This window comes from Pseudomonas sp. DC1.2 (genome assembly GCF_034351645.1).
Lineage (GTDB): Bacteria > Pseudomonadota > Gammaproteobacteria > Pseudomonadales > Pseudomonadaceae > Aquipseudomonas.
The window spans coordinates 2,643,401-2,874,086 of record NZ_CP133782.1; the positions used below are offsets into that span (position 1 = coordinate 2,643,401).

At 57.7% G+C, this 230,686-nt stretch carries 185 protein-coding genes, 1 tRNA gene, 9 pseudogenes and 1 riboswitch (2 of these 196 cut by a window edge); of the genes and pseudogenes, 85 read left to right on the forward strand and 110 right to left on the reverse strand.

The window, feature by feature from the left end; genetic code table 11:
* A protein-coding gene (locus tag RHM68_RS12055; protein ID WP_322223225.1) for an autotransporter outer membrane beta-barrel domain-containing protein crosses the window boundary here: on the forward strand, nt 1-899 show its end. The gene continues 1,540 nt to the left of window position 1, outside the view; 899 of the gene's 2,439 nt are visible here — the last part of the coding sequence; its start codon lies beyond the left edge, outside the window; the stop codon is at nt 897-899.
* A gap of 109 nt (nt 900-1,008) precedes the next feature.
* On the opposite strand, the gene RHM68_RS12060 is transcribed toward RHM68_RS12055, so the two are convergent.
* The 4 genes from RHM68_RS12060 to RHM68_RS12075 all read right to left on the reverse strand — a co-directional run bounded on the left by RHM68_RS12060 (nt 1,009) and on the right by RHM68_RS12075 (nt 6,969).
* Nucleotides 1,009-1,452, reverse strand: a complete 444-nt coding sequence (locus RHM68_RS12060) for a hypothetical protein (RefSeq protein WP_322223226.1) — start codon at nt 1,450-1,452, stop codon at nt 1,009-1,011.
* Between the two features lie 417 nt (nt 1,453-1,869).
* The gene (locus RHM68_RS12065; RefSeq protein WP_322223227.1) at nt 1,870-2,511 is read right to left on the reverse strand and encodes a DUF1345 domain-containing protein; all 642 of its coding nucleotides are present in this window, start codon (nt 2,509-2,511) and stop codon (nt 1,870-1,872) included.
* 187 nt (nt 2,512-2,698) lie between these two features.
* The gene (locus tag RHM68_RS12070) at nt 2,699-5,797 is read right to left on the reverse strand and encodes an efflux RND transporter permease subunit (RefSeq protein WP_322223228.1); all 3,099 of its coding nucleotides are present in this window, start codon (nt 5,795-5,797) and stop codon (nt 2,699-2,701) included.
* Nucleotides 5,798-5,811: 14 nt separating this feature from the next.
* Nucleotides 5,812-6,969, reverse strand: a complete 1,158-nt coding sequence (locus RHM68_RS12075; protein WP_322223229.1) for an efflux RND transporter periplasmic adaptor subunit — start codon at nt 6,967-6,969, stop codon at nt 5,812-5,814.
* 276 nt (nt 6,970-7,245) lie between these two features.
* On the opposite strand from RHM68_RS12075, the gene RHM68_RS12080 reads away from it, so the two are divergent.
* Nucleotides 7,246-7,947: a response regulator transcription factor gene (locus RHM68_RS12080; protein ID WP_322223230.1), complete on the forward strand. Its 702-nt coding sequence runs from the start codon at nt 7,246-7,248 to the stop codon at nt 7,945-7,947.
* Between the two features lie 4 nt (nt 7,948-7,951).
* Entirely contained in the window at nt 7,952-9,259 is a 1,308-nt protein-coding gene (locus RHM68_RS12085; RefSeq protein WP_322223232.1) for an ATP-binding protein, read from the forward strand.
* 40 nt (nt 9,260-9,299) lie between these two features.
* Here RHM68_RS12085 and pncA read toward each other — a convergent pair whose 3' ends face one another.
* From pncA to RHM68_RS12105, 4 genes are all read right to left on the reverse strand, one after another.
* Nucleotides 9,300-9,941 carry a bifunctional nicotinamidase/pyrazinamidase gene (gene pncA / locus RHM68_RS12090; RefSeq protein ID WP_322223234.1) on the reverse strand — a complete coding sequence of 214 codons (642 nt, stop codon included), beginning with the start codon at nt 9,939-9,941 and terminating at the stop codon, nt 9,300-9,302.
* Between the two features lie 49 nt (nt 9,942-9,990).
* Nucleotides 9,991-10,767 (reverse strand): transcriptional regulator, encoded by a 777-nt coding sequence (locus tag RHM68_RS12095; protein WP_322223236.1) that lies wholly within the window; start codon nt 10,765-10,767, stop codon nt 9,991-9,993.
* Nucleotides 10,764-11,249: an RNA polymerase sigma factor gene (locus RHM68_RS12100; RefSeq protein ID WP_322223773.1), complete on the reverse strand. Its 486-nt coding sequence runs from the start codon at nt 11,247-11,249 to the stop codon at nt 10,764-10,766. Before RHM68_RS12100 ends, RHM68_RS12095 begins: the two co-directional genes overlap by 4 nt.
* A 68-nt stretch (nt 11,250-11,317) precedes the next feature.
* Complete coding sequence (locus tag RHM68_RS12105) at nt 11,318-11,848, reverse strand: tetratricopeptide repeat protein (protein WP_322223238.1); 531 nt, start codon at nt 11,846-11,848, stop codon at nt 11,318-11,320.
* Between the two features lie 291 nt (nt 11,849-12,139).
* Between RHM68_RS12105 and RHM68_RS12110 the strand changes: the two genes are divergently transcribed.
* Complete coding sequence (locus tag RHM68_RS12110; RefSeq protein WP_322223240.1) at nt 12,140-12,952, forward strand: crotonase/enoyl-CoA hydratase family protein; 813 nt, start codon at nt 12,140-12,142, stop codon at nt 12,950-12,952.
* A gap of 6 nt (nt 12,953-12,958) precedes the next feature.
* Nucleotides 12,959-13,789, forward strand: a complete 831-nt coding sequence (gene nudC, locus RHM68_RS12115) for an NAD(+) diphosphatase (RefSeq protein WP_322223242.1) — start codon at nt 12,959-12,961, stop codon at nt 13,787-13,789.
* On the opposite strand, the gene RHM68_RS12120 is transcribed toward nudC, so the two are convergent.
* Together RHM68_RS12120 and RHM68_RS12125 are read right to left on the reverse strand one after the other, a co-directional pair.
* On the reverse strand, nt 13,757-14,536 hold the full coding sequence (locus RHM68_RS12120) for a TSUP family transporter (protein ID WP_322223245.1): 780 nt from the start codon (nt 14,534-14,536) through the stop codon (nt 13,757-13,759). The genes nudC and RHM68_RS12120 overlap by 33 nt on opposite strands.
* A gap of 102 nt (nt 14,537-14,638) precedes the next feature.
* Nucleotides 14,639-15,877, reverse strand: coding sequence for an acyl-CoA dehydrogenase family protein (locus RHM68_RS12125; RefSeq protein WP_322223247.1), 1,239 nt, complete (start codon nt 15,875-15,877; stop codon nt 14,639-14,641).
* Nucleotides 15,878-16,141: 264 nt separating this feature from the next.
* Between RHM68_RS12125 and sfnG the strand changes: the two genes are divergently transcribed.
* Complete coding sequence (sfnG, locus tag RHM68_RS12130; RefSeq protein ID WP_322223248.1) at nt 16,142-17,236, forward strand: dimethylsulfone monooxygenase SfnG; 1,095 nt, start codon at nt 16,142-16,144, stop codon at nt 17,234-17,236.
* A 110-nt stretch (nt 17,237-17,346) separates the two neighbouring features.
* Here sfnG and RHM68_RS12135 read toward each other — a convergent pair whose 3' ends face one another.
* Complete coding sequence (locus RHM68_RS12135; RefSeq protein ID WP_322223251.1) at nt 17,347-17,826, reverse strand: nuclear transport factor 2 family protein; 480 nt, start codon at nt 17,824-17,826, stop codon at nt 17,347-17,349.
* Between the two features lie 52 nt (nt 17,827-17,878).
* Nucleotides 17,879-18,442 carry a TetR/AcrR family transcriptional regulator gene (locus tag RHM68_RS12140; RefSeq protein ID WP_322223253.1) on the reverse strand — a complete coding sequence of 188 codons (564 nt, stop codon included), beginning with the start codon at nt 18,440-18,442 and terminating at the stop codon, nt 17,879-17,881.
* Between the two features lie 213 nt (nt 18,443-18,655).
* On the opposite strand from RHM68_RS12140, the gene pssA reads away from it, so the two are divergent.
* Nucleotides 18,656-19,999 (forward strand): CDP-diacylglycerol--serine O-phosphatidyltransferase, encoded by a 1,344-nt coding sequence (gene pssA, locus RHM68_RS12145; protein ID WP_322223256.1) that lies wholly within the window; start codon nt 18,656-18,658, stop codon nt 19,997-19,999.
* Between the two features lie 87 nt (nt 20,000-20,086).
* Here pssA and efeO (RHM68_RS12150) read toward each other — a convergent pair whose 3' ends face one another.
* The 6 genes from efeO (RHM68_RS12150) to RHM68_RS12175 all read right to left on the reverse strand — a co-directional run bounded on the left by efeO (RHM68_RS12150) (nt 20,087) and on the right by RHM68_RS12175 (nt 26,687).
* A complete protein-coding gene (gene efeO / locus RHM68_RS12150; protein ID WP_322223258.1) occupies nt 20,087-20,911 on the reverse strand; it encodes an iron uptake system protein EfeO in 825 nt (274 codons plus the stop codon).
* A 23-nt stretch (nt 20,912-20,934) separates the two neighbouring features.
* Nucleotides 20,935-22,245 carry an iron uptake transporter deferrochelatase/peroxidase subunit gene (gene efeB, locus RHM68_RS12155; protein ID WP_322223261.1) on the reverse strand — a complete coding sequence of 437 codons (1,311 nt, stop codon included), beginning with the start codon at nt 22,243-22,245 and terminating at the stop codon, nt 20,935-20,937.
* Between the two features lie 18 nt (nt 22,246-22,263).
* Complete coding sequence (gene efeO / locus RHM68_RS12160) at nt 22,264-23,463, reverse strand: iron uptake system protein EfeO (protein WP_322223263.1); 1,200 nt, start codon at nt 23,461-23,463, stop codon at nt 22,264-22,266.
* Nucleotides 23,464-23,471: 8 nt separating this feature from the next.
* Entirely contained in the window at nt 23,472-24,323 is an 852-nt protein-coding gene (gene efeU / locus RHM68_RS12165; protein WP_322223265.1) for an iron uptake transporter permease EfeU, read from the reverse strand.
* Nucleotides 24,324-24,447: 124 nt separating this feature from the next.
* Nucleotides 24,448-25,455, reverse strand: coding sequence for a DUF3829 domain-containing protein (locus RHM68_RS12170; protein ID WP_322223267.1), 1,008 nt, complete (start codon nt 25,453-25,455; stop codon nt 24,448-24,450).
* Complete coding sequence (locus RHM68_RS12175; protein WP_322223269.1) at nt 25,452-26,687, reverse strand: J domain-containing protein; 1,236 nt, start codon at nt 26,685-26,687, stop codon at nt 25,452-25,454. Before RHM68_RS12175 ends, RHM68_RS12170 begins: the two co-directional genes overlap by 4 nt.
* A 154-nt stretch (nt 26,688-26,841) precedes the next feature.
* Here RHM68_RS12175 and RHM68_RS12180 point away from each other — a divergent pair, with 154 nt between their 5' ends.
* From RHM68_RS12180 to RHM68_RS12205, 6 genes are all read left to right on the forward strand, one after another.
* Entirely contained in the window at nt 26,842-27,858 is a 1,017-nt protein-coding gene (locus RHM68_RS12180; RefSeq protein WP_322223271.1) for an AraC family transcriptional regulator, read from the forward strand.
* 183 nt (nt 27,859-28,041) lie between these two features.
* Entirely contained in the window at nt 28,042-29,706 is a 1,665-nt protein-coding gene (locus RHM68_RS12185) for an AMP-binding protein (protein ID WP_322223273.1), read from the forward strand.
* 16 nt (nt 29,707-29,722) lie between these two features.
* Nucleotides 29,723-30,484 carry an SDR family NAD(P)-dependent oxidoreductase gene (locus tag RHM68_RS12190; protein ID WP_322223276.1) on the forward strand — a complete coding sequence of 254 codons (762 nt, stop codon included), beginning with the start codon at nt 29,723-29,725 and terminating at the stop codon, nt 30,482-30,484.
* A gap of 11 nt (nt 30,485-30,495) precedes the next feature.
* Nucleotides 30,496-31,689 (forward strand): acetyl-CoA C-acyltransferase, encoded by a 1,194-nt coding sequence (locus tag RHM68_RS12195; protein WP_322223278.1) that lies wholly within the window; start codon nt 30,496-30,498, stop codon nt 31,687-31,689.
* Nucleotides 31,690-31,748: 59 nt separating this feature from the next.
* Nucleotides 31,749-32,876, forward strand: coding sequence for an acyl-CoA dehydrogenase (locus RHM68_RS12200; protein ID WP_322223280.1), 1,128 nt, complete (start codon nt 31,749-31,751; stop codon nt 32,874-32,876).
* A 13-nt stretch (nt 32,877-32,889) separates the two neighbouring features.
* Nucleotides 32,890-33,663, forward strand: a complete 774-nt coding sequence (locus tag RHM68_RS12205; RefSeq protein ID WP_322223283.1) for an enoyl-CoA hydratase — start codon at nt 32,890-32,892, stop codon at nt 33,661-33,663.
* A gap of 93 nt (nt 33,664-33,756) precedes the next feature.
* On the opposite strand, the gene RHM68_RS12210 is transcribed toward RHM68_RS12205, so the two are convergent.
* From RHM68_RS12210 to RHM68_RS12240, 7 genes are all read right to left on the reverse strand, one after another.
* Complete coding sequence (locus RHM68_RS12210) at nt 33,757-34,908, reverse strand: acyl-CoA dehydrogenase family protein (RefSeq protein WP_322223285.1); 1,152 nt, start codon at nt 34,906-34,908, stop codon at nt 33,757-33,759.
* Nucleotides 34,909-34,911: 3 nt separating this feature from the next.
* Nucleotides 34,912-36,018: an enoyl-CoA hydratase/isomerase family protein gene (locus tag RHM68_RS12215; protein WP_322223287.1), complete on the reverse strand. Its 1,107-nt coding sequence runs from the start codon at nt 36,016-36,018 to the stop codon at nt 34,912-34,914.
* A gap of 296 nt (nt 36,019-36,314) precedes the next feature.
* Complete coding sequence (locus RHM68_RS12220) at nt 36,315-37,430, reverse strand: Gfo/Idh/MocA family oxidoreductase (protein ID WP_322223289.1); 1,116 nt, start codon at nt 37,428-37,430, stop codon at nt 36,315-36,317.
* A 190-nt stretch (nt 37,431-37,620) separates the two neighbouring features.
* Complete coding sequence (locus RHM68_RS12225; protein ID WP_322223290.1) at nt 37,621-38,388, reverse strand: SDR family oxidoreductase; 768 nt, start codon at nt 38,386-38,388, stop codon at nt 37,621-37,623.
* A 44-nt stretch (nt 38,389-38,432) separates the two neighbouring features.
* Nucleotides 38,433-39,500: a phosphotransferase family protein gene (locus RHM68_RS12230; RefSeq protein WP_322223292.1), complete on the reverse strand. Its 1,068-nt coding sequence runs from the start codon at nt 39,498-39,500 to the stop codon at nt 38,433-38,435.
* 212 nt (nt 39,501-39,712) lie between these two features.
* Nucleotides 39,713-40,681, reverse strand: coding sequence for a 2-hydroxyacid dehydrogenase (locus RHM68_RS12235; protein WP_322223295.1), 969 nt, complete (start codon nt 40,679-40,681; stop codon nt 39,713-39,715).
* Nucleotides 40,682-40,978: 297 nt separating this feature from the next.
* Complete coding sequence (locus tag RHM68_RS12240; protein ID WP_322223297.1) at nt 40,979-41,359, reverse strand: tautomerase family protein; 381 nt, start codon at nt 41,357-41,359, stop codon at nt 40,979-40,981.
* Between the two features lie 301 nt (nt 41,360-41,660).
* Between RHM68_RS12240 and RHM68_RS12245 the strand changes: the two genes are divergently transcribed.
* From RHM68_RS12245 to RHM68_RS12255, 3 genes are all read left to right on the forward strand, one after another.
* Entirely contained in the window at nt 41,661-42,941 is a 1,281-nt protein-coding gene (locus RHM68_RS12245) for a serine/threonine transporter (protein ID WP_322223299.1), read from the forward strand.
* A gap of 264 nt (nt 42,942-43,205) precedes the next feature.
* Entirely contained in the window at nt 43,206-43,823 is a 618-nt protein-coding gene (locus RHM68_RS12250) for a ParB-like protein (RefSeq protein WP_322223302.1), read from the forward strand.
* A complete protein-coding gene (locus RHM68_RS12255) occupies nt 43,813-45,492 on the forward strand; it encodes a SulP family inorganic anion transporter (RefSeq protein WP_322223303.1) in 1,680 nt (559 codons plus the stop codon). Before RHM68_RS12250 ends, RHM68_RS12255 begins: the two co-directional genes overlap by 11 nt.
* 51 nt (nt 45,493-45,543) lie before the next feature.
* On the opposite strand, the gene acnB is transcribed toward RHM68_RS12255, so the two are convergent.
* Nucleotides 45,544-48,153, reverse strand: coding sequence for a bifunctional aconitate hydratase 2/2-methylisocitrate dehydratase (gene acnB, locus RHM68_RS12260; protein ID WP_322223775.1), 2,610 nt, complete (start codon nt 48,151-48,153; stop codon nt 45,544-45,546).
* A gap of 408 nt (nt 48,154-48,561) precedes the next feature.
* Between acnB and RHM68_RS12265 the strand changes: the two genes are divergently transcribed.
* Nucleotides 48,562-49,032 carry a DUF1289 domain-containing protein gene (locus tag RHM68_RS12265; RefSeq protein WP_290028322.1) on the forward strand — a complete coding sequence of 157 codons (471 nt, stop codon included), beginning with the start codon at nt 48,562-48,564 and terminating at the stop codon, nt 49,030-49,032.
* An 81-nt stretch (nt 49,033-49,113) separates the two neighbouring features.
* Here the strand turns inward: RHM68_RS12265 and RHM68_RS12270 are convergent, their stop codons facing one another.
* A complete protein-coding gene (locus RHM68_RS12270; RefSeq protein ID WP_322223309.1) occupies nt 49,114-49,977 on the reverse strand; it encodes a universal stress protein in 864 nt (287 codons plus the stop codon).
* Nucleotides 49,978-50,182: 205 nt separating this feature from the next.
* Between RHM68_RS12270 and RHM68_RS12275 the strand changes: the two genes are divergently transcribed.
* Nucleotides 50,183-50,791 carry a tRNA-(ms[2]io[6]A)-hydroxylase gene (locus tag RHM68_RS12275; protein ID WP_322223311.1) on the forward strand — a complete coding sequence of 203 codons (609 nt, stop codon included), beginning with the start codon at nt 50,183-50,185 and terminating at the stop codon, nt 50,789-50,791.
* A gap of 74 nt (nt 50,792-50,865) precedes the next feature.
* Nucleotides 50,866-51,036, forward strand: a riboswitch (yybP-ykoY riboswitch).
* A complete protein-coding gene (gene mntP, locus RHM68_RS12280) occupies nt 51,035-51,607 on the forward strand; it encodes a manganese efflux pump MntP (protein WP_322223314.1) in 573 nt (190 codons plus the stop codon). It overlaps the preceding riboswitch by 2 nt.
* Before the next feature lie 115 nt (nt 51,608-51,722).
* Here mntP and RHM68_RS12285 read toward each other — a convergent pair whose 3' ends face one another.
* From RHM68_RS12285 to RHM68_RS12305, 5 genes are all read right to left on the reverse strand, one after another.
* A complete protein-coding gene (locus tag RHM68_RS12285; protein ID WP_322223316.1) occupies nt 51,723-52,358 on the reverse strand; it encodes a DNA-3-methyladenine glycosylase in 636 nt (211 codons plus the stop codon).
* Nucleotides 52,359-52,436: 78 nt separating this feature from the next.
* The gene (locus RHM68_RS12290; RefSeq protein ID WP_322223318.1) at nt 52,437-53,240 is read right to left on the reverse strand and encodes an isocitrate lyase/phosphoenolpyruvate mutase family protein; all 804 of its coding nucleotides are present in this window, start codon (nt 53,238-53,240) and stop codon (nt 52,437-52,439) included.
* A 33-nt stretch (nt 53,241-53,273) separates the two neighbouring features.
* Nucleotides 53,274-54,356, reverse strand: coding sequence for a trifunctional transcriptional activator/DNA repair protein Ada/methylated-DNA--[protein]-cysteine S-methyltransferase (locus RHM68_RS12295; RefSeq protein WP_322223320.1), 1,083 nt, complete (start codon nt 54,354-54,356; stop codon nt 53,274-53,276).
* Between the two features lie 99 nt (nt 54,357-54,455).
* Nucleotides 54,456-54,926 carry an arsenate reductase ArsC gene (locus tag RHM68_RS12300; protein WP_322223777.1) on the reverse strand — a complete coding sequence of 157 codons (471 nt, stop codon included), beginning with the start codon at nt 54,924-54,926 and terminating at the stop codon, nt 54,456-54,458.
* Nucleotides 54,927-55,086: 160 nt separating this feature from the next.
* Entirely contained in the window at nt 55,087-55,707 is a 621-nt protein-coding gene (locus RHM68_RS12305) for a LysE family translocator (RefSeq protein ID WP_322223322.1), read from the reverse strand.
* 172 nt (nt 55,708-55,879) lie between these two features.
* On the opposite strand from RHM68_RS12305, the gene RHM68_RS12310 reads away from it, so the two are divergent.
* Complete coding sequence (locus tag RHM68_RS12310; RefSeq protein WP_322223324.1) at nt 55,880-56,467, forward strand: LysE family translocator; 588 nt, start codon at nt 55,880-55,882, stop codon at nt 56,465-56,467.
* A gap of 51 nt (nt 56,468-56,518) precedes the next feature.
* Here RHM68_RS12310 and RHM68_RS12315 read toward each other — a convergent pair whose 3' ends face one another.
* On the reverse strand, nt 56,519-57,352 hold the full coding sequence (locus tag RHM68_RS12315; RefSeq protein ID WP_322223325.1) for an AraC family transcriptional regulator: 834 nt from the start codon (nt 57,350-57,352) through the stop codon (nt 56,519-56,521).
* A 191-nt stretch (nt 57,353-57,543) separates the two neighbouring features.
* Here RHM68_RS12315 and RHM68_RS12320 point away from each other — a divergent pair, with 191 nt between their 5' ends.
* Nucleotides 57,544-58,512, forward strand: a complete 969-nt coding sequence (locus tag RHM68_RS12320; protein ID WP_322223327.1) for a sensor domain-containing diguanylate cyclase — start codon at nt 57,544-57,546, stop codon at nt 58,510-58,512.
* A 63-nt stretch (nt 58,513-58,575) separates the two neighbouring features.
* Here the strand turns inward: RHM68_RS12320 and RHM68_RS12325 are convergent, their stop codons facing one another.
* The 10 genes from RHM68_RS12325 to arnB form a co-directional block, all read right to left on the reverse strand.
* On the reverse strand, nt 58,576-59,001 hold the full coding sequence (locus RHM68_RS12325; protein ID WP_322223329.1) for a VOC family protein: 426 nt from the start codon (nt 58,999-59,001) through the stop codon (nt 58,576-58,578).
* Nucleotides 59,002-59,168: 167 nt separating this feature from the next.
* The gene (locus tag RHM68_RS12330) at nt 59,169-60,797 is read right to left on the reverse strand and encodes an ArnT family glycosyltransferase (RefSeq protein ID WP_322223331.1); all 1,629 of its coding nucleotides are present in this window, start codon (nt 60,795-60,797) and stop codon (nt 59,169-59,171) included.
* Entirely contained in the window at nt 60,770-62,149 is a 1,380-nt protein-coding gene (locus RHM68_RS12335) for a UDP-glucose/GDP-mannose dehydrogenase family protein (RefSeq protein ID WP_322223335.1), read from the reverse strand. The genes RHM68_RS12330 and RHM68_RS12335 overlap by 28 nt, the downstream gene beginning before the upstream one ends.
* On the reverse strand, nt 62,146-62,559 hold the full coding sequence (gene arnF, locus RHM68_RS12340; protein ID WP_322223338.1) for a 4-amino-4-deoxy-L-arabinose-phosphoundecaprenol flippase subunit ArnF: 414 nt from the start codon (nt 62,557-62,559) through the stop codon (nt 62,146-62,148). The genes RHM68_RS12335 and arnF overlap by 4 nt, the downstream gene beginning before the upstream one ends.
* Nucleotides 62,556-62,900: a 4-amino-4-deoxy-L-arabinose-phosphoundecaprenol flippase subunit ArnE gene (gene arnE / locus RHM68_RS12345; protein WP_322223341.1), complete on the reverse strand. Its 345-nt coding sequence runs from the start codon at nt 62,898-62,900 to the stop codon at nt 62,556-62,558. The genes arnF and arnE overlap by 4 nt, the downstream gene beginning before the upstream one ends.
* The gene (gene arnT, locus RHM68_RS12350; protein ID WP_322223343.1) at nt 62,897-64,546 is read right to left on the reverse strand and encodes a lipid IV(A) 4-amino-4-deoxy-L-arabinosyltransferase; all 1,650 of its coding nucleotides are present in this window, start codon (nt 64,544-64,546) and stop codon (nt 62,897-62,899) included. Before arnT (RHM68_RS12350) ends, arnE begins: the two co-directional genes overlap by 4 nt.
* A complete protein-coding gene (arnD, locus tag RHM68_RS12355) occupies nt 64,543-65,427 on the reverse strand; it encodes a 4-deoxy-4-formamido-L-arabinose-phosphoundecaprenol deformylase (protein ID WP_322223345.1) in 885 nt (294 codons plus the stop codon). The genes arnT (RHM68_RS12350) and arnD overlap by 4 nt, the downstream gene beginning before the upstream one ends.
* Nucleotides 65,427-67,418, reverse strand: coding sequence for a bifunctional UDP-4-amino-4-deoxy-L-arabinose formyltransferase/UDP-glucuronic acid oxidase ArnA (arnA, locus tag RHM68_RS12360; protein ID WP_322223348.1), 1,992 nt, complete (start codon nt 67,416-67,418; stop codon nt 65,427-65,429). Before arnA ends, arnD begins: the two co-directional genes overlap by 1 nt.
* On the reverse strand, nt 67,415-68,434 hold the full coding sequence (arnC, locus tag RHM68_RS12365; protein WP_322223350.1) for an undecaprenyl-phosphate 4-deoxy-4-formamido-L-arabinose transferase: 1,020 nt from the start codon (nt 68,432-68,434) through the stop codon (nt 67,415-67,417). The genes arnA and arnC overlap by 4 nt, the downstream gene beginning before the upstream one ends.
* On the reverse strand, nt 68,431-69,579 hold the full coding sequence (arnB, locus tag RHM68_RS12370; RefSeq protein WP_322223351.1) for a UDP-4-amino-4-deoxy-L-arabinose aminotransferase: 1,149 nt from the start codon (nt 69,577-69,579) through the stop codon (nt 68,431-68,433). Before arnB ends, arnC begins: the two co-directional genes overlap by 4 nt.
* Nucleotides 69,580-70,046: 467 nt before the next feature.
* Here arnB and RHM68_RS12375 point away from each other — a divergent pair, with 467 nt between their 5' ends.
* Complete coding sequence (locus RHM68_RS12375) at nt 70,047-70,892, forward strand: site-specific integrase (RefSeq protein WP_322223779.1); 846 nt, start codon at nt 70,047-70,049, stop codon at nt 70,890-70,892.
* Between the two features lie 13 nt (nt 70,893-70,905).
* On the opposite strand, the gene RHM68_RS12380 is transcribed toward RHM68_RS12375, so the two are convergent.
* From RHM68_RS12380 to RHM68_RS12405, 6 genes are all read right to left on the reverse strand, one after another.
* A complete protein-coding gene (locus tag RHM68_RS12380; RefSeq protein ID WP_322223352.1) occupies nt 70,906-71,955 on the reverse strand; it encodes an ABC transporter ATP-binding protein in 1,050 nt (349 codons plus the stop codon).
* Nucleotides 71,952-73,550, reverse strand: a complete 1,599-nt coding sequence (locus RHM68_RS12385; protein ID WP_322223354.1) for an iron ABC transporter permease — start codon at nt 73,548-73,550, stop codon at nt 71,952-71,954. The genes RHM68_RS12380 and RHM68_RS12385 overlap by 4 nt, the downstream gene beginning before the upstream one ends.
* Before the next feature lie 4 nt (nt 73,551-73,554).
* Nucleotides 73,555-74,571 (reverse strand): iron ABC transporter substrate-binding protein, encoded by a 1,017-nt coding sequence (locus tag RHM68_RS12390; RefSeq protein WP_322223356.1) that lies wholly within the window; start codon nt 74,569-74,571, stop codon nt 73,555-73,557.
* A gap of 259 nt (nt 74,572-74,830) precedes the next feature.
* On the reverse strand, nt 74,831-76,357 hold the full coding sequence (locus RHM68_RS12395; protein WP_322223358.1) for an ArnT family glycosyltransferase: 1,527 nt from the start codon (nt 76,355-76,357) through the stop codon (nt 74,831-74,833).
* A gap of 94 nt (nt 76,358-76,451) precedes the next feature.
* A complete protein-coding gene (arnT, locus tag RHM68_RS12400) occupies nt 76,452-78,176 on the reverse strand; it encodes a lipid IV(A) 4-amino-4-deoxy-L-arabinosyltransferase (RefSeq protein WP_322223360.1) in 1,725 nt (574 codons plus the stop codon).
* A 346-nt stretch (nt 78,177-78,522) separates the two neighbouring features.
* A complete protein-coding gene (locus RHM68_RS12405; RefSeq protein ID WP_416195231.1) occupies nt 78,523-79,203 on the reverse strand; it encodes a histidine phosphatase family protein in 681 nt (226 codons plus the stop codon).
* On the opposite strand from RHM68_RS12405, the gene RHM68_RS12410 reads away from it, so the two are divergent.
* Nucleotides 79,145-79,474 (forward strand): hypothetical protein, encoded by a 330-nt coding sequence (locus RHM68_RS12410; protein WP_322223965.1) that lies wholly within the window; start codon nt 79,145-79,147, stop codon nt 79,472-79,474. The two genes, RHM68_RS12405 and RHM68_RS12410, sit on opposite strands and share 59 nt — an antisense overlap.
* A gap of 80 nt (nt 79,475-79,554) precedes the next feature.
* Here the strand turns inward: RHM68_RS12410 and RHM68_RS12415 are convergent, their stop codons facing one another.
* From RHM68_RS12415 to RHM68_RS12445, 7 genes are all read right to left on the reverse strand, one after another.
* Nucleotides 79,555-80,115: a PqiC family protein gene (locus RHM68_RS12415; RefSeq protein ID WP_322223364.1), complete on the reverse strand. Its 561-nt coding sequence runs from the start codon at nt 80,113-80,115 to the stop codon at nt 79,555-79,557.
* 17 nt (nt 80,116-80,132) lie between these two features.
* Nucleotides 80,133-81,788 (reverse strand): intermembrane transport protein PqiB, encoded by a 1,656-nt coding sequence (locus RHM68_RS12420; protein WP_322223367.1) that lies wholly within the window; start codon nt 81,786-81,788, stop codon nt 80,133-80,135.
* A complete protein-coding gene (locus tag RHM68_RS12425) occupies nt 81,769-82,437 on the reverse strand; it encodes a paraquat-inducible protein A (RefSeq protein ID WP_322223369.1) in 669 nt (222 codons plus the stop codon). The genes RHM68_RS12420 and RHM68_RS12425 overlap by 20 nt, the downstream gene beginning before the upstream one ends.
* Nucleotides 82,434-83,030, reverse strand: coding sequence for a paraquat-inducible protein A (locus RHM68_RS12430; RefSeq protein WP_322223372.1), 597 nt, complete (start codon nt 83,028-83,030; stop codon nt 82,434-82,436). The genes RHM68_RS12425 and RHM68_RS12430 overlap by 4 nt, the downstream gene beginning before the upstream one ends.
* 183 nt (nt 83,031-83,213) lie before the next feature.
* Nucleotides 83,214-84,518, reverse strand: coding sequence for an FAD-binding oxidoreductase (locus tag RHM68_RS12435; RefSeq protein ID WP_322223374.1), 1,305 nt, complete (start codon nt 84,516-84,518; stop codon nt 83,214-83,216).
* The gene (locus RHM68_RS12440; RefSeq protein ID WP_322223376.1) at nt 84,515-85,603 is read right to left on the reverse strand and encodes a polyamine ABC transporter substrate-binding protein; all 1,089 of its coding nucleotides are present in this window, start codon (nt 85,601-85,603) and stop codon (nt 84,515-84,517) included. Before RHM68_RS12440 ends, RHM68_RS12435 begins: the two co-directional genes overlap by 4 nt.
* A gap of 146 nt (nt 85,604-85,749) precedes the next feature.
* Nucleotides 85,750-87,108, reverse strand: a complete 1,359-nt coding sequence (locus tag RHM68_RS12445) for a glutamine synthetase family protein (protein WP_322223378.1) — start codon at nt 87,106-87,108, stop codon at nt 85,750-85,752.
* A 159-nt stretch (nt 87,109-87,267) separates the two neighbouring features.
* Here RHM68_RS12445 and RHM68_RS12450 point away from each other — a divergent pair, with 159 nt between their 5' ends.
* Nucleotides 87,268-88,209: a helix-turn-helix domain-containing protein gene (locus RHM68_RS12450; protein WP_322223380.1), complete on the forward strand. Its 942-nt coding sequence runs from the start codon at nt 87,268-87,270 to the stop codon at nt 88,207-88,209.
* Here RHM68_RS12450 and RHM68_RS26710 read toward each other — a convergent pair.
* From RHM68_RS26710 to RHM68_RS12470, 5 genes are all read right to left on the reverse strand, one after another.
* The gene (locus tag RHM68_RS26710) at nt 88,196-88,324 is read right to left on the reverse strand and encodes a diguanylate cyclase domain-containing protein (protein WP_323567355.1); all 129 of its coding nucleotides are present in this window, start codon (nt 88,322-88,324) and stop codon (nt 88,196-88,198) included. The genes RHM68_RS12450 and RHM68_RS26710 overlap by 14 nt on opposite strands.
* 423 nt (nt 88,325-88,747) lie before the next feature.
* Nucleotides 88,748-88,978, reverse strand: coding sequence for a hypothetical protein (locus RHM68_RS12455; protein WP_322223383.1), 231 nt, complete (start codon nt 88,976-88,978; stop codon nt 88,748-88,750).
* A gap of 344 nt (nt 88,979-89,322) precedes the next feature.
* Complete coding sequence (locus RHM68_RS12460; RefSeq protein ID WP_322223385.1) at nt 89,323-90,963, reverse strand: ABC-F family ATP-binding cassette domain-containing protein; 1,641 nt, start codon at nt 90,961-90,963, stop codon at nt 89,323-89,325.
* Between the two features lie 170 nt (nt 90,964-91,133).
* Nucleotides 91,134-92,321, reverse strand: a complete 1,188-nt coding sequence (locus tag RHM68_RS12465; protein ID WP_322223387.1) for an MFS transporter — start codon at nt 92,319-92,321, stop codon at nt 91,134-91,136.
* Between the two features lie 170 nt (nt 92,322-92,491).
* Nucleotides 92,492-94,081 (reverse strand): ABC-F family ATPase, encoded by a 1,590-nt coding sequence (locus RHM68_RS12470; RefSeq protein WP_322223389.1) that lies wholly within the window; start codon nt 94,079-94,081, stop codon nt 92,492-92,494.
* A gap of 492 nt (nt 94,082-94,573) precedes the next feature.
* On the opposite strand from RHM68_RS12470, the gene lpxO reads away from it, so the two are divergent.
* From lpxO to RHM68_RS12485, 3 genes are all read left to right on the forward strand, one after another.
* Nucleotides 94,574-95,473, forward strand: coding sequence for a lipid A hydroxylase LpxO (gene lpxO, locus RHM68_RS12475; protein WP_322223391.1), 900 nt, complete (start codon nt 94,574-94,576; stop codon nt 95,471-95,473).
* 210 nt (nt 95,474-95,683) lie between these two features.
* On the forward strand, nt 95,684-96,007 hold the full coding sequence (locus tag RHM68_RS12480; RefSeq protein ID WP_322223393.1) for a hypothetical protein: 324 nt from the start codon (nt 95,684-95,686) through the stop codon (nt 96,005-96,007).
* A gap of 66 nt (nt 96,008-96,073) precedes the next feature.
* The gene (locus RHM68_RS12485) at nt 96,074-97,225 is read left to right on the forward strand and encodes a PQQ-dependent sugar dehydrogenase (RefSeq protein ID WP_322223396.1); all 1,152 of its coding nucleotides are present in this window, start codon (nt 96,074-96,076) and stop codon (nt 97,223-97,225) included.
* Nucleotides 97,226-97,294: 69 nt separating this feature from the next.
* Here RHM68_RS12485 and rimI read toward each other — a convergent pair whose 3' ends face one another.
* Nucleotides 97,295-98,392, reverse strand: a complete 1,098-nt coding sequence (gene rimI / locus RHM68_RS12490) for a ribosomal protein S18-alanine N-acetyltransferase (protein WP_322223398.1) — start codon at nt 98,390-98,392, stop codon at nt 97,295-97,297.
* A 92-nt stretch (nt 98,393-98,484) separates the two neighbouring features.
* Between rimI and RHM68_RS12495 the strand changes: the two genes are divergently transcribed.
* A complete protein-coding gene (locus tag RHM68_RS12495; RefSeq protein ID WP_322223400.1) occupies nt 98,485-100,071 on the forward strand; it encodes a RimK family protein in 1,587 nt (528 codons plus the stop codon).
* A gap of 7 nt (nt 100,072-100,078) precedes the next feature.
* The gene (locus RHM68_RS12500; RefSeq protein ID WP_322223402.1) at nt 100,079-101,002 is read left to right on the forward strand and encodes a magnesium transporter CorA family protein; all 924 of its coding nucleotides are present in this window, start codon (nt 100,079-100,081) and stop codon (nt 101,000-101,002) included.
* A gap of 82 nt (nt 101,003-101,084) precedes the next feature.
* On the opposite strand, the gene RHM68_RS12505 is transcribed toward RHM68_RS12500, so the two are convergent.
* Together RHM68_RS12505 and eco are read right to left on the reverse strand one after the other, a co-directional pair.
* Nucleotides 101,085-101,390 carry an NIPSNAP family protein gene (locus RHM68_RS12505; RefSeq protein WP_322223404.1) on the reverse strand — a complete coding sequence of 102 codons (306 nt, stop codon included), beginning with the start codon at nt 101,388-101,390 and terminating at the stop codon, nt 101,085-101,087.
* Between the two features lie 20 nt (nt 101,391-101,410).
* Nucleotides 101,411-101,893, reverse strand: coding sequence for a serine protease inhibitor ecotin (gene eco / locus RHM68_RS12510; RefSeq protein ID WP_322223406.1), 483 nt, complete (start codon nt 101,891-101,893; stop codon nt 101,411-101,413).
* Between the two features lie 386 nt (nt 101,894-102,279).
* On the opposite strand from eco, the gene RHM68_RS12515 reads away from it, so the two are divergent.
* Complete coding sequence (locus RHM68_RS12515) at nt 102,280-102,549, forward strand: DUF1652 domain-containing protein (RefSeq protein WP_322223408.1); 270 nt, start codon at nt 102,280-102,282, stop codon at nt 102,547-102,549.
* Here RHM68_RS12515 and RHM68_RS12520 read toward each other — a convergent pair.
* A pseudogene (locus tag RHM68_RS12520) lies at nt 102,546-102,942 on the reverse strand (hypothetical protein). The gene RHM68_RS12515 and the pseudogene RHM68_RS12520 sit on opposite strands and share 4 nt — an antisense overlap.
* Before the next feature lie 89 nt (nt 102,943-103,031).
* On the reverse strand, nt 103,032-103,301 hold the full coding sequence (locus tag RHM68_RS12525; RefSeq protein WP_322223410.1) for a DUF2790 domain-containing protein: 270 nt from the start codon (nt 103,299-103,301) through the stop codon (nt 103,032-103,034).
* Between the two features lie 510 nt (nt 103,302-103,811).
* On the opposite strand from RHM68_RS12525, the gene RHM68_RS12530 reads away from it, so the two are divergent.
* The gene (locus RHM68_RS12530; protein WP_322223411.1) at nt 103,812-104,111 is read left to right on the forward strand and encodes a hypothetical protein; all 300 of its coding nucleotides are present in this window, start codon (nt 103,812-103,814) and stop codon (nt 104,109-104,111) included.
* A 246-nt stretch (nt 104,112-104,357) separates the two neighbouring features.
* Here RHM68_RS12530 and RHM68_RS12535 read toward each other — a convergent pair whose 3' ends face one another.
* The 16 genes from RHM68_RS12535 to RHM68_RS12610 all read right to left on the reverse strand — a co-directional run bounded on the left by RHM68_RS12535 (nt 104,358) and on the right by RHM68_RS12610 (nt 126,527).
* Nucleotides 104,358-105,341, reverse strand: coding sequence for a sel1 repeat family protein (locus RHM68_RS12535; protein ID WP_322223413.1), 984 nt, complete (start codon nt 105,339-105,341; stop codon nt 104,358-104,360).
* A gap of 12 nt (nt 105,342-105,353) precedes the next feature.
* Nucleotides 105,354-108,698 carry a peptidoglycan-binding protein LysM gene (locus RHM68_RS12540; RefSeq protein ID WP_322223416.1) on the reverse strand — a complete coding sequence of 1,115 codons (3,345 nt, stop codon included), beginning with the start codon at nt 108,696-108,698 and terminating at the stop codon, nt 105,354-105,356.
* Nucleotides 108,699-108,727: 29 nt separating this feature from the next.
* Nucleotides 108,728-109,594: a DUF4123 domain-containing protein gene (locus RHM68_RS12545; protein WP_322223418.1), complete on the reverse strand. Its 867-nt coding sequence runs from the start codon at nt 109,592-109,594 to the stop codon at nt 108,728-108,730.
* The gene (locus tag RHM68_RS12550; protein WP_322223421.1) at nt 109,585-111,633 is read right to left on the reverse strand and encodes a type VI secretion system tip protein VgrG; all 2,049 of its coding nucleotides are present in this window, start codon (nt 111,631-111,633) and stop codon (nt 109,585-109,587) included. The genes RHM68_RS12545 and RHM68_RS12550 overlap by 10 nt, the downstream gene beginning before the upstream one ends.
* A 305-nt stretch (nt 111,634-111,938) precedes the next feature.
* On the reverse strand, nt 111,939-113,150 hold the full coding sequence (locus tag RHM68_RS12555; protein WP_322223423.1) for a hypothetical protein: 1,212 nt from the start codon (nt 113,148-113,150) through the stop codon (nt 111,939-111,941).
* 343 nt (nt 113,151-113,493) lie between these two features.
* On the reverse strand, nt 113,494-114,432 hold the full coding sequence (locus RHM68_RS12560; protein WP_322223425.1) for a carbohydrate kinase: 939 nt from the start codon (nt 114,430-114,432) through the stop codon (nt 113,494-113,496).
* A 13-nt stretch (nt 114,433-114,445) separates the two neighbouring features.
* Entirely contained in the window at nt 114,446-115,942 is a 1,497-nt protein-coding gene (gene xylB, locus RHM68_RS12565; protein WP_322223427.1) for a xylulokinase, read from the reverse strand.
* Nucleotides 115,943-116,067: 125 nt separating this feature from the next.
* Complete coding sequence (locus RHM68_RS12570) at nt 116,068-117,540, reverse strand: mannitol dehydrogenase family protein (protein WP_322223429.1); 1,473 nt, start codon at nt 117,538-117,540, stop codon at nt 116,068-116,070.
* 15 nt (nt 117,541-117,555) lie between these two features.
* Entirely contained in the window at nt 117,556-118,659 is a 1,104-nt protein-coding gene (locus RHM68_RS12575; protein ID WP_322223432.1) for a sn-glycerol-3-phosphate ABC transporter ATP-binding protein UgpC, read from the reverse strand.
* Between the two features lie 32 nt (nt 118,660-118,691).
* Entirely contained in the window at nt 118,692-119,522 is an 831-nt protein-coding gene (locus RHM68_RS12580) for a carbohydrate ABC transporter permease (RefSeq protein WP_322223435.1), read from the reverse strand.
* Nucleotides 119,523-119,532: 10 nt separating this feature from the next.
* Entirely contained in the window at nt 119,533-120,459 is a 927-nt protein-coding gene (locus tag RHM68_RS12585; protein ID WP_322223438.1) for a sugar ABC transporter permease, read from the reverse strand.
* A gap of 102 nt (nt 120,460-120,561) precedes the next feature.
* The gene (locus RHM68_RS12590) at nt 120,562-121,872 is read right to left on the reverse strand and encodes a sugar ABC transporter substrate-binding protein (RefSeq protein WP_322223441.1); all 1,311 of its coding nucleotides are present in this window, start codon (nt 121,870-121,872) and stop codon (nt 120,562-120,564) included.
* A 227-nt stretch (nt 121,873-122,099) separates the two neighbouring features.
* Nucleotides 122,100-123,005: an AraC family transcriptional regulator gene (locus tag RHM68_RS12595; protein ID WP_322223444.1), complete on the reverse strand. Its 906-nt coding sequence runs from the start codon at nt 123,003-123,005 to the stop codon at nt 122,100-122,102.
* 58 nt (nt 123,006-123,063) lie between these two features.
* Nucleotides 123,064-123,948: a phosphatidylinositol-specific phospholipase C domain-containing protein gene (locus tag RHM68_RS12600; RefSeq protein WP_322223446.1), complete on the reverse strand. Its 885-nt coding sequence runs from the start codon at nt 123,946-123,948 to the stop codon at nt 123,064-123,066.
* A 206-nt stretch (nt 123,949-124,154) separates the two neighbouring features.
* Complete coding sequence (locus RHM68_RS12605) at nt 124,155-125,054, reverse strand: phospholipase (protein WP_322223448.1); 900 nt, start codon at nt 125,052-125,054, stop codon at nt 124,155-124,157.
* 174 nt (nt 125,055-125,228) lie between these two features.
* Nucleotides 125,229-126,527 (reverse strand): glycosyltransferase, encoded by a 1,299-nt coding sequence (locus RHM68_RS12610; protein WP_322223451.1) that lies wholly within the window; start codon nt 126,525-126,527, stop codon nt 125,229-125,231.
* A gap of 246 nt (nt 126,528-126,773) precedes the next feature.
* On the opposite strand from RHM68_RS12610, the gene RHM68_RS12615 reads away from it, so the two are divergent.
* The gene (locus RHM68_RS12615) at nt 126,774-128,282 is read left to right on the forward strand and encodes a PhoPQ-activated protein PqaA family protein (RefSeq protein ID WP_322223453.1); all 1,509 of its coding nucleotides are present in this window, start codon (nt 126,774-126,776) and stop codon (nt 128,280-128,282) included.
* A gap of 25 nt (nt 128,283-128,307) precedes the next feature.
* Here RHM68_RS12615 and RHM68_RS12620 read toward each other — a convergent pair whose 3' ends face one another.
* The gene (locus RHM68_RS12620; RefSeq protein WP_322223455.1) at nt 128,308-128,679 is read right to left on the reverse strand and encodes a response regulator; all 372 of its coding nucleotides are present in this window, start codon (nt 128,677-128,679) and stop codon (nt 128,308-128,310) included.
* Between the two features lie 262 nt (nt 128,680-128,941).
* Here RHM68_RS12620 and RHM68_RS12625 point away from each other — a divergent pair, with 262 nt between their 5' ends.
* From RHM68_RS12625 to RHM68_RS12645, 5 genes are all read left to right on the forward strand, one after another.
* On the forward strand, nt 128,942-132,430 hold the full coding sequence (locus RHM68_RS12625; RefSeq protein ID WP_322223456.1) for a response regulator: 3,489 nt from the start codon (nt 128,942-128,944) through the stop codon (nt 132,428-132,430).
* Nucleotides 132,431-133,246, forward strand: coding sequence for a protein-glutamate O-methyltransferase CheR (locus tag RHM68_RS12630; protein WP_322223458.1), 816 nt, complete (start codon nt 132,431-132,433; stop codon nt 133,244-133,246).
* Nucleotides 133,243-133,836 carry a chemotaxis protein CheB gene (locus RHM68_RS12635; protein ID WP_322223459.1) on the forward strand — a complete coding sequence of 198 codons (594 nt, stop codon included), beginning with the start codon at nt 133,243-133,245 and terminating at the stop codon, nt 133,834-133,836. The genes RHM68_RS12630 and RHM68_RS12635 overlap by 4 nt, the downstream gene beginning before the upstream one ends.
* The gene (locus RHM68_RS12640; RefSeq protein ID WP_322223460.1) at nt 133,830-135,011 is read left to right on the forward strand and encodes a hybrid sensor histidine kinase/response regulator; all 1,182 of its coding nucleotides are present in this window, start codon (nt 133,830-133,832) and stop codon (nt 135,009-135,011) included. Before RHM68_RS12635 ends, RHM68_RS12640 begins: the two co-directional genes overlap by 7 nt.
* Before the next feature lie 77 nt (nt 135,012-135,088).
* Complete coding sequence (locus RHM68_RS12645) at nt 135,089-135,466, forward strand: response regulator (protein ID WP_131058583.1); 378 nt, start codon at nt 135,089-135,091, stop codon at nt 135,464-135,466.
* 199 nt (nt 135,467-135,665) lie between these two features.
* Here the strand turns inward: RHM68_RS12645 and RHM68_RS12650 are convergent, their stop codons facing one another.
* From RHM68_RS12650 to RHM68_RS12685, 8 genes are all read right to left on the reverse strand, one after another.
* Entirely contained in the window at nt 135,666-137,318 is a 1,653-nt protein-coding gene (locus RHM68_RS12650) for a response regulator (RefSeq protein WP_322223781.1), read from the reverse strand.
* A 14-nt stretch (nt 137,319-137,332) separates the two neighbouring features.
* A complete protein-coding gene (locus RHM68_RS12655) occupies nt 137,333-138,835 on the reverse strand; it encodes an ATPase domain-containing protein (protein ID WP_322223464.1) in 1,503 nt (500 codons plus the stop codon).
* A gap of 133 nt (nt 138,836-138,968) precedes the next feature.
* Entirely contained in the window at nt 138,969-140,024 is a 1,056-nt protein-coding gene (locus tag RHM68_RS12660) for a tetratricopeptide repeat protein (RefSeq protein WP_322223466.1), read from the reverse strand.
* Nucleotides 140,025-140,100: 76 nt separating this feature from the next.
* Nucleotides 140,101-141,000 (reverse strand): bestrophin family protein, encoded by a 900-nt coding sequence (locus RHM68_RS12665; RefSeq protein WP_322223468.1) that lies wholly within the window; start codon nt 140,998-141,000, stop codon nt 140,101-140,103.
* Nucleotides 141,001-141,218: 218 nt separating this feature from the next.
* Nucleotides 141,219-142,640 (reverse strand): TolC family protein, encoded by a 1,422-nt coding sequence (locus tag RHM68_RS12670; protein WP_322223470.1) that lies wholly within the window; start codon nt 142,638-142,640, stop codon nt 141,219-141,221.
* The gene (locus RHM68_RS12675; protein ID WP_322223473.1) at nt 142,640-145,816 is read right to left on the reverse strand and encodes an efflux RND transporter permease subunit; all 3,177 of its coding nucleotides are present in this window, start codon (nt 145,814-145,816) and stop codon (nt 142,640-142,642) included. The genes RHM68_RS12670 and RHM68_RS12675 overlap by 1 nt, the downstream gene beginning before the upstream one ends.
* Before the next feature lie 15 nt (nt 145,817-145,831).
* Nucleotides 145,832-147,085: a multidrug efflux RND transporter periplasmic adaptor subunit MexE gene (gene mexE, locus RHM68_RS12680; protein WP_322223474.1), complete on the reverse strand. Its 1,254-nt coding sequence runs from the start codon at nt 147,083-147,085 to the stop codon at nt 145,832-145,834.
* Between the two features lie 245 nt (nt 147,086-147,330).
* Nucleotides 147,331-148,248, reverse strand: coding sequence for a LysR family transcriptional regulator (locus RHM68_RS12685; RefSeq protein WP_008156370.1), 918 nt, complete (start codon nt 148,246-148,248; stop codon nt 147,331-147,333).
* A gap of 269 nt (nt 148,249-148,517) precedes the next feature.
* Between RHM68_RS12685 and RHM68_RS12690 the strand changes: the two genes are divergently transcribed.
* From RHM68_RS12690 to pgm, 4 genes are all read left to right on the forward strand, one after another.
* On the forward strand, nt 148,518-149,540 hold the full coding sequence (locus RHM68_RS12690) for a zinc-dependent alcohol dehydrogenase family protein (RefSeq protein ID WP_322223482.1): 1,023 nt from the start codon (nt 148,518-148,520) through the stop codon (nt 149,538-149,540).
* Between the two features lie 621 nt (nt 149,541-150,161).
* Entirely contained in the window at nt 150,162-151,652 is a 1,491-nt protein-coding gene (locus RHM68_RS12695; protein ID WP_322223485.1) for a hypothetical protein, read from the forward strand.
* A gap of 94 nt (nt 151,653-151,746) precedes the next feature.
* Nucleotides 151,747-153,147: a PLP-dependent aminotransferase family protein gene (locus RHM68_RS12700; protein WP_322223487.1), complete on the forward strand. Its 1,401-nt coding sequence runs from the start codon at nt 151,747-151,749 to the stop codon at nt 153,145-153,147.
* A 110-nt stretch (nt 153,148-153,257) separates the two neighbouring features.
* The gene (pgm, locus tag RHM68_RS12705; protein WP_322223489.1) at nt 153,258-154,904 is read left to right on the forward strand and encodes a phosphoglucomutase (alpha-D-glucose-1,6-bisphosphate-dependent); all 1,647 of its coding nucleotides are present in this window, start codon (nt 153,258-153,260) and stop codon (nt 154,902-154,904) included.
* Nucleotides 154,905-155,002: 98 nt separating this feature from the next.
* Here pgm and RHM68_RS12710 read toward each other — a convergent pair whose 3' ends face one another.
* Nucleotides 155,003-155,698: a pirin family protein gene (locus RHM68_RS12710; protein ID WP_322223491.1), complete on the reverse strand. Its 696-nt coding sequence runs from the start codon at nt 155,696-155,698 to the stop codon at nt 155,003-155,005.
* Between the two features lie 278 nt (nt 155,699-155,976).
* Between RHM68_RS12710 and RHM68_RS12715 the strand changes: the two genes are divergently transcribed.
* The gene (locus RHM68_RS12715; protein WP_322223493.1) at nt 155,977-158,448 is read left to right on the forward strand and encodes a UvrD-helicase domain-containing protein; all 2,472 of its coding nucleotides are present in this window, start codon (nt 155,977-155,979) and stop codon (nt 158,446-158,448) included.
* Between the two features lie 83 nt (nt 158,449-158,531).
* Here the strand turns inward: RHM68_RS12715 and RHM68_RS12720 are convergent, their stop codons facing one another.
* A complete protein-coding gene (locus RHM68_RS12720; protein WP_322223494.1) occupies nt 158,532-158,807 on the reverse strand; it encodes a DUF1652 domain-containing protein in 276 nt (91 codons plus the stop codon).
* 273 nt (nt 158,808-159,080) lie between these two features.
* Here RHM68_RS12720 and RHM68_RS12725 point away from each other — a divergent pair.
* The 14 genes and pseudogenes from RHM68_RS12725 to RHM68_RS12790 all read left to right on the forward strand — a co-directional run.
* Nucleotides 159,081-159,773: pseudogene (locus tag RHM68_RS12725) on the forward strand (nuclear transport factor 2 family protein); the annotation flags it as partial.
* Nucleotides 159,722-160,623: pseudogene (locus tag RHM68_RS12730) on the forward strand (NAD(P)/FAD-dependent oxidoreductase). The pseudogenes RHM68_RS12725 and RHM68_RS12730, both read left to right, overlap by 52 nt.
* Entirely contained in the window at nt 160,589-160,939 is a 351-nt protein-coding gene (locus RHM68_RS12735) for a hypothetical protein (protein ID WP_322223496.1), read from the forward strand. The pseudogene RHM68_RS12730 and the gene RHM68_RS12735 overlap by 35 nt, the downstream one beginning before the upstream one ends.
* A gap of 20 nt (nt 160,940-160,959) precedes the next feature.
* Nucleotides 160,960-161,130 carry a hypothetical protein gene (locus tag RHM68_RS12740; protein WP_322223498.1) on the forward strand — a complete coding sequence of 57 codons (171 nt, stop codon included), beginning with the start codon at nt 160,960-160,962 and terminating at the stop codon, nt 161,128-161,130.
* Nucleotides 161,131-161,462: 332 nt separating this feature from the next.
* Nucleotides 161,463-162,917, forward strand: a complete 1,455-nt coding sequence (locus tag RHM68_RS12745) for a serralysin family metalloprotease (protein WP_322223500.1) — start codon at nt 161,463-161,465, stop codon at nt 162,915-162,917.
* A gap of 97 nt (nt 162,918-163,014) precedes the next feature.
* On the forward strand, nt 163,015-163,437 hold the full coding sequence (locus tag RHM68_RS12750) for an AprI/Inh family metalloprotease inhibitor (protein ID WP_322223503.1): 423 nt from the start codon (nt 163,015-163,017) through the stop codon (nt 163,435-163,437).
* Nucleotides 163,438-163,645: 208 nt separating this feature from the next.
* Nucleotides 163,646-165,421: a type I secretion system permease/ATPase gene (locus tag RHM68_RS12755; protein ID WP_322223505.1), complete on the forward strand. Its 1,776-nt coding sequence runs from the start codon at nt 163,646-163,648 to the stop codon at nt 165,419-165,421.
* Nucleotides 165,418-166,767, forward strand: coding sequence for an HlyD family type I secretion periplasmic adaptor subunit (locus RHM68_RS12760; RefSeq protein WP_322223507.1), 1,350 nt, complete (start codon nt 165,418-165,420; stop codon nt 166,765-166,767). The genes RHM68_RS12755 and RHM68_RS12760 overlap by 4 nt, the downstream gene beginning before the upstream one ends.
* 2 nt (nt 166,768-166,769) lie before the next feature.
* A complete protein-coding gene (locus RHM68_RS12765; protein WP_322223509.1) occupies nt 166,770-168,140 on the forward strand; it encodes a TolC family outer membrane protein in 1,371 nt (456 codons plus the stop codon).
* Nucleotides 168,141-168,201: 61 nt separating this feature from the next.
* Nucleotides 168,202-171,165 carry an autotransporter domain-containing protein gene (locus RHM68_RS12770; RefSeq protein WP_322223511.1) on the forward strand — a complete coding sequence of 988 codons (2,964 nt, stop codon included), beginning with the start codon at nt 168,202-168,204 and terminating at the stop codon, nt 171,163-171,165.
* 142 nt (nt 171,166-171,307) lie between these two features.
* On the forward strand, nt 171,308-174,313 hold the full coding sequence (locus tag RHM68_RS12775; protein WP_322223783.1) for an autotransporter domain-containing protein: 3,006 nt from the start codon (nt 171,308-171,310) through the stop codon (nt 174,311-174,313).
* Between the two features lie 22 nt (nt 174,314-174,335).
* On the forward strand, nt 174,336-176,039 hold the full coding sequence (locus tag RHM68_RS12780; protein ID WP_322223513.1) for a polyurethanase: 1,704 nt from the start codon (nt 174,336-174,338) through the stop codon (nt 176,037-176,039).
* Nucleotides 176,040-176,140: 101 nt separating this feature from the next.
* The gene (locus tag RHM68_RS12785; protein ID WP_322223515.1) at nt 176,141-177,994 is read left to right on the forward strand and encodes a polyurethanase; all 1,854 of its coding nucleotides are present in this window, start codon (nt 176,141-176,143) and stop codon (nt 177,992-177,994) included.
* A 242-nt stretch (nt 177,995-178,236) separates the two neighbouring features.
* Nucleotides 178,237-178,602, forward strand: coding sequence for a hypothetical protein (locus RHM68_RS12790; RefSeq protein WP_322223517.1), 366 nt, complete (start codon nt 178,237-178,239; stop codon nt 178,600-178,602).
* A 106-nt stretch (nt 178,603-178,708) separates the two neighbouring features.
* Here RHM68_RS12790 and RHM68_RS12795 read toward each other — a convergent pair whose 3' ends face one another.
* Entirely contained in the window at nt 178,709-178,933 is a 225-nt protein-coding gene (locus RHM68_RS12795; RefSeq protein ID WP_322223520.1) for a YgdI/YgdR family lipoprotein, read from the reverse strand.
* 206 nt (nt 178,934-179,139) lie between these two features.
* Between RHM68_RS12795 and RHM68_RS12800 the strand changes: the two genes are divergently transcribed.
* The 3 genes from RHM68_RS12800 to RHM68_RS12810 all read left to right on the forward strand — a co-directional run bounded on the left by RHM68_RS12800 (nt 179,140) and on the right by RHM68_RS12810 (nt 183,724).
* Complete coding sequence (locus RHM68_RS12800) at nt 179,140-180,804, forward strand: VRR-NUC domain-containing protein (RefSeq protein WP_322223522.1); 1,665 nt, start codon at nt 179,140-179,142, stop codon at nt 180,802-180,804.
* Nucleotides 180,801-183,080, forward strand: coding sequence for an ATP-dependent DNA helicase (locus RHM68_RS12805; protein ID WP_322223524.1), 2,280 nt, complete (start codon nt 180,801-180,803; stop codon nt 183,078-183,080). The genes RHM68_RS12800 and RHM68_RS12805 overlap by 4 nt, the downstream gene beginning before the upstream one ends.
* 107 nt (nt 183,081-183,187) lie before the next feature.
* Nucleotides 183,188-183,724: a hypothetical protein gene (locus RHM68_RS12810; protein ID WP_322223527.1), complete on the forward strand. Its 537-nt coding sequence runs from the start codon at nt 183,188-183,190 to the stop codon at nt 183,722-183,724.
* A 77-nt stretch (nt 183,725-183,801) separates the two neighbouring features.
* Here RHM68_RS12810 and RHM68_RS12815 read toward each other — a convergent pair whose 3' ends face one another.
* A complete protein-coding gene (locus tag RHM68_RS12815) occupies nt 183,802-184,956 on the reverse strand; it encodes a PatB family C-S lyase (protein WP_322223530.1) in 1,155 nt (384 codons plus the stop codon).
* A 250-nt stretch (nt 184,957-185,206) separates the two neighbouring features.
* Here RHM68_RS12815 and fdnG point away from each other — a divergent pair, with 250 nt between their 5' ends.
* The 13 genes and pseudogenes from fdnG (at nt 185,207) to RHM68_RS26730 (ending at nt 200,718) form a co-directional block, all read left to right on the forward strand.
* Nucleotides 185,207-188,272 (forward strand): formate dehydrogenase-N subunit alpha, encoded by a 3,066-nt coding sequence (gene fdnG / locus RHM68_RS12820; RefSeq protein ID WP_322223532.1) that lies wholly within the window; start codon nt 185,207-185,209, stop codon nt 188,270-188,272.
* Entirely contained in the window at nt 188,273-189,208 is a 936-nt protein-coding gene (gene fdxH, locus RHM68_RS12825; protein ID WP_322223534.1) for a formate dehydrogenase subunit beta, read from the forward strand.
* Nucleotides 189,205-189,861 (forward strand): formate dehydrogenase subunit gamma, encoded by a 657-nt coding sequence (locus tag RHM68_RS12830; protein WP_322223536.1) that lies wholly within the window; start codon nt 189,205-189,207, stop codon nt 189,859-189,861. The genes fdxH and RHM68_RS12830 overlap by 4 nt, the downstream gene beginning before the upstream one ends.
* 1 nt (nt 189,862) lies before the next feature.
* A complete protein-coding gene (gene fdhE / locus RHM68_RS12835) occupies nt 189,863-190,789 on the forward strand; it encodes a formate dehydrogenase accessory protein FdhE (RefSeq protein ID WP_322223538.1) in 927 nt (308 codons plus the stop codon).
* Between the two features lie 63 nt (nt 190,790-190,852).
* Complete coding sequence (gene selA, locus RHM68_RS12840) at nt 190,853-192,283, forward strand: L-seryl-tRNA(Sec) selenium transferase (protein WP_322223540.1); 1,431 nt, start codon at nt 190,853-190,855, stop codon at nt 192,281-192,283.
* Nucleotides 192,280-194,187 carry a selenocysteine-specific translation elongation factor gene (selB, locus tag RHM68_RS12845; protein WP_322223542.1) on the forward strand — a complete coding sequence of 636 codons (1,908 nt, stop codon included), beginning with the start codon at nt 192,280-192,282 and terminating at the stop codon, nt 194,185-194,187. The genes selA and selB overlap by 4 nt, the downstream gene beginning before the upstream one ends.
* 6 nt (nt 194,188-194,193) lie before the next feature.
* A tRNA-Sec gene (locus RHM68_RS12850) sits at nt 194,194-194,289 on the forward strand.
* Between the two features lie 47 nt (nt 194,290-194,336).
* Entirely contained in the window at nt 194,337-195,410 is a 1,074-nt protein-coding gene (locus RHM68_RS12855) for an AI-2E family transporter (RefSeq protein WP_322223544.1), read from the forward strand.
* Between the two features lie 293 nt (nt 195,411-195,703).
* Nucleotides 195,704-196,840: pseudogene (locus tag RHM68_RS26715) on the forward strand (PAS domain S-box protein); the annotation flags it as partial.
* 162 nt (nt 196,841-197,002) lie between these two features.
* Nucleotides 197,003-197,470 (forward strand): annotated as a pseudogene (locus RHM68_RS26720) (methyl-accepting chemotaxis protein); the annotation flags it as partial.
* On the forward strand, nt 197,467-198,945 hold the full coding sequence (locus RHM68_RS12865) for a chemotaxis protein CheW (protein WP_322223548.1): 1,479 nt from the start codon (nt 197,467-197,469) through the stop codon (nt 198,943-198,945). The pseudogene RHM68_RS26720 and the gene RHM68_RS12865, both read left to right, overlap by 4 nt.
* A gap of 132 nt (nt 198,946-199,077) precedes the next feature.
* Nucleotides 199,078-199,587 (forward strand): annotated as a pseudogene (locus tag RHM68_RS26725) (MCP four helix bundle domain-containing protein); the annotation flags it as partial.
* A gap of 423 nt (nt 199,588-200,010) precedes the next feature.
* Nucleotides 200,011-200,718, forward strand: coding sequence for a methyl-accepting chemotaxis protein (locus RHM68_RS26730; RefSeq protein ID WP_416195244.1), 708 nt, complete (start codon nt 200,011-200,013; stop codon nt 200,716-200,718).
* A 150-nt stretch (nt 200,719-200,868) separates the two neighbouring features.
* Here the strand turns inward: RHM68_RS26730 and RHM68_RS12875 are convergent.
* A pseudogene (locus RHM68_RS12875) lies at nt 200,869-200,991 on the reverse strand (helix-turn-helix domain-containing protein); the annotation flags it as partial.
* Nucleotides 200,992-201,401: 410 nt separating this feature from the next.
* On the opposite strand from RHM68_RS12875, the pseudogene RHM68_RS12880 reads away from it, so the two are divergent.
* Nucleotides 201,402-201,925: pseudogene (locus RHM68_RS12880) on the forward strand (IS66 family transposase); the annotation flags it as partial.
* 100 nt (nt 201,926-202,025) lie between these two features.
* Here RHM68_RS12880 and RHM68_RS12885 read toward each other — a convergent pair.
* Nucleotides 202,026-202,466, reverse strand: coding sequence for a GFA family protein (locus tag RHM68_RS12885; RefSeq protein ID WP_322223552.1), 441 nt, complete (start codon nt 202,464-202,466; stop codon nt 202,026-202,028).
* A gap of 121 nt (nt 202,467-202,587) precedes the next feature.
* Between RHM68_RS12885 and RHM68_RS12890 the strand changes: the two genes are divergently transcribed.
* Nucleotides 202,588-203,484 (forward strand): LysR family transcriptional regulator, encoded by an 897-nt coding sequence (locus RHM68_RS12890; RefSeq protein WP_322223785.1) that lies wholly within the window; start codon nt 202,588-202,590, stop codon nt 203,482-203,484.
* A gap of 1,342 nt (nt 203,485-204,826) precedes the next feature.
* Here RHM68_RS12890 and RHM68_RS12895 read toward each other — a convergent pair.
* The 11 genes from RHM68_RS12895 to RHM68_RS12945 form a co-directional block, all read right to left on the reverse strand.
* The gene (locus RHM68_RS12895; RefSeq protein ID WP_322223554.1) at nt 204,827-205,909 is read right to left on the reverse strand and encodes an IS630 family transposase; all 1,083 of its coding nucleotides are present in this window, start codon (nt 205,907-205,909) and stop codon (nt 204,827-204,829) included.
* A gap of 201 nt (nt 205,910-206,110) precedes the next feature.
* Nucleotides 206,111-206,968, reverse strand: a complete 858-nt coding sequence (locus RHM68_RS12900) for a hypothetical protein (RefSeq protein WP_322223556.1) — start codon at nt 206,966-206,968, stop codon at nt 206,111-206,113.
* Nucleotides 206,965-208,194 carry an XdhC family protein gene (locus RHM68_RS12905; protein ID WP_322223557.1) on the reverse strand — a complete coding sequence of 410 codons (1,230 nt, stop codon included), beginning with the start codon at nt 208,192-208,194 and terminating at the stop codon, nt 206,965-206,967. The genes RHM68_RS12900 and RHM68_RS12905 overlap by 4 nt, the downstream gene beginning before the upstream one ends.
* A gap of 135 nt (nt 208,195-208,329) precedes the next feature.
* A complete protein-coding gene (locus RHM68_RS12910; RefSeq protein WP_322223559.1) occupies nt 208,330-209,718 on the reverse strand; it encodes an amidohydrolase family protein in 1,389 nt (462 codons plus the stop codon).
* Nucleotides 209,719-209,730: 12 nt separating this feature from the next.
* Nucleotides 209,731-211,086, reverse strand: coding sequence for a nucleobase:cation symporter-2 family protein (locus RHM68_RS12915; protein ID WP_322223562.1), 1,356 nt, complete (start codon nt 211,084-211,086; stop codon nt 209,731-209,733).
* Nucleotides 211,087-211,250: 164 nt separating this feature from the next.
* On the reverse strand, nt 211,251-212,291 hold the full coding sequence (locus tag RHM68_RS12920) for a CobW family GTP-binding protein (protein WP_282479328.1): 1,041 nt from the start codon (nt 212,289-212,291) through the stop codon (nt 211,251-211,253).
* Nucleotides 212,288-212,899 carry a UbiX family flavin prenyltransferase gene (locus tag RHM68_RS12925; RefSeq protein ID WP_322223567.1) on the reverse strand — a complete coding sequence of 204 codons (612 nt, stop codon included), beginning with the start codon at nt 212,897-212,899 and terminating at the stop codon, nt 212,288-212,290. Before RHM68_RS12925 ends, RHM68_RS12920 begins: the two co-directional genes overlap by 4 nt.
* On the reverse strand, nt 212,896-214,281 hold the full coding sequence (locus RHM68_RS12930) for a UbiD family decarboxylase (RefSeq protein ID WP_282479330.1): 1,386 nt from the start codon (nt 214,279-214,281) through the stop codon (nt 212,896-212,898). The genes RHM68_RS12925 and RHM68_RS12930 overlap by 4 nt, the downstream gene beginning before the upstream one ends.
* A 133-nt stretch (nt 214,282-214,414) precedes the next feature.
* Nucleotides 214,415-215,320 (reverse strand): amidohydrolase family protein, encoded by a 906-nt coding sequence (locus RHM68_RS12935; RefSeq protein WP_322223570.1) that lies wholly within the window; start codon nt 215,318-215,320, stop codon nt 214,415-214,417.
* A 4-nt stretch (nt 215,321-215,324) separates the two neighbouring features.
* Nucleotides 215,325-216,254, reverse strand: coding sequence for an amidohydrolase family protein (locus RHM68_RS12940; RefSeq protein ID WP_093222204.1), 930 nt, complete (start codon nt 216,252-216,254; stop codon nt 215,325-215,327).
* 283 nt (nt 216,255-216,537) lie between these two features.
* A complete protein-coding gene (locus RHM68_RS12945) occupies nt 216,538-217,428 on the reverse strand; it encodes a LysR substrate-binding domain-containing protein (protein WP_322223576.1) in 891 nt (296 codons plus the stop codon).
* Between the two features lie 118 nt (nt 217,429-217,546).
* Between RHM68_RS12945 and RHM68_RS12950 the strand changes: the two genes are divergently transcribed.
* From RHM68_RS12950 to RHM68_RS12960, 3 genes are read left to right on the forward strand one after another with little or no spacing between them, the layout of a single operon-like run.
* Nucleotides 217,547-218,011, forward strand: coding sequence for a (2Fe-2S)-binding protein (locus RHM68_RS12950; RefSeq protein ID WP_282479332.1), 465 nt, complete (start codon nt 217,547-217,549; stop codon nt 218,009-218,011).
* Nucleotides 218,011-220,224 carry a xanthine dehydrogenase family protein molybdopterin-binding subunit gene (locus tag RHM68_RS12955; RefSeq protein WP_322223578.1) on the forward strand — a complete coding sequence of 738 codons (2,214 nt, stop codon included), beginning with the start codon at nt 218,011-218,013 and terminating at the stop codon, nt 220,222-220,224. Before RHM68_RS12950 ends, RHM68_RS12955 begins: the two co-directional genes overlap by 1 nt.
* Nucleotides 220,225-220,230: 6 nt before the next feature.
* On the forward strand, nt 220,231-221,130 hold the full coding sequence (locus tag RHM68_RS12960; RefSeq protein ID WP_282479334.1) for a LysR substrate-binding domain-containing protein: 900 nt from the start codon (nt 220,231-220,233) through the stop codon (nt 221,128-221,130).
* A gap of 203 nt (nt 221,131-221,333) precedes the next feature.
* Here the strand turns inward: RHM68_RS12960 and RHM68_RS12965 are convergent, their stop codons facing one another.
* A complete protein-coding gene (locus RHM68_RS12965) occupies nt 221,334-221,687 on the reverse strand; it encodes an EAL domain-containing protein (RefSeq protein WP_322223579.1) in 354 nt (117 codons plus the stop codon).
* Nucleotides 221,688-221,835: 148 nt separating this feature from the next.
* On the opposite strand from RHM68_RS12965, the pseudogene RHM68_RS12970 reads away from it, so the two are divergent.
* Both RHM68_RS12970 and RHM68_RS12975 read left to right on the forward strand, forming a co-directional pair.
* Nucleotides 221,836-222,192, forward strand: a pseudogene (locus RHM68_RS12970) (ATP-binding protein); the annotation flags it as partial.
* A 96-nt stretch (nt 222,193-222,288) separates the two neighbouring features.
* Nucleotides 222,289-222,705: an alpha/beta fold hydrolase gene (locus tag RHM68_RS12975; protein ID WP_322223580.1), complete on the forward strand. Its 417-nt coding sequence runs from the start codon at nt 222,289-222,291 to the stop codon at nt 222,703-222,705.
* Here RHM68_RS12975 and RHM68_RS12980 read toward each other — a convergent pair.
* The gene (locus tag RHM68_RS12980) at nt 222,698-223,693 is read right to left on the reverse strand and encodes an IS30 family transposase (RefSeq protein ID WP_322223582.1); all 996 of its coding nucleotides are present in this window, start codon (nt 223,691-223,693) and stop codon (nt 222,698-222,700) included. The genes RHM68_RS12975 and RHM68_RS12980 overlap by 8 nt on opposite strands.
* A gap of 608 nt (nt 223,694-224,301) precedes the next feature.
* On the opposite strand from RHM68_RS12980, the gene RHM68_RS12985 reads away from it, so the two are divergent.
* From RHM68_RS12985 to RHM68_RS13010, 6 genes are all read left to right on the forward strand, one after another.
* Nucleotides 224,302-225,854 (forward strand): IS3 family transposase gene (locus RHM68_RS12985; RefSeq protein ID WP_322223584.1). Its coding sequence is split into 2 segments (ribosomal slippage): nt 224,302-224,764 and nt 224,764-225,854, totalling 1,554 coding nucleotides; the frame shifts between segments, so codons are not numbered across the junction.
* Between the two features lie 416 nt (nt 225,855-226,270).
* On the forward strand, nt 226,271-227,314 hold the full coding sequence (locus RHM68_RS12990; protein WP_322223586.1) for an IS630 family transposase: 1,044 nt from the start codon (nt 226,271-226,273) through the stop codon (nt 227,312-227,314).
* A gap of 341 nt (nt 227,315-227,655) precedes the next feature.
* Nucleotides 227,656-228,066, forward strand: a complete 411-nt coding sequence (locus RHM68_RS12995; protein WP_116642573.1) for a hypothetical protein — start codon at nt 227,656-227,658, stop codon at nt 228,064-228,066.
* 81 nt (nt 228,067-228,147) lie between these two features.
* Nucleotides 228,148-229,364 (forward strand): IS3 family transposase gene (locus tag RHM68_RS13000; RefSeq protein ID WP_322216042.1). Its coding sequence is split into 2 segments (ribosomal slippage): nt 228,148-228,493 and nt 228,493-229,364, totalling 1,218 coding nucleotides; the frame shifts between segments, so codons are not numbered across the junction.
* Nucleotides 229,365-229,465: 101 nt separating this feature from the next.
* Nucleotides 229,466-229,864 carry a hypothetical protein gene (locus tag RHM68_RS13005; RefSeq protein WP_322223590.1) on the forward strand — a complete coding sequence of 133 codons (399 nt, stop codon included), beginning with the start codon at nt 229,466-229,468 and terminating at the stop codon, nt 229,862-229,864.
* An 18-nt stretch (nt 229,865-229,882) separates the two neighbouring features.
* A protein-coding gene (locus RHM68_RS13010) for a hypothetical protein (RefSeq protein WP_322223592.1) crosses the window boundary here: on the forward strand, nt 229,883-230,686 show its 5' portion. Its footprint extends 495 nt past the window's final position; the window shows 804 of its 1,299 coding nt (coding positions 1-804); the start codon lies at nt 229,883-229,885; its stop codon lies beyond the right edge, outside the window.

The window sequence follows — 230,686 nt, forward strand, 5'->3', positions numbered from 1 at the left end:
GTTCGGTTTTAGCGATATTTGGCACGGCCCCGACCTTGATCTACGGCGAAATGGCCACGTTGAACAACCGTATGGGCGACCTGCGGGTCAATGGCGGGCAGACCGGTGGCTGGGTTCGCAGTTTTGGCAGTCGCTACAGCATTGGCGGTAACGCCTATGGTGGTGGTTATAGTCAAACCCAGGCCGGCATTTCGATGGGGGTTGATACGCCGGTGCAGATCGCTGGCGAGCGGGTGTTGCTCGGTACATTTGTCGGCTATAGCAAATCCAATCTGGATTTGAGCCGTGGCAGCTCAGCGGAGATCGGCAGTACATCGCTCGGTGTGTACGGCACCTGGCTGGGTGACAGTGGTTACTACCTGGATACGTTGGCCAAGCTCAACCGTTTCCGCAACGAAGCGAAGGTCGCGTTGAGCGACGGCACCCAAACCAAGGGTAATTACAACAACCTGGGCGCAAGTGCATCGGTGGAATTCGGTAAACACATTGAGCTGAACTCTGATTATTACATTGAGCCATTCACCCAATGGCAGCTAGCCGCTGTGCAGGGCAAGGGCTACAGCCTCGACAATGGCCTGCGTGCGGATGCCGATACCACTCGGTCCATGCTCGGGAAAGCGGGCATCAATGCGGGACGCAGTATGACCCTGGCCAATGGAAGCAAACTTCAACCTCACCTGACGGTCGCCGCGGTACGTGAGTTCGCAAGAAATAACGAAGTTCGCGTCAACGACAACACGTTCAATAATGACTTGTCCGGCAATCGTGTTGAACTGGGCGCCGGCGTTTCCTGGACGCTGAACGACCGCTGGCAACTTCATGCGGAAGTCGATACCAGCAAGGGCGATGGTGTGACGAAAGACTATGGCTTAAACATGGGTGTCCATATGCGTTTTTAAGAGGTGTCCAGTCCTGTCATTAGCTAAAAAGGTGTAAGCGTTATTCAGGACGAGACAGAGGCTATAAAAAAGGGAAGTATTAACTTCCCTTTTTTATTTCGGCATCTGCTCAACGTATTGGTAATTTGAGTTTGAAATCGCCTTTAATAATGCCGTTCTTATCCCCCCGCCCATTAATATCAACAGTGACGTTGAAGCTGCCACCCAATTTGCCGTCCAGTGGTGGGTCCAAAGTGACAGTGCCTGAGATCGCCTCAGAGATAGCCCCGTCAACGTTCATGCTGAACGAAACGTCAGACTCGCCGCCCACTGGGTAAGTGGCTGAAGCCAGTGAATCAGGAAGGGAAATAGCAATTTCCCTGACGGCGATAGTGACTCCCTGACGAGTCAGCAGAACAGGACGCTCTACGGCGGTCAATTGTGTGAGGTGGATGGCGTCATTAGTGATGAAAAAAGCCGACGTCGCAATGAATTCCGGGAACTCAATAGAGCTGCTGGAGGTACGAAAGTGTTCGCCGGGGGCGAAGCTAAGGGTTTTCACAATTATATTCATGTGGAGGCTCTCCGATACTTTAAGTAGGGTATCCAAAGGCCGTCTACGTTGACCTTAATTCTGGATGAACAATAGAAGCGCCAATCAGGGTGGCTTGTAAACTGTAAGATCTAACAGTTTACAGTGGGCGCGAAGTGTGTCGGCAAGAGCATCGAGTTATTGAATTAACTGACGCCGGATTATAGCGTTGACTTAGGCAGTGACGCCTGAGGTAGCCGAACAGCAGCGAGCAACAATAAACCCATGCTGTAGTTGAAGAATCTCTGTGCATTGAGGGCAACAGAACTTCGGAGCGGGCGCTCTGGCGGACAATTTTCAACTCGCCGCCGTGCAAGGTCTGGTAGGCCAGGTTGATCCAGTTGTGCGATTAAATAGACGCCTGCAACCTGCAAGCGGCCTGGAACGCTTATGCAGCCACTAACCGAACAGTCCCGCCGCGATGTTGATCGAAAATCCGAGAATTGCCGTGTTGAACACAAAACCGATCAGCGATTGCGCCAACACAATCTTGCGCAGGGAGCGGGTGGCCACGCCGACATCCGCCGTCTGCACCGCGACGCCGATGGTGAACGAGAAGTACAGAAAGTCCCAGTAGTTGGGGGTTGTCAGGCCCTCGGCAAACCGCAGCGCCGGCTCCTTGCCGTCCCAGGTGTAAAACAAACGGGCGTAATGCACACTGAAAATCACCCCGATCAGCAGCCACGAGCCAATCACCGTCGCGGCGGTAAAGGCGTAATGCAGCAGCTTGCGCGAAGTGTCCAGATCTTTGGTGCCAGCCAGTTCGAAGGTGATGGTCGCCAGGCTGGCAATCGCCGCAATGCTCACCACGAACAGCACTAGCCCGGCGTTTTCGTCTTCGATCTCAGCGATTCGCTTCACGTCCGTGGCCTTGGCGCGTGTGATGAGCCAAAGCATCAAAACCAGGTACGTCCAGACCCCGGCGTTCCAGCCGATGAGGATTTTGCTGATGATCGAATCGGCCGGGGCCAGAATGCCGACGGCGATGCCGAGTGCGGCGGCGGCCGAGAGGCGAGGGTGGGTGCGGGCGAGGAGGGACATGGAGGCTCGAGGGGTCAGGACTTTGCAACACATTAGCCCAGCACGATGCGTTGTGACCACCCAGCTGAAACTTGTGAGATGCCCGGTGGGAGCCGCCTACTCGCAATAGCCGTGTAACAGTCAACGTGAATGTTGATTGTTACGTCCCCATCGCGGGCACGCTGGCACCCACAGGCGCAGGTATGGTTTACAACGCTTTATGGCGCTTGCGCACCAGTTTCATCACCACCACAAAAAACACCGGCACAAACAGCACCGCCAATGTCGCGGTAATCATCCCGCCGATCACCCCGGTGCCGATGGCTTGCTGGCTCGCCGAACTGGCCCCGGTGGCGATTGCCAGCGGCACCACGCCAAGGATGAAGGCCAGCGACGTCATCACAATCGGCCGCAATCGCAGGCGCGCGGCTTGCAAGGTGGCGTCGATCAGGTCGTGGCCTTCGTCGTAGAGGCTCTTGGCGAATTCTATGATCAGAATCGCGTTTTTCGCCGACAGCCCGATGATGGTAATCAGCCCGACCTTGAAGAACACATCGTTTGGCATCCCGCGCAGGGTTACCGCCAGCACGGCGCCGAGCACGCCGAGGGGCACCACCAGCAGCACCGAGGTCGGAATCGACCAACTCTCATACAGCGCCGCCAGGCACAGGAACACGATCAGCAGCGACAAGCCGAGCAGAATCGGCGCCTGACTGCCCGACAGGCGCTCCTGCAATGACAACCCGGTCCACTCCTGACCCAGGCCCGGCGGGCCTTGGGCGACCAGCCGTTCAATTTCCGCCATGGCTTCGCCCGTGCTGTGACCGGGTGCCGGTTCGCCGGAAATGCTAATCGCCGGGTAGCCGTTGTAACGGGTCAGTTGCGCTGGGCCCTGGGTCCATTTGGCTTGGACGAAGGCCGACAGCGGCACCATGTTCCCGGCGTTGTTACGCACGTGAATCTTCAACAGGTCCGCGACCTGACTGCGTTGGTCGCCTTCAGCCTGGACCACCACTCGCTGCATCCGGCCCTGGTTGGGGAAGTCATTGATGTAGGCCGAACCGACAGCGGTGGACAGGACGCTGCCAATATCGGCAAAAGAAATGCCCAGCGCGTTGGCCTGCTTGCGGTCCACTTCGAGCTGTACCTGGGGCGCTTCGGCCAAGGCACTTTCGCGCACATTGATCAGGATTGGGCTTTTCTCGGCCGCGGCCAGTAGTTGCTCACGGGCCTGCATCAGCGCGGCGTGGCCGAGGCCGCCGCGATCCTGCAAGCGGAACTCAAAGCCACTGGAGGTGCCCAGACCATCAATGGGTGGCGGTAGCACCGAGAAGGCCACCGCGTCCTTGATCTGACTGAACGCGAGGTTGGCGCGGTCGGCAATCGAACTCGCCGAGTCAGCACTGCCGCGTTTCGACCAGTCCTCCAGCGTGGTGAAGGCCAACGCTGCGTTCTGGCCGCTGCCGGAGAAGCTGAAACCGAGAATCACCGTGGTGTTGCCGACGCCCGGTTCCGTGGCGTTGTGCGCTTCGATCTGCTCAACCACCTGCACTGTGCGGTTCTTGCTCGCACCGGGTGGCAACTGGATGTCGGTGATGGTGTAACCCTGGTCCTCCACCGGCAGGAACGAGGAGGGCAAGCGGCTGAAACAAACGCCCAACACAATTAGCAGCACGCCGTAGATCAATAGGTAGCGGGTGCTGCGTTTCAGCGCGTAGGCAACCCAGCCTTGATAGCGCACAGTCAGCTGTTCAAAGCGCCGGTTGAACCAGCCGAAAAAACCGCTTTTTTCGTGATGTTCTCCCTTGGCAATCGGCTTTAGCAACGTGGCGCACAGCGCCGGGGTCAAGGTCAGGGCTAGGAATGCTGAAAACAGAATCGAGGTGGCCATGGACAGTGAGAATTGTTGGTAGATCACCCCGACTGAACCCTGCATGAACGCCATCGGAATAAACACCGCCACCAGCACCAGGGTGATGCCGATGATCGCTCCAGTGATCTGGGTCATGGCTTTGCGCGTCGCCTCCTTGGGCGACAGGCCCTCGGTGACCATGATCCGTTCTACGTTTTCGACCACCACAATGGCGTCGTCCACCAGAATGCCGATGGCCAGTACCATGCCGAACATGGTCAGCACGTTGATGGAGAACCCCAGCGCCAACATGGTCGCAAAGGTGCCCATCAGGGCCACGGGCACCACCAGCGTTGGTATCAGCGTGTAGCGGACGTTTTGCAGGAACAGGTACATCACCGCAAACACCAGCAGCATCGCTTCGCCGAGGGTGTAAATCACTTTGGTGATCGAGACCTTGACGAACGGCGACGTGTCATACGGAATTTTGTACTCCACGCCAGCGGGGAAGTAGCGCGAAAGTTCATCCATTTTCGCTTTGACCCGCGTCGCGGTGCTCAGCGCGTTGGCACCGGGTGCCAGTTGCACGCTGACGGCCGTCGATGGGTTGCCGTTCAGGCGAGTGGAAAACTGATATTGCTGGCTGCCAATTTCAACCCGCGCTACATCGCCGATGCGCACCGTCGAGCCATCTGGATTAGCCTTGAGCACAATGTCGGCGAACTCTTCGGGCGTCGACAGTTGGCCTTTGACCAGAATGGTCGCGGTAATTTCCTGGGTGGTGCGCGTCGGCAGGTCGCCGATGCTGCCCGCTGCCACCTGCGCGTTCTGGGCGACGATGGCGGCGTTGACATCGGCCGGGGTCAGGTTGAAACCGATTAGTTTCTGCGGATCGATCCAGACCCGCATTGCCCGCTCGGCGCCATACAGTTGGGCTTTGCCGACCCCGTCCAGGCGCTTTATTTCGTTCATCACGTTGCGCGCCAGGTAATCGCTCAGCGACACGGCATCGAGCTTGCCGTCGGTGGACGTCAACGTGATCAGCAACAGGAAACCGGAAGAGACCTTCTCGACTTGTAGACCCTGTTGCGTGACCGCTTGAGGCAGGCGCGATTCGACCATTTTCAGGCGGTTCTGCACATCCACCTGGGCCATTTCCGGGTTTGTCCCCGGCTGGAAGGTGGCGGTGATGGTGGCGCTGCCGAGGCTGCTTTGTGACTCGAAGTACAGCAGGTGATCAGCGCCGTTGAGTTCTTCCTCAATCAGACTGACCACGCTCTCGTCCAGTGTTTGTGCTGACGCGCCGGGGTACACGGCGTAGATTTCGATTTGCGGCGGCGCGACCACCGGGTATTGCGCCACCGGTAACTGTGGAATGGCCAAGGCCCCCGCCAGCAGGATGAACAGCGCAACCACCCAGGCAAACACCGGGCGGTCGATAAAGAACTGCGGCATAAAAAACGTCCTGCTTACTGACCAGAAACCTGGGCAAGTGGAAGAGGGGTGTTATCGACCTGGACTTTTTCGCCGGGCTTGGTGTGTTGCAGGCCTTCAATGATGATGCGATCACCGGGCTTGAGGCCGCCGGTGACGATCCAGCGATCGTTCTGCACGGCGCCCAATTGCACGGGCTGCTGGCCGACACGGCGCTCGCTGTCGATCGTCAACACATGAGCAATGCCGGCACTGTCACGTTGGATGGCCCGTTGCGGCACGCTGATGCCTTGCTGGTTCAACGCTTGCTCCAGGCGCACGCGAACAAAGCTGCCGGGCAGTAAATCGAGGTCCGGGTTGGGGAATTCACTGCGCAGGATGATCTGACCCGTGCCCGGATCGACGCTGATATCCGCAAACAACAGCTTGCCCGGCAGTGGGTAGAGGCTGTCATCGTCCTGAATCAGCGTGGCTTTGACCTGATCCTGGCCGACCTGCTGCAACTGCCCGGAACGGAAGGCCCGACGCAGTTCGTTGAGCTCGCGGGTCGATTGGGTGAGGTCGGCGTGGATCGGATTTAACTGCTGAATCACTGCCAGCGGCGTGGTTTCGCTCTGCCCGACCAATGCACCCTCGGTGACGAGCGCCCGCCCGATGCGCCCGGAGATCGGCGCAGTGACAGTGGCGTAACCAAGGCTCAACTTTGCCCGCGCGACGGCTGCCTTGTTGGCGGCAACGTCAGCGGCGGTCTGCCGGGCACTGGCCTGGGCGTTGTCATAGTCCTGGCCACTAATGGCATTGCCTTCGATCAACTGGGCATAGCGCCGTTCCTGCAATTTGGCCTGGAACGCGTTGGCCTCAGCCTTGCGCAACGCCGCTTCGGCACTGTCGAGGTCCGCTTTGAACGGCGCCGGATCGATGCGAAATAACACATCGCCTTTATTCACGTCGCTGCCTTCACGGAACGTGCGCTGCAAGACCACACCCGGTACTCGGGCGCGCACTTCGGCAATGCGCGGTGCGGCAATTCGCCCGCTCAGCTCGCTGTTGATCGACAGCGGTCGGGCTTCGATGGTCTCGATGCGCACGGCGGCCAGCGGTGCCTGCGCGTCGGTCGTCGTGGACTTGTCACACCCGCTCAGCGTCAAGGCCAGTGCAAACAGGCTGAGCGTGGCCAGCAGATTATTTGACATGTGAATACCCCAATAATGACCCCGGCATCCTACGGGGAGGGCACGAGGGTAGCGGTGAAGCTTTGTAGGCGCTGTGTGAAATTGTGTAAGGGTTTTGCTCTTAGGCGCGTCAGGGCGTATATCCTTGGCCGCTTGAAACTTTTTGCAACTGTCATGCCGCTTTCGCGAGCAGGCTCGCTCCCACAGGATTTTGTGAGTACCCCAGATCCAAGGCGGGAGCGAGCCTGCTCGCGCAAGCGATGTATCAGACGCCACAGCACTTTCTGGAAACACCCCATGCCCAACATCCTGCTGGTCGAAGACGACACCGCGCTCTCCGAACTGATTGCCAGCTACCTGGAACGCAACGGCTACTGCGTCAGCGTGATCAGTCGCGGTGATCATGTGCGCGAACGGGCAAGGGTCAACCCGCCGGACCTGGTGATCCTCGATCTGATGCTGCCCGGGCTCGACGGTCTGCAAGTCTGTCGCTTGTTGCGGGCGGATTCGGCGACGCTGCCGATCCTGATGCTCACCGCGCGCGACGACAGCCACGATCAGGTGCTCGGCCTGGAAATGGGCGCCGATGATTACGTGACCAAACCCTGCGAGCCCCGCGTGTTGCTGGCGCGAGTACGCACCTTGCTGCGCCGCAGCAGCCTTGGCGAACCGCTGACTGCCAACGACCGCATCCTCATGGGCAACCTGTGCATCGACCTGTCCGAGCGCACCGTGACCTGGCGTGATCAATTGGTGGAACTCTCCAGCGGCGAGTACAACTTGCTGGTGGTGCTGGCCCGGCATGCCGGCGAGGTGCTGAGCCGCGACCAGATCCTGCAACGCCTGCGCGGCATCGAGTTCAATGGCACTGATCGTTCAGTGGACGTGGCGATTTCCAAGTTGCGACGCAAGTTTGATGACCATGCCGGCGAGGCACGCAAGATCAAGACGGTGTGGGGCAAGGGCTACCTGTTCAGCCGCTCCGAGTGGGAATGCTGAGTCGATGTTCAGGATACTGTTTCGCCTCTATCTGGTGACGATCGTCTCTTACAGCGCGGCGATCTATCTGGTGCCGGACTTCGTGGTCAAGGTCTTCCATGAGCGCTTTGTCACCTACAACCTCGATTACTCGCGCGGTTTGCAAAGCCTGATCGTCAAGCAGTTCAAAGCGGTGCCCACTGCGCAATGGCCGGCCCTGGCCGCTGAGATGGACCAGGACTTCCAGCCGCTGGACATCGTGCTAACCACTAACGACGATGCCGATTTCACCCTGGAGGAGCGCGAGCACTTGCAGCTTGGCGAGAACGTGGTACGCATCGGTGATTGGGGGTGGCGCACCTTGGCCGTGGCGCCGCTCAATCAGCAGATCGCGGTGAAAATGGTCGTGCCGCCGGACCCGCTGGACGTTAATTTGCTCTACTGGGGCATCAACGTACTCATCGGCGCGACTTTGCTCGCCTGTCTGCTGGTTTGGTTGCGTGCGCACTGGCTCGATCTGGAACGCCTCAAAGGCACCGCCGAACGCTTTGGCAAGGGCCATTTGACCGAGCGCACAAAGATTTCCAAGAGTTCGAATATTGGCAGCCTTGCCAACGTGTTTGACACCATGGCCGCTGACATTGAAAGCCTGCTCAACCAGCAACGCGACTTGCTGAACGCGGTTTCCCACGAACTGCGCACGCCGCTGACACGCCTGGATTTCGGCTTGGCCCTGGCCTTGTCCGACGACTTGCCGGCCACCAGTCGCGAGCGTCTGCAAGGGCTGGTCGCGCACATTCGTGAACTCGATGAGCTAGTGCTGGAATTGCTTTCTTATAGCCGCCTGCAAAACCCGGCACGATTGCCGGAGCAGGTTGAGGTGTCACTGGATGAGTTTATCGACAGCATTTTGGGCAGCGTCGATGAAGAATTGGAGTCACCGCAAATCGTCATCGATGTTTTATTGAACGGGCAGCTTGAACGCTTCACCCTTGATCCGCGGCTGACCGCGCGGGCGATCCAGAACTTGCTGCGCAACGCCATGCGCTACTGCGAAAAACGCATCCAAATTGGCGTGCAAGTCTGCCCCAAAGGCTGCGAAATCTGGGTGGACGACGATGGTATCGGTATCCCGTATGACGAGCGGGAGCGAGTATTCGAGCCGTTCTATCGCCTTGACCGCAGCCGTGACCGTGCCACCGGTGGTTTTGGCCTCGGCCTTGCCATCAGCCGGCGCGCACTGGAAGCCCAGGGTGGGACGTTGACGGTCGAGGCCGCGCCGCTGGGCGGCGCACGGTTCCGGTTGTGGTTGCCGACGCCTCCCGTGACCTGAGCTGACACGCCAACCGCTGTCTTTTGGTCAGCAGGATTGGCTAGTCGAGCAGTGCGGTTGATTGAATCAACTCGACCCCCGCCACCTGCATTCGCTGGATCGCCAACGCCCGCGACCCCTCAAGATCAATCGCGCGACACGCATCCATCACCACGCACGCGTTGAATCCGGCTGCCCGTGCGTCCAGCGCTGAGAACATCACGCAGAAATCCAGTGCCAACCCGACCAGGTAAACGGTGTCGATGCCGCGCTCTTTCAAGTAGCCGGCGAGCCCGGTGGTCGTTGTGCCGTCGGCTTCCACAAACGCAGAGTAACTGTCGATGCTCGGGTTGTAGCCTTTGCGCAAGATCAGTTGCGCATGAGGTAGATGCAGATCCCCATGCAACGCCGCACCGTGACTGCCTTGAACGCAATGCTCGGGCCATAGAGTCTGCTCGCCGTAAGGCAATTGTGTGCGCTCAAAAGGCTGGCGCCCTGGATGACTCGAAGCAAACGACGCATGCCCGGCCGGGTGCCAGTCCTGGGTGATAATCACCTGCTTGAAGTGCCTGCCCAGGCGATTGACCAGCGGTACGATCGCGTCGCCTTCGGGCACCGCCAGTTGGCCTCCAGGGATGAAGTCGTTTTGCACGTCGATGACTAACAATGCGCTGCGCGGCGAGTGAGCGGGTACAAGGGTCATGAGGTGGGGTCCTGTGTAAGACTGGCGAGCAGCATAGTCTCAACCACCCTCAGCTGTTAAGTCGGCTGCGTAACAGTTTGGCCCTGTCGTCCAGCTCCGCTGTCGGGGTATGCCCGATCACCATCCACGCGTGGTCGATGTCTGCCCAAAACACCACATTCATCCCGTGAAGACGTTCATGCGCAGACGGCTGGCTGCCGCTGTTGGACAGCGTGATACACAGCGCCATTGGGCCGTGTGTCGGGTCCAGGTAGGTGATCTGGGCGATGGGCACACCGTCGTATTCGAGCAGTTGCGCACGCTTGAGTGTGATGTTTGGCAGCGCCAGTTGCGCAGGCGTCAGTTTCAGGTGCAGTGGCGTTGAGACGGTATGCAATTGCGCACGTTGCGCCGCTTCATCGCTGGGCAAGTGTTCGAGGGTTTGCGGCACGTAGAGTGACATGTAGTCCGCCACCCGCCGCCGCCAGGTGATTTTCTGCTGGCTCAATTGCCAGCCGAGGAACACACGGTCTGCCACCACGCTGCTCACCACCAGCGCGGCCGCCGCCGCCACAAACCAGCGCCGGTTCAGGGCGGGGCGAGCCGGGCTGGGCAGGGTGTCGAGCATCGCTTGCAGGCGATCGACCGGCGCCTGTTGGCCCAATGCGTCATAGGCCGGCTGGAATGGCAAGCTGCTGCGATTCAGCCATTGCAGGCGCAGGCCGAGCATCGGATCGTCGCTGACGGCCGCGTCGATAAGGGTGCGCTGTTCGTTGTCGAGTTGGTCGTCGAGGTAGGCCACCAACTGTTCATCTGACGGTATCGTTGGCCGTGAGGGATCGTTCATCGACGTTCTCCCGTGAGTGAGCTTGGCACCGCGTGCAGCGGCGGGTACTCCGCAAGTTTCAGGCGGGCAGTGGACAGCCGGCTCATCACGGTGCCGATGGGTATTTGCAGCACCTCGGCCACTTCGCGATAGGACAAGCCTTCGACATACGCGAGGTACACCGTTTCGCGCTGCGCCTCGGGCAGGGCGTCAACGCGCCGGATCACTTGTGCAGCCAGCACATGGGTTTGCGCGGCGTATTCTCCGTCGAACGACAAAGCGTCATCGGCGTTCACCCATCCTTGCCCCTGACGCACTCGCCGCGCGCGAACTTCATTCAGCCAGATCGAATGCAGAATGCTCAGCAGCCAGTGGTCCATCCGCGTGCCTGGGACAAATTGCCCGGCACGCTCAAGTGCCCGCACGCAGGTGGCTTGCACCAGGTCTTCGGCGACGTGCCGTTGCCGGGACAGCAGCAGGCCGTAGCGCCATAAACGCGCCAGGTGTTGGCCAAGCTCGGTTCTTAATGCCTGATCGCTGGCGATAGCGACCTCCGTGCAATAGGGGGGTGTCAGGTTTTCGATGAGCCGTTGATGGCTTCGGCCAGGTCCTGGTATTCCTCGCAGGTGCTGCCGCAAATGGATTTGATCTGCTGCAATTGCGCCTGAGCCAGATCGAGTCGACCTTTGATCACGTAGGCTTCGCCCAGGTACTCGCGCACCTGCGCGTACTGCGGGTCGAGTTTGACCGATTGCAGGTAATAACCGATGCCTTCGTCGGTGCGGCCAAGTTTACGCGTTGCATAGCCGCGATAGTTGAGTGCCTTGGCGGTGTTGGGTTGCTTGAGGGTGTCGAGCAAGGCCAGCGCTTCTTCGTAGCGTCCGTCCTTGGCCAGGCGGTAAGCGTAATCGGTGCGGTCCGCGTCTGGCACCAGGCGGCTGGTTTGCAGTACACATTTTTTGCTTTTGCTGTCCCAGACCTGGCCTTTGGGGCAATTGGGTTTGGCTGGCGCGCTCTCATCACCGCTGGCGAGCGCCAAGGGGCTGGCCAACGCGGCGACCAGTAACAGCGGGGCGCTTAAAACTGCAATTCGGAGGTTCATGGGCAATGCTCCACAGGGTGATGCGTTTCAGGTCGATTCACGCGTCGGCAACATCCGGCGCCAGTGTCATCGTCAAAGCCGTCAGACAAGCGAACACGTCAGGGAGAACAATTATTCATTTCTTTCTGCCGGTGTTTATAGCAAAAGCACAAGTCCGACGGCGAGGGGGGCGATCTTGAGCACTCAGGTCTGGCCCCAGTCCCGCATTTGGCCGAACCACTGCCTTACTGCCGCAGGCGATGCCTTGTTATAGTTCGGGCCTCATTTTTTGCCCGGCCAAGGATCATTGCCATGCCTCAATACACTGCGTTCACCGTCGAGCTTGCCGACAAAATCGCTCATGTGCAGATCAATCGTCCGGAAAAAATCAACGCCATGAACGCTGCGTTCTGGAGCGAGATTCTCGAGATTTTTCAGTGGATCGACGACACCGACGAGGTGCGGGTGGTGGTCCTGAGCGGTGCAGGCAAACACTTTTCTTCGGGTATCGACCTGATGATGCTGGCTGGCGTCGCCAATGAGTTGGGCAAAGACGTTGGGCGTAATGCGCGCCTGCTGCGGCGCAAGATCCTTGCCCTGCAAGCCTCGTTCAACGCCGTCGACAACTGCCGAAAACCGGTACTCGCAGCGATTCAGGGCTACTGCCTGGGCGGCGCCATTGACCTGATCGCGGCCTGCGACATGCGTTACGCCGCCGAAGACGCACAGTTCTCGATCAAGGAAATCGACATCGGTATGGCCGCCGATGTTGGCACCTTGCAGCGCTTGCCGCGAATCATCGGTGACGGCATGCTGCGTGAACTGGCTTACACTGGTCGCCAATTTGGTGCCGAGGAAGCGCGCGGCATGGGCCTGGTCAATCGTGTCTACAGCGACACTGCCAGCCTGCTCGACGGCGTGATGGGCATTGCCCGCGAGATCGCCAGCAAGTCGCCGATCGCGATCACCGGCACCAAAGAGATGATCGGCTACATGCGCGACCATCGCATCGACGACGGTCTCGAATACGTCGCCACGTGGAACGCCGCCATGCTGCAATCCACCGATTTGCGCGTGGCCATGGCCGCCCATATGAGCAAACAGAAACCCGAATTTCTGGACTGATTAACCATGACCTCACGCTGGACCACCGCAGTATTGGACACCGATCAACCCGGCGGTTGGGCCGTGGCTCGCAGCCCCGAAGGCTTTTTGTTCGATGACAACGGCGCGCTGTTCCCTCGGGAATGGCTAAAGCGCCAGGACCTGTCGATCCTTGCTGAACACGGCATCGGCCACCTCGATGGTGAGCCGGTCTACCTGCTGGAGTTGCGCAGCCACAGCGAAGTGCCCGGTTGCAACTGGAAAGGCCTGCGGGCGTTTATGCTCGAAGGCGATCACACGGTGTACCGGGTTCTCGGTTACGCCGCCCAGATCGGCACCTGGTACCGCGAACACCGTTTTTGCGGCAACTGCGGGCAGGCGACACAGCAGGTTCCTCGTGAGCGGGCGATGTACTGCGAGCCCTGCAATATCCGTTATTACCCGCGAATCTCGCCGAGCATGATCGTACTGGTCACCCGTGGCGATGAAGTGTTGCTGGCCCGTTCGCCACGTTTTGTCACTGGGGTCTACAGCACGCTGGCCGGGTTTGCCGAGCCGGGGGAGTCGGCGGAGGAGTGCCTTATTCGTGAGGTTCGCGAGGAAGTGCAGGTCGAGGTCAAGAACATCCAGTACCTGGGCAGCCAATGCTGGCCGTTTCCGCACTCGATGATGCTGGGGTTCCACGCCGAGTACGCGGGTGGCGATATCGTGTGCCAGGAAGACGAGATCGAGGACGCCCAGTGGTTCAACATTCACGCGATGCCGCCGTTGCCGGCATCACGTTCGATTGCCCGTTACCTGATCGACGTCTATGTGGCGCGGCGTTTAGGTCACGCTGAACCAGTGTTGCCAGGCTAACCGCACGGTCAAACCCAGCACCACGGTGATGAATACCGGACGAATGAATTTGGCGCCGCCGCTGATCGCGGAGCGTGCGCCAAAGAAGGCGCCGACCATCACCGACACGCCCATGGACAGGCCAATGACCCAATCCACTTGCCCAGAGAATACGAACACTGACAGCGCTGCAATGTTGCTGACAAAGTTCATGCTGCGGGCCACGCCGCTGGCCTTCACCAGGTCGATGGGGTACATCAGCATGCTGCTGACGGTCCAGAACGCACCGGTTCCTGGCCCCGCAACGCCGTCATAAAAACCGAGGCTGAAGCCTTGGGTCGATTGCCACTTTTTCTTGATCGGCGCGTCGCTGTCCAGTGGTGCTTTCGGCGTGCCACCGAACAACAGGTAAATGCCACAGGCAAACACGATCACCGGCAGCATTTTGTTCAGCCATTGCGCCGGCAAGTAATGCGCAACCACGGCGCCGGCCAGCGCACCGACCAATGTGCCGACAATCGCGTGTACCCACTGCCTGGGATGGAACAGCTTGCGACGGTAGAACGTAAAACTGGCGGTGGCTGAACCGAAGGTCGAACTCAGTTTGTTGGTGCCCAGTACCAAGTGTGGCGGCAGACCTGCGGTCAGCAACGCCGGGGTGGTCAGCAAGCCGCCACCGCCGGCAATGGCGTCGATGAAGCCGGCAATGAAAGCAACGAAAGCCAAAATGGCCAAGGTGGTGAGGTCAACGCTGAGTTCGAAGGGCATGGAGTCGGCTTATTCGGCAGGGCGCAGAAAGTGAGCTGCGGCAAAGGCCGACATCTTACCCATATCCATCTACTGCGGCGACCCGTCTGACCGCACGCTACATTACGTGGTCTGCGGCCCATTCCCGATTTGCCAAACAAACGGCGGCTCAGTCCCGTTAATCACCCAATCCCCCACAATTCGCGCCTTGTAGATCACCGGATTATGCGACGACACCGTTCGCGCATTACGCCAATGGCGGTCCAGGGATTTACCTTGACGAATATCCGAAGCCCCGAGCGCATTAAACAGTTCGCTGGTCGCGCGCTGGATCAGTTCAGTCACCACCACCTGAGCTTTCGCCGATTCAATCTCAGCCGCGACATTCGCCGCGCGCTCCATCACTTCATCCCCCGAGAATCGAGCCTGATACGCCCGCTGCGCAGGTTGTGCCGCTTTCAAGGTGCTGGCCTCGGCGGCATACACCAGTGCTGCAATTTCCCCGACGACTTGTTGCACCTGCGAATCCTGGCTGACGTGCTGGGCATTGCCGTGGCTGTAAATACGTTTGCGCTCGCGCACCTGATGCGCCACATCGCGTAACGCAGCCCGCCCGATACCGGCCAGCGTCGCGAGCAGCACCAACTGATAAAACGCCGTCTGGTATTTGAAGCGGGTGGCGAAATCGATGATGTTCTCGACGTCTACCTCGGCGTCGATAAAGCGCGACGTGCCGCTGCCCGTGGTGCGCTGGCCGAAACCGTCCCAGTCGTCACTTTGCACAATGCCAGGCTGGCGGGTGCGCACGGCTGCAATCACCTCGCCGCCGGTGTCGCTACGCTGGGCGTAGACGTCGATCCAGTCGGAAAAGATGCTGCCGGTGCTGTAGAACTTCTCACCGTTGACCCGCCACTGATCGCCGTGCGGCGAGACTTTGGTGATCACATCGCCGATCGCCACGCTGCCGATTTCGGTCCAGGCGCAGCCGACGATGTCGCCCGCCACGAAGCGTTTGAACCAGACGTCCCGGCCGGGACCGGGGGCGGCGTTCAGGCGATCCTCGGCAAAGGCGAAGTGCCCGCGCAAGGCCTGAGGTACGTTGGAATCAGCGTCGGCCAGCTCGATCAGCAGTTCGAACAACTGCGGTAACGAAGCACCGCCACCGCCGTACTCAACGGGTACGCGCACAGCGCCGAAACCGGCGTGCTTGAGCCATTGAATGGGCTCGTAAGGCAGGCTGCGAGCCTGTTCGCGCTCGACAGCGCCAGCGGCGATACGCTCGAAGATTGGCCGAAAGCGCGCGGCCAGCGCGTCATAGTCAGTACCGGTAGACAGTGGATTGATGACGAGGTGTTCGGTCATGGGATATCTCCTGGGTCGGCAGTAAAAGACTTCGCGTCTGCCCAGTGCGATTGCACGGTCCATGCCGGGTCCGCCAGCCCTGTCATTGCTGACTGGGCGCTTGCGTGCGGCGGCCTCAACTGTTGCCTGGCGAACACTGCATCAGCAAATCGTCCGTAGAACTCACAATAGAACCCTTTCAAACACCCGAAAACCGGGGGTTTTGGCACTGGCACGGTTGCTGCTCTGGTCCAAAGACTTCCACAAAATTGCGAGGACAAACCAATGAGTCAGCAAGCCGTCAAATTTGCCTACTGGGTACCCAACGTCAGCGGTGGTCTGGTGGTCAGCAAGATCGAGCAACGCACCCACTGGGGCATCGATTACAACCGCAAACTGGCGCAACTGGCCGAAGACGCCGGTTTTGAATACGCCCTGACCCAGATTCGTTTTACCGCCGGGTACGGCGCTGAGTTTCAGCATGAATCGGTTGCCTTCAGCCACGCCTTGCTGGCCGCTACCACCACACTCAAAGTGATCGCCGCGATTTTGCCCGGCCCCTGGCAACCGGCGCTGGCTGCCAAGCAACTGGCGACTATTGATCAGCTCACCAATGGCCGGGTGGCGGTGAATATCGTCAGCGGTTGGTTCAAGGGTGAATTCCAGGCCATCGGGGAACACTGGCTGGAGCACGATGAGCGCTATCGCCGCTCCGAGGAGTTCATTCGCGCCCTCAAAGGCATTTGGAGCCAGGATAACTTCACCTTTCGCGGCGACTTCTATCGCTTTGACAATTACAGCCTCAAGCCTAAGCCGCTGGGCCAGCCGGAAGTTTTCCAGGGTGGCAGTTCGCGCGCGGCGCGAGACATGGCCGCCAGAGTCTCGGATTGGTACTTCACCAATGGCAATACGCCGGAGGGCATCAAGGCGCAGGTTGACGATATCCGTGCTAAAGCTGCGCTGAATAACCATTCGGTGAAAGTCGGGGTGAATGCGTTTGTGATTGCCCGCGATACCGAGGAAGAAGCATGTGCAGTGTTGGCGCAGATCATCGATCAGGCCGACCCCGAGGCGGTCAATGCCTTTGGTGACGCCGCGAAACAGGCTGGCAAAGCATCGCCGGAAGGCGAGGGCAACTGGGCCAAATCGACCTTCGAGGACCTGGTGCAGTACAACGACGGCTTTAAGACCAACCTCATCGGTACGCCGCAGCAAATTGCCGAGCGCATTGTGGCGTTGAAAGCCGTGGGCGTGGACCTGATTCTGGCGGGGTTCCTGCACTTCCAGGAAGAGGTGGAGTATTTCGGTAAGCGCGTATTGCCGTTGGTGAGGGCGCTTGAGGCCAAGGCCAGCGTGAAGCCGCAAGCGGTTGTCGCCTGAACGGTGGGAGCGTGGCGTGCCCTGGATGACGGTTTCACCTTCAACATTGATGTTGCCTGTGACGTCGTCATCTTCGGCAAGCCCGGCTCCTACAGTGGATCTTTGTACGTTTATAGACCGAGGTCCGACAGGCTCGGATGATCGTCAGGCCGGCGCCCCAACGGCCAGTGAAATTTGCGCTCGGCGTCCTTGATCGGCAGGTCGTTGATGCAGGCAAACCGGCTCGCCATCAACCCGTTGTCATCGAATTCCCAGTTTTCGTTACCGTAGGAGCGGTACCAGTTGCCCGAGTCGTCATGCCATTCATAGGCATAACGAACGGCGATACGGTTGCCGCTAAACGCCCAGAGTTCTTTGATCAGCCGGTAGTCCAGTTCCCTGGCCCATTTACGGGTCAGGAAGCCTTTGGCTTCTTCGCGGTTGTGGACGAACTCGGCGCGGTTACGCCACTGGGTGTCCAGCGTGTAGGCCAGGGATACTCGCTGCGGGTCGCGGGAGTTCCAGCCGTCCTCGGCCAGACGAACTTTTTCAATGGCGGTTTCGCGGGTAAACGGCGGCAAGGGCGGTCGAACTTCGGCATTGGATGACATTTAAATGTCTCCTTATCAACGTTGAAACACGGGGTCGGATTTTATTAAACGGTTATAGATCCAGTAACTTTCGTGCCATGCAGTGCGCATTATCGGCGGCGCTGTGATCACCCATCACGCGGGCTACGGTGATGGCGCCCTCAATCAAAATCAGCAGCTGTTTAGCCAGTACCTGCGGCTCGGTAGCGCCCTGTTCGGTACAGAGTTCGCCGACATAATCGAGCAACTTCTGTTTGTGGTCTTTGGCCAACCGCCGAACCGGGTCTTGCGGGTCACCGATTTCGCCGCTGGTGTTAATGAAGGCGCAACCCCGAAAGCCTTCCGAAGCGAACCAGGCCTTGAGCACGGTAAACAGGTTGAGCAGTCGGGCGTCCGGGGTCGGGGCTTGGTCGACTTCGCTGCGAAACCAGTGCATCCAGCGCACATCGCGCCGTTGCAGGGCTGCAACGGTGAGTTGCTCTTTATTGGCGAAGTAACGGTAGATACTTTTCCTGGAGACACCGGCGGTTTTCACCAGAAGGTCCATGCCAGTGGCTGCGATGCCATTTTTATAGATCAGTTTTTCGGTGACGTCGAGGATGATGTCGCGTGTTTCATTGCTGTTGATTTTGTTCATGCGAAAAACAGTAGAACGATCATTCTTCTTGGTCAAGCGGCTTTTTATTGATCATCCCGTCGTCGTTGCAGGCAAGCCCGCTTTTACAAGGGCGCGCATTTCAAGTGTGTGAGCGACCCTGCTCGCGCAAGATCATTACAGACCGTAACAAGACCCAACCCCATCCATGGTGTAAGCTCTCGGGTTCTTCGGATTCGACCCATTGCGAGCCCTATGCCGTCGCTTTTCAAACGCTCTCTGCTGCCCAAACTGCGCAGTTTTCCGCTGACCGCCGATGCCGTCACTGTCCTGTCCGGTGCCGCTGAGTACCGTTGCTGCCTGCTGGAGCAAATCGCCCAGGCGACACGCCGCATCTACATCGTCGCGTTGTACCTGCAACAGGACGAGGCCGGCCAGGAAATCCTTGACGCCTTGCACGCCGCCAAGCTGGCGCGCCCCGAACTGGACGTGGTGGTGGTCGTGGACTGGCTACGGGCACAGCGTGGTTTGATCGGTGCCGGCAAGCAGCCGGGCAATGCCGCCTGGTATCAGGAAATGACGCGCATTCATGACAGCGTTGTGCCGGTGTACGGGGTGCCGGTACAGACACGTGAGCTGTTCGGCGTGCTGCATTTGAAAGGGTTTGTGATCGACGATTGCGTGATTTACAGCGGTGCGAGCCTGAACAACGTTTACCTGCACAAATTCGACAAGTACCGCTACGACCGTTACCACGTGCTGCACAACGGCGCGCTCGCCGACTCCATGCAGCAGTTGATTCAGCACGGTCTGATCGCGTCAAAAGCAGTGCATCGTCTCGATCTGCCGACTCTGCCGACCACCCGCAGTCTGCGTAACGACATCGGCGACCTGCGCAGCCGCCTCAAGCACGCCGCCTATGACACCACGGCGGGTACCACGGTCAAGACTGACCTCAGCGTCAGCCCGTTGCTGGGGTTGGGCAAGAACAACTCACTGAGTCGGGTGATCTGCGAATTGATCGCCACCGCCCAGCATCAGCTGACTATTTGCACGCCTTATTTCAACCTGCCGCTGGCGGTGACCCGTGAGGTCAATCGGGCGCTGGCGCGTGGGGTGAAGATCGATATTATTGTCGGCGACAAGACTGCCAACGACTTCTATATCCCACCGAACGAGCCCTTCAAAGTCATCGCTGCGTTGCCGTATCTATACGAGATCAGCCTGCGCCGTTTCGCCAAGCGTCATCAGCGCGATATCGACAATGGCCTGCTCAACCTGCACCTGTGGCGTGACGGTGATAACACTTATCACCTCAAGGGTATGTGGGTCGACCTGCGCTATACCTTGCTGACCGGCAATAACCTTAATCCACGGGCGTTCCGTCTCGATCTGGAAAATGCGCTGCTGATTGATGATCCGAAAGGCGAACTGCTAGCACCGCGCCGGAGCGAGTTGGCGCAGATTTTCCAGCACACGCATCGTATCGAGCGATATCAGGATCTGGAAACCTTGCTGGAATACCCGGCAGCGGTGGCCAAGTTTCTCAAGCGCGTCAGTCGAGTGCGAATCGAGCGATTGCTCTATCGCATGCTGTGATGTTTAACACGGCCTGACCGCTGTGTTGTTGGTAGAAACCCCTTCGCGAGCAGGCTCGCGAAGGGAACAGCCTGGAGGCTACAACACTCAGTTAAGGCCGAGTTTGCCACGCAGCGTCGACAAGTCTTCAGCCAAGGTGTTAACCGGGCCAACCAGCGCCTTACGGTCAGCATCTTTCACTTTGTCATACGTCTCGAAACCGCCGTCCTTGGTTTTGTACTTGGCCAGGATCTTGTTCACCGCTGCAAAATTCTTGTCGACTTTGGCGATGAAGACCTTGTCCTGTTTCTCCAGTTGCGGACGGAACAGGTCAACGATTTTCTTCGCCCCGTCGATGTTGCCCTGGAAGTCATAAAGGTCGGTGTGGCTGTAGCGGTCTTCTTCACCGGAAATCTTGGTAGCAGCGACTTCTTCGAGCAGCGCAGCGGCACCGCCAACGACTTTCTCTGGCGGGAAGGTCAGGCCGGCAACGCGGGTTTGCAGGTCTTTAACGTCCTTGTTCAGGCCATCGGCCAGTTCACTCAGGCCATCGGTACTTTTTTCCGAAAACAGCGAGTATTCGAGGCGGTGGAAGCCGGTGAAGTCTTCAGCTTTCACCCCTTTTTCGTGGTCATTGACGCGCGAGTCGATGGACGCATCGAGGTCGCTGAACAGCTCGGCGATCGGCTCGATCGACTCGTAGTAGACGCGGGTCGGCGCGTAGAGCTTTTGCGCACTCGCCAAGTCACCTTTCTTCACGGCGTCGGTGAACTGCTGAGTGTGGCTGGCCAGTTCGTCCAGTTGTTCAGTGACGTAAATCTTGTAGTCCGAGACGGGCCCCACGAGGTCCATCGGCGCTGTCGCAGCGAAAGCCGACAGCGGGGTGTTGAGCAAGCCAAGGGTCAGCAGTAAGGCGAGTGGCGACTTCTTCATGGGACGGTTCCGTGTGGGGGTATTTAGGCGGTTGTTTTGGGTTGACGAGTGGGTTGTGTCGCTGTCAGCAACGAGCGACCGATGAAGTCCTTGTCGCCTGTCACGCCTGGCAACGTGAAGAAGTACCCGCCGCCCACCGGCTTGAGGTATTCCTCCAATGGTTCGCCGTTGAGTCGGGTTTGTACGGTGATGAAGCCTTTTTGCAGGTCGGCTTGATAGCAGATGAACAACAAGCCCATCTCCAGCTGACCGTTCTTGCTCACGCCGTTGGAGTAGTTGAACGGGCGACGCAGGATCAGGTTGGCCTGGGTCGCGGCGGTGCGCGGGTTGGCCAAGCGGATGTGTGCATCGAGTTTGGTCAGCTTGCCTTCCGGGTCTTTGGTGTAATCCGGAACCTGTGATTCATGCTCGCCGCCCATGGGGGCGCCGGTGCTCTTGACCCGTCCAAGGATGCTTTGCTGTTCTTGCAGCGGTGTGCGGTCCCAGCGTTCGACCAGGTTGCGGATGATGCGCACCGCTTGGTAGCTGCCGTTGACGGCCCAGGCGGGCTCATCACTGCCAGGTTGAACCCAGACGATGCTGTTCATGGCCTTGGCATCGTTGGAATCAGGGTTGGCCGAGCCATCGCGAAAACCCAGGAAATTGCGTGCGCTCTGCGCCGGGACACCCGGTTTGGCCGGTGCCTGCGGCGGCACGCTACCTTCCTGTTTCCAGCGCACCAAGAGCAGGTCCGGGAGGTTTTTGACGATGTCGCGCAGGGCGTGGATGTTGGTGTCGGTGGTGTTGGAGCAGAACTGCAAACTGAGGTCGCCGTGGCAGCAATCGGCTTGCAGCGCATCATTGGGAAAACCGACCATGCGGATCAGTCGCTTGGGCTTGGCATCGGCCAGGCCAAAGCGCTCATCAAACAGCGACTCGCCCACGGACACGGTGATGGTCAGGTTGTCGGGGGTGACCACCGGGCCGAGGATTCCCGAATCCACCGGGGGCAGTTTTGGGTCGACTTGAGTCACCGCGCCGCCCTTCATCAGGAATGCGATGCGCTCGTTGAGGGTGCGGAACAACCGTTCCAGGTCCTCACGGTCGCTGGCCAGGACATCGAAAGACACCAGCATGCCAGACGCGGGGCGCGGGGTGACGATGCCGGTCTGATGCACGCCATGGAAGTCGTGGCGGTCTTCGGTCTTGTCGCTGCTCGGTGCTTCGGTCACTTGCGCGGTGCTCGCGGCCATGGCCGGGCAGCTCAATGCGGTGCCGGCCAGCGCGACGCCGGCAGCGCCCATGCCCATCAAGACGCGGCGACGTTGGGCGGAAAACTGTTCTGAATCGTTCATGTAAAAGTCGTCTTCTGCTTAAAGGCCGGACAGGCCAAGGGCGGGATCGATTCCATCGAGTGCATCGGCCAAGCCTTTGGCCTTGTCAGCGATTTGTTTGCGTTGCTCGGCATTTAGGGTGTCGTAGCTCGCATAGCCATCCTTGACCTTGAACGTGTTGAGTTCGGTATCGAGGGTGGCGAGTGCGTTATCGATGTTGGGCAGCAGTTCGGCGGCGGATTTGGTCAGTAGCGGTCGCATCAGATCGACGACTTTGCGCGCCACGTCGAGGTTGGCGGCGAAGCCGTTGAGGTCGGTGTGGCTGTAGCGTTCCTCTTCGCCGCTGCTGGCGCGTACTTGAGCGATGCTGTTGAGGTTGCGCACCACAATGCTTACCAGTTGCTCGGGAGGAAGCGCTTGGGCCAACAACTGTTGCTTGAGGCGGGTGATGTCAGTGACCAGGCGCTGGGCAGCCGGTGTCAGGCCATCAAGGCTGCGTTGCTGGAACAGTGCGTATTCGAGGCGATGAAAGCCCACGAACGCTGGATCTTGCTCGCGTTTTTCGAAGTAATCGGCGCGGGCGTTGATCGCGTTATCGAGTTCCGACAGGCGTTGTGCGGCCGGGGCGATTCGTTGATAGGCGGCGCGTGCCGGCACATACAACGCTTGAGCCTGACTCAAGTCGCCGGCTGCGATGGCCTGTTCAAGGGCCGTGACCGCTTTGATCAGCGCACTGCTTTGGCTGCTCAGGTAGACACGAAATTCCGACAGCGGCCCGATGAACGCGACCATCGACGGTTTTGCCTTGGCGGCGGCATCGGAGGCTGCGGTCGGGGTCACATGCAAGGTGCCACGTGGGTTGCTCAGCAATCCACAGGTGATCGCGTAGTCACCGGGGGCCAAGTTGGCGTTGATCACCTGACTCAAGCCGGGGGCGATATTTTCCCGCTCTTCGAGCACCAGCACACCGTCGAGAATTTCCCATTCCACGGCCCGGTCGGAACGGTTGACGATGCGAAAACTCGCATGGCCGGCCGGAACGGTGAGGGCATTCGGCTCACAGTTGTGAGGGTGAATGGTCACCACCACTTCGTCATGGTTGGTTTGACGCTTGGCGGCGGCCATTTTCGAGGCGGTGTAGAACAGGCCACCGGCGGCAATCATCACGATCACCGAGCCGGCCACCGCCCAGCGCAGGGCGCGGGGAGGCGAGGCCACGGGAGGAGTTGGCGTTGACATGAAAGCCCTTACTGGCTGGAAACGGAAGAAGGTTGCTTGGCGCGAGCGGGCGTTGGAGCCGGCGATGGCAGAAAAAACATCACCAGCGCCACCGCCAGGTAAATCAGGTAAGCGCCGAGGGTGCTGACGGTGGGCGCGTCTTGATAACCGAACATGCCCGCCAGGACCGAGCCGAGCGGGCCGTCCATTGGCAGGGTGGCGCTGAAGTCGAAGAGCACGGTTTGCAGGTGATTCCACACGCCGGCTTCATGCAGCGCTTGCACCGAATTGGAGAGAATGCCGGCGGCGACCACCAGGATGAACAGGCCGGTCCAGCGGAAGAATGCGCCGAGGTTCAGACGCATGCTGCCGGTGTAGATCAGGAAACCGATGATGATTGCCAGGATCAGCCCAAGCAGGGCGCCCATCGGTGCGGCGGGGCCTTCGCTTTGCTGGAACACCGCGAGCAGGAAGAACACTGTTTCCAGGCCTTCACGGGCCACGGCGAAAAACACCATGGCAATCAACGCGGTGACTTGGTGTTTGGAACCGGTCAGGGCAAGGTCGAGCGAGGCGTGCAAGGAATGCTTGATCGAACGCGCCACTTTGCGCATCCAGAATACCATGGAACTGAGAATGCCGACGGCGACTAAACCGACGACGCCTTCGAACAGCTCTTGCTGTTTCTGCGGGAATTCGGCGCTCATCAACTCCAGACCACCGCCAACCAGCAGGGCGAGGGCTGCGGCAAGGAACACGCCAATCCACACCGCAGGCATCCATTGGCCACGGCCGGTTTGTTTGAGGTAGCTGGCGATAATGCCAACGATCAGTGCGGCTTCAATGCCTTCGCGCAGCATGATCAGAAAGGGAACGAGCATTCAGCACCGTGTCGTCGTTAAAGAGGATGCTAATTTGTAACATAATGACACTCATTCGCAAACGATAAATATTGACACCTAGCTGAACAATTGCTGAACGGCGTGTAATGTCGCGTCCTTCAGTCTAGAAAACCGTGTCCGCCCATCGGTTGTATTCGCCTATCAATTGATCGTAGCCAAGGGTCATCGTGTCGAAATCCTCACTCAACCGATGCGGCGGGGCGTGCTGATTCCAGTCGTCGATCAGGGTTTGCATGGTGTGCATCCAGGCCTGGGTCAGCGGATCGACGTGTCGCCACATTTGACGAACGTTGTAAGTGGAGCGCGTAGAGGGGTTTGCCGCCAAATAGTTGCGTGTTTGCTCCAACTGCAACCTTAGGCTTTCGTGGGTGGCCGCAAGCGTCGACGGGGTCAGCGTTTGGCGATCGGCGCTGTCCTTGATGGCTGTCAGTGCGTCCCGCACCCCAAGCAGGGCATTTAGCACATACCAGTGAGCGTCCTTACCCAAACGTTGCTCCAGTTGTGCTAACTGAGTTGTTCGCAGTTCCCGGTCCTTTTGCTCAATGACCGGACGCAGCGTGTTGGAGGCCTCGATCAATCGCTCGGCCGCCGGCAGGAAGCCATCCATCGCATTGCGCGGCTTCAGATTGGTTGCAATCAACAGCTGGCTTTCAAAGTCGAGTCGGCCTATTTGCTGGCGCATGCCGCGTAACGCCTCGGCATAGTCAAGCGCTGAGCGCTCCTGATCTGGCAGAGCGTCATGCAAGGCCAGTTGCGCCTTTGACTGTGGCATGCAGGGCGCCAAGCGGCGGGTATGGCCATCACTGTCGCGCGACGCTTCATCGCCATAACGGGGATTGAATAAATCGGGGTATCGACGTTGCAGCTCCAGCAACGATGCTGCTGATTTTGTTTCATGAGCCTGATACGCCTCAAAGCCTCGACGCCAAGGCCCGTCTACCTGATTCACGCACTGGATCAGCACGCTCAGGCTACGACTTTGCTCCAGCGCCGCTGTCGATTGACCGCGTAGACGGGTCTGCAAGGGCACCCATGCGTCCAGCGGCTGAAGAAACGGTGTGAGGCCCACCGCAACAATCCCGAGGATGATCAGTTGGGTTCTGGTCTTCATCGCGCAACCGCCTGAGTGTTCGGGTACCACTGCGCCTTGGTTTCAGGCAGGTGACAGCGTTCCAAAGGATTGGAACGGCCTCTGCACAGCCGCTCGGGAAACGCTTGCAAGCCTTGATTTCTGCCGACCAATTGACCGTTGAAGTAGATCGCCGGGACCAGCATGGCGAGACTGATCACCAGTACCAGACCGATGGATTTCATGTTGTCCAGCTGCACGTAGCTGATCAGGCCCGGACCGAAACGTTCCTTCAGCGCACGCCACAGGGTGGGCATGGCCGATGGCACCTGCCCGTACAACCTTGGGTATTGATGATGCAGGGTTTCACTCAGACGCTCGCAAGCGGTCCAGTCGTCCTTTAGAAAATAACGGGTAAATTGGCGACGTTGTTCGTCCGACATCGGCGTCAGCAGTAACCGCGCCGCGCGACTGCTTGGCGTCTGGTGTGCCTGCCGCGCCAAACGTTGCTGATCTTCGAGAAAGACCTGCGCCAGGTGGCGTTCTTGCAGTGCTGACCAGTAAGGTTGGGTGCGGCGTTGCTCTAACGTACCGTCATCCTTCCAGCCCTGAAGCTTGCAGACAGTGTTGAACACCTCGCAGGACCAGTAATCACTGTTCAGCAGGACCGTGGCTAGCATCAGATTGAAATGCTCGCGGCGCTCCAGCGATTGCATCCAAGACGCCAGGCTCAGGACATAGACATGCTGGCAGAAATGCGCGTCGTTCCCCGCACGCAGCTGTTCTGCAAGCGATCGCTGTGTTCGAGCGAGCAATGCGTTTAATAACGGTTGGAGGGCGTCTCTCGCCAAGTCGGGACGCTGCCAGGGCGTCAGCCAGTCAAACTGCTCAAGCGCCCAATCGGTAAACGCTTCGGCCTGAGGTGTTGCCTCAAGGCAGCGTTCGAGCAGTTGGTCTTCGAACGCCGTTGCATCGCCTGAATTGCGCGCCTCAACCCATGCGTTCTCCAGACCCGCTAGCGTCATGCCTTCCAGCCACTGGGGGGCGCGCCGCGATGCACGTGTGACGTTGGGCTCGACCGCGAGCGGCGCCAATGGCGCCAGACGACTAGCGTCCATCGCCTGCTCGTAAGCTTCACGCAGACGTTGAAAACCCTGAGGATCGTCGTCCGGTCGGTTATGTTTGAGCCGTTGTGCGTAATGGCGTTTGATACTGCGTGAATCGGCACCTGGCTCAAGCCCGAGTATTTCCCAACAACTCATAGCGACCGTCATAAAGCGTGCAGTTCCCTATCCTGGCCAAGTGTCCTGGCTCAACCTATCGGCCGGCGAAGCGTGTTATTGAGCGGCAAAGTGTACAAGACTGGCTTTTTATCCTGCGCTGCCTAAGATGGCCGGCAGATCAATCTGTGGCGCCGAGAGTCGTTTAATGTCGGATAAAGACACCATTTCCATGCAACTGGTGCGTGAGGCGCTGCTGCAAAGTTGCGCGCCCGGTGCGGCCACCGAAGAGGTGTTGCATAAGGTCGGCATCGATCCTCGATTGCTGGCAACCACCGACGCCCGAGTTCCCGCCACCGCTTACGCACGGTTGTGGCGCTTGCTGGCGCGACGTACTGACGATGAGTTCTTCGGCATGGACCCGCGCCAGCTCAAATCGGGCAGTCTGGAATTTCTCTGCCGTTGCGCCATGGTCCAGCCGACTCTGGCGGCCGGCCTGACGTCGGGCCTGGGCTTTCTGTCGCTGATGCTCGAACACTTGCCTGCGCAGTTGGTGCGCCAGCAAAGCCTGGCCGAAATCGTCTTGCTGGAAGACGACCAGACGCCGCGTCGCGCCTTTACCTATTTCACCTACTGGATGATCGTCCACGGTGTCGCCTGTTGGCTGGCGGGGCGGCGCATTCCGATTCTGGCCATCGAGCTGCGTTGCCCCGCAGCGGATTTCTGCGACGACTACCACGTAATGTTTTCCGAAAACCTGCGTTTCGACCGCCCACGCACGCGGATGATTTTCGCCGCCGATTGCCTGAATCTGCCGATCAAGCGCAGCCCCGAAGAACTCAAGCGCTTCCTGGCCCATGCGCCGGCCAACATTCTGGTCAAGTACCGTGATCCGGAGAGCCTGGCCAGTCGGCTCAAACACGAGTTGCGGCAACTGCCGGCCGAACAGTGGCCAGAAACCGAAACCCTGGCGCAGCAACTGTGCATGTCCGCCTCGACCCTGCGCCGCCGTCTGGCCGAAGAAGGGCAGACGTGGCAAGGGCTCAAGGACAGCGTGCGCAAGGAACTGGCGATCGTCTGGCTGGCGGATCCTTCGATCAGCTTTGCCGACATTGCGGCGCGCTTGGGCTTTGCCGATGCCAGTTCTTTTTACAAGGCGTTTCGAAAATGGTCGGGGTCCAATCCCGGGCATTACCGCAGTCTGATTCTTAACGAAGCCAGCTAAACGCCGGTCATTTGCTCACGCGGCATGGCTGAGGGGAGGGCGCTCTGCGTCCGCTGTTGGCTCTTGGCCAAACCAGTCAACCAACTTGATAGCTTTGACCATTGCCGCACCCTGCGCGCGGAGCGAGTATTTCCCTGTTATTAAAGGTTCCCCATCTAATAAAAAAACAGAGGGATGGTGCTCATGCGCGATTACGTGTCTGCCACGTCACAGTTCAATTTCCAGCACACCGTCGAAGCCACGCTGAGCGGGTCGTTGACCGCACTCAACGCCTGCGTTGAATGTTGTGACCGGCACGCCTTGCCGGGGCGCATCGCGTTGTTCTGGGAGGGCCGCGACGGCGCCAGCGCGACGTACACCTTCAGCGACTTGCAAGACAAGGCTGCGCGGTTCGCCAATTTCCTGCTGGCTCAAGGCGTGAAAAAGGGGGACAAGGTCGCGGGTCTCTTGCCACGCAATATCGAATTGTTGATCACCGTGTTCGCCACGTGGCGCATCGGCGCGGTCTATCAGCCGCTGTTCACGGCCTTCGGCCCCAAAGCCCTCGAACATCGCTTAAGCAGCTCCGGCGCTGTGGTGGTCGTGACCGATGCGGTCAATCGCGCCAAACTCGCTGACGTCGCCAATTGCCCGACCCTCGTCACCGTTGCCGGCCCTAAAGGGCAGGGGATTGTGCGTGGCGATTACAGCTTTTGGGCTGAACTGGCCCATTACTCCCCCGTGTGCGAGCCGCTGCTACTGACCGGTGAAGACCCGTTCCTGCTGATGTTTACCTCAGGCACCACCGGCCCGGCGAAAGCCCTTTCAGTGCCGCTCAAAGCGCTTGTCGCCTTCCAGAGCTACACCCGAGACGCTGTGGACCTGCGCCCTGAAGATGCGTTCTGGAACATCGCCGATCCGGGTTGGGCTTATGGCATCTACTTTGGTGTGACCGGGCCGATGTCGATGGGGCACCCGATCACGTTCTACGATGGCCCGTTCACCCTCGAAAGTACCTGCCGGATAATCAACAAATATTCGATCACCAACCTCACCGGTTCGCCGACCGCATACCGCTTGCTGATTGCCGGTGGCGACGAATTCGCACGCTCGATCAAGGGCAAACTGCGCATCGTCAGCAGCGCCGGTGAACCGCTGAATCCTGAGGTGATTCGCTGGTTTGCGGACAACCTGAACGTCGTCATCCATGACCATTACGGTCAGACCGAACTGGGCATGGTGCTGTGCAATCACCATGGCCTGGAGCACCCGGTCCACTTGGGCGCTGCCGGTTTCGCTTCACCGGGTCATCGCATCGTGGTGCTGGACGACAACTGCAACGAACTCTCGGTCGGTCAGCCAGGGATTCTCGCCATCGATCGCAGCCAGTCGCCCATGTGCTGGTTCAGCGGTTACGAGGGCGCGCCGACCAACGCGTTCGTCGGCCGCTATTACTTGAGCGGCGATACCGTGGAGTGGAACCCGGACGGAAGCATCAGCTTTGTCGGCCGCAGCGATGACGTGATCACCACATCAGGCTATCGGGTCGGTCCGTTTGACGTTGAAAGCGCGCTGATCGAGCACCCCGCAGTGGTCGAAGCCGCTGTGGTCGGCAAACCTGATCCGCAGCGTACCGAATTGGTCAAAGCCTTCGTGGTGCTCAGCCCGCAGTACCGCGCCGAGCCGGCATTGGCCGAAGCGTTGCGCCAACACGTGCGCATGCGTCTGGCCGCGCACTCATACCCCCGCGAAATCGAATTTGTCAGCGAATTGCCGAAAACCCCAAGCGGCAAATTGCAGCGCTTTATCTTGCGCAACCAGGAAATCGCCAAGGCTCAAGAGGCCGCCGCGAAGAACGTTTCAGCTTGAACCCAAGGAAACCATGATGCAGATCGAACACAAGACTTTTCTCGTTACCGGCGGTGCGTCCGGCCTCGGTGCTGCGACCGCTGAAATGCTGGTGGCGGCCGGTGCCAACGTGATGCTGGTGGACATGAATGCCGACGCTGTGACGGCTCAGGCGCTGCGATTGGGCGCGCACAGTGTCGTGGCCGACATCAGCAACGAAGCGGCGGCCGAAGCAGCGGTCCAGGCAACCGTCAAAGCGTTCGGCGGCCTCAATGGCTTGATCAACTGCGCGGGCATCGTCCGTGGCGAGAAAATCCTCGGCAAGAACGGTCCCCATGCATTGGCCAGCTTCAGTCAGGTGATCAACGTCAACCTGATCGGCAGCTTCAATATGTTGCGCCTGGCGGCGGCGGCGATTGCCGAAACCCAAGCCAATGAAGACGGCGAGCGAGGCGTCATTATCAACACCGCCTCGGTCGCGGCCTTCGACGGGCAGATTGGCCAGGCCGCGTATGCCGCCTCCAAAGGCGCCATCGCCGCCCTGACCTTGCCCGCCGCCCGTGAATTGGCGCGATTCGGCATCCGCGTGATGACCATTGCCCCCGGTATTTTTGAAACCCCGATGATGGCCGGCATGACCCCGCAAGTCCGCGAGTCGCTGGCCGCGGGCGTACCGTTTCCGCCCCGTCTGGGTAAACCGGGCGAGTACGCCGCACTGGTCAGGCATATCATCGAAAACAGCATGCTCAACGGCGAGGTGATCCGTCTCGACGGCGCCTTGCGTATGGCCGCCCAGTAAGGAGTTTTGTCATGACCATTGCCAACGATCCGATTGTTATCGTCAGTGCCGTCCGCACCCCGATGGGCGGTTTTCAGGGTGAGTTGAAAAGCCTGAGTGCGCCGCAACTGGGCGCTGCCGCGATTCGCGCCGCGGTCGACAGGGCCGGTGTGGCGCCGGATGCGGTAGACGAAGTGTTGTTCGGCTGCGTCCTGGCGGCGGGCCTCGGCCAGGCCCCGGCGCGCCAGGCCGCACTGGGCGCTGGGCTGGATAAGTCGACCCGTTGCACGACCCTGAACAAGATGTGCGGTTCGGGCATGGAAGCGACCCTCCTGGCCCACGACATGCTGATTGCCGGTAGCGCCGACGTAGTGGTCGCCGGGGGCATGGAGAGCATGTCCAACGCACCTTATCTGCTGGACCGTGCCCGCAGCGGTTACCGCATGGGCCACGGCCGGGTGCTCGATCACATGTTTCTTGACGGTCTTGAAGACGCTTACGACAAAGGTCGCCTGATGGGCACTTTTGCTGAAGATTGTGCCGAGGCCAATGGCTTTACCCGTGAAGCACAGGATGCGTTCGCCATTGCATCGACGACGCGCGCGCAACACGCGATCAAGGACGGCAGCTTCAAGGCCGAAATCGTGCCGTTGACGGTTACCGTCGGCAAAGAACAGGTGCTGATCAGCAACGATGAACAGCCACCGAAAGCCAAGCTCGACAAGATTGCCTCGCTAAAACCAGCGTTCCGCGAGGGCGGTACCGTGACGGCGGCAAACTCCAGTTCGATCTCCGACGGCGCAGCCGCGTTGGTGCTGATGCGTCGTTCGCACGCCGAAAAAAATGGCCTCAAACCGTTGGCCGTTATCCATGGCCACGCAGCATTTGCTGATACTCCGGGCCTGTTCCCGGTGGCACCCGTGGGGGCGATCACACAGCTGATGAAAAAAACCGGCTGGTCGTTGGCTGATGTCGAGTTGTTTGAAATCAACGAAGCGTTCGCCGTGGTCAGTTTGGTGACCATGAGCAAGCTGGACATTCCCCACGCTAAGGTCAACGTCCACGGCGGCGCGTGCGCCTTGGGCCATCCGATCGGTGCATCAGGCGCGCGAATTCTGGTGACCCTGCTCTCGGCTCTGCGCCAAAAAGGCCTGAAGCGCGGCGTTGCAGCGATCTGCATCGGCGGCGGTGAAGCCACGGCCATGGCCGTTGAGTGTCTGTATTGAGCGTGATGCAAGCCTATGTCACAGGGTTTCGCATTCAGTTTATTTTTTAAGGATTTGGCATGATTCCCAATGACGAGCAACTTCAGATCAGTGACGCGGCCCGGCAGTTTGCCCAAGAGCGGTTGAAGCCGTTCTCCGCCGAATGGGACCGTGAACATCGCTTCCCCAAGGAGGCCATTGCAGAAATGGCCGAACTCGGTTTCTTCGGCATGCTGGTGCCCGAAGAGTGGGGCGGTTGCGACACCGGCTATTTGGCCTATGCCATGGCCCTTGAAGAAATCGCCGCCGGTGACGGTGCTTGCTCGACCATCATGAGCGTTCACAACTCGGTGGGTTGCGTGCCGATCCTCAAGTACGGCAACGATGATCAGAAAGAACGCTTCCTCAAGCCCCTGGCCAGCGGTGCGATGCTCGGCGCGTTTGCCCTGACCGAACCGCAGGCTGGCTCCGATGCCAGCGGCCTGAAAACCAGGGCTCGGCTGGAAGGCGATCACTACGTGCTCAATGGCTGCAAACAGTTCATCACCTCCGGGCAAAACGCCGGGGTGGTGATCGTGTTCGCAGTGACGGACCCGAGTGCCGGAAAACGCGGGATCACTGCGCTGATCGTGCCCACCGACTCACCGGGCTACAGCGTGGCGCGTGTTGAGGACAAGCTCGGCCAACATGCCTCCGATACTTGCCAAATTCTGTTCGACGACGTGAAAGTCGCCGTGGCTAATCGGTTGGGCGAGGAGGGTGAAGGGTATCGAATCGCCCTGGCCAACCTCGAAGGCGGGCGAGTCGGTATTGCCTCGCAAGCGGTGGGCATGGCCCGCGCGGCGTTCGAAGCCGCCCGAGACTATGCCCGCGAGCGAGAAAGTTTCGGCAAGCCGATCATCGAGCATCAGGCGGTGGCATTCCGCTTGGCCGACATGGCGACCCAGATCGCCGTGGCGCGGCAGATGGTGCATTACGCCGCGGCGCTGCGTGACAGCGGTAAACCGGCGCTGGTAGAGGCGTCGATGGCCAAGCTGTTCGCCTCGGAAATGGCTGAGAAGGTGTGCTCTGCGGCGTTGCAAACCCTGGGCGGTTACGGTTATCTGAACGACTTCCCGCTGGAGCGGATTTACCGCGATGTGCGGGTCTGCCAGATCTACGAAGGCACCAGCGATATTCAGCGCATGGTCATTTCGCGCAATCTTTGAAAGGAACTTACACGTGAGCTACGAAACGATTTTGTTGGAAACCCGAGGCCGTGTTGGCCTGATTACTCTCAACCGTCCGCAAGCGTTGAATGCGTTGAACGTGCAACTGGTCAGCGAATTGAACCGCGCCCTCGATGGCCTGGAAGCCGATTCGAACATAGGTTGCATCGTGCTGACGGGCTCAAAAAAAGCCTTTGCGGCGGGCGCCGACATCAAGGAAATGGCCGAGCTGACCTATCCGCAGATCTACCTCGACGACCTGTTCAGTGACAGTGACCGCGTGGCCAACCGCCGCAAGCCGATCATCGCTGCCGTCAATGGCTTTGCCTTGGGCGGTGGGTGTGAGTTGGCGCTGATGTGCGACTTCATTCTGGCGGGCGACAACGCCCGCTTCGGTCAGCCGGAAATCAACCTTGGCGTGCTACCAGGCATGGGCGGGACTCAGCGTCTGACCCGTGCGGTGGGCAAGGCCAAAGCCATGGAAATGTGCCTCAGCGGCCGTTTGATCGATGCGGTGGAAGCGGAGCGTTGCGGGATTGTGGCGCGCATTGTGCCGAGCGATGAGCTGCTGGACGAAGCACTGAAAGTCGCCGCGCTGATCGCCAGGAAGTCGTTACCGATAGCCATGATGGTCAAGGAAAGCGTAAACCGTGCGTTTGAAGTCAGCCTCTCCGAAGGTGTGCGCTTCGAGCGTCGGGTATTCCACGCGGCGTTTGCCACGCAAGATCAGAAGGAAGGAATGGCGGCGTTTATTGATAAGCGTGAGGCACAGTTTCAAGGCAAGTGAAACGCTTGCACGAGCAGGCTCGGCCCAACAGGGACCTTGTCAACACTGAAGGTCCACGTTTGGAGCGAGCCTGCTTGCGGGGCGTCTCAGCGGTTAAACCAAGTAATTTTTGAGTTCGCGAGCAATCACCATGCGCTGGATCTCGCTCGACCCTTCATAAATTTGTGTGATCCGCGCATCCCGGTAGTAACGCTCAACCGGGTAGTCCTCGAGGTACCCATACCCGCCGTGAATCTGCAGCGCCGATGAGCAGACTTTTTCGGCCATTTCCGAGGCGAACAGCTTGGCCTGGGAGGCTTCCGACAGGCAGGGTTTACCGGCGCTGCGCAACCGTGCCGCGTGCAGGATCAACAGGCGTGCGGCGTTCAATCGGGTGTGCATGTCCGCCAGCAGGTTGGCGATGCTCTGGTGCTCGATGATGGGTTTGTCGAACTGCACCCGATCCCGCGAATAGGCCAGCGCGGCCTCGAACGCTGCACGGGCGATGCCCAAGGCCTGCGCGGCAATGCCGATGCGTCCGCCTTCGAGGTTGGAGAGGGCAATGGCCAGGCCTTTGCCGCGCTCGCCCAGCAGGTTGGCTTCGGGCAGGGTGCAATTGCTCAAGGTCACTGCGCAGGTATCGGACGCGCGGATGCCCATCTTGTGTTCGGTGCGGTCAACGATGAACCCTGGGGTGTTGGTCGGGACTAGAAAGGCGGAAATACCTTTTTTGCCCAGGTCGGGGTCCGTCACGGCAAACACGATCGCCAGCTTCGCCCGTTTGCCGTTGCTGACGAATTGTTTAGCGCCGTTGATCACCCATTGGCCGTCCCGCAGTTCAGCGCGGGTGCGCAGGTTGTGGGCCTCGGAACCGGCTTGCGGTTCGGTCAGGCAAAAGCAACCAATGACTTTTCCGCTGGCCAGGTCTGGCAGCCAAGTCTGTTTTTGTTCTTGTGTGCCGTAGTTGAGCACCGGCCCGCAGCCAACGGAGTTGTGAATACTCATCAACGCCCCCGTGGCGCCATCGCCAGCGGAGATTTCCTCTACTGCCAAGGCGTAGGCGACGTAGTCGATATAGGTGCCGCCCCATTCTTCCGGGACCACCATGCCCAGCAGGCCCAGGTCGCCCATCTGTGCCACCAGCGCGTCGTCGATCCAGCCGGCCTTTTCCCAGGCTTGCGCGTGGGGCGCGATTTCGCCTCGGGCGAAGTCCCTTGCCATGTCGCGGATCATCACTTGCTCTTCGCTTAATTCAATATCGTGCATGGCTCAGCTCCCGCTCTGCTCAAAACCGCTGAAGAAACTCTCAACGTGCTCGGCGTCGAGCGCCTGCAAGGTCGGCGGGTTCCAGCGGGGGGTCTTGTCTTTGTCGATCAACAAGGCACGAACGCCTTCGATCAGGTCGCCGCGCTCGAACCATTGGCGGTCCAGGTGCAGCTCAAGGGCGAAGCACTGTTCGAGGCTCAGGCGGCGACCGCGGCGGAGCATTTGCAGGGTCACACCCATGGCCAGCGGGGAGCGGCTTTGCAGCAGGTCAGCAGTTGTTGTCGCCCATTCGTGGCTGTCGGCGACGGTCACTTCGCGTAGTTGCTCGACCATGCTCGGGACATCAGGCAGGGCGAAGAAGTGGTCGATGGCCGGACGCAGTTGACTCAACGGTGCGTCGGGCAGGTGCTGCACGGCAAGTTTGGCCAGCACACCTTGCAGGTCTTTGAGCGGTGTTTCGTGCCATTCAAGGTGATTGAGTTGTTCGTCCAGACGGCCCAGTTGGGTGCTGTCGAGGTACCAGTCGGCCAACCCGCAATACAGTGCATCGGCGGCGCGAATCTGTACACCGCTGACGCCCAGGTAAATCCCCAGTTCGCCAGGGATGCGCGACAGGAAGTAGCTGCCGCCGACATCGGGGAAGTAACCGATGGCCACTTCCGGCATTGCCAGGCGGCTGCGCTCGGTCACCACCCGAAGATCGGCACCTTGCACCAGGCCCATGCCGCCGCCCAATACAAAACCGTCCATCAAGGCGAGGACCGGCTTGCGGTAGTGATGAATGGCGAGGTCGAGGGCGTATTCCTCAACGAAAAAGTCTTCATGCAGGGTGTCGCCGCTTTTGAAACTGTCGTACAGCGAGCGGATGTCGCCCCCGGCGCAGAAAGCCTTTTCACCGGCTCCGCGCAACACAACGGCATACACCTGGGCGTCTTCGGCCCAGGCATCGAGCTGGCGTTGCAGGCTGCGAACCATGCCCAGGGTAATGGCGTTGAGCCCGGTTGGGCGGTTGAGGGTGAGGTAGCCGATGTGATTGCGAATCTCGGCCAGCACTTCATTTTGCACGGCGTCCATGGCCTGTGCCCCCTGGGATGAAACCTGAGCAGTCATCGATAACTCCCTGCTTTTATTGTTCTTTATAGACAAGCTCGCGCGCGAGCGATGCTGGATCGTAGCAGCGCAAATTTGCCCTGTACAACCCCGATACGTGCAGGTCCCGTCTGCATTTTTGCAAGGCCGACAGTTGATTTTCTCTGCGCGCGGATCCAGCAGAAACACCTTGGCGCTCTGGGCTTCTAAAACCGTTGATTTTCGCGTTGCGAGCGCTGTGCTGATCGCGTAACACCTGCGCTCGGCTCTGGGCCAGGCGCCCAAGGGCCATGACGGCAACGCTCGGGCGCGTGGGCTTAGACCTCTTCTATCCTGACCCAGCGTGATTCGTCCGCAGCCAGGCGAATCGCTGTCGCCAGACGCTCGACTTCCCATGCTTGCTCGAAGTCGGTTCCGCCCTGGCTTTGTCCGGCCAGCGCCATCACGAGGTCATGTACTTCAAGTGTCTTGAGTTCGTTGTACCCCAACTGATGCCCTGGTGCCGGGCTGAACGCTGCGTAACCCGGCAGTTTCGGCCCGGCCAGCAAGCGCTGGAAGCCCTCCTGTCCGGCACGAAACAGACGCAATTCATTCAGGCGCTCCTGATCGAACGCCAAGGTGCCCAGGGTGCCGCTGATCTCGAAGCTCAAGTGATTCTTGTAGCCGTGCTTGAGCCAACTGCTGCTAAACGTGCCCCGTGCGCCATTAGCGAACCGCAGCAAGGCATGCACCTGATCGTCCACGGCAATGCTGCGCAATTGCAGGCTGCCAGTGGTGGCGGGGCGTTGCCGGTGTACGGTTTGGGTGTCGGCGCAGACCGCCTCGATATCGCCCACCAGGTACCGGGCCATGGCCAGCAAGTGACTGCCGAGGTCCGCTAACGCTCCGCCAGCGTGTTCGGCCTCGCAACGCCAGGACCAGGGGGAGGCCGCGTCGGCCATGAAGTCTTCGCTGAATTCACCCTGGAAACTGATGATGGCGCCCAACTCGCCGCTCTCGATCAGCTCGCGCGCCAGGCCGATCATTGGATTGTGTTGATAGTTGTAACCGACACGCGTCACCACGCCCGCCGTTTTAGCCGCCTGGCGCATGGCGTTGGCCTCTTGCAGATTAACCGCCAGGGGTTTTTCGCAATACACCGGTTTCCCGGCGGCGAGGGCGGCCATGGCCATGGGGTAGTGCAGGTGGTTCGGGGTGGTGATGGCAATCAGGTTGACGGCTGGGTCAGTGATCAGTTGCTGCCAGTCGCTATGGGCCCGCTCGAAACCCCAGGCATCGGCGCAGTGTCGGGCCCGTTGCGGGTCGGCGTCTGCCAGGGCGGCGAGTTTTAGCTTCAAGGGCAGCTCGAAGACCGCGCTGACGTTACGAAATGCCAAGGCGTGGGCACGGCCCATGAAGCCTGTGCCGATGAGTCCGATACCGAGTTCGCGCATAGCCGGGGTCCTTTTGGATTTTTGTTTTCAGGAGGGCTATTAATGGAATAAATATTCGTTATTTGCAAACGCTGGAATTAATTTTCTTTAAATGCCGCGCCAGTAAAAACGCTTTGCTCACTAGGGTGTATTCACTGACGAAAGAAAAAGGCAGCTCAAGCGCTGCCTTTCATCGATTCCGGTAACCGAATCAGGACAGAAAACCACCGTCCACGTTTAACGAAACCCCAGTGGTATAGCTGGAAGCATCACTGGCCAAATACAGCACTGCACCCGCCATTTCGCTGGGATCCGCCACCCGCTTGAGCGGGATCTGCGCCAGTGCCACCTTCAGAATCGCGTCATTCTTGACCAGCGCCGAGGCAAACTTGGTGTCGGTCAGGCCCGGCAGCAGGGCGTTACAGCGGATACCGAATGGCGCACATTCCTTGGCGAAGACTTTGGTCATGTTGATCACGGCGGCCTTGGTCACTGAGTAGATGCCCTGAAAGATTCCCGGCGAGATGCCATTGATCGAGGCGACGTTGATGATGCTGCCACCGCCGTTGTCGCGCATCAGCTTGCCGGCTTCGACCGACATGAAGAAATAGCCTCGGATGTTCACGTCGACGGTTTTCTGGAAGGCGCCGAGGTCGGTGTCCAACACATTACAGAACTGAGGGTTGGTCGCAGCATTATTGACGAGAATGTCCAGGCGCCCAAACTGCTCGCGGATGCCGGCGAAGACCTGCGTGATCTGCTCCATTTCACCAATGTGGCACGCGACAGCGGTTGCTTTACCGCCCGCAGCAATGATGGCGTCAGCGACATGTTGGCAGCCTTCAAGCTTGCGGCTCGAAACGATGACGTGCGCGCCTTGTTGGGCCAGCAGCTTGGCGATGGCTTCACCGATGCCACGGCTGGCGCCGGAGACGAAAGCGATCTTGCCGTCGAGGTCGAACAACTGAGTCTTGGACATGGGGTTCTCTTATAAAAAGTCTTGTTATTGGGCCAGGAGCGTAATCAAAGGCTGGATTTCTGAATGACCTGCAAGCTCATCTGTTCCAGCAGTGTGTTCATGTGTATGAACTGGGCAAAGCGTTTGTCCTGGGTCTGACCATGGAAGAAACGGTAGTAGATCTGCTGCACGATGCCGGCCAGACGGAACAGGCCATAGGTGTAGTAGAAGTCGAAGTTGTCGATCTGGATGCCCGCGCGTTCGGCGTAGTAATCCACAAATTCACGGCGCGTCAGCATGCCCGGCGCGTGACTCGGCTGGCGACGCATCAGTTGTACGGGGGCAGGGTCACCGGCTTCGATCCAGTAGGCGAGGGTGTTGCCCAAGTCCATCAACGGGTCGCCGAGGGTCGTCAGTTCCCAATCGAGCACGCCGATGATGTGCATCGGGTTATGCGGATCGAGGATCACGTTGTCGAAGCGGTAGTCGTTATGGACGATGCTCGACGTCGGATGGTCGTCCGGCATCTTGTCGTTGAGCCAGGCTTTGACCGCCTCCCACTTCGGCGCATCCGGGGTCAGGGCTTTCTCGTAGCGATCACTCCAGCCTTTAATCTGCCGTGCGACGTAACCTTCGGGCTTGCCCAGATCGCCGAGGCCGAGGGCCTTGTAGTCGACCTGGTGCAGTTCGACGAACTTGTCGATGAAGCTTTTGCATAAGGCTTGGGTCTTTGCCGAGTCCAGGCCCAGCTCTGACGGCAACTCGGCGCGCAGAATGATGCCGTTCACCCGTTCCATCACGTAGAACTCGGCGCCAATCACCGATTCATCCGTGCAGTGTACGTAGGCTCTGGGGCAGTACGGAAAGCCGTCACGCAGTTGATTGAGAATTCGAAATTCGCGGCCCATGTCATGTGCGGACTTGGCCTTGTGGCCAAACGGCGGGCGACGCAGAACGAATTCTTGTTCGGGGTATTCGAGCAGATACGTCAGGTTCGAGGCCCCGCCGGGGAACTGACTGATGTGTGGTAAGCCGCTCAGCCCCGGAATATGGGCCTTGAGGTATGGATCGATCAGGCTGGCATCGAGTTCTTCGCCAGAGCGGACACGGGTGGACTGGTCAGTAAGCGCCATGCTTATCCCTTCTGCTTATTTTGGAGGCCAGACATCATTGGCTAATCTAATGGTGCACCCAGGGCGCCACAAGCATGGCGCGGTCTTATAGGTTAGCGTGTTGCCGGATAATCAGCGTTCCTGATGGCTTGGCGCGGACCGGGCAAGGGGCGCAGTTTCGCAACGACACGCTGAAGTGGGCTGCCCCAGCTTGGGGGGACTGGCACAAAGGCCTACAGGTTGTCTTGCAACGCGATTGGCGCCGGCAGCTCTATTGGGGTCAACACCGCTTGACCGGAAAAGAACGCCATCAGGTTTTTGCCTACCATCTCGACGGTTCCTTGTGTCGCCTCCGGGGACAACCCTGCGACATGGGGCGTGAGGATGACATTGGTCAAGGTTTTGAGGGCGTCGGGCACTGTCGGCTCGGCGTCGAACACATCCAGCGCAGCACCGCCAATCCGCCGTTGTTCCAATGCGCTGATCAGGTCAGCGGTCACCACCACACTGGCCCGGGCAATGTTGACCAGAAAACCTTTGGGCCCCAGGGCGTCCAGCACCTGGCGAGTGATCAAGTGCTGGGTGCCGAGCCCGCCAGGGGTGGCCACAATCAGGAAGTCCGAGGCCCGGGCCAGTTCGGTCGGTGTCGAGCAAAATGTATAAGGCACGTCGTCGCGATGGTGGCGGTTGTGGTAGCTCACGGTCATGTCGAAGCCAAGGGCGGCGCGTTTGGCGATGGCCATGCCGACCGCGCCGAGCCCGAGGATGCCCAAGCGTTTACCGGCCAGGGAAGGGCGCATGATTTTCGGCCACTCGCCCCGGCGCACGGCGGCATCGGCCCGTGGAATGTCACGCACCAGCGACAGCAGCAGCGCCATGGCGTGATCGGCAACCGAGGAGGCGTTGACCCCGGCGCCGTTGGTGACGGTGATCGCCCGGTCGCTGGCGGCTTGCAGGTCCACATGCTCGTAACCGGCCCCGATTACGCAGATGATCTTGAGCTGTGGCAGGACCGCAATTTCCTCGGCGTACAGCCCCAGTGGGCCTCGGGTCAGCACTGCATCAATCCGCTCACCCTGGCTGGCGATTGCCTGGGCGCGTTCGGCAGGTGTGGGCGCCAGGATCAGGTGAAAGCCCTGATGTTCGAGAATCGGCAAGTAGTCATTGATGGTTTCGACCAGTACCAGAACGGTTGCAGGCATGCGTGGCTCCTAGGGGCATCGGAATGGCGGGGGGGCTCTACACTCGCCCCAGATTGCTTATTGCGGCGCGGTTTGGCAATCGACCTGCATATCAATGATTGAAAGGGCTGAAGACATGGTGTTTCTTCTTCAAGGTCTTACGGAGCGTGCCGACCGGACGGGAGAAACAACAAGCCCCGTGAAAGTCCTGACCAAGAAACAAGCCACGTGGCGGCCTCAATGATCACTTCGCGATTGCGCTCGGCTTGCTTGGGTGAGACTCGGAGCATCTGATGCTCGCGCAATAAAGGGTTGAACTCAGGCGTACTGGGCGATGCCGTTGCCGAATGACCAATTTTCTTTTTTTACTTCTACCAGATTGATAAAAACGTCTTCGAGCCGCACTGCCAGTTCTGTGTGTAAGCGCTGGGCAATGGTTTGATAAAGGCTCTTTTTCTGTTCGGTGGTTCGACCTTCATTCAGGGTGATCTGAATGATCACTAGGTTATTAGTGCGATTGATACCTAGATACGCTGTATCGAAAATGAAATGCTCTTCATCGTGCTCGTTCAAAATCTGGAAATTGTCGTGTTCGGGCACGCCAATCGCTGTGCGCATCGCCTCGTAGACCAACTCGCCGATACGTTTGGCGTAAGTGGGGTCTTGCTGCTGTTTGATATCGATGCGAACGAGCGGCATGACAGAGCTCCGGACAGAATTGAGGTCACTCGAAAATACATGACAGCGAACATTTAACAAGCGTCGATGGTGATGGGGTCAAGCGCTACGGGCCTTGCACTTCCTTAAGGTCAAGACTGCGCAGTCACAATAAACCCGGTCTCTTGATCTGATCCGCACAACCGCTGCTCAGCTAAGTCTTTGCTTCTGCTCATTTATCCCGGACAATCGCGCCCCTGTTTCGGCCAGGGCGCTGCCTGTCGGATTTTTCTGACTCGTCCTGACCGGGTAGCAACTGACCGGAATGCGGAGATCCCACCGGATGAATGATCAGGCTAAAAGCGTCGACGAACGCTTTGAAGCGGCAGCACCAGCGAGCCTCACGAGCTGGAATCGCCATGACACCACTTGGATGCTGGGCCTGTTTGGCACGGCAATCGGGGCCGGTACGTTGTTTCTGCCGATCAACGCTGGGCTGGGCGGCTTCTGGCCGCTGCTGATCCTGGCAGTGCTGGCGTTCCCCATGACGTTCTACGCACACCGTGGCCTGACTCGCTTTGTGCTGTCTGGGCGCGAAGGTGCCGACATCACTGAGGTGGTGGAGGAACACTTCGGGATTCAGGCCGGTGCGCTGATCACCTTGCTCTACTTCCTGGCGATCTTTCCGATCCTGCTGATCTATAGCGTGGCCCTGACCAACACCGTGGGCAGTTTTCTCGAACACCAGTTGCACATCATGCCGCCGCCGCGCGCGCTGCTGTCGTTTGTGCTGATCCTCGGCCTATTGGCGGTAGTGCGCTGTGGTGAGCAAGCGATCGTCAAGGCCATGAGCCTGATGGTCTATCCGTTCATCGTCGCTCTGCTGTTTCTCGCCGTGTTTCTGATTCCTCACTGGAATGGTGGCATTCTCGCCACCGCGTCCACGCTGCCCGCGCCATCGGCGCTGCTACACACTCTGTGGCTGGCGATCCCGGTGATGGTGTTCTCGTTCAACCATTCGCCGATCATTTCGGCCTTTGCGGTGGACCAGAAGCGGCGGTACGGTGAACACGCCGAAGAGCGCAGCTCGCAAATCCTCTGCCGTGCCCACGTTTTGATGGTGGTGATGGTGCTGTTCTTTGTGTTCAGTTGCGTGCTGACCTTGTCGCCGGCACAACTGGCGGAAGCCAAAGCGCAGAATCTGTCGATCCTGTCGTACCTGGCCAATCACTTCAGCAACCCGACCATCGCCTTCGCGGCACCGTTGATTGCTTTCGTGGCCATTTCAAAATCGTTCCTGGGCCACTACATCGGCGCCAGCGAAGGGTTTAAAGGCCTGATCGTCAAGAGTGGTAAACGCCCGGCGGCCAAGACTCTGGACCGTATGACGGCGGCGTTCATGCTGGTGGTGTGCTGGATCGTTGCTACGTTGAACCCGAGCATTCTGGGCATGATCGAAACCTTGGGCGGCCCGGTCATTGCGGCGATTCTGTTTCTGATGCCGATGTATGCCATTCGCAAAGTGCCGGCCATGGCTCGCTATCGCGGTCAGGCGTCCAACGTGTTCGTGACGGCGGTGGGCCTGGTGGCGATTTCTGCGCTGATTTATTCGCTGACGGCTTGAGCTTAACTATTGGTGAATATTCTGCGTTGTCGCTCTCGCGGGTGGTGACTCGGTCTTAAGGCTGGCCCTGACTTTTTTCAGTCATGAAAAACGTCGCTCATCTCACGGTGCGCGGCGTTTTTTATTGCGGCTTTAAAATGCTCGGGCGCTGATTCAGAGCATACATCCCGTGGGATTAGCGGCTACTCTTGACGGTGCATTCGTGCCTCGTAGAGCGTTTGCCGGGGTTTCCCCGGTTTGTTTATCTGTCTTCGGAGACGCTTCATGGCTCGTGCCCATCCGCAACTGATCAGCGGCAAACTGGAAAAACTCCATCCCACGCAACTCACGGTCGGCCTGTCTGAAGTCGCGGCCAAGCGTCAGGAGTGGAAAAAGCTCAAACGCAAGGAGCGCGCAGTGGCGCTGGATAATCACTGGTTTCCCAGCGTCCTGGGGCCTGATGGTAATTACTACATCGTTGACCATCACCATTTCGGGTTGGCCCTGCTGCAAGAAGAGGTCAAGCGCGTCTCCTTGTTGGTGCTCAAGGACTTGTCGTTTGTCGACCCGGTGACGTTCTGGAATGTGATGAACTTCAACCAGTGGGCGCATCCCTATGACGGCCGTGGCGCCAGGCGTTCCTTTGAGGCTATCCCCAAACGTATCGTCGATCTGCAAGACGACCCTTATCGCAGCCTCGCCGGGCTGCTGCGTCGGGCCGGGGGCTACGCCAAGGACACCGCACCCTACAGTGAGTTTCTGTGGGCCGACTTCTTTCGCAGCCGCATTGCCGGTGACCTGATCAACGAACTGGGCCCCAAGCTCCAGGCCAAAGCCATGGGCCTGGCCCGCAGCCAAGAGGCTCGGTATCTGCCGGGGTGGGTGGGTCCGATTGCCGACTGAGCCACGCTCCGTTCCGGCACAGTTGCCAGCCGATGCGCCGAACCGTTGGCAGGACCTGTTAGCCGGGCTGTCGATTGCAGGCCTGTTGCTGCCAGAAGCGGTCGCCTATTCGAGCATCGCTGCGTTGCCACCCCAGGCCGGGGTAATTGCGTTATTTGCCGGCCTGCTGTGTTACGGACTTCTGGGCACCAGCCGGTTTGCCATCGTGTCCGCCACCTCGTCCTCGGCGGCGGTGTTGGCCGCTGCCACCGCCACGCTGGCCGGAGGTGACCCGGCGCTGCGCCTGACGCTGGCGATTGGGCTGGTCTTGGTCACTGGCGGGTTTTTTCTGCTGGCCGGGTTGTTAAAGCTCGGCAGTGTTACGTCGTTCATTGCCAAGCCGGTGTTGCGCGGGTTTGCGTTTGGGCTGGCGCTGACGATTATCCTCAAACAAGTCGCGAGCATCGTCGATGTGCCGTTGACCAACAGCAACCTGATCCGGTTTATGCCGCAATTGCTTGAGCAGTGGCCGCAGTGGAATGGTATCGGCGCACTGGTCGGGGTCGTGGCGTTGCTGGTGTTGGGGGTGTGCGCACGATTCAGGCGGGTGCCGGGTGGTTTGTTGGTAGTGGCGCTGGGTATTGCCGCCAGCCAGTGGCTAAACCTGCCGGACTACGGGGTGAAGCTGATCGGCGTCATCGACCTGAGCCTCGAAGTCCCGCACTTGCCGGTGTTGCCTTTTGCCGACTGGCTGCGTTTGGGTGAATTGGCGTTTGCCATGGTGATGATTCTTTACGCCGAATCCTTTGGGTCCATCAGTTCCTTTGCCCTCAAGCATGGCGATCGGGTCTCTTCGAACCGTGATTTGCTAGCGTTGGGCGCGGCCAACCTGCTGTCTGGCCTGTTCCATGGTATGCCGGCCGGTGCGGGTTACTCCGCAACGTCGGCCAATGAGGCCGCGGGTGCCAACTCCCGTTTAGCGGGCATCGTCGCGGCGGCGGTGGTGTTGGTCATTGTGCTGACGGTGTTGCCTTACATTGCGCTCACCCCCGAGCCGGTGCTGGCTGCCATCGTGATCCATGCCTTGGCGCGTGGCTTGAGCCTACAACCGTTGGGGCGCTACTTTATCTGGCGTCGTGACCGCGTATTGGTGATCAGTGCGGTGGCCGCCGTGTTGGTGCTCGGGGTACTCGACGGTTTGCTGCTGGGCGTGGCGATCAGTGTGGTGTTGATGTTGAAACAAATGTCATCGGCGGACATTCAGGTGCTGGGGCAGATGGGGGGCGGTCACGACTTTGTCGATTTACAACGCCATTCTCTGGCCCGCGAAATACCTGGGGTGCTGATTGTCCGGCCGAGCCAAGCGCTGTTTTTTGCCAACGTAGAGCGTATTTTGGGCGGCGCACTGCATTTGGTGCGGCACGCGTCATCGCCGATTCATACAGTCATTCTCAGCCTCGAAGAGTCCCCTGACCTGGATGGCACGAGTATCGAGGCGCTTGAGGCGTTCTTCTTGCAAGTACGGGCCGAAGACAAACTGCTGATTCTGGCGCGACTCAAGCAGGAGGCGCACATGGTACTTTCAAAATTGCCAGCGCAGGAGCGTGAGCAGGTCATGCTCAGCGATTTAAGCGTCGACGGTGCGGTGCAGCAAGCGCTCAAGCTGGTCGTGCAGTCTTTGCCTGCATAAAAAAACGCCGCCCCTCTCGCGATGGGCGGCGTTTTCTATTGCGTTGTAACCTTAGGCTTGAAGGACCGGAATCTTGGCATTCGCTGCTGCTTCACGGAACTCGGCGATCTGGTCGAAGGACAGGTAGCGGTAGACATCGGCCGCCATGCTGTCGATCTTGCCAGCGTATTCCATGTATTCCTCGACAGTCGGCAGGCGACCCAGGATGGAAGCCACAGACGCCAACTCAGCCGAAGCCAGGTAGACGTTCGCGCCGTCACCCAGACGGTTCGGGAAGTTACGGGTCGACGTCGACACCACAGTCGAGTTCGGTTCTACACGTGCCTGGTTACCCATGCACAGCGAGCAGCCTGGCATTTCCATGCGCGCGCCGGCCTTGCCGTAGATGCCGTAGTAGCCTTCTTCGGTCAGCTGGTGAGCGTCCATTTTGGTCGGCGGCGATAGCCACAGACGGGTTGGAAGCTGACCTTTGACCTGTTCCAGCAACTTACCGGCAGCGCGGAAGTGACCGATGTTGGTCATGCACGAACCGATGAACACTTCGTCGATTTTCTCGCCAGCAACGCTGGACAGCAGACGGGCGTCGTCCGGATCGTTTGGCGCGCAGAGCACAGGCTCTTTAATGTCGGCCAGGTCGATTTCGATGATTTCAGCGTATTCGGCGTCAGCATCGGCAACCATCAGCTCTGGGTTGGCAATCCAGGCTTCCATCGCTTGGGCACGACGTTCCAGGGTACGTGCATCGCCGTAGCCTTCGCCGATCATCCAGCGCAGCAGGGTGATGTTGGAACTCAGGTACTCGGTGATCGATTCTTTCGACAGCTTGATGGTGCAACCGGCAGCCGAACGTTCGGCCGAGGCGTCGGACAGCTCGAAAGCTTGTTCGATGCTCAAGTTGTCCAGGCCTTCGATTTCCAGGATGCGACCGGAGAAGGCGTTCTTCTTGCCTTTCTTCTCGACGGTCAGCAGGCCAGCCTGAATCGCGAAGTAAGGAATGGCGTGAACCAGGTCACGCAGAGTAACGCCCGGTTGCATCTTGCCTTTGAAACGCACCAGGATCGATTCCGGCATGTCCAACGGCATAACGCCAGTGGCAGCAGCAAACGCAACGAGGCCGGAACCGGCCGGGAACGAAATGCCCATCGGGAAACGGGTGTGCGAGTCACCACCAGTACCGACGGTGTCCGGCAGCAGCATGCGGTTCAGCCAGCTGTGGATGATGCCGTCGCCCGGACGCAGGGAAACGCCGCCGCGGGTCATGATGAAGTCTGGCAGGGTGTGGTGGGTGGTCACGTCGATCGGCTTAGGGTACGCCGCGGTGTGGCAGAACGACTGCATCACCAGATCGGTCGAGAAGCCCAGGCACGCCAGGTCTTTCAGTTCGTCACGGGTCATAGGACCGGTGGTGTCCTGGGAACCGACGGTGGTCATTTTCGGTTCGCAGTAGGTGCCAGGACGAACGCCTTTGCCTTCTGGTAGACCGCACGCCTTGCCGACCATTTTCTGTGCCAGGGTGAAACCCTTGCCGGTATCGACAGGTGCTTCAGGCAGTTTGAACAGATCGGTAGGGCCCAGGCCCAGCTCGGCGCGCGCCTTGTCGGTCAGACCGCGACCGATGATCAGCGGGATACGGCCGCCAGCACGAACTTCGTCCAACAGCACCGGGGTCTTCATTTCGAAGGTGGTCAGGACTTCGTCGGTGCCGTGTTTGCAGACTTTGCCAGCATGCGGGTACAGGTCGATCACGTCGCCCATGTTCATGTTGGTGACGTCGAACTCGATTGGCAGAGCGCCAGCATCTTCCATGGTGTTGTAGAAGATCGGAGCAATCTTGCTGCCGAAGCAGAAACCACCAGCGCGCTTGTTCGGCACGTTAGGAACGTCGTCGCCGAAGAACCACAGCACCGAGTTGGTCGCTGATTTACGCGAAGAACCGGTACCGACCACGTCACCGACGTAGGCAATAGGGAAGCCTTGACCGCGCATTTCTTCGATCTGCTTCATCGGGCCGGTCACGCCTTGGGCGTCAGGCACGATGCCTTCACGGGCCATTTTCAGCATGGCCAGGGCGTGCAGCGGAATGTCCGGGCGCGACCAAGCGTCTGGGGCAGGGGACAGGTCGTCGGTGTTGGTTTCGCCGGTGACCTTGAACACGCGCAGGCTGATCTTGTCGGCCAGGACAGGGCGGTTGCGGAACCACTCGCCGTCAGCCCAGGACTGGATCACGCCTTTGGCGTGTGCGTTGCCGTTCTGGGCTTTTTCCGCCACGTCGTGGAACGCATCGAACATCAGCAGGGTGTGCTTGAGTTGAGCGGCAGCGACTGGGGCCAGTTCGGCGCTGTCGAGCAGGTCAACCAGGGTCACGATGTTGTAGCCGCCCTGCATGGTGCCGAGCAGTTCAACAGCGCGTTTTTTGTCGATCAGGGGGGAAGTCGCTTCGCCTTTGGCCAGGGCCGACAGGAAACCAGCCTTTACGTAAGCTGCTTCGTCCACGCCAGGTGGAATGCGATTGGTGATCAGGTCAACGAGGAAAGCTTCTTCGCCAGCCGGGGGATTCTTCAGCAGCTCGACCAGGCCTGCAGTTTGTTCGGCGTTAAGCGGCTGGGGAACGATACCCAGTGCTGCACGCTCTTCGATATGTTTGCGGTAGGCTTCAAGCACAGTTATTACCCTCATCAGTGGTCCCAAATGGGTGTCCGGGACGCTCATCCCGAAATTACCGTACTCATGCGCTGCGTGGCGTTGTGGGCCACTTAGCCAGAATTACCGGCAATTCCTTACAGAAGCTGCTTTCAAAGTTTTACGCCTGCAGAACGGGGAGCTGATGAGGGTTGGCGTTGGGCTTTTCCCCGCTGGAAAAATCCATCGCCAACACCGCTCTGTAGGAACGACTGTGCTCGTGACGCTTTGAAAACAGCTTCAAACGGACATTGGCGCCTTAAAAGGCTGGCTGATTCTACGGCAAAAAAAAATTAAAGGTAAGTTAGCCCCTCAACTTTGAGGGGTGATGAATGTTAGACAAAGGGCTAACATGCCGACTTGTTCTGCTTTCCCGTGTTTTGCCTAACTATGCCCAATCAAACCATCAAGACTCCCTGCGTCGGCCTCTGCTCCACCGTTTACGGTGACTTGGTCTGCCGTGGCTGCAAGCGTTTCCACCATGAAGTGATCAACTGGAATGGTTACAACGAGGAGGAAAAGCGCGCGGTGTGGCTGCGTCTTGAGCAGTTGCTGTCGCAGGTGATGGCCAGCAAGCTGGAAGTGTTCGACTCGCAGCGCCTGCGCTTGCAGCTTGAGCAGCGGAAAATCCGCTTTGTGCCGCACCAGTCCGAGTATTGCTGGGCCTATCAGTTGATCGCACGGGGCGCCCGGGTCATCAACAATCTGGAGGCCTACGGAATGGTGTTGATGCCGGAGTTTCGCGACTGGAATTTGCCGGAGCTGCGCGATGCGATTGACCGGGAGTTCTTCCTGCTGTCCGAGGCGCATTACCAGCGCTACATCGCACCCGGATTCCTCAAGGACGCCTTCGGCGGCTGAGCTTTAAAAGCATCACGAACAGGCCTGCTCCCAGTGGGAGCAGGCCTGTTCGCAAAAGCAATCGGCTTGGCGCGATAGCTCTCAATGCCGCGTTACCACCTCTTCCAGATGGTCCATGATTTCGTCGGGCTTGAGCACCAGCACATCGCTCTCTACCGCATCCAGCACTACTTCCGCGGTATTGCCGATTAATGCGCCGGACAAGCCGGTGCGCGCCACGGTGCCGATGACCGTCACGGCCGCCTGAAGTTTGTGGACCATGTGCGGAATCAACACATCTGCCGGACCTTCATCGATGTGCAGGTGTTCATCATCGATGTCGAACTCGGCCTGAAACGCCTTGCACTGCTCGCGATACTTGGCCTCGATGGTTTCCCTGAGCTGGAACACCGGATCGGCCGATGACAGCATCGGTGACGGGTGAGCGCTGATCACATGCAATTGTGCCTTGGCCAGACTGGCGATGTCATAACCGTGATCGATGATGCAGGCATGCAGGGCGCGGTGTTCGTCGTCCGTGTTGCCGACGTCGATGGCCGCCAGGATGACCCCGCCGGTCCAAGGTTTAGACGTTTTCACCAGCAGTACGGGCGTCGGGCAGTAGCGCAGTAGTTTCCAGTCGGCCGGGGTCAGCAGCGCCTTTTTCAAAGGGCTGTCGGGGTAATGCTGTTTGACCACTAATCCGCAGCCCTCCGCCTGCTGCACATCGACGATGGTTTCGTGCAGGCTTTCGTTCCAGGCTTGCTCGGTGGTAACGCTATAGCCGTCCTGCACCAGCGCAGCCTTAAGCACGCCCAGCATGGCACTGTGATCGTGCTTTTTATCGCAGACCAGCAAGTGCAGGTGGGCTTGCGTCACGCCAGCGATCAGCTTGGCTCGTTTCAGCGCCAGGCTTTCCGAGTGCTCGGGTTCGATGACCACCAGAATGCTGCGAATGGCTTGCATGGTCGGGATCTCCAGTAAGTAAAAAACACTGCGTTGCACAACTATAGTTGCTGCTCGGCAACCCGGGACTTGATGCATATCAACGGTGGCGACTGGTGGTCTGTCGACAGGCCGGTATAATCGGCGCCCTTCGCCGTGAACCTTTGTCCGTGAGCCCCATGCTACTGAAGCCCGAAATCGTCGCCGTCCTGTCGGAAGTGAGCCAATGATTCTTCCCGAAATTCATCAGTTCCTTGGCTGCCGCACCCCCGATGGCTGGGTCCAGGCCGCACTGGCCGATCAGGAAACCCTGTTGATCGATCATAAAAACTGCGAATTCAAGGCCGCCAGCACGGCGCTGAGTCTCATCGCCAAATACCATTCCCATGTCGATTTGATCAACCTGATGTCGCGTCTGGCCCGCGAAGAACTGGTGCATCACGAACAAGTCATGCGTTTGATGAAAAAACGCAAGATCGAGCTGCGTCAGCTGTCCGCCGGTCGATATGCCTCGGGCCTGCGTAAAGTGGTGCGCAGCCACGAGCCGGTGAAACTGGTGGACACGCTGGTGGTGGGGGCGTTTATCGAAGCCCGTAGCTGCGAGCGTTTCGAGGCACTGGTGCCGCACCTGGATGAAGACTTGGGCAAGTTCTATTTCGGCTTGCTGAAAAGTGAAGCCCGGCACTTTCAGGGCTACCTGAAGCTGGCCTATCAGTACGGAGATGCCAAAGACATCGCGCAGGTGATCGACAGGGTCCGCGATGCCGAACACGCGTTGATTGAGTCGCCGGATGTGGAGTTTCGTTTTCACAGCGGTGTGCCCATCGCGGCCTGAGATGCTCAGGCGAGCAAAATGTAAAAATTCTAGTCCTTGATAGATTTTTCACATCGGCTCGGTTAATCTGCGCGCCTCTTTGGGGAGTAGCCTGCTTGCGATTCGTCGCAAGCGCCCGTATCAACATTCTCGGCAACATGCCGTGGTGCGGGCACCTTCTGGTTGGTGAGACCATCGACATACCTGCGCTGAAGTCGGGCGCGCGGGCATGTCGTGGACTCAAGCCCGACCGGATGTTTCAGCGTGAACCTAGCCTCTCTAATATTCCTTGCCTTTGCCATGTCTACCGACGCCTTCGCGGCCGCTATCGGTAAAGGCTCTAGCCTGCATAAACCTAAATTTCTCGAAGCACTGCGTATTGGGCTGATCTTCGGCGTGATCGAAGGGCTCACGCCGATTGCCGGCTGGTTTATTGGTCAGGCCGCCACGCAGTTCGTCTCCAGCTGGGACCATTGGGTCGCCTTCAGCCTGTTGCTGGTCCTCGGTCTGCACATGATCTATAACGGGGTCAAAACTGAAGAGGCCGAAGAAGTCGAGGTCGAAAAACCCAAGCAACATGGCTTCTGGTTGCTCGCCGTCACCGGTTTCGCTACCAGCATCGACGCGCTTGCCGTCGGCGTCGGCTTGGCTTTCGTCAACGTCAATATTTGGCTTGCGGCAGGCTTGATCGGCTTGGCCACCATGACCATGGTCACCATCGGCGTCATGCTCGGTCGGGTCATCGGCAGCGTCATCGGCAAACGTGCTGAAATTGCTGGCGGTGTGGTCCTGATCATTGTGGGCTCGGCGATTCTCTATGAGCATCTCTCGGTCTGATAAACCCAGGCGTCTGCTGTCTCGTATCGCTGCCCGGAGCACCTATGCACCGGGCTGCATACCGCTGAAAAACGCTGACGGCGTGTTCGCTGGGCGCACTGTATTTGAGTCGATGTCAGATAATGCGCGGCGCAACCTTGTCGGATCTTTGCCACAAGTACCACGCCGCGACTGTCCGATACGGACGCCAACCCAGTCCGATCTCGATCATCTGCTTACGATTGGGTTGCGCGTCCAACTCTTTGAGGCGTCGATAGCCTTCACGCACGCCAAAATCATCCGCCGGTAAAATATCCAGCCGCTCCAGGCTGTAGATCAACAGCATCTCCACCGTCCAGCGACCCACCCCGCGCAGGGTGATCAAACGCTCGATCAGAGCCTCGTCGTCCATCGCCAACGCCGTTGCATAATCCGGCACTACGCCGTCCAGCGTTGCCTGGGCAATTCCCTGAAGGGTCGTGATCTTGCTGGCGGAAAATCCACAGCTGCGTAGCTGCGTGAAATCTGTCGCCAGAATCTGTTCGGGCTCAGGGAATGGACTGGATGGAAACAGTGCCCGCAAGCGCCCGACAATCGCATCCCCGGCGCGGGCATGCAGTTGCTGATAGGCAATGGCCCGCACCAGCGACTCGTAAGGTTCGCGCGTTGGATGGGGTTGATGGCGGCAGGGGCCAACGGCGTCGATATGGCGCCGCCAATCGTCATCAAGGGAAGCCAGGAATTGGCTGGCGGGCAGATAGGTATCGGGCATGCAATATCCAGAAGGGCAGCGGTCACTGTGGGCAAGGTGAGTCGTCCTGCCCGCAGTGCAGCACTGTGTAACGTGCGGTCAGTTATTGTCGAGCAGCGCATTCACTTCGCCGTAGGTAAAGGCTTTGAGATCACGGCTGTCAAGCTTGCCGGTCTCCAGGAAGCTTTTAGCCAATGACTGCATGGCACCGTAGAGTAATTCGGCGATGCTTGAACCTGCCGTCAAACGCCTTACACCCAAGGCCCGCAGCTCCTCAGGCGAGGGCAGACACGGGAGGCCCAGCACGTTCACCGGCAGAGGTGTGTCTTGGCAGATCGCAGCGATTTCATACGCGGCGGTCACGCCTGCGGCAAATAACCCATCGGCGCCAGCGGCCCGATATAACGCGGCGCGCTTGAGCGTTTCAGCGACGCGATCTTCGGCGGGCACCAGATTTTTCAGGTACACATCGGTGCGTGCGTTGATGAACAGCCGCACGTTGCGCCGCTGGGCGACCTGGCGCGCCATCTCGATTTTGCGCACCAGCAGCTCAGGCGTTGCAAAGCCGTCTTCGATGTTGATCCCGACGGCGCCCGCCGCGATCACAGCGTCAATTACCCTGGCAACCTGTTCAAGATCATCGGAATAGCCAGCCTCGATGTCTACGGTCAACGGCACGCTGATGACCCGGGCAATCGATTCGACTGTCGCCACCAGTCGTTCGAGAGGCAGCGCGTTGCCGTCCTTGTAACCGTGAAGCCACGCGACTGCCGCGCTGCTGGTAGCGACTGCCTGGCTGCCCAGCTGCTGCACAATCCGCGCACCGGCTGCGTCGGCGACGTTAGCGAGGATCAGCAAGCCGTTCTGGTGAAGGTTGTGGAACTGTTGGTCGAGCGCGTCCATTGAGTTTCAATCCTTGTGAAAAACACAGCGTGATTAGAATGCGAGGGGTTGAGTAATCTGCACCGCAGCTTTTTCCAGCCTGAGGAGAAAAGCCTTGCGCGGTTGTCCGCCGCCATAGCCGGTCAGCGAGCCGTCCGCCCCGATGACCCGGTGACAGGGCAGCACGATAGCGAGTCTGTTCTGGCCGTTCGCCAAGCCGACGGCGCGGCTGGCCCCGGGTTTGCCCAGCACGGTCGCGATAGCGCCATAGGTGCGGGTCTGGCCGTAAGGGATTCGTGCCAGTTCGGCCCAGACTCGTTTAGCGAATTCACTGCCCGGCAGGTGCAGAGGCACCTTGAATTCGCTCAGTTGCCCGTTGAAGTAGCACGTCAGTTCTGCTTCGATCTGCTGTAAATGGGCGTTGTGTCCGGGGGCGACGGCGTAACCATAACGGTTCTGCAGCTCTTCGACTTCCCGCGTCAGCGCCGGACGATCCAGAAACTCCAGCAACACCAGCCCGCGACGCTCGGCCATGGCAATCATGGGCCCCAAAGGCGTGGTCAGTCGAGTGAACAGCAGCGGCTCGCTATGCGCCGCTCGGCCTGGCGTGATGTGGAAAGATTTCTGAAACGCGTCGCGAAAACCACTTAAGGATTCGTATCCGGAGTCATACGCAACGCTATCGATGGACTCGCCTTGCTTGATTCCGCCCAGCGCCATGCCCAAGCGCCGGGTGCGCAGCCACGTGTGGAAGGTCATGCCGAAATGCTGCTTGAACCAGCGCCGCAGTTTGAGTGGTTCGACGCCTGCGGCCTGCAAATGGGCATCGGTCCAGCGGTGTTCGGGGTCGCCGTCCACGGCTTTGAGCAACGTCTGCACCCAGTCCGGGGCGATGGCCGCGGCGTCCAGTGGTTTGCAACGCAAGCAGGCGCGGTAGCCTGCCGATAAACATTCATCGGCGTTAGCAAAGAACTCGACGTTCTCCGGCTTGGGTTTGCGTGCTGTGCAACTGGGACGGCAGAAGATGCCCGTGGTTTTAACCGCAGTAAAAAACACCCCTTCGTAGGCAGTGTCTCGTTCGAGCATGGCGCGAACCATCTCGGCGTGGGGTGGAAGCAGGGGGCTTTGTAGGTTCATGGCCTGAGCATAAGGCTCACGGCCTTAAGCCTCCACCGCAAAATCGACAGTAAATTCAACGCCTGCGTCATGGGACGCGCTCCCGATTCGATAAAGGCTTTACAGGGTGGCGATACGGTCAAGCTCTGCCTTTAGTTGTGCGCCGCCGAGGTGGTTAAAGTCGAGGGCGAAGAACGCTGCAAAGCGTCGTTTGATGATGCCAACGGTGCAGTCGAAGGCATGCTGAATCTGCTGTTCTGTGCCGTGGACATCCGAAGGATCAGTGAGGCCCCAGTGGCTTTTTATCGCCGGACCCAAATAGACCGGGCACGCTTCACCGGCGGCCTGTTTGCAGACCGTGATGACCAGATAGGGCGGGGAGTCGGTGAACACCGAAGCGTCTTTGCTGTAGAGGCCTTTGGTGTCAATACCTAAGCGTTGCAGTGTCTGCACGGCGTGCGGGTTGAGCTGGCCGCTTGGAAAACTGCCGCAACTTACCGCTTCATAACCTGTCGGCGCCAGGTGATTGAACAGCGCCTCGCTCAACACGCTGCGGCAACTATTGGCGGTACACATGAACAGGACTTTGATTGAGGCGGGACGCGGGTTCATTGGGCTTGCTCATATATATGGAGATTCGAATATATACGTGCCTGTTCTGCAAATGCCAGCGCCCTCGTTCAGGTCATAGACCTGTAGCGAGGGGTGCCTTGATAGCATGCGCGGTGCTGCCACTGATTTGCTTATCGCCTCAAGCCCGGCGAGCCATCAGCAACACCGACGCTGCTGCTGCCAACAAACCCGCGCAGCAGCGGTTGAAAATTCGCTTGCCTCGAGGCTCGGCAAACCAGCGACGCATGTGCAGTCCCATGTAGGCGTAAGCGCTAATGGCGATCCACTCCAGCATCAGAAACAGGACGCCGAGCACTGCGAATTGCGGTGTCACTGGGAGAGAGGGATCAACAAACTGCGGCAGAAACGCGGTGAATATCAAGATCGCTTTGGGATTCCCCGCGGCCACCAGAAATTCCTGGCGGGCCAGCGCGACTCTACCTGCCTTTGAAGCAGTGACGTGCTCTTGGGCGTTTGGGTCGGCGCGCCACAGTTGCCAGGCGATGTACAGCAAGTACGCCGCGCCTAGAATCTTGATGGCATAGAACAGCCACTGCGAAGTGCTCAGTACGACGGACAGCCCGACGGCAGCCAGGGCAATCATCCCGGCAAACGCCAACAATCGGCCAATGCCGGCCATGCAGGCTCGACGGTAACCGTAACGGGTGGCGTTACTGACAGACAGCAAATTATTCGGGCCAGGGGCCATATTCAGGGCAAAGCAGGCCGGAATAAAGAGCGTGAGGGTGGCGAGGTCCATGACGGGGCTCCAGTAGCCGGAGCGATATTTTTATCACAGCTGACGCGCTAGTTGACCCATACAGTGAGGCGCAGAAATCGCTGCACAGTGTTTAGGGGTGTTTTCTTCAATACAGCAGCAGAGGCGGCTTATACCGTCAGGCCTGTTTCTACTGAATTGAAGAAGGTGAGTGATGAGTCTGATGATCTCTATGGCGGCGTTCGCTTTGGCCTCTTCCATAACCCCTGGGCCGGTAAACATCGTGGCGTTGGGTTCGGGGGCTCGTTATGGGTTTCGTGCCACGTTGCGTCATGTGTTGGGGGCTACGCTGGGGTTCGTGGCGCTGCTGGTGTTGATGGGCCTGGGGTTGCACGAGCTGCTGGTGCTTTGGCCGTTTTTGACGCGGGTTGTGCAGTTGGCTGGCGTGGTGTTTTTGTTGTTTATGGCCTGGAAGCTGGCGATCGATGACGGACGCCTCAATACCGGGGAGAAGGGCGAGGCGCCTTCAATGTTCTACGGCGCGCTGATGCAGTGGCTTAACCCCAAAGCCTGGCTGGCCTGCGTTGCGGGGATGGGCGCGTTTGTCGCGGACGGTGAGGTGCGCCTGGTCTGGCAGTTCGCGGTGATCTATCTGGTGGTCTGCTACTTGTCGGTGGCCTGTTGGGCCTATGCCGGGACGTTCTTACGCGAGTATTTGAACAACACCAAGGGCATGCGCTTGTTCAACCGGACGATGGCGTTCATGTTGACGCTGTGTGCCGGGTATTTGGTGTATGCCTAGATAGACTGGTTCGCCCAAAAGAAGGCTCCGCTGCCAATAGCGATGTTGCTCTTAGCATCGATATTGTCCTGGCGTCGCGGCCAGGTGCTGTTTAAACGCACGCTGGAAATGCGCTTGATCGGCAAACCCTGCTTCCAGGGCAACGTCGGCGATCAACTTTCCACTGCGCAGCTGTTCGCGAGCAAACTGAATCCGGCGATTGACCAAAAAGGCGTGGGGGGGCATGCCGTAATGCTGTTTGAACGCTCGAATCAGGTACGAAGGCGACAGTTGGGCTGCCTCGCAAATGTCCTCAAGCTTGAGCTGGTGTGTGCAGTGTTCGCGGATGTAGTCGGCCGCTCGTTCGAGTTTGAAGTTGGGCTCGCGCACTGGCTGATCGGCAGGGTTGAGTCGTTGCTGCACATCGGTGAAAAATTCCACTGCGGCACTGTGCTTGCGCAGTACCTCCTGCTGCTCATCGACGAGGATGTCGTACAGCGCCTTAAGGCCGGAAAACAGATGGATGTCGTGTAAGTGGGTGGTGGAAAACCTGCGAAAAACAGGGGCCTGACTAAAGCCCAGTTGATGTTGCAGATCTATCAACCAAGGCGTTTCGACGTAGAGCATTACGTAGGACCAGGGTTGGTCGTCAATAGGATTGCAGGCGTGTACATCGCCAGGATTCATCAGCACCACTGTGCCGGCGCCAACCTGATAGTGCGCGAGTTCATGAACATAGGTGCTGCGTCCGGCGGTGATTGCACCCATGGAAAAGTGAGTGTGGGAATGTCGGGCGTAGCAGACCTCGCGACCATCAGCGATGGCCCTGGCCTCAATGAAGGGCAGGGCGTCATCGCGCCAGAAGCGCGGTGCTTTGTCAGCGTTTTTGGCGGCAGCGTGTTTCATGGTCAGTATTTCCGGCGGGCCTGCGCGCCAGTGTATTAGCTCCGGTGGTCAAAGGCGCGTGCCAATTGGGCTCTTTTTCAGGTTGACCGATGGTCGCCGAAGCGCACATCTGTGGCGAATTACGCTGAGCTATATGGGCAACATCTACGGTTGGTCTACGCTCAAGAAGATAACCCTCAACGGAGTGCGCGATGCGGTCGCCAAGCAAACCCCTGAATGAAAGCTCCCGATTAGAAACCCTGCACTCGCTGAATGTGCTGGACAGTGCGCCGGAGGAACGTTTTGACCGGCTCACCCGCCTGGCTCGGCGTCTGTTTAATGTACCGATTGCCCTGGTGACCTTGGTGGACGCTGATCGCCAGTGGTTTAAATCGTGCATTGGAATGTCTGAGCCCCGCGAGACCGGACGAGACGTCTCGTTTTGTGGCCATGCGATCTTGAGTGACCAGATTTTGATGGTCACCGATGCTGAGCAGGATGAGCGTTTTCACGATAATCCACTGGTGGTGGGCGACCCAGGCATTCGCTTCTACGCCGGTTGCCCGCTGAGCGTCGGCGACGGCAGCAAGTTGGGGACTTTGTGCCTGATCGACACTCGGCCGCGCCGACTGGACGATGAAGAGCGCGAACTGCTGCGTGACTTGGCGCGGATGGCCGAGCAAGAGTTGATGGCCGTGCAGATGGCAAGCATGGATGAGTTGACCTTGTTGTCTAACCGACGTGGTTTCAAGGCGTTGGCCCAGCATGGCCTGGAGGTGTGCCATCGGTTGAAAAAACCCGCGAGTTTATTGTTTTTTGACCTCAACGATTTCAAGCAAATCAACGATCTTTACGGGCATGCCGAGGGCGACAGCGCCCTGAAAACCTTCGCAGACGTGCTGCGGATCGCCTTTCGTGAAAGTGATGTGGTCGGCCGCTTGGGGGGCGATGAATTCGTCGTATTGCTGACGGGGTCAAACCTTACGGAAACCACGGCGGTCATGGCGCGACTCAAAGAGATTCTCGATGAGCGCAATGCCACGTTACAGCGCGGATACGACATTCGATTCAGCGTCGGGCAGATCGAATATGACGCCAATCGTCATGACACCGTGGATCGTCTGTTAGCCGATGCTGACGGCGCGATGTATGCCCACAAGCAATCGTTGAGAAAACGCTGAACCTGTCGGCAACGTGCGCGCATACCGGTCACCGTGGGTCTGCATCGCTTGCCTGGGTGCGGGTCATTTGGCGAATAGCTGGCCAATATCCTTGAATGCCTTGAACTCGAGCGCATTGCCGCAGGGGTCAAACAAAAACATCGTGGCTTGTTCACCCACCATGCCTTGAAAGCGAATGCCCGGCTCAATCACAAAGCGCGTATTGCGTGCCTTCAAGCGTTCGGCCAAGGCTTCCCATGCGTCCATTGTCAACACCACGCCAAAGTGTGGAACAGGCACATCGTGGCCATCTACGGTATTGGTGTGCGCGGATTCTTGAGCGGCGTTTTTTGGCGCCAGGTGAATGACCAGTTGATGGCCAAAGAAATTGAAATCGACCCAGTGATCGCTGGAGCGACCTTCCTCAAGGCCGAACACCTCACCGTAGAAATTGCGTGCGGCTGTTAAGTCGTAGACCGGGATGGCCAAGTGAAAAGGGGAGAGTTGCATAAGGCGTGCCTCGACGGTCGGGAATTACGGTTGAGTTGTCGGCTCAAGTCATTCGTCGCGAGCCGTTTGTGCTGATCGTTTCGCAAGATCTGGGCAGTGTTTGCACGGTGTCGAGCCTGAAAGATTGCCACCTGCGACAACGTTGAAGCTGCCGCAGGTGGCATCGGTCAGGGCTCCAGGCGCAGAAGCACGTAATCGTCTTTATCAAAGCTGCCGCTCAGCACCGGTTGCAAAGCGCCCAAGCGGGTGCCTTGTAAACGTTGGAAGTCGCGTTGGCCAAGCATCAGCCAAGCGGGTCCATTGAGTTTATCCAGATCTTCTACGGACTCGCTGAACAGAGGTTGCAGGTCTTGCTCGATATTGACCATGAACTTGATCGCCTTCGCGTCCTTGCCCATTCCGAACAACATCAGTGGTGCAGGTGCTTTGTGTACCTGTTCCATGACCGCAAGACTGAACGTGCGGGTGTCATAGATCCGCCGTTCTGCCGACTCGAATACCAGAATGTACGCCGACCACAGCGCTAAAACTGCGCAGAGCGCCAGTGTCTGTGCTCTCCAGCGTGGACGCAGCAGTACACACAGTGCGATCGCCTGCAGCATCCCGAGTACGATCAGCGCCGGTAGGACGTTGGTCAACTGCTCGGGAAAACGCCGCTGAGCCACCAGCAATCCGCCGATCAGCAGACCGGGAACCAGCAACCACAGGCCCTGTATCACGCCACGCAGCCAGACAAACACCCGTCCTTTTTCCACCTGGAAGGGATACGCCGCAATGATCGCTGCCATGGGCAGCATCGGTAGCAGGTAACGCGCTTTTTTCGCTTGGGGAATCGACAGGCCAACCATCACGATCAACCCGGCCGCCGCACAATATTGCAGCAGGCGCAGCGTTGGCCCGACCTGTCGCGGACGACTCAGGCCAACCACGGCCAGCGTCAACAGCGCGAAGGGATAAGCCAGTGCGTAATTACCCAGCGAACTGGTGAAGTAATACAGCGAGCCGCTCACGCCTTCTCTGCCGTCCATGCGTCCCATGAACTGCATGCGAATCACGTCTTGCATAAAGGTCGGGCCGCCGCTGACGTTAGCCAGCCACAGCAGTAACCCTACGCACAACGCCAGCAGCACCGACGCCACCAGACCGAAACTCAACAGGCGCCGCCACTCTCGGTTAAGCAGGTAGTAGCTGCAGAGCATGCCGGTGGGAATCACCAACCCGATTGGGCCTCGGATCCCAAAGCCCAGCAGCAACAGGGCAAATATCAGCAGCAAACGGCGCGGGGCATGGAAATGGTCCGCGGCATAACCCAGGTAGAACACTGAAAACGCCACGGCGGCGAGCATCAGGTCCAGGGACATGGCACGGGCTTCGGTGATGAAGGTGCTGGTCAGCAACAGCATCGCGATACTGAGCAACGCCCAGCGCGTGGAGTAGGGCGCCAATAAGCGGTACATCAATGTCACGATGACCGATCCGGCAATCGCACTGGGTAGCCAGGCCGTCAAGCTGTTGACCTGCCCAAAGGGCAGGGACAACAACCAGGTGAACAGCGTCGTTACTGCCGAATAGTCAGCATAGGGCTGGCCATAGGTGGTCGGGAAAAACGATGGCCCGTGACGCAGCATTTCCTGAGCGAACAGAACAAACCGCGAGTCGAAGCCAATCGCGGTCTGGTTATAAACCCCCGCGATGAACAGCAACAGCGCCAGCAGTCCCAGACTGAGGGACTGTCGGCGAATCGCAGGGGTGGGCTGAACCGACACCGTCAGGCAACCACAGGTGTAGAAGGCCATTGCTGGTGAGGGATCGGCAGTTTGCGCGATTCACCACGACCCATTGGGAAGTACAGGAAGCCGTTGCGTGCGAGGCGTTCGGCGTCAAACAGGTTGCGCCCGTCGAAAATGACCGGGGCCGAGAGACGTTCACGGATCAGGTCGAAATCAGGGGCCTTGAACTGCTGCCACTCGGTGCAGATGATTAGCGCGTCGGCGCCAGTGAGTGCCGATTCCGGAGTACCCAGGAGCGTTAACTTCGATTCGTTCGGGTACAGATGCTGGGTTTCCTGCATCGCTTCCGGGTCGAATGCACGCACATTGGCGCCGGCAGCCCACAAGGCCTCCATCAACACCCGGCTTGGGGCATCACGCATGTCGTCGGTGTTGGGTTTGAACGCCAGGCCCCAAACGGCAAAGGTCTTGCCGGCCAAGTCGCCCTTGAAGAATGCGTTGACACGCTCGAACAGCTTGTTCTTTTGACGCTCGTTGATCGCCTCTACCGCTTGCAGCAGGTCACTGGAGCAATGAGCCAGCTCAGCACTGTGGATCAGCGCGCGCATGTCCTTTGGAAAGCACGACCCGCCATAACCGCAGCCTGGGTAGATGAAGTGGTAGCCAATGCGCGTATCCGCGCCGATGCCCAAGCGTACCGATTCGATATCGCAACCCAGGTGTTCGGCCAACTCGGCAATCTGGTTGATGAAGCTGATTTTGGTGGCAAGCATGCAGTTTGCTGCGTACTTGGTCAGCTCGGCGCTACGCAGGTCCATGAACATGATGCGATCGTGGTTGCGGTTGAACGGTGCGTACAGCTCGCGCATCACATCGCGCACTTCATCGCGTTCACAGCCAACGATGATGCGGTCTGGGCGTCGGCAGTCAGCCACCGCGGTCCCTTCCTTGAGGAACTCGGGGTTGGAGACAATATCGAATTCCAGCTCGCGGCCGGCGTCTTTCAACTTGCCCAGGATGTGCGCGCGCAGGGTGTCACCCGTACCGACCGGAACGGTGGATTTTTCCACCAGAATCAGCGGCTGCACTCGGTGGCGTGCGACCGCATCACCCACCGACAGTACGTAGCTCAGGTCGGCCGAGCCGTCTTCGCTGGAGGGGGTACCCACTGCGATGAACAATACTTCGCCGTGCTGTACAGCGAGTTTCTCATCGGTGGTGAACTGCAGGCGTTTAGCCTCCAGGCTTTCTTTGACGAGCGTGGCCAAGCCGGGCTCGAAAATGCTGACGTGGCCTTGCTTGAGCAGTTCGACCTTTTTGGCATCGATGTCCATGCAGATCACATCGTGGCCAACTTCGGCCAGAACGGCGGCCTGCACGAGGCCAACGTAACCACTACCAAATACACTGATTTTCATGAGGCATTCCTAAGAACAGATGCGCGAGCAGGTCGAGAGTTGATGGTTATGACCCCGAGGATGACCAGCGCCACCCCGAGGCTTTTTGAAAGACTGAAATGTTCGTTGAACACCGGCAAACTGGCTGCCAGCAGGTACACCAGCGCGTAGCTGATGCTCAAAAGCGAATAGGCGCGCCCTAACGGTAAATCTTTCAGGGCCAGCAACCAGCAGAGCATTGAGAGAACGTAAGCGAAAATAGCCGCCATGACCACGCCGACGGCGGACAGGTCCACGCTGCCATTGCTCAAGGCCGCCAGCCATTGTTCGGGGTGTGGCAGCCGGCTCATGCTCCAGCGCATGCCCAGTTGAGCACTGCTGACCAACAGCACGCTGCCCAAAGCAAAAGTGATTCCACGGCGTAGGCTCATGCGTGTTGTCCCAGCAAAATTACGCCACCAATCACCAGCGCTACACCCAGCCAGTGACGACGATCGACGGCTTCGTGGAAAACGAAGCGAGCCACCAGCGTAATGAGTACGAAATTAAGGCTCAGCATCGGATAAGCGACACCGACCTCAAGGCGCTGCAATACCAGCAGCCAGACCAGAAGACCGAAACCCAGGGAGAGCAAGGCGAGCCAAAGCCAGGGCGAGCACAACTTTTCGCTCCAGCTCGACTCTTTGCCGCGCCAACTCTCTACGGCGTACTTCTGGGCGATCTGGCCCAAGCAGGTCAGCAGGCAGGCGGTCAATAGCAGAAGCAGGCTCATGAGGCGTCCTGAGGGAAAATCATGATCACCAGGTTGCCTTGTTCATAACGTTTGCCATCTTTGGGTAACAAGTCCACTTCCTGAAGCTCGTCGTCGCCTTTGACCCGCATGATCACGCCCACGGAACCGCTTTTGCGGGCTTCGCGCATCCACTGTTGAACCTGATCGGTAGTGATGCGCCGGTTACCGGTGTCGAGATAGTCCAAACCATATTTAAGTTCGCCGACCGTGTTGTAAAGCGCCACTTGCGGACGTTTCAAGCGCCAGGCCAAGGCCGAAGCCGCTCCCAAATCGTTGCTCAGCAGCCGGCCAGTCTGACCGAGTTCTTGAGCGTGTTCGAGGATGAACTGGTCAGGCATCTTGTTGGACACCACGGAATTCGGCAGGCCTGCCGGTATCAGTCCGACCAGCATCAGGCTGCCGAACGCCGGCGCCCCCCAGCATTGAAGGGGCCTGAACGCTTGCAGAAGATTGGCCATGATCCAGCCGATCAGCCCCATGAACACCAGAATCAGGTGGTGCAGTTCATGGTCGTATAAAGGTTTTTTCAGTTGAAAGTAGACCAGGGCAACCAACACGGCGATGCCCATGATCAGGTTCAATAGGCCATTGATTCCCAGGGCCCGACCTTGCTCAAGCTTCAAACGGTCGGCCAGTGCGCTGCCCAACAACAGTGACAACGGCATCAGGCAAGGCAGGATGTAGGCCGGCAGCTTACCGTTGCTCAGACTGAAGAAAATCAGCGGCATCAATAGCCACAGCAACAAAAAACCTATGTTCGCTTGACGACGGGTTTGCCACGCCTGCTTGAGTGCCGACGGTAGCAGCGCCGCCCAAGGCAGACTGAAGGCAACCAGCAGCGGCAGGTAATACCACCACGGCGCGTCATGTTGTGCATCGTCGCCAGCGAAGCGGCGGATGTGCTCGTGCCAGAAGAAGAACCGCCAGTAGTCGGGTTCCTGGGAGTGTACGGCGAGGACCCACGGCAAGCTGATTGCGATAGCCACAACCACCGCTATCGGGCCGTAGACCAGCAGTTCACGCCAGCGTTTTTGCCAGATCATCCAGGGCAGGGCGATCAGTACCGGCAATAGCCAGGCGAGAAAACCTTTGGTCATGAAACCCATGCCGCACGCCAGCCCCAGCACGGCCCAACCCACAGCACGCTGGCCGCGAGTCACACTGTCCAGCGCAAACCACAGCGCAACCAGGCTCAAGTTGACCCAAAAGGTAAATTGCGGATCAAGGTTGGCATAACCGGCTTGGCCGGCGATTACAGTAAAACTCATGTAGAGCAAAGCGCAGGCGAAACTTTTGCGCGGCTCGTTCCACAGGCGTCGGGCGATCAGAAAGCACAGTAAACCGCTAAGTACCGTGCTCAGCGCTGAGACAAAACGCACGCCGAACAAGTTATCGCCAAACAGCGCCTGGCCCAGAGCGATCATCCAGTAGCCAGCGACTGGTTTCTCGAAATAGCGTAAACCCATGAAATGCGGTGACACCCAGTTACCGCTCAGGAGCATGTCCTGGCTGATTTGGGCGTAGCGGGTTTCGTCGGGAATCCACAAACCGTGGGAGCCCAGAGGCAGCAGAAACGCCAACAGAAAAAAGCACAGCAACAAAGGTAACGCCCAGCGTTTACTCATTTGCCTTGTACCCCCAACCAACCTTCGCGGCCCTCAAGGGCGCCGCGCACTACTCGTCCTGCCGGCAGGCTGGCGAGTGACTCGGGCAACAGGTCGCCCAAGGGTTGGAAGTGGATGTCACGCTGGCGTGCATCAGCCAGCAGTTGACGGAAATCGTTTGCCATTAGAATCCCTTCTACCTCGGCATGGATCGTGTAGACATTCAGCTTTTCTGGGGTGAAGCGATCCAGAATGAACGTGTTGAAATCTTTGGCGGCCACGGTCGGACCTACCACCTCGTCGAAGGTTGGTAAGTCGACCGGTATTTGTGGCGCACCCAGGCGGCCATCGGCCAATGTCGGCAAGAACAGATTCTGCCCCCGGCAATCGCTGTTATAGCGAAAGCCAAAAGCCTGCTTTGCCTCGATGATGCGCTCGTCCGCCCGCCAGCCGGCGGATGCCGAGCACTGCACCTTCTCACCGAGAATATCGCTGAGGCTGTCTACGCCTCGGCGAATCTGCTCGATCAGTTGTGCGTCGCTCCAGCGTCCCGCGTTAGCCTGCCAGCCATGGTGATCCCAGGCGTGCAAGCCAACTTCATGACCAGCGGCCTGAGCCTGACGCATCAAATGCCCCAGGTCGCGGCCAATAGATTTCCCTGGCCAGGCAGTGCCGGCCAGCAAAATATCCCAGCCATAGAGGCCAGCGGCATTTGAGCGGAGCATTTTCCAGAGAAACTGCGGGCGGATGAGACGCCACAAGTGGCGCCCCATGTTGTCCGGCCCAACGCTGAAAAAGAACGTCGCCTTTACCTGCGCTTCATCGAGAAGTTCCAGCAGCCGTGGCACCCCCTCACGGGTGCCCCGGTAGGTGTCGACATCGATTCGAAGGCCTGCCTGCATTAGCGCTTGTCCGCGATTTCGAGCATGGCTTCGCGCAGGAAGAAGTCCAGCGTGTTACCGATGGTTTCGCTCATCTCTACAGTCGGTTCCCAGTTCAGCAAACGCTTGGCGTTGGCAATGCTTGGCTTACGGTGTTCCACGTCCTGATAGCCAGCGCCGTAGAACGCCTTGCTTTCGACGTCGCGGAAACCGGCGAACGGAGGGAAGTTGCTGCGCAGAGGATGCGCTTCGAACTGACGCAGCAGCTCTTCGCCCAACTGACGAATGCTGGCTTCGTTTTCCGGGTTACCGATGTTGATCACTTGACCGTTGCACGCGTCATTTTCGTTATCAACGATACGGGCCAGGGCTTCGATGCCGTCGGCGATGTCGGTGAAGCAGCGTTTTTGCTCGCCGCCGTCGAACAGACGGATCGGTGTACCTTCGACCAGGTTCAGGATCAGCTGGGTAATGGCGCGGGAGCTGCCGATACGTGCCGAGTCCAGACGGTCCAGACGTGGACCCATCCAGTTGAATGGACGGAACAGGGTGAAGTTCAGGCCTTTGGCGCCGTAGGCCCAGATCACGCGGTCCAGCAGTTGCTTGGAGACCGAGTAGATCCAGCGTTGCTTGTTGATCGGACCAACGATCAGGTTGGAGGTGTCTTCGTCGAAGTTCTTGTCCTGGCACATGCCATAGACTTCGGACGTCGATGGGAAGATCACGCGCTTGTTGTATTTAACGCAGTAGCGAACCAGTTTCAGGTTCTCTTCGAAGTCGAGTTCGAATACGCGCAGTGGGTTGCGGGTGTATTCGATCGGCGTGGCGATAGCCACCAGTGGCAGAACCACGTCGCACTTCTTGATGTGGTATTCGATCCACTCGGAGTGAATGCTGATATCGCCTTCGACGAAGTGGAAGTTTGGATGGCTGCGCAGGCGCTCGATAGCGTCGGAGCCGATGTCCAGACCATAGACGTCGTATTTGTCGTCACGCAGCAGGCGCTCGGACAAATGGTTACCGATGAAACCGTTAACACCAAGAATCAGCACACGGGTGCGACGTGGAGTACGACCCGACTCAGCACCACGCAGAACCGAACCATCAACCAGGCCCAGTTCATTAGCCAGTTGCGGCCCACTCAGGTACAGGCCGTTATCGTTGCGCTGACCGGAAGTGATGATCAGAGAGTCTTCACCGCAAGCAATACGCAGCGGGTCGACACTGATGACACGGCCTGGCTCCAAGCCTTCATTGCCTTTGGCGACTTGTGCGCTCCAGACAATCAGTTTGTGCTCGCCAACAGCGCAGAACGCGCCTGGGTAAGGCTGGGTGACGGCGCGAACCAGATTGAACAGCTCTTCAGCCGGTTTTTTCCAGATCAGCTTGCCATCAGCAGAGGTACGACGACCAAAAACAGTGGCTTTGGATTCGTCCTGTGCGGTTTCGGTAATTTTGCCTTGCAGCAATGCAGGCAGGGTGTCGCTCAGCAGGGCAGCGGCGGCTTCGCGCAGTTTGCCGTGCAAGGTCAACGCAGTGTCGGCACGTTCAATCGCCACTTTTTGCTGGGCAATGATGGCGCCGGCATCGGCACGTTTGACCATGCGGTGCAGGGTCACGCCAGTTTCGGTTTCGCCGTTGACCAGCACCCAGTTGGCCGGTGCGCGGCCACGATAGGTCGGCAGCAACGAACCATGCAGGTTGAATGCACCTTTACTGGCGGTGGCCAGCAGTGGCTCGCTCAGCAGGTTACGGTAGTAGAACGAGAAGATGTACTCAGGGTTCAGCTTGCTGATGCGCTCGATCCACAGCGGGTGGTTGGCATCTTCTGGCGCGTGAACAGGAATGCCCTTGTTTGCACACAGTTGCGCGACGGAGCCGTAGAAGGCGTTTTCCTTCGGATCATCGGCGTGGGTGAACACGGCCGCAATCTCAAAACCTGCGCCAAGCAGGGCTTCGATGCCGGCACAGCCGATATCGTGATAGGCGAAAACAACAGCTTTTTTGCTCATGAGAGAACCTGATCTGAAGAAGTAGAAGTGAGACCGTCAACGGTGACAACGGGAGCAGGGGAGGCGGCTTGGTTACGCAAGACTTTTTCAATAAAGAATCGCGGACGAGCCCGGACATCGCTGTACATGCGGCCCAGGTATTCACCCAGAAGGCCCATGCCGATGAATTGTCCACCGGTGAACACGAAGAGCACGGCAAACAGCACGAAAGTGCCGCCGCCGGCCCAGCCGGCGCCAAAGGCCAGGCGCAAGATGACAAGCGCAACGGCGAATATTACGCCCAGAGCCGCCATGCCGAAACCGACGATGCTAAGCAGGCGCAGCGGCGTGGTGGTCATGCAGGTGATCAAGTCGAACATCAAATTGACCAGGCGCATTGGGCTGTATTTGGAATCGCCATGTTCGCGCTCAGCGTGGGTCACCAGAATTTCGGTGGTGTGCCGGGCGAAGCTATTGGCCAGGATCGGAATAAACGTGCTGCGCTCGCGACAGGCAAGCATCGCATCGACGATCGTGCGGCGGTAAGCGCGCAGCATGCAGCCGTAGTCGCTCATGGCAACGCCGGTAGAGCGCTGAACCGCGAGGTTGATGAGCTTGGACGGCCAGCGCCGCAAAGCCGAATCCTGGCGGTTATTACGGACGGTGGCGACCACGTCATAGCCGAGCTCAGCCTGAGCCACCAGCCGTGGAATTTCTTCCGGCGGGTTTTGCAGGTCGGCGTCGAGCGTGATGACGACATCACCCTTGCACTGTTCGAAACCGGCCATGATGGCGGCGTGCTGGCCATAGTTGCGGTTGAGGATGACCGCCACGATGCAGCTGCCTTCACGATTGGCGGCGTCTTCGAGGATTTGTGCCGAATTGTCGCGGCTGCCGTCGTCCACCAGCACGATTTCGTACTCATGGTGCAACTGCGCGCAGGCCGCTTCGGTACGACGGAGCAGTTCGGGCAGGCTTTCTTCTTCGTTGTAGACCGGTATGACGATCGACACGCAGTTGATTGGATAAGGTCTCAAAGGCTTTTGTCCATTATGTGTTCAATGGCGCCGACGACACGTTCAACGTCATCGGTGGTCATGTCGGGGAAAAGCGGGATAGAGCATAGCCGTGCCGAGTTCCATTCGGTATTGGGCAGGTAGATGTTCGGGAATCGCTGGCGGTAGTAAGTGTGCAGGTGCGTGGCGATAAAGTGAATACCGGTGCCAATGTTTTGCGCCTGCAAGGCTTTCATGAATGCTTCACGGTCCAGACCGCAGCGCTCGGCGTCGATACGCAAGATGAACAGGTGCCAGGCGTGTTTGTGCGGATGCGTCGGGATCGCCAACGGTTGCACCGGCAGGCCTTCGAGGCGTTGCAGGTAAGTCTGGGCCAATGCGGTGCGTTTGGCATTGATGTCGTCCAGACGCTCCAACTGCACCAGGGCAATGGCTGCGTTGATATCGGACAGGTTGTACTTGAAGCCAGGTTCAATCACCTGTGCCTGAGGCTTGCGGCCGTGGGTCAGGCGATCATAGGCGTCAACACCCAGACCGTGGAATTTGAGCATCCTGACGCGATTGGCCAGTGCTTCATCGTCACTGACGAACATCGCGCCTTCAGCGCAGGTCATGTTCTTGATCGCGTGGAAGGAGAAAATCGCCGTGCCCTGAGAGCCTACATGACGCCCCTTATAGAAGGTGCCCGCCGCATGGGCCGCGTCTTCGATGACGGCGATCCCGTGCTTGTCGGCCAGGGCGTAAAGTGGGTCCAGATCGAACGCTGCGCCGGCGTAATGCACCGGGATGATCGCCTTGGTGCGGGGCGTAATCGCGTCTTCGATGCTTTGCAGGTCGGTCATCAGGGTGTCGCGGTCAACGTCGACAAAAACCGGCGTTGCCCCCAACAGGCAAATCATGTTCGCGGTGGAAACCCAGGTCTGGGAGGGGGTAATGACTTCGTCGCCGGGGCCGATGCCGAGCGCCAGCAGTGTGATGTGCATGCCTCCGGTCGCTGAGGACAGTGCAACGGCATGGCGACAACCGACATAACTTGCGAATTGTTCTTCAAGGGCCTGGCTTTTTGGCCCGGTGGTGATCCAGCCGGAGCGTAGCACTTGCTCGACAGCCGCAATTTCTTCATCGCCGATACTGGGGCGAGAGAAGGGGAGAAAAGCCTGACTCATGGGGACCTCGGGGCAGAAGCATCAACAGATTTCAGGTAAAAAGCCTTGGATCCACATTGAGCCTAGACGCTAAAACAAAAGCTGCATCAATTGGTTACTGACGAAATGTGACAAATTGCTTTGATTGACGTGTCGTTCGTGGAGCGGGCTAGAGTATGGAGGCTAGACTCGTTCAGGTTAAGCGCAAAAATGTGAAAGGGACATGAAAAAGCGGTTGTTGATTCATTTATCTGAAGTTTAGACAGCGATAGTTCAGACTTCGACCACTCATGGCGTGCTATTCAGACCTGTCCTGCAACTATCTAGCCCCTTACAGTAAATACGCTTAACTCTTTAGTTAACGCGTTAACCCGTTTCATTCAAGGCTGTTTCGTTTGATTGACTTACCTGCTGACAGGGCCAGTGTTTCTGCCACTAACCCGCTAACCGTCTATCTTGCACGACTGGCGCCGTCGAGCCAACTGACCATGCGCTATGTGTTGCAGGACGCGGCTGACCGACTGGGTTTCGAGGACCTGAACATTGAAGAGATACCCTGGCACCACTTGCAGCCTGAGGATGTGATCGCTTTGGTGGCGACATTGCGTGCAGATGGCTATGCCCCTAACACTTCGTCGCTTTACGTGAACGCGGTACGTGGGGTGATGAACGAAGCCTGGCGCATGAGCCTGATTAATCAGGAGCAACTGCTGAAAATACGCTCGGTCAAGGGCATCGCTGGCACACGGCTGTCTCAGGGGCGCAATCTCAAGCGCTCATTGATTCAGGACTTGATGTCGGTCTGTGCGGCTGACCCGCGACCACAAGGTTTACGGGACGCGGCGATCATTGCGGTGCTGTATGGCTCGGGGATGCGCAAGTCGGAGTCGGTCAACCTTGATCTGAATCAGGTCGACTTTATCGAGCGCAGCCTGCGGGTCACCGCCAAGGGCAATAAACAGTTGATCAAGTACGCACCCGCCTGGGCTTTCGCCAAGCTGGAGGCATGGCTGGAGTTACGGCGCCAACAATTGCCAGTTGGGCAAGAGGACGATCTTTTCCTGTTCAATCGTATCCGCCGTGGCAGCCACATCACCCGTGAGCGCATCACCAAGCATGCGATCTACTACATCGCGCGACAAAGGGGCGCGCAGGTCGGGATGAAAATTATGCCGCACGATTTCCGCCGCTCATTCATCACCCGAGTCATCGAAGAGCATGACTTGTCGATTGCACAAAAGCTTGCCCACCACAGCAATATCCAGACCACGGCCAACTATGACGTGCGCGATGACAATGAACGGCGCCGCGCGATCGATCGCTTTGATCTGTGAGGCGTGGCGTGATTCAGGCGCTGAGCACGTGAGCCTGCCCAATCGTGGTTACATGGACCCGGCTGCCGGCGGGTGGGGCATGCATGCCCGAGCTGCGCACCAGCAATGACCGGCCCGGTTGGTCGCCAGGCTGCAGCTCTACGGTCAATGTGCATGTATTACCGCCGAAGTCGCGTTCGGTCACAATGCCGGGGCAACCTCTTGAATCCTCCGGTGGGCTGTCTATCTGTAACTGCTCGGGCCGCAACATGATCTGCGCTGTGGTGCTTGTGCCTTGGTTGCTGACCGCGATGCGGCCCAAGTCGCAATAGGCCCAGCCGGCCTCGATCCTGGCGGGCATGACCACTGCATCACCGAGAAAAAGAGCGGTTTGCTCATCGTCGGGATAGCGGTACAGGTCCATCGGCTGCCCAGACTGCACCAGCCGGCCTTGGCGCATGACCGCCAGTTGATCGGCAAACGACAACGCCTCGCTCTGATCGTGGGTGACCAGAATGGTAGTAACGCCTGCATCGGCGAGTAATCGCGCGACCATCTTGCGCATGGCTGCCCGCAGGCCGGTATCCAATGCCGAGAACGGTTCGTCCAGCAACATCAAACGGGGTTGCTGCGCCAGCGCTCGTGCAAGTGCCACTCGTTGCTGCTGACCGCCGGACAGTTCATGGGGCCAACGTTTAGCCATGCTCGCGTCCAGAGCGACGCTGTCCATCAGTTCGGCGATGCGCTCCTGCCTGGCAGGCCCTTTGTCCGCCAGCCCGAAACCGATGTTGGCGGCCACGGTCATGTGAGGGAACAAAGCACCGTCCTGAGGTACGTAGCCGATCATGCGTTGGTGGGCGGGAACTTGGTGCGTGCTGTCCAGCAACATCTCTCCGTTGAGCGACAGGCTCCCGGAGTCGGGGAATTCGAAACCTGCAATCATGCGCAGCAAGGTGGTCTTTCCGGAGCCCGAAGGCCCGACGATCACCGTGCGACTGCCGGTGGGCACAGACAAATTGATATTTTCCAGTGCCCGCTGAGTACCAAAGGATTTGTAAATAGAGTTGAGTTCAAGGGCGTTCATCGGCCAGCCGTGCGTTTGGATTGGTGATAAAGAAGTCCGGTCAGCGGAAGCGACAGCAAAATCATGATCAGGGCGTAGGGTGCCGCAGCGGCATAATCGATTTCGCTGGTCATGGCCCAGAACCCGGTGGCCAGGGTGCGTGTACCGTTCGGTGCGAGCAACAAGGTGGCGGTCAGCTCATTGGTGATTGCCAGAAACACTAGCGCGGCACCGGCGGCGGCACCCGGTGCGGCCAGGCGTAAAGTGATCAGCCACAAGGCGCGTCCCGGTGACCGGCCAAGGCTGCGCGCCATGTTCTCCAGCTCTACCGGCGCCTGGGCGATGCCTGCCCTTAAACTCACCAGTGCTCGGGGCAAGAACATCAGCAGATAAGCCAGCAGCACGGTAATGGTGGTCTGGTAGATGGGGCGAGCGAAGTGGATCGTCACCGTCACCAGGGCCAGGGCGACGACGATGCCTGGCAGTGAACTGGTGATGTAATTGCAGCTTTCCAGAATTCGTTGCAAGCGCCCTGGTGCGCGAATCGACAGCCAGGCAATCGGGATGGCCGCGCAGGTCGTCAGTGCGGCGCCGGCGATCCCCAGCAACAAGGTCTGTTGCAAGGCTGGCAGGAGTTCGCTCATTTGCCAGACTTGACTGCCACCGGCTATCAGCCATTTGCCGAGGGTGATCAACGGCACGCCCAGTGCCATGGCGCAGGTCACGATCTGCAGGATAAGGGCGAGCCCGGTTGTCTTGTCATCCAGGCGCACGATCCGCTGCTCCCGAGCGCTGCCTGAACCGACCCGAGCATAGCGGGCATTGCCGCGCGCCGCCGATTCAGCGGTCAGCATCGTCAGGCAGCACAGCGCCAGAACCCCGGCGAGCATGTTCGCGGCGGGGCCGTTGAAGGTGGATTTGAACTGATCGAAGATCGCTGTGGTGAACGTGTCGAAGCGAATCATTGCGTACAAGCCGTATTCGGCCAGCAGGTGCAAACCGACCAGTAATGCACCGCCGCAAATGGCCAGGCGCAATTGCGGTAACACCACCCGGAAAAACACCGCCCAAGGCTTCAGCCCCAGGGATTCGGCGACATCTTCGATGGCAGGATCAAGCCGGCGCAGGGTTGCGGCCACCGGCAAGTAGAGAAAAGGAAAGTAGGCAATCACCGACACCAGCACACCGGCTGGTAATCCATGAATCGACGGTATCAGGCTGACCCAGGCGTAACTGTGGACGAACGCCGGCACCGCCAGCGGTGCGGTGGCCAGCAACGACCACCAGCGTCGTCCGGGCAGGTTGGTACGTTCTGTCAGCCAGGCCAGTGCAACGCCCAAAACAATGCATAAAGGCAGCGTAATGACTACCAGCAGCACCGTGTTGATCAATAGTTCGGCCACCCGAGGGCGGAATACCAGCGCCTCTATCGTCGCCCAGCCGGTTTGCCAGGACACGCCGATCACAAACGCAATCGGCAGCAGCGCCAGCAGTGAAACCAGCACTGACAAACCGGTCACCCAGGCGCCACCTCGGCCGATGAAGAGACCCCGGGAGCGTCGCAGGTTGTTCGCGGGTATCACCGAAGCGATACCCGTTGGTAGGGTTTCAGGCATCAATTCAGAGCAGTCCTGCCTGGGTCATCAGTTCCACCGCTTTTTTGCTGTCGAGTTTTGAGGCATCGACCGCCGGTGCGTCGAGTTGTGGCAAGGGTACCAATTTCGGGTTGGACTGGGCGTTTTCACCCACGGCGTATTCGAAAGAGTTGCCGTTCTTGAGAATTGCCTGGCCGTCTTTACCAGTGATCCATTTCAGGAATGCCTGGGCTTGCTCCTTGTGTTTACTCGACGCTAGAACGCCGCCGCCGGAGATGCTGACAAAGGCGCCTGGGTCTTTGTGCTTGAAATAGTGCAGGGAGGTGTTTTTGCTGTTTTCGCCCGTCTTGGATTGATCAACGAAGGCGTAGTAGTGGTAGATCACGCCGCTGTCGATCTGGCCGGCGTTGACGGCTTTCAGCACCGCACTGTTACCCCGGTAAACCGTGGTGTTGGCTTTCATCGCTTTCAGCCAGTCGAGGGTAGCGGCTTCGCCCTTCAGTTCCAGCACGGCGGCGACGATGGCCTGGAAGTCAGCGCCGGCCGGCGAGGCAGCCCAGCGGCCTTTCCAGCTTGGGGAGGCCAGGTCCATCAGCGATTTAGGCAGGTCGGCTTCGGCCAGCTTGCTTGGGTTATAGACAAAAACGGTGGAGCGCGCGGCGATCCCTACCCATTTGCCATGTGCCGGACGGTACGCCGAGCCGACTTGTTCTAGGGTCTTGGGCGCCACAGGTGCAAACAACCCAGCGTTGTCGACAAGGACCATCGCTGGGGAGTTTTCGGTCAGGAACACGTCTGCTGGCGAGGCGGCGCCTTCCTGAATGATCTGGTTACCCATCTCGGTGTCGTCGCCATTGCGCACGGTGACCTTGATCCCGGTTTCCTTGGTAAAGCCTTCGACCCAAGACTTGGTCAGGCTTTCGTGCTGCGCGTTGTAGACCACGATGCCGTCAGTGTCCGCTGCTGCATAGACATGCCCGGCGCTGACGAGCGCAGTGGCCAGCAGTGCTTTTTTAAGAAACGAAGGGATACGGGTGGTCATGCTGTGCCAGCTCCTGTTTTTGGAATGTAGGTATGCGTGATCGACAGTGTGTTAGAGAAACGTCCTCATGACTGTAGATCAATACGAATCATTTGCATGTGTGAGGCGCGGCGAATGTAAAACGTCGAATGAGAAAAAAACGTCAAAAATATCGTTATTTAGTTTCATGTGGCGAAGAGAGAGCGAATTGGCGGGGGGAAAGCCACTGTGCAAGCCTGTCGAACCGAGAGGCCCAGGGCGGGCCTCTCGTTTTACTTGATCAGGGTTTTGGAATGAACGCCACGCTTTGCTCGTCACGGCCGTGGAATTTACGCTCGCCATTGGTTGGGGTGGTGGTAATCACCTGATGGTCGGCACCGAGGTATTCCAGTGGCAGCGCCTCATCTTTGCGGTAGGTGGTCACAATGATTGTGCGTTTCGGATCCCAGTGCCGACCGCTGTTGGCGTCTAACCAAGCCAGCAGCGCTGCGCTATCACCGGTGCGTGGGAAGTCCTGCTTTTCCTGTACGTAGTAGAAAGGTGCGCCACCGGTTTGCAGGTACATCGGCACTTTGTTATCCACTTCGATCATCACCATCTGCCATTCGCTCAGTGGCGCACGTTTGCTGGCTTCAAGCTTGACGGTCTCGCCGAACTGAACGACGCCGCCGCCGCTGTTGGTCCACGGATAGATCACGCCCAGTACCGCGAGCATGAGCGCTGTGGCCACGCCGAAACCGATTTTCCAGCGGCGCCCACCAAATAGGCCAGGTGCGTTGCGTTCAGCCATTCGACGCGTTACCCACCAGGCGCCCAGCAGTTGTGCGAAAGGTACCAGAGGCAAAACGTAGTAGCTGCGGCGGCTGCCACTGGCGGTGAAGAACAGCATCAGCAGGCCCAGGGCCCAGACCAGCCAGCGAGCGTTGGGTTCGATGTTGCGCCAGTGACGCACGGCAACCCATAGGGCGATTAACCAGCAGGGTGCCCAGGGCAGGGTGTAAGCCGGCAGATAAATAAGGTAGGTGTAGATAGGCCCGATGTGGTCGAACGGATCGAAGAAGCGTACAACGTTTTCCCGTATTACCAAGCCCAGGCCGCTTTCGCCATAGGTGGGCGCGCCATAGAGGTTGGAAATAATAAACGGTGTCATGTAGACCGCGCCGGCGACTAACAGCGCCACGCACAGCCTCAGGTTCAGGTGACGCTTCCAGCGCCCCTCCTGCAACAGATGAGGCAGCAGCACCAGGCCCGGCAAAATGAAGCCGATCAGGCCTTTGAACAGTGAGGTCAAAGACAGGAGCAGGAAAAATACCAGGTAGCGGCCCAAGCGCGTGTCTTCCGGCCCGCGCCAGTACCACCACACCGCCGCCAACACACCCCATACCGTGAGAATGTCGGCCGTGGCAACCCTTGCCCAAAACAGGAAATAGAAGGTGGTCGCCAGCATCCAGCCCGCAATCAGGCCGGTGCCCTTGCGAAACAACTGTTCGCCGATCAGGTAAACCAGCCACACACTCAGCCACGCACTAATCACTGAAGACAGGCGCAATGACCAGTGCCCAAGGCCGCCCGTTAGCCAAGCAGTGGCCGTGATCAGCCAATAGGAAGGCAACGGTTTGTCGTAGTACGGCGCACCCTTGAGATAAGGGTCAATGTAGTTGCCGCTTTGAAGCATCTGCAGGGAAATGTTCGCCCATCGGGTTTCCGCGCCCCATAACTCACGCGTACCCAACCCCAATAACAACATCAGGGCTGTTGCCCCCAGCAGAAGCCAAAGCGCGCCCCTGTCACTTGCCCAGAACTTCATGTCGGGTTTCCTGTAGGTACTTTTAAAAGCTCAAGTGCTGATACGGTCGGTGAGTGTGGAGGGGGCAGGGCCCCCTCACACACCCATTCATGCATCAGGGTTGAGTCTGCGGGAAGATCAGGATTTCCAGGTTGCCGCGGCTGTAACGCTTGCCATCGGGCGGCAGCATCAAAACCTCCTGAGTCTCCTGCACATTGTTGACCCGCATCACGACGCCGACAGAGCCCTTTTTACGAGCCTCCGTCATCCACTGGTCGATGCCGTCAAGGGAGACTTTGCGCGATGCCATGGCCGGATCGTCAAGACCGTACTTCAGCTCGCCGACGGTGTTGAACAGATCGACCTGAGGCCGGTTCAGACGCCAGGACAAGGCCGATGCTGCACCCAGATCGTTACTGAGCAGGGAAGACGTCTGACTCAAGGCGTCCAAGTGTTCGGCAACGAATTGATCAGGCATTTTGCTGTTGACGATCTTCCCAGGCATTGCCGCCGGGAGCAGTGCTACCAGTAACCAGATACCCAGTGCTGGCGCGGCCCAGAACACCAGTGGCCGCAGCGCCTGCAACGCGTTGGCGATGATCCAGCCCGCCAGCACGATAAAGGCCAGGGACAAGCTGAACATCTCGGTGTTTTCGTAGATTTCTTTGGTGGCTTGAATGTAGAGCAGGGCGACCAGAGCGGCGGTGGCCAGCACCGCATTGAGTACGCCATTGATGCGAATCACTCGACCGCGATGTTGGTCTAGCAACTCCGTTACGGCGTGCCCCATCAGCAAGGCCAGTGGTAACAGGCACGGCATGATGTAGGTTGGCAGTTTGCCTTTGCTCAGGCTGAAAAATGCCAGCGGCAGCACCAGCCAGAGCAGCAGGAAGCCAATGGCAGGAACGCGTTTTTCTTTCCCGGCCTTGATAAACGTGGCTGGCAACAAAGCGACCCACGGCAGGCTCGACACCACCAGCATTGGCAGATAGAACCACCATGGCCGTGCGTGTTGCGCGTCATCGGCGGAGAATCGGCGAATGTGTTCGTGCCAGAAGAAGAAGCGCCAGAAGTCCGGCTCGCGCTGGTGAATGGCCAGAACCCACGGCAAAGAGATCACAATGGCAACGACGAACGCCACTGCACCGTAACGCAGCAACTCGCTAAAGCGGCGCTGCCATAGCATATAGGGCAGGGCGATCAGCACTGGCAAGAGCCAGGCGAGAAACCCCTTGGTCATAAAGCCCATGCCGCATGCCGCGCCCAATAGCGCCCAAGCGCCGAGCCGACCGCGTGGCGAGGAATTATCCAAGGCAAACCATAACGCCACGAGGCTCAGGTTGACCCAAAAGGTGAACTGCGGATCGAGGTTGGCGTATCCGGCCTGACCTGCAATAAGGCCGAAGCTCATATAAAGCAATGCGCAGGCGCCGCTTTTGAGCGGATCGTTCCACAGGCGGCGTGCGATCAAGTAAGTCAGCCAGACACTTAGCCCGGTGCTCAGCGCCGAGGCAATGCGCACGCCGAAAAAGTTATCGCCAAACACGGCCTGGCCGATGGCGATCATCCAGTAGCCGGCGATGGGTTTTTCGAAATATCGAATGCCCATGAAGTGCGGTGCGACCCAATTGCCGCTTTGCAGCATTTCTTGGCTGATCTGGGCATAGCGTGTTTCGTCGGGAATCCACAGGCCGTGGGTCAGTAGTGGCAGCAGATAGAACAGCACGAAGGCCAGCACCAAGCTGGGAACTATCCAGCGTTCGACGGTGGACGGTATTCTTGATGGCGCGCGGCGCAGAGCGTCCGCAGGGTGTTGCGACGGATTGTTATGGGGCGTCATGAGTCGACCTTAACGCAGTAGACATTGCTTGGTTCAGTGATGGGCTCGGCGCAATCCTGCGAGAGCACAGCACTGGATTTAATGATTGCAGGCTTGTCGGCAACTGAATGTGCGTGATCTCCCTGATCCATAGAACTATCAAGCTTCCAAGCTGAACGATTCCTGAAGAAGTTAAAACTTGTAATGCGCTTCTGTCCACTAAAGGGTGGACAAAAGAACAACGTTAACTGTGGCGAGTGCAAGAGTGAACCGGACTAACTAAATCGATCATTAACCTGTTCACTCTTTTTTGTACAACTGCAATCAGGCCAGTGGCTGATAACGGCAGACTAGACACCTGCGTCTGTCATTTCGTTGCGCTTTGAGTCAGCAGCGAATGCCAATCGGCCGCATTCAGCACACCCAGTACCTTAAGTTTTCCATCGTTACCGATGCTGACGAACAATGAACTGGTGTACTCGGTAGCAGCAGCGTGCTTGAAACCGCTTTGGGCTTCGAAATGGCTGATGCAGCCGCTATGAGTCACTAGTACCAAATTGCGGTGAGGAACCTTGTGCGCAATGACGTCGTCGCGCAGGTTTTGGCTGCATTCGCCGGTCAGCCATTCCTGAGTCGCTGCGTCTTTATCAAACATGGCCCGCGCCGTTTGTTGGGTGCGGGTCATGGGGCTCGTGAAGACATCGGTCTGCGACATGCCCAATTGCATAAACCCTTGGCCTACGGTTGCTGCGGCCTCGCTACCGATTCGGGTGATACCGTCTGCCGGGCCCAGGCAAGGATTGCTGGAACGGTCGCAGCGTTCGGCATGACGCACCAGAGCGGCCACTTCGCCCGCTTTCCATTGTCGCAGCAGTTCAGCGCTGGCCTGTGAGCCGGCATTACCCAAATTCGCCGGAGACCGGGTGAAGAGGAAGTAAGTCGTCACCAGCACAACAGCGAGGAGTACGCACGCTGCCAGGACAATTTTGATGGATCGCGATGTCTTCGATCGCTTGGAGATCATTGTAGGTAACACTGATTCGACCACTGTATTGCCCCTTCAGAGAACCGGAAAACTGCACGGCAAGCAGCCGGCACCGGAAATAAATTCGACGGTATTGGAAGTTGTTTTAGTCAAAGCTCTAACGATGCATCACACACTAAGAGTCGGTGCGTATGAACGCGGTGAAACGGATGTGAAAAATTTGCATGGAAACGCCAAATCGATCAGTAGATGTCTCCTTTTTAGTTGCAGTCGCAAGAGCGTAGCCTTCGACGGCGAAATCACCCAGTTGTATTTGGAAATGAATATCAAATAGGGCCTGACAGACTATTTCAATTTGTTGCTGAATGGTGCGCGCCGACCAGATGGCCCTGCCGGCCGGCACCCTTGGGAATTTCAGCGTGAGGAAGGGCAACCCGTCTGTGTGCCTCCAGCGGCTTGGGCAATCAAGGCAGAGAGACGCTGGACGTTGTGCTGCTGGGCGATCACCAGGTCATCGATGGCTGCACCTGATGGCGTCTGCAACAGGCTGCGACAGCTCAGTGTCGGGGCAGAGCTGTCACCGAGTGTACGCAAGCGCCATGTGACGTCGATCAAGCCGTACTGGCCGGGAATCGAGTCGAAGCGCTGCACGTCTACCCGCAACGACACGTTGTGTTGGGGTCTGGCGTTTGCGAGCTGATCCGCCAAGGCACTGCGTAATTCATCCGCCAGGCTCGCGCCCCACCATTCAGTCTCAAGGATTGCCAGGCCGCTATTGCCTTGGCGAATAACGATCTGCGCCCGATCTACCTGAGGCGGTACGCTGATACCCTCGATCAGGATTTGTGCGCCATTGCCCGGTGTTGTGCTACCCACTTGCATCGGGGTCAGGGTGTGAAAGTGAATCGGATCGCTGCGACACGCTGCGAGCAGCAACAGGGCGGCGATCAAGGTGAACCGGGTTGAAACCATCATGTGCGTCGCTCCTGTGCTCAGTTACGCGGTGGCCCCTGCAAATCCGCGGGTGCTGCGTTGTCCGGGCGGCCTCGAATCAACGACTCTGGATGCCGTCCCAGGTAGTCCGACAGCTCCCGCAGGGAGCGCGACATGCGTTTTAGTTCGTCGAGGGTCTGCGTCAGTTGCTCACGTTGCGGCGAATCTTCGGCCAAGGTCGAACTGGCCGACTGCAGTGTCTTACTCACGTCAGCCAAGGTGTTCTGTACGCCGGGCAGTGTTTTGGCATTGAATTGTTTGAGGCCTTTGCGCAGTTCGATGAGATTACCGTCGAGGTTGTTGGCGATGCGTTCCACCGGCAGCTTGTTGATTTTGTCGACCATGGACTGCAGTTTTTCCTGTAACTCTTCCAGGCTGCCCGGCACGGTCGGAATGCTGACGGGCCGGGCGTTTTCATCAAAGGTGACTTTTTCTGCTTTCGGGTAGAAATCCAGCGCGATGTACAACTGACCCGTCAGCAGGTTGCCATTTCGGGCCTGGGCGCGCAGACCGTTTTCGATGAATGTGCCCATCAGCCGAATACTCGCCTGCTCGTCATTAGGGTCATGCATCATCGCCTTGATCATTTTGGTCTGCGCCTGACCCAGCCTTTGCGGATAGATCACGATGCCCACGTTGACCGGAAAGCTGCGCTTTTTCTCGTCGAAGTCCAGATTTATCGCGACTACCTTGCCGATTTCCATACCGAGAAATTCTACCGGGGCATCGACTTTCAGTCCCCGCAAGGCTTGGTCAAAACGCAGGCTCAGGTATTGCGCCTTGCCATTGGGTGGGGCGAGTGCGGTTGGCTGGTCGGCAAACAGTTCGAAGTTTTTGTCCTCTGCGGCGGCGGTGTCATTGGGGCTGTAGTCCGGGGCACGAAAAGCGATGCCGCCCACTAGCAACGAAGACAGGGATTCAGTTTTCAGGGCGAAGCCGTTGGCGCCGATATTTAAATCGATACCGCTGGCGTTCCAGAACCGGGTGTTCTCGGTGACATAGGCATCATTGGGGGCATGCACGAAGACTTCGATGTTCACTCCCTTGCCGTCAGGATCCAGCGCAAACGCCACCACTTGCCCCACGGGGATCTTGCGATAGTAGACCGGTGAGCCGATATCCAGCGAACCAAGGTCCTGGGTATGCAGGGTGAAGCGCTTGCCCGGTTCTCCATAGGTAATGGGTGGTGGATTTTCCAGGCCTTTGAAGTGTTTCGCGCGCCCGTCGGCGTGACCGATATCGGCGCCAATGTAGTCCCCGGATAGCAGGGTATCTATGCCCGAGACACCACCGGCACCAATGCGCGGGCGCACCACCCAGAACTGCGAGTCTTCGCGGGTGAACGTTTCGGACTGTTTGGCGAGTTTGATGGTGGCGTTAACACTCTTTTGGTCATCGCTCAGTTCCACCTCAGAGACACGGCCGACCACCACGTTGCGGTATTTGACTTCGGTTTTGTTGGCGGTCAGACCGTCGCCGGTCTTAAAGTTCACGACCACAGTCGGGCCTTCCTGCATGAGGTTATGCACCACCAGGGAAATGCCCACCAGCACGGCCACAATTGGCACGATCCATACCAGGGAAACGCTGAAACGACGGGTCTTGATACTGGCCTGAGCTGGAGCTTGCGCCCCGTCAGTGGCTTGCGACTTCATCCATGACCTCCTCGTTGTGTGGTTTGTCAGGCACTGTAGTTGGCTGTTTATCCCAGATCAGGCGCGGGTCGAAACTCATTGCCGCCAGCATGGTGAATACCACCACCAAGCCAAAAAAAAGAATGCCTGGACGCGGTTCTATATCCCCCAAGGCCTGGAATTTCACCAGTGCCGCCACCAGCGCTACCACCAGCACGTCGAGCATCGACCAATAGCCAATGACTTCGACGAAACGGTAGAGCTTCGATCGCTCCTTGCGCGCCCAAAGGCTGTCGCGTTGTACGGTCACCAGTAGCAGCGTCAGGGCGACGAACTTGATTCCCGGCACGGCGATGCTGGCGATGAAAATGATCAGGGCGATGTCCCATGCCCCGCCTTCCCAAAATTCCAGCACGCCACTCATGATGGTGCTGTCGGCGCCTGCACCGAGCATTTTGGTGTTCATCACTGGCAGCAGATTGGCCGGCACGTAAAACGCCAATGCGGTGAGCATGTAGGCCCAGGTCCGGACCAGCGCATTGGTTTTACGTCGATGCAACGGGGCATCGCAACGTGGACATTCGTCAGGATTGTCCGTCATGTCACAGGCCAGGCCGCAGCTGTGGCACAGACAGAGGTTGAGTTCACTGGCAAGCGGTGGCTGCCTCATAAGATGTCCCACAGGTCCCGGACATCTCTCCCAGCAATACGAATCAGCAACAGGCTAAGCACGGCCAAGGCAAAGAGCCCGATGCCGGGCAATACGTCCAACAGCCCGGCGAGTTTGAACACTGCCACCATGGCGCCCAGCAGGCAGACTTCCAGCATGCTCCAGGGCCTGAGGGTTTCCAGCCAGCGCATGCATACTTTGAAGGCGGGTGAGCGACGGGAGACGAGGGCAAAGCTCAGCACCCAGATAAGCAGCAACAGCTGAAAAATCGGCGCAATGATGATGGAAATTGCCGCCACCATCGCGATGAATGTAATGGGCCCCTGACTCAGTGCCAGCACCGAGTCCCAAAGTGTCGCGCTGTTTTTCAGGCCTTGCAGGCTGATGGTCATCACCGGGTAGAAATTGGCAAACACCCACAGCACCGCCGCAGTGAAAGTCAGGGCCAATCGCTGTTCCACCGTCAGGCCGTTATACCGTTGCAGCACGCCACCGCAACGGGCGCACAAGGTTTTCTGGTGTTTGGCGAGCGTGACTTTTTCATACACGCAGTCACAGTGCTCGCAGATGATCAATAGGTCAGTCGTGGCCATTGGCTGCGCTCGAAAGGAGGCGGGAGAGTCAGAGCACCTCATCAATATAGAAGCGGGTTGCGATAGAGCAAATTAAAAGCCGAATCAGCGGCGGCAAACGATTGATCTTCGCGTGATCACTCGCTGCTAGCCCGCTCACCTCGACCACCGATCGTCAACCGTTACACAACGCTGTGCGGTAGATCAGCCGAGTATTTCGCGCAGCCGATACCAGAACATCCCCAGCGCCAGCAGCGGTGAGCGCAAGGCGCGGCCGCCGGGAAACGTCATGTGCGGCACGGCGCTGAAGACGTCCAGCCCCTGACTGTAACCGGCATGGATCGCTTCGGCCAGGAGCCGTGCAGTCCAATGAGTAACGTTAAGGCCATGACCGGAGTAGCCCTGAGCGTAGAACACATTGGGGTACTGGCTCAGGCGCCCGACCTGAGGAAACCGGTTGGCGGTGATGCCGATTTTACCGCCCCATTGATAGTCGATGCGCGCATCCGCCAGATGCGGAAAAACGTTGAGCATTTTCGGGCGCATGTAGGCTGCAATGTCGACGGGGTCGCGGCCGGAATAGTGACAGGCACCGCCGAACAGCAAACGTCGGTCCGCGGAGAGCCGGTAGTAGTCAAGGCCGACTTTTTGATCGCACAGCGCCAAGTTCTGTGGAATCAACGACGTTGCAATGTCAGGCGACAAGGGCTCGGTGGCGATGATGTAACTGCCCGCTGGCAGCACCTTGCCGCTCAGCCGTGGCTCTAGTTCTTCCAGGTGCGCGTTGCAAGCCAGTACCAGACTGCCGGCCCTGACCGTCCCAGTGGCGCAGCGAACCTGCACCGTGCTGCCATGGATCAGCTCGAGCACGTCGCTGTGCTCGAAAATCCTGACTCCCAGCGATTGCGCCAACTGCGCCTCGCCGAGGACTAGATTGAGAGGGTGCAAATGCCCGGACCCCATGTCGATAAGGCCTCCGGCATAGGCATCGCTGTTAACCACCTGCTGGCGCATCTGTTGCGGTCCGACCAGTCGGGTTTCATGGCCGTAACCCCGTTCTACGAGCGCTTCTTGTTCTGCCTTGAGCCCGCTAAATTGCGCCGTTGTATTGGCCAGTTCGCAAAACCCCCAGTGCAGATCGCAATCGATCCGGTGTTCACGGACGCGGTTACGCACCACGTCTACCGATTCGATTCCGGCGCGCTCCAGATAGCGCACGCCTTCTTCACCCACGTAACGAGCGAAGCCGCTGACGTCATGGCCAATGCCGCGAATCAATTGCCCGCCGTTGCGCCCGCTGGCGCCCCAGCCAATGCGTCGGGCTTCCAGCAGAATCACCGAAAGCCCGCGTTGCGCCAGTTCGATGGCGGTGTTGACCCCGGTAAAACCGCCACCGATCACGCAGACATCGGCCACCAGGTCCGATGCCAGCGTTGGATAGGGCGCCTGGTTATTGGCTGTCGCGGCGTAATAGGAGTGAGCATGTTTCATCACACGTGCCTGATTCATTTGTTGGACTTCACTTTGCTCCAGGAGCGGGTCATCACACGCATGATTGCCTGGGGCGGGGTGGTGGAAATGTACAATTTGTCGAGCACGTTCTGAGGTGGATAGACTTCCGGGTTGTTCACCAGTGCGGGGTCCATGTACTGCTTGGCGGCCGGGTTGGGGTTGGCGTAACCCACCGAAGCGCTAACCTGTGCGATCACTTGCGGGTTCAGCAGGTAATTAATGAAGGCGTGGGCTTCTTTCTGATTACTGGCGTCGGCGGGAATCGCCAACAGGTCGAACCACAGGTTGCTGCCTTCCTTGGGAATCGCGTAGGCGATGTTCACGCCGTTTTTCGCTTCCTTGGCCCGATTGGCAGCCTGGAACACATCACCTGAGTAGCCGAAGGCAATACAAATGTCGCCGTTGGCCAGGTCCGACACGTACTTGGAGGAGTGGAAGTACGTAATGTAAGGGCGCAAGGTCAGCAGTTTGGCTTCGGCCTTTTTGTAGTCTTCAGCATTTTCACTGCGCGGGTCCATGCCCATGTAATTGAGGATCGCTGGGAATACTTCATCCGCCGAGTCCATCATCGACACGCCGCATTGGCTGAGCTTTTTCAGGTTCTCGGGTTCGAACAGCACCGCCCAAGAATCGATGTGATCAATGCCTAGCACTTGCTTGATCTTGTCGACGTTGTAGCCGATGCCGTTGGTGCCCCACAGGTAGGGCACGGAGTGTTCGTTACCCGGATCGTTCTTTTCCAACAGCGCGAGCAATTTGGGGTCGAGGTTTTTCCAGTTTGGCAACTGCGAACGATCCAGTTTGAGAAACGCGCCGGCCTTTACCTGGCGGGCGAGGAAATGGTTGGATGGCACCACCACGTCATACCCGGTGCGGCCGGCGAGCAGTTTGCCCTCCAGCGTTTCGTTGGAGTCGAAGACGTCGTAGATCACTTTGATGCCGGTTTTGGCCTGAAAGTCGGCGAGGGTGGTTTCGCCGATGTAATCGGTCCAGTTGTAGACGCTGACGGTGGGCTGGGCCTGCGCCCCCGCGCTGCACAACAATGCCAGCGCAACCGGAACCACTGATTTCAATAGACGCATATCGACACCTCTTCGAGTTATTGGATTTTTCAGGCGTTTGTTTAGTGTTAATGCACTCGTCTTCGCGAGGGGGCTCGCCCCCACAAGGCAATCCATTAAAAGTGTGGGAGCGAGCCTGTTCGCGAAAATACCTATGCGCACAGACCTCAGACGCTGAGCAGCAGAAACTCACGCTCCCAGGAGCTGATCACCCGCTTGAAGTTTTCGTGTTCTGCACGCTTGACCGCGACGTAACCGCGGACGAATTTGCTGCCCAGGTAGCGCTCGATGGTTTCGCACTCTTCCATGCGGGTCAGGGCGTCCTCGATAGTGATGGGCAGGCGCAGATTGCGCCGTTCGTAAGCCCGTCCCTGGACCGCAGCGCTGGGTTCGACCTGTTCGACCATGCCCAGGTAGCCGCATAGCAGGCTGGCAGCGATGGCCAGGTACGGATTGGCGTCCGCGCCAGGCAGGCGGTTTTCCACGCGCATGGCGTCGGGGGTTGAGGTTGGAACACGTAGACCAACGGTACGGTTCTCTTCGCCCCATTCCACGTTCACCGGAGCCGAGGTGTCCGGCAGGAAACGGCGGAACGAATTGACGTTGGGCGCAAACATCGGCAGCACTTTGGGGATGTACTTCTGCAGGCCGCCGATGTGGTGCAGGAACAGTTGACTCATCTGCCCGTCAGCGTCGGCGAAGATCGGTAGGCCGGTGGCAATATCGATCACGCTCTGGTGGATGTGCATCGCGCTGCCCGGTTCGTCGCCGATCGGTTTGGCCATGAAGGTCGCGGTGACGTTGTGCTTGAGCGCGGCTTCACGCAGGGTGCGTTTGAAGACGGTGATTTGATCCGCGAGGTCGAGGGCGTCGCCATGCCGGAAGTTGATTTCCATCTGCGCCGGGCCGTCTTCGTGGATAAGCGTGTCGAGGTCCAGGCCCTGGAGTTCGCACCAGTCATAGACGTCTTCGAACAGCGGGTCGAATTCGTTGGCCGCGTCGATAGAAAACGACTGACGACCGCTTTCGGCACGGCCTGAACGACCCAGAGGTGCCTTGAGTGGCAAGTCGGGGTCTTCGCAGCGCTGGGTCAGGTAGAACTCCATTTCCGGGGCGACAATTGGCTTCCAGCCCTTATCGGTGTAGAGCTGCAAGACTTTTTTCAACACGTTGCGCGGCGACAGTTCGATCGGATTACCCAGTTTGTCGAAAGTGTCGTGGATCACGATGGCGGTCGGCTCAATAGCCCATGGGATCACGTAGACCGCATCGGCGACCGGTTTGCAGACCATGTCGATATCGGCGGGGTCGAGCAGGTCGTAGTAGATATCGTCGTCGACAAAGTCCCCGGTTACCGTTTGCAAAAGCACACTTTCCGGCAGGCGCATGCCTCGCTCATGCAGGAACTTGTTAGTCGGTGCGATTTTGCCGCGAGCAATGCCGGTCAAGTCGCTGACCACACACTCAACTTCGGTAATCTTGTGATCTTTCAGCCAAGTGAGCAGCTGATCGAAAGGGGCATTCATAAAGACCTCGTCGTTGGATTTGTTAACGCGGGGGAGGTTGGCTTGATCGGCCCGACTTCCCCTATGGCGCGTTGACGACTATCTTGGGCGAGCCTTGCCGTTCCATCTATCCACTTTAAGCAGCACCAAAACGCACCAAACGAGTGCGTAAGGTTTCCCATGACAACGTGTCATCCTTTACAAGTCCAAGCCTTCAATACCGCCGATGTGGCCGAGCAGATCCGTGCCACGCCTGGCTGGGTCCAGCATTACCAGCAGATGTCGCCGGGGCATTTCGCCGGAAGGGTGCGCTATCTCGACCTGCAAGGCGTGGAGATTTACGAAGAGCAGATGAATACTCGGGTCGAGCAGAATTTCAGTGCTCCCAAGGGGGCGCTTGCGTTCTGTTTCGACCGCAGTGACAACGCGCTGTATGTGTTGAACGGTGAAAGCCGCAACATCTGGATCACGCCGGAGAACTATCAGGAAATCGCTGTGGTGTTTGGCCCTGAATTCGTTCAGCGCCATGGTTTGAGTGTGGCGCGGCTGGAAGGGCTGTTCATGTCGCCACTGAACTCAGGACAGAACGCACTGTTCAGCCGTTGGTTGAGTGCAACCTTGACCCAATTGGCCCAGGCATTCGATCCGTCGAGCAGGGAGGCGTTGACGCAGCAACTGTTGGAGGACTGTCTGTACATCCTTGACAACGCCTGTGTCTGCCTTGATCTGGGCGGTTTGCAGCGCCGGGCTGAAGAACGAAGCATCATGAAGCGCATTGGCGAATGGGCGGCCGACTCTCCGGAAGAAACCCTTAACCTGCTGGAACTGTCGCAAGTGGCTGAGGTTTCCCTGCGCCAGTTGCAGCATGCGTTCAAGGCCTACACCGGGATGACGCCGACCCACTGGTTGCGCTTGCGCCGACTCAACAGCGCCCACCGAGAACTGCTCAACCGCACGAGCACGGACACGACCGTCGCCGAAGTGGCGATGCATTGGTCGTTTTGGCATTTGGGACGGTTTTCCAGCAGTTACAGAGCATTGTTCCAGGAACTGCCCAGTGAGACGCTCAAGCGTGCAGGCCGCCCCTGTCTAAGCCGAGGCGGTAAGTTTAATTTGAAATGAGGGTCCTGTTTCTACCGCTAGACTTGGCAGCGTATAGCGCTTTGTCCGCTGTATCGACCAAGTTTTCCGGGGTGCTAACGTCCTCATCAGCGAGCGCACTAGTGCCAATACTAATGCGATATTTTCAGTGGCGGGCTGTAGTGTCTGACGCTACCCAGCTCTGATTATCGCCATGACCCTTCAACGTTAAGCGTGTAACGCAGCGCTGGCCAAGCGATTCGAGATGCCTACCGGTTTGTCAGTGAGCGACCATTGGGTGACGTGTCATTGCCTGGCATCAAGTGCTCATCCGCATTTTCGCCTAAATAAACAGGTCAAAAAAAAGCCCGCATGCGGGCGGGCCAAGGGATTCTTCAAAGGAGTGGTTTCACTTTATGGCGTAGGTTGTGAACACTACGTGAAAGGAATGTCTCAAAAAAATGCTCAGCACGAAACCCAAGAGGGTTGGGGTCAGGCGCACGGAACCCCGGTGACGGTAACGTCGCCGCTCATGCTGGAGCAGGCACACCTTCTGCTGGAGTCGGATGCCCCGATTGAATCATCTGAACCGAGGCAGAGGACGTTCAACGGGTCGCAACGCCGACAACGTGCTGCGAATCAGTGGCGTGTCTTTCTCGATATCGCTCAATCGATCGCGAATTTTTAGGGCGGTTGGGTGGCCTCCCTGGTGATCGACCCAATCGGCAATTTCTTTGCAAGCTGCCGTGAGACGTGCCTGGCGGGAGTCAAGCAGAGTGAGCAGGGTGGTGATGGACTCTTTTTCGGACATGACAAACACCTCCGTTGAGAGAAACTGGGCAGTGGCAGCAAAAAGCCCGCGGGTGCGAGCTTTCTGCCATGGGGTCGCTGGTCCTTCAGCTCATTTCAGTATAGACCTCGGTAACATCTGCGGATTGTCCTCCCTCTCGCCGGGGAATCACGTTTGACTGGGCGTTGTGGGCGTTGAGCTGCCAGCACTCACGTCGAGCATCGTCTTCACGCTCAAAGCCATCGCCGATGAAACCACGTGTTCGGCTATCGGCGTCACTCAAGCGGATTCGTGTCACCTCAACTATAGAAGTCCTTTAGCGCTGCGCAAAAAATACACAGCTCAGCTCGTCGCTTCCCTGCAGATCAATCGTAGACAGTTTGCAGGTGCCACCCTGTTGGCTGCCATTCAAGAGTGTGTGTCGGTGCCAGTGCAGTTAGAAACGCTTGATCGTGTGAGGCGGCAATAATTGCTCCTGGAAAGTCCTTTAATGCGTGCTCGAATGCCTCTACTGATTCGAGGTCCAGATGATTCGTCGGTTCGTCCAGCAGTAACAGTTGCGTTGGCGTTTTACGCCAGAGCGCAAGGGCAATCGCCGCTTTCAGTCGTTCGCCGCCGCTGAGTAACCCGCTCGGCTGAGTCACCCGGCTCGCGTCCAGTTGAAGCTGTGCCAAGTGACCGCGTAATTCACTCTCGGATAATGGTGTGTCGAGCAAGCCTAACTGCTCGACGATAGAGCGTTGATCGTCGAGCAATGCCAACTGTTGATCGAGAAATGCGCTGGGGAGGTGTGTGATGCATTCGCCGCTCTGCGGTGGATATTCACCCGCCAGCATGCGCAACAAGGTCGATTTACCGCAGCCGTTCGGCCCTCTGACAGCGACGCGCACAGGTCCGGTTAGCGAGAGGGTCAAGCGCGTCGCGCAGGCTTCTTGCGGTCGCCATGGCAGTTGCACGTCAATCAGTGTCAGCACCTGCCGAGTGCGCGGTACGGCAGTTCCTGGAAGGTGCATCACGACACCGTCCGCAGGCTGCACCTTGGCATCGGCGTCTCTTACTTGAGCATCCAGCGTGCTCTTGCGTATTTGATGGGCTTTACGCACCGTGCCCATAATTTGGGTTGCGGCACCTTTCATCGCGGCCCGCTCAAAGCGCGAGACATTGGCGACGCCTGCCTTTTTAAAGGTTCCGGCGGCGCGGCGTTGGATTTTGTCGTGCTCACGTTGCAGGCGAATGCGCTCACGATTGCGCTCGGTTTTGGCCTGATCGAGCCGCACCTGGACGGCGCCTTGATCAATAGTCCGTTGCACCTGAAACGCTGCGTAGTTGCCGCCAAAGACCCTCGAGCCTAACGAGGTGAGCTCGACGATTCGTTGAATGCCGTTCAGTAGCTGGCGGTCATGGCTGATGACGATCAAACCACCGCGCCACTGTTCGAGCTGACGCATTAGCCAGCGACGTCCTTCGGTGTCCAGATGATTGGTCGGTTCATCCAGCACTAACAACTCCAGAGGCGTCAGAAACGCCCCTACCAAGGCAATGCGCGCTTGTTGTCCACCGCTCAGTGATTGGGTCAGGTGCTCAGGTTCAATCTGTCTCAACCCGGCTTCATCCAGCAGATGACGCAAGCGTTCTGGCAGGTCCCAACGATCCGTCAGGGTTTCGAGATCCTCGGCCGATGCTTGGCCGGAATTCAGCCGGGCCAGCGCTTGGAGTGTTGTGGTGCAACCGATGGCGTCGGCGACGGTTTGTCCTTCCTTCGAGGGAAATGCTTGCGCTACATAAGCAACTTTTCCGTGGACGTTCAGGGTTCCCGAGGTGGGTTTAAGGTGTCCGGCAATCAACTGCGCCAAGACGCTCTTGCCGATGCCATTGCGGCCGACAATCGCAGTGGGAGTGAGGTCGAAACTGAGGTCAAGTGATTCGAAAATCATTTCGCCATTAGCGAAGCGAAAACCCAGTTGCTTTAATGAAGCGAGTGCAGGCAGACGCGTGACGTGAGTCATCGGCACCTCCATAAAATGTCGAAAAACTAACAAGCGCCGTGGGCAGCTTGTCTCGAAAACATTTTGGAAGGCTCAGTTGTTCACGTTTGCAATCGTCCTGGTAAGTGAGAGGTCGCAATCCTAGTCGACGAAGCAGCTTGGATCAAGACGGCCTGGAGCCGTCTTCTGTATCAGGTCATGACACGGCGACTTAGCATTAAGGTCAAACCAAGCCCGGTCATCGACAACAACGCCGCGCTGAAGAAAATCCATGAATAGCCCAGGTTCAGCGCCACTGCGCCCATCATGGGGCCAGCAATGGCCAAGGCCAGATCGAAAAACACGGCATAAGCGCTCAGTCCCGCGCCGCGACTGGAGTTGGGTACTTGCTTGATCGCTTCTACGCCCAGTGCGGGGTACACCAGCGATAGGCCGAACCCGGTCAGGCCGGCGCCGATCAATGCGTAACCCGTGGAAGGTGCCAGCCACAGCAACATCAGGCCAACGGTTTCGATGCTCATGCAGGCAATCGCCGAGTTGAAGCCGCCGAAGCGGCTGATACTGGAGATGAACAACAAGCGCGACACAATAAAACAGACGCCGAACACCGTCAGGCAATAGGCCGCGCCGGTCCAGCCACGGTTGAGGTAATACAGCGTAATAAACGTGGTCAGGGTGCCATAGCCGATGGACGCCAGACTCAGGCCTGCACCGAACGGCGCGATGCGCCCGAAGACCGCCCAGAATGGCAGGCGTTCGCCGCGAATCACCGGCACCGACGGTTTGTTACGGATCAACAGCAACGCGCCCATGGCCAATATCGACAGGGTAATCCCCAGGCTTGCAAACCCGTACTCACCGACCATCACCACACCTAGCGGCGCACCTATGGCGATAGCACCGTAGGAAGCGATGCCGTTCCAGGAAATCGATCGAGCCGTGTGCTCGACACCCACTTGGCCCATGCACCAACTGATGGTGCCCACGCCAATCAAGCCTTGAGCAACGCCCAGCAGCAAACGCCCAACGATCAGCATCAACAGGCTTGGCAGCGGCGTACTTTGCAGCAAGGTTGACAGTAGCGTCAGCAGGCCACTGAGCACAATTCCCGACAACCCTAAAACGATTGCCCGCTTGGTGCCGATGTTGTCTGACATGCGTCCGGCCATCGGTCGACTGAGCAGGGTCGCCAGGTATTGGCAGCCAATGGTCACCCCGGCAACGATGGCACTGAAGCCCAACTGCTCGTGGACATAACCCGGTAGTACCGCGATCGGTAGGCCGATGCAGAGAAAGGCAATAAAGGTATAGAAGACAATGGAGACGATCTGCAGAGTGATCGCCGTCGAGCTTTGCGGGGGCAGTTGCTGCACAGACATGAGGGCTCGTTCGCGGGCGGCGGTGTGAGGAGCGCATCATGGCGTGGGCGCAAAATAAAAGGAAGCAGGCTAAGTACTTATTGATCGTTACCGCGCCCTGCATTGGAAGGGGTGATCGAGCAATAAAAAGCCCCGTCACCAGGACAGGGCTTTTCAGTGCTAACGGACGCTTAGAAAACCACGCCTTGGCTACGCAGGTAATCGTCGTAGGTGCCGCTGAAGTCGATCACGCCGCTTGGGCTCAACTCGATGATGCGGGTGGCCAGGGACGATACGAACTCGCGGTCGTGGCTGACGAAGATCAGCGTGCCTGGGTAGTTCTCCAACGCCAGGTTAAGCGCTTCGATGGATTCCATGTCCAAGTGGTTGGTCGGTTCGTCCATGATCAATACGTTCGGCTTTTGCAGGATCAGCTTGCCGAACAGCATACGACCTTGCTCACCACCGGAGATAACCTTGACCGACTTGAGAATGTCATCGTTGGAGAACAGCATCCGGCCCAGGGTGCCGCGAACGATTTGCTCGCCGCCTTGGGTCCATTGACCCATCCAGTCGAACAGATTGCTGTCATCTTCGAAGTCATGCGCGTGATCTTGAGCGTAATAGCCCAGTTCGGCTGCGTCGGTCCATTTCACAGTGCCGGCATCCGGGGTCAGTTCATTGACCAAGGTGCGCAGCAAGGTGGTTTTACCGATACCGTTCGGGCCGATAATCGCTACGCGTTCGCCAGCCTCAACGGTGAAGCTGAAGTCTTTGAACAGTTCCTTGCCGTCGAAGCCTTTGGCCATACGTTCGACGATGACCGCCTGACGGTGCAGCTTCTTGGTCTGTTCGAAGCGGATAAACGGGCTCACGCGGCTCGAAGGCTTGACCTCGGCCAGTTGGATCTTGTCGATCTGCTTGGCGCGGGAAGTAGCCTGCTTGGCTTTCGAGGCGTTGGCCGAGAAGCGGCTGACGAACGATTGCAGTTCCGAGATTTGCGCCTTCTTCTTGGCGTTGTCCGACAGCAGTTGCTCGCGGGACTGGGTCGCCACGGTCATGTACTCGTCGTAGTTGCCCGGGAACAGACGCAGTTCGCCGTAGTCCAGGTCAGCGACGTGGGTGCATACGCTGTTCAGGAAGTGACGGTCGTGAGAGATGATGATCATCAGGCTGGTGCGCTGGGTCAGAATGTTTTCCAACCAGCGGATGGTGTTGATGTCCAGGTGGTTGGTAGGTTCATCGAGCAACAGCACTTCAGGATCAGAGAACAGCGCCTGAGCCAGCAATACGCGCAATTTCCAGCCTGGGGAAACCTCGCTCATCGGGCCAAAGTGCTGCTCGATGCCGATACCCAGGCCGAGCAGAAGTTCGCCAGCACGTGATTCAGCGGTGTAACCGTCCATTTCGGCGAACTCGGTTTCGAGTTCAGCAACGGCCATGCCGTCTTCTTCGGTCATTTCCGGCAGCGAGTAGATGCGATCACGCTCAGCCTTGACCTTCCACAGCTCTTCGTGACCCATGATCACGGTGTCGATGACCGAGAATTCTTCGTAGGCGAACTGGTCCTGGCGCAACTTACCCAGACGCACGTTCGGTTCCAGCATGACTTGGCCGCCGGACGGCTCGAGGTCGTCACCGAGGATCTTCATGAAGGTCGACTTGCCGCAACCGTTGGCGCCGATCAGGCCATAGCGGTTGCCCGCTGCGAATTTGACCGAAACGTTCTCGAATAACGGCTTGGCGCCGAACTGCATCGTGATGTTAGCTGTAGAAATCAAAGGTTTTTCCTGCGAAGCATTCAGAGTAGCTAGGGGTGCGGCAGTACCGATTCAGTACCCGGTTCCGGTATCCAAACCACGGGAAATGCATCCCGGTCAGAAGCGGAAGGTCCATCTGGCAATAAGTGGACAGCAGCAATGGAGCGCTTGGCCCGAGTGAAATTGCGCTGAGGCGGGATTCATTCCCGTCATCAACCAAGGGGGGCGCGTAATGTTTGGCGGCGATTGTACTGGTCTGGCTCTTTAAACGATAGGGCGTTGAGACCCTGCGAGCCCTTTGGTGGTATCAGCGGACAATTTTTAACAGCTGAAGGTTAACTATTGGTTACAAACTGAGGCTAAAATGCCGCTTATTCGCCCGGCGCGTTTGCATGAACATGTGTTACAGATCGCCGTCGGGTTCGCTGTTTAGTATTTCAGATGCTGCATGACCCTTACGCCGCTTGGCTGGCCGTGGGCGCAGTTTTTTCATTTCTGACGTGTGACGATTTCGTGAAACTGATCATTGCCGCTATTTACGTTGTATCCATCGCGTATGTGCATCTTCGCGGTCGCGTGCGCCATAAGCTGGGTCGCCAACTAAGCGACCACTCGACTTTCCTGGCACCCATCAATTGCTTCCTGTATCTGTTCTCGAAAATCCCCGGGAAGCCTTACCTTGAGCCGGCTGACTTTCCAGACCTGAGCCCGTTGCAAGCTCATTGGGAAGACATTCGCAGCGAAGCCCTGAGCCTGCTCAGGGCGGGGGAGATCAAGCGTTCGGACCAATACGATGATGTGGGTTTCAACTCCTTCTTCAAGAGTGGCTGGAAACGTTTTTATTTGAAGTGGTATGGCGATAGCCACCCTTCGGCGATGAAACTTTGCCCGCGTACCACTGAACTTGTGCAAAGCATTGGTTCTATTAAAGCCGCTATGTTTGCCGAGCTGCCGCCGGGTTCCAAGTTGGTCCGCCATCGTGATCCTTATGCCGGTTCATACCGTTATCACTTGGGACTGGACACCCCCAACGACGCCGGTTGCTACATCAATGTTGACGGCGAGCATTACCATTGGCGTAATGGCGAAGCGGTGTTATTCGATGAGACGTACATTCATTACGCCGAAAACGCCACGCAGCAAAACCGCATCATTCTGTTCTGTGACGTCGAACGACCACTGAAATACCGCTGGGCGACAGCGCTCAACGGCTGGTTCAGCCGTAACGTCATGTCTGCCGCAGGCGCCCCCAACGAGGTGGGTGACAGGACCGGTGCGATCAATCGGTTGTTTACCAAAATTTACAAGGTTCGCCTGCGTGGCAAGGAACTGAAAAAACGTAACCGCGCCCGTTACTACCTTGAAAAATGGGTGATTTTTGGCGGGTTGCTGGCGTTTTTTGTGCTGATCTGATTTGACGAGGTGCTTGTTGGTGGCTTCCTTGCCCGTGGCCTGGCGAGAAAATTTCAGTCATCAGCGGCCCCAGGCCCCAGGCCGCTGGCGGATCGGCCGCGCCGTCAACTCGTGTTACATCTTGTGGAAGAGGTTTCAGTTAACAAATCCGAACCTCGGGCGTAGCGTGCAATCGAAGACTCTAATCACGTGGACGTACAGAGGCTCCTCATGAACAGATGTGTACTCGGCTGCACGGTATGGGCGTTGAGCGGCTTGCTCGGCCAAGCGGCCCAAGCTCAGAGCCCGACGAGCACTAGCAACAACAACCCCTACAACAGCCCAATTCACCGGGCCAACCCCAATAGCATGCAAGGCACGCAACCCAATGCCCCGGCCATTCCGCAGCCGACCTTTGCACCGGTGCCGCGTCCGCCTACGGTGGAAAACGGAGGTGTCGGCAATCGCTATCCGCAAGGTCAAACGGCACCCGCTGCCCCACCGAAATTTATCCCCAATCCGCCGCCCCGGGACTCCGACAACAGCAACCGTTGAGCGTCAGGACTGAAGTTCAGTCAGCCATTCAAACGACAACGCCGTTAACGACAAAAGGAATCGTGCATGTTGCGTAAAACCCTCTTGGCCACCTTCTGCGCCAGCGCACTGATCACCGCCGCCGCGCCCGTTTTCGCGGCGCCCCCCCAAGAACTGCAAAGCGAACAAGGCACCCTCGAGGTCACACCCATTACAAAAGGCCTCGAACACCCATGGGCCCTGGCGTTTCTCCCCGATCGGCAAGGCATGCTTGTGACCGAACGGCCAGGCAACCTGCGGGTAATCAGTGTCGACGGCAAACACTCGGCACCGGTCACCGGGGTGCCCACGGTCTGGGCCAAAGGGCAGGGCGGTTTGTTGGATGTAGTGTTGTCGCCGGACTTCAAGCAGGACCGCTTGGTTTATCTGTCCTACGCCGAAGCTGGTGGTGAAGGCGATAAGGCCGGGACCGCGGTCGGGCGCGGGCGTTTGTCCGAAGACCTGACGACTCTCAAGGATTTCAAAGTGATCTTCCGTCAGGAGCCGAAGTTATCGGTGGGCAACCACTTTGGCTCTCGACTGGTGTTCGACCGTGATGGTTACTTGTTCATCACGTTGGGCGAGAACAATGATCGTCTGACTGCCCAAGACCTCGACAAGCTGCAAGGTAAGGTCGTGAGGATTTACCCTGACGGCAAAGTGCCGGACGACAACCCTTTTGTTGGCCAGTCCGGCGTGCGCCCGGAAATCTGGTCCTACGGTCATCGCAATCCCCAAGGCGCTGCGCTCAACCCCTGGAGCGGTACACTTTGGGAAAACGAGCACGGCCCCAAGGGCGGAGACGAAATCAACATCATCGAGCGTGGTAAAAATTACGGCTGGCCGTTTGCAACCCACGGCATCAACTATTCCGGCGAGCCGATTCCAGAGTCCAAGGGCAAGACGGTAGAGGGCACTGTGGCCCCGCACCACGTTTGGGAAAAGTCCCCCGGCGTCAGCGGCATGGCGTTCTATGACGCTGATCGCTTCAAGCCTTGGCAACACAACGTGTTTATCGGGGCGCTAGCGAGTCAGGAGCTGATCCGGCTGCAATTCGATGGCGACAAAGTGGTTCATGAGGAGCGCCTGCTCGGCGAACTCAAATCACGGATTCGCGACGTGCGTCAGGGGCCGGACGGGTATTTGTACGTGCTGACGGATGAAGCGGATGGAGCGTTGTATAAAGTCGGTTTGAAGTAACGCGTTACTGATTGTGCCCACGCGCCGCCTCCCAAGAGGTCGTTAAGCGCCGGCGCGTGGGGCCGATCTTCACTGTCGGCGATAGAGAATCACCGCTGCCCGCAACTTTCCTCTGCCGAAACTGCACATTTTCTCGAACTCCCCATGGCTGACCGGCAGATGCTGGCAGTCCATGGACTGGCGATGTTGACTGTGATCCACGTCTGGATCGTGCAGATAAACGAACTCTTCGTCGCAATCGGTGACCATCACCCAGTGCGGCGCCTTGGAGCGGGTCAGGCGATAGCTACTGATCAGCACCAAGGGCTGCCCGCCGTCATCCAGCAGCCTTGGCAAATCCAGTGGCCCGCCAATCGCTTGTTCGACGTCGGTGTCAAGTAACTGCCCCGTGAACTCCTCGTGTACCAGGCGCATTACGTCTTTTTTATGCTCGTCGCGCACCCCATCAAGAAACAGTGGCCCGGCCATGCTCAGTTGCAAACGCACGCGAAACCCGCGACGCCATGCCGCTAGTGCCAGCCCCTGAGGGCTGCAACCACCATGGCCCGATGTCATGAACACCGTGGTCGCCTCACGCCAGATTTGCAGCTCTTCCCGACGCTCCAGCAACCGATCCTGTTGCAGCGCCCCCATCGCCATCAGCAGGCAGGCCGGGCCGCAGGTAAAATCGGTGGTCTGTTGATACCAGGGCACGTTGATGTTGCGCGAGTCGCGATGTTGCAGGATGCGTTTTTCCAGGCGCAGCGCGTCGGCATGGTCTTGGTAATAGTCATGAATCAGGGCAAAACGGCGGTAACCGTTGCGTTCGTAAAGCGCAATGGCGGCCGGATTGTCGATGCGCACTTCCAGCCGTAAATAGGCGCAGTCGTGCTCCAGGGCGCAGGCCTCGATTCGTTCTAGCAATTGTTTGCCCAGTCCGCTACCGCGTGCCTGGGCAGCAATTGCAATTGAATAGAGCCGAGCCAACGACGTCCCACGGTGGAACAACACCACGGCATAACCCACAAGATTTTCCTCGCGCTGTGCGACCAGCAACTGGCCGTGGGCACGGGTGATCATCCACTGAAAACTGCGACTGTTGAGTCGATCCGTCGTGAAACACTGCTCTTCGAGTTCCAGCAGCGCCGGTAAATCTTCAACTACCGCCAAGCGAAATACAGTGTTCATATGACCGCCGTAAAAGTTGCGTAACGAAACGGGACTTTCGAAAAAGTTCGTGCTTAATAGGAATGGTCTTGTTCTCCAACGGATCAATCACTATGTCAGCGGTACAAGGTCATTGGCGCGAAGTATCCGAGCAAACTTTGCCGACAGCAATCACTTCTGCAACCTATTTAAATGATGCCCCTAGAACTTCAAGCCAATTGATTATCATCGTCGAACGCAAGGAAGACTGGGCTTCGTACTTCCCCAGCGAGGACATCGTGACCGCTCAGGAATACCTCGAACAGACCCGCGATAACGAGCAAGGCAAGCGAGTCCAAGTAATTAATCTGTGCCGCAGCTACAAGTACCTTGGGCACGGTTACTACTGCTCCCTGCTCGCCGAAGCCCGAGGGCATAAAGTGATTCCTTCCGTGCGCACCATCAGCGAGCTGACGCGAAAGTCGCTGTATGGGTTGGCACTGGACGACCTGGATAAACCACTGGAAAAAGCCCTTAGTAATCACCTCTACAGTGATACGGAAGGGTTTACCCTAACGCTTTATTTTGGCAAGACCAATATAGAGCCGTTGCAGGACTTGGCTCGGCAGTTATTTGAAGTCTTTCCGTGCCCAATACTGCTCGTTGAGTTTCGACGAACTAACGGCTGGCACATTGAAGGCATAAAGTCTGGCGCGCTGCATAAATTACGTGAAGATCAAGAAGATCAGTTCGCCAACTCTCTAGACAGTTTCAGTCGAAAAATCTGGCGCGTGCCACGCTCGCGGCAATTGGCCCGTTACGACCTGGCCATCCTGCATGACCCACAGGAAGCGTTGCCGCCATCCAACGCCAAGGCGCTGGATAACTTCGTCCGGGTCGGCAAAACACTGGGCATCGACGTCGAGCTTATTGAGCGCAAAGATTACGCTCGTATCGCCGAATACGACGGGCTGTTAATCCGCGAGACCACCAGTGTCGACAACCATACCTACCGCTTCGCCAAAAAAGCCGAGAGCGAAGGGCTGGTGGTGATGGACGACCCGGCGTCGATCCTGCGCTGCACTAACAAGGTCTACCTGACTGATTTGCTTAAAAGCCATCAACTGGGCATGCCCGCCACCGAAATTCTTTACAAGGAACGACCGGAAGACTTCGAACGAGTCGGCGAGCGCTTAGGTTTTCCACTGGTATTGAAAATTCCTGACGGCTGCTTCTCCCGGGGCGTCATCAAGGTCGAAAGTCAGCAAGCGCTGCTCGAAGCTACCGCTGAGCTGTTCGAACACTCGGTGCTGTTGCTGGCCCAGGAATTTTTCTACACCGAGTACGACTGGCGTATTGGCGTGCTCAACCGCAAACCGATCTTCGCCTGCCAATACTTCATGTCCAAAGGTCACTGGCAGATCTACAACCACAAGGCCAAAGGTCAGGACGTCAATGGAGAATGCCGCACGCTGGCGGTCCACGAAGCGCCGCGAGCAGTGGTCGAACTTGCGGTGAAGACGGCCAACTTGATCGGCGATGGCCTGTACGGCGTTGACCTCAAGCAGTCCGGCGACAAAGTGGTGGTGATCGAGGTCAACGACAACCCGAACATGGACGCCGGCATCGAAGACGCCTACTTGCAAGACGACTTGTACTCACTGGTCCTTGAAGAGTTCGTCCGACGTCTGGAACTCAAACGGCGTGGTCAAGCCTGGTGAGCGGTCGATGATCAAGAGCTTTCAGCTGATTCAAGGCGCGCTCCACGCCGTCGATAGGCTTGATGCGCAAGTGATGCTGTTCAGCAACCCCGATGCCGCCGAACGGGACGTGTTGTACAGCGATTTCAAACTCGATGAACACGCGCTGGCTTCAGCGCTTGATCCTGACGAGGTGTCGCGCATCGAGTTTCACCCCGACAATCTGTTTCTGATTTGGAAACGCCCGGAAAACTACTCCGGTGGCGGCAGCCTGTCGTTCGAAGTGTCGTCTTGCGGTTTGCTGTTTTCGGCGCAGCGTCTGTTGGTGATCGCAACCGACGACTCGCCCCTGCATGGGCTGGGTACCAGGCAGCGACTGAACACGCCGCTGGATGTGTTGCTGGATTTGCTGTTCAACAATATCCATCACTACTTGGGTCACCTCAAGGTGATCAAACTGGTTGCCCGGGAGTTGCAGCAGAAATTCAACGCTTCGATGCAAAACCAGCACCTGATCCAGATGTTCAACCTCAGTGAAAGCCTGATCTATTACATCAACGCCATCCACAGTAACGGCGCTGTGCTGACCCGCCTGCGCAACCACGCAGAAAAGGAACACTTCAGCGCCGAGTCCCTCAGCCTGATTGACGACTTGATCATCGAAAATAACCAGTGCTACAAACAGGCGGAAATCTATTCCACGGTGTTCTCCGGGCTCATCGACGCCCGGGGCAACCTGATGAACAACAGCATGAACAACCTGTTGCGCAAACTGACATTGATCAACGTGGTGTTTTTGCCACTGAACCTGATCGCGAGCATTGGTGGCATGTCGGAATTCAGCATGATGACGTCCGGAACGCCTTGGTGGGTGTCGTATCCGCTGTTTCTGACGGTGATGCTGTTGGGGGCCGGGGGGATGGTGCTGGGTCTCAGGCGGTTGGCGAGATGATTGCCTCACCTTTTAGGCCGCCATTGCGAGCTGACTCGCGATTAGCCAATGCGCTGTACGGCCTCCTGGTATGCGAAATACGTCATGCCAACAGCGGGCGCAGAAACGTTCGCTCGTAGCTGACAATAAACTTTTTCGCGACCAGCGATGCTACCAGCGCGATGCTTTCGGGATCTGTCATCGCGATATGGCGGTAGCTTTCGTAGTCCGCCAGCGAAGGAAAGCTGAACAGGCAGTAGGCGATATTACTCGCGCCTTCTGACGGCAGGAAATACCCATGATGCGTCCCGCCCAAACGCTCGACAATACCTAGCCATGCCTTGGCATAGGCTTCAAAGTCGCTCAGTTGATAGGGATCGATCACATATTTGACGTGGCAGGTTATCAATGTGCGGCTCCTGTGGTGGCTTATTCCTGAACGGCGTTCTCGACCTTGCCGGAGGCCGACCAAATCCGATAGCGAACTTCCACGTCTTTGGGCACATAGAGCACGATAGGCAACTTGCTGTTATAGCGCAGCATGAAGCCATCACCGACCACCGCTACGAAGTCTTTTCTACGTTTGCCATCGGGGCAGGCCATCAGTGTGCTCATCGGACCGATGACGGTTTCCAGTCGGTAGAAAGGATAGCCCCAGCCCTCAAGGTTTTTCTCTTCAAGCATGCCACCCAGGCGCTGCCGATTGCAGTCGACGGACAACGTCTTGCCGGCCAAAATCTCGACCTGATAGGCGTCTTCCTGATTTTGAGCGGGAAGGTGAATGACCTGGCGGGTAAAACCGTTTTCAGGGTTGGGAAACGGCGCAACCTCTTCGAGTTTCGCGGCATGGGCAGCGCACGATAGCCCGGCAACAATCAGCCCGACGGTCGTGTGTAAAGTCAAAGAACCCATATTGCCTCCTTGCTTGTGTGGTTGGGCGGCGGATACTTGAAACGCCTGCGCGCATTCTTGCTGCCGCGTGTGGGCAATGTAAACCGGACTGTGGGAGGGTTGCGAATTGCAGTGCCAAATAAGGATGTTCTTGCACATTGCATGAGGCCATTTGCTTGCTATTTGGCTAAGCCATTGATTCTTCTATAACGCACACAGCGAAATGTTCGGCATGATCTATGCTCTATTTTGTTCTTAAGCTGACCTGCGATTCATATTGAGTCGGCGTTGAAGCACAAGAACGAACAGTAGCTGAAGTGACGTGACCCGCATGGAAACAGCGGGTGATTTCAGCACTGATCGATATTTATGTTGATTGGCTATCTCACAATAAGGAGAGGGTCGCCATGTTTCTTTCTGCCCTGGAACTACGCAACATCATTGAAAGCAGCTTTTTACCTAAACGTTGTCAATGCACGCTGTCGCCAGACATGTCGATGACTGTGAAGGTATACGCCGACCGACAGACCGATCAATTGGACTTAATGGTCACTGGCATCAACGCCAAACGGCTCAACGGTAGTCGCCAAATCAACGACCTGATCGCGGAGCTGCGATCGGACCTTGAGCGACGTTTACTGTCCCAGCCACGCCACGCCAGTGGTCGGGCGTTTTAACCTAAGGTTTCGAGCTCTACGGAACCGCGCCGGGCCTGGAGAAATCCGAGGCCCAGCGCCAGCTCGACCACCACCGCCGGCAAAATAGCCGGGCCAGCATGGCCATTGAGCCATTCGCCAAAACCCAGCATAGCGAGCCCCCAGCAACCGACGATAAAGCCATTGCTCAGCGCACTTCGGCTTGCAGAAAGTGGTTCGTTGCGCACCAGATAAAACATCACCCCCAGTGCCGCAAACACTACCGCGCTACGTCGTGCCACAAATCCTGCGGCCGACGAATATTCGATACTCCAAATCGCCAGCAAGCGTTCCGGCATGCCCCCCCCAAATCAATGCCAATAGAAAACATAACGCTGCGGTAAACGTCGACAACGAACGAAATGAAAACTGCATGGCGAATCCTTGCGGCAGTGAGGATGCACCCGAGCATAGCCGGTGGACACTCCAACGCCTACCGCAAAGTACCGATTCAGAGCCTTCTGTCAATTCTGGAAGCTACAGGCGTCTGACAATTTCCGGTAAGTGATCTCTTCAGGCTTGCCCGAGGTGCTATCGATGTACTTCATATCCGCCTTGATGACTTTGCAGTCCGGAGTTGAGTGTTCCGTCATGGCAATGACTTTGCCCACATTCAGCGGCATGCCGTAGCGATAAGGCACTGCTTGAGTCGAGGACGTATCGGCAGCCTGGGCCATCCCGGCAAATGCGGTGAAGGCGAGGGTGGTGGTGATCAGCAAAGTGCGCATGTTCATGGGATATCTCCAGTACAGACGGAAAGTCAGCCCGACGTGAAACACGACGAACCTGCCGCACTGGGTATCAGAAAGAGTCTGAAGGCGTGCGGTCCAGTACAGGTTTGGACCGCGGGGTTAAGCGATGGTTAAGCCGATAGGGTGCTACCTGTTATTAGGGGTTTTCTGACAGAGGTTTCATGTGAGCGAAAAAACTGCCGGAGGTAAGGCGTATTCCTACAGGGCTGGACGCTTTGTCTTCTATCGGTATCTGGGCTGGACCGATTACTGTTTGGCTTCGCTGCAAAATCAGCGATCGGGTTTGGTCACCTGATGCCATCGCACATATGTGTGCCATCATTCGCTCTGCGGACATCTATGTCTTCGTAGTGCGTTGAAATGGCGGCTGTGTGCGGGACGCCTTCGGGCGAGCCGAGTTGATGGTATCGGTTGACCAAGCCTGTACACAGTCCGCCTCCCATCGTTTGGTCACGGTGCTGGCGGTAATTTACTAATCATCGAGTAATCACTATGCCAACGCTAAATCCCTTTCCTGATCGCTACCGCTCAATCAAAAGCAGCGTCACCGACACAAACCCCTTGGTCATCGACACCCAGGCCAATCCCCAAGACATTCTCGAAGCCGCTCTACAGCGCATCCGTGCCGGCAGCAATTTGCTGGAAACGCTTCATTGCCACTGCTTCAAGGACGGCGATGTGCAGGACATTCCGCACATAACCCATGCGCTGTATTTATTGACGCAGGATGGGTGCGATCTGTTGCAGGTAGCGCAGCAGCGGATGTTGGGGTGGAAGAAGGCGCCGGTCTGACGCTACATGGTAAGGAGGGGAAGCAGTCTTTGTAGCTGCTTCCTATTCCATAGCAACTGCTGAGTTGTAGGGTTGTTCGCGTTCTGGTCAGAAGATACATAAACCAGCCTTCAGCGACTTAGCTTGTCAGGGAAAAATACTCGAAGTGACATGGGTTTTCCTTACTGAAGCGGGCTTTGCGTTAACCTCGAAAAATATTCCTACTACAGCAAGGGCTGCGAAAAAATACATTCTTATATTGGTTATTTATAACTTGTCAGGGAAGAAGGACAGTGGGGGATGAGAGTCTTTCCACTCTTTAGAAACCATTTTCGCTTTTTCTATTTGCTTCGGACTCATTTTGTCGGAAATGTTGGGAAGTACATAGTTCACGTAGTCCGGCATTCCTCCGCCACCATCTAACTCAAGCAGTAGATGAAGTAATGCATAAGATTTGACCGGGTCATAAGTGTATCCGAACTCTGATGATTCCTTTCCTATGTCAGATCCATATCCAAATATTGCCGTTGCGTAGCCAGTTTCTGCCGCTTTCTCGTTCCAAAATCTAAATCCTTGCAGGTCCTTTTTTTCCGCCAAAATTGCCCCGTATTCCAACATTCCTTGTGGATAACCCCCTTCAGCGGAAGCTTTCATTAAACGCTCAACAACTTCTGCCCGACTGGATGGTAATATAAAAAAGCCTCGGCCTTCACGATAGCTGACCCCTAAAAAATATTGCGCAAATGCGTAACCTTTTTCAGCGGATTTTTCCAGCCATTTATCATCGCCAGTAACTATAAACATAAGATACATCGCTTCTGCGTTCCCCTTCGCAGCTTCTACGCCTGCAGTATCTATAGCCATTTTTCCCCATTCGCCAGGTTCTTTTCTACCTTTAGGACAGTTGCCCATAGCAACGCAGAGATCATTTTTCTCTCCCGCAAGTCTTATCATTGAGTATATATCGCCTTGGAGCGCCGATGCTTCATACGCGCTTAGTGCTTCAGGTGTCATATATTTTTTATTTTTGCGAATGGCTTCGCCGAGATAATATTGGGCCTCGTGATCGCCAGCATCTGCAGCAATTTTTAGCTGTGGTGTCGCGGATATAGCTTTGAACTGATTGTACAGTTCTATTCCCTTGTTTTTGGCTGCTAGCTGATCTTGGGAAAGCTCTGCTTGCACATTAGTGCTAAAAAATAAAATACAAAGTAAAAAACTAAGGGCGGATTTCAATTTTGATGATTTCAATTAATGAGTTCCTTAAGGGCCGATATATTTCATGGTGCTGAAAGGAAGGTACCTGTTTTCATGGAGGTCGAATTTGCAGGATCCATCAAGACGTTGCCCAAGCTTTTTGACATTATCCTTGTACATAGCTCTATCGATATCACCTTCTTGCCGTGATAGACGTAATACGGCATTTGCCATGAAGATGTCTAATTTGTGTTTGTTTTCGCAGTATGCTTGCCCGGGATTTTTCTCTTGGGTGCCAAATTTGTTCATGGACTTACACGCGTCTTCGAATTGCTGTTGAGCCAAGAGCAGCGTCCCGGTTTTTTGAGAGTTCGTTGTTATCCAGCTGATTATTCTATTGATGGCTCTTTGTTGCAGTAGACAAGCTTGATCTCGACTGTATTCCTTTTTCACATCTTTAGACGTGCCATCGCTATTGCTAATTGTAGTCACGTTGAAACCTTTCGGATCCGATATCAGTGTCATAAGAATTGGCCCTAACGCCTCCGGTGTTGCTTCCACGAACCACTGTCTCAATTCATCCTGGTTTTCATATTCAACGATGGTATGAGCTATAGCTCCACCCTTACCCGCACTTGTCATCGCCTCATAGAGATTCATAATGGCATCTATCCCCATCATGTAAACCATAGCGACATCAAGCCCAATTGCACCCAACGCATTCAGATTGGAAGCCTGCTCAGCCGCCTCCGGCGTAATCCAACTAATCGAAGCGCCCTTGGCCTTATACAACTCACGCCGATAGATATTGATTAGCTCTACAACAGCCTCATAACCCACCTCAAATTTGAAACCACCACTTGCGCCCGGTCCGAGCACAACGGTTGCTTTCAAATTAAGGATGAATTTGCCCTTATCCAGTGATATTTGAGCGTTGCCCTGCACACCCGCGCCATACGCGGCGCCTGCGGAGCCACTAAGGTTGGCAAGCGTCAGCCATTGGCTGGCGCTAGTAGCCTCTTTGCTGTTGTTAACACCGGTTGAAGGGGCTGAGCGCAACGCGGCCAGCGCTTTCGGTGGAGCCCAGTTCAAGGCTCCCGTCAGTTCGATGCCCGCTTGTACACCCGCGAACAAATTGAAGTTGGCTTTTATGCCATTTTCAATTTGTACGTTGGCTGCTTTGCCCGTCATGACTTGGCCCGAGGATTTGGTCTCGACTTTAGTCATCTCGCCCTTGGATTTGTATTCAAGGTCTGGAGTCGGGCTGGTATCGCCATTGGCGGCTTTGGTTTTGATAGTTTCTTCGTGGGTCGCTCTTTCGGCCCTCGCTTCAGCATCTTCGCGTTGTGCAGGTTTGACAGGGCTGAGTGTCGCCCCGTATTTGGCGTTGCCGTTTATCGGGGACAGTTCAATGCTACCGGCGAGCATGAGCGACGCACCGGCGTATCCCCATGCACGGGCGCCGAAGTGGAAGGACATGCGGCCGAGGTTCAAGGTTTGAAGCTGAGGATTACCTTCAAGGTAGTAATCGATGGTTACGTCTTTGGCCTTCTCGCGCTCTGGCATGTCGACTTTCAGTAGTTCAACTTCACCGCGCGCCAGGTCATAGCTCAGCGATGCGCTGGTCGAGATCTTGAAGCCTTCAGCGGCAGAGAAAGAGGGGCCTTCCGCCTTCACTTCGCCATGCAGTTTTTTCTGCGGAGGGGCCAGGCAGCGGACGAATTGAGCTTGCGGGCTATTGTCAAAAAGCCTCACTTCGCCGCGAATGCTCTTTTTGAAGACGACCTGCTTGAGATGCTCGCCCCATTCTTTGCGTTTGCCGGCATCTTCGAGCTCAGTGACTTTGTAGCCACTGCTGTCCAGGAACTTGTAGAACTCGTCGATGTTGAACCAGCCAGTGGTGTCAAACCAGTCGCCGACCTGGTCGCCAATTCTTAGCGCACCCTGGCTTTCCAGCCACTGCCCAAATACCTTCTGCGCGCTGTTTTTACTGGCACCGCCATCACCGTTCTTGGGGATGCCTTCAATTTTTCCGACTTTCTTCGCAGCTTTTTCCATGTCTTCTTTTAGAAGTTTTGGCACACCCCTGATGTTCAGCAAGCTGAGCCATCTTAGCGGCGTGCCGCTTGCGCTGAGCGTGCTGACTTCCCTGAGCGGAAAGCCATCCTTGACCAAGCGATCAATAGGCTGCGGCTCAAACTGTTCTGGTTCCCAGAGCAAGTGACGTCGAACGGTATCGGCAGCGACTTTTTGCTTGGCTTTTTCATGCAAACCTTGTTTTACGGTTTGCAAACGGTCCCATTCAGCACGTTCGACTTCGACTAACCCGGCCGGTGCCTGGGCGTTTTGCCCCGTCGCTTCGATCCAGTTTTTGTATTTTTCACGCAGCCGAGTGTTGATCTCCGATTGCCGTTTTTCAGTGTCGAGGTACAACTTGAACTGCTCGATCCCCGTGGTGATGTCATCACCGCTGATCAGCGCGAACTCAGGCAATGCAAGCCCGTATTCCGATACTTTGGCAATCGAATCGGTGTATTCGTGATAGGCGAACGACTTGGCTTCGCCGTGCTTCCATGCCAGATAGGCGTAAGTGTCGCCTTCGCAGGTTTGGAGGCATTTCTGCAGTTCGTCACGCTTTTTCTTGTCTGTTTCCAGGAGTTTGGCGATGTCTTCCTGCGCCTGTGGCGCGATTCCGCCTTCACTGATCAGCGTCTTGCGTTTTTCCAGGTAGTTTTGAACACGTGCGCGGGCTTCAATGGCCCCTGCGGAAAACAATGCCCCGTTCTCATAGGTATTACCTTTTTCTTTTGCCGCGGCGATGGCCAGTTTCTTAAGTTCAAGATACTCACGACGTAACTTAATCAGTGCGCTGTAATCGTCGTGAATACGGTTTTGACCATCAATCTCCGACTGAAGTTGGTCGATACGCGAGCGTTGAGTATTAACTTTTGGCTCTTCGGCCTTTGGCGTCTCTTTTTCTTTTGCGAGTTTTACTTCTTTGCGGCTGCGAAGGACCATGCCTGGGTCCATCTCGATATTCGGTTCCTGAGCTTCAATCGCCTCCATTCGCTGGCGCTGTTCGCCTTGGAGGAAAGTGCTGAGCTTTGGCTCAAGGAAGTATTCCAGTAATCCGCTCTCGTCTAATCCCTTAATGCGTGCGTCACGGGACTTACTCGGTGCAATCTGATTTTCCAGAGCATGCATGGCTTCCTTCATCGAGGAGGCAGCGCGCTCGGGCAGCAGCCAAAACTCTTGCTCTTCAGTTGCATAAATTGCAGTGCCGAATGTATTGGAGCAAGGCTTGGGTTGATCCTTGTGGTTCGTAGTACATGCTTCTGTGAAGTCTTTTTTCGGCCCCAGGTTCAGGGGGGCTGGCCCGGGCGCTGTCGCTGATTGTTTGGTAGTTTCCATGATGCTTCCGTTCTGTTGTTGCGTCGGGTTCATTGGGGATTGGCGGATGCGATTTGCATCAGCTGTTCAACCTTGATGAACGACTCTTCCTTGGATTGCAGGATGGCAATGGCTTCTGGTCTTGTTTCAAGCGGCGGTCCGTTAACCACCGAGGCCAGCTTGAGAAGATGGTCACCTTCGTAGATGTTGTTTTTTAGCAAAAGATCCAGGTTCTCAGCAATTTCATTGATCCGGTCGTCACCCGGTTCACCGAATGCTGCATATTGCTCATCGACCCAGTACAGCCAACCCAGCCGCGCTTGAATCTTTGCTGCGTTGTCGGGCAGGTTAAACGCCGGGCCGTCGCCATGCCATATCGGTTCCTTGTCGGCCATCCACGACAGCCAGGCGCCGCGCTCCCTACCGAAGTGGCTGGGTGAAGGGCTGTAGACCGCTTGCCAAGGACCGAATAGTTGAATCGACGTGTCGCCAGCGGTATAGGCCAGCGCGGCCCAAAGGCTTGGTTTGTGATAGCTGAGCAGGCTCTGGCCGCCGGAGCCGTCGTTGGCTTTCAGTAACCAACGCGCATGCGCGAGGGCCAGATTGGCATCTTCTGAAGTCAGGGCAATTCCTGAATGGTTTTCTTCGCACAGTCGCGCGGCCTCGGCTGCCAACTGGCTACCCCACGGTGCGGTCAGCCACAGGGGACCTTCATTGACGATATCGGCAAACTCAGTGCTGCTGAACAAGGCTTGAGCATTCATCGGTTCGCCGACGCGATAAAGGCACGACATGGCCTCGGGCTGGCGTCCGCGATCTATGATGAAACACAGAACCTGATTGGACTGTTCCCTCGGCAGCGACTCGAATTCATAACGAGGTGCGGCCAGTAGGGCGTTCATCGCGGTTACATGCATGTGCAATCCTTACGGCTGCAAGCGCCGTTGCTCTGTTTGCCGCACAACGGCGTGATACCTGACTCGTTGAGGCGGGAAGGGAGAGGGGCTTTGCCCGCGACATCTGCAGCCGCCACCTTCATCGGTCCCGGCAATAATGGTGCAGCCGGCGTCCCCGACCCCGGAGAACCGCCCGAGTTGGTCTTGACCTGCGCGCCACTAATCGTTACGCCACCGGCGTCGATTTTGACGAAACTGCCGCCTGCTTTGGCTGTCAGTTCCATGCCGCCTTCCACGACTACTTTTTCCCCGGCGTTGTAGTGGATCTCGGTGCCGGCCTCGACAAACTGAGCCGTTCCGACTTTCAGGTGCCGGGTTACGCCCACGGTCAGGTGGTCGTCTGCGCGCGCTTCAGTCTTGCGATCCAGATACGTGATTCGATGCTCTTCGACCTTGAATTCGCTGAAGGCGTTGGCCTCGACGGTGTCGTGCCGTTCATTGCCGATGTGGATTTTCTGGTCGTGCTCGATGCTTTCATCCCAGTCGCGCTGGGCGTGGAGGTAGATCTGTTCCGCGCCTTTTTTGTCTTCGATGCGAAATTCGTTGTAGCCCTTGCCTCCCGGTGAGCTGAGCGTCTTGAAGGTGCTGCGGGTTTTGTTGGCTGGCAGGTCGTAGGGCACGACGTTTTCTTTGTGGTACAGGCAGCCGGTGATCAGCGGCTTATCTGGATCACCTTCCATAAACGACACCAGCACTTCCATGCCGATGCGTGGGAGGGTGATGCCGCCGTAGGCATTACCCGCCCAACCGGTGGCGACGCGCAGCCAGCAGGTGGTGTTTTCGTCACCCTGGCCGTCGCGATCCCAGAAAAACTGCACTTTGACGCGGCCATATTGGTCGGTGTGAATTTCTTCGCCGGCGGGGCCGGTAACGATGGCGGTCTGGCTGCCGAGGACTTTGGGTTTCGGGTGTTCGAGGGCAGGGCGGTAGTGCGCGTCCCACGGGGTGGCGAGGAAACGGTTGCGGTAGCCCTGGTGGAAATCGTCTTTGTCGTCGGTGACGTCGCTGGTGATGTTTTCGCTGAGTACTTGCGGCTGTTTACCCTCGTGGATGACTTCGAGCAGTAACCACAGGTCGTTCCATTCGGCGCGCGGGTGTTCGCCCAGCGTCATGAAGTGGCCGCTGGCCAAGGTCGGCTCGTCGCCTTTGCCTTCGGCGAGTTTGTAGTCGCTGCGATGGCGCTCTAGTGCGCGGGTCGCCAATTGCTTGCCGCGCTCGCGGTCGGTGAAGCGGCCGGGGTAGTCGTAGTCTTCCAGGTCAGGCGCGAACGCGCTTTTGGCGGCGCCTTCCGGGAGGATGCGCGGTTTTTCAAAATCGTAATCGCGGCGGCTGACGCGGGTGGTGCGGGTTTCAAGGCGTAGGTTGAAGCGCTTGATCACCGGTTTCTCGGCGGCCATCCCGGAGTCTTGCTGGTAGACCACGGGCGCCAGTTTGCGAAACACGGTCTGGTCATCGCCGAACACCAGTTTGTGTCCGCTGGCCGAGTGCTGGAAGTGGAAGTGAATGCCTTCTTCTTCGCACAGGCGCTGGATGAAATGCAGGTCGGACTCGTCGTACTGCACGCAGTAGTCGCGTTCCGGGTAGGTCGCGCCAAGCTGGAAGTTGTAGGCGTCGGACAGAATGCCCCGGGCTTCCAGGACTTGAGCGATGATCTTCGGCACCGGTAAGTGCTGGAAGATCTGCTGGTCATGGTTGTGCCGCAGGTAGGCGAGTTGCGGAACCAGGCTGATGCTGTAGCGAGTCAGCTTCTTGCCGGAATCACCTTGTTCAATGCGATAGACCAGGCCGTGGATGATGCCTTTGCCGGTGGCGCCGAAGGTCAGGCAGCCGGGCTTGTGCAACAGCTCTTCAAGTTTCAGGTCGGGGCGCGCGCTGACCAGTTCGATGTCAAAACAGAACGGTTGGTTGAGGGCTTCGCGACCGACGAAACTGAGCACTTGCAGGTCGGCGGAAACGCCTTCGAGCGTGAGGGAAATATGGGTTGCGTTCGCGTCCAGCATGCCTTGAATTCCGTCCTTTGAATAAGCTGGGGCGAATGGTGCAGGATTAACCGACCTCGTTCAAGGCGCAAATCCTGTAGGTACAGACGCGACCGTATATAGGGGTAACCCCTATATACAAGGTTTAGGCCAATGAACTCTGGCTGTTCCAGCGCTTGCCTCCCTTTGCGTACAACCTGCGATCAAGCACTGATAATCATTTTTTTTGCAAAGTCTTCTTTATTACTTCAACGCCTGCTACCACGATTAGCGTAAAGGTCTGTGAATCAACTTCATCCTGCTTGGTAACTGTTCTGTTGATTCGATCAAGGCAGCGGGGCGAAAAATGCCCTCGGATCGGCCGTATCATTTGTTTTCGAATATCCGGCACCCACCGTGCCAGATACCGACACCGAGCGCGCTCTATAAATAGTCGTTCCTTGCGCAGGCTCTACGCTGCTCAGGCCACCATTAGGCGTCCAACTGAATACGGTCACCGGCACATTAAAGTCGTTGGCGGCACAGGTCATGATCAAAGTGTTGGCAGCTTGGGAGAAATCATTGGCCTTGCATGTATTGAAATTCGCCGGGATGGGAATTTGTTGCGTAATGTTCGATGTAGCCACCCAAAAAATCGGCAGTGTTTGACTAGCTGACGCTGTCGCGTTAACGATGATGGATCCTTGTTCGTTAAGAAACGCCGATGCAGTTGGTAAGCGGTCCGTGGATATCAACGTAGTAGGTTCGCCGTCGAAGGAAGACCAGAAGGTAGCGATGGGGTTGTTGGCGTAATAGCAACTGCCTGCCGCCTGATTCTGATTGTTGATGGCGATAACCTCGCAGTATTGCGCACCGGTGGGTAACCGTAATGGTTTCAAGACAAAATGAGTGCCGTCGTAAATGGCTACTTCTGCGGACGAGTTGGTTAGAAGATGTGGGCAGTTGAGTGCGACGTAGGGATAACCATTACTCAGGGCATCTGAAATGTCGGCACTTTGACAGTTGTCGTTTCGAGCGGAGACTTGCGTAGGTGTACCGGTATCTTGAAGACGCCAGACAACAGCGGTGTTACCTAGAAGGCTGATGCTTTGACCGGCAACGTGACCGAACTGTGTCGCACCATTGATGGTTGCCCCGGTATCCAGCGGTAAGGGCAGAAGCTTTGTGGGCGAGCTCGCGGGACTGGCCACGGACCAAGTTACCGGTACTTTTCCGAGTACAGTTCCTAGCAATTGGTCGCACGTTCCACTCATGACATTGATGCCCAAATAATCACTTACGCAGGATTGCCCTGCTTGCAGGGGTGGCAGACCGGTGAACGAGGTCGAGCTTGTTGCATACCAAGCCTGATTCACTCCGCTCGTGTTGCAATAGCCCAAGACCGAAGATTGGTTTGACACGGAGGTTGGCGTGCATTTTCCGACGCTGGGTCCTACGTTCTGAGGCGGTGAAGCCTGGGCCCAAGGCGATATAACGATGGTAGACAGTAGAGCCGCGGTGACGATAAAAGGAGTGTGCCTTTTTACGAAGATATTCATGAAATGCCTTCCCTGAATTATTGAACCGAAGTATCTGGCAGCAGGGCGAGGTGTACTTCTTAGGCGCCACCTTTCTGATTACCATCAGCCGTTCGCAACTGCGGCGCCAGCTTCGATTCAGTTAAAACAAACAAGGAAACATGCGCAACTGTCATAGCTGACAGGTGACTAGCAGCAGAGAATGTGCATTTGCATCGAACAAGGCGCAAAGAGCTCTGCACACTGAGGAGCGCTCATCAGCGCTCCTCTATTACCTGTGCGATTTTGAAGCGTTGGTAGGCGCTGCCTCGTATGACGTGAGGCGAATGCCAGAAACGGCTTCAGAAGATGCGCTTCCAAGCGCTCAAGGCAGTTGATGACGATACGGCAGGTCAGGCCCGGTCTTGCTGCACGTCAACGCCGCGGCTTGCACCGCAAACGTGAGCATCCCGTCAATCTGCTCACGGCTCAGCCGCTGCACGCCGTCCACCGAGTCCATTTGATGCTCGGTCAACCACGTAATCAGCGCCGCCTGAAAAGTATCGCCAGCCCCCACGGTATCGGCAGTTTTCACAGTGCAGGCCGGCACCGACCAGGAACCGTGCGCTCGACTGAACACCGTTGCACCCTCACCACCTCGTGTCAGGAACACCAATTGGCAGCGATGCTGAAGCCAGCCTTCGATGACGCGCTGAGGGTCCTGTTCGGGATACAGCAGGCTGAGGTCTTCATCGCTGACTTTGATCAAGTCGGCCAACTCAACCAACTCGGCGATTCGCGAGCGCCATAGGTCGATATTGGGTTGCGGATTCAGGCGCACATTGGGATCAAGGCTGATCAAGCGCTTGCCGCTTTCGCGCTGCACCAACGCCAGCAACGTATTGGCAATCGGTTGCACTACCAGCGAGAACGAGCCGATGTGCAGGCCGCGTACTTCAGGGCCCAGTTGCGGCAGATGCGCGAGGCTCAACTGCCGATCAGCGCAGCCTTCGCCCCGGAAACTGTAATGCGGTGAGCCATTAGCGCCGACCGCGACCATGGCCAAGGTAGTAGGCGCCGCAAAATCCACGAGATAGTCGGCGCGTACCCCTTCATCCTGTAGCACTTTTTGCAAGCGTCGGCCGAGGTAGTCGGTCGACAACCCGGCAAACAGTGCCGAGTCCACGCCCAGACGCCGCAAACCGACGGCCACGTTAAACGGAGAGCCACCCGCAATCGCCTTGAAATTGACATTGGACGCCAGCCCGCAGGCATCGTCTTCACTGAAAAAATCGAACAGCGCTTCGCCACACACCAGATACATAATTGTTCGCTCGTTAAAGGGTTGCGACATACCGTTGATAGCGTTCGTAGGCCTGCTGACAGTCCGCAACATTGTTGGCTATCGGCAAGGTTTCACTGGTCAGGTCAAGCTTCACGCACCGCGCGCAGAGGTCGGCCAGTGTTTCCTCATGGCCGGTTGCCCAGGACGTGCACCATGCCGCTTGAATGGCCGCGCCGAGGGCGGCGGCTTCGCTGTGTTCGGTGCAGATGACCGGGGTGTTCATGATGTCGGCGACGATCTGCCGCCACACTGCGCTTTTTGAGCCTCCACCGATTAAGCAAATGCTGCGGCTTTGTAAGCCATTTTGGCGTAGCAGGTCCAGCCCGTAACGCAGGCCGAAGGTCGTGCCTTCGACCACCGCACGGCAGAGGTTAGCCTGTGTCAGGTTGGTCATGGTCAGCCCCAGCAGACTGCCGGTGGCGTGGGGCAGGGCAGGCACGCGTTCTCCATTGAGGAACGGCAGCATGCACACGCCTTCGGCGCCAATCGGGGCTTGGGCGATGAGGCTGTTGAATTGATCGATATCGAGGTCAAACAAGTCACGGATCACGCCCGTGGCATTGGTCAGGTTCATGGTGCAGATTAACGGTAACCAGCCGCCACTGGAGGCGCAGAAGGTCGCGACCGCAGCATCCGGGCTGACCCTGGGTTGGTCGGCATAGGCGTAGACCGTGCCCGAAGAGCCGAGGCTCATGGTGATTGCGCCGGGCTTTATGTTGCCGGTGCCGATGGCGCCCAGCATATTGTCGCCGCCGCCGCTGGACACGCGTGCCTGAGGGTTGAGGCCTAAGTGCTCGGCGATGCTCGGCAGCAGCGTACCGACCGGGTGGTGGGCGTCAATCAGCTCCGGCAGTGCGGCTTGCAGACGTCCGCTCGGATCGATATCGCGCACTAGCTGCAAGTCCCATTGACGGGTGCGCACGTTGAAGTAGCCGGTACCCGAGGCGTCGCCATACTCGCTGCAACTGCGGCCGGTGAGCCAGTAGTTGAGGTAGTCGTGTGGCAGCAGGATGCGGGCGATTCGGGAAAAAATCTGCGGATGATGTTCCTTGGTCCAAAGCAGTTTGGACACGGTGTAGCCCGGTGCGATCACCACGCCGAGGCGTTCCAGCGAACCCTTTTCACCCCCCAAGTGAACCAACAAACGGTCGTTCTGCGGTGTGGATTCGGTGTCGCACCAAAGTTTGGCCGGGCGCAGGACCTGGCCTTGGTCGTCCAGTATCACCAAGCCGTGTTGCTGGCCTGAAACGCCAATGCCCAGGATGTCCTGACCGCTGACGTTCGCCGCAAACAGCGCGCTGCGGGTCGCCAAAGTGAACGAGTCTAGCCATTGTGTGGTGTCTTGCTCACGACGGCCGTCAGCGCCACTGATCAAGGTATGGGCGGCGGCACCCTGGCCCAGCACCTGACCGCTGGTGGCATCGAGAATGATCGCTTTGGTGCCTTGGGTGCCGCAGTCGATACCCAGGAATAATTGTTGGTTTGCCATGTCATGACCCTACCGAAGATCGCTCCCATGCTCTGCGTGGGAATGCCTCATGGACGCTCTGCGTCCGCTTTTGGAGGGGACGCGGAGCGTCCCGGGCTGCATTCCCACGCAGAGCGTGGGAATGATCAGGCGAGTACCTTTTCCAACGTCCGTGTCACGCCCACTTCACGCAAGCTGTTAACGCACCATTCAAACGCCGCCACAAATTCAGGCGAACGCGGTATCGCCATGCCAAAGACCTCCTCAACCGCCAGCAATCGCTGACTGATCAACTCGTCATCCGCCACCAACGCCTGACAGAACGTCGCGCGCGGATCAGGAATCGAGTAGGTATCGCCATTCTCATCCACGCCCTTCAAGTACAGCGCCCAGGCGGCGACCACCAACGCCGCGCGCTTGGTTTCCTGACCATCGGCAATCAGACGGTTGATCGTCGGCACGGTGAATTTTGGAAACTTCGACGAGCCATCCGAGCACACTCGTTCCAGTTGATCGGCAATCGCCTGATTGGAAAACCGCGCCACCAGGGTGTTTTTGTATTCGGTGAGATCAATCCCGGGCACGGGTGCCAGTTGCGGCGTCACGTCCAAGTCCATGTAAGCGCGCATATAACGCACGAACAGCGGGTCGTTCATGGTTTCGTGAACGAAGCGGTAACCCTTCAAAAAGCCCAGATACGTCAGCGCCAAGTGGCTGCCGTTGAGCAGTTTTATTTTCATCTCTTCATACGGTGTGACGTCGTCGGTGAACTGTACGCCGACTTTTTCCCAGGCCGGACGACCGTTAACGAAGTTGTCTTCGAGTACCCATTGCACAAACGGTTCGCAAACCACCGGCCAGGCGTCATCGACCGCATGTTTGTCGGCCAGTTGCAGGCGGTGCTCGGTGCTGGTCATCGGCGTAATGCGATCAACCATGGCATTTGGGAAACTAACGTTGGTATCGATCCAGTCGCGCAAATTGGCATCGCGCAGGGCCGCGAACGCCAGCAGGGCTTTGCGGGTGACCGCGCCGTTGTGTGGCAAGTTATCGCAGGACATCAACGTGAACGCAGGCGTACCGGCTGAACGACGTTTGGCCAATGCGGCGCAGAGAAAACCGAACACCGTTTTGGGTGCATTTGGGTGTGCCAGGTCGTGCTGGATCTGTGGCAGATGGGCCATGAACTCGCCGCTGCTGTCATCGATGCAGTAGCCGCCCTCGGTGATGGTCAGGGAGACGATGCGGATCTGCGGGCTGGCCAGTTTTTCGATCAGTGCTTCGGCGCCATCTTCGGCCAATAGCATGTCGCGAATCGCGCCGATAACCCGCACTTCGGTGCTGTCGGTGTCGCCCAGCTCGAACAGCGTGAACAGGTAATCCTGCTCTTTCAAATCATCTCGCGCCCGGCGATCTTCGGCGCGCAAGCCGACGCCGCAAATCGCCCAATCCAGGCCTTCGCCGGTATTCATCAACGCATCGGTGTAATACGCCTGATGCGCCCGATGGAAACCACCGACGCCGATATGCGCGATGCCTTGGCGCGTGTCGCTCAGGGCATAGGCGGGCAGGACCACCTCGGGGGCGAGGCGATTGAGGTTCTGTTTATTCAGTTTCATCGCGGGCTCTCTAAATCAGGCTGCGGCGCGTAACGGGCGGGTCAGCGCCACGCCGTCGGCATCGAATAAATGGCAGTGTTCGGCAGCCAAATGTAGGCTCAGCGCTTCGCCATAACGGCTGGCCAAGTCACCGCGAACGCGCATGGTCAACGCTTCGCCGGACGAGGTCACGACATGGCAGAAGGTGTCGCTGCCCAGGCGTTCGCTGACGTCGGCGGTGACTTGCAAAGTGCAGTCGCCGGTTTGCGCCAGGTTCAGGTGTTCCGGGCGGATCCCCAGCGTCACAGCACTGCCAACGCTCAAGCTGAGACGGCTTAATGGCAAGGTGATGCGGGTGCCGGCGTCCAGCAGCACTTCGCAATTCTGGCTTTCGACGCGGGTGACTCGGCCCTTGAGAAAACCCATTTTCGGCGTGCCGAGGAACCCGGCGACAAACAGGTTGGCTGGCTGGTGATACAGGTCCAGCGGCGAGCCGACCTGTTCGATTTTGCCGCCATTGAGCACCACGACTTTGTCGGCCATGGTCATGGCTTCGACCTGGTCGTGTGTCACGTAGATCATCGTGGCTTGCAGCTCTTTGTGCAGGCGCAACAGTTCCAGGCGCATCTGCACCCGCAGGGCGGCGTCCAGGTTGGACAGCGGTTCGTCGAACAGGAAGATTTTCGGGTTGCGCACAATCGCCCGGCCGATTGCCACGCGCTGACGCTGGCCGCCGGACAGCTGTTTCGGCTTGCGCTCCAGCATCGGCCCAAGTTCGAGGATGCGTGCCGCTTCGCCGACTTTCTTCTCGACTTCGGCTTTCGGAACACCGGCCAGATCGAGGGCGAACGACATGTTCTTTTTCACGGTCATGTGCGGGTATAGCGCGTAAGTCTGGAACACCATCGCCAAATCGCGCTTGGCGGGGCTGACTTCAGTAATGTCACGGCCATCAAGTTCGATGGTGCCGTCGCTGACCTCTTCCAGGCCGGCGATCAGGCGCAGCAGCGTGGATTTGCCGCAGCCCGAGGGGCCGACGAACACCACGAATTCCTTGTCGTTCACTTCCAGGTCTATGCCTTTGATGATGGAAAAGCCTTCGAAGCCTTTTTGCAGATTCTTGATTTTCAGGTTGGCCATGGTGGCGCTCCTTTATGCGAATTCTTAGAGGGCTATTTCACAGCGCCGAACGACAGGCCGCGGACCAGTTGTTTCTGACTGATCCAGCCGAAGATCAGAATCGGCGCGCAGGCCAGTGTCGAGACCGCCGACAACTTGGCCCAGAACAGTCCTTCTGGGCTGGAGTACGAGGCGATCAACGCGGTCAGTGGCGCGGCTTTGGACGAGGTCAGGTTCAATGACCAGAACGCTTCGTTCCAGCACAGGATCAGTGACAGCAACACCGTGGACGCCAGGCCTCCTTTGGCGATGGGTAGCAGCACCCGGATCATTTCCTGCCACAGCGTCGCGCCGTCGAGGCGGGCGGCTTCGAGGATATCTTTCGGAATGTCCTTGAAGTAGGTGTAAATCATCCAGACCACAATCGGCAGGTTGATCAGCGTGTAGATCACGATCAGGGCAGTGCGCGTATCGAGTAGGCCGAAGCTCTTGGCCAGCAGGTAGATCGGCATCAGCACGCCCACCGGCGGCAGCATTTTGGTGGAGAGCATCCACAACAAGGTGCCTTTGGTGCGTTTGGTTTCGTAGAACGCCATGGAGTAGGCGGCTGGCACCGCGATGAGCAGGCACAGCGCCGTGGCGCTGAAGGAAATCACCACCGAGTTCCAAGCAAAACTGAAGTAGTCGCTGCGCTCGTTGATGTGCAGGTAGTTCTCTAGCGTCGGCGTGAAAATGAACTGCGGCGGTGTGGCGAACGCGTCGATTTCGGTTTTGAAACTGGTCAGCACCATCCAGAAAATCGGGAAGAAGATCAGGATCGCGATGGCCCAGGCCAGGGTGCCGAGCAGCAGGCTTTGCAGACGGCGGGATTGTTGAAGAGTCATGGCGCGGGCCTCAGGCTTTGTCTGTCAGGTTTTTGCCGATCATGCGCACCAGCACGATGGCCGCGATGTTGGCAATCACCACCGCAATCAAACCGCCGGCGGACGCCATGCCGACGTCAAACTGCACCAGCGCCTGGTTGTAGATCAGGTAGGCGAGGTTGGTTGAGGCATAACCGGGACCACCGTTGGTGGTGGTAAAGATTTCGGCGAACACCGACAGCAGAAAGATCGTCTCTATCATCACGACCACCGCAATCGGTCGCGCCAGATGTGGAAGTGTCAGGTGCCAGAAAATCGCAATGGGTCCGGCACCGTCCAGGCGCGCTGCTTCTTTCTGCTCTTGGTCGAGGGACTGCATGGCGGTCATCAGAATCAGGATCGCGAAGGGCAGCCATTGCCACGACACAATGATGATGATCGACAGCAACGGGTAGTGCGCCAGCCAGTCCACCGGTTGCGCACCGAACAGCTTCCAGGCGTAGGCGAGAATCCCGGAGACCGGGTGGAAGATCAGGTTTTTCCAGATCAGCGCACCGACCGTGGGCATGATGAAGAACGGCGAGATCAGCATGACCCGCACGATACCGCGCCCCATAAACTCACTGGCCTCAAGCAACGCACTGATCAAAACGCCGAACACCACACTGATCAGCAGCACGCTACCCACCAGCAACAGCGTGTTGGTGGCGCCCGGCAGGAAACCCGAGTCACTCAGGAAGTAAGTGAAGTTTTCCAGCCCAACGAATTGGTTTTCACCGGGGTAGAGCAGGTTGTAGCGGATCAACGAAAAGTACAGAGTCATGCCCAGTGGCACGATCATCCACAGCAGTAGCAACGCCACTGACGGGCTGACCAGAAACCAGCCAGGGTTGGCCAGACGGTTTTTACGCACCGGCTGGGCAATGTCCAGGTGAGTGTTTGCAGTTGAAATATTCATGGCATTAAAACCGAGTCATGCAGACCTATGAAGATCCGATGTAGGAGCGGGCTTGCTCGCGAGTAAGCCTGCTCCCACCGCGGGTGGGAGCAGGTTTCGGGACTACTTGGGGTAACCGGCGCGCTTCATCTCACGCTCGGTGGTTTGCTGGGCGTCCGCTAAGGCCTTGTCGACGGTTGTGGTGCCGACCAAGGCGCCTGAGAACAGCTTGCCAACCTGCGTCCCCACCGCCTGGAACTCGGGAATCGTTACGAGCTGGATACCAATGTACGGGACGGGTTTGAGCGTAGGCTTGCTGGGGTCCGCTGCTTTCAGCGACTCAAGGGTTACTTTGGCGAACGGCGCGGCGGCCATGTAAGCCTCGCTGTAGGTGGAAACGCGTGTGCCTGGCGGCACATTCGCGATGCCATCTTTTTCGGCGACCAGCGTACCGTAAGCCTTGGAAGTGGCCCAGGCACTGAACGTTTTCGCTGCGTCCTTGGCCTTTGAACTGGTCGGAATGGCCAGCGCCCAGGAATACAGCCACGCCGAGCCCTTATCCGTGACTTGGTGCGGTGCGTAGGTAAAACCGACGTGATCGCTGACTTTGCTTTGGGTTTTGTCGGTGACGAAAGAACCGGCAACACTGGCGTCGACCCAAATTGCACATTTGCCGCTGTTGAACAACGCGAGATTTTCGTTGAAACCGTTGCTTGATGCGCCCGGTGGGCCGGATTTCTTCATGGTGTCGACGTAGAAGTTGAGTGCGTTTTTCCACTCGGTCCCGGTGAATTCCGGTTGCCATTTCTCATCGAACCAGCGCGCACCGTAGGCGTTGGCAATGGTCGTGATCAGCGCCATGTTTTCGCCCCAACCAGCCTTGCCGCGCAGGCAGATACCGTACTGCTCTTGATCGGGCTTGTTGAGTTTGCTGGCGAATTCGCCGATCTGTTCCCAGGTCGGGTGCTCAGGCATCGTCAGTCCAGCGTCCTTGAACAGGTCGGTGCGGTAATAAGTGATGGAGCTTTCAGCATAGAACGGCAATGCGTAAAGCGAGCCTTTGACTGATAGGCCTTCACGCACTGATGGGAAAACATCGTCGAGGGCGTAACTGGCCGGCAGGTCCTTCATGGGCTCTAACCAACCCTTTGCACCCCAGAGTGCGGCTTCGTACATGCCGATGGTCAGCACATCGAACTGCCCGCCTTGGGTGGCGATGTCGGTGGTCAGGCGTTGGCGCAGGACGTTTTCTTCGAGCACCACCCAATTGAGCTTGATGTCCGGATGTTCGGCTTCGAAGGTTTTCGAGAGCTTTTGCATGCGGATCATGTCGCTGTTGTTGACGGTGGCGATTGTCAGAGTCTGAGCGCCGAGGCTGACGCTACTGAGGGTCATGCAGGTAAGGGCAAGCAGCGCTTTTACAGAAGGTTGCATCATGCACTCCTTTTCTGCCCCCGGAGGGTGACAGAAGGACAGTTATTGTTTTTGTGTCTTCCGAAGGCAGGAAGAATGTGCGCTGATTACAGCCTTCAATTGGTGTGTTGACAAATCATCCATCGCACTTAAATCGATACTTTTTTGCACTCGGGTTTAGAGAGCGCTTGTCTGCCTTTTGTACCCACTTCATGCATACAGGTGTCGAGTGCGGGATCTCTCGAGGGTTAACCCAGGTTTTGCTCGGTCAACCGTTGCACCGCCAATCGACGGTAATGGGAGGGTGTCATTCCCTTGAGTTGCTGGAAACGTCGATTAAAGTTGGAAATATTGTTGAAACCCGACTCAAAGCACACATCAGTCACCGGTTTATCACCATCAGCCAGCAGTTCGCAGGATTTGCTGATGCGCAGGCGATTAACGAACTCGATGAAGCAGCGCCCGGTGGCTTGCTTGAATACTCGGCTGAAGTACGTGGGCTTCATGCCAAGGTGCTCGGCGACTTCCTCCAGCGGCAGTTCTCGGGCGTAGTGCGCGAAGATGTAATCGACTGCGCGGTTGGTGCGCTCGATATTGTGCTCATCAGCTAGTTGCGGGGTTGTGGCGCCTGACAGCAATTGGTAATCATCAGAGGCTGCCAGCAGCTCCAGCAAAATGAAAAAGTGCCCGAGGCGAGTGACCCCCTGGGTGTCGGCGATACGCTGCATCAGGCTCATCGCCTGACGTATCGTGCGCTTGCAGCGAAACTCAATGCCGTATTGCGCACGCTCCAGCAGGGGCGTCAGGGTCTTGAGTTCGGCGAAGACCAACAGACCACTGTCGAACAACTCGTCAGTGAAGTTGACCAGCATGTCGCGCTTGGGCACCACTTCGTCTTCTCCCACCTGGCTGATCCAGTTGTGGGGGAGGTTGGGGGCCGTGAGAAAAAGCGTTTCCGGGTAGAAATTACCGATGTAATCACCGATGAACACCTTGCCGGAGCTGGCGACGATCAGATGCAGTTCGTATTCCTTATGGAAATGCCAGCGCACCAAAGGGCAGGGAAATCCGTGCTCACGGTAGATGATGGACAACCCGTTATGGTCGTCCATCAATTCGTAGGAGGGGTCGGTAATTTTCGCGGTGCGTGTCATATCAGGGCACTTTTATTGTTATAGCGCCTTGATCATGCCTCTTTCAAAGGCAATAACGCTAGCCAGCCGGGGTATGCAAACGGCTGCCGTAAACCGCTTTCATGCTGGAGGCGCTCCAGCAGTAGGTCACGATGTTGGATTCCTCAAAGAAATCTGTACTGATGATGCTACAGCGTGTGACCCAATCACGAGAGGTCGCAAACCAGTCGTTGATGTGGTGTTTTATGTCCTGGGGGCCGCCAAGAAGTGTGTAGCAGGTGGCGGGGAGTGACCATAGAAATGGCGTGTTAGGCGTGGACGACAGCGTTGCGGATATATGATTTTTCAGCTCGTGCGTATTGGTAAACGTCATGCCGCTCCACTTGTGGGGGATGCGCGGCCAGAAGTACAGGTCATTCAGTTCTCGGTGAGGAGGGCCAGACAATATGATCCTGCGACGGCAACTGGCTCGCTTGAGTTCACCGACGGTTTTTAATGCATCAGTGCAGGGAATAAGCCGCTGGGATAGCCGGCTCATCAGTAGGTCATTCATTTTTTTAAAGGCAAACGGCTTCTCAGCGTCGCCCAGTTGATGAAAATCGAAAACAATGAACTCTTCCGGGTAAAGGTCGAGAAATGTGGTGACGGCGCTGATCAGTTCATCCAGCACGCGATGTGACTGATAGCCATTGTGATGGAAGTAAAAAATTGATTGATCCGCACCCTCGGTATAACCCAGTCGGATATCGAAAGCACGTGCGCCATGGCTCAACTGCCAGGAAAACGAATCGTTTTGACACGTGCCCCAGTTTCCGAAAACAACTTCATAGTTAGGCGATTTTTTATCCATCCCACTGTTATGCGTGCAGGGCCAGACAATATCGGTCAGCAGGATGCTATTGATATCAAGCACATTACTCATCCAGGTGTTTTTATTCAAATAGTCTTGTCTGAACTGTGGCATCGGTAACCTCCATGTATTATTTTACCCCCCCCCTTCTTGGATAGGCGCGCCCATAGGCTGGCACTGCTCGATACGAGCTATCTATCGTTCAGAAAGCGAGCCTGTCAGAGAAGCATAGAGGTGATAGGTCGTAGCGCAAGCGCCGGAAACATCTTAATAAACATAGCCAATGCATGACGCGCTAACAGTGTTGAAGGAAGGTCAGTTTATGAGTGTTTAGTGCTGGCCGACTTGATCAGGTTTGCGGCCCGACAATATTCAACAAGTTTTGACTCTTCAAAGAAATCCGCATTGACGATACTGCTTTTTAGGATCCAGTCACTGTTTAAAGGGTTAAACCACTTGTTGAGATACTCCTTGATATCCACCGGGCCGCCCGCGATCGTATAGCTGGTGGCAGAGAGAGACCAAGGCATCACGCTCCTTGGGGGGTATTTCATAACCTCGGTAATATGGGCATGCAGGCGATCAGTGCTGGTCAGCCCTACGCCGCTCCATTTATGTTCGATTTTTCGACAAAAATAGTAGTCGTTTAAATTAGGGTGCCATTCGGCAGCTAACATTATTCGCTGTAGGGGACTGATGCGCTTCAGTTCATTCAGGCTCAAATCGACGTTGACGAAGGGAATGATCCGACGCCCCAACTGAGTGATGAGGGTTGTCTGAAATTCTTGGTAGTCGAACGGTGTATTACCTGACTGGAGTTCGTGGAAGTCCAGAATGATAAATTCATCCGGGTTCTCATGAAGAAATCTTGCGACATCCGTGACCAGGTTGTCGAGTGTTCGAGAGGAGCGAATACCACTGTGGTGAAATCGATAAGTGTCAACGCGGGCGTTAATGTTGTATTCAAGTCGGATGTCCAGTGCGCGAGCACCATTGATCAGTTGGTAATAAAAAGATTGATTCTGGCAGGCCGTCCAATGACGAACAGGCGCGAAAGCGTAACTTGCCGCCAAGTCAACACCGCAGTTGTGAGCGCCAGGTAAAATCAGTTCGCCCAGCGATAATAAATCCATCCCCGGCGCGCTGCTCATCCATTGGTTAAGTGGGAATGTGCCTTGATCGGGCGAGGTCGATAAGGCGTGGTGGGTTGCGCTGTTCATGAGGCATCCTTGCATTAAATATTAGTGGGTTTAATCGTAAATAAAAAAGTGAGCGCCCCGTAGTGAGTGAAGGCCGTCCTTGGTCTTACTTATACCTTTAATAGCGATTACAAAAAGCGGCCACGTTGTACAAGACATTTCTTTTGGGGGGCGGCGTCAGTTGGCAAGCGCTCTTTATAGTTTTGGTGGGTGGGTATTTTTCGCTTCAATCCACTGGGCCATGTATTGAGTGCTCTTGTGTTGGTGATGCCGTAACATACTGCCCGTAAAGTTATTCCGACGTAGTTGCGCCATGTGCTCTTTGCAATACAGTAGTTTTTCGATGAGTGCAGGACCGTGTACGTGGCGCTGGTAACGACTGAGTAACAGTTCGAGGCCGAGCGCCTGTGCCTGGTTCCATTGCGTCTTGTCTTTGTAGAGTTGCACGGCGCAATCGGCAAACTCGCGCGCTGTTCGGGTCACGGCCCCCGGCCATGCGGCCTCTCCGTGCATGGCTTCGGCACCTGTAGGGGTGGTGACGTTGGGGGTGCCACAGATCATCGCATCGACGATTTTGCCTTTGATACCCGCGCCAAAGCGCAACGGCGCGAGGCAGACACGGGCCGCTGACATAACCTGAAGGGCATCCTCTGCCCAGTTCATGATGTGAAAGCCTTGGGCCGCGTTGTGCAGCGCGGTTGCCTTGGGCGGCGTATACGCGCCATAGATGTGCAACTGCGCGCCAGGAAGCTGTTCGCGAATAAGTGGCCAGATCACGGTTTTCATCCATAACACCGCGTCCCAATTGGGTGCGTGGCGGAAGTTGCCGATACTCAGGAAGTGCGCGCGATCTTCAAACGAAGCGGGCGTAGCCGTCGGTGGGTCGACCATTAGCGGACACCAATGCAGCAAATGGCGCGGCAGTTTGAACTGCTCCACGAGCAACTCGATTTCCACTTCAGAGATCATCAAGCTCAGATCACAGCGGTACAGCGCGGCAACTTCGCGCAGGGCCAAATCGGTTTCGGCCATCAGTTCGAACTCTTCACGCAAGGCCGGTGCAAACAATTCACTGAAATTATCAGTGTCATTGCTGTTTTTGAGGCGTTCCTTGAGGCGTTGCTGCCTGGCGTGACGCAGGCTTTGCAAGTCGGAGGTTTCAAGGACACGCAAGGCATTCGGGCAGTGTTGTTCGACGCGCCAGCCGAACTGCTCCTCCATCATGAATTGATCGAATAGCACGATGTCCGGCGCGAGTTCATGGACGAAAACATCAAACGTACTGCTGTTGAGCTCAATAGGGACTTCGCGAATGCCGAGTTGCGCCAGATCAGCCTTGTGTTCGCCAATCCCGGCAGGGCTGCTGAAGGTTACCTTCCAGCCTTGCTGTAAAAATGCCTCAAGGATTTGCATCACATGACCGCTGGCCGCCGAAGAACGGGGTTCGGGCCAAACGTAACCGATGACCAGAACGTTAATTGCGGGCTGACTCATGAACAATTTCCTTGGCGGCAAGCGGAGTTAGTCGTGAAAAAAGGCACCAATTAGACCATAAGCCACAGGACGAAGGCGGGGATCATCGAGGTTCTATGAACTAGACACTTCCTGTAGAGCGCTAACTTTCTGACGGAAGGTAAGTGAAACTCGATTCCACTTTCAAAACTGCTGATACTGACAGTAGTTGTCGGGCCCGAGGAGGTATTTGATAGAGACTCATGAATTGCAGACGAAGCTCAGCCAATGACGCTTAAACGCCAACCCAGTGTTCGACTGATTCAATCGATTAGCCTGCTGTTGCTCGCAGTGACCGGTGCTGGTTGTTACACGTCAGGTTCGCCTACGGTGTCGGCCAAGCAATGCTTTGAACTCAGCGGAAATGATTTCAGTGAGGCGTTGGCCTGTTACAACAAGGCTGAAGCCGCACGTCCCCTGAATTACGTCAGCCACGGACAGACAAGTGAGCCGGGGCTGACCATCAGCCGTTTCGAACTGACGTCGCAGTCCTGGGCTCCGGATGCCAGCGTTGCTCCTCAGGATTGGAAGCATGAGGTGAGTATTTACCGTCCGGTGGATGCTCTTGCCGGTCCGGCCTTGTTGGTGATCAACGACGGCATCAACCATGCGGCGCCGGATAACGCGGCCCAGCCGCCGGATGACTTTACCGAGCCAACACTCAAGAACATCGCGCTCAAGACCCGCACTGTCGTGGTCTCAGTCAGTAATGTCCCCAATCAATACCTGACGTACAGCGATGATCACGTTCCACGTCAAGAGGACGACAGTGTCGCCCACAGTTGGGCCCTGTTCCTGAAGGCACCGCAGGATCGTCCCTTTATAGCGCTGCAAGTACCGATGACGATTGCGGTTATAAAGACCATGGATCTGGTGCAGAAAGAGACAGCGCAGGATCCGATAAAAACATTCACCCTGACCGGTGCTTCAAAACGCGGCTGGAGCACTTGGCTGGTGGCTATCCTGGATCCACGCGTCACCGGTATCGTGCCCTTTGTCATTGATATTTTGAATGCCGATAAAGTGTTCGATCACACCTATGCGGTCTATGCCAACAACTGGCCGCTGGCGTTCATTGACTACTACAGACAGGGTGTTATCGCTCAACGCAAATCCAGGGCCTTTGAGCAGTTGATGCAAGTTCAGGATCCGATGCGTTATTTGCACAGTGCCTATGCCGATCGTCTATCGATTCCCAAGTACATTGTTAATGCCAGTGGCGATGATTTTTTCCTGCCGGACAACACGCGTGAGTACTACGCCGAATTACGCGCAGAGAAAGCACTGCGGGTGCTGCCCAATACGCCGCATGACGTAACGCCTTTCATCGAGGACACGCTGATTCCATACCTCAATCGACAACATTCCAAACGGGCAATGCCGACGATCACAGTGCAGGAGTCTGAGCGGGGTAAGAACAGTAAAATACTGTCGCTTCATCTGTCCGAAGTCCCCGTCAAGGTGACCCATTGGACAGCTATCAATCGGGCGGCTCGTGATTTTCGTTACAACTGCGGCATCCGCTATACACCGACCGCTCTTGTTGCATCCCAAAATGTTCAGGTCACATTTAAGGCGCCCTCTACAGGATGGTCTGCACAATTCGTGGAAACCCACTACGCCGATGGGTTCGTTACCACCACGGACGTCCAGGTGCTGCCCGACACCTATCCCGTCAACGCACCACCTTCGGACGGCAAACTCTGTCAAACGTTGCCTGGCGCGCCAGGCAATTAATGAGTGAAGGCGATTGGGCGCGGTTTCAGCTGTTTGTTCTGGCCAAGATGCCTCGCACCTTGTCCCGCAACTGGTCAATGGAAAACGGCTTGCCGATCACTGACATCCCTGGCGGCGCCTGAATACTCTCGGCGTAACCACTGGCGAACAGGATTGGCAGTGCAGGGCGCAGGAGGCGAGCCTGGGTGGCCAGTTCGCGACCATCCATCACCGGCAGCCCAACATCCGTCATCATCAGGTCGATGTGCTGATCTTCATTGTTGAGAAACTCCAGCGCTTTCTCACTACCGTCCGCCTCGAGCACCCGGAACTCCAGTTCCTCCAGCACATCGACGATCAGCATACGTACGATGGCATCGTCTTCGACGACGAGGATGATGGGCGCGTTGTAGGACATAGTGAGACTCTCGAAGATTAAATGTGCGATTGCCGGTCGATCAAAATTGCCGGGCTCATGCTTGAGTAAATATCGGACCCCGACAAGTTCCCGACCCGGTATAAAAAACATGAGCAGTAAAACAACGCGCAAGGATAGCGCGCCCGATTGTCCAAGCGCAGCTAATTGAAAAAATTTGCTGTCAGCGCTGTCATAAAAAATGGATCAATGCGCCAGTTTTGGGCAAACTCCGTAGCTTTCAATAGTTCGACAAGGCCTTCCCATGACGTCTGCGTCCGCGGTTGACGAGCAACGATTCCGTAAACTTCTGGCCCGCAACGTCAGCTTGCCGCTGGGTGTGGGTGTGCTCAGTGCGGTTTTCTTCGTGTCGCTCATTACTTATCTGTTGTCCGTTATCCAGTGGGTCGAACACACGGACCGAGTGATCAATAATGCCAATGAAGCGGTGAAGCTAACCGTTGATCTGGAAACCGGGATGCGCGGCTTTCTGCTGAGCGGCGACGAGCACTTTCTTGATCCCTATGAAACGGCGAAGCCGAGAATAGCGGTCGCACTCAATACCTTGCTTGAACTGACGGCCGACAACCCGGTGCAGACTGACCGTCTGCGCCGGCTTCAGGCGTTGCAGACGGAATGGGCTGCCTACGCGCAATCGATGATCGATCTACAGCGCTCCAGTGGCGACTACCGGGCAGCGGTCAAGGCCGGGCATGGCAAGCGGTTGACCGACGAGATTCGCAATCAGTTTGACGACGTGATCGACATGGAGCAGCAGTTGCGCGTTACGCGTAACGAAGACGTGCGCCGTACCACGATCTGGAGCATCACCCTCTACTTGTTATTCGTGGCGGGTATCAGCGGTTTGCTGGCTTTTATTGGCCGGCGCGACTTGCTCACCCTGTCGCAGAGCTACAGTGCCAACCTTGCTGCGCAGCAGGCCAGCGCCGAGCGTCTGGAGAAGCAAGCCTGGTTGCGCAGTGGCCAGACTGAATTGGCAGAGCAGGTGCTGGGGCAATTGACCCTGAACCTGCTGGGCCGAAATATTCTGCAGTTTTGCGCACAGTATCTAGGCACCGCGGTGGCCGCCATTTATGTGCGTGAAGAACACGGTGGCCTTAAGCGTGTTGCCTCCTATGGCCTGTCCCGCGAGCAGGAACTACAGGAACAGACCCTTTACAGTGGCGAAGGGATTGTCGGACAGGCCGTGCAGCAGGCGCAATTGATTCGCCTGGACAATGTGCCGGCCAATTACTTCAAGATCAGTTCTGGTCTTGGCGAAGGCTTGCCACACAGTGTGCTGGTGGTGCCGACCACTGACGACGACCAAGTGAACGGCGTGATCGAATTGGGCTTCCTGCGCCCCTTGAACGTGCGCGACATTGAATTGCTTGAGCTGATCGCCGGTAACATCGGGACCTCAATCGAAGCCGCCCGTTATCGTCAGCGTTTGCAGGAAGTGCTGGCTGAAACCCAACAACTCAACGAGGAGTTGCAGGTTCAGCAGGAGGAGATCAAAACCGCCAACGAAGAGCTGGAAGAACAGTCGCGAATTCTCAAGGAGTCTCAGGCACACCTGGAAACCCAGCAGGTTGAGCTGGAGCAAACCAACGAGCAACTCGCCGAGCAGGCCCAGACCCTGGCCGAGCAACGCGATGCCATGGACCTGAAAAACACTGAACTGAATCAGGCCCAAGTCGAACTTGAAGAGCGCGCGCAAGAGCTTCAGCGCTCAAGCAAGTACAAGTCCGAATTTCTCGCCAACATGTCCCATGAGCTGCGCACGCCGCTGAACAGCTCGTTGATCCTGGCCAAGTTACTGGCAGAGAATCCTCAGGAAAATCTGAGCGCCGAGCAGGTCAAATTCGCCGAGTCGATCTACTCGGCGGGCAATGATTTGCTCAATCTGATCAACGACATTCTCGATATTTCCAAAGTTGAAGCCGGCAAGCTGGAAATGCGCCCGGAAAACACCAGCGTGGCGCGACTGGTGGACGGTCTGCGCGGAATGTTCGAGCCGATGGCGGCAGACAAGAAGCTGGCATTCCACGTCGAGTTGCAGCCCGGTGCGCCAATGATGCTGTTCACTGACCGTCAGCGATTGGAGCAAGTCATCAAGAACCTGCTCTCCAACGCAGTGAAGTTCACCGAAACGGGGACTGTCAGTCTAACGGTCAGTGCGCAGCCAGGCGATGGCATTGCCTTCATCGTTCGAGACTCCGGGATTGGCATTGCAGCGGATCAGTTGGAGAGCATTTTCGAAGCCTTCCGCCAGGCCGACGGCACCACCAACCGCCGCTATGGCGGTACGGGACTGGGGTTGTCGATCTCCAGGGATTTGGCCAATTTGCTGGGCGGTTCCATCAGCGTCACCAGCGAACCCGGAGAGGGCAGCGTGTTTACGCTGGTGTTGCCACAACAGTACGTCGAACCGGGTGAGGAGCGTGTCGAGCCGATGCGAACCATTGCGGTAGCCACCGCGGCACCCGTGGCCGCGGCTCCGGTGCCGCTGATCGCTGAAGTCGATATCCCACGATTTGACGATGACCGTGCCCAGGCGCCGTTCACCACCCGCTGCATCCTGGTGGTGGAAGACGAGGCAAATTTTGCGCATATCCTCTACGACCTGGCCCACGAATTGGGCTATCAGTGCCTGGTAGCGCACGGCGCGGACGAGGGGTATGACCTGGCCAGGGAGTTCATACCGGATGCCATTCTGCTGGACATGCGTTTGCCAGACCATTCGGGGCTCACTGTGCTACAGCGGTTGAAAGAACATGCGCAAACCCGACATATCCCGGTTCACGTGATCTCCGTCGAGGACCGTGTGGAAGCGGCGATGCACATGGGCGCCATCGGTTATGCGATCAAACCGACCACCCGTGAAGAGCTGAAGGACGTGTTTTCCCGCCTGGAAGCCAAGCTGACGCAGAAGGTCAAACGCATCCTGCTGGTGGAAGACGATGACTTGCAGCGCGACAGCATTGCTCGTCTGATCGGCGACGATGACATCGAGATCACTGCCGTTGGCCTCGCCCAGGATGCCTTGGACTTGCTGCGCACCACTGTTTTCGACTGCATGATCATCGACCTCAAACTGCCAGACATGCTCGGCAATGACCTGCTCAAACGTATGTCGACTGAGGACATTTGTTCCTTTCCGCCAGTGATCGTCTACACCGGGCGTAACCTGACGCGGGATGAAGAGACCGAACTGCGCAAGTATTCGCGTTCGATCATCATCAAGGGCGCACGCTCACCTGAACGCTTGCTGGATGAGGTCACACTTTTTCTGCACAAAGTCGAATCCCAGTTGTCCCATGATCGACAAAAGATGCTCAAGACCGCTCGCAGTCGCGACAAAGTCTTTGAGGGTCGCAAAGTGCTGTTGGTGGACGACGACGTGCGCAACATTTTTGCCCTGACCAGTGCGCTGGAGCAAAAGGGCGCCGTTGTGGTCATTGGTCGTAATGGCCGTGAAGCGATTGAACGATTGAATGAGGTGGAGGACATCGACTTGGTATTGATGGACGTGATGATGCCGGAGATGGACGGCTTCGAGGCCACAGCGTTGATCCGCCAGGACCCGCGCTGGCGCAAATTGCCGATCATTGCAGTCACCGCCAAGGCGATGAAGGACGATCAGGAACGGTGCCTTGCGGCGGGCTCCAACGATTACCTGGCCAAACCCATCGACCTGGATCGGCTGTTCTCGCTGATTCGTGTGTGGTTGCCCAAGATGGAACGTATCTAAGTGGAGCGAAATACTGAAATCGAGCTCAGGCTGTTGATTGAGGCGATCTACCTCAAATACAGCTATGACTTTCGCGACTACTCTGGCGCTTCGATCAAGCGACGGGTTAACCATGCCTTGAGTCAGTTCGAGTGCGCGACCATTTCCGCTTTGCAGGAAAAGGTCCTGCACGATCCGACCGCGTTCATGCAGCTGCTGCAATTGCTGACGATCCCGGTCAGCGAGATGTTTCGCGACCCTTCGCACTTTCTGGCGATCCGTCAGGAAGTGGTGCCGTTGCTCAAGACCTACCCCTCGATCAAGGTCTGGATTGCCGGGTGCAGCACTGGCGAAGAGGTTTATTCGATGGCAATCCTGCTGCGCGAAGAAGGCCTGCTCGATCGCACCATCATCTATGCCACCGACATCAACCCACGCTCGCTGGACAAGGCCAAGCAGGGGATTTTCTCCATGGAGAACGTCCGCGCCTACACCGCTAATTATCAGAAGGCCGGTGGGCAGCGTTCTTTCGCCGATTACTACACCGCGGCCTACGGTTACGCGATCTTCGACAAGAGCCTTTGTGAGAATGTGACGTTCGCTGATCACAGCCTGGCAACGGACAGCGTATTCTCTGAAACCCAATTAATTTCGTGTCGTAACGTATTGATTTATTTCAATAAAAAACTTCAGGATCGGGCGTTCGGCTTGTTTCACGAGTCGTTGTGCCACCGCGGTTTCCTGGTGTTGGGCAGCAAGGAAACCCTGGATTTTTCGTCTTACGGTAATCAGTTCGAGCCGTTGGTAAAACAAGAACGGATCTATCGCAAATCATGAACACTGCCGCGAGTTTGCCTCGTGTAGAAGCTATTGTGATTGGCGCCTCCGCTGGCGGTGTCGAAGCGTTGCTGAGCATTCTCGGCCCTCTGCGCGAAGGCTTCGTATTGCCGATCATTGTGGTGTTGCACCTGCCGGATGAGCGCCGCAGCCAATTGGCCGAGGTGTTCTCTCGGCGAGTGTCGTTGCCGGTGATCGAAGCCCGTGATAAGACGGTGGTTGAAGCGGGCACGCTCTATTTCGCGGCTCCTGGCTATCACTTGTCAGTGGAGCAGGACCGTAGCTTTTCTTTGAGCCTTGAAGACCGTGTGCATCACTCGCGACCGGCTATCGACTATCTATTCGAATCCGCTGCCGATGCCTATGGCCCGTTGCTCGCCGCCATATTGTTGACCGGTGCCAACCGCGATGGCGCCTGCGGCATGGCCCAGATCAAGCACCGTGGAGGATTGACCGTCGTGCAAGACCCGGACGAAGCCCAGGTCGCCACCATGCCCCAAGCTGCACTGGCGCTGCACCAGCCAGACTACATACTTCCTATACACGGCATCGGCCGTTTGCTTGTCGAGCTGGAACGAATCGCATGCTAAGTAATATCCAAGCCAAACTCTTGATCGTCGACGATCTGCCCGAGAACCTGTTGGCCCTCGAAGCGCTGATTAGGCGCGAAGACCGCACGGTCTACAAAGCGCTGTCCGCGGACGAAGCTTTGTCGCTGTTGCTGCAACACGAATTTGCCATGGCCATTCTCGACGTGCAGATGCCGGGCATGAACGGCTTCGAGCTGGCCGAGCTGATGCGTGGTACGGAAAAAACCAAGAACATCCCGATTGTTTTCGTCAGTGCTGCCGGCCGTGAATTGAACTACGCGTTCAAGGGCTATGAAAGCGGCGCCGTGGACTTCTTGCACAAACCCTTGGATATCCACGCGGTAAAGAGCAAGGTCAATGTCTTTGTCGATCTGTACCGCCAGAGCAAGGCGATGAAACAACAGGTCGAGGCACTTGAGCAGAGCCGGCGCGAGCAGGAAGCGCTGCTCAAACAATTGCAGAACACTCAGAACGAACTGGAGCAAGCCGTGCGCATGCGCGATGACTTCATGTCAATCGTTGCCCACGAAGTGCGCACGCCGCTGAATGGCCTGATCCTCGAAACGCAGTTGCGCAAAATGCACCTGGCGCGGGACAACGCCGCAGCCTTCACTCTGGATAAGATGCACGCCATGGTCGATCGCGACGAGCGACAGATCAAAAGCTTGATCCGCCTGATCGAAGACATGCTCGACGTCTCGCGTATTCGCACCGGCAAGTTGTCGATTAGGCCAAACCGGTTCGACCTCGTGCAACTGGTGAGTAATCTGCTGCAAAACTTTGCGCCGCAGGTCGATGCTGCGGAATGCTCAGTGACGCTTTCGGCTGATGCGCCGGTGGAAGGTCAGTGGGACGAGTTCCGTATTGAGCAGGTAATCTCCAACCTGCTGACCAACGCATTGCGATATGGTGGCAAGAGTCCGATAGACGTGAGGGTTTACCGTCATGAAGGCCAGGCTTTCGTCGAGGTCCAAGACCGCGGCATCGGTATCAGCAAAGAAAACCAGAAACGTATTTTTCAACAGTTTGAACGGGTTTCAGCCAAGACCGTGGTAGCGGGGCTGGGGTTAGGTCTATTTATTTCCGAGCAAATCGTCACCGCCCATGGCGGTTCTATCGCCGTCGAGAGCAGAATCAACGAAGGCGCGTTATTTCGCGTTTGTCTGCCGCTGTAGGAAAACAGCCAGAGAGACGCAACCTCTGATCGACCCCATGGTCGTATCAGCAGCAATTGACCGAACAAAGGCTTCCCATGAGTGAAGATGCACAAGATGTAGTACTCATCGTCGAGGATGACCCCTCGATTTTGATGGTGTTATCAGCGTATCTGTCGGGTGAGGGTTATCGAGTGCTGCAAGCTGAAAACGGCGAGCAGGCCTTTGAAATTCTTGCGAGCAAGCCACACCTGGACATGATGATCACGGACTTCCGTCTGCCTGGCGGAATTTCTGGTGTGCAAATTGCCGAGCCTGCGGTGAAGCTTCGACCCGAACTCAAAGTGATTTTTATCAGCGGCTATCCGCAGGAAATCCGCGAGACAGACAGCCCGATTACGCGCAAGGCGCCGATTCTGGGCAAACCGTTTGATCTGGATGTGCTGCAGGAAATCATGCAGGAGATGTTGTCGTAAGCACGACAACTGATTCGCGGCGGTATGGGGTACGTGTGCAACGTTGACGCCCCAGGCATCATCTGGCGTGCATCGACCGGCCACTGTCTACGATCACAAGTGCTGTTTACCTGCTGTTTTCAGCCTGTCAGGGCGCAGCGTTTTCTGGCAATGCGCTTCAGAGTTGTTGCCGATGGACGGTGCTCACGCGCGTTAAATGCTACTGCTTGATCATCTCCCTGACCTTTACGGTCAGCAGGTCGAAGGTAAACGGCTTGGTGATCATTTGCATGCCCGAGTCCAGGAACCCGCCGCGCACCGCCGCGTGTTCGGCATAGCCGGTGATGAACAGGACCTTGAGGTCCGGCCGATACTGCCGGCCAATTTCCGCCAGTTGCCGGCCGTTCATGCCGGGCAGGCCGACGTCGCTGATCAACAAGTCGATACGCTGGGCCGAGCCTAGAATCGGTACGGCGCTGTCGGCATCGCTGGCCTCGACGAAGGCATAACCCAATTCACTCAATACCGTACACACCAATACGCGCACGGCTGGGTCGTCTTCGACGATCAGGACAGTTTCGCCGTTCTTTGCGTAAGGTGCGTGCTGGATACCCGCGACCGCATCTTGCGCCAGGCTGCCGCTGTAGCGGGGCAGGTAGAGATTAACGGTAGTACCGTTATCAACCTCGCTCTGGATAGCGACATGACCGCGTGATTGTTTGCTGAAACCGTAAATCATCGATAACCCGAGGCCGGTGCCCTGGCCGATGGGTTTGGTGGTGAAGAACGGGTCGAAAGCTCGGCTAATGGTGCTTTGTGGCATGCCACATCCCGTATCAGTGACGCTCAATACTACGTAATCACCGGATTGAAGATTGCCATGGGCTTCGGTATAGCCTGGGTCGAGATGTTGGTTAAAGGTCCTGACCAGCAATTTACCGCCGTCCGGCATTGCGTCGCGCGCATTGAGTACAAGGTTAAGCAGGGCACTCTCCAACTGGTTGGGGTCCGCCTCAGCCACCCACAATTGGTCGCTCAACTGCATATCCAGATAAATGCTTTCGTTGATGCTGCGTTGCAAGAGTTCACCCATCGAGATCACGAGCGTGTTCATCTCGACGGGTTTGGAGTCCAGCGATTGGCGTCTGGAAAACGCCAGCAAACGGTGAGTCAACCCCGCTGCGCGGTTCGCCGACGTCACCCCGAGATCAATCAGACTATCGAGGTCTTCGGTCCGTCCACGGGCCAGTCGCCGGCGTAGCAATTCCAGACTGCCGATAATGCCCGTCAGCATGTTATTGAAGTCGTGGGCAATGCCGCCGGTGAGCTGACCGACCGCTTCCATTTTCTGTGCCTGGCGCAAGGCGTCTTCGTTATGGCGCAGTTGGGCGGTCCGTTCCTCTACCTGCTGTTCAAGCGTTTCGAGGGTGTTTTGCAGGCGCAACTCGCTATTGCTGAGGTCAATCAACCGATCCCTGGCTTCGTATTGTCGTCGTCGTCCGCGCACGGCGGTGGTGACCAGACTGATCAGGGTCACGGGATGAAAAGGGCGCTCAAGGAATGTCACGTTCCCCAGTTGCGGACTAAATCGCGACGCCGGATTCTGCTCTGGGCCACCGTGATAGGTCATCAGAATAATCGGCAGATCAGACCAAGTGGGTTGCTGTTCGATTAGCCCGAACAGCGGTTCGATGTCGGCGCCCAACAACGCTTCGGAAGAGATCAGCAGCACACCGGCACCACGTTCCAATTCACTGCACAGCGCGCACAGGTCACGGGTGATCACTCCGTCGTAACCCGCTTCTTTGAGCATCATCAGGGCAATTTGGCTGTCGCGACCCAATGGCGCGAGAATGATCGCGCGCTCGGACATCACTGTCAGCGCATTCACTGGTCCTCTTCCCGAAGCAATGGTTTACCGGCACCGAGGTAGGTAGGGACGCCGCGCAGCACGCCCTGGAATGCATCGAGGGGCTCGCCGATGGTCATCCCGTCACCGCTGATGCGGTACTCGCGGATGGTGGATTCGTGGCTGCCGGTGCGCTTCTTGATGATCGAAATCGCCCGACGCACCTTGCCCAGCGCTTCGAAGTAACGCAATAGAATCACTGTGTCGGCCAAGTAGGTGATGTCCACTGGCGCCTGCATGTCACCGACCAGCCCATGCTGTGCGACGGTCATAAAGGTCGCAGCGCCCCGACGGTTGAGGTACAGCAGCAACTCATGCATGTGCAGCACCAGCGCGTTTTCTTCGGGCATCGCGGCCTGGTAGCCGTTGATGCTGTCGATGACCACGGTTTTGATATGACGCTCGTCGACGCAGCGGCGAACCCGGTGGGAAAACTCGCCGGGTGACAACTCAGCCGCATCCACTTGTTCGATTAGCAAGTTGCCGGTGTCTTGCAGGGCTTGCAGGTCGATGCCTATGTTTTTCATGCGCTCGAACAGTAAGCCCAGCTCCTCATCGAAGATGAACAACGCGGCTTTTTCGCCACGTCCCACGGCGGCCGCCGCGAAGATCATCGAAATCAGGGATTTGCCAGTACCGGCGGGGCCTAGGATCAATGTGCTCGAACCTGTTTCGATACCGCCACCGAGCAACGCATCCATTTCCCTGATGCCGCTGGTCAACTGCTGGCGGACATAGCCGCCACGGTGTTCAGCCGCCACCAGGCGTGGGAATACATGGACGCCGTCACCCATGATGGTGAAGTCGTGGAAGCCGCCACGGTACTTTTGACCGCGATATTTCACTACGCGAATTCTTCGACGTTCGGCGCCGTAATTGGGCGTCAGTTCCTCAAGGCGAATCACCCCGTGGGCGACACTGTGTACGGTCTTGTCGAGGGATTCGGTGGTCAGGTCATCGAGCAACACCACGGTGGCGTCATAGCGCACGAAGTAGTGTTTAATGGCCAAAATCTGCCGGCGATAGCGCAGGGAACTCTGAGCCAGCAAGCGGATTTCGGACAGGCTATCTAGGACCACACGCGTCGGTTTGACCCGTTCGACTGCCTCGAAAATCTGCCTGGTGGCCTCGCCCAGCTCAAGGTCGGAGGAGTACAGCAGACTCTGCTGATGCTCGGCATTGAGCAGACTTTCCGGCGGGGTCAGTTCGAAGATATGGATGTTCTCATCCAACTCCCAACCGTGGGACAACGCCCCTTGACGCAGCTCCCGCTCGGTTTCTGACAACGTGATGTACAACGAGCGCTCGCCGGCACGCGCGCCGGCCAATAGAAAATGCAAAGCGACGGTGGTTTTGCCGGTTCCGGGTTCACCCTCCAGCAAAAACACATGTCCGCGGGACAATCCACCGGCCAGGATGTCATCCAGACCTTCGATGCCGGTGGCGGCTTTTACACTGAACAACTCGTTAGATGTAGACAAAAAATGCCCTCTCATGACTAGGGGAAGCGAGGCAGCAGGTCTGAAGTGCCTGAATTGACTGCCTATTCACTTGACCTTTGGCCGAGACGACGGTTCCACAGAATTTTCAGTCACCAGTGGTTTACCGCCGGGATTACAGGCCCTGCTGCAACGCCGGATCATCTGGGTTGAGTTGTTCCAGTTGCGCCAGAAGAATCTGTACATTCTGCAACTGGCCGCTTTCTTTCCAGTAATTGATCAACAAAACCCGCGCCTTACGGTCGGCCGGGTGACGTTGAACAATTTCCTGCAGCTGTTTCTGCGCTGCTTCCAGCTCTTGCTGGCCGTGCAACGTGGTGGCGAGGTCGTAGCGGTATTCCTTATTGTTCGGCTCCAGCTCCACGGCCTTTGACAGCCCCAGCAAGGCGTACTCGTTTTGCTCATGGTGAAGCAACCATAGACCGAGGGCATGTTGCAGGTAGGCCGAGTCTGGCTGGGCCTGTAACTGCCTGGCCAGAAGTTGTCGGGCGGCATCGCTCTGGCCCTGTTTATCCAGCACATCGATCTGCATCACCAGCGCCGGCAGGTTGCCTGGCTCCAGTTGTAAGGTGCGCTCAAGGGACTGCTGAGCTTCTTTAAAACGTGCGTTGTGTAAATTCAGACGTGCCAGTTGATAGTGTGCATCCGCACTCTCAGGGGTCTTTTCAAGCACCTGCTCCCACGCGTCGATGGCTTGCTGCAAAGGGCCGAAGTACAAGCCCAGATCGTCCGGTGAAAGTCCCAGCAGCGCGTTGATGGCAGCAAAGCGCACCCCTTGTTCGCCGTCATCGAGCAGGGGGCCGAGCAATAGGCTGCGTTGTCCGCCGGGCACTAGCCCGACAATACTTTTGATGGCCGCTATACGGACCTCTGGCGCGGTGTTTTGCAGATCGGAATCCGCCAGTTTCAGTGCCTGAGGGCTAGGGTAATTGGGCAGTTCAGCCAGCAACAAGCCTTGCCGTTTAGCGGTCAGGTCAGGACGCCCGAGTTGCTGGTAGAGCACCCGCGCTGCGCCTGGTTGGCCGGTACGTGCCATGGTCAGCGCTTCACCGTAGCCGTGCTTGATGGCTTCTGACACCACCGGCGCAGTGCTGCGTAAAAAAAACCACGCGATGAAAATGGCAAACAGGGCGCAAAGGCTAATGAGCAGGTAGCGGCGGGACTGGGTCATGCAGGAATCCGGAAGCTGGCAGGCTTGTGCAAAGCCATCAGCTTCGGTCAGGCGTGGCTGTGAGTCAAACCCTGACTCAGTTCAATAGGTAATCGACCGGTTCCAGGGCTGGCGGTAAATCGGTTTGCCCCAATGCCGCCAATACTTCGCGCTCTACGGTGCGCAAAATCGCGTCGCACGGCAGATCGTTTTCATCGAAGCCGAACGGGTCTTCCAGATCGTCGCCGATTTCGTCCAGGCCCAGGAACGTGTAACTGACAATGGCCGTGAACACGGGCGTCAGCCACCCTAGAGGTTCAGCCATGGCGAATGGCAACAGGATACAGAACAGGTAAATGGTGCGGTGCAGCAACAGTGTGTAAGGGAAGGGCAGCGGCGTGTGTTTGATCCGCTCGCAACTGGCCTGAACCTGGCTCAGGCTGATCAGTCTGGTTTCCAGCTGCGTGTAGCGCCATTCGCTGATCTGACCGCTCTTGGCCAGCGATGAACAACGAGCGCCAATGCGCTGTAACAAGGCGTCAGTGATGTTCGGGTGGTGGCTATCGATAGGGGGCTCCGTCCAGTCACGGACCGCGTTTGTTTCATTTTCATGGCGCAGGCGGGCGATCAAGCCATGAGCAAAACCGCAGAGTTCGCGCAGCAGACGTTCGCGCTCGGCGTCAGCCATGAGTTCCTGGGTTTGACGCAGTAATGAGCGCACGTCGATGATCAATTGCCCGAGTTGCTTGCGACCTTCCCACCAGCGGTCGTAGCAGGCGTTGTTGCGAAAGCTCATGAAAATCGACAACGACAGTCCCAACAGGGTGAAGGGTGTGGCGTTGACCTTGGAGAAGAAGGCTGGGTGCCAGGTTTCCACCAGCACAATCGCGCACGCAAGCAGCGTTACCAGCAGACAGCGTAAGGCTATGCGCTTGGCGATCGAACCTTTGAGGGAAAACAGAATGCCGATCAGGTTCGGCTTGGGACGCACAATCATTGGCAGGGCTTTATCGAAGGACGCTTTCGCAGCGATTTGAGCGTAGGAGTTTGCGGGCTTTATGTCCAATCGCTATGGCTGACCGGGTGATCGAACGGGTTGATCAGCCGTCGTCTCTGCAACCCACCGTCAAATGAGCAAAAAAAACCCCGCAACCAAATGAGGCGCGGGGCAAAAAATTGGTTGGTTGCGGCCAACCAAAGGAGCTCTTTAAAGCGTTACTGGCTGGCGACCGTCTCCGGTGCCCAGCCGCCACCAAGTGCTTTGTAGATGGCCACAATGCCGCGATACAGATCGACTTCTGCCTGGGCCTGGGTATCTTCGGCTGCCAAACGCTCGCGCTGAGCATCCAGTAGCACCAGGAAGTCGGCGCTGCCTTCGCGGTAGCGAATTTCGGCCAGGTCCGCCGCTGCACGGCTCGACTCGCTCTGACGGATCAGCGCAATCAAGCGTTGCTGACGTTTGCCGTAGTCGCTGAAGGCGTTTTCCGATTCTTCGAGCGCTAACAACACTTGCTGCTCATAGGTCGCGAGGGCGCCTTCGGCATCGGCGTCGGCGCCGCGCAAACGGGCGCGCACACTGCCCAGGTCGAACGCGGCCCAGGTAATGCTTGGGCCCAGTGCCCACGCGTTGGCCGCCGATGAGCCGATCTGCGAACCACGTCCGGCGGTGAAGCCCAGAAAGCCGCTAAGACTGACGCGCGGGAACAAATCAGCTTTAGCCACGCCGATACGAGCCGTGGCAGAGGCCAGTTTGCGTTCGGCACTGAGAATGTCTGGACGACGCTGCAACAGTTGCCCCGGATCGCCGATCGGCAAGGCCTTGGCAATCGCTGGCAAATCTTTCGGGCTGAGGTCCACGGTCAGTGCTTGCGGACGCTCACCCAGCAGGGTGGCGATGCGGTTGCGCTGGCGGATTTGCTCGGCTTGAAGTTGCGGCACGCTGGCTTCGACAGACGCTAGGCGTGCGTCGGCACGCACCACATCGAGTTGGTCGCCGACGCCAGCATCACGCAGGCTGACGGTGATCTTGCTCGACTCTTGCTGATTTTTCAGGTTGGCCAGGGCGATTTTTTCACGCAGTTGCGCGCCACGCAGTTGGCCATAGGCGTCCACCAGCTCGGCAATCATGCTGACTTGCAGTTGGTACAGATCGGCTTCAGCCGCTTGCTGCTCGGCGTTGGCCGATTCCAGATTACGCTGGATGCGGCCGAACAAATCGATCTCCCACGCCATGTCCAGGCCCAGGTCGTAGCGTTCGCTGTTAACCCGTTGGTTGGTCTGGCCGGGGATTTGTCCCTTGGCCAGGTCACTGCTGGCCCGGCTGGTGATCGTTGGCATCTGGTCTGTGGCGACGTCATCGCGAATCGCTCGCGCCGCTTTCCAGCGGGCGAAGGCAACATGCAAATCACGGTTGCCTTGCAGCGATTGCATCACCAACTGGTTCAGTGTCGGGTCTTCAAATTGCTGCCACCAAATACCTTCAAAACGCGAGCGATCGAAGTTTTTCTGGCCATTGGCACCCTCCGCGGCTGCGATGATGTTGGCGGGTGGCGTTGCTGGGGTCTTGTAGTCCGGGCCTACGGCACAGGCGCTTAACGCCAATACCAAGAGGCTCGGCAGGAAGGCTTTTAAACTCATTACTGCGCCTCCAGTTTCAGGGCTTTGGCTGCTTTGCGTGCTTCACCGCGCTCCACAAAGTTACGAATCAACACGTAGAACACCGGCGTCAGCAGCAGACCAAAGAAGGTCACCCCAAGCATCCCGGAGAACACCGCCACACCCATGGCATGGCGCATTTCTGCACCGGCACCGCTGGAGAACACGAGAGGCACTACGCCCATGATGAAGGCGAAGGAGGTCATCAGGATCGGTCGCAAACGCAGACGGCAAGCTTCCAGCACCGCAGCCAGCGGGCTAAGGCCTTCTTGCTGTTTATCCTTGGCGAACTCGACGATCAGAATCGCGTTTTTACAGGCAAGCCCCACCAATACAATCAAACCGATCTGGGTAAAGATGTTGTTGTCTCCGCCCGAGGCAATCACCCCGGTAATGGCCGACAGCAGGGTCATCGGTACGATCAGGATTACCGCCAACGGCAGGCTCCAGCTTTCGTACTGAGCTGCGAGCACCAGGAACGCCAGCAATACGCAGAGCGGGAACACAAACAGCGCGGTGTTACCGGACAGAATCTGCTGGTAGGTCAGGTCGGTCCACTCGTAGGTCATCCCGTTAGGGAGTTCGTCCTTGAGCAGTTTCTCGATGGCTATTTGGGCTTGGCCGGAGCTGTAGCCTGGGGCAGCTGCTCCGTTGATTTCAGCGGTGATGAAGCCGTTGTAGTGCATTACGCGGTCCGGGCCCGAGGTGTTGCTGACCTTGATAAAGGTCGCCAGCGGGATCATTTCGCCTTTGTTGTTACGCACTTTCAGCTGGCCGATCTGCTCGGGCTCAAGGCGGAATTGTTGCTCAGCCTGAACGTTGACCTGATAGGTGCGACCAAAGCGATTGAAGTCGTTGGCATACAGCGAACCCAGGTAAATCTGCAGGGTGTCGAAGATGTCGCTGACAGCGACGCCGTGGGTCTTGGCCTTTTCACGGTCGATGGCGGCATCGACCTGCGGCACGTTCACGGTGTAGCTGGTGAACAAGCCCGCCAGTTCCGGCACGTTGTGGCTCTTGGTGATGATGTTCATGGTTTCTTTGTACAGCTCGTCGTAGCCCAGGTTGCCCCGGTCCTCGATTTGCAGGCGGAAACCACCGATGGTGCCCAGGCCTTGTACCGGCGGCGGCGGGAAGATCGCCATGTAGGCTTCTTCAATCCCGGCGAACTTGCCGTTCAAGGCACCGGCAATCGCTCCGGCGGACATGCTTGCGTCTTTACGCTCGTCGAACGGTTTCAACGTCACGAACACGATGCCGGCGTTCGGGCTGTTGGTGAAGCCGTTGATCGACAGGCCCGGGAAGGCCACCGCACTTTCCACGCCAGGCTGTTTGAGCGCCAGGTCGGACATGCGCTTAATAACATCTTCGGTACGGTCGAGGCTCGCGGCGTCCGGCAGTTGTGCGAAGGCCACCAGGTATTGCTTGTCTTGGCCAGGCACAAAACCGGTCGGGGTGTGGGCAAAACCGAAGAAAGTCAGCACCATCAAACCCGCATATAAGAGCAGGGCGATACCGCTGCTGCGGATAACCCGACCCACGGTGCCGACGTAGCCATGGCTAGCCTTCTCGAAGAACCGGTTGAACGGACGGAACAACCAGCCACCGAAGATCTTGTCGAGTACCTTGGAGAAGCGATCCTTCGGCGCGTCATGGCTTTTGAGCAATACTGCCGCCAGCGCTGGCGACAGGGTCAGCGAGTTGAAGGCCGAGATTACCGTCGAGATCGCGATGGTCAGGGCGAACTGTTTATAGAATTGTCCAGTCAACCCGGAGATGAATGCCGCCGGGATAAACACCGCACATAGCACCAGCGCTGTCGCAATGATCGGGCCAGTCACTTCGCGCATGGCGCGTTTGGTGGCTTCGACTGGATTAAGTCCCAGCTCGATATTTCGCTCGACGTTCTCCACCACCACGATTGCATCGTCTACCACGATACCGATCGCCAGCACTAAGCCGAAAAGTGACAGGGCGTTTAGCGAGAAGCCGAACAAGTGCATCACGGCAAATGTACCGATCAGCGAAACCGGCACTGCCACCAACGGAATGATCGAGGCACGCCAGGTTTGCAGGAACAGGATCACCACCAACACAACGAGGATCAGCGCTTCAAACAGGGTGTGAACTACCGCTTCGATGGAACCGCGGACGAAGATTGTCGGGTCATAGACGATGCTGAAGTCCATACCTTCCGGGAAGCTCTTCTTCAGTTCGGCCATCTTGGCGCGCACTTCGTTGGAGATCTCGATGGCGTTGGAGCCTGGACGCTGGAAGATCGGGATCGCTACCGCTGGCTGGTTGTTCAGCAAGGAACGCAGGGCGTACTGGCTGGAACCGAGTTCGACGCGAGCGATGTCTTTGAGGCGGGTGATTTCACCGTTATCGCCTGCGCGAATAATGATGTTCTCGAACTCTTCCTCGGAGACCAGACGGCCTTGGGTGTTCACCGACAATTGGAAGCTTTGGGCATTGGGGGCAGGGGGCGCGCCCAGTTGACCGGCTGCGACCTGACGGTTTTGTTCACGAATGGCGGTAACCACATCGGTAGCAGTCAGATTGCGCGAAGCAGTTTTGTTCGGATCGAGCCACACCCGCAGAGAGTAATCGCCCATACCGAACAGCTGTACATCACCGACACCGCCCAGCCGCGCCAGCTCATCCTTGATATTGAGGATCGCATAGTTGGAAAGGTAGAGCATGTCGTAGCGTTTATCCGGCGAGGTCAAGTGGACCACCATGGTCAGGTCTGGAGAGGCCTTGTCCACGGTGATACCAATGCGCGTCACTTCTTCTGGAAGCTTCGGCTCAGTCCGGGTTACGCGGTTCTGAACCTGCACCTGTGCGTTGTCCAGGTCGGTGCCAAGCGCAAAGGTGATGGTCAGGGTGATCTTGCCGTCAGCGGTCGACTGCGAGGACATGTACAACATGTTCTCAACACCGGTGATGGCTTGCTCCAGCGGAGCGGCCACGGTTTCACCGATGACTTTAGGGTTGGCGCCGGGAAAATTGGCGCGGACCACTACGGTCGGCGGAACGACTTCGGGGTATTCGCTGATGGGCAGCTGGAACAGCGAGATCGCACCAGCGATCAGGATCAACAGCGACAGCACCGCTGCGAAGATCGGCCGTGAAATGAAGAATTGGGAAAAATTCATCGAAGTTGTCGTCCCTTAACCGCGTGGAGTCGCAGCAGCCAGTTTCACAACCGAACCCGGCGCGACCTTGGCAGGTGCGACTTGGGGCAGATTGCTGGCTTCCAGCGCTTGTCGTTGTTGAGCCAGAGCGGCGAGGGTTTCTTTGGTGGCCATCGGGATCACTTCGGGAGTGACGGGCGAGCCAGGCCGAACCCGTTGCAAGCCCTTGACGATGACGGTGTCGTCCTTGTTCAAGCCGCTGCGCACGATACGCAGGCCCTCGATTTTCGGGCCCAGTTCGACGGCGCGGTAGACGGTCTTGTTGTCAGCATCCATCACCAACACGAACTTTTTACCGAGGTCGGTGCCGACGGCTTCATCATTGATCAGCACGGCGGAGTAAGTGCCGCTGCCGACCAGTTTCAAGCGTGCATACAGGCCTGGGGTGTAAGTGCCATCGGTGTTGTCGAACACCGCACGACCGCGAATGGTGCCGGTTTTCGGGTTCACTTGGTTGTCGACGAAGTTCATCACGCCTTGATGAGGGTTGCCGTCTTCATTGGACAGGCCGAGGTACACCGGCGTCGTGGCGCCGCGCTTACCCTGGCGAGCGAGCTGGGTATATTTCAAGAACACGCGTTCGTCCGCGTCGAAGTAAGCGTAAACCTTGTCGGTGGAGACGACGCTGGTGAGTGCAGTCGTATCGGCGGTAACCAGGTTACCGGCGGTAATTTCTGCACGGCTGACGCGACCACTGATGGGCGACGTGACACGGGTGAAGCTGAGGTTCAGTTTGGCCAGGTCCAGTTGCGCCTGCAGGGCACCGACGGCGGCGCGGGCTTCTTGCGAAGCGCTGGTACGCGAATCGGCCAGTTCTGCGGAGATGGCATTGCTGGTGCGCAAACGCTCACCGCGCTGGGCTTCGTTTTCGCTGCGTGTAGCGTTGGCTCGGGATTGAGCAACCAGGGCTTCAAGGCGGCGGACCTCAGCCTGGAAAGGGCGCGGGTCTATCTGGAATAGTAGATCGCCTTTCTTGATCAATGCACCTTCGGTGAAGGCCACTTCATCAATCTGCCCAGAGACACGTGGGCGAATCTCCACGGTTTCCGGCGCTTCGAGGCGTCCGGTGAATTCGTCCCACTCGTTGACTGGTTGTTCCAGTACCTTGGCCACGCTGACTTTAGCCGCTGGCATCGTGGCGGCAGTCTGCGGTGCCTTGCCGCAAGCGCTCATGATCACCACGGCCAATAAAGCCAGGGGGAAGCGCAAATGTTTGAGTGATTGTTCCATGGATGCATCCGCCAATATGTTGAGATGGGCGGATGATGCTCGGCAGGTTGGTATCTCACGAATCGAATGAGGCAAAGGTAACTATCATTCGGAATGATATAAGGCCCGAGGCAGCCCTCTAGCATGCACCTTTAGTTAGGGGGCTATCAATTTAAATTATGGCCAATCTGTGTTGCCAAGTATTGCAAGCTTAAAGCTTGGGCATTAGTCACGAAAGCGCCACACGCCCAACTACACCCTCAGGATCAGGCCAAGCTATCGGGATCGCCAAAGAACATCTGAATCCGCGACCTTAACCAACGTTCACCTGGATCGTTGTCCTGCGACCCGCGCCAAGCCATGTGTAATTCGAAACTGCGCACGGGTAACGGTGGATCTTCAGCCCGAACACCGCCAGCCGCCGTCAGCGCTTCGGCAGTATAGTCCGGCACAGTGGCGACAATATCTGTTCCGCTGATGAGCGTGCTCAGGCCGTTGAATTGCGGCACCGCAAGGACTACGTGACGCTTGCGTCCGAGTTTTTCCAGCTCTTCATCAATAAAGCCGCTCAGGTCACCCGCGAATGACACCAGGGCATGAGGTCGCGCACAGAAGTCATCCAGGCTCAGTGGCCCAGGGACGGTATCGGCCCGCAACAGCTTCGGCATGCTGCGGCGCAGCACTTTGCGCTTGGCGTTGGCAGGCAGGTCAGCGGTGTAGCTGACGCCAATCGAAATTTCCCCTGAGGCCAGTAGGCTCGGCATCAGGATGTAGTTGGCCCGGCGCACGACCAACACGATCCCAGGTGATTCTGCACGCAGACGTTTGAGCAACATGGGCAGCAACGCGAATTCAACGTCGTCCGACAGGCCGATACGAAACACCGCGGTGCTGGTGGCGGGATCGAACTCCGCTGCACGACTGACCGCCGTGGAAATTGAATCCAGTGCAGGAGAGAGCAGGGCGAAGATCTCAACGGCCCGTGCAGACGGTTCCATGCTACGGCCCGTTCGCACAAACAACGGATCGTCGAACAACCCGCGCAGGCGTGACAGCGCCGCACTGATGGCAGGCTGGCCGAGAAACAGTTTTTCTGCAGCGCGCGTCACACTGCGTTCGTGCATCAGCGTTTCGAATACGATCAACAGGTTCAGGTCGACACGACGCAGGTCATTACGATTCATCTGGAGTCCTGGCAGAGTCAGCAAGCTTGACGTGAGCGGCCATATGGGAACAATGGCCGGCGTGAATCTTACGGGCAAAGGCTGCTACTCTGCACCGTGTAATTTATTTTTCCTTAAAGGGCTGCCTCGGTTTTTTACGGCATTTGGTGATGTCGCCGGCGCTGCGGAATCAATGACAGGCATGTCGACTATTAATAGCCACTGATGGTCTTGGGTAAAAAGCCCAGATAGAGTTCGTGGCATTAGAGGTTACTTTGACGAGGTTTGCGATGTCCCGCACGATCCGTTTTCACAAGTTTGGTCCAGCCGAGGTGCTCAAGTGCGAAGAGCATGCGGCCGCTCTGCCTGCACCCGGTGAAGTGCAGGTGCGCGTCGAAGCAATTGGCATCAGTTGGTATGACATACTCTGGCGCCAAAATCTGGCCCCATCACACGCTCGTCTGCCTTCAGGCCTCGGCCATGAAATGTCCGGTGTAGTGACAGCGATCGGTAGCGGAGTCGATGACTTGGCACTTGGTGACAAGGTCGCCAGCTTCCCGGCACAAAGCCCCAACGATTACCCGGTTTACGGCGAACAGATCGTTCTGCCGCGTTCGGCGTTGACTCGCTACCCGGACGTGCTCAGCCCGATCGAGGCCAGCGTGTATTACACGCCGCTGCTGATTGCCTACTTTGCCTACGTCGATCTGGCCCGAGTCAAACCAGGGCAATTCGCCTTGGTGACGGACGCCAGCCACTGTGCCGGCCCATCTTTTGTACAGCTGGGCAAAGCCCTTGGTGTACGAGTGATTGCAGCGACCAAAACCGCAGAAGAGCGTGAGTATCTGCTGTCCCTCGGGGCTGAAAAAGTCATCGTCACCGAAGAGCAGGACCTGCTCATGCAGGTCAACAAACTCACCGATAACCGTGGCGTCGATGTGGTATTCGATGGTCTCGGAGGACCCCAGATGTCGTTACTTGGCGACGTCTTGGCGCCTCGCGGGAGCCTGGTGCTTTATGGTCTGCAAGGTGGTAATCAGACCCCGTTTCCAGCTTGTGCCGCGTTCCAGAAAAATATTCAGTTTTTCGTTCACTGCATTGGTAACTTCACCGGCAAGCCGGAGCTGGGCATCATTCAGGACGAGGTTGCATTGCAACGCGCCTTGCGTGACATCAACCAACTAACCGCTGACCGCGTGTTGCTGCCGCTCAAAACTCGGGTGTTCCCGTTCGCCGAGTTTGTCGAAGCTCACCGCTACATGGACGAATGCCCATGCCGCGAACGTGTTGCTCTTGAGGTTGCGCCTACGTAAACCGCCCGCCAGAGTCCGTGCCTGCACGGACTCTTTTTTAGCCTGACCTCCTTCTTTTGTGTTTTTTTACTGTTGGCAGCTTCTGCTGTTCACGGTGTCTTGTCCCCCGATTAAGCCCCCCTCCCATAGCGCGCTCGATGAAACGGTTCAGCCACTTCGACAACTGAACTGGTTTTTGCTCTTATTCTGTATCTTCTAATCATCATCTAAGCCCTGATAATTGAATGATTAATTTCATCTCAAGGAATGAGTCATGGCTGGGCGTTCGATTGATTGTTTTGAAGAGGCACTAATGACTGGTAAATGGCAAACGCCACATGGCTCAGTTGAAGAAAAATCGTGGATGTCTTCTTTCTTTATTTTTTGTACTCAATGTCTGTGGGACGCTGTAAGAATTTTCCTAGGACGCGGCGCTTTGTCTCGAAGTCCTTATTTTACGGGCTTCGCAGGGGAGGTGGCGAGGAAGGGCTCTAAATAAGTATAAATATTTCAAACAACTACAAAAAAGTTTAAGTGCTAGCATTTTATGACGAGAGCCAGCACTTCTTTACTGATAATCGGTCGCGCAGCGTATACCCCTGTTTGCGCGACATCGAACTTCCGAGTACCAGGTAAACACTGATGACCACTACCCATGAGCAGGCAATGAACTATGTTTATCAGCAAGTACTGCAAAGACTGCTGAGCTTTTTTTCTCGAGCAGAGCGCACGGCATTGCAGCTTATGATTCAGCGCATGGTGGTGGCTGCCGGAGGCATTGAGCGCATAGGTGACTACAAGGTCATGGCGATTCAGACCGGGACGTTTGACAGTTGTTACACCTTGGCGCTACTGCGTGCTGCCCAGTTGAGCATCGCCGGCAGGGCGCCTGCGACCTTTAAACTTCGAGTGGCCACCCTGCGTTTGAGCGGGACAGGCTCGTTAGCGCTGGAAAATATCCACCGTAGTTACAGCGCTTTGTTTCTCTACGACGATCCGCGTGTCGAATTATTGATGGTGGACAACCGCGAAGTCCTGCCATTCGATCATTTGTTGCCAACCTCCAAGGCCGGGGACGAGTCCAATAAGCTCAATCTGCTGATGGTCGGTCACTGCCGAGAATGGAATGGCCCCCTTGACCTGTGGGACGACGGATACCTGGCGACTGGCGAGTTCTACGGGCAGATTGCTCGTTGGGACAGTGGCGTCGATGCCATGATCACCAGCGACACGCCTCGCCAACAAAAACAGTTCCTCGACGGGCTGAGCCGCGCGGCACAAAAGGCTGGGCTCAAACCTCCTGGCGTCAGCGCCACGGGCTTTGAGAGGTTATTTGCCCTCCTAGATAACCTCGGCGACGACTATTATCGCGAATACTACACAGACCATGGGCGAGTGCCGTGGCGTCCCGTCGACCGATTCGAATCATGCCGCCGCGCCACCCACATCGATATTCACGACATGGTGGTCGGTACGCTGGAGGAACGCTGGCCGCTGCTTGTCGAGTTTCTAGGCTTGCAGTCCGACGAGATGGCGGTGTATCTGAGTGATAACGAATACGTCAGCCCTGCCATTGCGGCGCACGTGCGCGGGCTAAGGGCCTGGCATATACAGGGTTGCAACTATGAAACAGGGGTCTGCGAATACCTGCAACGGGCATTAGTGATGATGCGCCGCAAGCGTGTGCCCGAACGGCTCTGCGAGCAGGCGCTCGCAGCGTTCGGCAGCCCGGCCGCTATGGCCGAGCAGCGCGTTCTGGCGGCGGCGGAGGTGCAAAAGAGCCTTGGTTTGACCGAAACGCAGCTGATATGCCTGCTGTTCACCCCTTTTGTTGGTCGTGGAGCAGGACTGGAACGCTTTCTGCGAAGTTGCCATCCAGGCATGCTTGTGGCGATGCCTGACCTGCACAAGGCGATGCAAGGACTTCAGGCACCCGAACAAGTGCTGCAATGGATGGCTGATGTCAGTGGTCTCCCTGTCAGCCTGATCTGCACGCTTTATCGAATGACGCCGAAAGCTTTTGATGATACCCGGCTGCCTGATAGGCAATCGACCGAGGCATGCAGTTTGTCCGCAGACGAGGGAGAGGACGATGGCGCTGCCGTGATTGGCGAATTGTCGGCGGGCCGTTAAGCGTGGCAGATCCGACACAATTGACGATGATTTCCCCCCGAACTGCGCCGAGCAACGCACAAGCGTTGGTGGGCGTCGTGCCTGGCCACTTCCCATGAAAGGGCCGAGGGACACCGACTTCGCTTACCAAGCGGTTTACCGTTACCTGACCAGCCTGATTAATGAACCGGGCAGCGGCATACAAATCCGTTTGCCATCGTTGCGACAGCTGGCAGGACGTTTAAACGTATCGATCTCGACCATTCAATATGCGTATTCATTGTTGGAGAAGGAAGGGCGCGTCTACTCAGTCGCCAAGTCCGGCTATTACGCACTCCCTGTACCTGTGATTGGCCCGCTTACCGACGGTAATGATTTGCTCGAAACTGTGTATGTCAACGCCAGACGTCCCGGCATGCTCGTATTAAGTGCCGATGAGCCTGCCTTGTTGCAACCTCTGGACAGCCCGCTATTGATGTTAGAGCGCGAGCTGCTGCGCCAGTATCCACGCCAGCCGCAACCGCTTTCACAGCCCTGTGGCGAATTGGAACTGCGCACTGCCTTGGCCGCGCGCTATACCTCTTCGCCGGCGCGTTGCTGGCATGCCGATGAGGTCTATATCGGCGCCGATTTGCGCGGTGTACTGGAAATATTGATTGCCGTCCTGTGCCTTAAAGACGCCACGGTGGTCGTCGAATCGCCCTGTGACTGGACGATATTGCGACTATTGAAAGAGGCCGATGTAAACGTCATCGAGCTGTCACTGCAAGCCAACGGTGCATTCGACCTTGAACAACTCAAGGAGCTGCTGGAGACCAAGCCGGTGCGGTTGGTCATGCTGTCATCCGGGCTGAACATGCCACGCGGCAGTCAGACTCCTCCAGGCAACAGGCAATCGGTCGCGCGCCTGTTGGAGCGTCATGACAGCTGGGTGCTGGAAAATGACTGTGACGGCGAACTCGTTTTTGAGCCTGGCGGGCTCAAGTTTCGCGACCTGCTGCCCCCCGAACGCTTGATCGTATTTTCGACTTTCGAGAAGTTCATCGGGCCTGAGGCGCCCTACGGTTATGTGTTGTCGCGGCGACTGGGCGCCGAATTGCAACGATACTTTCTACTGCGCTCGTTCCGTCTGTCGCCGATCCGCCAGAAAGCCATTGCTCGTCTTTACAGCAACGGGCGCATCGACCAGCACCTCCATGTGCTGCGGCGGTTGCTCAAGGAGCGCAAGGTGCAAATGACCCAGCTATTAAATGAGCGCCTCGGTGACGCGCTGCAGTTAGTCGAGCCACAGGGAGGTGCGACGATCTGGGTGCAGTCGTTGCGTCAGGTCAACGTTCGCCGGGTGTTCCAGCGGCTACTCAAACATCAGGTCGTGATCGCGCCTGGCGAACTGTTCAGCCTGCAAGGCCTATACGGACAGCACCTGCGCCTGAGTCATACGTTCAGCGGCGACCATGACCTCGGCGTCGCAATGGGTTTGCTGGGAGATGCTTTGCGTCTTGAGTCGGTTGACTGAGCCCCGCCGCAAAACATCCTCGATGTCTCGGATCGTTACCGTCGCACTGTGGTCGAAGTGTCAGTAAACTGCGCTTCTATTCCTGAACCACTCTATTACAGAGGTTTTGCATGACACTCAGTCCTTTTGCGGGCAAACCGGCACCGGCAGAACTGTTGGTCGACATCCCGCGACTGGTAACGGCTTACTACACTGGCCAGCCGGACGCCGCGATCTCTACTCAGCGCGTCGCCTTTGGCACGTCCGGACACCGAGGCAGCTCGTTCGACTTGAGTTTCAACGAATGGCATGTTCTGGCCATCAGCCAGGCCATCTGTCTGTACCGGGAAGCCCAGGGCATCGATGGTCCACTGTTCGTTGGCATCGACACCCACGCGCTCTCCACGCCGGCAGGTGCCAGCGCCCTTGAAGTGCTGGCAGCGAACGGCGTTACCGTGATGATTGCCGAAGGCGACGAGTACACGCCGACCCCCGCCATCTCTCACGCGATTCTTTGCTACAACCGTGGACGTACTTCGGGCCTGGCAGACGGCATTGTCATTACACCGTCGCACAATCCGCCGCAAAGCGGTGGTTACAAATACAACCCTACCAACGGTGGCCCAGCAGATACCCACATCACCAAATGGATCGAAGCCAAGGCCAACGAGTTACTGAGCAACAAGCTGGCCGGCGTCAAGCGCATCAGCTATGAGCAGGCCCTAAAGGCCAGTACGACCCATCGTCACGATTACCTCAACACCTATGTCGCCGACCTGGTTAACGTGATCGACTTCGACGCGATCCGCGATGCCAAATTGCATTTGGGCGTCGATCCGCTGGGCGGAGCAGGGGTTCGTTACTGGTCGGCAATCGCTGAGCACTACCGTCTGGATCTGGAAGTAGTCAACACCCAGGTTGATCCGACATTCCGCTTCATGACAGTGGACTGGGATGGGCAGATTCGCATGGACCCATCGTCCACTTACGCGATGCAAGGTCTGATTGGTCTGAAAGATCGTTTCGACGTGGCGTTCGGCTGCGACCCGGATCACGACCGTCATGGCATCGTAACGCCGTCCGGTGGCCTGCTGGCGCCGAATAACTACCTTGCTGTGACCATCGATTACTTGTTCCAGAATCGCCCACTTTGGCGTGCCGATGCGGCCGTAGGTAAAACCGTTGTCAGCAGCGGTCTGATTGATCGCGTGGCCAAGCGACTGGGGCGCCGCTTGTACGAAGTGCCGGTCGGCTTCAAATGGTTCGCGGAAGGCTTGTTCGACGGCTCTTTGGGTTTTGGCGGCGAAGAAAGTGCTGGGGCTTCGTTCCTGCGCAAGGATGGTGGCGTCTGGAGCACCGACAAAGACGGCTTGATACCGGCGCTGTTGGCGGCCGAGATGACCGCTCGCACCGGTAGAGACCCAAGCCAAGCCTACCGTGCCTTGACCGATGAACTGGGCGAACCGTTCTCAGTGCGCGTCGATGCCAAGGCCAACCCGGCCCAAAAAGCGTTGCTGAGCAAACTGTCGCCCGACCAGGTGACATCGACCCAGCTGGCCGGAGAAGCGATTCACAACATCCTCAGCCATGCGCCGGGCAACGACCAAGCCATCGGTGGCTTGAAGGTCATGACCGAAAACGGCTGGTTCGCGGCGCGTCCATCAGGCACCGAAGACATCTACAAAATCTACGCGGAAAGCTTTGTCAGTGACGAACACCTCAGGCAACTGGTGGCTGAAGCCCAGACACTCGTGGATGGCGCAATCGCTGCGAAGTGACTAAAGACCTGTAGCGAGGAAGCATGCTTGCTCGCCACAATGTTAAAAAAAGGGGCGGCCACATTGGCCGCCCCTTTTTTCGCCAGCGATTGACCCTGTCAGGCCAGATCGACCAAAACGACTTCACTGTCTTCAATCGCTGTCACTTGCAGCACCTGCTCATCTGCGATCGCGACACCGTCTCGAGCTTGTGCTCGCAAGCCATTGACTTCAATGACACCGGTAGCCGGAACCAGGTAGGCCCGACGCCCGCTGTCGAGGCGATATTCAGCCGACTCACCGGCTTTAAGATTCGCCGCCACCAAGCGTGCATCCGCTCGAATTCGCAGACTTTGGTCGTCACCGGCCTTACCGCTGGCGAGTGTCACGAAACCTTCGCGCTGGCCTTTGGGGAACGGCTTGGCGCCCCATGAAGGCGCCGCGCCGGCCTCATTCGGGATGATCCAGATCTGAAAAATGCGGGTCTCGGTCGACTCCAGGTTGTACTCGCTGTGAGCGATACCGGTGCCGGCACTCATGACCTGGACATCCCCGGCTTCGGTACGCCCCTTGTTGCCGAGGTTGTCTTCGTGAGTAATTGCACCTTCGCGGACGTAAGTGATGATTTCCATATCCCGATGCGGGTGTTTCGGGAAGCCGGTACCCGCGGCAATAACGTCATCATTCCATACGCGCAAGTTGCCCCAGTTCATGCGTTGAGGGTCGTGATACTCGGCGAACGAAAAGTGGTGGTGAGCATCCAACCAGCCATGATGGGCGCCGCCCAGGGAGTTGAAAGGTCTGAGTTCAAGCATGATCGTCTCCTTTAAAGGTTCGTCACGGGCAGGACGCCTATGCCACAACACGCTACCGGTGGTTGATGGCGAGCATCATCCATCAGGTAACAATCGATAAAAAGCGTAAAAAATGCCTTAAATCAATCTAAAAATATGATGATAAATACACTCGAAACATTCTCATCCAGCTTTCACTTCACCGTATAAGCCAATGACCTGTAAGCATTTAGCTAGAACTGCGTGGCAAATGCAGACACCATAGCCCTCATCCGTCTCTCACCCTGGAGTCAGTCAGCGTGGCGCAACACACCCCCGATCTTCCCCCTGAACTTCGTCCTTTGGCGGACATGCCGCTGCTCAAGCGTCTGGCCGCCCGATTTTTTGGTCATGGCTTGACCCGGTTGCGCGCGCAGCACCGCGCGTCGTGGTTGCACGGCCAGGCCGATGGCTTTCGCAGCGGCCACAGCGCAGGGGTGGAATATGGCTTCAAGGAAGGCAAACTTGAGGGGCTGGAAGAAGGTCGTCAGGTGTTGCTGATCCGCGACACGCGCTCCAATGAGCATCGGCCGCCGGGCATTGACGAAAAGCTGTTTGACGACTGGCGCCTGCCACTGACTGCCGACCTCAAAAAGGGCATGAAAACCGATGTCGCCCGATTGCTACCGCCACACGCTCAGCCTAGTACCGCACAGTGGAAGATGATTTTCAGCGATACGCCTTCGACTTCGGTCATTGCCGGGGCAGGCGCCGGCAAATCGACCACGCTGGTGTTGCGCATTCTGCTGCTGGCTCACTACCTGGGATTTGAACTCGACGCCATGACCGTGGTGACCTTCACCCGCGAGTCGCGCAAAGATTTCATTAATAAGCTGATCGAGCTGTTTGCCCTGTGGGGGCGAGCACTCAGCCTGAAAGAGGCGCGAGACCTTGTCCGCACGTTCCATTCGCGCATTTTGCCGATGGTTCGCAGCTTGCCAGGGTTTGAGCGACTACAAGCGTTCGAGAATCTCAGCCACCGCACGCAAGGTGAAGAGGAGGTGGACAGCAATCCTTTTGACCTGCGGATCAACGATGCTCAACGCCAGCAACTTAACGCCTGCTATCACCGCCTGTTCACTGAGGATGAGCGTTTTCGTGAGCTGATCCAGCCCTTGTCCCGTCACGCCTTGCAACTTCGGGAGCTTGAGCGCGATCACCCCGACGTACAGAAGCGCATGGCCGTGACCGAACTCGCAGCCAAACGTGATGAAGAGCTCTGCGACACCCTTGAAGACATGTGGTTTCGTGCCGGCGCCTGGCCGATCAAGGGCATTGAGCCCAGCCGACAGTCGTTCGAAATCAACGGTTCGACCTTTCATGCTCATGGCTTTATTCCTGCTCTGGACGCTTGGGTGGTACTGGGCTTTGACCCAAGGGAAAACTCGCAGGTCAGTCGTCCAAATGCGAAGCTGTCGGTTCGCGCCGAGTGGGCGGTAAAGCGCACACTGTTTCAAGCTTTTTGCCGTAAGCCATTGATATGGTTGGATAGTTACGAGTCATCTAAACGTGTCCTTGCGTCGTTGGCCGGGGATGCCAGCGCTGGGCCGGGGTTCGATTACAAGGTCAAGGGTGAGTTGAGCTCTGCACCTTTGCTGGACTGCTTTGTCGTCGCGGCAGGGTTTATCGAGAACCTCGGGCTTGATGTGCCAGGCGCAGTCAGCCAAATGAGCTTTGCCAAGGATGATCCGGACCGTTTTTTCTTCGAGGCATTGAGCCTGTTTTGGAGAGCATTCGAAGACCATCTGCTCGATCAGAAGCCGCCGGTGATGACCTACAACCGGATGTTCGCCTTGTTCAGTGAGCGCTCGCCGGAAAACCTCAAGTTGCTCAGCAACGAGATACTGCGACCCATGTCGCACTTGATGATCGATGAATTTCAGGACGTATCGCCGCAGATCGTGTCTTGGATTCGTGCCAGCCTGAGCGAAATCCGCAGTCGTGGTCCGACCCTGCATGCAGGGCGCGGGGCGCAACGTTCGTCCTTGCTCTGTGTGGGCGATGACTGGCAGTCAATCTACGGTTGGCGGGGCAGTTCGCCAACGTACTTCATGGAATTCAACAAGGAGTTCCCGTCGCCGAGCACCACGCGCGTGATGCTCAGCGATAACTACCGCAGCCATCAGCACATCATTGATGCGGCTGAACATATTGTCCGTGCCGCACCGGCAATTCCAGGCAAGAAGGCCAAGGCCAGTGGTGAGCCCAAGACGCTGTTGCCGGTGAATGTGCTGGATCGTGACGATCAGAGCATGGCGCTGCGGTTGATTGAGCACTATAAAAAGGGCGATTCGGTCTTAATGCTTTATCGAAAAAGTAGCGATAAGTTATTGATAGAAGAGCATATTCGTTCTGTAGTTAATGTTGATTCTAGTTTGTCGCACGACTCTCGACGCCTCAAGCAATTGACCTACCACAGCGCCAAGGGCCTTCAGGCAGACGCAGTCTTCTTGCTCGGCGACTGCCAACATCTCACGAGTTCGCCTTTTAAGAACCAGGTCTACCGAATGGCCGGGCTCGGTAAGACAGGTGACAGTGAGCCTTACGACAGCGCCCAGAAAGACGAAATCCTTCGGCTAGCCTACGTCGGCATTACGCGGGCGGTGAGTCATTGCTATTGGTATATCGATGGTCAGGACACCCAGGCCGTGAACCTGCCCAAGGCTTCTGACCGTATTGGTCAGGGCAAAGCATTTTTTGCCGATCACCGTCAGCGTCATAAACGGCTGTAATCAAGGGGCGCGAGCGACTGGGCCCGAATAGACACGCATAAAGAAGCCCACATCAGGTGGGCTGCTTGTTATCTGCTGGGCTGTTAGGCATAGCTTCTGAGTGCCAACGGAGGAACGAACGCTTCCAGTTCATCTTCCACGGCTTCAATTATTCGTTCTACATCGGCAGCATTCATAACCGTCATGCAGGGGATACCTGCAATGGCGATCATGGTTACGCCTGTGCCTCGATCAAAAAGGCGAACAATCATGCTGCCTGGCGCATCCATGCTCGCTTCGAAACCCATGGGATGAAAATGCCAACGCATCAACTGGCAGGCGTTTGGAAAGGTGACTTTACTGAATGAACCTTTGTTCATGTGTTGCCCGCCTTAGTCATCGAGCGCTTCCTTTAGCTCACGTGAGGAGGGAAGAGCCTTCAATGGCTCAACCAGTTATTGCCTTTAAAAGTAGCACCGTGATGTGAAAGCCATGTGGCTTTTTTCAGTCCGTTTGGCGATTGCTCGAGGTTTTTTGATGTAGATCACGCTTCGAGTGATTTTTGCCAAAACGCCACTATTGCGAGGCGATTCACTGGCCATTGAAGCCGAAGTAAAACTTCGGCAAGCTGGGGGTTTTTCGCCGAGCGCCTTATGCACGTCGATGATGATGGTCCGCCTCAAACCGCCGTTACGGGCGAGACAGTCATGCGCTACCACCTGTGCTGGAAACACCGGGATTTGGAGGGCTTCATGGCGCTCTATCACCCGGATATCCAGTACAACGATTTTTTCCAGAACCGCCTTATGCCGCTGGATGAGCTGCGCGACTATGTGCGTGTCAGCACGCCGCGCAACCCTGGCGAGGCGCTGGAGCATTCTGACCGCATTCGGCTGGATGGCAACACGGCGTTCATTCAGTACCAACTGACCTTGCGTGGCGGCGAGGGCTTGGTGTCTTTTCGCGCCAGCGAAGCCATTACTGTGCGTGACGGGCTGATCTGGCGTGTCAATTAGTACATCTCTCTGGTGCGCGAACAGGCCCCCGGCAAGGTTCCCTGGATCCTGCGTCCAGCGGTCAGCCGCTTAGGGTTATCACCGCGCCAGTTGAGCTTCATGGCCGAAGACCTGCAACAGTATTTCAAGCGTCAGCAACCTTATCTGGACCCCGAACTGGACCTGCAACAAGTGGCAAAGGAGTGCGGCTACAGCCGTAATCAGATTTCTTATTTGTTGAATCAGGTACTGGGCCAAAGCTTTTACCGATACGGGCGCCGGGCCTGGAGATTGCAATCATCGAGGCGCAAACCGCCGGGTTTGGTGCCTCGGGCCGCAATGGCGGCTGGCTGATGGGCAACCTGCTGGGTGAGGATCGCTTGCTTGCCCATTCGCTTGCCGAAGCGCGGCGCGCGTCGTTTGATTTACTACATGGCATTCCCGATGAAGTTGAGATCGTCATCGAACGCGAGGGTATCGACTGCGATTACCGCAAGTCGGCGTGCTGTATTGCGCCGCGCGTTACCCGGAGCAGGAAACCAGCTTGCGGCACTATCTGGACGCGCTCTACCGCCAGGGCCTGCCCGAAAGTGATTACCGCTGGCTCAGCCCAGAGCAGTTGGGTCAACAGATCAGAATTGCCAAACCTTATGGTGGTATCTATGCACCGCATGTTGCGACCATTCACCCGGCAAAGTTGGTTCGAGGACTGGCGCAAACGGTCGCGCACATGGGCGTCAATATTTATGAAAATAGCCCGGGTACTCACTGGCAGTCGGGCAGCCTGCGCACAGCCAAGGCCCACGCTCGCAGTCACTGGATTGTGCCTGCGGTAGAGGGTTATGCCGTTTCGCTGCCGCCGCTGGGCCGCTATCAGCTGCCGGTGCAGAGTTTACTGGTCGCCAGGGAGTCGCTGTCCGCCGCAACCTGGGACGAAATTGGCCTGAGCCGTGGTCAGGCCTTTAGCGAAGCGAGCCGCCAAGTCACCTACGGCCAGCGCACGGCCGATAATCGCCTGGTGTTCGGGCGATCAGTTTGCCGGCAAGTTGCGTCATGCGTTCGACTTGACGGCCCGCGAAGTGGGGCTGCGTCGGTATCTGTTCAGCGAACTTTCCCCTCAGCTCAAACCTGTCCGAATTACCCACGTCTGGGGCGGCAATCTGGACATGTCCCGGCGCTTCAAACCGCACATGTTCTGTGATCGGGCCAACGGCGTCGCCTTGTCCGGCGGTTATGGCGGGGAGGGCGTCGGTGCCAGCAATCTCGGCGGGCGAACCTTGGCCGATCTGATCCTGGAGCGTGATACCGAGTTGCTGCGCCAACCTTGGGTAATCGCGCAGGGCGGGTTCGAGACGCTGAGAGCATTGGAACGTGAACCCTGCCGCTGGCTCGGCTATAACGCAATCATTCGCAGCTTTGTCCACGAGGATAAGACCTTGGCCAATCCCACCACTGCACCCTGGCGGCGCAAGCTGGCCAGTGGTATGGCGGGATTCATGGAAGGTTTCATGCAGTAAACGGCGTTTTGATCTTTTGCTTGCCTGCCAATAACAACGGCACCAAGGTCTATCCGAACCCGAAGATGATGGCAAGGTTGTCAGACTTGGAAGCGATGCCGCTGATTATTGAACGTATGGGCGCGTGCATCTGCAACGAAAAATTCGTACCGGCAGTTGAACCGATCAATGCTTACCGGCCGTTAGCTTAGTTGATGTCATTACACTGGCACCTATATTAGCGCATCCAAAAATATGAGAAGCCCTCAACAAAAAACAACTTACGGTTATTTAATATTTAAATAGCTAATTGTCGGACAATCAGGCCGCCCCCTCGTTATTGAAACAATATTTATACAGCGCACGCCATGTTTCCGGGCACTTGCTGGAACAGTACAATTTGACCTGAAAAAAATAGTAGACGTTTGATTTCAAATTGTGTCAGGTTTCTTACGCCTTCATTGGGCGAGTGATAGGACGATCTCGCCAGAGATTGTCGCTATCTGACAAAAACTGTTCCATTGCTTAACAAGGAAGTGTGTTTATGTCGAAAGTAAAAGACAACGCTATTGATGCCGCCGAACAGGCGTTCCTGGCACCGCAATCGCTGGCCGCACCCAGCTCTGCGTTCAACCAGATCGATAGCTTCAGTCATCAGTACGACCGTGGCGGCAATCTTACGGTCAATGGCAAACCGTCCTTCTCGGTGGATCAAGCCGCGACTCAACTGCTGCGTGATGGTGCTTCCTGGCACGACCTCAACGGCAGCGGCAAGATCGAACTGACCTACACCTTTCTGACTTCTCAGACCTCGAACTTCAGCGGCCTGGGCGTCACCGGTTTCAGTCAGTTCAGCGCCTTGCAAAAAACTCAGGCCGTGCTCGCCATGCAATCGTGGGCGGATGTGGCCAATGTCACCTTTGCCGAAGCGGCCAAGGGTGGCGACGGTCACATGACCTTTGGTAACTACAGCGGCGGCCAGGAAGGCGCGGCGGCGTTTGCTTTTCTGCCAGGGACCGAGCCAGGCTACGACGGCCAATCCTGGTACTTGACCGGTAGCGGCTACAACGTTAACAAGACGCCTGGCGTGAATAATTACGGTCGCCAGACCCTGACTCACGAAATCGGCCACACCTTGGGCCTGTCTCACCCTGGCGACTACAACGCCGGCGAAGGCAGCCCGACTTACAACGACGCGTCCTACGGCCAAGACACCCGTGGCTACAGCCTCATGAGCTACTGGAGTGAAAGCAATACCAGCCAGAACTTCAGCAAGGGCGGCGTCGAAGCGTATTCGTCGGGCCCACTGATGGACGATATTGCGGCGATCCAGAAGCTCTACGGCGCCAACATGGACACCCGTACTGGAGACACCACCTACGGCTTCAACTCCAATGCGGGTCGTGACTTCCTGAGCGCGACGTCATCGAGCGACAAGCTGGTGTTCTCGGTTTGGGATGCGGGTGGCAAGGACACTTTCGATTTCTCTGGCTTTACCCAGAACCAGAAGATCAACCTCAATGAAGCCTCGTTCTCAGACGTTGGCGGCATGGTGGGTAACGTGTCCATCGCCAAGGGCGTCACAATCGAAAACGCCATCGGCGGTTCGGGCAATGACCTCTTGATCGGTAACAGTGCGGCCAACGAACTGAAGGGCGGTGCCGGTAACGACATCCTCTACGGCGCGGGTGGGGCGGACAAGCTGTGGGGCGGTGCAGGTTCGGACACCTTCGTGTTCGCCGCCAGCAGCGACTCCAAGCCAGGTGCAGCCGATCAGATCATGGACTTTGTCAGTGGTCTGGACAAAATCGACTTGACCGGCATTACCAAAGGCGCGGGCCTGCACTTCGTGAATTCGTTTACCGGTGCGGCGGGCGATGCGGTGTTGACCTCCTCGGGTGGCAACAGCCTGTTGTCGGTGGACTTCTCCGGACACGGCGTGGCTGATTTCCTGGTCAGCACCGTTGGCCAGGCAGCTACCACGGACATCGTGGCCTGATCCACGGCAGCCAAGGAGAGCGGCGCCGATGCGCCGCTCTCTGGCCTTGCATCGCTGCCTGCTGTGAGTAAGGCTACGCGTTGGAGTAAAACCGCCTATGACCCATAACGTTTTGATCTATAAAGCAACCGCGTGGCTGTTGGCGACGCTGATGATGTTTCTTGGAGATGTAACCATGGCAAGCAGCCTGAGATTAGCCGACCCGTCAGAATTGGCAGGGACATGGCACGCGACCTTGAGCGCCCCGGAAGACTCGTCCGAGTCGCTTTCGCAGCAAGACAAACCCTCCAACGTTTGCGTTATTGAACTGGATAAAAAGCAAACGCTTGGCAATGGTGCGCAGTGCCTTAGTGCCTGGTTGAGCGACACCGCCATCGGCTGGTTCCCGGAGCCCGATGGCATTGCGATCACCGGCAAGGAAGGTTCCAGGATTGTATTTTTTAGTCGGCAACGTGCCGGTCTTTATCAAAGCACGTTGAAGTCAGGGCTGATCATTACGTTAACGCGCACCGCGTCTTGAACGGACGGTGTCAGACCAACGCACGTCGTTGAATATAACGCGCGCCCTCGCAGTTATAAGTGGCAGATGAATAACTGGCTTTGTTGTCCATAGAGAAGTTGTTATTCATTTGTAACGTACAACTGAGAGTAAATGTCTCGGCCCGTGGGCGGGCAGTTAATTAAAACCTCGCCAACGCAGAGCGGGGGTCTTACTTCAGGAAGAATCAATGAAGATGGCGAAGGTCTCAGGGACCGCACCGTTATTCAAGGCGTTGGGCGACTATAAAAGCACCCTGATCAGCGTGGGTTGTTTTACAGCACTGATCAACGTATTGATGCTGGTGCCGTCGATTTACATGCTCCAGGTTTATGACCGAGTACTTTCGTCGCAAAACCAAACCACACTCGCCATGTTGTCGTTGATGGTGGTCGGTTTCTTTGTATTTATCGGTTTGCTGGAAATCGTCCGCAGTTTCATCGTTATCCGTATTGGTAGCCAATTGGAGCGACGCTTTAACCTGCGGGTCTATCAGGCCGCATTTGAACGCAATCTGTTCAAGGGCGAGGGCAACGCCGGCCAGTCACTCGGCGATTTGACCCATATTCGCCAGTTCGTTACTGGCCCGGCACTGTTCGCGTTCTTTGATGCACCCTGGTTCCCGGTGTATCTATTTGTGATCTTCCTGTTCAACGTCTGGCTGGGGGTATTGGCCACGGCCGGCGCGGTGCTGCTGATTGGCCTGGCGTGTCTCAACGAATTCATGACTAAAAAGCCGCTGGGAGAAGCGGCGGGCTATTCCCAGAAGTCCAGCCAACTGGCCACCAGCCACTTGCATAACGCCGAAACCATTCAGGCCATGGGCATGCTCGGCGCCTTGCGCAAACGTTGGTTTGAGGTTCACTCGCGCTTTCTCGGTTTGCAGAACCAAGCCAGTGACACCGGCGCCGTCATCAGTTCGTTAAGCAAAACCTTGCGCCTGTGCCTGCAATCGCTGGTGCTGGGACTCGGTGCCTTGCTGGTGATCAAGGGCGACATGACCGCCGGGATGATGATTGCTGGCTCGATCCTGATGGGCCGTGTCCTGAGCCCTATCGATCAACTGATTGCGGTCTGGAAACAATGGAGCGGCGCGAAACTCGCTTACCGTCGTCTCGACGCGTTGCTGCAAGCCTATCCACCCAGCGACGCTGCGATGGAGCTGCCGGCGCCCAAGGGGCAGATCAGCTTTGAACAAGTCAGTGCAGGCCCTCCGGGGCAACGCGCGGCGACTTTGCACCAGGTCAACTTCAGCCTGGGGGCCGGGGAAGTGCTGGGCGTGCTCGGGGCTTCCGGGTCCGGCAAATCGACGCTGGCCAGGGTGTTGGTCGGTGTCTGGCCGACACTGGGCGGTACGGTGCGACTCGACGGTGCGGACATCCACCGCTGGAACCGCGACGACCTGGGCCCTTACATCGGCTACTTGCCCCAGGACATCGAATTGTTCAGCGGTAGCATCGCGCAAAACATCGCCCGCTTCCGGGACGCCGATTCGCAAAAAGTAGTGGAAGCGGCGCAACACGCCGGGGTCCATGAGCTGATCCTGCGTATGCCGCAGGGCTACGACACGGTGCTCGGTGAAGACGGCAGCGGCTTGTCCGGTGGTCAGAAGCAACGCGTCGCCCTGGCCCGTGCCCTTTACGGCAACCCGAGCCTGGTAGTGCTGGATGAACCGAACTCCAACCTTGACACCGTCGGCGAAGCGGCGTTGGCCAGCGCGATCGTTCACATGAAGGCTCGGGGCACCACTGTGATTCTGGTTACTCATCGGTCCTCGGCACTCGCTCAGGCAGACAAATTGCTGGTGCTCAATGATGGACGTTTACAGGCCTTCGGCCACAGCCAGGACGTGCTTAAAGCGTTATCCGGCGCTCAGGAACACACACGAGAAAAACCTGCGCAAGCACCGGGTGGGCTCAGCATGAGCCGCCAGTATCAGCCCACGACAAGGAATTCGGGTGTATGAGCAGCGCACGCATGAAGGCTGAAAACGAAGCCACGCTGGAACACGATTACATCGCCGAGCGTCCTGAACGCGACGCCCGTTTTTTTGCCCGGATGGGCTGGGTACTTGCCATCGTTGGGGCCGGCAGTTTTTTCACCTGGGCCAGCCTCGCGCCGCTTGATCAGGGTATTCCGGTGCAAGGCACGGTCGTGGTGTCGGGTAAACGCAAGGCTGTGCAATCGATGAGCAATGGCGTGGTCAGTCAGATTCTGGTGCGTGAGGGGCAGATGGTGAAGCAAGGCCAGCCGCTGTTCCAACTCGACCAGACCCAGGCTGCCGCCGATGTCGATTCGTTGCAAGCGCAGTACCGCATGGCGTGGGCCAGTGTCGCCCGATGGCAGAGCGAACGCGACAACCTCAAACAAGTGAATTTCCCCGCCGAGCTGAGCAACGAGGCGGACGCGCGGCTGTCGCTGGTGCTTGAAGGTCAGCGTCAATTGTTTAGCAGCCGCCGCGAAGCGTATTCCCGGGAGCAGGGCGCCCTGCGCGCCAACATCGAAGGGGCCAGCGCGCAACTGGCCGGCATGCGCCGCGCGCGCACGGACTTGAGCGCCCAAGCCAGCTCTCTGCAACAGCAATTGAGCAACCTTCAGCCCCTGGCCGACAGCGGCTACATCCCACGTAATCGGCTCATGGAATACCAGCGTCAGCTGTCGCAGATACAACAGCAACTGGCCGAGAATGCCGGGGAAAGCGGTCGGGTTGAGCAGGGCATCCTCGAATCCAGACTCAAGCTGCAACAGCACATCGAGGAATACCAGAAAGAAGTCAGGAGCCAACTCGGCGACGCACAACTTAAAAGTGTGACCCTGAAGGAACAGCTGACTTCCGCCGGCTTCGATCTGCAACACCGCGAGATCATCGCCACCGCCGACGGTATCGCCGTCAACCTTGGGGTTCACACTGAAGGCGCCGTTGTCCGCCAGGGCGAAACCTTGCTGGAAATTGTGCCTCAGGGCACCCGGCTTGAGGTGGAGGGTCACCTGCCGGTTAACCTGATCGACAAAGTCGGCGCCCATCTGCCGGTGGACATCCTCTTTACCGCGTTCAACCAAAGCCGCACGCCAAGGGTCCCAGGGGAGGTCAGCCTGATCTCGGCGGACCAAATGGTCGACGAGAAAACCGGTGCGCCTTACTACGTGCTGCGCAGCAGCGTCAGTGATAAGGCCATGGAAAAGCTCAACGGCCTGGTAATCAAGCCGGGCATGCCGGCGGAAATGTTCGTGCGCACCGGCGAGCGTTCACTCCTCAACTATTTGTTCAAACCGCTGCTCGACCGGGCAGGCTCCGCGTTGACCGAGGAATAAGGATGTTCGGCTGTATGAATAAGCTTTCGATGCTTGCAGCGACGCTGGCGTTGCTGACCTGCAACAGTGTGATGGCCATGGGGCCGTTCGATGTTTACGAACAAGCGTTGCGCAACGATCCGGTGTTTCTGGGCGCCATCAAGGAACGCGATGCCGGCCTTGAAAATCGCATCATCGGCCGTGCCGGCCTGTTGCCCAAACTGGGATACAACTACAACAAGGGCCGCAACACGTCCAAGGTCACGTACCTCAACGATCGTGGGCAGAACCAGAGCGATGATCGCAACTACAGCAGTTACGGCTCGACCCTGACCCTGCAACAACCTTTGATCGACTACGAAGCATACGCGGCGTACCGCAAGGGCGTGGCGCAATCGCTGTTTGCCGACGAAGCGTTTCGTGGCAAGAGCCAGGAACTGCTGGTTCGGGTGTTGGAAAACTACACCAAGGCGTTGTTCGCTCAAGACCAGATCGATATTGCCCAGGCGAAGAAGAAAGCCTTCGAGCAACAGTTCCAGCAGAACGAACACATGTTTCGCCAAGGGGAAGGCACCCGCACCGACATTCTGGAGGCCGAGTCGCGTTATGAATTGGCCACGGCCGAGGAAATCGAGGCCAGGGACGAGCAGGACGCTGCGTTACGTGAGCTGGGCGCGCTGATTGGCGGGCCGGCGCTTAATATCGCCGACCTGACACCGCTGGAGGAACACTTCCAGACCTTCACCCTGCAACCGGCCAATTACGACACCTGGCACGAGATGGCGGTGGCTAACAACCCGAACCTGGCGTCCCAACGCCAGGCCGTGGAAGTGGCGCGTTATGAGGTCGAACGCAACCGTGCCGGGCACATGCCCAAAGTCAGCGCCTACGCCTCGGTGCGCCAGAACGAGTCGGAAAGTGGCAACACCTATAACCAGCGCTACGACACCAACACCATCGGCATCGAAGTCAACGTGCCGCTGTATGCCGGTGGCGGTGTATCGGCCGCGACGCGCCAGGCCAGTCGCAATATGGAGCAGGCCGAGTACGAATTGGACGGCAAGACCCGCGAAACACTGATCCAACTGCGTCGTCAGTTCAGCGCCTGCCTATCGGGCGTGAGCAAGCTGCGCGCCTATCAGAAAGCCCTGGTTTCCGCCGAGGCGTTGGTGATTTCGACCAAGCAAAGCATTCTCGGTGGTGAGCGAGTCAATCTGGATGCCTTGAATGCCGAGCAACAACTATTTACCACCCGCCGCGACCTGGCTCAGGCACGTTACGACTATTTGATGGCCTGGACCAAGTTGCATTACTACGCCGGGACCTTGAACGAACAGGACTTGGCCAGGGTTGACGAAGCGTTTGGCCAAAACCAGAGGACCAAAAGCCGATAACACGCTGCACGGCCCCCAGGATCGGGGGCCTAACACTCTAAAAACAAGAATGTGAGAAGACATGCACAAGGACGTACAGATCAAGCCGATTGCGGTCGGCACGCTATTGCTCCTGGTTTGCGCACTGCCGGGCGTGGCCACGGCTCACTATCAGGAAGCCGGCACCCTCGGCGATCCCGTCAGTTGGCGATCAGCAGAGTTTCAGCGTGATTGGGGCCTGGGCCGTATGCAGGCCGATCAGGCTTACGCCGCCGGTATCACCGGCAAAGGCGTGAAGATCGGCGCGCTCGACTCTGGCTTCGATGCCACTCATCCCGAGTTCGCCACTGACCGTTACCATCCGGTCATGGCCAGTGGCAGTTACGTCGATGGTTCGTCGTTTAACGTCGATGGCACCTTGAATGCCAATAACGACTCCCACGGCACGCACGTCAGCGGCACCCTCGGCGCCTCGCGCGATGGCAACGGCATGCACGGTGTGGCGTACAACGCGCAAATCTATGTGGGCAACACCAACAAGAACGACAGCTTCTTGTTCGGACCCAATCCCGATCCGCGTTATTTCCGTGCGGTGTACAACGCCCTCGCGGATGCGGGGGTGCGAGCGATCAACAACAGTTGGGGCAGTCAGCCGCCGGATGTCAGCTACCGGACCCTCGATGACTTGCAGGCGGCCTACGCGCAACACTTCAACAAAGGCACTTGGCTCGATGCTGCCGCTGACGTTTCGCGTCGCGGTGTGATCAACGTGTTCAGCGCGGGCAACAGCGGTTATCCGAATGCCAGCGTGCGCTCGGCCCTGCCGTATTTCACGCCGGACCTTGAAGGACACTGGCTGGCGGTGTCGGGGCTGGATCAAAGCAATCAGCAGAAGTACAACCAGTGCGGTATCGCCAAATACTGGTGCATCACCACGCCCGGCGCGAAGATTGATAGCACCATTGCGGGGGGCGGTTACGCGATCAAGTCCGGCACCTCAATGTCGGCGCCCCACGCCACCGGTGCCTTGGCATTGGTGATGGAGCGCTATCCGTACATGAATAATCAGCAAGCACTGCAAGTGCTGCTGACCACCGCGACCCAACTCGACGGTTCAATCACTGATGCGCCTAACACGCAGGTCGGCTGGGGCGTTGCCAATCTCGACCGGGCGATGCGCGGACCGGGGCAATTGCTTGGGTCTTTCGACGCTAACCTGGGGGCAGGGCAAAGTGATGTATGGAGCAATGGCATCAGCGACAAGGCACTGATCCAGCGCCAGGCCGAAGACCTCGCCGAACACAACGCCTGGCAACAGACCTTGAAAAACAAAGGCTGGGAGAACGGTGTCCCGGTCGGTGCCAGCCAGCAGGATCAGACCGACTATGCCGTGGGCATGGCACGTGATGCGGCAGCGGCCACTCGGGTTTACCAAGGCAGCTTGATCAAGTCGGGTGCCGGACGGCTGATGCTGACGGGCGACAACACCTTTCGCGGACCGACCACGGTCAATGGCGGCCTGCTGTCAGTCAACGGTTCACTGGCGTCCACGGTGATCGTCAATGAAAGCGCAACGCTGGGCGGCTCCGGCCGCATCGGCGCGCTGATCGCGAACGCGGGCGCCACCGTGGCGCCAGGCAACTCCATCGGCACCTTGCAGGTTAGTGGCGACGTCACGTTTGCGCCGGGCTCAACCTACGCCGTGGAGCTGTCGCCCACCCGCAGCGACCGTATCGTTGCAGGCGGCGCCGCCACAATCAATGGCGCCACGGTGAGCCTGTCCCTGGAAAACAGCCCGACCGTGCTCAGCCCCCAACAAGTGCAAAGCCTGCTCGGTCATCAGTACAACATTCTGCAAGCCGCGGGCGGTATTCAGGGGCAGTTCGGGACTGTGTTGCCGAACTACCTGTTCATTGGCGGCAGTCTGGATTACTCGGCGAACAGCGTTGCGCTGAGTGTGGTGCGCAACGCCACGAGCTTCGCCAGCGTTGGCCAAACGCCCAACCAGCGTGCCGTGGCCAACGCCGTGGAAGGGTTAGGGGCGGGGAACGCTCTTTTCGAAAGCCTGCTGCTGTCGCCCACCGCCCGTTCCGCACAGCAGGCGTTCCAACAGTTGTCAGGGGAAATCTATCCAGCATTGAACTCGGTGTTGATCAACGACACCCGTTACCTGCGCGATGCGGTGGGTGAGCGTCTCAATGATGCACAAGGCACTCAAAGCAACGGCTGGGTCAAAGCCCTCGGAGCGTGGGGCAAGACCGATGAGCAAAATGACAGCGCCAGCTACACGACCTCGATTGGCGGCCTGTTAGCCGGTGTCGACGGTGCGGTGGATGAGCAAACCCGACTCGGCCTGGTCATTGGCTATAGCGACAGTGCGGTCAATATGGGGTCGCGAATGCACTCATCGGCACAGGTCGACAGTTATCACCTGGGGGCCTATGCCGGCCATGAACTGGGCGCATGGCGCTTGAGCGCCGGCGGTGCGTACAGCTGGCATCGCGCCAATGTCAAACGTGACCTGCAATACGCCGACGTCAGCGCCAGACAAAACGCCAAAGTCGATGCCGCCACCACTCAAGTGTTTGGCGAAGCGGCCTATAGCCTGAACCTGCAACCGTTGTTACTGGAACCCTTCGCCAATCTGGCCTACGTGCATCTCGACAGCGCCGGGTTCACCGAAACGGGTGACGCGGGCGCTTTGCAACGCCATGACGATCAACGCGACGCGGTGCTCGGCACCTTGGGCTTACGGGCACTGAAAACCGTCAATCTGTCCAGCCGGCAGTCACTGGACCTGAGCGCCAGCCTCGGCTGGCAGCACAACCTGAACACTATCGACGCTGAACAACACTTGGTATTCGCTAACGGCAGTGCGCCATTCGCGGTGCAAAGCTCACCGCTGGTACGCGACGCGGCACTGCTCAATACGCGCGCTAGCCTGGCCTTGAGCCGGGATATTCGCTTGAACGTGGATTACGCCGGCCAACTGGCCAGCCGCGAGAAAAGCCATGGCCTCGGTCTGAGTCTCAACTGGCAGTTCTAGCGCGGTCATTTTCACTGCCACGGATTTTGGCAACACAACTAAGGATGGTCGTTGGATGGACGTTAAAAACAACAACAATTCGCTCGCACAAACGGGCAGCGCTTTTACCTGGAAACCCCCCAGCCGTGCCTTGCTCTGCGCTATGGCCATGTGGGGCACCGCCGAGGCCGCGCCTTACGTGGAAAGCGGAAAAATCGGTGACCCTAACAGTTGGCGCAGTGCCGAGTTCAATGCCGATTGGGGCGTGGGCGCCATCAACGCCCAAGACGCCTACGCCGCCGGCTACACCGGCAAAGGCATCAAACTGGGCATCTTCGACCAACCGGTCTACGCCGCGCACCCAGAGTTTTCCGGCACCCAAAAAGTCATTAACTTGGTCACCAGCGGAATTCGCGAATACACCGACCCCTATATCCCGGTCAAAGCCGGGGATGCGTTTCGTTATGACGGAGCGCCTTCGGTGGGCTCCAATGGCAAGCTCGGCGCCCACGGCACCCACGTCGGTGGGATCGCCGCCGGTAGCCGCGATGGCGGGCCCATGCATGGGGTGGCTTTCGCTGCGCAGATCATCAGTGCCGACAACGGCGACCCTGGCCCGGAGGACGGCATTATTCGCGGTAACGATGGCGCCGTGTACAAAGCGGGATGGGATGCCTTGATCGCCAGCGGTGCCCGTGTCATCAACAACAGTTGGGGGATCGGTATCACCGATCGCTTTACCTTGGGCGGCCGTAACCCGGCCTATCCGAATTTCACCGTGCAGGACGCGCAGTTGCAATTCAATGAGATCCGCCCGCTGCTGGGGACCAAACCGGGTGGGGCCTATGACGGCGCCATTGCCGCCGCCCGAAGCGGTATCGTGACGATCTTCGCCGCGGGTAACGACTACAACCTCAATAACCCCGACGCCATCGCAGGCTTGGGGTACTTCGTGCCACAAATTGCGCCCAACTGGGTCACCGTGGCAGCGCTGCAACAAAACCCTGATCTCACCAGCAGCAACCTCTACACCATCAGCACGTTCTCTTCGCGCTGTGGCTACACGGCGAGTTTTTGTGTGGCCGCTCCGGGCAGCAAAATCTACAGCTCAATCATCAGTGGCACCAACGCCCAGGACCTGACCACCGGCTACGCCAACTACAACGGTACGTCAATGGCGGCACCCCACGTTGCCGGTTCCATGGCGGTGCTCATGGAGCGCTTTCCGTACATGACCGGGGCTCAGGTGGCTAGCGTGTTGCGCACGACGGCCACCGACCTCGGCGCCCCTGGCATCGATGAGCTGTACGGTTGGGGCATGATCAATTTACGCAAGGGTATCGACGGTCCAGCGATGCTGGTGACTGAGCAAGATATCCCCCAGGCGCTGCGCATCGAGGGTGCTTATGGCGCTAGCCAGTTTGTCGCCGACTTGCCGGGCATCGGCGCCGTCATCGACGCCGGTAAACCCACGGAACGGGTGTGCAACGACGTGCAGTGTGGGCTCGACGTTTGGCGCAACGATATTTCCGGGCATGGCGGCCTGACCAAGCAAGGGATCGGCACGCTGGTGCTGACGGGCGCCAACACGTATGCGGGCCCGACGCTGGTGAATCAGGGCCGGCTGGCCATCAACGGTTCGCTGCTGTCGGCGGTTACGGTCAATGACAGCGGCATTCTCGGGGGCAACGGTCGTATCGGCGCATTGACGGCGAAGAGTGGCGGCACCGTGGCCCCCGGCAACTCAATCGGCACTTTGCGGGTGACCGGCGATGTCATCTTCGAACCCGGCTCGACGTATGCCGTCGAACTGTCACCCAGCAGCAGCGATCAGATCATTGCTGGCGGCAAAGCGCTCATCGACGGCGCGACCGTGAGCCTGTCCCTGGAAAATAGCCCAACGCTGCTGACCACGGCAGAAGCTAAAACGCTGCTCGGCCATTCTTACAACATTCTGCAAGCGGCTGGCGGTATTCAAGGCCAGTTCGGCGCGGTGGTGCCGAATTACCTGTTCATTGGCGGTAGCCTGGATTACTCGGCCAACGGCATTCAACTGGTGGTTGAACGTAACTTGACCTCGTTCACCAGTGCCGGCCTGACCCCGAATCAACGCGCCGTGGCGGCCGCAGCCGAACAACTGGGGGCCGGCAATGCGCTGTACGAAAGCCTGCTGCTGTCGCCGACAGCAGCGGTCGCGCAGCAAGCCTTCCAGCAACTGTCCGGTGAAATTCACCCGGCCATCACCACACTGTTGATCAACGACAGTCGCTACTTGCGTGATGCGGTCGGTGAGCGTTTGCGCGAGCGTGATGTGTTTGACGCCGCCCCTGGCAACGACCCAAACAACGCGTGGGTCAAAGTGCTGGGCGCCTGGGGCAAAAGCGAGGGTGGTCATGCCAACGCCAGCGCTATCAACTCCATCAGTGGGTTGCTGGCCGGTGCTGACGCGTTGATCACTGAAGATACCCGCTTGGGTTTCGTTACCGGTTATAGCGACAGTTCTTTGAGTATGGGCGACGGTACGCACTCGTCGGCCTCTGTCGACAGCTACCACTTGGGAGCGTATCTGGGGCATGCAGTTGATGCCCTGCGCCTGAGCGTCGGCGGGGCTTACAGCTGGCATCGCGCGGATGTGAAGCGTGAACTGCAATTCGGTGACGTCAGCGGCCAGCAGAAAACCAAGCGTGATGCGACGACCGCGCAACTGTTCACCGAAGCGGCGTATCGGCTGAACGTGCAGCCGTTGACTCTGGAGCCCTTCGGCAACCTGGCTTACGTGCATGTGAACAGCGACGGCTTCACCGAGAAGGGCGATGCCGCTGCGCTCAGGGGCAGCGAAGACAATCGCGACGCGGTGTTATCGACACTTGGCCTGCGGGCGGGCAAAACGATTGTGCTGTCCGATCAGCAAAAACTGGAGCTGTCCGGCAGCTTTGGCTGGCAGCACAACCTGAGTAACACCCGTTCCGAAGATCACTTGGCCTTCGTCAACGGCAACACCGGGTTCAGCGTGCAGAGTGTGTCCCTGGACCGCAACGCCGCCGTCATCGGCGCACGGGCGGGATTGGCCTTGGCACGCGACATCCGCTTGAACCTGGATTACAACGGGCTGCTCGGTTCCAACCAGAAAGACCACGGTGTGGGCCTGACCCTGGACTGGCAGTTCTGACTTGACGCAAAGGATGCAAAGCATGGGACTGTTTGATTACAAAAACGCCGGCAGTGCGGCCGGCAAAGCGCTGTACAGCGATGCCATCGCGCTGACGCTTTACGCTTACGCTCCCACGGACCAACCCTTGCCGGCGACCGGGTGGGCGCCGATTGGCGCGAAAGCGCTGGGTTACCAAGGCAAGGTCGGTGCGCAAGGTACTTTCTTCGGCGAGAAGGACGGGTTTACCAGCGCCGAAGCCGAAGTCCTCGGCAAATATGACGCCGCCGGCAAGCTGATCGGCCTCGGCGTAGCCTTCCGTGGGACCGGTGGCCTGGGTTACAGCGACACTTTTGGCGACCTGAAAAACAACCTGCTGGCCGCGGTCGGTCCCGTGGACTACGCAACGAACTACAGCAAAAACGCCTTCGACAGTTTGCTCAAAGACGTCGCCGCGTTCGCCATCGCCCATGGTCTGAGCGCCACGGACGTGCTGATCAGCGGTCATAGCCTCGGCGGGCTTGGGGTCAACAGCCTCGCGCAACTGAGCGGCACCCACTGGGGTGGCTTCTTCAAAGACGCCAACTACGTGGCGTTCGCCTCGCCGACCCAAAGCAGCACGGGTCACAACGTGCTCAACATAGGCTACGAAAACGATCCGGTGTTTCGCGCACTCGACGGCAGCACCTTTAGCCATGCGTCCTTGGGCAAACACGACGCTCATCAGGCGTCGGCGACCAACAACATCGTCAACTTCAACGATCACTACGCATCCACTGCACAGAACCTGGTGCCGTTCAGCATCCTCAACCCGCTGAGCTGGTCAGCCCACGGCTCGCTGGGCTATGACGACGGGTTGAACCGGGTGATTGACTCGCGTTTCTACGACCTCACCAACAAAGACTCGACCGTCATCGTTTCCAACCTCACCGAGTCGTCGCGAAGCAAAACCTGGGTCGAGGACTTGGGCCGCAGCGGCGAACCGCACACCGGCACCACGTTCATCATTGGCACCGACAGCAACGACTTGCTCAAAGGTGGCGCCGGTAATGATTTTCTTGAAGGCCGGGACGGTAACGACCGGTTCCGCGATGACGGTGGCTACAACATTTTGCTCGGCGGCAAGGGCAGCAACACCTTCGAACTGCAAAAACCGTTGCAGAATTTCAGTATTGCCAATGACGGCGATGGCACGCTTTACGTGCGTGACGCCTACGGCGGTATCAGCCTGACCCGAGACATCGGCGCACTGGTGAGCAAGGAGTCGAGCGGCTGGTGGGGCATGAGCAGCAAGGAGATCACCTACACCGTCAGCGCCAACGGTTTACTCAACGGTAGCGAACTGACCCACTACAACTACTCGCTCAATGGTGATGCCTATGGCAACACCTTGACGGCCACTGGCGACGGTGACTGGCTGTTCGGCAACGCCGGTGACGATCTGCTGCGCAGCGACAAGAGCCATGTCACCTTCGTTGGCGGCGCCGGCAATGACGTGATGTATGCCTCGGGCGGCAACAACACGTTCCTGTTCAGCGGTGCCTTTGGTTTCGACGCGATCAATGGCTATCAGGGCAGCGACAAGCTGGTGTTCATGGGTGTCCAGGGCGCAGGGCAGGGCTACGACTACAAACAACATGCTTCACAGTCGGGCCATGACACGGTGCTCAGTGTGGGCGATTTCGCAGTGACCCTGGTCGGGGTCGGGCTGGATAACCTGTCCACTTCAAACATCACGTTCGCGTAACAAAAGCTGCACGTACTGAATGCTCCGGGGCGCCTCGTCAGTGAGGTGTCCTGGTTGTGAGCTATCTCTGACAATTCCAACAAAGAGAGAGGCGATACCCAATGGGTGTGTACGACTACAAACACTTCGGCACAGCAGATTCCAAGGCATTGTTTACCGACGCCATGGCGATCACGCTGTATGCCTATCACAACCTCGATAACGGTTTTGCCAGCGGTTATCAGCACAACGGTTTCGGCCTCGGGCTACCGGCAACGCTGGTCACCGCGCTGATTGGCGGCACCGACTCGCAGGGCGTCATCCCCGGCGTTCCGTGGAACCCCGATTCTGAAAAACTCGCACTCGATGCGGTGAAAAAGGCCGGCTGGACGCCCATCACGGCTTCACAGTTGGGCTATGACGGCAAGACTGACGCAAGGGGAACCTTCTACGGCGAGAAGGCCGGGTTTACCAGCGCTCAGGTCGAGATTCTCGGCAAGTACGACGCCCAGGGTCATCTCACTGAAATCGGCATTGCCTTTCGTGGCACCAGCGGCCCTCGGGAAATCCAGATCAGCGATTCGATCGGCGACATCATCAACGATCTGTTGGCCGCTTTGGGGCCCAAGGACTACGCGAAAAATTACGTTGGTGAAGCGTTCGGCAAACTACTGGGTAACGTCGCCGCGTTTGCCAGCGCCAATGGCCTGTCGGGCAAGGACGTATTGGTCAGTGGCCACAGCCTTGGCGGGCTGGCGGTCAATAGCCTGGCGGACTTGAGCACGGGTAAATGGTCGGGGTTCTACAAGGACTCCAACTACATTGCCTATGCTTCACCGACCCAAAGCAGCACCGACAAAGTGCTTAATGTCGGTTACGAAAACGATCCGGTATTTCGCGCCCTCGACGGCTCGACGTTCAACCTGGCGTCAGTGGGCGTACACGATGCCCCCAAAGAGTCGGCCACCGACAACATCGTCAGTTTCAACGATCATTACGCTTCGACGGCGTGGAATGTCCTGCCGTTTTCCATCCTCAACGTTCCGACCTGGATTTCGCATTTGCCGACGGCTTACGGCGACGGCATGAACAGGATCATTGGATCAACGTTCTACGACCTGACCAGCAAAGATTCGACCCTCATCGTCGCCAATCTCTCGGATCCCGCGCGCGCCACTACCTGGGTACAGGACCTCAATCGTAACGCTGAAGCCCACAAGGGCAGCACGTTCATCATCGGCAGCGACAGCAACGACCTGATCCAGGGCGGCACGGGCAACGATTATCTGGAAGGCCGCGATGGCGACGACACCTTCCGCGACGGTGGTGGCTACAACATCATCCTGGGCGGCAAGGGCAACAACGTGCTGGACCTGCAGCAGTCGGTGAAAAACTTCGACTTTGCCAATGATGGCGCCGGCAATCTGTATGTGCGCGATGCGAATGGCGGCATCAGCATCACCCGCGACATCGGCAGCATCATCACCAAGGAGCCCGGATTTCTCTGGGGAATATTCAAAGGGGATGTGACCCACAGTGTCACCGCCGAAGGCCTCAAAGTGGGTAACAACCTAACGTCATACGCCTCGACGGTCAAAGGCGGGGTAGGGGCCGATACGCTGAAGGCTCATGCAGGAGGCGACTGGTTGTTTGGCCTGGACGGCGATGATCACTTGATCGGCGGCAAGGGCAACGACGTGTTTGTCGGCGGCGCTGGAAACGACCTGATGGAATCGGGCGGCGGGATCAATACCTTTCTGTTCAACGGAGCCTTTGGCCAAGACCGAATTGTCGGCTATCAGGCCAGTGACAAACTGGTGTTTATCGGGGTCCAGGGCGTGACGCCAAATGACGACTACCGAGCCCATGCGACAACGGTCGGGCACGACACGGTGCTTACGTTTGGCCACGACTCGGTAACGCTGGTCGGGGTGGGGCTCAGCAGCGTGTCGGGTTCAGGAATTGTGATCGCCTGAACATCTTGTGGCGCCGGCAAGGACCTCTTCACAAGCCAGGCCGCTCCCATGGTTGTTGATCCAGCGGGGGAGCGAGTCTGCTTGGGAAGAATGATAAACCGGTAATACGGTGACTTGCTGGCCACTCTTTGACTCCAATCCCTGCACCCGCAGGAACTGGCACTAAAGCATCAGCCCGCGTTTGCGTTATGTCTATTGCGCACACGCGGCATGCCGCCATTGAACACAGGAGATTCAAAACAGTGAGTAACAGCAAGCGTTTTGCTTTGGGAATGGTTTTAGCCGTGTTATCGGCAAACGCCGCTGCAGAACTGCCTCAGCATTCGATTTTGAGCCGTTATGGCATGACCCCGGATGAACTGCCAAAGCCGTCAGCGGCAGCCCTACTCAAACCCATCGAAGAGAAAAGTCTCTTTCAGCTTCAGCCTGAACAGCCTTGGGCGAACATTCGTCTCGGTGACGGGAAAAAGCCTGAAGTGACCGGCAACATCAGTATCGACCATTCGGTGCAGCAGGAATTTGAGCGTTGCCAAAGACTGCGTGACGAAATGCTCAAGCGCGGCGAGCGCTATAGCGTCTGTGATACCGGCATTCCAGGAATGCCCTGATTTTGCCGTGAGTGTGTAAGGCCTCTTCACGGGCAGGCCCGCTTCCACATTAGGCCGCGACTCAGTGTGGAAGCGAGTCTGCCCTCTATGAGCGATAGCGCGGTCGTTAGTCTTCCTTGCGCACTGTTGCTACATCGTTGCCATTGACCCTGACCTTCGCTCCGGAAATATCCTCGAATTCATAGAAGCCGTCCTTGGTCTTGGTTTTCGGCATGTCTTTGGTCAAATATTGGGTGCCGTTCTGCAAAGTCACCACCGTGGGTGTCGAGCAACCGGCCAGGGCCAGGAACGCCGCTACCGCGACAGGCAAGCCCAGAGTCTTGATATTCATGTACACCTCTCATCATTTTCTAAAATAGGCGACCGGCTCGATGGGGGCGGGTCGTTAACTCAGTGGTATGCCGATTGGTGCGACGGATCGACGAAAAGTTCGATCACCCGGCAAAATTGGCTTAATCAGTTCGCCGCCCATCCTTTTCCATTTGCAACGGGCAGGGCGTAGCTGGTATCTGTACGCATATCCAGTATTCGCTTGCCATGGCCCTTTTTTCTGTGACTGAAAACCCGCTCGACGATCCGTTCTACTACTTGAACAACTTCATGCAAGTGCTTGATTGGCTTGAACATCGCTACGCCGATGTATTGAACAGTGACGAGCAGGACTTCATTCGTGAGTTCAACCAGTTGCCCCGCGAGTCCCGGGCGCTGCTGGTGCGAATGGTCATGCGCAAGGGCTTGCACTTCAGGGCCAGCAAGTTGAAGTACCTCGAGATCGGCGACATTGCCAGTGCGGCTGGGCCATTACTGGCGCTGGGCTGGATCGATGAGCAATCGCCGCTGTCCATCGAATCGTTGTTCGACGTGTTGCTCAAAGCAGAAATTCTCCAGTGCCTGAGTCATGCCATCGCTCAGCCTAAAGGCAAAAAAGCCGACTGGCTCGGGCCACTGAGCGAGCAGTTTACCGAGGCTCGCAGCTTACGACAGTGGAGCCCGCAACTGGATGACCGGCTGTTTAGTCTGACCACCATGGCCCTGATTGACCGCCTGCGCTTGATGTTTTTCGGCAACCTTTACCAGGACTGGTCCGAGTTCGTGCTGGCCGACCTGGGTATTTTTAGCTACGAGAAAGTCGAGTTTTGTGCCGCGTCACGTGGCCTGCGCTGCCGCGAGGACGTGGACGCCGGTGTGTTCCTGCATGAGTGTCAGCAGCGCTTCGAGTCGGGTGAGCCGGTCGCGGACATCGTCGCAGACATCAACGCACTGAACCTGGACAACCCTTGGTTACAACGACGCCGGGGCAAGCTGTTGTTTCAAATCGCACAACAGTGCGAACGCCTTGGCGATTTCCCCGGCGCCCTGAGCATTTACCGCGACTGCGCTTACCCCGGCGCCCGCCAGCGGCGAATTCGTGTGCTGGAGCGCTGTGGTGAATATGCGTTGGCCATGCAACTGGCGGTAGACGCTGAGCAATCCCCGGAAAGCGCGGCCGAGCAGCAGCATTTACTGCGTGTACTGCCAAGGCTTCGACGCAAACTGGGCGGCGCACCGATGAAACGGGCAAGCCCTCGGCCAATGTTGCGCCTGGACGTGCAGTTATCCAGGACCGATCCTGCGCGCTCGGTGGAGTATTACGTTCAGGCACACCTGGCAGAGGCTTCGGCGCCCGTGCATTACGTTGAGAACAGTCTGATCAACTCGCTGTTCGGGCTGCTGTGCTGGCCGGCTATTTTCGCGCCGTTACCGGGGGCTTTTTTCCACCCGTTCCAGCGCGGGCCGGTGGACTTGCTCCATGAGGACTTTCACAGCCGCCGCGCGGAACTGTTCCAGGCCTGCCTGGGCGAACTCGACGACGGGCGTTATGTGCAAACGATTACTGAACGCTACGTGACGAAGTGGGGGGTGCAGTCGCCCTTTGTCTTCTGGGGTGCGTTGACCGAAGAGTTGCTGGCTCAGGCGCTGGACTGCCTGCCCGCTGACCACCTCAAGCGCTGGTTCAATCGCCTGTTGCTGGACATCAAGGCCAATCGCACCGGCATGCCGGACCTGATCCAGTTCTGGCCGCACGACAAAACCTACCGCATGATCGAGGTCAAAGGTCCTGGCGATCGCCTGCAAGACAACCAACTGCGTTGGCTGGAGTTCTGCCATGAGCATCAGATGCCGATTGCCGTCTGCTATGTGCAATGGGCGGACCACACGTGAGCTATCGCATTGCTGTTCGGGCGTTGTGCGAGTTCACCGCCAAGGTCGGCGACCTCGACCTGCGCTTCACGCCCTCGCCGACGGCACTGGAAGGGATTGTCGGCCATCGAACGGTGGCCTCACGGCGCAGTGATCATTACCAAAGCGAAGTGGCGCTGGAGGGGCAGTTTCAAACGTTGAGCGTCAAAGGCCGGGCTGACGGTTACGACCCGCAGCAAAACTGCCTGGAGGAAATCAAAACTTACCGCGGTGACCTGAGTCAGCAACCGGCCAACCATCGCCTGTTGCACTGGGCGCAGGCGAAGATATACGGCTGGCTGATGTGCCAGAAATTGCAGGTGTCGCAGATCAACCTGGCGTTGGTGTATTTCGATATCGTCAGTGAAAAGGAAACCTGCCTGATTGAATCGCACAGTGCCGTGGACCTTGAGCTGTTCTTCGAACAGCATTGCCGGTTTTTTCTGCACTGGGCTGAGCAGGAAATGGTCCATCGAGAAGGGCGCAATCAAGCGGCACGGCAGTTGGCGTTTCCGCATGCCGACTTTCGTCCGGGCCAGCGCCATCTGGCCGAATCAGTATTCAAGGCCGTGAGTACCGGGCGTTGTCTGATGGTCCAAGCCCCGACCGGCATTGGCAAGACCATCGGCACGTTGTTTCCGATGCTCAAAGCCCTCGGTCCGCAGCAACTGGACAAGGTGTTCTTCCTCACGGCGAAAACCCCGGGACGCAAACTGGCGCTGGACGCCGCGCAGGTGATTATCGACAGCGCCGACGCGCCACCGTTGCGAGTGCTGGAGATGATCGCCCGGGACAAGGCCTGCGAACACCCGGACAAGGCTTGTCACGGTGAGTCCTGCCCGTTGGCACTAGGTTTTTATGATCGCTTGCCCGCCGCCCGCCAAGCCGCCAGCCAGTTAACTCTGCTAAACCAAAGCGCGCTGCGCGACGTCGCGCTGAAACACGCGGTATGCCCCTATTACCTGAGCCAGGAAATGGCGCGATGGGCAGACGTGGTGATTGCCGACTACAACTATTACTTCGATTTCAGCGCGTTGCTGTTCGCACTGGCCCAGGCCAACCAATGGAACGTCGCAGTGCTGGTGGACGAAGCCCACAACCTCGTGGAACGCGGCCGGCAGATGTACAGCGCGAGCCTGGACCAGGCGACCTTGAATGCGGTGCGCAAAACCGCCCCTGAAGCCCTGAAGAAATCGTTGCAACGGATCAATCGTGAGTGGAATGCGTTGCAGGCCCCGCAACTTGGCGCGTATCAGGCCTATGACAAGCCGCCCGAAAAGCTGTTGCAGGCCCTGTCGTTGTGCAGCGCCAGCATCGGCGACTACCTCAACGATCATCCCCAAGGCCTGGACAGCGATTTACAGGGGTTTTATTTCGAGATTCTGCAATTCAGTCGGGTGGCCGAGTTGTTCGATGAGCAGTTTCTGTTCGACATCAGCAAGCGCGACCTCGACCGCAAGCGCCCCCTGTCACAGCTGTGTCTACGCAACGTGGTGCCTGCTGGTTTCATTCGCCCACGCCTGACGGCTGCGCGCAGCACCGTGCTGTTTTCCGCCACGCTGAGCCCACGGCATTATTACGCCGACCTGTTGGGCACCCCGGCCAACACGGTATGGATTGACGTTGAGTCGCCATTTCAGGCTGACCAGTTGCAGGTACACATCGTCAACCAGATATCGACACGTTTCGTCCACCGTCAGACGTCCCTCGCGCCCATCGTCGAACTGATCGCGCGCCAATTCGCACGGCGACCCGGCAATTACCTGGCATTTTTCAGCAGTTTTGATTATTTGCAGCAAGTGGCGCAGTTATTGGTTGAAACACACCCGCACATTCCCCAGTGGTCACAATCCAGGGGGATGGCGGAAGGACAGCGCCAAGCGTTTCTCGATCAGTTCACCGCTGACAGTCAGGGCGTTGGTTTTGCGGTACTGGGCGGGGCTTTTGGCGAAGGCATCGATTTACCCGGCGCACGCTTGATCGGCGCTTTTATTGCCACCCTGGGGTTGGCGCAGCTCAATCCGGTCAACGAACAGTTGAAACAGCGTATGGCCGCGATGTTCGGCGCCGGCTATGACTACACCTACCTGTTTCCTGGCGTACAGAAGGTGGTACAAGCAGCGGGAAGGGTGATCCGAACCCAGCAGGATCAAGGGGTGGTGATGCTGATCGACGACCGTTTTGGCGAGCACAAGGTCCGGCAATTACTGCCGAGCTGGTGGTCGGTTGAAACCGGGCAGGGCAGTCACTCGCGCTGACGCTTTTGCCCCCCAGTGGCGGTCACTGGTCAGCACTTCAGCGTTTGCAGCTGAACTTGTCAGAGCAAGGTTCTTCTAAAAATTCTCTGCCCTTTTGTGTGAACCCCGTGCCCAGAATACTGACCGAGCCAACGGCTGAAGAAACGCTAAGTGAACACAACGCCAAAATGTTTGGCTCACCCAAGGAACGTCTGGATTTCTACCGCCGGGAAATCCAGTACGAAACCAGCATCCTGGCCAATCGCACGGATGCTTACTTGGCAGCACAGTCATTTTTAGTGATTGCCTTCGCGTCTTGCATGGCCAACCTCAACCCTGAGTGGGGCAAGCTGTTCACTATCGTCGTGCCACCGTTTTTGGCGCTGCTGGGGCTGCTCAGTTCGCTGAATGCGTGGCCGGGGATTCGCGCCGCTTACGACATCATCGATCACTGGCATTTCAAGCAGAGTGAATTGCTGCGCAGCGAACCGTTGATGGGGCTCGCTTATGACGAGTCGCCGCTGTTTTGCGAAACAGAATCGAGCCACAAAGGTTATCGCAAGTCGCTGTTATTTTCCGTGCGCACGCCGTGGATCTTTGCCGTGTTCTGGATGTTGCTGGGCAGCTACTCGTTTTACATCCAAGTCACCAACCCCGGTTCCTGACAGCCACTTTCAGCGAATCATTTATATCCGCACGGCGGCTGCCGGCACCGGGTCGGCGGGCCTCAGGATCGAGCCAATCAACCGTTTCGCGTGAGCAACGCGGCCTCCATCCGTTTGATTCCTTCCTCCAGCAACGCCCGCGGGCAGCCAAAGTTCAGGCGCACAAACTGCTGGCTGTGATCGCCGAAGTCCAGTCCGGCGCTCAACCCCACTTTCGCCTGCTCAAGAAAGAACTGCTGGGGATTGTCCAGCCCCAACGCCGAGCAATCGAGCCAGGCCAGATAAGTACCTTGAGGCACCTTCAGGGTCACGCCCGACAGTCGCGTGCGAACCGCGTCTACCAGGTAATCACGGTTATTTTGCAGGTACGCCATCAACCTCGTCAGCCAAGGGCCACCCTCGCTATAGGCGACGCGTGTGGCTTCAAGGCCCAACGGGTTAACGCTATCGACCATGCCGGAGCGGGCATTATTGACGCGCATCAACAGCGCCGGGTCTTGAATAATCATGAACGAGGTCTTCAGCCCAGCGATGTTGTAGGCCTTGCTCGCCGACATCAGTGTGAGGGTGCGTTGGGCAATTTCGGGACTCAACGAGGCTGTGGGAATGTGTACGCGACCGTCAAAGCAGAGTTCGGCGTGGATTTCGTCGGAGATGATCCACGCGTCCTGCTCCAAACAGATATCGGCCACCGCTTGCAACTCTTCCCGCGGGAAGACTTTGCCCAGCGGGTTATGCGGGTTACTCAGCAGCAACGCGCCGCCACCGGTCAAGGATTCGCGCAGTGCGTCGAGCGGCGTGGCATAGGTGCCATCAGCCTGTGTGACGAACTCCAGCTCGACTTTGTTCAGCCCCCAATGGCCCGGAGCATGGCGCAACGGTGGGTAGTTCGGGGTTTGTACGACAACGTTTTGAGTGGGCTTGACCAGCGCGTGCAAGGCCATGTTGAAGCCGGGTTCAACCCCCGGCAGGAAGATCAGTTCCTGGGGTTGAACGCGCCAGGCGTATTTGTTCCAGAGATCGGCCACGATCGCGTCGCGCAAGGTGTCTTGGGCCACGCTGTAACCGAGCATCGGATGCTCCAGGCGTTTTTGCAGGGCCTGGATGATCACCGCAGGCGCGGCGAAATCCATGTCGGCAACCCACATCGGCAATACATCAGCCGGGTAGCGGCTCCATTTGGTGCTGCCGGTGGCGTGGCGGTCGAACACCTGATCGAAATCGGAAGTCATGCTCAGTCTCATAAAAGGCAGGGAGGGAATCCGGCGACCATGATAAGCGCCAATCCTGATGGACGCTAACGTGCTCGGGACCAGGCCGTCACCGCCGGCATTGCCAGCGTCTGCGCTTCCACCGGTCGGTTTCCGTCACGCGCACTGGCGCATTGGCTAGAGTTTGAGTGTCGACGGCCTTGCTGCCGTCAGCGTGTTTGTACAGAAAATCCGGCTAACGCGCCGGGTTCCACCTGAACAGGAGTGCACGATGGATCTCAGTCGTCGTCAATTCTTCAAGGTCGCGGGTATCGGCCTTGCAGGCTCTAGCCTTGGCGCGTTGGGCATGGCCCCGACGCTGGCCTTCGCCGAGCAAGTGCGTCATTTCAAACTCACGCACACCCATGAAACCCGCAACACCTGCCCATACTGCTCGGTCGGCTGCGGCTTGATCATGTACAGCCAGGGCGACACGGCGAAGAACGTCGCCCAAAACATCATCCACATTGAAGGTGACGCCGACCACCCGGTCAACCGCGGCACCCTTTGCCCCAAAGGGGCGGGACTACTGGATTTCATTCACAGCCCCGACCGCTTGCAGTACCCGCAGATGCGCAAGGCGGGCAGTACCGAATGGACTCGCGTGTCCTGGGATGAAGCGCTGGACCGCGTCGCCGACCTGATGAAGGCTGACCGCGACGCCAATTTCGTTGAGAAAAATGCGCAGGGCCAGACAGTGAACCGCTGGCTGACCACCGGTTTTCTCGCAGCCTCGGCGGCGTCCAATGAAGCCGGCTACCTGACCCATAAAGTCATTCGCAGTCTCGGCATGCTGGGGTTCGATAACCAGGCGCGTGTCTGACACGGTCCGACGGTGGCAAGTCTTGCCCCGACGTATGGCCGTGGTGCCATGACCAATACCTGGACCGATATCGCCAACGCGAATCTGATCCTGGTGATGGGTGGCAACGCAGCAGAAGCGCACCCTTGTGGTTTCAAATGGGTGACCGAAGCCAAGGCGCACAATAAGGCGCGGCTGATCGTGGTCGATCCGCGATTCACCCGGACCGCGTCCGTGGCCGACTATTACGCACCGATTCGCACCGGCACCGACATCGCCTTCATGGGCGGTTTGATCAATTACCTGCTGACCGAAGACAAGATCCAGCACGAGTATGTGCGGGCCTATACCGACGTGTCGTTCATCGTCAAAGCCGGGTTCAGTTTCGAGGACGGCATTTTCAGCGGTTACGATGCGGCCAAACGCACCTACACCGACAAGTCCGGCTGGGGCTATGAAATGGGTGAGGACGGCTTTGCCAAAGTCGATCCAACCCTGCAAGACCCGCGCTGCGTCTACCAACTGATGAAGGTGCATTACAGCCGTTACCACATTGACCTGGCCAGCCAGATTTGCGGCATGCCCGTAGAAGCGATCCAAAAAATCTGGGAAGAAATCGCCACCTGCTCGCAACCGGGCAAGACCATGACGATTCTTTATGCCCTGGGCTGGACCCAGCATTCCATCGGCTCGCAGATCATCCGCAGCGCGGCGATGGTGCAGCTGCTGCTGGGTAACGTCGGGATGCCGGGCGGCGGGGTCAATGCCTTGCGCGGGCACTCCAATATTCAGGGCCTGACCGACCTTGGTTTGCTCTCCAACTCGTTGCCTGGTTACCTGACACTGGCCGGCGACGCTGAGCAGGATTACGACACGTACATCGCTAAACGTGCGCTCAAACCGTTGCGGCCGGGGCAGCTGTCTTACTGGCAAAACTACGGCAAGTTCCACGTCAGCCTGATGAAAGCCTGGTATGGCGCCAACGCCACGGCAGACAACCACTGGGCCTACGACTACCTGCCGAAGCTCGACATTCCCAGCTACGACATCCTGAAAATGTTCGACTTGATGGGGCAGGGCAAGGTCAACGGCTACCTGTGCCAGGGCTTCAACCCGATCGCCGCGCTGCCGGACAAAAACCGGGTAATGGCGGCGTTGGCGAAGCTCAAATGGCTGGTGGTGATGGACCCACTGTCCACCGAAACTTCAGAGTTCTGGCGCAATGTCGGACCGTACAACGATGTGAAGTCCGCTGACATTCAGACCGAAGTCATCCGCCTGCCCACCACCTGTTTCGCCGAGGAAGACGGCTCGTTGGTTAACAGCAGCCGCTGGTTGCAATGGCACTGGAAAGGCGCCGACGGGCCGGGCGAATGCCGCACTGACGTGAGCATCATGAGCCAGCTATTCTTGCGCTTGCGCAAGCGTTACCAGGAAAAGGGCGGAGCGTTTGCCGATCCGATCCTGAAGTTGTCGTGGCCGTACAAAATCACCGACGAACCGTCGCCGGAGGAGCTGGCCAAGGAGATCAACGGCTACGCCATCACTGACTTTACCGACGCTGGCGGCACGGCAATCAAGGGCAACTCGCAACTGAGCGGCTTTGCACAACTCAAGGACGACGGCAGTACGGCGTCCGGTTGCTGGATTTTCTGTGGCAGCTGGACTGAAATGGGCAACCAGATGGCCCGCCGTGACAACAGCGACCCTTACGGCATGAAGCAACATTTGGGCTGGGCTTGGGCGTGGCCGATGAACCGGCGGATTCTCTACAATCGCGCCTCAGCGGACCCGCAAGGTAAACCGTGGGCCGAGAACAAACGCTTGGTGTGGTGGAACGGTAAGGTCTGGGGCGGCACAGACGTGCCGGACTATAAGGCCGACGTGCCACCGGAGGCCGGGATGAACCCGTTCATCATGAACCCCGAAGGCGTGGCCCGGTTCTTCGCCGTCGACAAAATGGCTGAAGGGCCGTTCCCTGAACACTATGAGCCGTTCGAAACGCCCATCGGCATCAACCCGCTGCACCCCAACAACAAGAAAGCCACCAGTAACCCGGCAGCGCGCATCTTCGATTCCGTCTGGGAAACCCTCGGTGTGGCCAAGGATTACCCCTACGCCGCCACCAGCTATCGGTTGACCGAGCATTTCCACTTCTGGAGCAAGCACTGCAAGCTCAATGCAATTGCCCAGCCTGAGCAGTTCGTCGAGATCGGCGAAGTGCTGGCCAAAGAGAAGGGCATCGTCGCCGGTGATCGGGTACGGGTCAGCAGCAAGCGTGGTTTTATCGAAGCGGTGGCGGTGGTGACCAAGCGGATTCGTCCCTTGCAGGTCAACGGCCAGGTCGTACACCACATCGGTATCCCGCTGCACTGGGGTTTTACCGGGCTGACGCGGCACGGCTACCTGACCAATACCCTGGTGCCGTTTCTCGGCGATGGCAACTCGCAGACCCCGGAATCCAAGTCATTCCTGGTTAACGTGGAGAAAGTCTAGATGGCCAGCCAAGACATCATTGCCCGTTCTGCCACCACCACCGTCCCGCCGTCGGTGCGCAACATCGAGGAAGTGGCCAAGCTGATCGACACCACCAAGTGCATCGGCTGCAAGGCCTGCCAGGTCGCCTGCTCGGAATGGAACGAGTTGCGTGACGACGTCGGCCATAACCTCGGCACCTATGACAACCCTCAAGACCTGAGCGCCGACACCTGGACGCTGATGCGCTTCACTGAGCATGAAACCGACGCCGGCAACCTTGAATGGCTGATCCGCAAGGACGGCTGCATGCACTGCGCTGAACCGGGTTGCCTGGCGGCGTGCCCCAGCCCAGGGGCGATCATCAAGCACGCCAACGGCATCGTCGATTTCGATCAGGACCATTGCATCGGCTGCGGCTATTGCATCACCGGCTGCCCGTTCAACATCCCGCGTATCTCCCAAAAGGATCACAAGGCTTACAAATGCACCCTCTGTTCGGACCGAGTGGCCGTTGGCCTCGAACCGGCATGCGTGAAGACCTGCCCGACCGGGGCCATCGTGTTCGGCACCAAGGAAGACATGAAAGAACACGCGGCCGAACGTATCGTCGATTTGAAAAGTCGTGGCTTCGAAAATGCCGGATTGTACGACCCGTTGGGCGTCGGCGGCACGCATGTGATGTACGTGCTGCACCATGCCGATACGCCTCAGCTGTACGCCGGTCTGGCGAAGGACCCGGCGATCAGTCCGCTGGTAGGCTTATGGAAAGGCGTGAGTAAACCTCTGGCGCTATTGGCCATGGGCGCGGCGGTGCTGGCCGGCTTCTTCCATTACGTGCGCATCGGGCCACAGCGGGTGGAAGAGGACGAGCAGTCGACAGTCAAGGACTCGACGGTCCATGAAGTCGATCCTGCGGTCCATACCTTCGATCCACGCGGGGAGGACAGGCCATGAGCCGTAAACCGATCCTTCGCTACACGTCCAACCAGCGCACCAACCATTGGCTGGTAGCCATCCTGTTTTTCATGGCCGCGCTTTCGGGGTTGGCGTTGTTTCATCCGGCGCTGTTCTGGTTCAGCAACCTGTTTGGCGGTGGGCCTTGGACGCGGATTTTGCATCCGTACATGGGCGTGGTGATGTTTGTGCTGTTCCTCGGGTTGGTGATCCGTTTTTGGCGCGCCAATTTCTTTATTCGCAACGATGGGCTGTGGCTCAAGCGCGTGGGGCGAGTCATCCGTAACGAGGAAGAGGGCGTGCCGCCCATCGGTAAGTACAACCCTGGGCAGAAGCTGCTGTTCTGGACGTTACTGGCTTGCATGTTGGCGTTGCTGTTCAGTGGGCTGGTGATCTGGCGTGCCTGGTTCAGTGTGTATTTCGGCATTACCACGATTCGCTGGGCCATTTTGCTGCACGCGCTCGCGGGGTTCGTGCTGGTGCTGAGCATCATCGTGCATATCTATGCCGGAATCTGGATCAAAGGCTCGGTCGGGGCTATGTTGCATGGCTGGGTCAGCCGCGCATGGGCCAGAAAACACCACGCACTCTGGTATCGAGACGTGACTCGGGACGAGACGCAGGACCGGCCAATCAGCAAGAAAGGAGGATGACTTGGCGACGATTCTTGAGCCTGGAGAAATAGAAGCCGCGGCAAGTTCACCGCCGTTTCTGCACCTGCCGCCGCGTAACCTGTTTACCTTGCGGGCATTACGGCTGGAGCGTTTGGCGGAGGGGCATCCGCTCGCCGACTACCTGCGCCTGGTCGCCGGCCTGTGTCATCTCCAGCAAAATCTGATGGATGCGCCGCCGGCAAACGTGATGCTCGATCCGGTGCGTCTTAAGCAGTGTCAGCAACACGGTTTACCGCCGTTTGCCGCTGACACGCTGGTGCGCGAGGACGCTTGGTTGCCGTACCTGCACGCTCTGTTACAGCGATATCAGCCGCCCGCGCAACCTGCGATCGAAAAAGCCGTGACGATGCTGCGCAATGCCAACGCCGGTCAACTCAAGGCGTGGGGTATATCGCTGGTCAGCGGTCAATACGCGCTGCTTCCGGCAGCGCTGGTGCCGTTCCTTGGTGCGGCGCTGCAAGCGTGCTGGAGTCATTGGTTGCTGGACACGCCCAATCTGGAGCTCAAGCCTGGCGATAGCCTCAGCCAGTGCCCGGCCTGTGGTTCACCGGCCATGGCCGGGGTTATTCGTCATCGTGCCAAATACAACGGCTTGCGCTATCTGGTGTGCTCACTGTGCGCCTGCGAGTGGCATGTGGTGCGGGTCAAATGTGTGTATTGCGAACAGAGCAAGGGCCTGGATTACGTGAGTCTTGAGGATGATCGGCACGCCGCTAATCAGGCGCCGCTGCGGGCGGAAATCTGCCCTGGCTGCAATAGCTATCTCAAGCAGATCTATCTCGAGAACGATGCCGAAGCCGAAGCGCTCTCGGCCGACCTGAGTAGCCTGATTCTGGACATGCGCCTGGAGCAGGAAGGCTATCAGCGTTTGGCGCCGAATCTGTTGCTGGCACCCGGAGGCGACTGAGCGAGTCCCTTTGAACTCAACGTCTACACTCAGGCGCGACGGTCAATTTTTCCGGAGCCCCTGATGTCCTCAACGCCCGCCAGTCAAGCCTTGCGCCTGCCTTCCATCGACAGTTTGCTGCGTCATGCGGCCTGCCAGCCGTTGGCCCAGCGTTATGGGCGCGACGCGCTGTTGGCCAGCTTGCGACAACTGCTCGATGACCTGCGCGAAGCCATGCTTTCAGGGCAGTTGGCCGCCGTTGAAATGACCCCTGAGGTGTTGGCAGGGCGGGCCGCTGAGCGTCTTTTTGCTCAACACCGCAGTCAGGTTCGGCGGGTGTTCAATCTCACGGGCACGGTGCTGCACACCAATTTGGGTCGAGCACTGTTGCCGCAGGAGGCCATCAATGCGATGCACATGGCGGCGCGCTACCCGATCAATCTCGAATTCGACCTGCGCACGGGTAAACGCGGCGACCGTGATGACTTGATTGAAGGCTTGATCCGTGAGCTGACCGGTGCCGAAGCGGTCACCGTGGTCAACAATAATGCCGCCGCCGTGCTGCTGACGCTCAATAGCTTGGGCGCGCGCAAGGAAGGCATCATCTCCCGAGGTGAACTGATCGAGATCGGTGGTGCTTTTCGCATTCCCGACATCATGGCCAGGGCGGGGGTGAAGCTGCATGAAGTCGGGACGACGAATCGCACGCACGCCAAGGATTACGAAGCGGCCATCGGGCCACGCAGTGGCTTGGTCATGCGGGTGCATGCGAGCAATTACAGGATCGAAGGATTTACCGCACAGGTGCCCACCGCCGAGTTGGCTGAGTTGGCTCATCGACATGGCTTACCGTTGCTCGAAGACCTGGGCAGCGGCAGTTTGCTGGACTTAACGCGCTGGGGGCTGCCCGCTGAACCGACGGTGCGTCAAGCGTTGCTCGATGGCGCGGACATTGTCACGTTCAGCGGTGACAAGTTACTCGGCGGCCCACAGGCCGGTCTGATTGTGGGGAGGAAGGACCTGATCGCACGGATCAAAAAGAATCCGCTGAAACGCGCTTTGCGGGTCGACAAACTGACCGTTGCAGCCCTCGAAGCGGTGCTCGGGCTGTACCGTGATCCAGACCGACTGGCCGAGCGCTTGCCAAGTTTGCGCCTACTCACCCGTCCGCAGGCTGACATCCTCGCCCAGGCCGAACGCCTGCAACCTTCATTGATGAAGGTGCTGGGTGATGGCTGGAGCGTCTGCGTAGTGCCTGCCCTCGGCATGATTGGTAGCGGCAGCCAACCCGTGGCGCGCCTGCCAAGCGCGGCACTCAGCCTGCGGCCAATAGTCTCCAAACGCCTACGCGGTCGAGAGTTGCTCAAGTTGGAAGCGATGTTTCGCGGCTTGCCGATTCCGGTACTAGGTCGTATCGACGATGACGCTTTGTGGCTGGACTTGAGGCAACTGGACGACGAAGCGGGGTGGCTGGCTCAACTCGGTCATCTGACAGAGGAGGGCGCAGCAGGGTGATTGTCGGCACGGCGGGACACATCGACCACGGCAAGACCTCGTTGCTCCAGGCGTTGACCGGGCAGGCTGGCGACCGTCGTCGGGAAGAGCGCGAGCGGGGCATGACCATCGACCTTGGCTATCTCTACACGGCGCTGGAGCCAGGGGCGGCACTCACCGGTTTTATCGACGTGCCGGGACACGAGCGCTTCACCCACAACATGCTCGCCGGGGCTCAGGGCATCGATCTGGTGTTGTTGGTGGTAGCCGCCGATGACGGCGTGATGCCCCAGACACGGGAGCATTTGGCGATCGTCGAATTGCTGGGCATTCCTCGGGCGATAGTGGCGATCACTAAGTGCGACCGGGTTGATCCCGGCAGAGTGCTGAACGTGCATCAGCAAATGACAGCGTTGCTGGCCTCAGGTCCATTTGCTGGCGCGGCGCTGATTGACGTGTCCAGCGTTACTGGCGAGGGTGTCGAAAACTTGCGTCAGGCGTTGCTGCAAGCCCAGGGTGATGTCTTGCAGCGCAGCACCCATGGCGGCTTTCGCTTGGCAATTGACCGAGCCTTCAGTGTGGCGGGTGCCGGGATCGTGGTGACGGGGACCGCGTTGTCTGGACACGTCGCGGTCGGCGACACGCTAAGCCTGGGCTCCAGCGGCAAACCGGTGCGAGTGCGGGGCCTGCACGCGCAAAATCAGACCACGGACCAAGCATTCGCCGGGCAACGCGTCGCGTTGAACCTGAGCGCCGAGCGTCTGTCACTCGAACAGATTCACCGGGGCTATTGGCTGCTGGCCGAGTGGCTGCATGCGCCGACCCAGCGACTGGACATCGAGATGTACCTGTTGCCCAGCGAACATGCCGCCTTTGAACATTTTCATCCGGTGCATGTGCATCTCGGCACGCAGGATGTGACGGGGCGTGTGGCCTTGCTGGGGGGCCAGAGCCTGGCACCGGGTCAGCGAATGTTTGCGCAGCTTCTGCTGAATAAGCCGGTGCAGGCGGTGAAAGGCGACCCCTTGATCCTGCGTGACTCAAGCGCCCAGCGCACCTTGGGTGGCGGCCAGGTCCTGGACCCGTTTGCACCCACCCGACAGCGCCGCAGCCCCGAGCGACTGGCACAACTGCAAGCGCTCGCCACCCTGGGAACACTGGAAGAAGTGCTACCTGCCTTGTTGGCCAACAGTGACTCAGGGCTTGACCCGCAGCGTCTTGAACGCCAGTTCAACCGAACTCGGGACAGTTGGGTTCTGGCCAATGGCGTAAGGCTGATCGACACCCGGCAGGGGCCTTTACTGTTCAGTTCAAGTCGCTGGTCAGCGCTTAAAGCCCTGTTGCTGAAGCATCTGGCACGCTTTCATGAGCTGGAACCGGATCAAATGGGCCCTGATCGGGATCGACTGCGCCGATTCACTGGCAACATGCTGGAGCGTGCGACGTTTATCAGTTTGCTCGATGAACTCCTAGCCAGTGGGGCCATCGTCACCAATGGCGCGTGGTTACATTTGCCCGATCATCAGGTGCGCTTGAGCGCAGACGACGAACGTTTATGGCAGCACTTGCAGCCGATGTTCGAGCAGGCGGGTTTTGATACACCGTGGGTGCGAGATCTTGGCCATGATGAAATGGCGGTGCGCTTGCTGCTGCGCAAGATGGCGCGCCTGGGCCTGGTACATCAGGTGGTCCGCGACCTCTTTTACACCGACCGGGTACTGCGCCGAATGGCGGCTATGCTGTTGCAACTGGCTGGCGAAAATCCGGTGATTCAAGTCGCTACGTTTCGCGACGCCGTGCAGCTGGGCCGCAAGCGCAGCGTGCAGATTCTCGAATACTTCGACCGGATTGGCCTGACTCGGCGTGTGGGTGAGAGACGCCTGATTCGGCTCGACAATGCACTGGTTCAACCATTCGAGCACTGAGTTCAAGGAAGGCAATCGCGCCCGGTGGCGCGGCCGGGCTTCAAACCCGGTTGGGGACGGCATCCGTTCCCGGGCAGGTTCGACTCCGGCTGCCTTCCGCCATTTCTGATTCCTCGCGCTGTGTAACAGCGACCTATAAGGAGACATCCATGGTGCCCACGCCTATCTCCGAAAAGACATTTTCTCGCGGCCTGCTCGATGTCCTGATACGTGCGGGGCTGATCGCGATACTGGTGCTTTTTTGCTTTGAGATTTTTCAGCCGTTTCGCGACCTGATGCTGTGGTCGGTGATCCTGGCAATCACGCTTTACCCCTTGCAAGAGCGCCTCAGGGGGAGGGCGGGACACAAGGAGGGGCGCATCGCGGCCCTCATCGTGCTGATCGCCATCGCTATTCTCATGGTGCCGATATACCTGCTAGGCACCTCCATCGCCGACTCGGTCGAGCATGCCATGGGTCTGGTTAAAAACGGCGGCTTCCATATTCCAGCGCCGGCCGATTCAGTTGCCGATTGGCCGCTAGTGGGCAAACCACTTTCGGCCCTCTGGCTTCAGGCTTCCAGCGATCTGCCTGGTCTTACGGAGAAGTACATCCCGCAAATTAAAGGGCTTAGCTTGACCCTGCTGAGCAAACTTGCCGGCGTCGGCATGGGATTTCTTACGTTCATCTTTGCCTTGGTCATCGCGGGTTTGTTCATGGCCCATGGCGAGGCTGGCAGCCGGAACGCGGTGCTTATTGCTTCGCGCATCAGCGGCCCGATCAAAGGCCCGAGCATGGCTGTGCTCTGTACTGCAACCATCCGTGCGGTAGCGCTGGGCGTGGTGGGCATCGCCTTCATCCAGATGCTGTTGGTGGGGCTGGGGTTTGTGCTCAAAGGCGTACCGGGTGCCGGGCTCCTGGCGCTCGCGGTGCTGCTGCTTGGCATCATGCAATTACCGGTGACGCTGATTACGTTGCCAGTGATCGTCTTTGTCATCGCAACCGAGGGCGCCAGTACCGGGACGATTGTGTTCTCGATTTATGTGTTCGTCGCCGGCCTGGTAGACAACGTACTCAAACCACTGCTGCTGGGTCGAGGGGTTGATGTGCCTATGCCGGTGATATTGATCGGTGCGCTGGGAGGGATGGTCACCAGTGGGATCATCGGCCTGTTTATCGGGCCGGTGGTGTTGGCTGTGGGGTATCAATTGTTTTGGCAGTGGGTCTTGGAGAAGCAGGAATGAAGTAAATGTTGGGGCGGGGGTTCTCGGATGATGTGACCTTGGGCGGCGATAGCAAAGCGTCATCACCCACGCCGAAAAGTTCCATAACTGTACATTAATAAAAAAATGTACAACTTTTTCTAAAGTTTATAGCATCCCTCATCGATACCTATTCTGAAGCGTTTAATTTCCTGGCCTAGACGTACCCGTCAAGGACACGAAAGAGACGATATCGAGCTTTAGAAGGTGACTACGGTTGCCATTGACCCTCAGGGATGGAGCCCAGCCACTCAAAATACTTTGCGGATTTGCCCATGACCGAACGACTGAATCCTCTTGCCGATCTTTCCCAATCGGGCGCTGATCTAAGCTCGCTGCTGAGCGCCATCGACCGTTCCCAAGCGGTGATCGAGTTCGATCTGCAGGGTAATGTGCTCTATGCCAACCAGAACTTTCTCGATTGCATGGGATACGAGCTTGAGGATATTCGTGGTCGCCATCACCGATTGTTTTGTATGCCCGACTATGCGACCAGCAAAGAATATCTGATGTTCTGGGAGAAGTTGGGCACCGGCAAATTTGACGCCGGTCAGTATCAGCGCCAGGCAAAAGACGGTCGTCAGGTGTGGTTACAGGCAACCTACAATCCGGTCATGGACACCCAAGGCAAACCGATCAAAATCGTCAAATTTGCCAGTGATGTCACTGAAGCCCGCAACCGCAATGCCGAATGGGAAAGCAAGATCGCCGCCATCGAGCGCTCCCAGGCTTTGATCGAATTCACTCCTGATGGCTATGTATTGACTGCCAACAACAAGTTTCTTCAGGCGATGGGCTACTCCCTCGAAGAAGTCGTTGGGCAACACCACCGCATGTTCTGTGACCAGGAACACGCGAACTCTCATGCATACCGCGAGTTTTGGGAGAAGCTCGGAAAGGGCGAATACGATTCAAATGAATACAAGCGCATGAGCAAGGACGGTAATGACGTCTGGATTCAAGCCTCCTACAACCCAATCCTTGATGCCCAAGGGCACACTTACAAGATCGTGAAGTTTGCCACCGATGTGACTGAAACCAAATTGCGCACGATGGAGCATGAGGGCAAGGTCAACGCGATCAACCGCGCTCAGGGTGTTATCGAGTTTGACCTGAGCGGCAACATTCTCTCCGCCAACAGCAATTTCCTTGAGTTGGTGGGGTACCGTGCTGAGGAATTAAAGAAACAGCACCACAGACTTTTCTGTGAGCCTGAGTATGTCAAGACCACGCAATACCGTGAGTTTTGGAACTCGCTGAGCAGTGGCAAATTTTTTAATGGCCGTTTTAAGCGCATCAGCAAATACGGGCAAAACATCTGGATTCAGGCCACCTACAATCCGGTGTTCAATGCCGTAGGTGAGCCTTATAAAGTGGTCAAGTTTGCGACCGACATTACAGCTCAGGTTGAGCTTGAGGAAGCCATCGAAGCCAAGACGCGGGCAATGGACGACTCGGTCACTCGGCTGATGGCCGCGATTTCCGAAGTGGTCAAGACCACCGGTGACGCCAACGATCAGGCGCGCATTACCCAGGATGAGGCACAGCGCGGCTCCCAGACGCTCAATGAAGCGGCGCTTGCGATGGACACCATCGGTAAATCGGCAGAGGACATCCAGGAGATCATCGAGGTGATCAGCAAGATTGCCGGTCAGACCAACATGCTCGCCTTCAACGCCGCGATCGAAGCCGCCCGCGCGGGTGAGCACGGCCTGGGGTTTTCGGTGGTGGCTGACGAAGTACGCAAGTTGGCCGAGAAGTCGTCTCAAGCCACTACCGAAATCAATAAGTTGATTCAGGAAACCGTCCGCCGTATCAAGACAGGCAGCGAAATTTCCCTCAGTGCGGGCAGTGCATTCGAGCGCATCGTTACCGGAGTCACAAAGACCAACAACGCGATGAACACCATCGGAGCGGCAACGCATGAGCAGCAGCATTTGGCAGAACGAGTCTCTGAACTGATCAGAGAACTCAACCGTATCAAGTCGGCTAACGGGTTGGGCGAAGGCCTGAGTACACCCGGTCAGGTTGACGGTGTATGACTGACTCCCGAGCTTTTGGGGTGCTCAAGCTGGCGGAGCTGGAAATCGCCGTTGACGCCCAAGCATTGGAGCAGGTGATCAACTGGCCAACGCGGCTGCAGCCTCATCCGTTGCAAGGCGCTGCTCTGATCGGCATGTTTAGCCTGCGCGGTAAGGCGTTGCCCCTTATCGATCTGCGTTCGTTACTCGGTGAACTCGGTGTTGCCGGAGGCCAGCCCACCGATATGGTCGCCATCATCAATCATCAAGACCGACGTCTGGGCATTGCCGTCAGCGGGGTCAGTGATGTGATGAAAATAGAATCGCGCAACCTGTGTGATCTGAGTGGGGAGGGTGCGCCAGTTGCCCTGCTGCCAGAACTCGCATTGCTGGACGACGACCGGATGATTTACCTGCTCAATCTGGAGGTGCTCTCCAGCTTGCCGCAGGTGCTTACAGCACGCCCCAAAGAGGCTGATCACGTTGCACAGGTGCAGGATCAGTCCCAGACGTTGCATCACTTGCTGGTATTTGAGTGCGATGAAAAACGCTATGCGGTGGACGCTAAAGCTATTACCGAACTGGTCGATCGACCGGAGATGGAGCCGAGCAAATTTGGCATTGATTATTGCTTGGGCGTCACCAATCGCCGCGGCGTTGATGTACCGGCGCTGAGTATCAACCGTGTACTGGGTTTGGAGAGCCCGGCAGCCACGGAGAGACAAGACCAGTTGCTGGTCTTGACCTCTCGAGAGGGTTACCGCATCGGCTTGGCCTACGAGCGCATGGTTGCAATCGTGCGCAAACGAGCCAGTGAAATTCTACCTTTGCCTACGTATGGGCTGCGCGAACCAGCGCTGTTCGCGGGTGTTGTCGGTGTTGAAAACGGCGAGCAAGCGCTGTTGCTCGAGCATCAAGCGTTGCTTGAGCGTCCAGAGACGCTCAGTTTTGCCAAGATCTATCAGGCCAGCCCTCCAGGCCAGGAAGCCGCGGCATCTCGTAACGGTCGGCTAAACCAGACCTGCCTGGTGTTTCAGGCGGCCATGCAGTTCGTGGTGCCACTTGATCAGGTCTTGGAGATTCTTGACATGCCTGTGCGGTTTGCCCGTTTTGCGCAGCGCGAGTCCCACCTGTTAGGCAGCTTCAATCTGCGTGGAGAGCAAATTCCCTTGGTCTGCCTGAGCAGTTTGATTGAAGGCACAGCATTGCCCGAAAGTAATCAGGCGAGGGTGTTGCTGGTCAAAGGCACGCTCGGCAGTTTTGGGCTGGTGGTGAACAGTACCGACTCCATAGAAAGCTTCACTCACCCTGCGTCCGAGCATCCGGCAGGTTGGGAGCACGGCGTAAACAGCAGCGGGTCGGTCAATGGCCGCGTGCGCAGCCTGGTCAGTATTGGTCGAGGTGAGCAGAACCGTTGGATGACGCTGATCAATCTGAGCAGTGTGGTCAAGACGTTGGAGAAGGCACGTGCATCGTCCAGCGAAATGACTCCATAGCATTGACCTATAGCCTCTCCAGCCAAGATCAATTAGGCGTTACCAGTCCCTTAAACTAAATTACGAACAGCGTGATGGCATAAAGGCATCGCCCAGTCCAATCCTTATGGGGTTCATCCCCGAGCTCCGTCCATGAAAAACTCAATTTCCCTGGCCTCACGCATAGGCCTTGGCTTCGCCGCCATCGTGTCGCTGCTCATATTGATCACTGCCGTCGGTATTCAAAGGGTGAGTTTCATCGACTCCACGCTTGAAGACGTCAGCGAGAATGCGGCGAAGGTCCAACGCTACGCTATTAACTTGCGCGGAAGTGTCCACAACCGGGCCATTGCTATCCGTGACGCCGTGTTGGTGAGTACGGCTCAAGACTTGGAAGTCCACCTGAACGAAGTCATCACGCTGGAAAAGGCTTATTCCGATTCGGCGGTACCGTTGGATAAGCTATTCACTGGCGCCGGAGTGACATCGCAGGAGCAGCAATTGCTGCGGGACATTAAAGACATCGAAAAGCAAACGCTGGCGTCCACCCAATCGGTGATTGCGCTTCGTCGCGCGGGTGACATCCCAGGCGCACAGGCTTTGTTGCTGCAGGAGACCTCCGGTGGCTATAGCGAGTGGTTGAAACGCGTTAACGCACTGATCGACTATGAGGAAATTTCGATCAAGACTCAGCTCAACGCGGTACAAGCCACTGCGAGTCAGTTCCGCGGGTTGATGCTGTTGGCAACAGGCATAGCACTGGTGCTGAGCATCATTCTGGCTGGCTCGATTATTCGCTTTGTCAAATCAACGCTGGGGGCGGAACCGACTGAGGTTGCACAGGCAATCCAACGGTTGGCAGCAGGCGATTTGCAACAAACGATCGTTACTGACTATCCAAACAGCGTGATGGGCGTTTTAAAAACCGCCCTGAGTCGTTTGGCCGACACGATTACTGAGGTCCGCACTGCGGCCCAAGAGGTCAACCAATCCTCCTCGCAGCTGTTGGCGGTATCGTCCACCAACAATGCGCAAATCAGCTTGCAAACCCGCGAGGCTGAGCAGGTGTCGACCGCCATTACGCAAATGGCGGCAACGGTGAATGAGGTGTCGGGTTACGCATCCCAAGCAGCCAATGCGACGCGTCTGGCCGATGCTGAAGTTGAAAGCGGTAACCGCCTGGTTGCAGACACCACGCTTGCGATCGAACAACTGGCTAGCACACTGGTCGACACTACCAACACGGTGGAGCAGGTGTCGAAGCACAGCGAACAGATTGAAACGGTTATTGGGGTGATCAACTCCATCGCTTCGCAAACCAATTTGCTGGCGTTGAACGCCGCCATCGAAGCCGCCCGTGCCGGAGAGCACGGTCGAGGGTTTGCTGTTGTCGCCGATGAAGTGCGCTCACTGGCTAACCGCACGCAGCAGTCTACGCAAGAAATTCGCGACATGATAAGCACGCTGCAGAGCGGCACCGAGACCGCCGCTCAGACGATGCGCAACAGTTGCGAGCTGGTCAACAGCACCGTGGCTCAAACGCGTCAGGCACAAAGTGCGCTGTCCAAAATCAGCCAGGAAGTGGGGGCTATAAACCATATGAACGCCCAGATCGCCAGCGCCTCCATCCAGCAAAACGCCGTGGCCGAAGACGTGGCACAAAATATCACCCGTATCCACGGTTCAACCCTGCAGTCAGCCACTGGCTCACGCGAAGTGGCCACGGCCAGCCAAGAGCTAGCGCGACTGGCTGATCGTCTTAGCCAGAAAGTGGCATTTTTCAGGGTGGTTTAAGGGGGCCGGGGCAGGGGCCGTATGCGGTAGTTCTGCCCAAACGCATAAGGGGGATGGCAGCAGTAGCTGCCATCCCAGGGTGCAGACTTCATAGTCGGGGTTTGTTCATTGATCAAAAGGTTAACGTAGGGAGGAGCAGAACACGCGGATGGCTTCGGGCGCTCTGACCCATTTACGGATGGTGTTTCTCGACAGCCCGGTACGCTTGGCTATCTGATGCAGCGAGAGCTTGTCGCGGAAATACATCCGCCGGATTTTTCCCAACATTTCCATGCTGATCACCCTGTGTTCTCCTGCTCGAAAAGTGAGCAGAAGCAGTTGAACACCTGGGTCAGTTTTCAGTCGGCAGAACAGCCTCTACTGGGTCAGTTTTCGGTCAGCGGCAACAGTTCATGATCGGCTGCTTGAAGCCTGGAGCGGCTCGGACGATGACGACGATCCTTATTTTATTGAAGAGACTGAGGCGTCGTCAGAGCTGACGGTTGGCTGGCGGAGAATGGAGCACAGCCTGCAATTTGAGTCTCGACTGGCGAACCCTCTGGTGGGGTCGATCCTGTCCATGGTTTTCGATGGCATTGAAGACTTGCGTTCAACGGACGATCGATCAGCCATTGTCATCGCTGGCGTTGGCCAACCGATCTCATCATTTCAGCGAGGGCGGGTGTTCCAAGACGAAGAGACAATGGCATGCGCGCCGTAAGTTCTTCGACTTGCACGCGACCAACAAGAGCCAGATCGCCGAAAAAGCGCTGCACTACATTGCGGCTTTGTATGAAGTTGAACGAGAGGTACGCGAGCTGGAACCGGGTGTCCGGCAGCGAATACGACAGGAAAAAGCAGCGCCGATCATCGACGCACTTCATACCTGGATGATCGCCGAGAGGCAGCTTGTGCCTGAGGGATCGGCCATCGCCAAGGCGTTGGATTACAGCCTCAAACGCTGGATAGCGCTGACGGTGCTGTGCCCATCGATAACAACTGGTGCGAGAATCAAGTCCGGCCATGGGCTCTTGGGCGCAAGAACTGGCTCTTCGCAGGGTCGTTACGTAGCGGTAAACGGGCGGCGGCGATTATGAGTTTGATCCAGTCGGCGCGGCTGAATGGGCATGATCCGTATGCCTATCTGAAAGACGTTCTCACGCGCCTACCGACGCAGCAGGGGAGTGAGATTGCGGAGCTGCTGCCACATGAGTGGGCGCCAGTTTAACTGCGCAAGGCAGGTTCACCGGACACGAATATTGTTTGCTTGGGACAACATTCACAAGGAGCCCACTGTATAGGGTTTCAAAAAGGCAACGCAGCTGCGCTTACTTATCCCCGGCTCGAAATTGAGACATCAGTGCTGGATAATCCTGCGGATCCGGGAGTGCTTCATAACTGACCGATGCCCCGGTCGTCACCCAAGGTAATTTCTCTCTCGTCCAGGTTTCCATGAAGGGTAGGTAGTGCTGCGGGTTTTCCAACAGGCTACTGCGCGCACCTACATAGTCGTCGACTCCGGCGGGCCGTGTGAATAACCAAGTCAGGCAGTGTGCGCAGAAATAGTGGCGAGTCGGGCCATGTAGACCACCGAGGACAGTTTCGCCTTGGGTTACTGCGAAGGCTGCCGCGGGGAAAAGTGCCGTCAGAGAAAATGCGCTAGCGGACATTTTTTGACATCCAACGCAATGACAAGCAGTAGTCATGACAGGTGGGCAATCGCTCTCAAAAGTTACATGTCCGCAACGGCAGGTTCCCGAAAATGTCATGAGCTTTATCTCGTGGTGCGCGAATGGGCGCTGGATGGGCAAGGTGGGTTTAGGGAAAGCATGCGCGAGTCTGGGTATGATTGAAACTAATCAAACTGACCTAGCAGCTCATAGGAAATGTATGAATACACCGCAGCTTCATTGGGAAACTCAACGCGTTTTTCTGGCAGTCCTGAGAACTGGCAGCCTTTCCGCCGCTGCAAGAGCACTGGGCGTGGCGCAAGCCACAGCACGACGCCGTATAGACGAACTGGAGCGAAGCGTCGGGATGAGCCTGTTTGTTCGCTCGCCAAAGGGGTTGATGCCCACTGACACTGCGAGAGAGCTGGTTGGCCATGCGGAGTCCATGGCTTTAGCCGCCGAGGCATTCACCCGTGCCGCTTCCGCCAAAGCCAGCGTGCCAGGAGGTACCGTGCGCTTAACAAGTAGTCGTTTAATGGGTGTTGAAGTGCTACCTCTTCTGTTGCGAGATATTCGTAGCGCGCATCCGGAATTGGAGCTGGAACTGAGCGTCTGCAATCGCCAAGAAGATCTGGCAATGCAAGAGGCCGATGTCGCGGTACGAATTCACCGCCCAACCGAGTCTGCGGTGGTGACCCGCCACGTAGGGGATCTTCGGTTAGGGCTTTACGCAACCGAAGAGCTGGTAGCGCTGAATGGCGCTCCTCGCCATGAAAGCGAATTAGAAAAGTATCCGCTGATTGGCCCGGATCGCAATCTGACGGAGCTAGCTTTCTTGGGGAAGCAGGGCTACTTTTGCAACGCGGAACGCGCGGTCATTCGTACTGACGATCATCTGGCCCAATTTGCGGCGCTAAGGGCGGGACTGGGGATTGGAATGTGCTCTAGCCAGTTGGCGAGTCGCCATGGGTTGGTGCGAGTGCTACCGAAACTTGTCGATTTTAAAGTAGGTGTATGGATTGCAATGCACCAAGACCTCCGGCGAGTAAAACGTATCGCATTGGTGTTCGATACCTTGGCGCAATCGATGTCGCGGTTTCTGAGAGCCTCCGAATAGCCGTTATAGCTAGAAACTGCACGTCGAAAATCATAGGTTCTGGCCGAATACTACTTGTCGGCGATTAGTATTATTTAGCTAATGGCTCTAAATGTCGTAGGTGACTTCGCCAGACGCTTACCTTGCCTCGGCAAACTCGGCAAACTCGGCAAAAGAGACTTGAGGGATCGCTGTCGGGAGAGCCCGTCGGGTTGAAAATCTCGCCAAAATTTCGACCGGAAGTACTAGTCTGACAATCCCGACGGGAAGAGAAATTGATGCTAAGGCATACGGTTTTGAAGATAAATGAATTCTACGGCATACGATTTGAAAGAAGTTTGGTGCTACGGCATGTGATTTTGAAGGAATGCTGATGCTAAAGCATAAGTTTTTGAAGTAAAAGTCAGGTCTGGGCATACATGTACCTGAGCCATCAAGCGGGGATCGGAAGCATCAGCCATGGACTATACTTTTTCCCAATATCGTCGGCGGTATGGTTGCGTAGACGTGTAGACCAACGAGATCTCAGGCTTCCTTTCATCCAAATGGATAGATGTGCGAGGTTTGGAAGTAAATGCAACCTAAAGCGTACAGAAAGGGAAAAGCTTTCGGAGATTTGAAGGAAACGGGGTTTAAGGCGTACTTCCTCCAGATTCGGCGATTGGGAGGCAATCTAGGGTTCTTTTTACTTCAGAGCACTTCGGGCCGAAGAAAAACTTAACGTCGTGTCCGGGATTAGTTGACTACTACAAATAATGTATATTATTTAACAAGTGGGCGATGTCAAATGTTCATAAGTTGCTCGGAACCGTACCCTGCTCTAGGCATATGGTTAATGCCGTTACAGAATGTTCATAGATCTATGTTCATGGAAGTAGGCCTGCGACTTCAAACGCGGCTTCTAGAGAGCCTACGATCCCGAGTTTTGTGAGGGGCGCGGTCGGATTGTTAGCGCCTATGCGAAACTGGCCCACCCCTGCGAAGAAAAACTTACCCGTCTGAGATAACGTCGTAATCTTTCGAGGCATGTAATTCCATGTTCACGTTGATGGTGGTGGTGTAGCAACAGGTCTGGATGAATGCGGCCTGGGTAGGGAATCGATACGCCGCCCTGGTGTATCGAGATCTATCCGGCGTCAGCTGCGATGGCATGACTGTGGTGACGCCAGAGGTTCGAGCTGTCAGCGAGCGGGGAGGTTACACGTTGGTGCGTAGTTTATGCGGGGCGGATCATTACGTGGTTGTGTCTGAGCTACCCGAAGGAAGCGTTGCCTGAGCCTGATCATGGTGTGTGCGCTGAAGATATCTATCCCTGGAAACACCGAAGAGGGTTCTGAAGGGTCGCTGTGCGTAGCCTGATGCCCTACGAGGTAGCCATTGCAAAACGCCGTGCCATCGCCTCTCGTGCACGCTGGATCTTGCGCAAGATGTCTTCACCTTTTGCATTCCAGACGTATCGGCTTGGCTGAGCATTGTGTAACGCTAAAAAAGTGGTCATGGAGCTGGCCAATTCACGTGTCGAACTGAAGCTGCCATCACGTAAGTAAACGGTGATATCTCGGAAGAAGCGTTCAACCATGTTCATCCAGGAGCTTGATGTCGGGGTGAAGTGCATGTGAAATCGCGGATGTCGCTTGAGCCATTCCTTGACCACCGGATGCTTGTGCGTGGCGTAATTATCCACGATCAAGTGCAGTTGCAGGCCCTTGGGGGTTTCCCGGTTGATCCTTTTCAGGAAGGCCAACCACTCCTGATGTCGGTGTTGAGTTTCAATGCTGCTGATCAGCCGACCTTGCAGATAATCCATCGCCGCAAACAGCGTGAGCGTGCCGTGACGAACATAGTCATGGGTTTGTGTACGGATATGACCGATACCCAATGGCAATCCGGGCTGCGTGCGCTGCAAGGCTTGAACCTGGCTCTTCTCATCGCAACAGAACACCAGGGCTTTATCGGGAGGCGCCAGATACAGCCCGATGACGTCCCAGAATTTCTCTTCGAAGTTCGGGTCATTGGACAGCTTGAAGGTGCGTGCCAGGTGCGGTTTTATGTCGTTGGCGGCCCATATCCGCTGGACGCTGGCCGGTGAAATGCCGGCGACTCGAACCATGCTACGACAGCTCCAGCGAGGCTGACCGATACGCGGCTGAGTGACTTGCTCAAGGGTTCGCTTCAACGCTTCGGCCGGCAAGGATGGCTTGCGACCTCGTCCGGGCAGATCCACTAGGCCTTGCAGACGCAGCGCTTGAAAACGCTTGCACCAGCGAGTGACTGAAACAACGGAGAGACCGGTCAGTTGGGCAATCTCGTTGCGCGAGCAGCCTTGAGCCGCCAGTAAAATCACCCGCGCCCGACGACCGTCACGCTGACTGATCGTGGCTGATCTTAGGCGCCGACTCAGTTCAATGTGTTCCTCTTCACTGAGCGCGATGTTCTGAGAATTCATGTGATCACTCCAAGCACTGACTGACCACAGAAGCATAGCTCAGGCTAGAAACTTATTTCGGAGACAGGACACTAGGTTGGCGCACTTTCCATGTGCATTGTCGATGCGCGGAGTCCCACGCATCGGTGCGGTTATTATCCATGGAGTGGATAAGCTCGATGCAATTGTCTGTGAAAGACAGCGTGCCTTCCGATTGGAGGCTTACAGATGCCATTCCAAGTTCAGAAACGGCGTATTGGCCTCAGTGCCAAGTGTGTTGGCAGAGTTGTTGCCGAACTTGTTCTTCCAATATTCGTAACCCACCCCGGCAAAGAAAGTATTTTTCTTGCCGAAAGTGAGCTCACCCACGTCCACGAGTAAGGAGGCGTGCACGAGCGTCTCGCTCACGGTGTCGTTACCGAAGCCGTCCTTACCCTTGGGCGGGACGAAGTTGGCAAAGCCCTTGAACTTGAGCGGTACCGTAGCGAGATGGAATGGAATGTCCCAGGCGGTTTCCAGGTAATAAGTGTTGTTGAAGCGGATATCGTGCTCCTGGGCGAACGACAGACCATTGTGGTTGCTCTCGGAGCGGTACATCACACTCAAGTCCCAGAAGCCCGGCACATCGAAATTGATCGTCGGGCCGATGACGAGCATGCGTTTTGCCGGCGCGAAGGTAGTGTTTTTGGTGTTCCAGTCGAGGCCGCCCGAGAGTGACCAGTCCCGAACGGGCCCCCACTTATAGTCCTGACCGGAAATTTTGTTGAGTGAAAGTTGATGGCGATACACCACGTACACCTCGGTAGCGCCGTTGTCTCCACCGTTGGCTGGATCGTTTATATCGGAAAACAGCGCCTGTAAGTCGAAGAAGTTGCTGCCGTATTTGTATCCATCACTATGAGTGAACTCAACTATATTCTTGGTAATCGGACCATTGATACCCGGCTCGGCGAATCGAGTGCCATATAAGTAACTGATAGAGTTGTCGCTCCAATCGGCTGCTTGCACTGAAGTGGTCGCGCTCAATAATAGAGCACTTAAGGCAAAGGTGTGGCGGACGAGCAACTTATGGTTATTCATCTTATATTTCCTTGAGTAGTCGCCAATTTCAGATGAAGGGCTGTTTTTTTATATTTGCCTAAATTAACTGCTGCCGCTTCTACAAGCTGTTCACACACCAGCAAGTCCACCTGATGAATCGGCTTGCTCCGATGCTTCAGCATCCCGCCGTTACGCAGATTCAGCACTGCCGTCATCTCCGCCAGATTCGAGAGCGCCACGCTTTCGGGTGCATCGCCGCCAAGGTCCAGGCCCATTGGGTAGTGCAACTGTTGGAACGCATTCAGCACCGGCGTGTGTTGGCGAATGTCGGTCAACAATCGCCCGGTACGCTCTCGGGGGCCGAGTTGGCCGATGTAGGCCGGTGTGGCTTGCAGCAAATGGCCGAGCCAGTGACGGTCCTGGCGGTAGCTGTGAGTCATGACGGCCACCGCGGCGCCCTCGATCAGCGGTCCGAGGACGAAGGGGGTGTCCAGGTTCGAGCAAATCACTGCATCCGCCTGCGGGAATCGCTCGAGCCGGGCAAAGTGGCTACGGCTATCGACGACGCTGACGTGCCAGCCCAGCAGTTTTGCCATACGCACCAGCGGCTGGGCGTCGTGGCCAGCACCGAAGATTACTAGCCGCGGGGGCGGGGCGACATACTCGAAAAACACTTCGATTTCGCCACGGGCATCGGTGTAGAGCCGCAAGGATGATTTTTTCTCGGTGAGGGTTTTGCGAAGGTCTTTGCGGATAGTGGTTTCGAGTGCTGGGTGTCGAAGAGAGGGCGCTGCGTCCGACAACACCCGATCACCGACCCGTACCAACGCATTGCGTGACGTGGCGATGATGGTCGCCATGGCTGCGGGTTGCCGGCTGTCGCGCACCTGCCGCAATAGTTCGATGGCCGGTGACGGGGTTTTCGCGCGCAGGCGTTCGAGCATGATGAATACCGTGCCGTTGCAGCCGAGGCCGAAGGTCAGATTGCTGTGTTCGTCGTCTTCATCCGCGGTGGCGCCAGTGCTGTAGCGGCGTACCACCGGCTGGCCGGAATCGGTCAGCCACCACGCTTTTTTTGCCAGATCCTGTTCCAGGCATCCGCCGCTGACGGTGCCGATGGTGCGGCCGTGGACGGGGATGAGCATGCGTGCGCCGGGTCGACGGTAGGCCGAACCTTCGACCTTGACCACGGTGGCGAGGATGGTTTCTTCGCCTTGCCGGGCGGCGGTTTCAATGGCTTGGAGGAGGTCGTTGAGGCTGGACATAGTGTGTTATCCCGAAGATTGCTGCTGATTCTGTAAGAGTCGGCTTGCTGGCGAGGGGCCCTTGAACCTGGCACTGGCCTTCCGACCACCATCGCTGGCAAGACAGCTCCTACAGAGGTTGTATTGGCGCTTGGATCAGTCGTCGACCTGCATCAACTGCTGCACCCCATCCCACGCTTCAGCGCGCATGCGCTCCAGATCCAGTCCCGGTATCACTCCGTCGTCAACCACCAACCTTCCCCCAACCATGCTGTACCGCACGGCAATCGGCTCACCCGCGACCACCGGCGCCAGCGCGATATCGTGGAAACCAAAGAAACGCGGATGATCAAGGCCATAGATCACCAGGTCCGCCGCTTGCCCGACTTCCAGTGTGCCGACCGAACCCAACCCCAATACCTGCGCGCCTCCGGCCGTACCCCAATGAATCACGTCTTCAGCCGTGGTGGCCGACGCCCCTTGCTCTGCACGATGGATCAGCCAGGCGGTATGCGCTTCACCGACCATGCTCCCGGACTCGTTCGACGCCACACCATCCACCCCAAGGGAAATCGGCACGCCCGCGTCGTACATTTGTGGCACTGGCGCGACGCCGCTGCCCAGCCGCGCATTGCTGACCGGACAGTGGGAAATGCCGGTGCCAGTTTGAGAGAGCATGCGGATTTCCCCCGGTTGCAAATGCACCGCGTGGGCGAACCAGACGTCTGGGCCGAGCCATTCGTGTTCGGCGACGAATTCCACCGGCAGGCAGTTGTACTTCTCACGGCAGAAGTTGACGTAGTTCTGAGTCTCCGAAAGGTGCGTGTGCAGCCGCAAGCCGAGGCCGCGCGCGGTGTGAGCCAGTTCCCGCAGCAAAGTCGGTGGCAGGGAAAAGGTCGGTGTCGTCGGCGCGACCACAACGCGGCGCATCGCGTCCGGGGTGTCCTGGTGGTACAGCGATTTGAGCCGTTCGATGTCGCCGACCATTTGGTCCAGCGTCTCAGGTTGCAGCGCGGTTTTCGAGAAACCCGGATGCGCGCTGGCCGACTCTAGCGCGCCGCCTCGACACAGCACGAAGCGCATGCCGAATTCATCCGCCGTGTCGAACAGCGAATCCCCGCTCTCGGTGGAGCCGTTGGCGTGGTAGAGGTAATGGTGATCGGCGCAAGTCGTGACGCCCGACAGCAGCAACTCGGCCATGCCCAGCCGAGCGGCGATCCGCGTCAGTTGCGGGGTAAACCGGTTCAGTCGCGGGTAAGGCACACTGGCCAGCCAGCCTTGCAGGTCCTGATTCAAACCTTCGGGAACAGCTTTAAGGAGGTTCTGAAACAGGTGATGGTGGGTGTTGATCCACCCCGGATAGACCACCGAATTTCGGGCGTCGATTACTCGCTCGCCGGGTTGCGCAACCAGGTTCGCAGCCATTTCGGCGATGCGACCGTTGACGATGCGAATGTCGACATTGCCGGCTCGGGCACGGGGGCCGCGCAGGCCGGTCATCACTGCCAGCGGGTTTTTGATCAGGATGTTTTGAAGTTGAGTCATGGGCTACTCCAGTCAGAGGCTGTGGGACGCAGACTTGGTGGCCGTGCTGTCGGAAACGCTGACGTCGTTGAGCGTGGCGTTGAGCAACACCGACACCAGGCAGGCGATCACCACGCTGCTGTGCAGGAACGGCTGGCACCACTCGGGCATTTGCTTGAACAGCGTCGGCGCCAGCACCGGCACCAGGGCGGCGGCGATGGTGAAACCGACGATCAGCACATTGAAGCGATTGCGCTCGTAATCGACTTTGGCCAGGGTCTGAATGCCTGCCGCGGCGACTACGCCGAACATCGCGATGCCGGCACCACCCAGCGCGGCCGTTGGCATCGAGGCGATCAAAGCCCCGGCCTTGGGCACCAACGCCACGGTGCACATCAGCAAGCCGCTGATTGCCACCACCCAACGGCTGCGAACACCGGTCAGGATCACCAACCCGACGTTTTCCATGAAGGCAATAAACGGAAAGGCCGCGAACATGCCGGCGATGGTGCTGGCCAATCCATTGGCGCGCAGGCCGTTGATGACTTGTTTTTCTTCCACCGGGTTGTCGACGATGTCGCCGATGGCCACGAACAACCCCATGGACTCGACCATCTGCACAATCATCACCACGACCATGGTGGCGATCGGGATCAGGCTAAACGTCGGCAAACCGAAGTAGAACGGGTAGGGCACGGTGAGCCAGGGCGATTCCTGAACGCTGTGAAAACTGCCCATGCCCAGACCGTAAGCTAGCCCCGCGCCCACCAGCATGCCGACCAATACCGCCATGTTGCGCATTAGCGGGCTGCCGTAGCGGTTGACCAACAGGATAGTCAACAGCACCACGGCGGCCACTGCGAGGTAGGACGGGGCGCCGAAATTACTGGCATTACGCCCGCCACCGACCCACTCATAGGCAATTGGAAACAGCTGCAAGCCGATCACGGTGACGATGCAACCGGTGACCACCGGCGGGAAGAACCGCCGTAATCGACCCACGAACGGCGCGGCGAGCATGGTAAATATCCCCGCGCCGATCACCGCCCCACAGACCCCGGTGAACCCCACGTCCGGGTTGCTGCCGATGGCGATCACCGGGCCGACACTGCTGAACGCCACGCCCTGGAGAATCGGCAATCGCACACCGAATTTCCAGAAACCCACGGTTTGCAACAAAGTGGCGATGCCGGAGCAAAACAGCGTGGTGCTGATGAGCACTACGGTATCGGCCTGGGACATTTTCAAGGCGCTGGCGACAATCAACGGCACGGCGATGGCGCCGATGTAAGAGACGGCCATGTGTTGCAGGCCGAGGGTGAGCATTTGCCTGACCGGCAGAATCTGGTCGACCGGGTGGACGGTGGAGACGGTAGTGGCTGACGACATGGTGAATCACCTCTTGCTGTTTTTGTGCTGTAGAGAGGGGTATTCGTTCTGATGCCAGGCAGCGACGGTTGCTCCCACAGGGTTTGCGTCACTCGCGGCCTGGTTTCAGGCATTTCGTTCTGTGCGCCCGGAACCGCCATCCACCGATTCCGATGCCGTTTTTTTCAACCTGCCAGGCAGGCGGCAAAACCCTGGTTCAGTGCTGCACGGTCCAGGTCGCGGCCGATGAACACAATCTTGCTGGAGCGTGGTTCATTGCCCCACGAGGTGGAAGCGCGGAACTCGACCAGGCTGTGAACGCCTTGCAGCACATAACGTTGGTCCTGATCCGCGACCGACAAAACGCCTTTCATGCGATAGAGGTTGTCAGCCTGCTCGGTGCGCAATTTGCTGATCCAGCGATGGAACGCTCCCAGGTTGACCGCGCCGTCCACGGCAATGCCGACTGAGGACACGCTAGGGTCGTGCTCATGGTCCGGTTCATCGTGATGATGTTCGTCGGCGTGATGGTCATGCTCCGAACCGATCTCCATCAGCTTCTGAGTCGATTCAAACGCGCCGATGCCAAGGACTTTCGTCAGGTCGATCTCGGCATAACTGGAGGTGACCAACTCCGCCGTGGCGTTCAAGCCGCGAATCTTGCCGCGCAGCGCCTCCACGTCTTCGGCGCTGACCAGATCGACCTTGTTGATCACAATCCTGTCGGCGCAGACGATCTGATCTACCGCCTGGTTGTCCACGCCATCGAGTTGCAAATCCTCCAGATGCTGGGCGATGTGCTTGGCATCAACCATGGTCACGATGGCATCCAGTTCCACTTCGTCGGCAATCGGGTCATTGATGAAAAAGCTCTGCGCCACCGGGTACGGGTCGGCCAGGCCGCTGGTTTCAATCAGAATGTGATCGAGCCGCACCGGGCGCGCCACCAGTTCGCGGACGATGCGCACCAGATCCTCGCGAACCTCGGCGGTGCAGCACACGCAGCCGTTGACCATCTCGTAGATTTCTTCGGTCTCGGAGCTGAGCACCAGGTCGCCATCGATGCCGACTTCGCCGAATTCGTTTTCGATCACGGCGATCTTGCGACCGTGGTTTTCCTTGAGGATGTAGTTGAGCAAGGTGGTTTTACCGGCGCCGAGAAAGCCTGTGAGGATGGTCACCGGGATTTTGCGGTTCGGGGTCGGTTGGTTGAATGAACTGTTCATACGAGCTCCTTCTGTGTTGCTAATTGGCCGGTGGTTGCTGTGCCGGGTTCACCCCAGCGCAGCGCGGTCCCGGCGTCGAGGCCGAACAGGTCGAGGACACGGCCAAGGCTGTGATCGACCATTTGCGAAAGGTTTTGCGGGCGGGCGTAAAAAGCCGGTACCGGCGGGGCGATGATTCCGCCCATCTCGGTGACGGCGGTCATGTTGCGCAGGTGGGCCAGGGTCAGCGGGGTTTCCCGGGCCATCAGCACTAGGGTGCGACGTTCCTTGAGGGTCACGTCGGCAGCGCGACCGATCAGGCCCGATGAAGTCCCGTTGGCGATCTCCGCCAATGTGCGCATAGAGCACGGTGCGACCACCATGCCCAGGCAACGGAACGAACCGCTGGCGATCCCGGCGGCCACGTCGTCGGCGCGGTGGTAATGGCTGGCCAGCGCCGTGACGTCCGCCAGTTTGTAGTCGGTTTCATGGGTCATGGTCAGCAACGCGGCACGGCTGATGATCAGGTGGCTTTCGATGTTCAGCTCGGCGAGCAACTCCAGCAGACGCACGCCGTAGATGAAACCCGACGCGCCGCTGATGCCGACCACCATGCGCTGGCGGTTCATGACTGATAGCTCTTCAGCAGGTTGTGGGCACGTTCGACCACGTCCTGATCCAGTTGCGCCTTGATCCCGTCGAACCCCGAGCCGCGCGTGGCATCCAGCCCCATGCGCGAGGTGGTGCCGTTGACCGAGGACGAGGGGTCCAGTGGACTGCCGGGCAAACCGTCGATGACGAAGATGTCCTGATGCGGCTGAAAGTGGGTGGCCAACCCCCACAGCACCTGGCTGTCGTCGGTGATGTCTATGTCGCTGTCCACCGCGATTACGGTTTTCAGGTACGGGTCCCAACCGAGCAAGGCCAGCATGATCTGCCGCGCCTCGCCGTCGCGGCTTTGATCCAGCGCCACGTAGCAATGAAAGTGCGTCCCCGAGTTCGGGTAATGCACGGCGGTAACGGCGGGGAAACGCGCCTTGAGTTTCTCACTCATTTCCGCTTCCCGTGGCAGCCGTGCCAGGGTCAGGTGTTCGGCGTAACGCCCGCCAACCACGTCGATCAGCCAGGCATTTTTGCGGCGCATCAGGGTGTCGATGCGCAGCACGTTATTGGTCGAACGGTCCGAGGAATAGCCACTGAATTCGCCGAACGGACCTTCCTCGGCATAGGCCGTCGGGTCGATGGCGCCTTCCAGCACGAACTCGGCATACGCGGGGACGCCGATGCCGTAACGCGGAGTCTTGACCAGTTCCAGCGGCGCACCGAACAGGCCGCCCGCCACCGAGCGTTCATCGCTGCCGAAGGGCAACCGCGCGGCAGCGGCGAGCATGAACAGCGGATGCGCGCCGACCACCATGGCCACACGCAACTCTTCGCCACGTTCCCGAGCGGTTTGCAGCATGCGCCACAGGTGACCGCGCGAGTGCAGGCTGGTGGCAAGGGTCTGCCGGGCATGGCGCATCGAGCGGTGGTAGCTCATGTTGGCGATGCCGGTAACCGGGTCTTCAGCAATGATGATGGCGTTGGTAATGTAAGGGCCGCGATCACTGTCGAAATGCTTGAGCATCGGAAGCAACGCCAGGTCCACGGCTTCGCCTTCGAAGATTTCGTCGAGCACCGGTCCGGTTTCGACGTAGCGCGGCGGGATCGGGTTGTTGGCGCGAGCCTGGAAGGTTTCGTGCAACTGCTCCGGGGAAACACCGAAGATCCGCGCGATGCGGGTCCGGCACGCAAACAGGTTAGTCGCCACGGGTACGCCGAGTTGACCGACCTTTTCGCAGATCAACAACGGTTCGCGACCTTGGGTGGCCAGGGCGTCGACCAGGGCGGTGACGTCCTGATCGGCAGAGAGTTGTTCCTGAACAGTCAGCACATCGTCCGGGTATTGCCGGCGATAGGCGTCGATGAAATCGTGGAAATCCTGGGTGTCGCCGAGCGTAGAGAGGGTCATGGTTTCACCTCGTAAAAAGCAGGCGCACAGGGCTGAGGGTGACGTTCGATCGACAAGCCGTTGGCCTGCCGGTCGATCGAACGCCGGTTCATCTGTGCGCCTGAAAGGTCGCTGTGCTCTTGTTTTAAAAAGCCTAGAGGTACGTCGTAGTCAGACGAATGTCCGCCTCGATCAGGTCCTTGGGTGGGGGTGTCGGTTCGATGCCGCACAACCGGGCGATGTTGTTGCCCAGGTAGTCCTCAAGGTGATCTTCATCGATGCCCAACCCCTGCGGTGCCGGCGAACACAGCACTTCGAGTTCGCGCAACCACATGCCCGGTTCGTTCGGCGGTGAGTCGGTGCCGAAGACGATCTTGTTGCGCGGCAGATCCTTGGCGAACTCGACGATCCGGGACTGGAAGCACCAGCCGGATTCGCAATACACATTCGGCGTGTCCATGGCCATCCAGAACGCTTCGAAAGAGTAGTTGCCGCCGGTCTGGATGCCGAAGTGACCGATGATGAAGTTGACCATCGGGAATTCGCGGATGATCGGGTAGAACATCGTCGGGATGGTGTACGGACCGTCACCCGTGTGGATCAGCACCACGATGTTGTACTTGGCGCAGACTTTCATCGCCGGCCGTAGCCAGTCCAGTGCCCTGTCGGGACGATAGCCGTGCATGTTGGCGTGCAGCTTGAGCATCTTGAAACCGTATTCCTTGATATGAAACTCCAACTCTGCCGCACCGTTTTCCGGCCCCCAGCGCGGGTTGAAGTTGAAGTTGCCGATGAACCGATCCGGGTACTTTATGCACAGTTCGGCGATGTACGACATGTAGTCGCGCACGCCTTCGCGGCCCCGCCGGTTGCCGTCGCGATAACCGGTGTTTCCCGGTGGCGGCTGGATGAAGCCCATGTCGATGCGGCGCGGTTTACCGTTGATCATGTACGGGCCGTCCATCAGTTTGAGCATGCGCTCGCCGGTAAACGGTTCGCCGGTGTGGCGCCAGGCCTCATCGACCAGGTTGGTGGGGTGCAGATGGGTATCGATAATCATCGGTTCAACTCCTGGCCAGTTGGGTAGTGACAGGGCGCTTCAACTGCGCCTCGGCTTCGGACACGGAACGTGGCGGCGGGGTCGGTTCGAGGCCGATCATCCGTGCGGTGTTGTTGCCCAGGTATTCTTCGAGGGTGTCCTCGTCGAGATTCAGACCTTGCGGCGGCTCATGACAGAGCACTTCCAGCAGGCGCAGCCACATGCCCGGCTCGTTCGGCGGGGTGTCGGTACCGAAGAGGATTTTGTGGGTTGGCAAGACCTTGGCGAATTCGACGATCCGCGATTGCAGGCACCAGCCCGATTCGCAGTAGACGTTGGGTAGCTCCATCGCCCACTGCATCGGTTCGAACACATAGACACCGCCGGTCTGCACACCGAAGTGCGCCATGATGAAATCGACGTTAGGGAATTCCTTGATCATCGGCACCCATTCAGACGGGATGCTGTACGGCCCGTCGCCGGTGTGCAGTTTGACCGGAATGCCCAGCTCGGCGCATTTCTCGAAGGCCGGACGGACCCAGTCCAGCGCACGGTCCGGGCGATAGGCGTGCATGTTGGCCTGCATCTGGACCATCTTGAAGCCGTGTTCCTTGACGTAACGTTCAATCGCCTCGACACCGTTTTCCACGCCGCAGCGCGGGTTGTAGACGAAGCAGCCAATGAAGCGATCCGGGTACGTCTGGACCATCTTCAGCGTGTAAGCCATGTAGGCGTCGATGGACTCGCGGCCGCTGAGTTCGCCGTCGGTCCAGGTGTAAATGGTGTTGCCTTGTGGCGGCTGGATGAAGGCTTTGTCGATGCGGCGAGGTTTGCCGTTGACCATGTACGGGCCATCCATCATCTCCAGCAGACGCTCGCCGGTGAACGGGTCACCGTCATGCCTCCAGGCGAGGTCCACCAGGTCGGTGGGATAGCAACTGATATCGATGATCATTGAAGTCGATCTCCTGATAGCGGGGAAGGGAACCTTGCGGTTCGCAGCAGCCACGTCCCGGGCAATCGGCCATTTCTATGCGCACTGCTGCGCATTCCCTCGCCTGGTCGCACCCGGCCCGGGACGCTGGCTGCTTGGGGGGAAGTATTGGAAGGGGGGAGGGGTTCGTACAATATTAATTGGGCGGGGTGTTGATATGTGTTCGATATGGGGCCAAAAGATCGCAGCCTTCGGCAGCTCCTTGTTTCTCTGTAGGAGCTGCCGAAGGCTGCGATCTTTAGATCTATTCCAGCGTTTGCGCGACCAACTGCTTGATCACCTCAACCACCGGCGCTACCCGATCGGCTTGCCCCGGTGGCCATACCGCATACAGGTTGTAATGCGCCGGAATTTGCGCCACGTTCAGCTCTACCAAACGCCCCGCCCGCAACGCATCCGCTGCAAGCAACCCGCGCACCAGACCGGCGCCAACCCCGGCTTCGGCTGCTGCAATCAGGTTGGCCGCATTATCGAAAACCACCCGCGCATTCGGCTCGGTCGGCGCCATTGCTGCTGCATCCAGCCAGGGAATCCACGAGCGCCGCGTATACCCCAGCAGCGGTAATTCCAGCACCTGCGCCGGTGTAATTGGCACCTGCAACCCATGGCGCTCCAGCAGCGCCGGGGATGCCACCGCAGTCACTCGATCACCGCAGATCTGGGTCATCTCGCAGTCTTCCCAATAGCCATACCCGTAGCGCAGCGCCAGGTCCACCCGCTCGAACGAGCTGCGATCCGAGCGCGGCATCGACAGCAATACCACTTCATGGTCAGGCAATAAATCGAGCAGTTCCGGTAGCCGTGGATTGAGCCAGCTCTGCGCCAGCTCGCTGTCGACATCCAGGGTTAGGCGTTGCGCGACGCTGCGGTTTTTCACCGAGGACAACGCCCGGTCGATTTGCGCCAGACCGTCGGACAGCACGCTGGCAAACAATTGCCCGGCATCGGTCAGGTTACTGCCGCCACCTTCGCGTACGAACAGCGGCTGGCCGATGAAGTCTTCCAGGCTGCGGATCTGCTGGCTGATAGCGCTGTGAGTTAGGTCGAGTTTGCGCGCGGCACTGGAGAAGCTTCCGCTGCGAGCGGCCTGGATGAATGCACTCATGGACTGCACCGACGGGTATCGCTTGTACATGCTGTTAGTCCTACTTACACAGGATGGCAGAAATCGTCGCTGGCCCGATTTTCCGCAGACTCCCAATAATCGGCGACCAGGCCTGCACAAAGACGGGCCGCTCTCTTGGAGCCTGACAATGATCGAATTCACGGTAAACGACGAACGACACGAGCTGGTAGAGACATCGCCCTCCATGCCCTTGTTATGGGTGTTGCGTGATCACTTGAAACTCACCGGCACCAAGTTCGGTTGCGGCATGGGCCTGTGCGGTGCCTGTACCGTGCACCTGGACGGTGTCGCAGTACGTTCCTGCCAACTGCCGGTTGCCGCCGTGGCGGGGCACCGCATCACCACCATCGAGGGCTTGTCGCCCACCGAACAGCATCCGCTGCAACTGGCCTGGGTTGCCGAAGATGTCCCGCAATGTGGTTACTGTCAATCCGGGCAGATCATGTCCGCGGCCGCGTTGCTCAACACCGGTGCGACCGTCACCGATGACTCGATCCGCAACGCCATGTCCGGCAACGTGTGCCGCTGCGGCACTTACGGGCGAATCAATAAAGCCATCAAGCGCGCAGCTGCCGCGCCTAAGGAGGCGTGATGACGTTTATCGACGACACTCAGATCGAACTGCCGCGCCGTCTCTTTCTCAAGCAGGCAGCCACTGTTGCCAGCGGCCTGGCCATTGCGTTCTATCTGCCCTCAGGCATCGCCGCTACAGACCCGAAAGCACCTGCGCCTGCCAGTGGTTTCGAGCCCAACGCCTGGGTTCGGGTATTGCCCGACGGCACGGTGAAACTGGTGGTGCACAAACACGATTCCGGCACAGGCACCCACACCGCATTGGCCGCTTGCGTGGCCGAGGAACTGGACGTCAACCCGATGACCGTGCAGGTTATATCGCCGGAAAATCCGTTCTTTGAAACCTACATTCACCCGATATGGAAAGTTTTCTCGACGGGTGGCAGCACCAGTGTTTCGCTGGAATACGATCGACTGCGGATGGCCGGAGCCACGGCGCGCGCACTGCTCATCACTGCGGCGGCCAAGCAATGGAAAGTCAGTCCCGATAGTTGCACAACCGAAGAGGGCCGGGTGGTGCACTCCGCCAGCAAACGCAGCCTGGGTTACGGTGAGCTGGTGAGTGTTGCCGCGAAATTGCCAGCACCGGCCAAGATCACTCTGAAGGACCCGGCGCAGTTCAAGTACATTGGCAAACTGCGGCAAAAGCGCGATGCGGCGGCCAAGGTTTGCGGGCGATTCAAATATAGCATCGACGTTGAGTTGCCCGAGATGCTGGTGGCGGTGATTCAGCGCACGCCGGTGGTCGGCGCCACGGTTGTCTCGGTGGATTCCAGTACGGCGTTGCAAGTACCGGGCGTGCGTAAGGTGATCGCGATTCCCGGCAGGGCTGATGTGCTCGGCGGCAATCAGGAAGGCGTCGCAGTGCTCGCGGACAACTACTGGGCCGCCCAACAGGGTCGTGCGTTGCTCAAGGTGCAATGGAGCGATTCACCTTTGGCCGGTTTCGACAGCGATCAACTGGCGACGGCGCAAGCAGCGGCCATCCACGACAAGACAGCGCAACGAGTGTCAGCCATGGCGGTGGGAGACGTCAGCGCTCAATGGCCGAAAGCCGCGAAGCTGCTCGAGGCCGATTACCTCATGCCATACAAGGTGCAGAACCCGCTGGAACCGATCTGCATTACCGCCGAGGTGAAGAATAACGCCATCACCTACTGGGGCGGCGTTCAGGTGCCATCCTCGGCGCTGGAAGCTGCGCAAACGGTGTGCAAGATCGCCAAGGACAAGGTCACCATCAACGAGTTGGTGTCCGGTGGCAGCTTCGGGGCGCGGGAGGCCAAGTACTGGTTGTTCGAAGTGGCATACCTGGCGCAGCAGGCCAAGGTGCCAGTCAAGTTGATGAACAGCCGTGAAGACGAAATGCGTTCGCTGTTCATGCACCCGGCGACTCTGCATCGAGTCAAAGGTGCGCTGGATGCTCAGGGCAAACTCATGGCGTTGAAACTTGACGCTGTCTCACCGGCTTCGCCGGAACAGTGGGAACCAGGCTATTTCGAACGCCCCGACCACATGGACTACAGCACTACCGAGGCTATCACCGCGTGGGACTTTGCTTATCGTCCTGCGAATCTGGACCTGGTCTGGGTCAGGCACGAAAGTAACGTGCCCAGCGGTTGGTATCGCTCCGTGAGTTTCATTCCAAATGTGTTTGCCGTCGAAAGTTTCATGGACGAATTGGCACACAGCTCGGGACAGGATCCGTTGGCCTGTCGCCTAGCCAACATGCAAGGCCGGCCCCGGCACGTCGCGGTGCTGAAGAACGCCGCCGAACGTGCCGGTTGGGGCCAGCCATTGCCGGAAGGGACAGCCTTGGGGATCGCCACCAATCAGGGTTACACCAGCTTCATCGCGGTGGTCGCCAGACTTTCGAAAAAAGACGGTGTGATCAAGGTCGATAAGCTCACCTGCGTGGTCGATTGCGGCCTGGCGGTGTCGCCGGGCGGTGTCGAAGAGCAGATCTACGGCGGCTTGATGTGGGGCCTCGGCCACGCGCTGTTCGACCGCATGGACATCAAACAGGGCAGGGTGGTGCAGAGCAACTTCCATGATTACCGGGTGACCCGCATGTCGGACATGCCGGCGGTGGACATCCTGGTGCTGGACGGCGAGCCGAGCAAACCCGGTGGCGTCGGTGAACTGGGCAGCCCGTCGGTGGCCCCGGCCATCGCCAATGCTCTGTTCAGCCTGACCGGCGTACGCCAGCGCTCGACGCCACTGACCCTGGGATAAGCCGCCATGGACTTGCGCTTGCTGCGGTACTTCATGGCCCTGGCTGAAGAGCTGCACTTCGGCCGGGCGGCCACGCGGTTGCACATTTGTCAGCCGCCGCTTAGCCAGCAGATTCGTCTGCTGGAAGAGGAGCTGGGTACGCCGTTGTTCGAGCGCAGCCATCATCGGGTCGAGCTGACGGCGGCCGGGGCGATGCTCAAGGAACAGGCGCCGCTAGTGTTCGAACAACTGAATCGCGCGCTTGATCTGACTCGTCAGACCGGTCGCGGCCAGTTGGGAGAATTGGAAATCGGCATGATCAGTTCGGTGATGGTCGGGGTACTCCCTCGGGCGTTACACCTGTTTCGCGAGCGCTATCCGCAGGTCACCTGGCGTCTGCATGAAATGACGCCGGCTGCACAGGTCATGGCATTGAAGGAGAAACGCATCGATGCATGTGTATTCAGGGTAGGCTATGACGATCCGCAGTTGCGCAATGAACTGCTGATCTACGAGCCGATCCGGGTGGTGATGCCCGTTGATCATCCGTTGGCCAGACGCGAAAGCCTGGCGCCTTCGGACCTAGCGCAGGAACCATTCGTGGCGTTGGAACTCAAGCAGTCGCGGTTTGCCGATTTTCTCTACCAGTGCTGCATCAAGGCGGGATTTACGCCGCAGATTCGTCAGCAGGTGATCGAGGTTCAGACCTTACTCAGTCTGGTGCGGGCCGGTTTCGGTGTGGCGCTGCTGCCAGCGTCCATCGAACAGATGGCGCCAGCCGGGCTGGTGTTTCGTCGCCTGACACCGGCATTGCCGGAAGTGCCGCTATACGCCACTTACCGCGCGGACGATGACTCGCCGGTGCTCAAGCTGTTTCTTGATACGTTGCGCGAGTTAGTCCTCGAGGAAGGGGGTGGTCGAACTTAAAAGGAGCTGCCGAAGGTTCGGGCCGCGTTCGGGCGATCTTTTGATCTTGCCCCAGACCTTTATCAACCGTCACACGATCGCAGGCTGCGCTAGCTCCTACACCGACCGCGTAGCGGGCGTTATATCGATGTGGATAACGACCGCAAGAACACCGTGACATTGTCCTTATGTCAGTTCCTCATGCTGGCTGTTTCCGCCCATATTCAGCAAGGTTTCCAATTGTTCTGCAGGCATTGGACGCGCATAGAGAAAACCTGCAACAAGTCGACATTCAATTCCCGCAATATCTGCGCCTGCTCTGTCGTTTCTACGCCTTCGGCGACCACGGTCAGGTGCATGCTATGCGCCAGATCCGTGACAGCGCGGACGATTGCCTGATCGACGTGGTCGTCGAGAATGTTCAATACAAATGACCGATCAACCTTGAGCGTGTCGACCGGAAACCGCTTGAGATAAGCCAGCGAAGAATAACCGGCACCAAAGTCATCGATGGAAATCTGGGCACCGAGATCGTGCAATGCCTGCAACGTCGAGGCGGCTGCTTCGGGGTCGCACATCACCGCCGTCTCTGTCACTTGAATCGATCCTGCGCCAAGGCTTGGAAAAGCTACCGCTAGCCCAACAAAACCTTCCGCTGCTGCCCGACGAGCACATCAATCTGCGTGGCCCCGGCTACTACCACTGACCTGAAAAAGGAGCTTCGAAATGCTACCGAACCCGACCTTGGACAAGCTGCAAACCCTGCGTCTGCACGGCATGATCAAGGCGCTGAGTGAGCAACACGCAACGCCTGACATCAACGACCTTGGCTTCGATGAACGCCTCGGCCTGATGGTCGACCGCGAACTGACCGAGCGTGAAGATGCACGCTTGAGCACTCGACTCAAAGCGGCCCGACTGCGCCACAACGCTTGTCTTGAAGACATCGACTACCGCAGTTCACGTGGCTTGGACAAGTCTCTGATCCTGCAACTATGCAGCGGTCAATGGCTACGCGACGGCCTGAACCTGATCATCGGCGGCCCCACCGGCGCGGGCAAAACCTGGCTCCGTTTGCCGCTGCTCAGCGGCGCTACATGCTTGAACTGCTGGACGACCGCTACGGTAGCCGCTCGCGCAGACCTGAGCGTCGAACATGCTTTGGTCCATGAATAGACCATGAGAAAGTATTTCGACGCTCAGGTCTGCGCATTACGTGAGCACTATCGAGTTATCACGTGGGACCAACGAGGGCATGGACAGGTTGCCTTCGTCAACGAGCCATTCAGTCTCTGGGATAGTGCAGACGACCTATCTGCTCTTCTGGCCCACCTTAATATAGATCAGGCCGTTTTACTGGGTATGTCGCAAGGTGGCTACGTCAGTCTGCGGGCCGCGCTGCGTTACCCAGAAAAGGTTCAAGCATTGGTTCTGATCGCTACGCAAGCTGGCGTGGAAGATGAAAACCAGAAAGTCGTGTACTCACATCTCCTGAGTGCATGGCTTGAAAACTCCCTGACTGATGAAATTGCACAAAGTGTGTCGGGATTTATTCTGGGTGGGCGGTCTCAAGGACCAAGTGCAACAGTCAGTTAATGATTTCGAGCTTGTTGCTCGCAGATAGCTGAAGGTAATCAACTAGGACTTCGATCGGAAACCTCCAGCCTAGCGTTTGGCGTGGACGAGTGTTCAGCATGTCGGCAATTTCGCCCAGTCGCTCCTGGCTGACCAGTGAGAGATCAGTGCCTTTGGGCAAATACTGGCGCATCCCGCGTTGCCAGGGGCTGTGCGGATCAGCAAAGTAAACCTTCATGCCGGTGTGGGCTGTGATTTCGGCGTGATGGGCCATTTCACTGCCCTGGTCGTGCGTCATGGTTCTCAGCAGTGATGGCGCCATGCGCGACATTTCTCGGGTAATGGCTTGAGCGGCTGCATCGGCGGTCGGTGCGTCGAGTTTTGCCAGGATCACATAACGACTCGTGCGCTCAACCATCGTGGCGACAGCGGAGCGGTTGTTGGCCCCGATAATCAGGTCACTTTCCCAGTGCCCCGGGACAAGGCGGTCTTCGACCTCCGGTGGGCGTAGGTGGATGCTGAGCTCCGCAGGATAGCGCTCTCGACGTATGGCACTCTGGGTTCGCGGTCGCCGCTTGCCTTTACCTTGGCGCAAGTAGCTGATGAGCTGACGCTTCAACTCGCCTCGCGGATAGGCATAAATAGCTAGGTAGATGGTTTCGTGACTCACATGTCGCTCGGGGTGATCGGGCCAGATACTGCGTAGTCTGCTAGCGATTTGCTGGGGTGACCAGCCAATGCGCAGCATTTCCATGATCACTTGGAACAACTCAGAGCCAGAGCATAAGCGAGATTGACGGCGTGGCTTGTGACGTAGCGCTCGTGCGCTGCTTGCGGCGTGAGCCGGATCGTATCGACCCAGTTGGCTGTGCCGTCTGATCTCACGGCTAATCGTACTGGGATGACGTCTGAGCAAAACGGCGATTGCTCGCAGGGTGAGTTGTTGAAGCTGCATCACCATGATGGCGACGCGCTCCTCAGTGCTGAGGTGTGTGTACTTCGTTGGCATGGCAACACCTTACATCAGGTGTTGCACTTGGTCCTTGAGACCGCCGTGGCTTCGTTGTTTGAATAGGACTTTAGGAATCCGCGAACCGCCAAGTAACCCTCTTGAGCCTTTATCTCTGACGGAAAGGAGAAAAGGTACTGAGTGACAACAGGCTGCTCATCAGACACACGACTGAAATTCAGGTCTCTAAAACGATTGTAGGTGTCAAACAAAGGAATCGGAGACGCAGGCATGTGATAACCAGGGTAGAGAGTGAAACGGCTTGATGTGATGTTAAGCAACGCCCTAGCAATCTGCAACAACCGGGTCTGCGCGTTATCGGTTATTACAACTGTCTCGAACCCTTTTGGGCTATCCGTGTGTGATACCTGACACCTCATCTTGGGCCGCAAGCAACACTTCATCTGCATCGGAAAAAAGCACATTTTGGGGTCGACTGCCTCCGAGGTAACTGCTGGGAGAAGCAAACCAAAAAGCGATTCCCCATCCTCCTTTTTTCGTTCTCAAAACATCGAGTATCACCTTCAGGCCAGCCCCCGGTGTCAGGCTAGTTGTCGCCTCAGTTGATCTATCAAAACGATAAATCGGGGGCGTCAAAGAGAGTTGTCATGTCGAGCTATTCACCCGAGCGTAAAGCTTCCCTTATCAACAAGTTATTGCCTCCTCAAAACATGTCCGTGGCTGAGTTGTCGCGTCAGGAAGGCATCGCCCCAGCCACCCTGTATGCTTGGCGCTCCAAGCTCAAAGCAGGAGGCGCTGTGGTGCCCGGAGATAAAAGCAGTGCCGATAACTGGTCGGGCGAAGCCAAGTTCGCAGCGGTGTTGCATACCGCCACGCTGAGCGAAATCGAGCTCAGCGAATACTGTCGCAGCAAAGGGCTGTATCCCGAACAAATAGCCGCTTGGCGTCAAGCCTGCATCACCGGCCAGTTGTCCGCTCAGGCGCAACGCCAAGCTGAGCGAGAGCAGGCGCGGGCTGACAAAAAGCGCATTGCCGAGCTGGAACGCGACCTACGTCGCAAGGACAAGGCGCTGGCAGAAACCGCCGCGATCCTGGTGCTGCGAAAAAAGATGAATGCCTTCTGGGGAAACGACAACGAGGGCGTCTGACCTCGCTGCCAGAACGGCTACAACTCGTTGAGCGTTTTAACCATGCAGTGGCTTCTGGGGCGCGTAAAGCGATTGCCAGTGCAGAGATAGGGCTGTCGCTGCGAAGCCTGCAGCGCTGGGCGCTGAGGCCTGTAATGCAGGCCAATATACGCACCACCACGCTACGCCCACGACCACTCAATGCCCTGAGTGAGCAGGAGCGCTGCGCTATTTTAGAGGTCTGCAACAGCCCACCATTTGTCAGCCTGCCACCCAGCCAGATCGTGCCAATACTGGCCGATCAAAACCGTTACCTGGCCTCAGAGTCAACCTTTTACCGCGTCCTCAACGCGGCTAATCAGCAGCACCGACGTGGCCGCAGCCATGCACCGCACAAACACGCATCGCCGACCATTCACCGTGCCGCCACCGCCAATCAGGTTTGGTCTTGGGACATTACCTACCTTCCCTCGCCAGTGCGTGGGAAGTATTACTACCTGTATTTGATTGAGGACATTTACAGCCGCAAGGCCGTGGGTTGGGAGGTTTACGAGCAAGAAAGCGGCGAGCGGGCGGCTGAACTGATGGCGCGCACGGTACTTACCGAACGCTGCGCGGGGCGGCCTTTGGTGCTGCACTCGGACAACGGCGCGCCGATGAAGTCGGTGACGTTGCTGAGCAAACTGTACGACTTGGGCATCACTCCCTCACGGGGACGACCACGGGTCAGCAATGATAATCCCTACTCGGAGTCGCTGTTTAGAACCCTGAAGTATTGCCCGCAATGGCCGACTGGCGGCTTTGAAAGTTTGGACGCAGCGCGGATCTGGGTACGTGATTTTATCCTCTGGTACAACCACCAGCACCGCCATAACCGCATCCGCTTCGTGACCCCGGCGCAACGTCATCGCGGTGAAGATAAACAGGTCTTGGCCAAGCGCCATGTGCTGTATCAGCAAGCTCGTCATCAACACCCACATCGCTGGTCAGGTGCGACGCGTAATTGGCAGCCCATCGGCGTCGTCACGCTTAACCCGGAAAGGGAGTTACCAGTACTGAACATAGCCGCATAAAAACACGGTTGACGCGACAACTACCTTGCAAAACGCCGGGACACTCGAGCAAGAGCTCAGCGAACTGGACCTTGAGCGCGCAGGTATCACCAGCGTCATCTGGTGTATCGACTTCGGGTCGGACTTTACCCGGATCGAGGCCGCCGTTTTCAATGGCAGCGGCCACCCGTGCCTCCACCGCGGGGTCACGACGCATTCAGGTCTGTACTTGTTCGGGGTGCCACGGCTGTACACCAGGGGCTCGGAGCGTTTTTCCGGCGTGACAAAAGATGCGCGCTACCTAGTGGAGCGGATTATCGCTTCACATGCAGAACTTTTTGTTCAAGCGAAACGGGCCATTGCTAGTGTCCTGTCTCCGAAATAAGTTTCTAGCCTGAGCTATGCTTCTGTGGTCAGTCAGTGCTTGGAGTGATCACATGAATTCTCAGAACATCGCGCTCAGTGAAGAGGAACACATTGAACTGAGTCGGCGCCTAAGATCAGCCACGATCAGTCAGCGTGACGGTCGTCGGGCGCGGGTGATTTTACTGGCGGCTCAAGGCTGCTCGCGCAACGAGATTGCCCAACTGACCGGTCTCTCCGTTGTTTCAGTCACTCGCTGGTGCAAGCGTTTTCAAGCGCTGCGTCTGCAAGGCCTAGTGGATCTGCCCGGACGAGGTCGCAAGCCATCCTTGCCGGCCGAAGCGTTGAAGCGAACCCTTGAGCAAGTCACTCAGCCGCGTATCGGTCAGCCTCGCTGGAGCTGTCGTAGCATGGTTCGAGTCGCCGGCATTTCACCGGCCAGCGTCCAGCGGATATGGGCCGCCAACGACATAAAACCGCACCTGGCACGCACCTTCAAGCTGTCCAATGACCCGAACTTCGAAGAGAAATTCTGGGACGTCATCGGGCTGTATCTGGCGCCTCCCGATAAAGCCCTGGTGTTCTGTTGCGATGAGAAGAGCCAGGTTCAAGCCTTGCAGCGCACGCAGCCCGGATTGCCATTGGGTATCGGTCATATCCGTACACAAACCCATGACTATGTTCGTCACGGCACGCTCACGCTGTTTGCGGCGATGGATTATCTGCAAGGTCGGCTGATCAGCAGCATTGAAACTCAACACCGACATCAGGAGTGGTTGGCCTTCCTGAAAAGGATCAACCGGGAAACCCCCAAGGGCCTGCAACTGCACTTGATCGTGGATAATTACGCCACGCACAAGCATCCGGTGGTCAAGGAATGGCTCAAGCGACATCCGCGATTTCACATGCACTTCACCCCGACATCAAGCTCCTGGATGAACATGGTTGAACGCTTCTTCCGAGATATCACCGTTTACTTACGTGATGGCAGCTTCAGTTCGACACGTGAATTGGCCAGCTCCATGACCACTTTTTTAGCGTTACACAATGCTCAGCCAAGCCGATACGTCTGGAATGCAAAAGGTGAAGACATCTTGCGCAAGATCCAGCGTGCATGAGAGGCGATGGCATCACAGTCTAAAGAAAACGTTTTTTCTGAGACAGCACACTAGGTGATCAGCAAAAACGGCCCGGTGGCTCGGCGGGCACAGGTGCCGAGACGTGCGCTTAACACGAAAGGCTAGTCGACAAGGTTCATCGAGGCAGACGTTACGTACGGGACGTTTTTTTAAAAAAATAACGTAGAACCGACAGTTTTTTCAACTCTGCGCTCAATGGTGATGCGTTGATCAGAGCAGTCCTAAAAATTTCTTTGGATTAACTTGCGAAATATGCCCCTGTTTACTAGCCTCAGATTCGCATATGACATGCATCTAAACTACCCAATGGAAGGCCAAGGATGAGCACATTCGTACGTTCCCTTACCATCGAGATTTTCAACGCAAGCGGCGCTGATATTACTGTCAACTACGGCCTTCTGACGGGTGGAGAGTGGGCGTCGGCGCCGGTTCCCGGCACAGTGATTGAAGCAACGACCCAGCAATCCTACGTTAACGGTGTGTCTAACACCCTGACGGCGCTCGGAGGTCAGATCCTACTGACACCAGCCGCTGGGGGCAGCATCACTCCGGTCTGGAGTTGGCCGTCGGGCTCCCCGGTCTCCGGCAGTGTGAACAACACGGCTACCGACCTGGCTGTCACTTACCAGATAATCAACGCCCAAACCAACAACCCCACTCAGCAAGTGATCATCACCAATGCGAGTACGAGCACTAAGTTCGTAGCCTCAGTCAAGAACGGCGACTACTGATCGTCTCTGAATGGACGAGCCCCCTGAAAGACAGGACACCGTTTCCCCCTTAACATAAGGGATAGGCAAACGACTGTGTATATGACTAATAGAAACGATAAGGGTGGGGAGCTTTTGGGTCAGGAGCGGCGTCGCCGCTGGAGCCCGGAGCAAAAACTGGCCATGGTTCGCGAGAGCCTGCAACCGGGGCAAAGCGTCTCGGTGGTGGCTCGACAGAATGGCGTGAATGCCAACCAGTTGTTTCAGTGGCGCAAGCTCTATCAGAGCGGCAGTCTCTCGGCTGTCAGTGCTGGGGAGAGCGTGGTGCCCGCTTCCGAGCTGGCCGATGCGCTCAAGCAGATCCGCGAGCTACAGCGCATGCTTGGCAAGAAAACCATGCAGGTCGAGATCCTTCAGGAAGCTGTGGAGATTGCTCGGTCGCGAAAATGGATTGCGCACTCACCCTTGTTGCCGGGGGACGACCAGTGAAGCTGATCAGTGAAAGTCTCGGTGTAGCGCGCTCGCAATTGACGGTTCGACTCAACCCAAATGCTCAGGTCGAGCGGCGTCGCCCTGCGCTGGACGATGCCGCACTGGTCGAAGAAATTCAGGCTGAAGTGAGTGAACTGCCCAGCTACGGGTACCGCCGTGTGTGGGGGTTGCTGCGTCGTCGGCGTGAAAAGCAGAGTCAGGCGCCGATCAACGTCAAGCGGGTTTATCGCGTCATGCGCGATCATCAGTTGCTGCTGGAGCGACGGATTAAACAACCGGGTGTGGCACGCCGTCACGAAGGCCGAATTGCCGTGGCCACCAGCGATACCCGGTGGTGCTCGGACGGGTTTGAGTTTCGCTGTGATGATAACGCCAAGCTGAGCGTGACCTTTGCCCTGGACTGCTGCGACCGCGAAGCCATCGGTTGGGTGGCCAGCCCGACCGGGTACAGCGGCGACGATATCCGTGATCTGATGCTGGAGGCGGTGGAAAAACGCTTCGGTGAAGAGGCGCCTGCCACCCCGGTGCAATGGCTGAGCGACAATGGCTCGGCCTACATCGCTGAACAGACACGCCAGTTTGCCCGACAGATCGGTTTGCAACCGGTGACCACACCGGTGCGTAGCCCGCAGAGCAACGGCATGGCCGAGAGCTTCGTCAAAACGATGAAACGCGACTACGTCGCGCACATGCCCAAACCTGACCGGGAAACAGCCTTGCGTAACCTGACGATTGCCTTTGAGCATTACAACGAGGAGCATCCGCACAGCGCGCTGAAATACCGTTCACCACGGGAGTTTAGGCGTTTGGCAGCGGCATCAATTTAACGGGGTGCAGGTGTCCGGTTTGATAGGGGCCAGTCCACTGAACAAGTAAGGGCTGGCACCGAAGTGTCAGCCCTTTCTGCGCTACGGGGAGGGTCAGTCTCATGCTGGCTGAGCAAGCGAACGATGTCTATGTCGTTCAAGTTGCAATTCAGAATTCAAGTGACACCGCTTTAACGCTGACGGTTGGAGTGCTGACCTATGGAAGCTGGGTTCCTCAGGATGGGAACTGCATCCCCTTGCCGAACACGATTCTCGCTCCCGCAGGTGCGCTTACTTACTTCAATGCGGCAGTCAATGCTTTCTCTGCTGTTGGCGGAAGTATTTCCTTCTTGCCCGCCAATGGTGGATCGCTAGTTGTCTCCTGGGAGCGAAAACAGGGGGCTGCCTTGACGGTAAACGTATCGGTCACCAGCGATACCCTCACGGCACAATGTAGCAGCATCAATGCCGGGACGCTGAGTCCAACAGCTCAATATCTCATCACTAATATCAGCAGTTGAGCAGGGAAAGGTACGCGAATGGCTACCAGCTCTTATAGTTTTTCGAACGCGCTGCCCCCGACTGTATCCAGTGGAATCGAGGGGCCGTTTCTGATTCCACCTATAACGGTGGGGACGCCGGATTATACCAAGCCACTCTTGATCTACGTCATCTCGGTGTGTGCGCCCAATACAACGGTGGCAACACCGGGCATCACCAGTTCCCAGAACTCGGTGTTCACACTCTCGTTTGTGCAATCGAGTTACTCGAGTACGACGTTTCTTGCATTGATCAGCGTGACCGCTGCGTCGGTATATAGCCAGGATCCAACGACTCGGCCCCAAATGCTTGCGGCTTTCAAACAGTTTCGCCAGCAGGTTGAAGCACTCGAAGTCCCTGGCACATCGACAAGTGGCGGACTTCTACCCGGCGCAGCTGTGACGCTACTCAATCGTGTTGCGTTATCCATGCCTCTTCGGATCGACGAGGTTCTCCCGTATCTCTATAGTTTCGATCCGGTCAACCAACTCGTCAACCTTGCCCCAGGAATGAGCTTGCGAGTTGAATGGGCAGGTTACCAATACTGCGACCCACCCGGCGGGCCTGGCTATGGGTTCAATGCCTTCGCCAACACCGGTACCAGCCGGCTTCGCGTGGTTCAAAGACCTGATATTTCTCTCGCGCTGGATGCTTTTGCTGGCGCCTTCGCTCCGGGATACGGGACCAATCCAGCGTCGACCTGCCCGATACTGGCCGCGGGGCCGCTCGATCTGTGCCTTGGGGGCAATACCCGGCGCCATCTCAGAGTGATTCTCCCGACGATAATCACCGGTTCCGCCTCA

Bases quoted from the DNA above. Each gene is read 5' to 3' on its own strand.
- RHM68_RS12060 (WP_322223226.1), bottom strand. From the start codon at position 1,452: ATGAATATAATTGTGAAAACCCTTAGCTTCGCCCCCGGCGAACACTTT.
- RHM68_RS12065 (WP_322223227.1), bottom strand. From the start codon at position 2,511: ATGTCCCTCCTCGCCCGCACCCACCCTCGCCTCTCGGCCGCCGCCGCA.
- RHM68_RS12070 (WP_322223228.1), bottom strand. From the start codon at position 5,797: ATGCCGCAGTTCTTTATCGACCGCCCGGTGTTTGCCTGGGTGGTTGCG.
- RHM68_RS12075 (WP_322223229.1), bottom strand. From the start codon at position 6,969: ATGTCAAATAATCTGCTGGCCACGCTCAGCCTGTTTGCACTGGCCTTG.
- RHM68_RS12080 (WP_322223230.1), top strand. From the start codon at position 7,246: ATGCCCAACATCCTGCTGGTCGAAGACGACACCGCGCTCTCCGAACTG.
- RHM68_RS12085 (WP_322223232.1), top strand. From the start codon at position 7,952: ATGTTCAGGATACTGTTTCGCCTCTATCTGGTGACGATCGTCTCTTAC.
- pncA (WP_322223234.1), bottom strand. From the start codon at position 9,941: ATGACCCTTGTACCCGCTCACTCGCCGCGCAGCGCATTGTTAGTCATC.
- RHM68_RS12095 (WP_322223236.1), bottom strand. From the start codon at position 10,767: ATGAACGATCCCTCACGGCCAACGATACCGTCAGATGAACAGTTGGTG.
- RHM68_RS12105 (WP_322223238.1), bottom strand. From the start codon at position 11,848: ATGAACCTCCGAATTGCAGTTTTAAGCGCCCCGCTGTTACTGGTCGCC.
- RHM68_RS12110 (WP_322223240.1), top strand. From the start codon at position 12,140: ATGCCTCAATACACTGCGTTCACCGTCGAGCTTGCCGACAAAATCGCT.
- nudC (WP_322223242.1), top strand. From the start codon at position 12,959: ATGACCTCACGCTGGACCACCGCAGTATTGGACACCGATCAACCCGGC.
- RHM68_RS12120 (WP_322223245.1), bottom strand. From the start codon at position 14,536: ATGCCCTTCGAACTCAGCGTTGACCTCACCACCTTGGCCATTTTGGCT.
- RHM68_RS12125 (WP_322223247.1), bottom strand. From the start codon at position 15,877: ATGACCGAACACCTCGTCATCAATCCACTGTCTACCGGTACTGACTAT.
- sfnG (WP_322223248.1), top strand. From the start codon at position 16,142: ATGAGTCAGCAAGCCGTCAAATTTGCCTACTGGGTACCCAACGTCAGC.
- RHM68_RS12135 (WP_322223251.1), bottom strand. From the start codon at position 17,826: ATGTCATCCAATGCCGAAGTTCGACCGCCCTTGCCGCCGTTTACCCGC.
- RHM68_RS12140 (WP_322223253.1), bottom strand. From the start codon at position 18,442: ATGAACAAAATCAACAGCAATGAAACACGCGACATCATCCTCGACGTC.
- pssA (WP_322223256.1), top strand. From the start codon at position 18,656: ATGCCGTCGCTTTTCAAACGCTCTCTGCTGCCCAAACTGCGCAGTTTT.
- efeO (WP_322223258.1), bottom strand. From the start codon at position 20,911: ATGAAGAAGTCGCCACTCGCCTTACTGCTGACCCTTGGCTTGCTCAAC.
- efeB (WP_322223261.1), bottom strand. From the start codon at position 22,245: ATGAACGATTCAGAACAGTTTTCCGCCCAACGTCGCCGCGTCTTGATG.
- efeO (WP_322223263.1), bottom strand. From the start codon at position 23,463: ATGTCAACGCCAACTCCTCCCGTGGCCTCGCCTCCCCGCGCCCTGCGC.
- efeU (WP_322223265.1), bottom strand. From the start codon at position 24,323: ATGCTCGTTCCCTTTCTGATCATGCTGCGCGAAGGCATTGAAGCCGCA.
- RHM68_RS12170 (WP_322223267.1), bottom strand. From the start codon at position 25,455: ATGAAGACCAGAACCCAACTGATCATCCTCGGGATTGTTGCGGTGGGC.
- RHM68_RS12175 (WP_322223269.1), bottom strand. From the start codon at position 26,687: ATGACGGTCGCTATGAGTTGTTGGGAAATACTCGGGCTTGAGCCAGGT.
- RHM68_RS12180 (WP_322223271.1), top strand. From the start codon at position 26,842: ATGTCGGATAAAGACACCATTTCCATGCAACTGGTGCGTGAGGCGCTG.
- RHM68_RS12185 (WP_322223273.1), top strand. From the start codon at position 28,042: ATGCGCGATTACGTGTCTGCCACGTCACAGTTCAATTTCCAGCACACC.
- RHM68_RS12190 (WP_322223276.1), top strand. From the start codon at position 29,723: ATGCAGATCGAACACAAGACTTTTCTCGTTACCGGCGGTGCGTCCGGC.
- RHM68_RS12195 (WP_322223278.1), top strand. From the start codon at position 30,496: ATGACCATTGCCAACGATCCGATTGTTATCGTCAGTGCCGTCCGCACC.
- RHM68_RS12200 (WP_322223280.1), top strand. From the start codon at position 31,749: ATGATTCCCAATGACGAGCAACTTCAGATCAGTGACGCGGCCCGGCAG.
- RHM68_RS12210 (WP_322223285.1), bottom strand. From the start codon at position 34,908: ATGCACGATATTGAATTAAGCGAAGAGCAAGTGATGATCCGCGACATG.
- RHM68_RS12215 (WP_322223287.1), bottom strand. From the start codon at position 36,018: ATGACTGCTCAGGTTTCATCCCAGGGGGCACAGGCCATGGACGCCGTG.
- RHM68_RS12220 (WP_322223289.1), bottom strand. From the start codon at position 37,430: ATGCGCGAACTCGGTATCGGACTCATCGGCACAGGCTTCATGGGCCGT.
- RHM68_RS12225 (WP_322223290.1), bottom strand. From the start codon at position 38,388: ATGTCCAAGACTCAGTTGTTCGACCTCGACGGCAAGATCGCTTTCGTC.
- RHM68_RS12230 (WP_322223292.1), bottom strand. From the start codon at position 39,500: ATGGCGCTTACTGACCAGTCCACCCGTGTCCGCTCTGGCGAAGAACTC.
- RHM68_RS12235 (WP_322223295.1), bottom strand. From the start codon at position 40,681: ATGCCTGCAACCGTTCTGGTACTGGTCGAAACCATCAATGACTACTTG.
- RHM68_RS12240 (WP_322223297.1), bottom strand. From the start codon at position 41,359: ATGCCGCTCGTTCGCATCGATATCAAACAGCAGCAAGACCCCACTTAC.
- RHM68_RS12245 (WP_322223299.1), top strand. From the start codon at position 41,661: ATGAATGATCAGGCTAAAAGCGTCGACGAACGCTTTGAAGCGGCAGCA.
- RHM68_RS12250 (WP_322223302.1), top strand. From the start codon at position 43,206: ATGGCTCGTGCCCATCCGCAACTGATCAGCGGCAAACTGGAAAAACTC.
- RHM68_RS12265 (WP_290028322.1), top strand. From the start codon at position 48,562: ATGCCCAATCAAACCATCAAGACTCCCTGCGTCGGCCTCTGCTCCACC.
- RHM68_RS12270 (WP_322223309.1), bottom strand. From the start codon at position 49,977: ATGCAAGCCATTCGCAGCATTCTGGTGGTCATCGAACCCGAGCACTCG.
- RHM68_RS12275 (WP_322223311.1), top strand. From the start codon at position 50,183: ATGATTCTTCCCGAAATTCATCAGTTCCTTGGCTGCCGCACCCCCGAT.
- RHM68_RS12285 (WP_322223316.1), bottom strand. From the start codon at position 52,358: ATGCCCGATACCTATCTGCCCGCCAGCCAATTCCTGGCTTCCCTTGAT.
- RHM68_RS12290 (WP_322223318.1), bottom strand. From the start codon at position 53,240: ATGGACGCGCTCGACCAACAGTTCCACAACCTTCACCAGAACGGCTTG.
- RHM68_RS12295 (WP_322223320.1), bottom strand. From the start codon at position 54,356: ATGAACCTACAAAGCCCCCTGCTTCCACCCCACGCCGAGATGGTTCGC.
- RHM68_RS12305 (WP_322223322.1), bottom strand. From the start codon at position 55,707: ATGGACCTCGCCACCCTCACGCTCTTTATTCCGGCCTGCTTTGCCCTG.
- RHM68_RS12310 (WP_322223324.1), top strand. From the start codon at position 55,880: ATGAGTCTGATGATCTCTATGGCGGCGTTCGCTTTGGCCTCTTCCATA.
- RHM68_RS12315 (WP_322223325.1), bottom strand. From the start codon at position 57,352: ATGAAACACGCTGCCGCCAAAAACGCTGACAAAGCACCGCGCTTCTGG.
- RHM68_RS12320 (WP_322223327.1), top strand. From the start codon at position 57,544: ATGCGGTCGCCAAGCAAACCCCTGAATGAAAGCTCCCGATTAGAAACC.
- RHM68_RS12325 (WP_322223329.1), bottom strand. From the start codon at position 59,001: ATGCAACTCTCCCCTTTTCACTTGGCCATCCCGGTCTACGACTTAACA.
- RHM68_RS12330 (WP_322223331.1), bottom strand. From the start codon at position 60,797: ATGGCCTTCTACACCTGTGGTTGCCTGACGGTGTCGGTTCAGCCCACC.
- RHM68_RS12335 (WP_322223335.1), bottom strand. From the start codon at position 62,149: ATGAAAATCAGTGTATTTGGTAGTGGTTACGTTGGCCTCGTGCAGGCC.
- arnF (WP_322223338.1), bottom strand. From the start codon at position 62,559: ATGAGCCTACGCCGTGGAATCACTTTTGCTTTGGGCAGCGTGCTGTTG.
- arnE (WP_322223341.1), bottom strand. From the start codon at position 62,900: ATGAGCCTGCTTCTGCTATTGACCGCCTGCCTGCTGACCTGCTTGGGC.
- arnT (WP_322223343.1), bottom strand. From the start codon at position 64,546: ATGAGTAAACGCTGGGCGTTACCTTTGTTGCTGTGCTTTTTTCTGTTG.
- arnD (WP_322223345.1), bottom strand. From the start codon at position 65,427: ATGCAGGCAGGCCTTCGAATCGATGTCGACACCTACCGGGGCACCCGT.
- arnA (WP_322223348.1), bottom strand. From the start codon at position 67,418: ATGAGCAAAAAAGCTGTTGTTTTCGCCTATCACGATATCGGCTGTGCC.
- arnB (WP_322223351.1), bottom strand. From the start codon at position 69,579: ATGAGTCAGGCTTTTCTCCCCTTCTCTCGCCCCAGTATCGGCGATGAA.
- RHM68_RS12375 (WP_322223779.1), top strand. From the start codon at position 70,047: ATGCGCTATGTGTTGCAGGACGCGGCTGACCGACTGGGTTTCGAGGAC.
- RHM68_RS12380 (WP_322223352.1), bottom strand. From the start codon at position 71,955: ATGAACGCCCTTGAACTCAACTCTATTTACAAATCCTTTGGTACTCAG.
- RHM68_RS12385 (WP_322223354.1), bottom strand. From the start codon at position 73,550: ATGCCTGAAACCCTACCAACGGGTATCGCTTCGGTGATACCCGCGAAC.
- RHM68_RS12390 (WP_322223356.1), bottom strand. From the start codon at position 74,571: ATGACCACCCGTATCCCTTCGTTTCTTAAAAAAGCACTGCTGGCCACT.
- RHM68_RS12395 (WP_322223358.1), bottom strand. From the start codon at position 76,357: ATGAAGTTCTGGGCAAGTGACAGGGGCGCGCTTTGGCTTCTGCTGGGG.
- arnT (WP_322223360.1), bottom strand. From the start codon at position 78,176: ATGACGCCCCATAACAATCCGTCGCAACACCCTGCGGACGCTCTGCGC.
- RHM68_RS12410 (WP_322223965.1), top strand. From the start codon at position 79,145: ATGGATCGCGATGTCTTCGATCGCTTGGAGATCATTGTAGGTAACACT.
- RHM68_RS12415 (WP_322223364.1), bottom strand. From the start codon at position 80,115: ATGATGGTTTCAACCCGGTTCACCTTGATCGCCGCCCTGTTGCTGCTC.
- RHM68_RS12420 (WP_322223367.1), bottom strand. From the start codon at position 81,788: ATGAAGTCGCAAGCCACTGACGGGGCGCAAGCTCCAGCTCAGGCCAGT.
- RHM68_RS12425 (WP_322223369.1), bottom strand. From the start codon at position 82,437: ATGAGGCAGCCACCGCTTGCCAGTGAACTCAACCTCTGTCTGTGCCAC.
- RHM68_RS12430 (WP_322223372.1), bottom strand. From the start codon at position 83,030: ATGGCCACGACTGACCTATTGATCATCTGCGAGCACTGTGACTGCGTG.
- RHM68_RS12435 (WP_322223374.1), bottom strand. From the start codon at position 84,518: ATGAATCAGGCACGTGTGATGAAACATGCTCACTCCTATTACGCCGCG.
- RHM68_RS12440 (WP_322223376.1), bottom strand. From the start codon at position 85,603: ATGCGTCTATTGAAATCAGTGGTTCCGGTTGCGCTGGCATTGTTGTGC.
- RHM68_RS12445 (WP_322223378.1), bottom strand. From the start codon at position 87,108: ATGAATGCCCCTTTCGATCAGCTGCTCACTTGGCTGAAAGATCACAAG.
- RHM68_RS12450 (WP_322223380.1), top strand. From the start codon at position 87,268: ATGACAACGTGTCATCCTTTACAAGTCCAAGCCTTCAATACCGCCGAT.
- RHM68_RS12455 (WP_322223383.1), bottom strand. From the start codon at position 88,978: ATGTCCGAAAAAGAGTCCATCACCACCCTGCTCACTCTGCTTGACTCC.
- RHM68_RS12460 (WP_322223385.1), bottom strand. From the start codon at position 90,963: ATGACTCACGTCACGCGTCTGCCTGCACTCGCTTCATTAAAGCAACTG.
- RHM68_RS12465 (WP_322223387.1), bottom strand. From the start codon at position 92,321: ATGTCTGTGCAGCAACTGCCCCCGCAAAGCTCGACGGCGATCACTCTG.
- RHM68_RS12480 (WP_322223393.1), top strand. From the start codon at position 95,684: ATGAACAGATGTGTACTCGGCTGCACGGTATGGGCGTTGAGCGGCTTG.
- RHM68_RS12485 (WP_322223396.1), top strand. From the start codon at position 96,074: ATGTTGCGTAAAACCCTCTTGGCCACCTTCTGCGCCAGCGCACTGATC.
- rimI (WP_322223398.1), bottom strand. From the start codon at position 98,392: ATGAACACTGTATTTCGCTTGGCGGTAGTTGAAGATTTACCGGCGCTG.
- RHM68_RS12495 (WP_322223400.1), top strand. From the start codon at position 98,485: ATGTCAGCGGTACAAGGTCATTGGCGCGAAGTATCCGAGCAAACTTTG.
- RHM68_RS12500 (WP_322223402.1), top strand. From the start codon at position 100,079: ATGATCAAGAGCTTTCAGCTGATTCAAGGCGCGCTCCACGCCGTCGAT.
- eco (WP_322223406.1), bottom strand. From the start codon at position 101,893: ATGGGTTCTTTGACTTTACACACGACCGTCGGGCTGATTGTTGCCGGG.
- RHM68_RS12515 (WP_322223408.1), top strand. From the start codon at position 102,280: ATGTTTCTTTCTGCCCTGGAACTACGCAACATCATTGAAAGCAGCTTT.
- RHM68_RS12525 (WP_322223410.1), bottom strand. From the start codon at position 103,301: ATGAACATGCGCACTTTGCTGATCACCACCACCCTCGCCTTCACCGCA.
- RHM68_RS12530 (WP_322223411.1), top strand. From the start codon at position 103,812: ATGCCAACGCTAAATCCCTTTCCTGATCGCTACCGCTCAATCAAAAGC.
- RHM68_RS12540 (WP_322223416.1), bottom strand. From the start codon at position 108,698: ATGGAAACTACCAAACAATCAGCGACAGCGCCCGGGCCAGCCCCCCTG.
- RHM68_RS12545 (WP_322223418.1), bottom strand. From the start codon at position 109,594: ATGCATGTAACCGCGATGAACGCCCTACTGGCCGCACCTCGTTATGAA.
- RHM68_RS12550 (WP_322223421.1), bottom strand. From the start codon at position 111,633: ATGCTGGACGCGAACGCAACCCATATTTCCCTCACGCTCGAAGGCGTT.
- RHM68_RS12555 (WP_322223423.1), bottom strand. From the start codon at position 113,150: ATGAATATCTTCGTAAAAAGGCACACTCCTTTTATCGTCACCGCGGCT.
- RHM68_RS12560 (WP_322223425.1), bottom strand. From the start codon at position 114,432: ATGTATCTGGTGTGTGGCGAAGCGCTGTTCGATTTTTTCAGTGAAGAC.
- xylB (WP_322223427.1), bottom strand. From the start codon at position 115,942: ATGGCAAACCAACAATTATTCCTGGGTATCGACTGCGGCACCCAAGGC.
- RHM68_RS12570 (WP_322223429.1), bottom strand. From the start codon at position 117,540: ATGAAACTGAATAAACAGAACCTCAATCGCCTCGCCCCCGAGGTGGTC.
- RHM68_RS12575 (WP_322223432.1), bottom strand. From the start codon at position 118,659: ATGGCCAACCTGAAAATCAAGAATCTGCAAAAAGGCTTCGAAGGCTTT.
- RHM68_RS12580 (WP_322223435.1), bottom strand. From the start codon at position 119,522: ATGACTCTTCAACAATCCCGCCGTCTGCAAAGCCTGCTGCTCGGCACC.
- RHM68_RS12585 (WP_322223438.1), bottom strand. From the start codon at position 120,459: ATGAATATTTCAACTGCAAACACTCACCTGGACATTGCCCAGCCGGTG.
- RHM68_RS12590 (WP_322223441.1), bottom strand. From the start codon at position 121,872: ATGCAACCTTCTGTAAAAGCGCTGCTTGCCCTTACCTGCATGACCCTC.
- RHM68_RS12595 (WP_322223444.1), bottom strand. From the start codon at position 123,005: ATGACACGCACCGCGAAAATTACCGACCCCTCCTACGAATTGATGGAC.
- RHM68_RS12600 (WP_322223446.1), bottom strand. From the start codon at position 123,948: ATGCCACAGTTCAGACAAGACTATTTGAATAAAAACACCTGGATGAGT.
- RHM68_RS12605 (WP_322223448.1), bottom strand. From the start codon at position 125,054: ATGAACAGCGCAACCCACCACGCCTTATCGACCTCGCCCGATCAAGGC.
- RHM68_RS12610 (WP_322223451.1), bottom strand. From the start codon at position 126,527: ATGAGTCAGCCCGCAATTAACGTTCTGGTCATCGGTTACGTTTGGCCC.
- RHM68_RS12615 (WP_322223453.1), top strand. From the start codon at position 126,774: ATGACGCTTAAACGCCAACCCAGTGTTCGACTGATTCAATCGATTAGC.
- RHM68_RS12620 (WP_322223455.1), bottom strand. From the start codon at position 128,679: ATGTCCTACAACGCGCCCATCATCCTCGTCGTCGAAGACGATGCCATC.
- RHM68_RS12625 (WP_322223456.1), top strand. From the start codon at position 128,942: ATGACGTCTGCGTCCGCGGTTGACGAGCAACGATTCCGTAAACTTCTG.
- RHM68_RS12635 (WP_322223459.1), top strand. From the start codon at position 133,243: ATGAACACTGCCGCGAGTTTGCCTCGTGTAGAAGCTATTGTGATTGGC.
- RHM68_RS12640 (WP_322223460.1), top strand. From the start codon at position 133,830: ATGCTAAGTAATATCCAAGCCAAACTCTTGATCGTCGACGATCTGCCC.
- RHM68_RS12645 (WP_131058583.1), top strand. From the start codon at position 135,089: ATGAGTGAAGATGCACAAGATGTAGTACTCATCGTCGAGGATGACCCC.
- RHM68_RS12650 (WP_322223781.1), bottom strand. From the start codon at position 137,318: ATGTCCGAGCGCGCGATCATTCTCGCGCCATTGGGTCGCGACAGCCAA.
- RHM68_RS12660 (WP_322223466.1), bottom strand. From the start codon at position 140,024: ATGACCCAGTCCCGCCGCTACCTGCTCATTAGCCTTTGCGCCCTGTTT.
- RHM68_RS12665 (WP_322223468.1), bottom strand. From the start codon at position 141,000: ATGATTGTGCGTCCCAAGCCGAACCTGATCGGCATTCTGTTTTCCCTC.
- RHM68_RS12670 (WP_322223470.1), bottom strand. From the start codon at position 142,640: ATGAGTTTAAAAGCCTTCCTGCCGAGCCTCTTGGTATTGGCGTTAAGC.
- RHM68_RS12675 (WP_322223473.1), bottom strand. From the start codon at position 145,816: ATGAATTTTTCCCAATTCTTCATTTCACGGCCGATCTTCGCAGCGGTG.
- mexE (WP_322223474.1), bottom strand. From the start codon at position 147,085: ATGGAACAATCACTCAAACATTTGCGCTTCCCCCTGGCTTTATTGGCC.
- RHM68_RS12685 (WP_008156370.1), bottom strand. From the start codon at position 148,248: ATGAATCGTAATGACCTGCGTCGTGTCGACCTGAACCTGTTGATCGTA.
- RHM68_RS12690 (WP_322223482.1), top strand. From the start codon at position 148,518: ATGTCCCGCACGATCCGTTTTCACAAGTTTGGTCCAGCCGAGGTGCTC.
- RHM68_RS12695 (WP_322223485.1), top strand. From the start codon at position 150,162: ATGACCACTACCCATGAGCAGGCAATGAACTATGTTTATCAGCAAGTA.
- RHM68_RS12700 (WP_322223487.1), top strand. From the start codon at position 151,747: ATGAAAGGGCCGAGGGACACCGACTTCGCTTACCAAGCGGTTTACCGT.
- pgm (WP_322223489.1), top strand. From the start codon at position 153,258: ATGACACTCAGTCCTTTTGCGGGCAAACCGGCACCGGCAGAACTGTTG.
- RHM68_RS12710 (WP_322223491.1), bottom strand. From the start codon at position 155,698: ATGCTTGAACTCAGACCTTTCAACTCCCTGGGCGGCGCCCATCATGGC.
- RHM68_RS12720 (WP_322223494.1), bottom strand. From the start codon at position 158,807: ATGAACAAAGGTTCATTCAGTAAAGTCACCTTTCCAAACGCCTGCCAG.
- RHM68_RS12735 (WP_322223496.1), top strand. From the start codon at position 160,589: ATGTCCCGGCGCTTCAAACCGCACATGTTCTGTGATCGGGCCAACGGC.
- RHM68_RS12745 (WP_322223500.1), top strand. From the start codon at position 161,463: ATGTCGAAAGTAAAAGACAACGCTATTGATGCCGCCGAACAGGCGTTC.
- RHM68_RS12750 (WP_322223503.1), top strand. From the start codon at position 163,015: ATGACCCATAACGTTTTGATCTATAAAGCAACCGCGTGGCTGTTGGCG.
- RHM68_RS12755 (WP_322223505.1), top strand. From the start codon at position 163,646: ATGAAGATGGCGAAGGTCTCAGGGACCGCACCGTTATTCAAGGCGTTG.
- RHM68_RS12760 (WP_322223507.1), top strand. From the start codon at position 165,418: ATGAGCAGCGCACGCATGAAGGCTGAAAACGAAGCCACGCTGGAACAC.
- RHM68_RS12765 (WP_322223509.1), top strand. From the start codon at position 166,770: ATGTTCGGCTGTATGAATAAGCTTTCGATGCTTGCAGCGACGCTGGCG.
- RHM68_RS12770 (WP_322223511.1), top strand. From the start codon at position 168,202: ATGCACAAGGACGTACAGATCAAGCCGATTGCGGTCGGCACGCTATTG.
- RHM68_RS12775 (WP_322223783.1), top strand. From the start codon at position 171,308: ATGGCCATGTGGGGCACCGCCGAGGCCGCGCCTTACGTGGAAAGCGGA.
- RHM68_RS12780 (WP_322223513.1), top strand. From the start codon at position 174,336: ATGGGACTGTTTGATTACAAAAACGCCGGCAGTGCGGCCGGCAAAGCG.
- RHM68_RS12785 (WP_322223515.1), top strand. From the start codon at position 176,141: ATGGGTGTGTACGACTACAAACACTTCGGCACAGCAGATTCCAAGGCA.
- RHM68_RS12795 (WP_322223520.1), bottom strand. From the start codon at position 178,933: ATGAATATCAAGACTCTGGGCTTGCCTGTCGCGGTAGCGGCGTTCCTG.
- RHM68_RS12800 (WP_322223522.1), top strand. From the start codon at position 179,140: ATGGCCCTTTTTTCTGTGACTGAAAACCCGCTCGACGATCCGTTCTAC.
- RHM68_RS12815 (WP_322223530.1), bottom strand. From the start codon at position 184,956: ATGACTTCCGATTTCGATCAGGTGTTCGACCGCCACGCCACCGGCAGC.
- fdxH (WP_322223534.1), top strand. From the start codon at position 188,273: ATGGCCAGCCAAGACATCATTGCCCGTTCTGCCACCACCACCGTCCCG.
- RHM68_RS12830 (WP_322223536.1), top strand. From the start codon at position 189,205: ATGAGCCGTAAACCGATCCTTCGCTACACGTCCAACCAGCGCACCAAC.
- selA (WP_322223540.1), top strand. From the start codon at position 190,853: ATGTCCTCAACGCCCGCCAGTCAAGCCTTGCGCCTGCCTTCCATCGAC.
- RHM68_RS12855 (WP_322223544.1), top strand. From the start codon at position 194,337: ATGGTGCCCACGCCTATCTCCGAAAAGACATTTTCTCGCGGCCTGCTC.
- RHM68_RS12865 (WP_322223548.1), top strand. From the start codon at position 197,467: ATGACTGACTCCCGAGCTTTTGGGGTGCTCAAGCTGGCGGAGCTGGAA.
- RHM68_RS26730 (WP_416195244.1), top strand. From the start codon at position 200,011: ATGGCGGCAACGGTGAATGAGGTGTCGGGTTACGCATCCCAAGCAGCC.
- RHM68_RS12885 (WP_322223552.1), bottom strand. From the start codon at position 202,466: ATGACATTTTCGGGAACCTGCCGTTGCGGACATGTAACTTTTGAGAGC.
- RHM68_RS12890 (WP_322223785.1), top strand. From the start codon at position 202,588: ATGAATACACCGCAGCTTCATTGGGAAACTCAACGCGTTTTTCTGGCA.
- RHM68_RS12895 (WP_322223554.1), bottom strand. From the start codon at position 205,909: ATGAATTCTCAGAACATCGCGCTCAGTGAAGAGGAACACATTGAACTG.
- RHM68_RS12900 (WP_322223556.1), bottom strand. From the start codon at position 206,968: ATGAATAACCATAAGTTGCTCGTCCGCCACACCTTTGCCTTAAGTGCT.
- RHM68_RS12905 (WP_322223557.1), bottom strand. From the start codon at position 208,194: ATGTCCAGCCTCAACGACCTCCTCCAAGCCATTGAAACCGCCGCCCGG.
- RHM68_RS12910 (WP_322223559.1), bottom strand. From the start codon at position 209,718: ATGACTCAACTTCAAAACATCCTGATCAAAAACCCGCTGGCAGTGATG.
- RHM68_RS12915 (WP_322223562.1), bottom strand. From the start codon at position 211,086: ATGTCGTCAGCCACTACCGTCTCCACCGTCCACCCGGTCGACCAGATT.
- RHM68_RS12920 (WP_282479328.1), bottom strand. From the start codon at position 212,291: ATGAACAGTTCATTCAACCAACCGACCCCGAACCGCAAAATCCCGGTG.
- RHM68_RS12925 (WP_322223567.1), bottom strand. From the start codon at position 212,899: ATGAACCGCCAGCGCATGGTGGTCGGCATCAGCGGCGCGTCGGGTTTC.
- RHM68_RS12930 (WP_282479330.1), bottom strand. From the start codon at position 214,281: ATGACCCTCTCTACGCTCGGCGACACCCAGGATTTCCACGATTTCATC.
- RHM68_RS12935 (WP_322223570.1), bottom strand. From the start codon at position 215,320: ATGATTATCGATACCCATCTGCACCCCACCAACCTGGTCGATGAGGCC.
- RHM68_RS12940 (WP_093222204.1), bottom strand. From the start codon at position 216,254: ATGATCATCGATATCAGTTGCTATCCCACCGACCTGGTGGACCTCGCC.
- RHM68_RS12945 (WP_322223576.1), bottom strand. From the start codon at position 217,428: ATGTACAAGCGATACCCGTCGGTGCAGTCCATGAGTGCATTCATCCAG.
- RHM68_RS12950 (WP_282479332.1), top strand. From the start codon at position 217,547: ATGATCGAATTCACGGTAAACGACGAACGACACGAGCTGGTAGAGACA.
- RHM68_RS12955 (WP_322223578.1), top strand. From the start codon at position 218,011: ATGACGTTTATCGACGACACTCAGATCGAACTGCCGCGCCGTCTCTTT.
- RHM68_RS12960 (WP_282479334.1), top strand. From the start codon at position 220,231: ATGGACTTGCGCTTGCTGCGGTACTTCATGGCCCTGGCTGAAGAGCTG.
- RHM68_RS12965 (WP_322223579.1), bottom strand. From the start codon at position 221,687: ATGTGCGACCCCGAAGCAGCCGCCTCGACGTTGCAGGCATTGCACGAT.
- RHM68_RS12975 (WP_322223580.1), top strand. From the start codon at position 222,289: ATGAGAAAGTATTTCGACGCTCAGGTCTGCGCATTACGTGAGCACTAT.
- RHM68_RS12980 (WP_322223582.1), bottom strand. From the start codon at position 223,693: ATGCCAACGAAGTACACACACCTCAGCACTGAGGAGCGCGTCGCCATC.
- RHM68_RS12990 (WP_322223586.1), top strand. From the start codon at position 226,271: ATGAATTCTCAGAACATCGCGCTCAGTGAAGAGGAACACATTGAACTG.
- RHM68_RS12995 (WP_116642573.1), top strand. From the start codon at position 227,656: ATGAGCACATTCGTACGTTCCCTTACCATCGAGATTTTCAACGCAAGC.
- RHM68_RS13005 (WP_322223590.1), top strand. From the start codon at position 229,466: ATGCTGGCTGAGCAAGCGAACGATGTCTATGTCGTTCAAGTTGCAATT.